The organism is Rikenella microfusus DSM 15922, from assembly GCF_000427365.1.
GTDB lineage: Bacteria > Bacteroidota > Bacteroidia > Bacteroidales > Rikenellaceae > Rikenella > Rikenella microfusus.
Genome location: NZ_KE386488.1, coordinates 1,626,239 through 1,856,924, shown reverse-complemented (window position 1 = coordinate 1,856,924; position 230,686 = coordinate 1,626,239). Strand labels below are relative to the sequence as shown.

Genomic DNA, 230,686 nt, shown 5'->3' with positions numbered 1-230,686 from the left:
CCACCGCATCGTGGAAATCGACATCCATCGGTTTGCCCAACGCGTCTATCGGCGTTACTCCTTTGGATTTGAGAATATCCAGGAATTTCTGGTAAATCAGGCGGACGCCTTCGCATTCGGCTGCGACATGCTCTTTGCCGTCCAGAGCGGCGATCGCCCGTTCGAAATCGTCCACCACCGGAATGATCGCTTTGATGACGTCTTCGCCGCCGCTGGCGATCAGGTCCATCTTCTCTTTCAGCGTCCGTTTGCGGAAATTGTCGAATTCCGCCGACAGGCGCATATATTTGTCCTGCCATGCTTTACATGCCTCTGCCATTTTGTCGGCTTCCTGCGCGGCATCCATGTCTGCGATATCCTGGTCGGCTGTCAGCGTGTCAGTGTCGATCGTAGGCTCTGGAACGGCATCGTCCAGCGTCTTGTTCTCAAACTCCTGATTTTCTGTATGATTCTCCTGATTTTCCATAACGGTTTCGTATTATCTGCTCACAGTTTGTCAAATAGCGTACCAATTCAATGCCTTCGGGTGCCGAATACCGTGCGCAATACTTGCATCTGCCGGTCCGGATTGAATTTTTCGTCGATGATCCGGCGGCAGGCCGCACGTACCTCTTCGCGGCTTTGCCGCCCGAGGCCGAGCCACGGCCGGATCGCTCCGGCCAGGGCCTCAGTATCGTTTTCCGCGAACAGCGAGCCGCTTATGCCGGGTTCGATCGCTTCGTATTCCGGTCCCTGTCTGTTGCCGTCGGAATGGGTGACCACCGGGGTGCCGAAAGTCAGCGAATGGATCGCGGTGAGGCCCACGTTGCCGGGGCTGACGCACGCCGCGCTGTGATACAGAAAAGTGCCGATGATGTGGTCGTCGTAAGTCTCGCCGTAGAACCATACGCGGTCGGCGAGTCCCAGGGTGTCGGCCTCTTTTTCGAGCCGCTCCCTCGCAGGCCCGTCGCCGACAAGCACCAGATTGCAGGCCGATCCTTCGCTTTCGAGCCGAACCATAGCTTCCAGCAAGAGGTTTAATTTCTTGGCGACGGTCAGCCGCCCGACGAAAACGAGCAGAGGCAGGTCGTTGCCGAAATAGTTGCGGATAAAACCCCGGTCGCCGATCCGTTCGCGAATCGCGGCCTGTTTGTCGTAGTCCAGCGAGTTGTAGATCACGGCCATCCGCCGGGCAGGATAGCCTCTTTCGAGCAGCAGCCGGTAGGGGCGTTCGCCGTATAGCAGCAGGTGTCCCGCCAACCGGAAGTACCACAGGTTTTTACGGAGTTTCATCCCGCGTTCGTCGCCGTGCAGCCCGTGCGTCCAGAGGTAAACGGGGCGCCCCGTCAGCCTGGCCAGCAGGGCAATGATCCAGTTGGAACGTATGCCGGGATTGCCGGTGAGTATATAGGCGTCGTATTTTTTCGAAAATGCTTTGCGGACGGCTTTTTTCTGCCAGACGAGTTTGCCGCCTTTGCGGTAAATGTTGTGCAGGTACCCGCGGAAACCTTTCAGGATGCCGAGGTCCATCAGGGCGATGCCGCCGGTGGACTCTTCGCCGGCCAGAAAGTCGAATTCCAGTTCGGGATCGTCGTCCATCTTCCGGTAGATGCCTTCCCGATACAACGGCGCTATGTTGAATATGCAGCAAATTTTCATTCCCGACCGCAAAGATAGGCTCTTTTTCCATGTATCGGAGCCGATCGTATTCAATTTGCAGACTGTGGTTCGGAGCCAGCGAAAACGGAGGAGTTTTCACCTTGATATATCCGGTATATCAGTGTATATAAAATGGGATTCGTAAACCTATACGACTTTATCCAGGATCTCCCCCGAATGGTTTTAGCACCAAGCAATGCAACCGCTCTGGGGTACAAGACGCAGACCAGAAATATCTGAAGTAAAACAGGATATTTACCGTTTATTTAACTGTACGGTTTATTGCCATGTTCTCCCTTAGTCAGGCCGGAGCCACCCCCGGCGAATCGACGCAGTAGCCGAGAGCCATCGGGCTCGCACGAATGGCCGAGGCGCAAGGAGGAACCGAGCTGCGTACCGAGACCTAAAGGCCGCTTGCGGGCTTTGGCGAGGCAGCGCGAGGAAGCCGCCAGGCAAAACGAGCGAAGCGAAGTTAACGCCTGCAACTGCGCGGTGCTTGTTGCGGCCCCGCCGGCTCCGGCCTTGAATCTACCAATTAAAAGTACAGTTATTCGAAACGATCCGGAAACGGGCCTCCGGAACCGTATCCGCAGGCCCGGACAATACAGGCTAATCGGCCCGTGGAGAGTAAAAAGCCAAGAAAACAGCGATTAGCGGCGCCACGGGATTCGTAGGCAGCCATTTACAAAAATTTCTCCCGGAATGGGGGCACGAAATCGTACCGATAGGCCGGGAACTTTTCGTCCCGGAGAAACGGGAGAGACTGTCGGAGGCACTGTCGTCATGCGATACGGTGATCAACCTGGCAGGCGCTCCGCTCAACAGGCGCTGGACGGCGGAATACCGCCGGGAAATTTATGACAGCCGTATCGGAACGACACGGGCCATCGTGGAAGCGATCCGCTCGCAGGAGGCGAAACCCGACCTGTTCATTTCCGCTTCGGCTGTCGGGTATTATCCGGCAAAGGGCTGTTACGGTGAATCGGATGCCCGGAAAGGAGAAGGATTCCTCGCCGATGTCTGCCGGAACCGGGAGGCGGAGGCGATCCGCGTTCCGCCGCAGGTACGATGCGTGATCGCCCGCTTCGCCTTGGTCCTCGCTCCGGACGGCTGCGTATTTCACCGAATGGCGTTTCCCGCACGGCATCGCATAACGGTCCGCCTCGGCTCCGGACAGCAGCATTTCGCCTGGATCGACCTGCGAGACCTGATGCGGGCCGTGGAATTCGTCATCCAGCGTCCGGACATCAGCGGGCCGGTCAATATGGCGGCTCCCCGGCGGATCAATAACGGACCATTCACCCGGGCGCTGGCCGAGCGATACCGTTCATGGCTCGTACTGCCGGTTCCCGACCTGTTGCTTCACCTGTTTATGGGAGAGGCTGCGCAGTTGGTACTTTCGGGACAATGCGTCTATCCGGAAAGGTAAGTATATACGACTTTACCCAAAATCGGGTAACGATCTCCCTAAACGGCCCTGCGCCCAAGCGGCTACGCCGCTTCGGGGGGTGGGCGCGGGCCGAAATATACTGAGGATTAAGCGGGCATATAATATAGGGTAAAGTCGTATATACTTACCTCCGGAAAAATTGCTCGCATACGGTTTTACCTTTCTTTCCGACAAAATCGGGGATTTTCTCGCGCAAGTCGAATAAACCGCCAAAGGCATTTCTACTGATACCACCTATGCCCGGCACCCGGTTATCCGGCAACGCCGGCAAATACGGTCGGGTCCGTACACGTTATCCGCTCCATCGCTTTTTACGTCGTTTCGCGCCGCAGGACCGGTATCGCCAGACTTTCGCCCCAATCATAACTCACCGGGTGGGAACCGCTCCCGAAGCCCGATCAACTCTGCCCCAATACCTGTTCTTTCCGCCGCAAAACAAAGTATCCCCGACCGCTTCCGGAAATCAACCGAAAAAAGCCCGGCCTTCCATCTCAGGATGGAAGGCCGGGCCTCAGATTTACGGTTTCCGACGAATACCGTTTATTCTTCGATAATCACGCGGAAGCCCACGTTGCGCACTTTCTGCCACGGCAGGAAGTGACGGCGTACCGACAGGCTGGCGTTCTTGGTACGGTCGATCCACGAACCGCCGCGAGCCACTTTATCGGCATTCGAAACATTCTCGACGTCCGCCTTAGCGCTGTACGGGTACGGGCGATAATCCGACCGGGTCCATTCGGCCACATTACCCTGCATATCGTACAGCCCCCATGCGTTCGGTTTGTACGAACCGCTCTTGCCGAGCAGCATATTGCCGTCGTCCACCGAAGCGTCCTTGGGCAGGAAGTCCCAATATTTGAAAATCCGGCTGTTCGGACTCATCGGCTGCGGATCGACGCCGCTCACGGCCATCTTCTGCAACTGAACGTCGGCCAGGTTTTCGTACGGCGAGAAGTCGGGATCGACACCCCACCAGTTATCGCCGTCGGAACCGGCACGCGCGGCCCATTCCCACTGCGCTTCGCTGGGCAGAGTAATCTTCAGGCCGGTCTTTTCGCTCAGCATGCGGCAGTATTCCATAGCCTGTTCCCAGCTGACGCGGATCGCCGGACGCCAGTCTTCATTGACCAGGTAGTTCGGACCCGTATGGTCTTTCCAGTGCTGGCCGATCAGACGGTTGTCGTGGTCCGGGAACAACGCGCGGAACTGTTCGTTGCTCACTTCGATCTCGCCCATCCAGAACGGCTTTTCGATCTTCACTTTGCTCTTCGGAGCGGAGATGCCTTTGTCGGCCCCCATGACGAACGTGCCGGCCGGGATCCGCACGAAGTTCATCGTGATACCCGGAGCGATCTCGATGCTCTTCTTGTTGTCCTCGCCGACCATGGCTTTCGCCTCTTCCACCGAGAACGGCCAGCCTTTCACCTTGATCTTCTTGACCTTCGGTTCCGGCTGCGGTTCCGGCATCACGGGTTCCGGTTTGGGCTGTTTTTCAAGATACGCCGCATAATCGCGGATCTCTTTCTGCCAGTCCACCATCATGCCGTTGGCGTATTTGTCCATCAGTTCCTTACGACGCTGTACCTGATTGTAGCCGTGCTGGCCGACTTTCAGTTCACGAACGTTGAAGAACCCGCTGTGATACGGAGCGTTGAAGTCGATCCAGTTGTAGAGGGTTTTCCATTCCTTGTCGGTCAGCTTCACGCCGTGGTGCCCGTTTTCGAGCATCTGGACCATTTCGCTGTTCGACGCGTTGAATTCGTACGGCACCAACACGTACATGTCGGCTTCCGGCCCCTGGCGGTAGAAATAGGGGTGGAAATCGAGGTAGCTGTCGCTGAACTTATAGAGGTTGTTGTAGCGCCCGCCGGTAAAGTTCTTGCCGCCGGCCGCGTTCTCGTTGTTGTGGCAGGCTACGCAGGCCCGGTCGAGGATCGGCTGGATCTCCAGCTCGAACGTGAACGGACGCACGCCGCCCTCCGGCACTTCGATCTTGGAGGGTTTCTTGGTCGATGCCATTGTGCGTTTCGGAATCGGCATCAGGTTCTGGTCTTCGTGGCAGCCCACGCAGGATACCGTTTCGCCCGGCATACCGACGAACCAGCTGCGCATCCACTGGATGGCGCGGCCCAGCGAGTCGAGCGGCTGGAGCGAGATCGGGGTATTGGCCGGGATGGTGAAGATGGCCGAGCCGTCGGCTTCCACCGGCACTTCGCCCAGCAGACGCTTGATGTCCCACCCGGACTGGATACCCTGTGCGGCATGGTTCGAGGGGGAGTCGCGGTAAGCGTACTCGTAGGCCAGGATACGGAGCTTCTTGACGGTGCCGCGCGGTACGCCCGGCAGACCTTCGCCTTCGTAAATATCCTGAATGAAGACGGTGGCCTCCTTGCTGTCTTCGTTGACCTTATCGGGGATCACCGGCGGAGTCACTTTCTTGACTACCGGAATCGCGTTGATGTAACCGTCCCCTTCGCCTTCCACCACGAGGGTCATGTTATCGTAGATGTCCACCAGATAGATGCCCCACAACGAGTTCGGGGTCAGCTTGGCGGTCACCAGGAAATACTTGTTGCTCAGCGGCTGCGGTTTGAGGAACTGCGGCCATACGCCGTTCACCATTTCGTCCTTGATGATCGGTTCGATCGGGCGGGTGCTGAACGGGATTTCCTGTACCATGCCTTTCTCTTCCTTACGCGACTTGGCCGGGTCGAAGATAATCAGGCGTCCGGACCGCGCGATGCCGTGGTGCCCGGAAATAATCCCGACGAACGCGCTCGACCCGTCGGGGAGCGGTTGCATGTCGAACGTCGAGTTCGGGAACCACGAACCGCTGCCGTAGAGGTTTTTGTTCTCGGTACCGTCCGGGTTCATGTGCATCACGAAGCGCGAGAAGTAGTGGATCAGGTCGGTGTACTCCCAGCGGGTGTACATCACGCGGCCGTTGTTCATCACGGTCGGGTTCCAGTTGTTGTCCTGGTCGAAGGTCAGACGGCGCAGGTAACCGGTCTTCGGGTCGTACAGCGCGAAGTTGCCCACCGCGTCGGCCCCGTCCACGCAAGGCACCCCGTGATACCCCAGCGTGGTATTGATGATCAGCCGTCCGTCGGGCAGATAAGCACCGTCGGCGAACTCCACATCCGGTTCCGGAATGGCTGCCGTAATGTTTTTCAGCCCCGTGCCGTCGGTCTTGATTTCGAACACGTGCCAGCGACGCGCCGAGTCCACGGAGGTGAACAGCATGCGGTCGGCATCCCAGTGCATGTGCACGTCGGTTACGGGTTCGTCGCCTTTCGGCTTGTAGATGACGCGTTCCTTGATCTTGTCGCCGCGCAGGTTGGACAGCTCGACGATCGAAGCGCGGAAACCGCCACGCGATGCCGAATACTGGTTCGACCAGTTGTTGGGCTGGGTACCCAGAGCCGGAGCCATCACGTAACGGGCGCTCTTGCCGATGTCGTACTTGGTCACAACGATTTTGTCGATGTCCAGCAGCGGATTGGCCATCAGGATTTCCCGCTTGAGGGCCAGTGCTTTGGCTGCGGCATCCATCGTAGCCTGGTCGCCTTTGTAGATGTTGTCGAACCCGTTCGCCGCCAGGGTCTTGAGTTCGGCGTAAGCGGCATCGTATTTCTGGCCGTCGAAGCCTTTCATGGTCTTCATGTCGGCCAGCGCCTTACCGATGGCCGGAATGTTGAGCCATTCGAGCTGGGCCTGGAGGTTCAACACCTTTTCGGCTTGTTCGGCGAGTTCCATATAGCCGAGGATGCGTTTCTCCATATCGGGATTCGCTTCCAGCTCCTTGATCTTGGCGTTGAAATATTCCGGTTTGCTCAACTGGCTGACGATTTTGGTCGCGGCGGCCTGTTCGAGCGAAGTTCCGGGTGAAGTCAGCCAGTCCGAGATCGGGGCGCCGATAAACGTGCCGAGTTTGGCCTGAACTTCCGGACATGCCTTGATCAGCTCTTCGGCCTCTTTGCGACCGTTGGTCACCATGACTTTGAAAATGGCGCTGCCGCCGCTCGACCCTTCGTCGATACCGATTTCGGAGTCGAAACGGGTGTATTCGCCGTTCAGTTCATACGTGAGCAGACTGTTGGCATGGGCGACCAGACCGTGGTCGTACTTGGTGTCCCGGATCTGCAACGTATTGCCGGCCAGGTTCTTGTCGGTACTGGTCCAGTTGCCTTCGATCCGTTTCACCTTGGGTTTCATATCTCCGATCCATACCACGGTACCGTCCTTTTTGGTAAACTTGGCGTCGGCCCATACGGCGTGGTCGTAATCCGTACCGTCGGGCGTGGCCCACGTTACCAACGAGATCTCCTTGAGGCCGGTCAGGTCGATGGAGACTTTGCCGGGAGCCGTCCCGCGCCGGTATTCGGTCGAAACGTACGGCAACCCGTTCGGCGAATCGGCCGCCAATTTCTCTTTGGCCGCCAAAGCCTGCTGGAGCCAGGTCTGCTGCGCCTTTTTCTTGGCGGGCGCAGCGGCGACCGGAACGGACAACGCGGCGGATGCCGTAACGGGCACCGCAGCGGCCATCACCAGAGCCAGGCTTGCTGTGAAAACTGTTCTCTTGATCATCTATTTGTTTGGTGTTAGTATGCTGTTATTCCGTAAAGGGATAAAAAGCCGAAACGAAGTCCACGCCTCCCCCTTTCACAGGGCGGCCGCCGCGTCCGTCGTAAGACCAGACTACGGCACCGGCCGGATCGATCTCGACCAGTTGGGCGGCGGTCTGCTGTTCCGCCGGCAGGTGTCCCTGCCAGTTGGAGATCAGCGTATTTCCGTTAGCCAAACGTTCCGAATAAGCGACAAAGTGCATCGGGACGCCGGGAATCGAATCGATCCGCTGCACAAGAGCGCCGCCGGCCCGTTCGATCTCGACGGCGCTGTGGCCGTCGCCCAACGCGACGAAAAGGTTGCCGCCGGGCAGTTCCTGAACCGAGAACGGGGTTCCGCCGACGCCGTATTCCGCGACAAGGGTCGAATCGTCCTTGATTTCAAGCACCTTGCCGGCCGAAATAATCGGAATCAGGTAGTTTCCGTTCGCAGCCTTCGCCACACGGCGGAACTGAGCATGCGCGGGCCGGATGCCCAGGTCGTAACGCACCTCTTTGCGCACCTGGGTTCCGGTGGAGTCCAGTTCGACGATGCGGGCCGGGGTACCGCAGATGGCCAGCAGGTAGCCCCCGTCGGGCAGCCGCGTCGCGGTCTGCAATTCGGCGGTATCGGCCACGTCGGTATAGTCCCACACGACGGTGCCCGCCGCGTCGCGCTTGATCACGCGCGCCCCTTTCTTGTAGGAGAGCAGCACGTCGCCGCCCGGCACGATCTCGACGCTGTTGCATTCCGATCCTGCGGGCAGGCCGTATTTCCACTCGATCACGTCTCCGGCCGAACGGTTCACCACGGCGATGGTGTCCCAGAACGAACCGGCGATGAGCATCTTCTCCTGCGGAGCAGCCGTTTTACCGCCGCACGAAACCATCGCGAACGCCGCGGTTCCCACCGCAGCGGCGGAAGCCAGTTTATGTATGAAGCGTTTCATGACTCGATGCGGAATTATTTCGACAGGTCTTTGTACATTTCGAAGCCCTGTTCGGGGGTCAGCCCTTCGTGTACCACAGCACTCACGGCCTGGATCATCGCGGCGGGATTTTCCGACTGGAACACGTTGCGGCCCATATCGACGCCCATGGCCCCGTCGTTAATGGCTTTGTAGCAGAGTTCGAGGGCCTCTTTCTCTTCGAGTTTCTTGCCGCCGGCGATCACGATGGGTACCGGGCAGGCGTTCACCACTTTGGCGAAGCCGTCGCAGTAGTAGGTCTTCACGATATTGGCCCCGTTTTCGGCGCACACGCGCGAAGCCAGGCCGAAGTATTTGGAGTCGCGGGCCATATCTTTGCCCACGGCGGTAACGCCCATCGTGGGAATGCCGTATTTGTATCCGGCGTCTGCGGTACGGACGAGGTTTTCAATGGTCTTGGCTTCGAATTTGTCGTTGCCCATGGCCACCATCACGGCCATCGCCGAAGCGTTCACGCGCACGGCGTCCACCGGATCGAGCACGCATTCGTTGTTCAGGTCGGTCAGGATCGACGACCCGGCCGAATAACGCAGGCAGATACCTTTGTTATAGGTCGGCGGCACCACCGAACGCAGCGAGCCGCGGGTGCACATCAGCGAGTCGGCGTACTGGATCAACGGCACGATGTTCAGGTCCAGGCGTTCCAGGCCGGAGGTCGGCCCCATGATATACCCGTGGTCGAAAGCGAGCATCACGGTACGGCCGGTGCCGGGCCGGAAGATCCGCGAGAGGCGGTCTTTCATCCCCCAGTCGAGGTTATCAGCCCCTTTTACGAAATAGTTCTGGTTGGCCACCGGAATCCCGATGCCGTAGTCTTTGTCCTTGTTTTCAAGGATCCCATCCATGTCTGCCATGTCTTCTTCTGTTCTTATTCTGATTGATTTCGATTATTTTCATTTATCGTTCCGGCGCAGGCCCCGCGCGGGACGCGCGGAAAGTACCGGAACGGGGCCGGGGGCGACGGAAACCGCAACGTCCGGCGGGACGGTCAGGCCAGCGCGGCTGCGAATGCGCCGAACATGCAGGCCCACGACGATGCGCCGCTGTCGGCATGTCCTACGGATTTTTCGCCGTAGTTGCGGGCGCGGCCGAAGTTGGCTTTCATCTGCACGGTGGCTTCCGCGCCTTTCTGCGCGGCGTCGGCACCGGCTTTCAGTATGGTTTCCACGTCGTCCGAAGCGCACTCCTGCATGGCCGTAACCGCCGGGTAGAGGGCGTCCATCATGGTCTTGTCGCCCGGCATGGCTTTCGTATTCTTCTGAACGCCTTCCAGACCGCCTTTGAACATCGCCTTGACCTGTGCGGCGTCGAGTTCCGCAGCGCCGGCCGGCACTCCGTCGCTCATCCCGAGCAGCAGGCCGCCGAGCAGGGTCGAGGTGGAGCCGCTGGTCTCCATCATCACGCCGAATCCCATGTCGCCGAGCAGGGTTTTGAAATCCTTGCCGGCCGCATCGGTGGCGTTCGAAACTTTCGCGATGGCGCCCAGCGCCGTCACGATCGCTTCGCCGTGGTCGCCGTCGCCGATCACGGCATCCAGCTCGCTGAACTCCCCGGCACGTGCCGTCACGTCGGCCAACGCTTTCTGGATCATTTTCTGAAAATCCGGTACAGTCAATTTTCCGGTCATATGGTTTATGTTAGGTGTTAGTCTCTTTTTCGGTATGCTCCTTTAACCCCACGCCCCCTGCCCCCTTTCTCAAGGGAACAGAGGGTCTTCCTGGGAGGGGTGTCCGCCCGTCCGAAAGCAGAGGCGGACGCGTTATTTGCCGAAACGTTTCCAGTACGGGGCGTCGGCCTTGTAGTTTTTCAGCAGGTCGAGGTGGTCTGCGTCCAGTTTGGCGAGGATCATCTGGAACCCGGCCTGTTCCTGGACGGTCAGCAGTTCGCCGGCGTATCCGTCGGCTACCGTTATCCCGGCGGCGGCGAGTTTTTTGGCGGCGGCGCGGTAAACGATGAACTGTTCCATCAGGGTCGTGGAACCTACGCCGTTGATGTACAGCAACACGTTGTCGCCGCTCTTCAGGTCGAGTTTCTTCATCAGCTGGCCGACCATGAATTCGGCGGTGGCGTCAGCCGATACGAGCGGTTCGTTACCTCCCTGTCCGGCTTCGCCGTGCTGTCCCATGCCGATCTGCATCATCCCTTCGGGCAGTTCGGTGATCGTAGCGCCGTTCTGCGGGTGGGTGCAGGCGCGCATGGCCACGGCCAGGGTCGCGATCTGCTTGTTGAAGCGTTCGCCGATTTCGATCAGTTCGTCCAGCGATTTGCCCTGTTCGGCGGCGGCGCCCAGTATCTTGTACATCGGGATGGCTCCGGCCAGTCCGCGGCGGTCTTCGTCCGGAGCGTCCAGCCCGGCCGAGATGTCGTCGTGGGTCATGATCGACTTCACTTTGATCCCGGCGCGTTCGGCGAGCTGTTTGGCCATGTTGCCGCTCATCACATCGCCGGAGTGGTTCAGCACGAGAAGCAAAATCCCTGCGTCCCGTTTGAACATCTGGAGAGCCTGGAACAGACGCTGCGCCCCCGGAGCGGCGAAAATATCGCCCACCACCGATGCGTCCAACATCCCTTCGCCCACGAAACCGCTCACGGCCGGTTCGTGGCCCGAACCGCCGAACGCGATGATCGCCACCTTGTCTTCGGCTTTGGGCCGGGTACGTACCACGATGTTTTCCGCGCCCAGTTTCACGGTTTCGGAAAAGGCCATCGTGTAGCCTTCCAGCAGTTCGGAAGTTATGTTTTCGGTCGAATTGATAAACTTGTTCATCTTCATTATCAACGATTTGGTTGAGTTATTTATTATTTGACCTGCCACATCAGCTCCACGGCGATCCCCTCTTCTTCGACGAAGGCGATCCAGTTGCCTCCCCCGCAATCGGTGGGCGGCAGGAGCACGGTCTTGCCTTTCATTTCGGCTTCCGGATCGGTTACCCGGTAGGCCATATGGGTGGTGCTCTGAATCAGTCGGGGCATCCACGAATCCTTGTCGAAACGGAGCCATTCGATCCGGTTCGGGCTTTTCGCGAAATCGGTCAGCCACACTTTCATGCCTTCGTTATACACTTCGCCCGGTTTGGGTTCGCAGGTCGGTATGCCGACATGGTCAAATGTTCTCATAACTCGGTCTTATCTGTTTTGGGTTAGTATAGATTTGTCACAAAGCGGAGGAGGAAGGAAACCCTTTTCCCGCCTCCGCCGCTCAAGGCTGTCGCTCTCCCCCCCTCGCGGAGGCAAAGGGAGCTACAACGCCGCGCCGGGTTTGGTGAAGCGCAGTCCCGCGTTATCGTGGTAGTTGGCGAATTCCCACACGATCGCGCCTTCCGGGCCGGCCATCATGAAGTGCCAGCTTTCCGGCGCTTTCAGGGTCAGTACTTCGCCGAGATTCTGTTTCACGTAATTCTTCGACACGGTGGATTCTTTCTGCGATGCGGGAATCAGGGCATCGGCGCCTTCGGTCGGTTCGCCGACTTCGGAGAAGTTGTAAACCCAGCCCTTATCGACCATCCAGGATTCCTGTTTGGCCGGGAAGGCGGTCTTGACGTGTTTGTGTTCCGGAATCATCTGACCGGGGAGCAGGTAGATCGAGTGCGCGAAATAACCGTAGGTCGAATCGTTGATCCAGAAGATACCGCCCATCCCGACGTTCTCGAAGTCGCCCAGCCCGAAGTCGGTGAACCAGATGTCTTTCTCCATCAGCGGGGTGAACGGCACGCCGTAGTAAGCGAACATGTCCAGAAAAGCCTCTTTGGCCACATCCTGTTTGAAATTCCCCTGCGCGTCGTAGAAATCGGCGTTAGTGTACTTTTTCTGATAAGGTGCTTTTTTCATGTCGGTGGTTTTTACAGCGGTCGAGTCGCCGTTCTGGCCGGCCGGGCAGGACCCGCCGCAGGAGGTCAGGGTCAGCGCGGCTCCGCAGAGCGCGATCATCGATGCTTTGAAAAAGTTTACGTTTTTCATGGTGTTAGATTTTTATGTTTTCGGTTTTACATTCCAGTCTTACGAGGCCCGTCATTCGGCCGTGAACGCCACTCCCTCGATCTCGATCAGCAGCTCGTCGCGGCACACGTCGGTCAGTACGTACAGGGCCTTTACCGCCGGATACCGTTCGCAGATGATTTTCCGTGCCGGTTCCAACAGGTTCTCGGCTTTCAAATATACGCGAAATATTTGTATTTCCGGCGTTTTTTCCGCCTTGACGCCATGTTTGCGCAGGTTCTGCCGGGAAATCAGGTATTCGATGTTTTCGAGCGTGATGACGGTCTGCTGTTCGATGCCCACGCCGGTGAGCGAGGCTTCGCCGCGGATGGCGGCCGTCCCGGAAATATAGACCTGAAGGCCCGATTCGGGACTCACCACGGCTTTGGCGCGTTCGAACTTGGGGGTGGTTTTGTGCCGGAATATCTTGTCGGCCACGCCGATCAGCACGTTCTGCGAATAATCGTGCGCGGCCACTTGCAGGGAGTTGTCCAGCGCCACCGCGGCGCACTTGCGGCACCGCAGCGCCACGGCGTCCACCTCGACCATGATCCCGCCGTGCGAGGTGCCGATCCCGGTAGCCGCCGGATAGCCTCCTTTCCATTCGGTACGGGCGTAGAAATGGGACCGCGCGTCGTTGAAGTCCTGGTAATGCTGGTTACAGCCTTCCGGCACGCACGTGATCCGTTCGATATAGTTCCACTGGCGGACGATGGTGTTGATGTCCATCCCTTCGGCGTCGAGCACGGCGCCCAGTTTGCCGAGCACTTCGTTCGACTGTTCCAGAATAGGAGCGTCGATCGATGCGGGCAGTATCCCTTCGGTAAAGAGCCGTTTGCCTTCCGGCGTCTCGACCGTGAAATAACGCACTCCGTCCGCCGATATTTTTTCCTGAACGAGGCTGCCGTTCTCGCGCGGGACGCACTGCGATTCCATCACCAGACCCGAATCCAGCGATTTCTGCGCCACGTAGCTTACCAGCGGCATCCGCCATCCGAACCGCTCGCACCGTTTCCGGATCAGGTCCAGCAGCCAGGCCCGGTGTTCCATATATTGGCCGTTGTTGTCCGGATTTCCGAAAAAAACCAGCCGCAACGGCACGATACCTTGTCCGGAAGTCGTCCCGGTAAGTTTGTCGAGCATCTCCTCGACCATTTCGCCGAAATCCCGGAACCAGACTTTGTCTATGTTATAAATTATGCGGAATCCCATACCCTCCCTGGATCTACAATGAATTGACATATTCCACCAGCGCGTCGATGTCCTTGGCGCTCACTTTCTTGTCTTCGATACCGTGCCGGTGCACCTCGAAGACCTCCTTCATCGTCGCGGCGCGGCCGTCGAACAGGTAGGGAGCCGTACGCCACACTTCGCGCAGGGTCGGCGTGTCCCAGCCTTTCTCGAACTCGATATCCTCGCCGATACGGTGCATCTGCATGTCGGTGTAATATTCGCCGTTATGGCATTCGTCGCATTTGAGCTTTTCATACACCTTTTTCCCCTGTTTGGCTTTTTCGGAAAGCTGGCCGCCCACCAGGTAAGGACTCGGAACCGCTTTCAGACTTTTCACATAGGCGTCCACTTTCAGGGCCATCTCTTCGGGGATGTTGTAGAACTGGATGTGCGTAAACCCTTTCCGGTCGGCGATCGCGGCGTCGGCCCGAATGCCGGAAATCATGCAGGGAGGCGTGAAATGCGAATACAACAGGCTTTTGCAGTTCTTGGGATTCCCGATCCCGTCGTTCATCAGGTCCCAGTTCATGCCGTCGGTGCGGGCGTCGCCGGGATGGCAGCCGTTGCAGGACTGCCAGTTCTGGAAACAGTATGCGGCGTCGTTGAAAATCCGTTCGCCGGCCTGCACGTCGGTCTCCTTGCGGTTCTCGACCTGGGCGACGGCCGCTCCCACCGTATTGCCGGAGAGGTCGAACACGTTGAGCGTGTCGGAAAAGTAGGTCGGAATGTAAAGTTGCTTACCGTCTTTCGATACGGCCATTTTCCGCGGGCCGTTGCCGGTGAGTTTCACGCGTTCGCGGATACCGTACATGAAACGCAGGTCGTACGAGAGCTGCTCTTTGGTGCCGGTATAGGACCGGAGTTTGGCCGCCATGGCCGGATAGTCGATCACGCTGAGGTCGTGCGTCCCGGAGTGAGTCACATAAACTTTGTCGCCCACGCTTTTGATGTCCCAGATGCCGGCCGCCCCGTGTTCCGGTTCGTCCAGTACGATACCTCCTTCGAAGGTGAGTTTTTCGGCGTCCACGACGCTCAGGGCGCTGGTGTTCATCCAGCCCTGCTGCAACTGCGAGGTGGGCACGGCGAAACGGCCCATATTATGCGAAATGAGCACGTATTTCCCGTCGGGACTCAGCGCGATCCCGCGCAGCGCGTTGCTTCCGTTGGCCAGCTTGATGTCCTTGATCTTCTCGAAACTCCCCAGGTCGATCACGGAGACGTCGGCGGCCACATAGTCCAGGTCGGCCCGCTGGGCCGGCAGGAAATTGGTTACGAAAAGGTATTTCCCGTCTTTGGACACGACGGCTCCTTTCGGCTCGCGCAATACCTGCACGGTACGGAGCACGACGCCGCCCTCGGGATCGACTTCGGCTACGGTATTGGCGAACTGGTTGAGCACGTAAACTTTCGTCCCGTCCTGCGACACGAGCGGCGAGGTGGCTCCCGATCCGACCGGGATGGAGCGTTCCACGCGACCCGAAGTCAGGTCGATAACGTCGAGGGTGCCTCGTTTCTCGAACGTGGTCACGTATATTTTTTCGCTGCCGCCCGACGTCCCGGCGGCTACGCCGGTGGGCGTCTGTTCGAAAATCCATTCCTTGACGGGCGCAGCGAGGTTGTCCGGAGCGTAAATCCGCACGGATTTGTTGCCTTTATTAGAGGTGACGATACGACCGTCGGAAAGGACCGTTATGTCGGTCGTGAACAGCGGGGCGTTCTCCGCGGCGGCGGGAGCCGTCTGCGACGTTCCTGCAAGCGCGGCATGCGCCGCGGGGATCATTTCCCCGCTTCCCATACCGCAGGTCAGGATGATTCCGCCGGCAAGGCAGGAACGCAATATTGAGGATTTCATATCGATGTTGGTAGTTTAGGCAGTGGTTTTTCGGGTCGTATTTCATCCCGGTAGCGTATAATACGAACCGTAATGAAACTTACAATATTACACTTTTTCCCGGGTTCGTGCAAACGTTTGTTCTCCGAATCCGGCAATTCCGTGCGGCCCGACCGGATACCCGCCGCCTGCGGGGCCTTGTCCGGAAACGGTTTCGGATGTCCTGTTCCCTGAAATTATTTTCGAGCTGCCGGTACAGAAACCCAGCGTAAAGGTTTAACGACTGAGCAACAATTGGCGGATTTCGGGTCGCACAGGCCGCAGCTTCCCGCAGCGGAAACCCGCAAAATCAATCGCTCATGCGATTGTCGCGTTCCCCGCAGGCCGCGGCCCTATATGATAAACCCTACGATTATTATTTGGTAACTATATACGACTTTACCCGCAATCAGGCAATGACCTTCCCAACCGGCCCTGCGGTGCAGCTCGGCACGGGGGACCGGGGCTTTGCTCTGCTTAAGGAGGTGGGCGAGGACCGAAATATACTGAGAATCAAGTGTGCATAATATAGGGTAACGTCGTATATAGTTACCTATTATTTTTCGCTTTAATCATACCGGCCAGAGTCTGCGAAAACCGCGTGCAGACCAGCCTCAGGAGCTATCGCCAGGTGCAGGCACGTACAAAAACACACAGCGTAATGTTTCGTATAAAATCTAAGTACCGCTCTCGGCGTTTGCATTTCGAATATCGGAGCAAAACCTTATTCAAATAAATTATTCGGAAATAAGGTTCCTCGTTTCTGGCGTGACGCGGTACCGCAAGGCCGAATTAGAAAGTTCCCTGCCCGATTCCGGGCGCAGCCGGTATCTCCTCGATATATGATCGCCATGCGGAAAACACCGGCGCCCCCCTACCCCCGCATAAATGCCGCCGCCCTGCGAATTGTTTTTCGCAGGGCGGCGTCATCGAGCGCCCGCAGCATACAGGTCTCCGGAAACGGCGACCGGCCCGAATCCCGCCGTCGGACGGAACCGATCCCCAAAATAGCAATCTTTACCTCAGTTTCAGTTTCTTGCCCAACGGCAACGTCGCTTCGCGATCCAGATTGTTCAGCGAACACAGTTTGCTCACCGTCGTACCGAACCGCCGCGCGATCCCCCACAGCGTATCCCCCGATTTGACCGTATAGACCGATGCGGCCGGAGTGCTTCCTCCCGACGACGCTTTGGAAGAAGACGCCAGCCGGGTTTCGCCGCCGCCTGCCGCTACCGTCGAAGGCGAACCGGTATCTTCGACGTCCGTCGCCTGCGACGGCGCCAGCCCGCTCGCCCGATTCGCCGCCAGGATACGCCCGTTCGACTGTCGCGTCACGGCCAATACCCCGGTGCGCAGCTTGTGATTCTGACAATCCAGAATCAGCGCCGGATTGATGTGCTGACCCTGTACCCGTACTTCGAAATGGCAATGTTCGGTGGTCGCCCGCCCCGTACGGCCGATAAGGGCGATCGGGTCGCCCGCCTGTACCGCATCCCCCACCCGCACCAGATTGCGGCTGTTGTGTCCGTACAGGGTCTCCAGCCCGTTCTTATGTCGGATCACCACGCAGTTGCCGTAACCGCTGTAAGGCTTGGACATACGCACCGTCCCGGCGAAAGCCGCCCGTATGGTATCGTTCCGGACACCCTTGATGTCCACGCCCGTGTGCATGCTGCGGCCCCGGGGGCCGTATCCGGACAGGAATTTGCCGGGATAAGGATAGCAGAAACGTTGTTCGTCCAATACCACGACGAAGCGGTTGTTGCCCTGGCCGAACGGATCGTAATAGGAGAATTTGACGTGCTCCGTCTCGTTCGGTTTGAACCGATGGACCGGCGGTTCCACGGCATCGGGATCCTGGCCGGCAACCGCCTGCCCGACGGTCTGCGTGCGGGTAAACTCCGGAGCCGGTTTGCTCGTCACGCCCGTTTGCGGCATAGCCACGGCCCGGGCCATCGCCGACGATTCTCCGGGCAGGAAATCTTCGACGGACAACTCTTCGGACTTGTTACTCTCCGAAGCCGGCGTTTCGGGCGGCACCGTTTCGGCAGGAGCGGCACTCTCTCCTGCCTGTTCGCGTTCCGCGAGCAGCCGTTTCGCCTCCGCCCTGCGCTGCCGTTCCAACGCCCGGCGTTCGCGTCTGTTCATGGATGCTCCGGCCGCCTGCGCCGAAGAAGAAGTTTTCCCCGACGTATAGGAGACATTCGAAACAGGAGCCGTTTCGTTCCGGTTCTGCTGCGGGGTCGCGAAAGTCACGTTCTGCAAGCCGGAAACCGACTCTTCCGTCGCTTTCGGAATACCCGACGAGCGCGAGACGGCCGGGGCCTCCTCTTGCGTCTCCTTTTCGGAAACGGCGGCAACTGCCGGTTCGTTCTCGGGAGCAATCGTCTGCGATTCGCTTCGCACGGTCTTCTGCCCTTCGCCGGCGGCATACCGGCGGGTCGTCTCCTGCCGGGGTACCGGCGTACGGGAACCTTCGACCGGCTTTTCGGCAGCCATCAGCGCCTCGCTCCGCACTACGGTCGATTGCGAATAATTCGCGAAAGAACGGGTCAGCAGGCCGCCGGTGCCGACAGGCGCCAGCCGGGGCGAGCATCCGACGGCCAGCATACACACCGCTCCCGTCAAAAAACACGGGACGGAAGCGTGCAAATTGTTCGAAAATAAAAATCGTTTCACGGGACAAAGATAATGAAAGCCGGACGCAATCGCACATGGTCCGGAGGTTATTCCAAACCGGCCGGAGTGTCCGGGTTCGCACCGCCTCATGCCGTCCGGCGCCGAACCGAAAGGGGGTTTACGTAAAGTCGTATATAGTCCCCTTATATTTAATCCTACTTTTAATTTGCAGATTCAAGGCCGGAGCCAGCGGGGCCGCAACAAGCGCAGCGCAGTTGCAGGCCTACGCCGGGGGTGGCTCCGGCCTGACTAAGGGAGAACTTGGTAATCATGATGGTAATCATGCAGGCTTAAAAAGTACTCCCGGCTTTTCCCTTGGTATCGAAGTACGGGTAAAGGCTGCCGACCCGGGAATGTGCGATTTTCCGATCCGACGTGAGTCGGGAACGGGGAATCGCATTCCCGGCGACTTCTTTGCTTGCTTTCTTGGTCGCGCAAGAAAGCAAGTGCCCCCGCGGCATGAGCGGGAAAGAAAGAACAAGCGCCTGTCGGCGAAAGACATACAATTAAACCTACGGTTCAAAATTTTCCGCAGCCGGCTTTCGAACCGCGAGAATCGCCGATCTGCCCTGCTCCGTCGGATGCGACCGGACGGTTTTCCCCAGCCGGAACATATCCCTCCTTCTGTAAAAATCATTACCTTTGTTCTCATAATTCATCAGGAGCAAATCCGATATAAAATCCAACGAAAATGACCGAAAAAATCAAATGCCTGATCGTCGGCAGCGGGCCGGCAGGCTACACGGCAGCCATATATGCGGCACGGGCCAACCTGAGTCCGGTGGTGTATGAAGGAATCGAACCGGGCGGACAGCTGACGACCACGACCGACATCGAGAACTTTCCGGGTTATCCGGAAGGAATTTCAGGCACGGCCATGATGGAAGACCTAAAAAAACAGGCGCAACGGTTCGGCACCGAGGTACGTTTCGGGGTCATTACGCGGCTGGACCTCAGCATCCGGCCTTTCGTCGCGGAGATCGACGGCGGAGAACGGACCCTGTCGGCCGATTCGATCATCATCGCTACAGGCGCGACGGCGAAATACCTGGGGCTGCCTTCGGAACAGAAATACCGGGGCATGGGCGTATCGGCATGCGCGACGTGCGACGGTTTTTTCTATCGGAAGAAAGATGTGGCGGTCATCGGCGGGGGCGACACGGCCTGCGAGGAGGCCACGTACCTGGCTTCGATCTGCCGGCAGGTCTATCTGATCGTGCGCAAGAATTATCTCCGGGCGTCGAAGGCGATGCAGCAACGGGTGTTCACTACGCCTAATATCGAGGTGATTTTCGAGCATAACACGAAAGAGGTGCTGGGCGATGACAATGGGGTGACGGGCATGTTGCTGGCGGGGAACGACGGCGCCGAACGGAGGATCGACGTGGACGGGGTGTTCCTGGCGATCGGCCACCATCCGAATACGGAACTGGTACAGGGACAGGTCGATCTGGACGAGCAGGGGTATATCATTACGCATCACGGCCGCACGAATGTCCCGGGGGTGTTCGCGGCGGGGGATGTCCAGGACCCGCACTACCGTCAGGCGATCACGGCGGCGGGGTCGGGCTGTATCGCGGCGCTGGAATGCGAACGCTTCCTCGCTGAAAATAACGCGTAATTTAATCGTTCGTTTATTTGTACTGTTGTGTTTGAGGGTACTGTTCCTTTTGTTCACAAAAGGAACCGAAAAAACTTTTTGAGATGCTGGCGCATCTCCTGAGCCTGCCGGATGCCCTGTTCCTTTGAAGGTTTGTTCTGTAACGGACAGGGGGCTAAGGGTTATACCCGATTAGCCCCCTGTCCGTTACAGAACAAAGGGTCTCTCAATGCGAGAGGATTGCGGAGCCTGAGGTGTAGCGTAGCTGCTCGAAAGTCTTTTTGGTTCTTTTTCTTCAGAAAAAGAACGGCTGACTCAAACATCAATGTACGGATAAACGAACGGATAAAATTTCAGAAGATTATGTCGAAATTGATGGACCCGATCGTGGGTCAGTTGATGGGGTTGCGCTACAAATCGCACCCCTGGCACGGAGTGAACATCGGAGACGAAGCACCCGACAAAGTAACCTGTTTTATCGAGATCGTCTCGACCGACACCGTCAAATACGAAGTCGATAAAGAGTCCGGTTACCTGTTCATCGACCGGCCCCAGAAATATTCCAACACCGTTCCTGCCCTGTACGGATTCCTGCCGCAGAGTTACAGCGGCGAACGGGTCGCGCAGATGAGCAACGACGCCCTGCAACGCACCGACATACACGGCGACGGCGACCCCGTGGATGTCTGCGTGCTAACCGAAAAGACCATTACCCACGGCGACATCCTGGTGCACGCCAAACCCGTCGGCGGCATCCGCATGATCGACAACAACGAAGCCGACGACAAAATCATCGCCGTGCTGAAACACGACGCCGTGTACGGCAATATTGACGACGTATCGGAACTTCCCCCGCTGGTCGTCGAGCGCCTGCGCCATTACTTCCTGACCTACAAAGACCTGCCCGGAGCCAAACGGAACGTGGAGATCACCCACATCTACGGAGCCGAAGAAGCCAAAGAAGTAATCCGCCGTTCGATGGAAGACTACCACAACCGGTTCAACAACCTCGAAGCCCTGCTGAAACTGTAAAAAGATTTAACAGTGCGGCGTTTATTGTCAGGCCGGAGCCAGTGGAGGCCAAACGAGCACAGCGAGTTACAGCCCTCCACCCGACATGGCTCCGGCCTGTCCGCTGCCGCAGGTCCTATGAGATAGCAGGATAAAAAGAATAGAGGCCGGCGCGTCATTCCGACGCCGCCAGCCTTTTTTCATACAGGACATGCCGTGCCAACGGATGCGCGGGCGGCAGCGACGGATGATCGAACTCCCCCACCCGCTCCATGCCGATTTTCCGCATCACCCGCTGCGACCGCACATTGGGCAACGCCGTGAACGCATAGACCCGCTCCAACCCCAGCGCCTCACGCGCATGAACCAGGCAAGCCGCCGCAGCCTCCGTAGCATACCCCCGGCCCCACACCGCGGGCGACAACCTCCAGCCCACTTCGACGCCCGGCGTGAAATCCGCATCGAAACCGATCCGATGCAGCCCCACGAAACCGATAAAATCCCCCTCCGCCGCCCGCTGCACGGCGAACATCCCGAAGCCGCACTCCGCGAACTCGTGCCGTATCCGGTCATAGAGCTGCCGCGTTTCGTCCGGCGAAAGCAGCGCCGGGAAATACTCCATCACCCTCGGATCGGCATTCATACGGGTGAAAGGCGCCACGTCCTCCTCTTCCCATTCCCGCAGCAGAAGCCGGGGCGTTGCGATATGTATTTTCGTTTCCATCGCTTTCGAACCTCAAACCCTCCTGAAAAGAGCTGCCAAAGGAGCTATCAACTATTATACCAAGCCATTAGACCCGATGATATACTTTAGCTATACCGACGGTTTTCACCGGCGCTTTTTCGGCTCGCGACGGACCCCTCCGGGTCTTTTGCCCGAGCTTGCATCGCCTTATGCCGTCCGGCGCGGAGCCGATCGGGGAAACCCGTATCCTAGTATATTCGGTATATCAGTGAATCGGATACGCATAATAAAAATCCGTTTTATCTTTACCGATATTTTACGCACAGCGACTGCATGAATAAAAACGCCCCGCTCGCCTATTATGCCGAGACCTCCGCACGGCAAACCGCCATTCTGAAAAAAGAACGGCAAAAACGCAACGCCGTTACCGTACTGCGAATCGCCGTTTTCGGACTGCTCGTCGGCGACCTCTACGGAATCGTCGCGCTCGACAGCCCGTTCTGGATCGGGATGGCCGCAGCGACCCTCATCGCGTTTATCCTGTTAGGCGTGCTGGACGGATTCGTCGTCCGGCGGATCCGTTATTGCGACGAGATGATCCGTTGCTGCCGCACGGAATCGGGCGCACTGGAAGACGATTTCGACGACCTGCCGACGGGCGAAGAGTTCGCCGATCCCGCGCACCCCTATGCCGCCGACCTCGACCTGTTCGGCGAAGACTCCCTTTTCCGCCGGATCGACCGCACCGTCACCCCGGACGGACGGCGAGGCCTGGCCCGGTGGCTGCTTACGCCCTGCCTCGACGCGGCGGAGATCCGGGCGCGGCAGGAGGCCGCCGGGGAGCTGGCCGCCAGCCCGGACTGGTGCCTGCATTTCCGCACGGTCGGCACGCTGGGACGGAAAAAGAAAAACGACGGACCGGACGACGAAGCGTGGAGACGTTTCCTCGCGGAACCGGAACTGTTCGGAGGCTCCCTCTGGAAATGGCTGCCGTACCTGCTGCCGGCCCTGACCGTGGGAGCATGGGGAGCGGTCGCAGCAGGCGCCGACGGATTCATCTGGCCCGCCATACTCCTTTCGTTATCGCAGCTGGGTATCGTCGGCACCTATGCCAAGCGGATCGGACGGATGCAGTCCCGCCTGGAGACTTTCCTCGGCATGATGGGCAGCTACGCCGGACTGGTCGGCCTGCTGGCGAAAAGCGACTTCACGGTTCCCCTGCTGCGGACGCTGCGCGGCAAAGTGGCCGGCGGAAACGGCGACGCCCTCGGCGCGTTCCGGGATTTGGGGCGTATCCTCGCCGGATTGGAACAACGCGCCAACCTGCTGGCCGAACTCATCACCAACGCCCTGTGGATGCGCGACGTGCACCTGGTGGGCCGGCTCGAAAAATGGAGGCGACGGCACAGCGGACATATCGGAGAGTGGCTGGAGGCAGTGGCCGTCGCCGACCGGCTGGTCAGCATGGCGACTTTCCGCTTCGGACATCCGGAATACACCCTGCCCGAAATTACGGACGAAGTACTGCTGGAGGCAGAGGGTACAGGCCACCCGATGCTGCCGCGGGACGGACGGGTGACGAATGACCTTACGGTCGGGAAACTGCACGAATTCTATATCGTAACCGGAGCGAACATGGCGGGCAAAAGCACGTTCCTGCGGACGGTTGGGGTTTCGCTGGTGCTGGCCCTGTCGGGCAATCCGGTGTGCGCGACGCGTTTCCGGTGCCGCCCGATGGCGCTGTTCACGAGCATGCGCACGACCGACAATCTGTCGAAAGGCACCTCGTATTTCCATGCCGAACTGCTGCGGTTGCAGGAACTGGTACGCACGGCAAAGCGGGAAGAGCGGCTTTTCATCATCCTCGACGAGATGCTCAAAGGCACCAATTCGCAGGACAAACTCAACGGCTCGCTGCGGTTCCTCGAAAGACTGCTTTCGCTGCGCACCGCCGGACTCGTGGCCACGCACGATCTGGCGCTGGGCGGATTGCAGGAGCGCTTCCCGGACAACTTCCGCAACGTCTGTTTCGAAATCGGACACCGGGGCCGCGAAATCGTCTACGACTACAAACTGCATCCGGGCGTGAGCCGCAACATGAACGCGACGATCCTGCTCGAACAGATGGGGCTGATCGGATAACTGTCCTCCGGGATAGTCGCCCCATCGTGCCTCCGGCGGAGACAACATGCAGCGCAAAACGGTACGACGGCAATAAGCGAAGGAGGCGGTACGTTTTTTCGATGTAAAATCCTATATTTGTAAATTACGAGCGGGGCGCCCGAACGGTCGCTTCCCGCGAAACGTAAATCTTCGAAACGCTATGAAAAAAAGCATGTGGATCCTCGCGATCGTCGTCGTGGTCGTACTGGGGATCTTTTTTTGGCTGAAAGGCGCTTATAACGGGCTGGTGGCCCGCAGTCAGGGTGTGGCCGGCCAATGGGCCAACGTCGAAAACCAGTACCAGCGCCGGGCCGACCTGATCCCGAACCTGGTCAATACGGTGAAAGGATACGCGGCGCACGAAAAATCGACCCTCGAGGGAGTGGTGGAGGCCCGCGCCAAAGCCACGCAGATGCAGGTCGATTTCAGCAACCTGAACGAACAGACGCTGGCCAAATACGCGCAGGCGCAGGGGGAACTCTCCTCGGCGCTGAACCGGTTGATGGCCATCTCGGAGGCTTATCCCGACCTGAAGGCGAACCAGAATTTCCGGGACCTGCAGACGCAGCTCGAAGGGACGGAAAACCGTATCGCCACCGAACGGCGCCGGTTCAACGAAACGGTGCAGTCGTACAACGTCTATGTCCAGCAATTCCCGCGCAACCTGATCGCGGGCATGTTCGGCTTCACGCCGAAGAGCTTCTTCGCGGCGGAAGCGGGGGCGGACAAGGCGCCGGAGGTTCAATTCTAACACAGCTGAGCCGTGTTCCGTTCGTCCCGAATAAAAAGTTTCGCAGCCGGTCTGTTGCTGGCGGGGGTTCTGGCGGTTTCCGGCGCGAGCGTCGCCCCGGCCCAGCCGATTCCGCAACCGATGTCGCCGCCGCGGTTGGTGAACGATTATGCGCACCTCTTTTCAGGTGCGCAACAGCAGGCTTTGGAAGACAGTCTCGTGGCTTTCGACCGCGCGACTTCGACCCAAATAGCGGTGGTCACGGTAAATGATCTGGAAGGTTATGCGGCGGCGGAGTACGCTACGCGCATTCTGGAACAATGGGGCGTGGGAAGCAAGGAGCACGACAACGGGGTGGTGATGCTGCTCAAGCCGAGGAACCGGTATGGCTCAGGCGAGGTTTTCATCGCGGTAGGCTACGGCCTGGAGGGGGCTTTGCCGGACATCACGGCGGGACGGATCATCGACGGCGAGATGATGCCTTACCTGCGGGAGGGCGACTATTACCGGGCCGTGGCGGCGGGTACGGCGGCCGTGCGGGCTGCGGTACGGGGCGAATACAAGGCTGACGGGAATCGGAAAGGGACGGATGCGTTCGACTGGATCAGCGGTCTGTTCTCGGTGGGGGTGATCGTCTTTATCTTCTTCCTCCTGAATAAGTCGTACAAAGGGAACGGAGAGGACGACGATTACGGCGGGCCGGGAGGCGGGCCGGGCGAGCGACGCCATTACCGGCGGGGGCCGATCATTTTCCCGCCGATCATCGGAGGCTTCGGAGGCGGAGGAGGTTTCGGGGGATTCGGCGGAGGCATGGGCGGCGGAGGCGGCGCCGGGCGGTCGTTCTGAATATTAACCGTTCGTTTATTTAGTACGTTGATGTTTGAGGCAACCGTTCTTTTTCTGAAGAAAAAGAACCAAAAAGACTTTCGAGCAGCCGTGTGCGCCTCAGGCTCCGCAATCCTCCTGTATGATGGACTTCTTTGGTTTATAAGGAATAGTGGGCTTATGCAACTTATATCCATTGACCCACTATTCCTTATAAACCAATTTAATCGAAGACAAGGGTACCCGGCAGGCTCAGGAGATGCGCCAGCATCTCAAAAAGTTTTTTCGGTTCCTTTTGTTCACAAAAGGAACAGTACCCTTAAACCTGAACAGTACGAATAAACGAACGATAAAACATAAAAAACGGAATAAGGAAGATGCTTTACCCATTGAAATTCAAGCCCATTTACAAAGAACGTATTTGGGGAGGCCGGAAAATCGAGACCGTATTCGGCAAGAAGCTGCCCGAGACGGAAAAGATCGGCGAGAGCTGGGAGCTATCCGGCGTGGACGGCGACATTTCCGTCGTAGCCAACGGCAAACTCAAAGGCAACAACCTCCAGGAACTCATCGAAATCTATATGGGCGACCTGGTCGGCGACAAAGTATTCGAAAAATACGGCGAAGAATTTCCCCTGCTCATTAAACTAATCGACGCAGACGACAACCTCTCGATCCAGGTGCACCCCGACGACAAGCTCGCCGCCGAACGGCATCACTCCTTCGGAAAGACCGAAATGTGGTACGTCGTGGGGCACGAACCCGACGCCCGGCTCTACCTCGGTTTCAACCAGCCCGTCGATAAGGAAAAATACCTGAAATACCTCGAAGCCGGAAAACTCGCCGAACTGCTGAACGCTTACAAAGTCGAAGACGGCGACTCGTACTTCATCCCCGCCGGCACCATCCACGCCATCGGCAAAGGGCTGCTGATCGCCGAAATCCAGCAAACCTCCGACATCACCTACCGCGTGTTCGACTGGAACCGTGTCGATCCCAAAACCGGCAAAGGGCGCGAACTGCACACCGCCCTGGCCCTGGACGCCATCGAATACAAAGCCCGGTCCGACTACAAGACCGTCGCCGCCCCCCGGACCAATGCCCCGGTAACCCTCGAAAAATGTCCCTACTTCCAGACCAATTCGCTGATCGTGGACGGCACCGCCGAACGGGACTACGCCCCGCTGGACTCGTTCGTGATCCTGATCTGCCTCGACGGAAAACTGGAACTGGAATACGAAGGCGGCACCGAAACCCTGAAAAAGGGCGAGACGGTGCTGATTCCTGCCGAAATGAACGAAATAACCCTCCAAGGAAACGGGAAAACGCTCGAAGTATACGTTCCCTAAACCCGCTGACGGAGATGAACACAATCAGACACTGGATCGCCGCAGCGATATTCGCATGCATCGGCAGCGCATCGTGGGGCCAGCCCTCCGGTACCGGGAACGACGATCCCTGCGCGGCCGTGCGGGCGGCCCTGCGCCAGGCCGGGACCGATTCCGCCAACGTGGTTTCGTTCGGAAACGACGAACTGCTGGCCTGCCTCCGGAAAGGCGGCAACGCGATGATGCTGGTGGACGACACCGACGCCGAAATCTGGGGAGTCGGCGAAAGCGGTGCTAAAGACGACGGATGGATCGCCGTATTCAACAAAAGTACGGATACCGAAACCGTTTTCGTCGTAAGCCACGAAGAGATGGGGCTGCAAACCTGCCCCGGAAACTACGCCCTGCTCGACGTATTGGGGGACTCCCCCTTGCGCATGGGACAGGAGGTGAAGGTGAAACCCCGCGGAGTGCTTTTCATCCGCTACCGGTCGCTGGATTAACCTCCGGAAAGACGTTCGGACATACCTCTTCCCGGAGCGTTTCCGGGAAGAGGTTTTTCTTTTGCCGTTCGACGGAAACAACCTCCCGCCCGACCTGCGCCCGTACCCTCGGAAGACCCGGATATACGTACCGGAGTCGGCGGTTCCGGAAATTTCATTAAATTAGTTTCCGGAAAAGACACAAAACCGCACGACAGATGGGAACATACACTTTCGGGGCCATCGACATCGGCTCCAATGCCATACGCCTGCTAATCAACACCGTAGAAGAATATCCCGACCAGGTGGAATTCAAAAAGACCGCTTTCCTGCGGGTCCCCATCCGGCTGGGCGAAGACGTTTTCACCCACGGGGAAGTCAGCCCGCAAAAACGGGAACGGATGTGCGAAGCGATGGCCGGCTTCGCGCACATCATGCGGGCCTACGGCGTACAGGATTACCGCGCCTACGCCACCAGCGCCATGCGCGAGGCGAGGAACGGCGCGGAAATCGTCGAATACATCCGTAAGAACAGCGGTATCGGCATCGAAATCATCAGCGGGCAAACGGAAGCCGACACCATTTTCGCCAACGGGCTGGCCGACATGCTGGCGGCCGACAAAACGTACCTTTACGTCGATGTCGGCGGCGGCAGCACCGAAGTGATCGTTTACAGCGACCGGACTAAAGTGGACGCCCGATCGTTCGCCCTGGGCACCGTCCGGATCCTGTCGGACGCCGTCGATAAGGACGAAATGAAAAAATTCAAGAAATGGCTCGGTGCGATCGGCCAGAAATACCGGCCTACGGCGATCATCGGTTCCGGCGGCAACATCAACAAAGTACAGAAACTGCTGAACAAAAAAGACCGGGAGACCATCTCCCGGCCCGAACTCGATATGCTCTACCGCTACATCAAGAGTTTCAGCTTCGCCGAACGCGTACACACCATGCGGCTGGCCACCTACCGAGCCGACGTGATCGTACCGGCGATGAAACTGTTTCTGACCGTCTGCACCCAATGCGGCATCGACGAAATCATCGTACCGAAGATGGGGCTTTCGGACGGCATCGTCCGCACGCTCTACGCTGATCGCAACCGGAACGTTAAATAACTCATCTGCATATACCTGCATCCATTTTGCGGCAGAGCCGCACAGCCCGCCGTTACCCCGGGCAAAAGCCTCAGATAGGGCCGTCCCTGCTTCGGTCGGAGCAGGGACGGCCCTATCTGAGGCTTTTGCCCGGATTTGCCATACTCGATTCAGGCGGCGCCGCGGAGCCAATCAAAGGAGGTAACTATATACGGCCCTACCCGAAATCAGGTAACGATCTTCCCAACCAGCCCTGCGGTGCCGCTCAGCACAGGGGACAGGAGCTTTGCTCTGTTTCAGGAGGTGGGCGCAGGCCGAAATATACTGAAAATCAAGTATGCACATAAATTAGGGTAAAGTCGCATATAGTTATCTAAAAGGAAATTGCCGCCGAACAGATTTGCTATCCTCACGCAATATTTCTCTTTTTTCAGAAAGGCCGGCCGGAAATGCAGAATCCGAAAGCGGACGCTACGGCAACGGCAAGGAAACCGTAAAGCGGCTCCCCTTACCCGGTTCGCTCTCGACGCCGACCGTACCGCCGTGCGCCTCGACGAAATCTTTAGAGATAGCCAGCCCGAGGCCGCTGCCCTGCACCTTGGTGCCCGGCACCCGGAAATAACGGTCGAAAATACTTTTGTGGTAACGCGGATCGATTCCCCGCCCGAAATCCTGCACGTATATCTCCACCGTTTTCGATCCCGGCCGGTGCGCCGCCCCGACGATCACACGCGCCCCTTCGGACGAATAATGTATCGCGTTCGAGAGCAGGTTGGTCACCACCCAGGCGATCTTTTCGCTGTCCACGAACAGTTTGGGCATCTTCTCCGACGGATATTCCACCTCGACATTGCAACCGAACTTCTGAGCCAGCACCCGCGTAGCGTTCACCGCATAGTCGATCAGTTCGATCGGCTTGGTCACCTTGGGCGACAGGTCGAGACGCCCCGTTTCCACCTGGGTCATCTTCAGCAGCTCGCCCGTAATGTTCAGCAACCGGTCGCTGTTTTCGCGGATACTCTGCGCCAGCGCCTTCTGCTCCCCGTTCAGCTCCCCGACCCGACTATCGTCCAGCAATTTAAGACTCATCAAGATAGCGGACAACGGCGTCTTCATCTCATGCGACACGGTAGAGATGAAATTGGTTTTGGCCGAGTCCAGCTCCTTGAACTTCGTGATATTCTTGAGCAGAATCACATCGCCCACATAACGGTTCTCGCTGCCTCCCGTATCGGGTACCGACAACGGGATATGCTCCATCTGGAAATAACTTTCCTTGTTGTCCGCATAGATTTTGAGCGGTTCGTCCCGGTCGCCGGGCGTCACCAGTTCACGGATCAGCCTGCGCAGCAGATCGTTGCGCAACGCCACGTCCGCGGCCGGTTTGCCGACGGCGTCTTCCCGCCGCAGGTTCAGCACCGTCAGCGCCTCGTTATTCACGAACAGGACGGTACGATTCTCGTCCAGTCCGATAATCGGTTCGTGGATGGAGTTCACGATCGCCTCCAGCCGCCGGTGGCCCGCCAGAATATCCTCCAGCGTGCTGCGGCGATATTCCGACAGCGTTTCGGCCATCCGGTTGAACGATTCGGCCACCTCCCGGAACTCGCGCGAACCGTCGAAATGGAGCCGTTTATCGTAATTGCGGTTCGATATTTCCAGAATGCCCTCGGTCAGTTCCCGCACGGGACGCGCCACGGCACGCGGAAAAAGAACGAGCAGGATGAAAGCCACCGCCACGCACGAAATACCGGAAAGCGTAAGCCAGAATACGGCTCCTTCCGAAGTCCGCTGCGCCACTTCGCTCTTGCGCTGGATCGAAGCCATATTGAGGCTCATCACCGCCAGCAAGTCCTCGCGCACTTCGCGTACCACCGTACGGTCGTCCGGCGCCGCCTGCAAACGGGCGAAATCGCGGGCCAGCCGGTCGGTAATTTCCTGTTCGTCCACCTCGGTGACATTCTCCTGCTGCCGGGCGAGATTCTCGGCAAAAACCGTCCGGACCGTGGAATCGCGCTCCCAATCGTCCAACGCGGCAAGCATCCGCTTGGAATAATCCAGCGAATTATAATTGGCCGCCAGGATATTGCGGGTGTCGGACGACAAGTCGCGCACATATCCCACAGCCTGAATGCTCAGCAACACGATCATCGCAAAGAGGATACCGATGCCGACGGTCAGTTTCTGTTTGGTATTCATCTCGTTCTATCTACGATAAAATAATCAGGTCTATACTCAGCGGAGACAGCTTCCGCACCAACGTCCGGTACCGCCGCAGGGATCCCATCAGCGACCAGAATGAAAAAGAGGGTTTGCCCACGCACACCGTAGTGAATTTACCTTTGGCGCACACGTCCACGATCGCTTCCGGCACATGCCTCGACTGCACCTGGATCACCTCGCCCCCCAATTCGGAAGCCAGTTTGAAATGATTCAGCAGATAACGCTGGTTGGCCAGCGGGATACGGTCCGTCGATTCTTTCGGGGTCTGGACATACAGCACGGCGAATTTCGTATCGTACCGGGTCGCCAACCGCGCCACCTTGCGGATCAGCCGCCGGGGCGTCTTTTCCGCGCTGCTGATGCAGGCCAGAAACTTCTCGTGCCGGAACGAAGGGCCGTCGGAGAGGCCGCTCTCCACCTGTTTCTCCACCCTCAAGGCTACCTCTTTCAGCGCCAGCTCCCTGAGTTGCAGGATATGTTCGGTACGGAAAAAATGGTCCAGGGCGGTCTGTACCTTCTCCGGTTTATAGATCTTGCCCGCCTTGAGGCGTGCAATCAATTCTTCGGCCGTCAGGTCGATATTGACCACCTCGTCGGCCTCTTCCAACACGCTGTCCGGCACGCGTTCCTTCACCTCGAGTCCCACGATCTCGCTCACCTCCTCGTTCAATCCCTCGATATGCTGGATATTGATCGCGCTGATGACGCTGATCCCCGCATCGAGTATCTCCATCACGTCCTGCCACCGTTTGGCATTCTTGCTCCCCTCGATATTGGTGTGGGCCAGTTCGTCCACGACCACGATTTCGGGATGGGCCTGTATGATGGCCGTCACGTCCATCTCTTCCAGCTCTTTGCCTTTGTAGAAAAGCGTGCGCCGCGGAATAACCGGCAAGCCGGGCACCAATGCTTCGGTGCCCGGCCTGCCATGAGTCTCCACATAACCTATTTTCACGTCCACCCCGGCGCGGAGCAGCTCGTGCGCTTCCTGCAGCATCCGGTAAGTTTTGCCCACGCCGGCGATCATGCCGATATAGACTTTGAACTTGCCGCGCCGCGAACGCTTGATCAGGTCGAGAAAATGCTCTACGCTCTGCTGCTGTTCGTCCATAGCCGCCAATGGTTTACATGTTTCGGGTTATGTAAAATTAAGTATTTCATGCTTAAAGTGTAAGCCCGACCACAAAATAGACGCCGTTACGGGCCGGGTTGAAGATCAGACGCGAGAAAACCGGCATCGAAAATTTTTCGGAAAACTGGATTTTCTTGGTCGCTCCGATCGAAACGTTGCAGACGTCGAAACCGTCCGTGCCGTACAGCGATTCGGCCGCCCACGGCGTGAAACCCACGGCCGCCGCGAAATCGACGCCCAGCCGTTCGGAACTGAACGGGTACGAGAGTTCCACATAGGTCGAATAGTTGGTCTTACCATTGGCTTTCTTGTCCGCACCGAAGAACATGGTATTCCAGTTGATCGTCAGGGGGAATTTTTCGATCGGCAGCACATAGGTCAGCGACCCTTCGAGGTAGTGGTTGGTCTCGTGGCTCTGCCAGTTGAAATATTTGTAATCCCCCGCGCCGTTCGGCGACCAGCTGTAGTCGGTCACCGCCACGGTAAAGCCTTTGATCGAATAGGCGGCGGTGATGTCCACCTCTTTGTGGCCCTGGTTCCGGAAATCGGTCGATCCCCACGCCGTCAGCGAGAAGCCCGCCACGCTGAATCCCAGCGTGGGCTGCATTGAGGCGCCGGTCTGGTAGCTACCGCGCCAGATATAGGAGCTGACGAAATCGCCCCCTACTTTGACATCGATCTTTTTGCCGGGAATTTCGACGGCCCGGGCTGCCGTCATGCCCATCACGAGGGCGGCGCCGCACAGAGCGGCACGTTTAACGAGTTCTTTCATCTAATGCGATATTGAGTTTCAAAACATTGACAGTCGGAGTACCGAACAGGCCGAGCAGCGGCTTTTCGGTATATTCTTCCACCAGCGCCTGTACCGATTCGACGCTCAGGCCGCGGGCTTCGGCCACCCGCCGCACCTGTACGGCCGCACCGGCCGGAGAGATATGCGGGTCGAGACCGCTGCCGCTGGCCGTCACCATTTCGGCCGGCACTTCGCTGCGCTGCAAATAAGGATGTTTCACCAGGAAAGTGTCGATACGGGCTTCCACTTCGGCCAGGTATTCCGGATTGGTGGTGCCTTTGTTGCTGCCGCCCGAACCGGCGCCGTTGTAGTCCACGGCCGAGGGACGCCCCCAGAAGTAAATATCCCGGGAGAACTGCTGCCCCACGTTGGCCGCTCCGACCACCTTCCCGTCGAGGGTCACGACTTCGGCGTTACCGCCGTTCGGACCTGCCGCCTTGGCGAACAACCACAGGATCAGGATGTAGAATACGCTCAGGAAAACGCAGAATGCCAGCGTGATCTTGATCGATTTGACGATATTGGTTTTACCTATCTTTTTCATGGTTCCGGTTTGCTACATAAAGATTGAGACGAACATGTCGATCAGTTTGATCCCCACGAACGGAGCGATCACGCCGCCCAGGCCGTAGATCAGCAGGTTCCGCCGCAGCAGGGCCGACGCGCCGATGGGTTTGTATTTCACCCCGCGCAGGGCCAGCGGGATCAGGATCGGGATGATGACCGCATTGAAGATCACGGCCGACAGGATCGCCGACTGCGGGCTGTGCAGCCCCATGATGTTCAGCGCTCCGAGCGCCGGAATCGAGGCCATGAACAGGGCCGGGACGATGGCGAAATATTTGGCCACGTCGTTGGCGATACTGAACGTAGTCAGCGTACCGCGCGTCATCAGGAGCTGCTTGCCGATTTCGACGATCTCGATCAGTTTGGTCGGGTCGTTGTCCAGATCGACCATGTTCCCGGCCTCTTTGGCCGCCTGCGTACCGCTGTTCATCGCCACCCCGACGTCCGCCTGGGCCAGCGCCGGAGCGTCGTTGGTACCGTCACCCATCATGGCCACCAGCTTACCGCGCTGCTGTTCGGCCTTGATGTATTCCATCTTGTCCTCCGGCTTGGCTTCGGCGATGTAGTCGTCCACCCCGGCCTTTTCGGCGATATATTTAGCCGTCAGCGGGTTGTCGCCCGTCACCATGACCGTCTTGACTCCCATGCGGCGCAGACGTTCGAAACGTTCCTGGATACCGGGCTTGATGATGTCCTGAAGCTCGATCACGCCGATAATGCGTTCGTTCTCGGAAACCACCAGCGGCGTACCGCCGTTCGAAGTGATAGCCGTTACCAGTTCGTTCACCTCTTTAGTGAAAGGATGCCCGGATTCTTCGGCGATCCGGCGGATCGCTTCGTAAGCCCCCTTGCGGATGCGGCGGCCGTCGGCCAGGTCCACGCCGGAACATTTGGTTTCGGCCGAGAAGCGGATCATGCGGGCGCCCGCCGTAGGCAGATTGCGCATCCGGTGGCCGCTCTCGCGTCCCAGTTCCACGATGGACTTGCCTTCCGGCGTTTCGTCGGCTACCGAACTGAGCAGGCAGGCATCGATAAAGGCGTCCTTATCCACCCCTTCGGCGGCATGGAACTTCGTGGCCTTACGGTTACCGATCGTGATCGTACCGGTTTTGTCCAGCAGCAGCGTGTCGATGTCCCCGGCCGTTTCGACCGCTTTACCCGATTTGGTAATCACGTTGGCGCGGAGCGCGCGGTCCATGCCGGCGATACCGATGGCCGACAGCAGCCCCCCGATAGTGGTCGGGATCAGGCAGACGAAGAGCGACACCAGCGCCGCGATGGTGATATTGGTCTGCACGTAATCGGCAAACGGTTTCAGCGTCATGCAGACGATTACGAATACCAGCGTGAAACCTGCCAGCAGGATGGTCAGCGCGATTTCGTTCGGCGTTTTCTGGCGCGAAGCGCCTTCCACCAGAGCGATCATCTTGTCCAGGAAACTCTGTCCCTGTCCGGCCGTCACCCGCACGACGATATGGTCCGAAAGCACTTTCGTACCGCCCGTCACCGAACTCTTGTCGCCTCCGGCCTCGCGGATCACCGGAGCGCTCTCGCCCGTGATGGCGCTTTCGTCGATCGAGGCCAGCCCTTCGATGATTTCGCCGTCCATCGGGATCGTATCCCCGGCTTCGCATTCGAAGATGTCGCCTTTCTTGAGCGTCGAGCTGCTGACGATCTTCATATCTTTGCCGACACGCAGTTTGGCGGGAGTTTCCTCGCGCGTTTTACGCAGGCTGTCGGCCTGCGCCTTGCCGCGCGCTTCGGCGATGGCTTCGGCGAAGTTGGCGAACAACAGGGTCAGGAACAGCACTACGAAAAGTACCATATTGTAGGCAAAACCGCCCTGCGAAGCGTCGCCGACAGCGGCGCTGTAAACGATCACGAGCAACAGCACGAAAGTCACCACTTCGACCGTGAACATGATCGGGTTGCGGAACATGATCCGCGGGTCGAGCTTACGGAACGACTGCCCTATGCTGGCGACCACCAAATCTTTGGAAAATAAGGCTTTATTGTTTTTCATAGCTTCAAGTCGGTTAGAAGGAGAGGGTATCGGCGATCGGGCCGAGGGTCAGCGCCGGGAAGAACGACAGGGCGGCAACGATGAAAATCACCGCGAAAGTCATCAGCGAGAAAGTACCCGTATCGGTTTTGAGCGTACCGGCGCTTTCCGGAATGTATTTCTTCTGCGCCAGCAGGCCGGCGATGGCCACCTGTCCGACGATCGGCAGGTAACGGCTCAGGATCAGCACGATACCGGTCGATATATTCCAGAACGGCGTATTATCGACGAGACCTTCGAAACCGGAACCGTTGTTGGCTGCAGACGAGGTGTATTCGTAGAGCATTTCGCTGAAACCGTGGAACGACGGATTGTTCAGCCAGGCCGAGGCCAGCTCCGGACTATGCGCGGCCAGGAAACTCGACAGGGCCGTCCCGGTCAGGATCACGAACGGGTGCAGCAGGGCCACGATCACGGCGATTTTCATCTCCCGCGCTTCGATTTTCTTACCGAGAAATTCCGGCGTACGGCCCACCATCAGCCCGCTGATGAAGACTGCGATGATAATGAAAGTGTAATAGTTCATGAAACCGACCCCTACGCCGCCGAACCAGCAGTTGATCTGCATGTTCAGCATAGTCAGCATCCCGGTCAGCGGGGTGAGGCTGTCGTGCATGCCGTTCACCGACCCGTTGGAAGTTACGGTGGTCACCATGGCCCACAATGCGGTCCCGGCGGAACCGTTGCGGATCTCTTTCCCTTCCATGCTGCCTATTTCCTGGGAAATCCCCATTTCGGCGATCTGTTCCGATCCCTGCATTTCGAAATGCACCGAGAAGCAGACGGTGGTCAGGAACGCGGCCAGCATCACGCCGTAGATCCACGCCGCGAGTTTCTTACGTTGCAGGTAGAAACCGAGCGCGAAGACCATCGACATGGCGATAATCAGGATCGACCAGCATTCGGTAGCGTTGGTCAGGTAGTTCGGGTTTTCGAGCGGATGAGAGGAGTTCGAACCGAAATAGCCCCCGCCGTTGGTACCCAGCTGTTTGATCGGTACGATGGCGGCCGTCGGCCCCTGCGAAATCTCCTGCGTGGCCCCTTCCATCGTGGTGAGGGTCTGTTTGCCGTCGAAACCCATCGGCGTGCCGTTGAGGATCAGGATAAAGCCGACGATCAGCGACAGCGGCAGCAGGATACGGGTCACGCTTTTGACCAGATAGACCCAGAAGTTGCCGATGGTCTGCACGGTCTTGCCGGCCATGGCTTTGAAGATACCGGCCAGGGCGGCCATACCGGTAGCGGCGGTCACGAACTGGAACAGCATGATGACGTACAGCTGGGTGAAATAGGTCAGACCGCTTTCGCCGCTATAGTGCTGCAAGTTACAATTGACCATGAAGCTGATACAGGTATTGAAAGCCTGGTCGGGAGTCTGTCCGGCGTTGCCGTCGGGATTCAGCGGCAGCCAACCCTGGCAGACCAAGAGGATCATGCCCCAGAAAAACCAGAAAAGGTTTACGGTCAGCAAGGCTTTGAGGAACTGTTTCCAGTTCATCTCTTCCGCGGGATCGATGCCGCAGATTTTGTATATCTTTCGTTCCACAGGCGCCCAGAAATCGAGCAGGGTCCGCTCGCCCTTATAGACTTTGGCGATATAGCGGCCCAGCGGCCAGCTGATAGCCACCAGCAGGACCACCTGCAATACGACGCCTAAAATTTCGGTGTTCATAGTGTCAGTTCCAAATTAAAATTTCTCAGGTTTGATCAGTACGTACATCAGGTAGACGAATACCGCGATGCCGACCAGAAAAAGAGTCGTAAACATATCCGGCGTGTTTTTTAGATTTTGTCGAACCAGCCGACGCATTTGTAGAAGAACCAGTAGCACAGGCCTCCGGCCGCACATAGGATCAGAAATAACAAGAGTGGATTCATATCATCTCTTCCGTTTTTGGTTAAAATTGTACAATCAGTCGCCGCGGGTCAGGCGAAAAACGTACCTTTCCCGACAACCGGGAACAATTCGACTGGTTGTCAATCGGTTGTATTTATGGCACAGGAATAAGGAGCGAGAAAACCCTATCATTTCGGTAAGGTTTTCCATGAAAGCCCTGCCATTTCGGAAAGATTTGCCCGGCGGACGAACCGAACGGCAGCCCGCATCCGGATTCCGGAAGCGAATCCGACGAAACGATACGGGAACCACCGTTTGCACGCTCCAGCCGCCGGGTCGGAGGAGAACCGTAGTTTCCGCCGGGCCGGAAGCTATCAAAAAAGCCGTTCCCCGGAAACGAGGAACGGCTTGGCTGTCAGCGCGTATAAGGCCCCGTACGGCCCGACACGAAAAAATATAGTAAGTATATACGCGACTTTACCCTATAATTACATACGCTCTTGATCTTCAGTATATTTCGGCCCGCACCCACCTCATCGGAACAAACTCCCGGTCGGAGTGCCCGGCGGCACCGCAGGGCCGTTTAGGGAGATCGCTTCCCGTTTTGGGTAAAGTCGTATATACTTACCAAAAATATTATATACTATTTTACACTACGGTAATTTTTCGGCTCGCGCCGGACCCTCCGTTTTTTGCCAGGGTTTACACCGCCTCGTGCCGTCCGGCGCCGAGCCGAAACGGGGTTGTCGGGAAACTTGTGGAAAGTTGTATATAGTCGCCTATATTTACTATTTTATACAGTATCTATGCCTTTCGGCTCGGCGAGAAGTTGATGCAAAGTCGCATATAGTCGCCCAAGATAAAATACATACGATCTACTTAAGGCCACATAAAGATTTCCCTGTACGGCCCTGCGAAGCCGACGCAAGTTCGGATGGAAATTCGTTATATACACGACAAACCCTATCGCGCATACCGGTTTACCGACACCCTCCGCAAATGCCTTTTCGACCCGCGCCGGACGGTTCTCCTCCGTCAGAAAAGGCGGCACGGACAGGAAACGGGAACCGTACCCTACCGGATCCGCGGCCGGACGGTTTACAATCCGTATTCTTCGATTTTGCGATAGAGGGTCGTCAGCCCGATTCCCAGCAACGCCGCCGTCCGCGTCTTGTTGCCTCCCGTCCGCCGCAACACGCGTGCGATATGTTCGCGCTCGACGGAAGCCAGATCCAACGCTTCGCCGCCCGCCGGACGGCCCGACGCGTCGGAACGCTGCATTTCGAGCGGCAGATCCGCCGCCCTGAGCACCGTACCTTCGGCCATGATGAGACTCCGTTCCACCACGTTCCTCAGTTCCCGGACGTTGCCGGGCCAGCCGTGCAGCCTCAGCCGCTCCAGGTACTCCGGTTCGATATGCTCGACCCGCCGCCCCATTTTCATTCCGAAACGGCCGGCGAACATCCGGACGTAGGCTTCGATGTCTTCGGGCCGTTCGCGCAACGGAGGCAGATGGATACGGAAAACGGACAACCGGTAATAGAGGTCTTCGCGGAACCGACCTTCGGCGATCTCCTGTTTCAGGTCGCGGTTGGTCGCCGCCACGATGCGCACATCCACTTTCGTGGGACGCGTCTCGCCCACCTTGATGAATTCGCCGCTTTCGATCACGCGCAGCAGCTTGGCCTGCAAGTCGAACGCCATCTCGCCGATCTCGTCCAAAAAAATCGTCCCGCCGGAAGCCTCCTCGAACAGCCCTTTCTTGTCCTTGACGGCCCCGGTAAAGGCTCCGGCACGGTGTCCGAACAGTTCGCTTTCGAGCAGTTCTTTGCTGAATGCGGAACAGTTCACGGCCACGAACGACCGCTTGGCCCGGGCGCTGTTCTGGTGGATCGCCTGCGCGAACACCTCTTTCCCGGTTCCGGTTTCGCCGGTCACCAGCACGGTGGCATCGGTAGCCGCCACTTTCCGGGCCAGTTCGATGGCCTCCCGTATGGCGGGCGAGTTGCCCAAGACGGTATCGAACGAAAACTTTTCACCGACTTGTTTTTCCAACTGGGCCAGCCGCCGCGACATTTCCACTTTCTCGACGGCGCGGCTCAGGAGGGGCAATATCTTGTTATTGTCGTCGCCCTTGGTGATATAATCGAACGCGCCGTTCTTGATGGCCTGCACGCCGTCGGGAATATTGCCGTATGCGGTCAGCAGGATCACTTCGGTCTGCGGAGCCGCCTGCCGGATCTTTTCCACCATCTCGACGCCGTTGCCGTCGGGCAAGCGCACGTCGCACAAGACGACTTCGGGAGCGAACGATTCCAACTGTTTCAAACCGGTACGGCAATCGCCGGCTTCGACCACTTCGTACCCTTCGAGCGATATAATCCGACTGAGCAGCCCGCGTAACTGCACTTCGTCGTCGATAATCAATATCCTGTTACCCATACCTCGATTGTTCGTTTGGTTACCTTGGGGGCGGAGAAGATTTCCGTTCCGGTCATATTTCCGATCGGTGATTATATACTTCGACACACCGAATCTATTCGACGATAATTTTCCTTATCGGCTCAGCGCCGGACGGCTTCCAGCCGTCGGGAAGGGACGGCGCGAGCCGAAGAAATGCCGGTGGGAACTATCGGCATATCAAAGTATATCATCGGGTACGGTTATATCCCCACCTTATCCGTACTCCAGATTTTCCATTACTTTCAGTCCTACGCTACGCCAGCAGCCGGACATAACTCTTCCCCCGCAAAAAGATGCAAACATCCGCCGGAATCCAGTCGCCGAATAACGCAGAGGTAAATATATAGATTTTACCTGCCGTCGGTGAAATTTTCCGAACCGGCCCTGCAACACCTCCCGGATCAAATACACCCGCCCCCGGCGGAACGCTCCGACCGGGACTTTAATCCGCCACGAAGACAAGCGCAGGCCGAATGCCGCTGCAAATCACGCGCACCCAGATCATCCGACAAAAAATGCCGGAGATTCGAAAATCTCCGGCATCCGGGAGCGGAAGACGAGGTTCGAACTCGCGACCCTCAGCTTGGGAAGCTGATGCTCTACCAACTGAGCTACTTCCGCATGAATCTACTTTGCAAAGATAGTTGTTTCCGTCCGACCGCCAAAACCTTTTCCCGAAAGGAACGGACAAAACGGCCTGTAACTCTTGAGGGAAACCACAACGGATCACAGCGCTTTCGCTGCGTTATCCATTTGCCCCGCAGGCACCCTACAAACTTTTCTATTTGGACAAGACTCCGAACTTCGTCCGTTTCCGCCTTTCCGCCAACCCGCTCTTGGCAAGCAGACCTGCGGCGCAACTGCGTGAAAGTCTTACGTCGTTTCAAAAACCGTTTACGGGCGGAGATGGATTAAGCCGCCTTGCGGCGTCTTTTTCCACTGCCTCCCGGCAGGGCCCTTACAACACAACCCGTTTGCTGAAAACCTCCGGACTTACGTCCTTTCGTTTGCGTTTCCGCCGCCGTCCCTGACAAACAGGTTTGCAGGCCGGAACGAAAATCCGAACGAAGCCTGACGGCCTCACGGCTTTCATCAAAAGAGCTATTTCGTGGGCGGAGATGGATTCGAACCACCGAAGGCGTAAGCCAGCAGATTTACAGTCTGCCCCATTTGGCCACTCTGGTATCCGCCCGAAAGAACACTTTAATGATATGATCGACAGCCGGCACATCCTCGCCCCCTGCTCTCTCCCCACACGTTACCGCCCCCTTTCTTCCTTCCTTCCTTCTTTCCTCCCCCCTTACGCACCCCGGCTCGCCACACAAGGAGAGCCGATGGAGGGATTCGAACCCCCGACCAGCTGATTACAAATCAGCTGCTCTGGCCAACTGAGCTACATCGGCATTTTTGCGAGTGCAAAGATAAGCAACAAAACCCGTACAGACAAGCCCCCGCCCGAAAAATCCGCAAAAAAGTGTACTTTTGTGCCAGGCTGCGGCACGACGTTTGCCCCCTTCCGTTTAAAATCAACCTCTTCAGCCATGGCATCCTCCAACTTCGTAGACTACGTCAAGATATACGCCCGTTCCGGCAACGGCGGCCCCGGTTCGAGCCACTTCCGCCGCGAAAAATTCGTCGAATTCGGCGGGCCGGACGGCGGCGACGGCGGCCGAGGCGGCCACGTGATCCTGCGCGGCAACAACCAGTACTGGACCCTGATCCACCTCAAATACCAACGCCACCAGATGGCCGAAAACGGCGAAGGCGGCAGCGGCGCCAAAAGCCACGGCCGCAACGGGAAAGACATCGTCCTCGACGTTCCGCTCGGCACCGTCGCCAAAGACGCCGAAACAGGCGAAACCGTAGCCGAAGTGACGGAAGACAAACAAGAGGTGATCCTCGTCAGAGGCGGGCGCGGCGGCCTGGGCAACTGGCACTTCCGCACCGCTACCAACCAGGCGCCACGCTACTCGCAGCCCGGCGAGCCGATGCAGGAAGGGTGGTTCATTCTGGAACTGAAAGTGCTGGCAGACGTGGGATTAGTAGGTTTCCCCAATGCCGGCAAATCGACCCTGCTGTCGGTGGTATCGGCAGCGAAGCCCAAGATAGCGGATTACGCCTTCACCACGCTCGAACCCAACCTGGGCATCGTCGAGGTACGCGACGGACACTCGTTCGTGATGGCCGACATTCCGGGCATCATCGAAGGGGCGCATGAGGGGAAAGGGATCGGAACGCGGTTCCTGCGCCATATCGAGCGCAACTCGGTGCTGCTGTTCATGATCCCGGCCGACACGAAAGACATCGTGGAGGAATACCGCATCCTGCTCAACGAATTGAAACAATACAATCCGGAGATGCTGGACAAACGACGCCTGCTGGCGATCACCAAGAGCGACATGCTCGACGAGGAGCTGACCGACGCACTGACGCATGAGATCGAAGCCGCGCCGGAACTGCACGGCATTCCCCGTCAGTTCATCTCTTCGGTTACAGGACTGCATATCCGGGAGCTAAAAGATATGCTATGGGAAACGCTGACGAAAGACTAAGATTGGAAAGCGCAGCCGGCGGGGACAAAGCGAGCCTCGCGAACTGCAAGCCTCCGCTTGGGACGAAGCAAGCTCCCGGATCGGGTGCCGAGCGGCACCTGCGGTCTGCCCGCTATCGCGGAACTTTTCGCGTCATCTTCGCCGCCAACACACGTTCCACGATTTTTTCGTCCGGGTCGAACACCCGCCCCTGGCTGCGCATCGTATCCAGCCCCAACCCCCGAATCGCCGCCGCTGTCGCCCCGTCGCCCGAATCCCCGAAACAGCGTCCCGCATCGTCCAGCGCCCATTGCGGCAGCAAACCGATCGCCTCGGTGCCCGTAACCGACCTCCCGTACCGCCGCGCCGCCGCCGAAACCGCCCCGTAGGCCTGCGCCAGTCCCGTCGCCCGCATATCGGTCAGGTTGGTCGATACCTGCGCGAACCCGTATTCCCCGATCCACCAGCCGATCGCCTTCACGCCGGGCAACGACCAGTCGCTACCCGATGCGGCCCGTATCTCTTTCGCAATCGCTTTGGCTACCGCCAAATCGCCGGCCCGGTCGTCCGTCGGAGCCAGATTGAAATTCACCGCCCCCAGAAAATTCCGGGCCCCGATCACGCTCGCCCCCGTACGCGCGACCGACTCGTTCCACACCGCCGGCCCGAAATCGGGCCGCCACGCCGGATCTTCCAGCTTCGCCCTCAGCCCCTCGTACTCCCCCCTCCGACAACTCTCCAGCCCTTTGCGATACGGCGCAGAAGCAGCGGCCTCGTAGCAATAGACCGGAATCCCCAATTCGCCCCCTACCCTTTCCGCCAATCTCCGCGCCAGCCCCGCGCATTCCGCCAGCGAGACGCCCCGCACAGGCACCAGCGGCAATACGTCGGTAGCCCCGATCCGGGGGTGCTCGCCGGTTTGCCTGCGCATATCGATCCGCTCCGCGGCTGTTTTAACAGCCCGGAAAGCAGCCTCGGCGACCGCCTCCGGCTCGCCGGCGAAAGTCACGACGGTACGGTTCGCCGCCTCGCCGCTGTCCGTGTGCAGTACATACGCCCCCGGCATACTCGCCGCAGCGTGCACGATAGCCTCGATAACCCTTTTGTCGCGCCCTTCGCTGAAATTCGGGACGCATTCGATGATTTTCTCCATACCCTCCGTATTTTCACAAGAAACGCTTTCCGGCCCGCGGAGTCAAAGCGTCGGTATACGCGGGAACAGATCGAGGCCGGTCAGCCGTTCGACACTGTCCACCGTCACCTCGAAATCGGCGTACCGCTTCCCGCCGAGACTCCCCGCCTCGTTCGGCATCACATAGGCCACAGCATCGAAAACATCCGCCCGGCGAAGCGCCGCCGCCTTAAAAAACAACCCCGGCACCGCCACCCCCCGGCCGATCCGCCTCGGACGGCCGTCCACCACCGTTCCGACCACGATATACAGCGTGTCGTAATCCGCCGTAAGGCTCCTCAACCGCTCCTCCAACGCCTTCCATGCCCCGCGGTTCAGTTTCGGCGACTGCGGCGCCATATTCGAATAGAGAAAAGTCGCCCGGTTGGCTTCCCGCGAACATTTGCGGTCGGCCGACGGCAGCAGATGCCCCCGGTCGTAGCCGCTCCCCTTATAGTCCGCGTCCGTGGCCGACGGCCAGCCCAATGAAGTCAGCCGGGGATCGGGCCGAAAAGCATCGCTGCGGTCGGCGGCGCCCGCCAAATCGCTGCGCGTGAGTTTATAGGCGACCCATCGCGACACCTTGCAGGCCGGTCGGTAAAGAAACGAATACCGCCCCTCCGCGTTATAAATCACCGTATCCCGTTCTCCGCAGGCAGGCAGTTCGAGGCCGCCGGGCAACGATTTCCCGGCAACGACAGGGCCGGCCGCCGGCCGGGTATCCGTCCCGGCTCCCGGACCGACCGGCGAGAGACGATGCGAACAGGCGATGGCCGCCGCAGCCAGCACGAACCAAAAGAGCGTCCACATCCACACCCGCCGCGGCACCGCGCCTCGGTTTCCTCTCCTCCGGTTCCGGTTTTTCCTTTTCATGATCGCCGGTAAAGATACGAAAAATCCCCGCCGGCTTCCACCGCCCGACGGGGAACACAAGCCTCTCCTCCGACCGCCGCCGGGCGCCGATTACCTCCGAAGCATACGCAACCGGCCGAGCGTCCGGCGAGTCATGACTCTGTCGTTCAGAAACGTGACGATATACCCGGTCATACAGGCGGCGATCACCGATCCCTCGCGCACGCCTTCGATACGGCGGCTGCATATCCAGGAAATCGCCACGGCCAGCGAAATCAGCGCTATATCGAACCGCACCTTGAACCGGCCGAAATCCATACGATACCGCCGCGAGGCATATTTGACGAAAGCCTCGGCACTCATCATCGCCACCCCCGGTTTGATTTCGAGCACCACTCCGACCGCCTGTACGACGCACCCCGCCAGCAATAAGGCCAGCGAAGCGGCATAACCGGACGGACGCACCCCGTCCGTCAGCGCCATATTGAGGTCGATGAACGCCGCAAAGACGAACGAAAAGGGCACCTGCAACAGAATCTCGACCGTATCCTTCCGGCTGGCCTGCCTGCGGATCAGCCAGAACTGCCCGGCGATCAGCACCAGATTGGCGATGAACGTCCATGTACCGAGCGAGAGCGGACTATGGAGGCTCAGCACGTAATTCACACTCGATATGGGCGTCGTGCCCAACGCCGACCGCACGATCAGCACGATACCCGCCGACAGGAAATACAACCCGGCGACGAAAAGCGCATAACGCACGGCCCATCCTCGTTCTTTCATACTTTGTCTTTTCCGAAAACGCCGCAAATATCCGGTTTTCCGGCCGGAAAACAATTATCCGATCCGCTCCGAATTTTGCCGAATCCGAAACAAATCGTAAATTTCAGGGCCGACAACCACCCTCAAAAATGGCCGAACCGCGCATATTCGACAACACCCGGCTGCTCCGGGAACATCCCGGCATCCCCCACTACGGAGAGAAAATCGTCTGTTTCGCCAGCCGTTACGAAGACCGCAGCTATCCGGCCGACGAAAGTTATTTCAACCGCGAGTTTTACCTGATCCTTATGCTCGCTGGGCGTTCCGAAGTGCGTCTCAACGGCGAACCGATCGTTCTGGAGGCCGGCGACCTGCTGATCCACGGCGCCGACTACCTGACCGATCACCTCTATTCCAGTCCCGACATCCGGTTCATCACCCTCAGCCTCTCGGAATCCGTGCGCACGGACGATCCGTTTCTGGCGCAGACCACGGCCATGCTGCTGGCCACCCTGCGCCGCAACCGCCGGTATACCGTCTCCCTCACCGAGCCCGAAGCGCAGACCGTGCGGCGGGAACTGGAAGAATTGATGGCGCTCCTGAACTCGGGTCACCGGTTTCTGCTCCGGCGCATCCAGACGGCCTGCAACGCCCTGTTCCTGGACGTCGCCGACTTCCTCTCCCGCAAAACCGTCATCGCCCGCCGCCTCAGCCGCAAAGAGCACGTCCTGCAAGAGTTCCACGCCCTCGCGACCCGGTATTTCCGGGAAGAACATGCCGTCCGCTTTTATGCCGGCCGGCTGGCCGTCAGCGAACAATACCTGGCCCGGATCGTGCGCGAAGGCACAGGCCGAAGCATCGGGAGCCTGCTCGGCGACCTGCTGGCCATGGAGGCCTGCACGCTGCTCGGCTCCACGAAACACAGCGTGGGCGACATCGCCCTCGGACTCGGTTTCAGCGACACGCCCGGTTTCTGCAAGTTTTTCCGGCGCAAAACCGGCAAAACGCCGCTCGGATACCGAAAAGGATTACGGATATAGACCTCTGGCCGACTTTCACTATCTTTACGCCCCGATGAAAAGAAAAAAGCCTACCCTGACTTTCGGCGACGCGCTCAGGCGCAACCGGGCCGTCGCTTTCGGCGCGATGGTCAAACCCGTCGGCGCCACCTGCAACCTCGACTGCAAATACTGCTATTACCTCGACAAGGAGTTGCAGGCCCCGAAAGCGAAACCCTCGGACGTGATGAGCGACGAGCTGCTGGAGGAGTTCATCCAACAGTATATACAAGGAAACCAGGTGCCCGTGGTGTCGTTCTGCTGGCACGGCGGGGAGCCGCTGCTGGCCGGACTGGACTTCTTCCGGCGGGCGATGGCCCTCCAGGAGAAATACAAAGGCGACAAACAGATCGAAAATTCGCTCCAGACCAACGGCACACTGATTACGGCCGAATGGGCGCAGTTTTTTGCCGAGCACCGGTTCCTGGTCGGCGTTTCGATCGACGGCCCGGCCGAAGTGCACGACGCCAACCGGCGGAATCGGGGCGGAAAGCCCACGTTCGACAGCGTGATGCGGGGCATCGAGCTGCTGGCGATCAACGGGGCGGAGTTCAACACCCTTTCGGCAGTCAGCGCGGCGAGCGAAAGGAAAGGACAGGAGATATACCGTTTCCTGAAGAGCATCGGCAGCCGTTTCATGCAGTTCCTGCCGGTGACGGAGCACGTCAAACGGATCGAGGGATGGCCGCGCGAAGTGATCGTCAGCCCGGACGACCCGGATTCGCACCGGGCGGAATGGTCGATTTCCCCGGCGGCCTACGGCCGTTTCCTGAACGACATTTTCGACGAATGGATAACCGGCGACGTGGGTACCTGGTTCGTGCAGATGTTCGACGCGACGCTGGCCGGATGGTGCGGCGTGCGTCCGGGGTTGTGCGCCTTTTGCGAAACGTGCGGCGACGCGCTGGTGGTGGAGCACAACGGGGATGTCTATTCCTGCGACCACTTCGTCTATCCGGAATACCGGCTGGGCAACATCGCCGCGGATCACCTGCGGACGATGTTCGAGAGTCCGGAACAGTTTCGTTTCGGCCTGAACAAACGCAACACGCTGCCGGCGGAATGCTCGCGGTGCAGGTACCTGCACCTGTGCCACGGCGAATGTCCGAAACACCGTTTCACCCCGTCGAAAAGCGATCCGAACGAACGGATCAATACGCTGTGCGAAGGGTTGGCGGCATTCTATAAACATTCGGAACCCTACATGCTGAAGATGCGCGAACTGCTGGAGGCGGGACAGCCGGCGGCGATGGTGATCCCATGGGCGCGGCAACGCATGGGGATGTCTTTCTGACGCCGGGTTCCGCAAAACCGGCATATGTTTCCGGGGCAGGCATTTTTCGAATGCCTGCCCCGGAACGCATATCCGCAATCAGACGTAACACGATTTTCCCCCGCCGAATTACAAACTCCGCCCGAAACCGGACAAAACTCCCGAAACGCTCCTGCGGTACCCTCCGAATCAAAGCGTTACCCACCCCGGCAAAAGTCCTGCCATCAAGGAAAAACATACGGACATATGCGATTAACCGGGTGCAAAACGCGCCCGGCTATCCGAACCGTACGGTTTCTTGTATGAGGCCGCGGCCTGCGGAGGAACGACGAGCGGACGCGAGTTACGGGCCTCCGCTGCCCGGAGGCTGCGGCCCGTCCGCTGGCGCGGAAACATTATTTTAACCGTACCATTCACCGGCAGAGAAATAATTTGCAACCTTCCGATCGCGCGGCCGCAGCCGCCGCAACAAAGGCCGGCGCCCGATGCCCGAGCCGGACGGCAACCGCCCCGTTCCCCGAAGCCTGCTGCCCTGTGCCAATAACCGTTCGGTTTTTCGTAAGGGGGATCGCCGGGTCTCGGTATCCGCATGAATATACGCAGTATATCTCTCTATCCTAATAATTTTCGGCACAATTATGGACATAAACGGAATTGTTATTACCTTTGTTTGAAACCCTTACGAAAAACCGAACGATTATACGAACACTGACATTTTCGCAAAGGACTACAGAAACGGTAATCACGCAGACGGGCACAGAGAGACATGATACGGGGATATTTCAGGCTGGAACCAGACAAAAACAACGCACAGGAAAAAATAGCCGCGCTGATCGACGCAGGGGCAGGCAGCGGCAGCATATTTTTCGAGGCGACCGGAACGCGGGAACTGAACCGGCTCGTAAACCTGCTGCGGAAGGGGGATATTCTGGTAACGGCAGAAGCGGCGGACATATGCCGTACCAAGGAGGAACTGGCCGACCTGATCGAAAAGCTGGGAAAGAAAGGAGCGGCATTGCGTGTGTTGGACGAACCGTGGCTCGATTTCAACATGCGGAAACGGCCGGCCGACTCGCTGCCGGAAAAAACGACCGGAGAAGCGCTCCGCGATGCCAAATCGGCGGGCCGCCCCAAAGGCCCCCGACGCGAAATCCTCCAGAAGCTCAGTCTCGCTTTCCGGATGTACCATACGGCGGAACACGTGTCGGTGAGCGAAATCTGCAAAACGGTAAAACTGAACGAACGCACTTTCTACCGTCATCTCGAACGACAACAGGGGCAGATAATCCGACGCCCCAAAGGCCGGAAACCCAAGAACACGGAAAGAAACTGACCGTCTTTTCCGCAACTCCCAAACCCGGCTTCATTCCGGAAGCGACGGACAACAGAGTTTCCCCCGCCGGCCAAACGGGCGCGGACGGCAAACAGTCGGGCTGCCATCTTTAACAAATGCGGCTTTATCCGACGTTCTGATTTTCACCGGCCCGGCCCCTTCCCTTTCGCCCAAACAAGTCCGCCCGGAATGCCGGGCGGCGCCGCAGGACGCGTGGAGAGGTCATTACCCGTTTGGGGGCCAAATCGTATATACGCGTCAGGTATATAACCGAAAAAGAAGAGGCATGTACCCTTGCCGGGAACATGCCTCTTCCGTTCGAACACGCGGCGCCGGCTTACACCAGAGCCAGTTTCAATACGTCGTCGAGCGTATGGACATAATGGAACGTCAGCCCCTTCACGTATTCCGCCTTGATATCTTCGATGTCCTTGCGGTTTTCGGCGCTCAGGATAATATCGGTGATTCCTGCCCGTTTGGCAGCCAGGATTTTCTCCTTCACGCCGCCCACCGGCAGCACCTTGCCCCGCAGGGTGGTTTCGCCGGTCATCGCATAGCGGGCCTGCACCTTCCGTCCGGTGAACACCGAAGCCAACGCCGTCACCATCGTAATCCCCGCCGACGGGCCGTCTTTCGGGATAGCCCCCTCCGGGACGTGGATATGGATGTCGTTCTCTTCGAATTTCTTCTGGTCGATACCCAGTTGTTCGGCATGCGCCTTGACCCATCCCAGCGCAATCGAAGCCGACTCTTTCATCACGTCGCCCAGGTTGCCGGTAATAATCAGGTTGCCCTTGCCCTTGTTGAGCGACGACTCGATGTAGAGGATATCGCCTCCGACCTCGGTCCACGCCAGGCCCGTCACCACGCCGATGTGCTGGTTGCCCTCGTACATGTCGTTCAGGTAGCGCGGCACGCCGAGGATCTTTTCGACCGCCGCCGGAGTGATTTCGGCTTCGTAATCCTCTTCCATCCCGATCTCTTTGGCACGGTGGCGGACGATCTTGGCGATCAGTTTGTCCAGCGTGCGCACCCCCGATTCGCGGGTGTATTCCGAGATGATTTTTTCGATCGACTTTTTGCCCAGCTTGAGCTTGTCGGCCGGAACGCCGTGCGCCTCCAACTGCTTGGGCAACAGGTGGCGTTTCACGATTTCGACCTTCTCCTCCAGCAGGTACCCGCTCACGTTTATCATCTCCATGCGGTCGCGCAGCGCCGGGGAGATGTTGCCCACGTTATTGGCCGTGGCGATGAACAGCACCTTCGAAAGGTCGTATTCCGTGTCGAGGTAGTTGTCGTGGAACGTGCTGTTCTGCTCCGGGTCGAGCACTTCGAGCAGGGCCGACGCCGGATCGCCGTGGTTCGACTGCCCTACCTTGTCGATCTCATCCAGAATGATGACCGGGTTGGACGACCCGGCGCGGCGGATCGTCTGTATGATCCGGCCCGGCATGGCGCCGATATAGGTGCGCCGGTGGCCCCGGATCTCCGCCTCGTCGTGCATCCCGCCCAGCGAGATACGCCCGAATTTGCGTTTGAGCGAAGCAGCCACCGATTTGCCCAGGGAGGTTTTGCCGACTCCCGGAGGGCCGTAAAGGCACAGGATCGGCGACTTAAGGTCGCCTTTCAGCTTCAGTACGGCCAAGTGTTCCAGAATACGTTCTTTCACGTCGTCCAGTCCGAAGTGGTCTTTGTCGAGATGCTTCTTGGCCCGTTTCAGGTCGAGGTTGTCTTTGGTCACCTCGTCCCACGGCAGTTCGAGCATCAGCTGGAGGTAGTTCATCTGTACCGAATATTCGGCCACCGCCGGATTCATCCGGTCGAGTTTCCCCAGCTCTTTATGGAACAGCTCCCCGACCTCTTTGCTCCACTTTTTGGTCTCGGCCTTTTCGCGCAGCTCGTCCAGTTCCCGTTCCGACGGATTGCCGCCCAACTCGTCCTGAATCGTCCGCATCTGCTGTTGCAGGAAATACTCCCGCTGCTGCTGGTCGATGTCCTCTTTGACCTTGCTCTGTATCTCGTTTTTCAATTCGATCAGTTGCAGTTCGCGTACCAGTATTTCCAGCAGTTTGCGGGCGCGGGCGATGAGGCCCGGCGCTTCCAGCAGGGCCTGGCGGTCGGTGTCCGGCAGGTCGATGTTGGAGCTGATGAAGTTGATGATGCCGCGGCGGCTGTCTATGTTTTTGATCGCGAAAGTCGCCTCCTGCGGTATGTTCGACGAGAGACCGATGATCTTGAGGGCGATCTCCTTGACCGATTCGATCAGGGCGTCCAGCTCGATGTTCGACTTCTCCGGCGTAAGGTCTTTCAGCGGCCGCACGCTGGCCTTGAAGAACGGGTCGGAGCTGACGAATTCGCGTATCTCGAACTTTTCGACCCCGTGCAGGATCACCGTCAGGTTGCCGTTCGGCATCTCCAGCACTTTGAGTATCCGCGCCGCCGTCCCGACCGAATAGAGGTCTTCCGGCCCCGGGTTCTCCACTTCGGCTTCTTTCTGGAGCAACGCGCCGAGCATGCCCCCGTTCTGGTCCACGTCCCGGACCAGCTTCATCGACTTTTCGCGCCCCACCGTGATGGGGGTGATGGCGCCCGGAAAGAGCACCGAACTGCGCAGGGTCAGAATGGGCAGCACGTCGGGCAGCGACGCCCCGTGGGGAGTATCGTCGTCGTCCGGCGAAATGATGGGTATGACCTGGCTTTTCCCGTCCAGCATATCTGATATGCCGGAGAGCCGGTCGAACAGTTTATTTTCTTTCTTGTCGCTCATATTCTCTCCTTGCTTCTGTGTGTTTCCGGATGTGCGGAGCAAGGCACAAACCGCAAAAGTACTAAAAAAACGGGGAACGGGTAACTGTTATTACCCTTTCTCCGTGTTTTGCGCGGTTAATAGGAAACAGTTTTGTAATTTTGCGTTCCATAAACTTTTGCAAAAAGTGTGCAAAAGGACGATTCGTTTAAAAACCGGACAAAATGACAGAGATACCTGCCAAATACGACCCTGCCGAAAAGGAGGACAAATGGTACCAGTACTGGCTGGACAACGGATTTTTCCATTCGGAGCCGGACGGCCGCGAACCCTATACGATCGTGATTCCGCCGCCCAACGTGACGGGGGTTCTGCACATGGGGCACATGCTGAACAACACCATCCAGGACGTGCTGGTGCGCCGGGCGCGGATGCAGGGCAAAAACGCCTGCTGGGTGCCGGGCACCGACCACGCGTCGATCGCCACCGAGGCGAAAGTAGTGCAAAAACTGGCCGCCGAAGGTATCAAAAAGTCCGACCTCACGCGCGAAGAGTTCCTCCGACACGCCTGGGAGTGGAAGGAAAAACACGGCGGGATCATCCTCGAACAGCTCAAGAAGCTGGGCGCTTCGTGCGACTGGGCGCGGACGAAGTTCACGATGGACCAGCGGCTGAGCGACGCGGTGATCCACGTTTTCGTGGACCTGTACAACAAGGGTAAGATTTACCGCGGCGTGCGGATGGTGAACTGGGATCCGGCGGCCCTGACCGCCATCTCGGACGAAGAGGTGATCTACAAAGAGGAGCACGGCAAACTCTATTACCTGCGCTACATGGTCGAAAATCCGGCCGAAGGCGAACCGGCATACGCGGTGGTGGCGACCACGCGTCCCGAAACGATCATGGGCGACACGGCGATGTGCATCAATCCGGACGACCCCAAAAACACGTGGCTCAAAGGCAAACGGGTGATCGTGCCGCTGGTGGGGCGGTCGATCCCGGTAATCGAAGACAGCTACGTGGACATCGAGTTCGGCACCGGCTGCCTGAAAGTCACCCCGGCGCACGACGTGAACGACTACATGCTGGGGCAGAAACACAACCTGCCGAGCATCGACATCTTCAATGACAACGGGACGCTCAGCCAGGCGGCCGGCCTCTACGTCGGCATGGACCGTTTCGAGGTGCGCCGCCGGATCGAAACCGACCTTCGGGAGGCCGGGCTGATGGAAAAGGTCGAGGACTATACCAACAAGGTGGGAACTTCGGAACGCAGCGGGGCGGTGATCGAACCGAAACTCTCGATGCAGTGGTTCCTGAAGATGGACGAGATGGCCAAACCCGCTCTCGAAGCGGTGATGGAAGACGTTATCCGCCTGGTGCCCGCCAAATTCAAGAACACCTACCGTTACTGGATGGAGAACGTGAAGGACTGGTGCGTGAGCCGCCAGCTCTGGTGGGGACAGCAGATACCGGCCTACTATATCCCGCAGTCTCTGGGCGGGGGGTATGTCGTGGCCGAAACCATCGCGGAGGCAGTGGAACTGGCCCGTGCCAAAACCGGCCATGACGGTCTGACGGAAGCGGACCTGACGCGCGACCCGGACGTGCTGGACACCTGGTTCAGCTCGTGGCTGTGGCCGATGTCGGTATTCGACGGGGTGCTCGACCCCGACAACGCGGAAATCAACTACTACTACCCGACCAACGACCTGGTGACGGCTCCGGAAATCCTCTTTTTCTGGGTCGCGCGCATGATTATGGCGGGTTACGAATACCGGGGCGAGCGGCCGTTCGGCAACGTTTACCTGACCGGGATCGTGCGCGACAAGCTGCGCCGCAAGATGTCCAAATCGCTGGGCAACTCGCCCGACCCGCTGGATCTGATCGCCAAATACGGGGCGGACAGCGTACGCGTGGCGATGATGCTCTGCTCGTCGGCCGGGAACGACATTATCTGGGACGAATCGCTGATCGAACAGGGACGCAATTTCGGCAACAAGATATGGAACTCGTTCCGCCTCATCAAGATGTGGGAGGTGAGCGGAGAGGCCGCGCAGCCGGAATCTGCCAAAATGGCGGTCGAATGGTTCGGGGCGAAACTGGCGGCGACGGTCGCGGAGATCGACGACCATTTCGCGTCGTTCCGCATCTCGGACGCGCTGATGACGCTTTACCGCCTGTTCTGGGAGGATTTTTCGGGTTGGTACCTCGAAATGGTGAAACCGGCTTACGGCCAGCCGCTGGACGCCGCCACGTACGGGGCTACGATCGCCTATTTCGAGCGGTTGTTGCAGCAGCTGCACCCATATATGCCGTTCATCACGGAAGAGATATGGCATTATGTGGCCGAGCGCGGGCCGAAAGATTCGATCATGGTGAGCCGCTACGCGCCGGTGACTGCCGGTAAGCGGGAAACGACGATGGTCGAACGGTTCGAGTGGGTGAAAGAGGTGGTCGGCGGTATCCGCAATGTGCGCAAGACCAAGAATATCGCCCAGAAGGAACCGCTGGAACTGCTTTATGCGGCGGACGAGAATTATCCGGCCGAGTACGAATCGGTCATCGTCAAGATGGGCAACCTGTCGGCGGCCACGCCGCTGGCGGCGGGAGCGCAGAAACCTTCCGGCGCGGCGTCGTTCATCGTAAAAACGACCGAATATTTCATCCCGCTGGGATCGATGATCGACGCGGATGCGGAAAGGGAACGGATCGCGAAAGAGCTGAACTACACCCGCGGTTTCCTGGCCAGCGTGATGAAAAAACTCTCGAACGAACGTTTCGTACAGAACGCGCCTGCCCAGGTGATCGCCAACGAACGGGCCAAACAGGCCGATGCGGAGGCGAAAATCCGGGCGCTGGAAGAGCAACTGGCCGCGCTGGAGTAAAATCGGGAGAGCCGGGCCGTATCACACAGGCATACCGTTCCGCCGGTTTGCCCGACGAAAGATTACAAGAGCCGTTTAATCCTTTGGCTGCTTCCCACGCGGCCTACTGTCCGTTTAACGTACCGTATCCCTTGCGAATACCGCGTAGGAGTATGCGGGGCCATGTCGTCAGACACGAAACAAAAAATCTTCCGGGCGAATTTGAATTCGCCCGGGAGATTTTTTGTACCCGATTATACTACTTGAATATACCTATCGTTTTTACCGGTATTTCTTCGACTCGCGCCTCCCCGACGGCTTCAGCCGTCCGACGCGGATAATGGGAAATTACAGCCGAACAGGGGATATACCAAATATAAATCAGGTTTTTGTAAAGTAAGTATCTCTACGACCTTACCCTATCTTATATGCACACCTGATTTTCAACGCATTTCGGCCCACACCCTTTGGGCGGAGAAGATTCCCGGCCTGAACGGTCCCAACGGGGCTTTCGCCATGTTTCATTCAGACGGCGCCGCAGGGCCGTTCGGGGAGATCCTTACACCGCCTTGTGTAAAGTAGTACATAGCCTCCTTTTATCAACACGTCCAAGAAACTCAAGACAACATCCTACCGAATGGTTCCATTTACAACGAATACATCGCCCTGCATCCCGAACGGGCGTTTGCAATACCTAAAAGATGCCCATGTAAGCATGATTGATTCCCGGATTTTACTGTTTCATTTCAATGGGCGAGCCTACGGCTCGCCCATTGAAATGAAACAGTGCGAAATCCATACGACCGTTTATCGGACAGTAACCTCCACAGCAGCCGGATAGAGGCGTTCCGGATCGAAAAACGCAGCGCAGCTATTGATCAGGTTAGCCGTATTCAGTTCGACCATTCCGTTGAACGCCTCGCGGCCGTTCACCCGGACCGTTACCGGTTGAGTCAGATCTACCAGCTCGTCATTCAGATAGACCACCACTTTGCCTTTGGTCGCCGGCGTATGAGTCTTGTTATACGTCTTCGCCAGATTCCATTCGCTGGTGCGTTCGGCCACTTCGGAAGTCATTGTCGTGACTTGCAGGTCCACCGTATTGCCGTCGATCGTCATTTCATAGCACGAGCGTGCCGAGCCGTCGTCCGATCGCTCCTTGACATACAGGTTATAGAACCCGTCGCGGTAGCGGCCGTCCATCGGGAAATTTTCCCAATAGACATATTTGGGGTACGGGTTACGCGTATAGTTTTTCATCCACGGCGTGGTCGGGTTGTAATCGATCGAAGTATGCGTAGCGCCCGGCACTACCTGAATGTCGTGTTCGTAATATCCGGGGTGCAATCCCTGTAAACGGTCGAATTCGTTTTTGGCCGCTTCGGTCAGCTCGTTCCGGCAGAAACCTTTATCGTTCGATCCCGTACGGAACGAAAACGCGATGTTGGCGCAGTTTTCCGCCGGGGCGTTTTCCATCGGCTCTCCGCCGGCGATCGGTCCCGCCGCGGCCAGATAGTCCGCATAGAACGAAGCGAGCCGTTGGCTGCCGTAAGCCCCCTCCGAAATGCCGAAGAAATAGACCCGGTTCGGGTCGATCTCGCCCGACAGGAAAGCCTGCCGCAGCAGTTTCTCCCACGCCTGCTGTTTGGCCGTCTGCCACCAGCGGTAATAGTTCCCCTCGTTCGGGATCTGCGGAATGAAATAGGCCGACGGAGCATCGTCGAACCGGGAACAGATGGTATAACCGGTGTTCCATTCGTTGGCTTTCGACCCCGAACCGTGGAGGTACAGGAATAACGGCCATCCCGCTTCGGGCTTCGCCGCGCCTTTCGTACCGTAATAATACGGCATCACGGCGTTCGGTTCGTATGCGGTGAGGTCGAAACTTCCGCTTTGGGTCTTTTCGAGCGGTTTGAGCACGGCCAGTTTATCTTCCGATAAAGCGCGGTTAGCCGCTTTCCACGAGTCCCAGACCACTTCCCGTTTTTCCGCCACTTCGTCGGCGGCAAGGACAGCGTCCGTACCGTATGCGGTTCTGTCCCCGCCCAGATATGACGTAAAATATTCGACATAAGTCCCGTCGGCCTTTCCGTCGTCCGGCGGAGGAGTGGGGTTGTCGGCTTTGCAACTGAAGATAAGTGCCGGTAACAGACCGATCAGAAAAAGTTGTTTTTTCATAAGGGTTAGTAGTTTTGTCGTCGTAAAGATATAATTGTTTCCCTATCCCTGAAAGCGGGGAATCGCAGAAAAACAGTTCGACGCCTGTTATACGATTTACACGACAGAAAATAACGGTTCCGGGAAACCTTATTCGGTCCGGCGCCGGACGGCTTTCCGGCTTCGGGAGACGGCGCGAGCCGACAATACAGGCTGCGTAAACGGAATATAATGCCGACCGTTGTCCGCCGGGATGCCGTTCGGCTCCCGTCGCCGGGCGTACGAAAAAGGGCGAAGGTTGATCGTAACCTTCGCCCTTTCGGTTTTATATCCGGAGCCGGGAATTACCGGAGCGCGTCGATCGCCGCGCACAGGCGACCGAAGATTTCGTCGATCGTGCCGACCCCGTCCACGGAACGGAACTTGCCCGCTTTTTTGTAGTAATCCGCTACCACCGCGGTCTGTTTCTTATAGACTTCGATACGGTTCCTGATCGTGTCGATGCTTTGGTCGTCGGCGCGGCCGCTGGTTTTGCCGCGCGTCAGGATCCGCTCGGTCACCACCTCGTCCGGCACTTCCAGGGCCAGCATGACCGTTACTTTCGTCCCCGCTTCGTCCAGCATCCTGTCGAATGCCTCGGCCTGCGGCAACGTGCGCGGGAAACCGTCGAAAATAACCCCCGGCGCCGACTTGTGCTCTTCGATATATTTGGCGATGATGCCCAGCACCAGTTCGTCCGAGGCCAGCTTCCCGCCTTCCATCTGTTCGGCGGCCAACTTGCCCAGTTCGGTGCCCCGGCCGATTTCGCCGCGGATCACTTCGCCGGTCGAGAGGTGGAGGATGCCGTATTTTTCCTGGAGTTTCTCGGCCTGGGTACCCTTGCCGGCCCCCGGAGGGCCGAATAACACAATGTTCAGCATGTTATGTAAAAAACTTTAAACTTGACTTCCGAAAGGTTCCCGCCGGCTTGCGGAACACGGGCCGCAAATCGAAGTCGTAAAGTTATTTTTTTAATCTTAAATTTGCAAAAAACCATGACAGACCCGAAGAAAATGAGCCGTACCGAAATATCTTCGCTGGGCAAAGCCGCTTTCGTGGAGCGGCTGACCCGGCCTTTCACGACCAACAGCAACACCCATATCCGCCAGGGGATCGGAGACGATGCCGCCGTGATCGACCGCGGCGGCTGGCTCGAAGTCGTCGGCGAGGCGACGATGCTCGAAGGCATCGATTTCGACCTGACCTATACGCCGCTGGAACACCTCGGTTACAAGCTGGTCGTGGCCGCCGTTTCCAACATCTGCGCCATGAATGCGCGGGCCGAATATCTGACCGTCAGCATCGGTCTTTCGGCACGTTTTTCCGTGGAGGACGCCACGGCGCTGTACGACGGTATCCGGCGGGCTACGGACGAATACCGGCTCGACCTGGTGGGGGGCAATACATCGGCGTCGCTGACGGGCCTGAACCTGATGGCGACGGCGATCGGACAGACTACGGAACAGGAGCTGACCCTGCGCAGCGGAGCGAAGAACCGGGAACTGCTCTGCGTCACGGGCAATCTGGGGGCGGCCTACATGGGGCTGCAACTGTTGGAACGCGAAAAACGGGTGCTCAAAGACAACTATGTCAGCCGACCGGAAATCAGTAAGGACAATGCCTATATCCTTCAGCGACAGCTGAAACCGGAAGCGCGGGTGGATATTCTCCGGCAACTGCGCGAGGCGGGGATCCGCCCGACGGCGATGATCGACGTGACGCGGGGGCTGGCGTCGGCGGCCCTGTACATTTGCCGGCGTTCGGACGTCGGGGTACGCATCTATCTGAACCGCATTCCGATCGCTTCGGACACGTTCCGGATGGCGGAGGAGATGCATATCGACCCGGTGGTGGCGGCCCTGAACGGAGGGGACGACTTCGAATTGCTGTTCACGGCGCCGCTGGAGGCGCATCAGGAGTTGCTGGCGATGCCGGGCGTGGATGTGATCGGACACATCGTACCGGCTGAGGAGGGGGCGGCGCTGGTGACGCCGGACGGAGGCGAAATCCGCATCCAGGCTCCGGACTGGACGGCGCGGGTCGATGCGGAGGAATCAGAACCGAAGTAACCGGAAACTTCGGCCGCTTTGCCGTTTTTCCTGCCTGACAGGCGGCCGCCGGAAAGCAGGAGCTGCGGAAGAACTCCGGACCCGACTGTAAGGCATATCGCAAACAACGATCCGATAAATGAAATAACTAAGTACGGTTAAATTAGATTCCCGCGTCAGCAGTCGGACCGCAGCCTCCCGCAATGGAGGCCCGGTGCCGCTCGGCACTCCGGGCTGCAACTATCCCAAACCGCGACCGCTCCCGGGCGTCCGACCGTAAAAATAATTGTACGTTTTTAACATTGCGATTCATCAGAATCGCCGGCTTATGCGCCCAAGCCGCTTTGCGGCTTCGGGGGTGGGTGCAAAGCCGAACGGGAACGTATTTTAACCGAGCCATTAAATATCCCCGGCCTTTTCCACCTGTTCATTTATTAGGTAAAGGCTGCCGACCCGGGAATGTGCGATTTTCCGATCCGACGTGAATCGGGAACGGGGAATCGCATTCCCGGCGACTTCTTTGCTTTCTTTCTTGGTCGCGCAACCGACGCAGCAGCCGAGCGCCATCGAACTTGTTCGTATGGCCGAGGCGCCAAGAGGAACCGAGCAGCGTACCGAGGCCAAAGGCCGTTTACGGACTATGGCGAGGAAGCGCGAGGAAGCCGCCGGCAAACCGTAGGTAAAAAAGTAAGTGCCCCGCCGGCATGAGGCGTCCGGCACAGCCTGTGCCCCCGCGGCACGAGCGGGCGAAGAAAAACAAACGCCCGTCGGCGACAGACATGCGATTAAACCTACTTTTAATTTGCAGATTCAAGCCCGGAGCCAGCGAGGGCCAAACGAGCTTTGCGAGTTGCAGCCCTGCGCCGGGGGTGGCTCCGGGCTGACATCGGGAGAACTTTACATAAAACCGTACCGTTAAAATATAAGTTTCCGCGTCAGCAGTCGGGCCACAGCCTCCCGCAGCGGAGGCCCGGTGCCGCTCGGCACTCCGGGCTGCAACTACCTTAAACCGCGACCGCTCCCGGCATCCGGACTATAAAGAACCGTAAATTTGTTTACTCAAAAACCGCGGCCTGCGGGGAATGGAGAGGGGTAATTACAGGCCGGCTGGAGCACCCAGCGACACCGGGCCATACGGTTAAAATTCGTTTGCCGACAGGCGTTCTTATCCTTCTTCGGTCGCCCATACCAGGCGAGGCATCCGCCTGACTTTTTATGCGACACGAAGAGAACAAAAATCGCCGTGCCCTTAGGGTGTCTTGACCACCGTCATGACCCGATGCGTCTTGCGAATCCGTAAAAATGTACGGGAGCGCGGCGCAGGTCGAAAATATGGAAAACCAAATCTGCCGATAAACGGGACAAAGCCGGATATAGTTACCTTGCGGCAAAAGATGCGACGTTCCACAGAAAAACCATAAAACCCAGACTCAAACCATGAAAAAAACTCTGTTCTGTACTGCGTTCGCCGTCCTGGCGGCGTCCGCGGCCGCCGGAGCCACTCCGGCGACAAAGACCAAAGTGCAGCCCCGCATGAACTACTTTACCGAGCGCGACAGCGTCGCATCGGTCATCATCACCGGTTCCGAAGCACCGGGACGGGCCGTACTCGAAGGCAGCGACGCCCCGCTCGAACTCACCCGCAGCGGCAGGCTCACCTACACGCTGCCCCTCGCCACCCTGCGACAGGGGGACAATACCCTGAACGTCCGCGTCGGCGACAGCACCTACGCCGTGCGCCTCACCCGCCTGCCCTATAAGGACAACGGCGTACAGATCGACTACCTGACGGGCATGCTCCGTACCGGCGGCCTGCCTTTCGTGCCGAGCGGCTTCTACTGCTATTCGCCCGTGCAGCCGACTCTGCAGGAAGAAGAAGCCGTCAAAGGCATGAACCTCATTTCCCCCTACCAGAACATCGGCCGGCAGCCCCGCAAAGAACGGCTCGTCTACCTCGACCGGGCCGCACAGCTGGGCATGAAGGTGAACTATAACCTGCTGAGCATCGCGGGCGGCGGGGGCGGAGCGAAAGCCGCCTCGACCGACAAGGCCAAAAAAATGCAGCTGCTGCGCGACGAAATCCGTGCGCTGAAAGACCATCCGGCGATCCTGTCGTGGTACGTGGCCGACGAGCCGGAAGGACAAGGAATCTCGGCCGAAACGCTGGAAGAGATCTACGATGTCATCCGCGCCGAAGACCCGTACCATCCCATCAGCCTGGTGATTATGTCGGCCGGCCCGGGCCGCCACTATGCCAACTCGTGCGACGTGATTATGGCCGACACCTACCCGGTGCCGAACTCGCCCGCATCGGACGTGATCGGCACGATCCGGGGTTTGCAGGACGAACTGCGGTACGAAAAATCCATCTGGTACGTGCCGCAGACCTTCGGCGGGGCCGAATTCTGGCAGCGCGAGCCGACTCCGGCCGAGATCCGCATGATGACCTGGGGCGCGGCGCTCGAAGGGGCACGCGGGTTCCAGGCCTTTACCCGCCACGGACTGAACGGTTTTCCGAAAAACCAGTTCATGTGGGAGACCTATACCAAGGCCTGCCGCGAGATTCAGGAACTGACCCCGTTTTTCGACCGGGGCACGGAATCGAAGCCCCGCCTTGTATCGGATGCAGACCTGGTCGCCCGCGCCTATTCGCTCGGTTCGCAGACGGCGGTGGTACTCCTGAACCCGAATCCGGCCGCGGCATCCTATAAAGCGGCGCTGCCCGAACCGTTCAACGGCACGGCCTACGACTTGTCGGACAACAGTACGAAAGAGGTGGTGAACGGCACGATCGACGGTACGTTGCCGCCGTTCGGAGTACAAATACTGAAACTGTTCGGCGACAAGGCGGAAGAACAAGCCTACGCCGGCAACCATCGTCCGGTCAGCGCAAGCAACATCCTGCTCGACCCCAGTTTCGAATGGCAGTACAGCGTATCGGGGAACGTGCCGGCGGCGGTTTACGGACGTGCCGGAACCGATCGGGGCGCGACCTATTTCATCGACTCGCGGACGGCTTATCACGGCGGCCATTCGTTGAGATTAGTGACCCCGGCCGAAGGAAAAGGGGCGGCGGTGAGCTTTTATCCGTTGCCGTTGCAATTGGGCAAAAGTTACATCATGACCGTGTGGGCCAAAGCCTCCGAGGCGTCGCTGAAACAGCTCAAAAAGGGCGGCAAAATGCTGTTCCGGCTCAATCTGGGCAACATCAGGTCGGAAGAGTTCGAACTGACCGACCGGTGGACGAAATACGAGCTGAGCGCGACTTATGCGGAAGCGGCGAGCGAAGCGCGTTACCTGAATTCGTCGCTGGAGCTGCTGACGCCGGGCACGGCCTGGTTCGACCTGGTGGAAGTGGTGCCGGATATGGATTTCTCGGTCGCTCCCGATGCACAGGAACCGAGAGCATTCCGGGTGACGATGAACAACCATATTCCGGACGGGGCGATCCGCTACACGCTGGACGGCAGCGAACCTTCCGAAAACTCCGCCCTCTATACCGCCCCGGTGAAGATCGACGACGTACGGACGGTGAAAGCCCGCGTTTTCGGGCCGGACGGCCGCAGTTACGGCGTGACCGAACAACAGGTGGCGGCGCACAAGGCGCTGGGCGCGGAGGTCGCGTATCTGAAACCTTACACGAAATATACGGGCGGCGGAGACGGGGCGCTGACGGACGGACGGGTCGCGGCGCTGCGTTTCACCGATCCGGCCTGGCAGGGATTTATCGGAAACGATCTGGAAGCGGTAATCGACCTTGGGGAGCCGACGAAAGTGGAAAAAATCACTTCGCAGTACCTCCATTCCAAAAGCGACTGGATCGTGCCGCCGGTTTCGGTCGAATATCTGGTATCGCCGGACGGGACGGCTTTCGAGTCGCTGGGAGTGATCGAGCTGGGCGAGGCGAAAGACGAACCGACGCACAAGGTGCCCGTCGTAAAGGACGGGATCGGACGGACGGCGCGTTACATCAAAGTGATCGCCCGCGGACACGGCAAGATGCCGTCGTGGCACAGCCACGACGACGCGTGGTTGTTCTGCGACGAGGTGATCGTGGAATAGAACGCCCGCCGGTATTTGTCCGAACCGGCAACCGTCTCTCTCCCCCGGCGGAAATTCCGGTACAGCCCGGAAATGAAAGATGTATTGGATTTATAGGCAGCAATTTCTCTCCACAGAGATTCCGGACTTAAGTATTCCAATAACCGCGACCCGATTAGATACATCGATATACAGACAATTTCCATCGGCCCGCGTCGGACCCTTCGGATCTTTCGCCTGAGTCCGCCATACTCGATTCAGACGACGCCGCAGAACCGACTGCGGAAAATTACCGCCTGAGAGGGTTGGTATATCGAAGCATATAATCAGGAACCCGCAGCAGGGACAACGGTATTTTCTACCGGTACACACAGGAACGGGACAGAGAGCGGCTCGGAATGGCCCCGGCGACCGAAGCACGTGGGAAGAGACCGCAGACAAATCGGGAGTCGGAAGCGGTTGTTTTCCCGACCCGGATACGGATAACCGAACGGCCGATAACGCAAAGCGGGGGCGCAGGCAAATGCCTGCGCCCCCGCTTTGCGCAATAACGGATATTCCGTCACACGGGAGAACGGCGGACTACATCATGCCGCCCATGCCCCCCATGCCGCCCGGCATGGCCGGAGCCGGATTTTCTTCCTTGATATCGGCCAGCACGCATTCCGTAGTCAGGAACATCGAAGCCACCGAAGCCGCATTTTCCAGCGCCACGCGGGCCACTTTCGTCGGGTCGATGATACCGGCCTTGAACATATCCTCGTATTCGTCCGTACGGGCATTGTAACCGTAAGCGCCTTTGCCTTCCTTCACCTTGTTCACCACCACCGAGCCTTCGCCGCCGGCGTTGGCCACGATCTGGCGCAGCGGTTCTTCGATCGCGCGTTTCACGATGTGGATACCCGTCGTTTCGTCTTCGTTTTCGCCTTTCAGCTTTTCGAGCGCTTTCGTGGCACGGATGTACGCCACGCCGCCGCCGGGGATGATCCCTTCGGCCACCGCTGCACGCGTAGCGGCCAGCGCGTCGTCCACGCGGTCTTTCTTCTCCTTCATCTCCACTTCGGTCGCGGCGCCTACGTACAGGACGGCCACCCCGCCGGCCAGTTTGGCCAGACGCTCCTGGAGTTTTTCCTTATCGTAATCCGACGTCGAAGCCTCGATCTGTTTGCGGATCTGGGCCACACGATCCTTGATCGCGTCTTTTTTGCCCGCGCCGTTCACGATGGTCGTATTTTCTTTCGTCAGCGTCACTTTTTCGGCGGAACCCAGCATATCGATCGTAGCAGCATCCAGTTTCAGACCGGTCTCTTCGCTGATGACCGTACCGCCCGTCAGGATGGCGATGTCCTGAAGCATCTCTTTACGACGGTCGCCGAAACCCGGCGCTTTCACCGCGGCGATTTTCAGCGTACCCCGCAGTTTGTTCAGCACCAACGACGAAAGCGCCTCGCCGTCCACATCCTCGGCGATCACGAGCAAAGCGCGGCCGCTCTGCGCCACCGGTTCCAGCACCGGCAACAGCTCTTTCATGGTCGATACCTTCTTGTCGGTGATCAGGATGTACGGTTTTTCGAGATCGGCCTCCATTTTTTCGGTATCGGTGATGAAATACGGCGAGATGTACCCGCGATCGAACTGCATCCCTTCCACGACGTCCACATGGGTGTCGGTACCTTTGGCCTCTTCGACGGTAATCACACCCTCTTTCTTCACTTTGCTCATCGCTTCGGCGATCAGTTTGCCGATGGTCGAATCGTTGTTGGCCGAAATGGTACCTACCTGTTCGATCTTGCTGATGTCGTCGCCCACTTTCTGGCTCTGTTTCTGCAAGTCGGCCACCACGGCTTCGACCGCTTTGTCGATCCCGCGTTTGAGGTCCATCGGGTTGGCTCCGGCGGTCACGTTCTTGATACCGGTGGTGATGATGGCCTGTGCCAGCACCGTAGCGGTCGTAGTACCGTCGCCGGCGTCGTCGTTGGTTTTGGAGGCGACCTCTTTCACGAGCTGGGCGCCCATGTTGGCCACGTTGTCTTCCAGTTCCACCTCTTTAGCTACGCTGACCCCGTCCTTAGTCACCTGCGGGGCGCCGAATTTTTTATCGATCAGCACGTTGCGACCTTTCGGGCCGAGCGTTACCTTCACTGCGTTGGCCAGCGCGTCCACTCCTGCTTTGAGCTGTTCGCGGGCATCGGTATCGAATATGATCTGTTTTGCCATTGTATTCAGTTTTTTAAGAGTCTTTCGGTGAATAACGAAACGGTTAGATAATCGCCAGAATGTCGTTCTGTTTCATAATCAGGTAATCCTTGCCATCGACGGTGACTTCCGTCCCCGCATATTTGCCGTAAAGTACCTGATCGCCTTTCTTGACCTCCATCTTGACTTCGTCGGTCCCCGGCCCTACGGCCACGACCGTACCTGCCAGCGGTTTTTCTTTGGCAGTGTCGGGAATGAACAGGCCCGATGCGGTTTTCTCTTCGGCCGGTTTCGGCTCGATCAGCACGCGATCTGCTAACGGTTTGATTTTCATAGCTCGTAATGTTTTTTATGTTTTTTAGTTATTTTTGAACCGATTGGCGGTTATTGGAAATATCATATTCTGTGCCAAACCCCGGAAGCGCTCTTTTTATGCCAAAATGACAGCCCGCGGGCTGTCATTTTGAATGTTCGGGTGACACGAACTTTACAGGGCGCTGTCCGCCCCCCCTTACCGACACGTCCGCCGCCGGTCAATATTTACGCCGGCTATGGTCGCGCCTGGGAACGAAATCCCGCCGCCCGCCGCCGCGACGGTCATAACCGTCCGCCGGGTTCCGGCGGTAGTTCCTCCCGCGGTCCTGCACCCCGTTCGGATTGCGGTCGCTTTTCTTCTCCGCCTCTTTGGCCAGTTTGACCAGCGGCCGGTCGTCGTTGGCCAGTTCGCGCAGCGAGTTGAGTTTCTTCATGGCCGCCTCGGCATCCCGGAAGGGGATCGTGGCGAACGAGAAATCCTCCATGCATTTCACATCGTCGATTTTCTGCTGCGGGATGCCGCATTCGCGCGAGAGTAATTCCACGATCGTTTTCGGCCGGTAGCCGTCGGCCTTGCCCAGACCGATGAAAAGCCGCGCCGTGCCGCGACGGTCCACGTCGATGCGCCGGATTTCCGGATAACTGCTCTCGTCCAGCTCGTTCTTGAACGCCAGCCGCATCAGGGCCGCCAGGGCCACCTCCGGATCGAGTTCGGCCAGCAGTTCGCGGGCGATTCCGTCGTAATCGGTATAGGATTCCTCTTCGACGATCTCCGCCAGGTCGTCCTTGATCTTGAGCTTTTTCATCTCCACGATGTCATGGCCCGTGGGCAGCGTCTCCTTGCGGATATCGGCCTTGACCTGCCGCTGCATGGCGACGAACTGGCGATGTTCGGACGGCGAGATGAACGTGATGGCCGTCCCTTCGTTGCCGGCCCGCCCGGTACGCCCGATGCGGTGGACATACGATTCCGGATCCTGAGGCAGCGAATAGTTGATGACATGCGTCAGGTTCGATACGTCGATACCGCGTGCAGCGACATCCGTGGCCACGAGGATGTTCGCCTGCTTTTTCTTGAACTTGCGGAGTATCTTCTCGCGCTGGGCCTGCGACACGTCGCCGTGCAGCCCTTCAGCGGCGTAGCCCCGTTCGAGCAGGTTGTTCACCAGCTGATCCACCGCCACTTTCGTTCGGCAGAAGATAATGCCGTAAAAGTCGTTCTCGACGTCGATGATGCGGGTCAGCGCGTCGAATTTGTCGCTTTCGCGCACTTCGAAATAGATCTGGTCGGTCAGGTCGGTCGTCACCTGTTTATTTTCGACCTTGAGAACCTCCACGTCGTGCATGTATTTTTTCGACAGCCCGGCTATCCGGTCGGGCATCGTCGCCGAGAAGAGGAAAATCCGACGTTCCTCGGGCGCATAGCCCAGAATCTCGTCCACGTCGTCGATAAAGCCCATGTTGAGCATTTCGTCGGCTTCGTCGAGCACCAGCCACTTCAGGCCCGACAGATCGAGCGTGCCGCGCCGCAGATGGTCGAGGATACGTCCCGGCGTCCCCACCACGACGTCCACGCCGGCTTTCAGGCGCCGAAGTTGTTCGTTCATGGCGGCTCCGCCGTAAATCGGGGTGACGCGCAGATCTCCCTTGCGGAACGACTGTATCTCGTCGTTCACCTGAATGGCCAGCTCGCGGGTAGGCGCCAGTATCAGGGCCTGCACGGTCTTTTTCTCGGGCACGAGCAATTCCACGATGGGAAGGCCGAACGCGGCGGTCTTTCCCGTTCCGGTCTGTGCCTGCGCGATAATGTCGTTCCGGTTTTCGAGCATCACCGGAATGGTGAGCCGCTGGATGGGCGACGGGGTTTCGAACCCCTTGGCCGCCAATGCTTCGAGCGTACGGTCGGAAAGGCCGAGCTCTTTGAATTCTTCTGAAATCATAGGTATGTCTATTTTCGTGCTGTCGTATCGCCCGGCGCCTGTCTCCCGACGCGCCCGGCCCTTTCCCTATCCGGGTCTCGTCCGAATGGCAAACGGTGAAACCATTCCGACTTTTCCAGCCATCGAAAATCCGAACAGTCCCAAAAACTGCGCAAAGGTACGCCAATTATCCGGATAATGGGGCGCGTGTACGACGAAGCGGACAAATTTATCCGGCGGCATAGAAAAATCCAGACAGGTTTTGCGGGCAATTTGGTATTTTTTGACGCAAGAATTTGCCTTTTTAAGCTATTCTTTCTTATCTTTATGCTGTGAAAGAGCAAGATTGATTCCGAATTTATTAACATTTAAAAAATGAGATTATGAACCGTAGGTCCAAAATGTTGTTATCGACCGGCGCAGCGCTGGCGGTAACGGGCGGAGCGATCGTTAATTTTCTGGCTGCCCGGCAAGCTCCCCTGACCCCGCAGGAAGAGCTGACTTTGGCCAATATCGAAGCATTGGCAATCGACTTGGAAGGGTTGGATATAGATTATGATGTAACTTTGGAAGATGGTACGCAAGGGAGCTGTTGGGGAGTAGGGAATTGCTTTGAGGATCATGGCGTTACTTTTCCCGGCGAATGGATTCCGCGCGTTTAAGGATTGACCGATGTATAAAACAGGTTCATTGCTTGCCATAATCGCGTTTATGTGCAGCGTAAGTTGCGGTCGGCAACAGGATAAAAACGGGGCGGAGTTCGATGAGTTGTTTCCGATCTCTGCAACTGCTTCTGTTCATCGTTTGGGTTCTCTTTCGGGAGAACCCAAAAGTATGGATTATGTAACTGCATGGGACGGAAAGATCGTGCTCGGGTCGAAACGTAATGATCCGGTGCTGAACATTTACGATATCGCGTCCCTGCAATTGGTCGATTCGTCGCTTAGGCGCGGACACGGACCGACGGACATTTCCTATTTGGGTAATTTTTGCGCTGATTCGCAAACGCTTTTCATCTATGACATGAATGTCGGCAAGCAGTTGCGGATTCCGACAGGAGCAACTATCAACAGACCAACCGTACATACCATGCCGGGCAGGGATCCGGCAGTCCGGTTCATGAACATAGTGCCTTTGTGGGGCAACCGATTTGTCGCGGACGGGAGGCTCGATCACGACGATTCGCAATTTTGCCTGCTGGATTCTTCAGGACGGATAACGTCCTATCTGGATACTTATCCGCAAAACGAAGCGAATAAAGATTTTCCGTCATACGACAAAGCGTTCGGTTTCCAAGGACAAATCTTCCCGACTTACGACGGGAAACGATTCGTGTACGCTTCGCGCAGCGGTTTAGTGCTCAAATTTTTCGGTATGGGACCGACCGGCGAGTTCGAAAAAGTGAACGAGTTCTCGGTACAGATTCCGAACTTTACGCCGCAGTCCAACCCGGCGCAGGGTTTCTACACCGTCGCCGGAGATGCGGACAACTTGCGCGGTGTGGCAAGTATGACAGCCGATCGTCAGTTTTATTATTTTTTGTTTTCCGGAAAAACATTGCGTGAAGATATGTACGCCGGCCCGGTCGATCAGTTGCTGGTATTTACCCATTCCGGCGAACCAGTGGCTCGTATCCGTCTGGACAGGGCTGTAAACCGGATTGTTTACGATGCCTCGACCGCTAAATTGTACGCCTTGACAATGGACGAGACGGCGAACCTGTTGTCCGAAGTTTCGCTTCCGGTTCTTTCCCTCCCGAATTAGAATAGATACTATGAACCGATTTTTACAAACCCTGTGCGCTGCTATAGGCCTTACGGTCTCGGGGCAGCTGGTCTGTTCGGGGCAGACCCGGCAGCCGGAATATCCGTACGGCTTGTTGCAACATATTTTGCGCGATGGCACGTCGTTGACGATGACTTATTATCCGATAGAACAATTCCAGTATTATGTCGATCAGGTACTGATTTACAAAAAGAAACCGGATATAAAAACAGGTAAGACGACGAATAAAGTAAGAATCACGCTGGTATCGGCAGAGCAAACCGACCGATTACTGGAAGCCGTACAAAAAGACAGGCACCACATTATCTTTTTTTCGCCGGACGATTCCGCAACTTGTACAGTTTATCAACTGGATCCGAAACACTTCAGCGCCCGTAAGTTCAAAATAAGTTCGATCGAAATTCCGGAACATCGACGTTAGATGTGTCCGTTCCTCCGTCAGGTCTCCCGACGCGCCCGGCCCTTTCCCTATCCGGGTCTCGTCCGAATGGCAAACGGTGAAACCATTCCGACTTTTCCAGCCATCGAAAATCCGAACAGTCCCAAAAACTGCGCAAAGGTACGCCAATTATCCGGATAATGGGGCGCGTGTGCGACGAAGCGGACAAATTTATCCGGCGGCATAGAAAAATCCAGACAGGTTTTGCGGGCAATTTGATATTTTTTGACGTAAGAATTTGCCTTTTAAGCTATTCTTTCTTATCTTTATGCTGTGAAAGAGCAAGATTGATTCCGAATTTATTAACATTTAAAAAATGAAATTATGAACCGTAGGTCCAAAATATTGTTATCGACCGGCGCAGCGCTGGTGGTAACGGGCGGAGCGATCGTTAATTTTCTGGCTGCCCGGCAAATTCCCCTGACCCCGCAGGAAGAGCTGACTTTGGCCAATCTGAATGCGATGGCGTTCGATATCGATGAAGATTTGGATCTCGATGGGAGTCAGCCCGGTGAGAATAAGTATTCTTATGGAGCCGATAAAAGTTCAACGTGTATAATTATGGTTGGGACACAGCCGGTTCAAGGTTACAAGCCGATGTGTTTCAGCGGGTGGGAATATCCGGTCTGTGCCGACTGCGTGGCCAAATAACCCCTGATTTTTAGAAAGACTGCCTGCCGGGTTTTGCGGGCAGTCTTCTTTTTACTTCAATCCGAATCTTATGGAAAATTCGATATTCAAAAAAGAATTCGTCTATATCGCCATTTTAGGCGGTTGGTTATGGGGGTGCGGTTCCGGCAACGATAGGGCTGCGTTTTCGGAGCAGGGCGGAAAAGAGATTATTTTGGAAAACATCTCTACGGTACCGCTTCGCGAACGGATCGATTCCGTGTGGTGCGTACCGCTCGAAACGACCGACAGTTCGCTGGTTTCATCCGTCGCTTCGTTACAGATCATGGACGATCGATTTTACATGCTCGATGGAACATACGCTTCGATTTTGATATTCGACAAACAGGGGCGCTATATCAATGGCATCTACGGTCAGGGGAAAGGACCGAAAGAGTATATCCGCATCTGCGACATGCAGTTGGACCGGTTGAACCGGCAGATTGTGGTGAGCGACCAATTTTCAAAAAAGCTGCTGATCTATGATCGGGACGGTCGGTGGGTAAAGACCGTTCCGTTCAGGGACTGTTGGGCTCCCGTGGTGCCGTTTATGCAGGACAGGTATGTCCAAATCAACGACGGACGCGAAATGTACCTGCCTGAAGACATGCAGAAATGGAATCTGACTTTATTCGACGATCGGGGAGAACCGCTTGCAAACTGGTTGCCTGATCAAACGCCGAACAGAATAGATTTTGTGACGCACAGGAATGTGTGTACATTCGATAACGGCGAATTTTGCTATGCACCCTTGTTTTCTTCGACGATTTACCGGATAGGGCTGGATAGCATTGTTCCGGCATATCGACTGATCAACCGGTTGGAGGGGATCAAATCTCTGTCAGAAAACGATCTGCAACGAATCGAATATATATTGGAAGATAAACAATGCTCTTATGTCGATTACCAACGACAACCTTATTTTCTTCCGGGGGCGATTCTGAATAGTCCGCAGATGTTATGTGTTTTTGTCGACGTACAGGATAGTCCGTATTATATTTTTTACGATAAGGAACTCGATTGCGCCGAGATTTTTGATTGTAATCGCAGCCCGCTGCCGGATTTAAAACACATAACGGTCGATCAGGCTTTAGACAACCTGCTCTGCGCCTATCCGTTATGCATCGATGGCCGGACATTCTACGTTGAGTTGAACCACGTCCATAAAATCCTGATGGGAGATAAGGATCCAGGGCCGAAGTTCGCCCCTGTCTATGATGCGTTGGGCGAAAATGACAATCCCATACTGGTAGCATATACGCTGAAACGACCGGACTGCAATGAGTAAATGGGGGAAATACAGGAATACGGTCCTTATCGTTTTCATATCAGGACTGTTCATGGGGTGCGGTGGCTCTCCGACGCCGCAAGACGCTCCGATTGCTGCGGTACAAGGTATAACGATCGATATCCCTTCGATGTTGGATACGTTGGTACCCGTGCATACCGTACCGATACCCGAAGATACCCCCTGTTTCAGGTTAGTCTCTTATTTCGATGCCGCAGGATGCACTTCGTGCAAGTTGAAAGAGTTGTATATTTGGCGGCGTTTGCTGGCATCGGACTCCATCTCGTCATGCCTGTTCGTGTTCAATACTTCCCGCATGGAATATCCGGCCCAAACGTTATCGACATACCGGTTCGATTATCCGATGTATTTGGATTCATCGGAGATGTTCGCACGCCGTTATCCGCAGCTCACCCGAAGACCGGAATTCCATACGTTCCTTCTGGATAGGAACAACCGGGTCGTGTTGGTCGGGTCTCCGATCGGAAATCCGAAGATGCGGGAACTTTACAAAGCGACGATCGCCCGATTGAGGGTTTATGGAGGGGTGTTGCCCGCTTCGCAAAGATAGAAAGGTTTTCTGCCGCTCTTGGGGCATTTCTTTCCCGTTTTCAGCGCTTTCACCAATGGTGTGGACGGATTCGGACAGAACGGCCGGGTCGTTCGATATTTTCTTGTAAAAATTTGATCTTTTCAGTTGTATCTTTTATCTTTATCTCAACTCATGGGATCGACACTGATTACGGTTTTAATCATTAAAAGATTAAAATTATGAACCGTAGGTCCAAAATGTTGTTATCGACCGGCGCAGCGCTGGCGGTAACGGGCGGAGCGATCGTTAATTTTCTGGCTGCCCGGCAAGTGCCCCTGACCCCGCAGGAAGAGCTGACTTTGGCCAATATCGAAGCACTGGCTGTCGGCCCGGATGAGTTGCCCGGCGGTAATTGCAATAATTTCAACGGATACCGGCGGATCAAACCGGGCAATGAACGTATCTATGACTGTTGCTACGTGATGCATACCGGACATGGTAAAGAAGATTGCAAACGCTGGTAATCCTGCGGGCGGTTGGAGGCTATGGAGGGCTGTCCGCTCGCTGATATGGAGTATGTCTGTCGGCGGGGCCGTTATCGCATTGGCTTGTGCATGCGGCTCTGCCGATCGGCATGAAACGCATCTCGAAAAAAGATTCGCTATCGAGCAAGCACCCGATACGGACTCTGTGCCGTTGCCTTATCTGGTACATCCGTTCCGGTGGTATATCCGGGACGACAAGATGCAGATCGAAGATCTGAACGGAGAGTACTTCGGCCATATATTTTCATTGCCCGAATTGAAACCCGTATGCCGGTTCGGTCGGCAGGGGCACGGTCCCGGCGAATATATGAATCCCGGTCTGGCCTGTATGCAATGCGGTACGGATGCCGCGTTGTTCGAAGCCATTCCCAACCGGTTGGATATCTACCGCTTGGGCCCGACCGATTCGATGGAGCTGGTCGAAACCCGGCAGTTTCCCGAATGGATGAAAGAACGGGCGATTCCCAAAGCCTATTCGCGCCTTTGGCAGGTGAAAGATTCGCTGTACATCGGTATCGCTTTCCCGCCGCGCTTCCCGGAAATCGACCTGTTGAATATGAGCGTCCCGGAAGTCGAAGCAACGTTGGACTTTCCCTTGCAGGGATCCGAAGAGGCAGGATCGTACCCCTATCTTTTCTCGGCTTCGTATAGTAATGGCAAGTTGGCCCTTGCCTACCGATATATCGACCGTATCGAAGTGTACGATGTTTTGCCGGAGGGTTTCCGATTGGATTACGTGATCGGCGACGGCCAGCCGCAAGAGGAATTGTCCATACGGGGACGCGACGACGAAATGATCTGCCATTATACGGCTGTAGAGTGCGACGGGGAGCGGATTCTGGCTTTATATCAGGGATGCACGGATGCCCGCATGTCAGGGGACGGGGTAAAGTCCGCCGTGGAGATCTACCGCGCTTCGACAGGCGAGGGCGAGGTATTATGGAATATGGGGAGACGAATCGACGACATGTCGTGGGACGCCGGACATGAGACCCTTTACGGGTATAGCGCATTGAGCGATTCAGCCCTGCTTTATGTATTCCGGAGTCGAAATCCGCAGGAGACAAAATAGCGGTTAGGTGGACCGACTAACGGGGTTACGGAATTTTCCGGCGTGCGGTTCCTGTACTACACGCCGTTTTTTGCACCAGATTTGGCGCAACTACCTTACGGAAAGTATACCAGGACATACCCGCAGTTTTAACCGGGTATTTCGGTTCGCACCGGAATCATTCGGGGCGTTTGCCCGGATTTGCATCTTTTCGCGCCGCAAGACGCTCTGTACCTGAACAGGAAGTGCATAAGGCAGCCTATGAATCGCCAAAGCGAATATAATTACCCAACGAAAAACGGCCTCTTTCCGTTTACCCGGAAAGAGGCCGTTTTATCAGATCGCGCTTGATTGCACGGGGTGCGCGGAATCAGATCCGTTCCACGGTTACCGTCAGCGGCAGTTCGTCGATTTCGATGGCCGACCGCTGTTTGCCCTCCGCTACGGAGACTCCGCCGCGGGCCAGCGTCTGAGCGGCGATATAGTCGGCGTACCTGCGCACGGCTTCGTCGGTTTCGGCGTTCGATTCGACCGTTACCCGGATTTGGTCGGTCACCTCGAATCCCTGTTCCTTGCGCAGGTTCTGAATACGGTTCACCAGCTCGCGGGCGATCCCCTCGGCCCGCAGTTCCGGCGTCACTTCGATGTCCAGCGCGATGGTCAGCGTGCCTTCGGTGGCCACCAGCCAACCCGGCATGTCTTCCGACGTGATTTCGAAGTCCGCCCGTTCCACCGGCAGCACCTCGCCGCCGGCTATCGTCAGATCGTACGTCGCACCTCCGGAGAGCGCTTCCACCGCGGCGATGTCTTCCTGCGAGAAAGCCGCCACCGCCGCCGCGATCGCTTTCATCTGTTTGCCGTACTTCGGCCCCAGGGTCTTGAAATTCGGTTTGATCCGTTTGGTGATGACGCCGGTCGTCTCGCGGATATATTCCACCTCTTTGACATTCACTTCGCCGAGGATCAGCCCTTCGACCGCCTCCAGACGGGCCTGTACCGCCGCATCGAGCACCGGAATAATCATCTTGCTCAGCGGCTGCCGCACTTTGATGTTCACTTTGCGGCGCAGGGCCAGCACCATCGAAGAAGCCCGCTGCGCCAGCTCCATCCGGCGTTCCAGCTCCTCGTCCGCCAGCGCGGCGTCGTAAACCGGAAATTCCGCCAAATGCACCGATCCGGCTTCGCCGTGCGTCAGGTCGCGGTAGATGCGGTCGGTGATGAACGGAGCGAAAGGCGCCGCCAGCAGGGACACCGTTTTCAGGCAGGTGTAAAGAGTCTGGTAGGCCGCCAGCTTGTCGGACGTCAGGCCGCCCCCCCAGAACCGCTTGCGGTTCAGACGCACGTACCAGTTCGACAGGTTTTCGTTCACGAAGTCGCCGATCGCCCGGGCCGCCGGAGTCGGGTCGTAGTTTTCGAGCGACTCGGTCACGTTCTTCACCAGCGTGTTCAGCAGCGAGATGATCCAACGGTCGATCTCCGGCCGCTCGGCCACCGGCACTTCCGGTTCGGAACCGGTGAAGCCGTCCACGTTGGCGTACAGCGCGAAGAAGCTGTAGGTGTTGTACAGGGTCCCGAAGAACTTGCGGCGCACTTCGTCCACGCCGTCCGTGTCGAATTTCAGGTTATCCCACGGCTGCGAGTTGGAGATCATGTACCACCGCACGGCGTCGGGCCCGAACCGGTCCATCACCTCGAACGGATCGACGGCGTTGCCCAGACGTTTGGACATCTTGTTCCCGTTTTTGTCGAGCACCAGTCCGTTGGAGACGATATGCCTGAAAGCCACGCTGTCGAACAGCATCGTGGCCAGCGCGTGCAGCGTGAAGAACCAGCCGCGCGTCTGGTCCACCCCTTCGGCGATAAAGTCCGCCGGGTAAATTTTTCCCTTGAAATCGGCTTCGGCCACCTCGAACGGATAATGCACCTGCGCATAGGGCATCGCCCCGCTGTCGAACCAGACGTCGATCAGGTCGCTCTCGCGGCGCATCGGCTCGCCCTTGGACGACACCAGCACGATATTGTCCACATAGGGCCGGTGCAGGTCGAACGAGTCGTAATTCGCTTTGGAATAGTCGCCTTCCTTGAAAGAAGCGAGGGGATTTTCCGTCATCAGCCCTGCGGCGATCGATTTTTCGATTTCGGCTTTCAGTTCGGCCACCGAGCCGATGCACTTCAGTTCGCCGTGGTCTTCGGTCGCCCAGATCGGCAGCGGCGTGCCCCAGTAACGCGAACGCGAGAGGTTCCAGTCCACCAGGTTTTCGAGCCACTTGCCGAAACGCCCTTCGCCGGTCGAAGCCGGTTTCCAGTCGATCGTCCGGTTCAGTTCGATCAGTTTGTCTTTCACGGCCGTCGTGCGGATGAACCACGAATCGAGCGGATAGTAGAGCACCGGTTTGTCCGTGCGCCAGCAGTGGGGATAATTGTGGGTCTGTTTTTCGATTTTAAACGCCTGGTTGTTCGCTTTCAGCATCATGCAGATCTCGACGTCCAGCGTTTCGTCCTTGTCGGTTTTGGCCGGATCGTAGGCGTTCTTGACGAACTTGCCCGCGAATTCCTCGTATGATCGATCGACGTATTTAGCGACGAACCCGGCATCCAGGTCGTCGATCACGAAGAATTTCCCGGTCCGGTCCACCATCGGCTGCCATTTGCCCGCTTTGTCCAGCAGCAGCATCGGGGCGATGCCGCTCTGTTTCGACACCCGGTCGTCGTCGGCCCCGAACGTGGCCGCGATATGCACGATTCCGGTACCGTCCTCGACCGTCACGTAGTCGGCCACGATCACGCGAAAAGCGTCGCCTTGCAATTCGTCCAGGGCCGGCCGGATCCATGGGATCAGCTGTTCGTACCGAACGCCGTCCAATTCCGGGCCGGCATATTCGCGCACGACGGTATAGTCTTTGACTTTGGCCCCGGTCATCGTCTTTTCGAGCAGGTCTTTGGCCAGGATGACGGTTTGTTCTTTCCCCGTATAGGGATTGGCGCAGATCACCTGCACATAGCTGAAATTCGGCCCTACGGCCAGCGCCATGTTGCTCGGCAGCGTCCACGGCGTGGTCGTCCACGCGAGGAAATAGAGATCGCCCCTGACCGCCGCTTCGCCGCCCGCGAACAGGAATTCGCTTTGGGCGTCGCGGATCACTTTGAACTGCGCCGTGCAGGTGGTGTCCTTCACATCGCGGTAGCACCCCGGCTGGTTCAGCTCGTGGTTCGAGAGGCCCGTCCCGGCCGCCGGCGAATAGGGCTGGATGGTGTAGCCTTTATAGAGCAGCCCTTTGTCGTAGAGCTGCGAGAGCATCCACCACAGGGTTTCGATATATTTGTTGTCGTAGGTGATGTACGGGTTTTCCATATCGACCCAGTACCCCATCCGGCGGGTCAGTTCATTCCACAGCCCGGTATATTCCATCACCGCTTCGCGGCAGGCGCGGTTATACTCTTCGATGGAGATTTTTTTGCCGATATCTTCTTTGGTGATACCCAGTTTCTTTTCCACGCCCAGCTCGACTGGCAGGCCGTGGGTGTCCCACCCGGCCTTACGATGTACGAGGAACCCTTTCTGGGTCTTGTAACGGCAGAATACGTCTTTGATGGTACGGGCCATTACGTGGTGGATGCCCGGGACCCCGTTGGCCGAGGGCGGCCCTTCGTAAAACACGAACGCGGGGTGCCCTTCGCGGGTTTCGATGCTTTTATGGAAAGTATCCTCCCGATCCCATTGTCCCAGCACTTCGGTGCCGGCGGCCGACAGGTCGAGTCCTTTATACTCTGTGAATTTCTTGCTCATGGGTCGTTTCGTTTCTGCGATTGGCAAAGGTACGATTTATTTCACAGCGGACAAAGTAACCGCTGCTAATGACGGGATTAGCGGACGGGAGAGGAGGCTGCCAGCGACGGTTCCCGTCCTTCCGATGCGACAGGCCGGTTCCGCATCCGCCTTCCGGCGGGAGGGAACCGGCCTGTGCTCTGTCCGGATTTTTCCGGGAAACGGAATTCGTTCCTCTCCTGCCGGAAGACGACAGGAGAGGAACGGCCGGTCTCCCGTCCCGACGGTTACTCCCCGTCGCTGAAAAGGCTCGGCGCGATCGGACGCATGTTGTAGTTCGACGCCATGATGCTGCCGTAGGCTCCCGTGGAACGGATCGAAAGCACGTCCCCGCGCCGCGACTCCGGGAACTCGATGTCCCGCGCGAACACGTCCGACGATTCGCAGATCGGTCCGGCAATGGAGTACAATCCCGTCGGCCGGGGCTGTCGGTCAGCCTCGGCCGTCAGATTTTCGATCCGGTGGTGCGCGCTGTACAGCGCCGGACGGATCAGCTCCGTCATTCCGGCGTCCGTAATGGCGAAATGCGCCCCGCCGGCGGTGGTTTTGGTATAGAGCACCCGCGTGATCAGTTCGCCGCACTGCGCCACGATCGAACGACCCAGCTCGAAATGGACGGTCTGCCCTTCGCGTACGCGCAAATTGTCGCGGAAGGTGCGGAAATAACCGGCGAAATCGGGTACCGGTTCGGCATCGGGATCCCCGTAATCGATCCCCAGGCCGCCGCCCATATTGAGGTGTTTCAGCTCCACCCCTTTGGATTCGAACCACTCGGCGATCTCGTTCACCCGCCGGGCCAGTTCGGCGAACGACTCCATCTTCCGGATCTGCGACCCGATGTGGAAATGCAGCCCGACGATGCGGATATGCTCCAGTTCGTGCAGTTTGGCCAGCGCGGCGTCCACTTCGGTGTAGGAGATACCGAACTTGCTCTCGGACTGCCCGGTGGATATGTATTTGTGCGTGTCGGGCTGCACATTGGGGTTGATCCGCAAGGCCGCATTGACGACCTTCCCCTGCTTTGCCGCCAGTTCGTCGATCACTTCCAGCTCCTGCAACGACTCGCAGTTAAACGCGAAAATCCCCGCCCGGATCGCGTATTCGATTTCACGGTCGCTCTTGCCGACTCCGGCGAAGACGATCTGCTGCGGCGCGAAGCCGTTCTCTACGGCGCACCTCACCTCATAACCGCTCACGCAGTCGGCCCCCAGCCCGGCTCGTTGTATCTCGGCCAGGATACGCGGTTCGACATTCGCTTTCAGGGCGTAGTGGATACGGTACCCGTATTTTCCCGCCTCGTCCGCGGCGGTTTTCAATGTCCGCCGCAGCAGGTCGAGGTCGTAATAATAGAAAGGCGTCTGAGGCACCTCCGTGCCCGGTACAATGGTGTATTTCGGCATCGTTTGGTTTTGATATTCTGGTTTTGATATGAAGTTTCATTGCCGCGGCCTGCGAAGTTCGCGGGTAGCGGGTTTTCGGGGCGGTGGCAGGCTTAGGTTCCTGACGGTTTCAGGCGGCGGAACGCATAAGCGCAAAGCCGCAATAAGCCCGGGAAAGCGAGTAGCGCGATTCGTAAGAATCGCCGGCCTTGCGCGCTGGCGCCGAAGGCGCCACCCCCGGAGCGCGCAGGCCGAACCCGACAGAGCGGGTAGCTGAGCCCCTTGCGAATGGCGGCGCGCCCCGTGGGGGGGGACGTGGGCGTGCCGAAAACGACAAAGCCACCAGTTAAATCCCCCGCCAATGCGCGGCTAAGCCCCCGCGCCAGCGGGCGGCAACCGCCTCCCCGGGCGGGAAGCCGCAAAGCGTCTCCCGCAGGCGGTTACCGAAAATGGCGGATGATAGCCGACACGGCAGCCGAAGACCGCCCCGCGCCCGCGGCCAGCCCGAACCGACGCAGGAACCGAGCGCCATCGAACTTGTTCGTATGGCCGAGGCGCAAGGAGGAAGCCGGAACGGCAACCCATCCCCGGCGCAGGGCTGCAACTCGCAAAGCTCGTTTGGCCCTCGCCGGCTCCGGCCCGGCCGCGGGAAACGACTCGGCTTTATTTTCCGTTCGTACAGTCGAACAAATGGTCGTTCAAAGCCTGGAGGGTCTGTTTCTTATGTTCCGTGGAAACCAGGATCGTCATGCTGCGATGGTTGGCTCCGTAAGAGATCATCTTGATCGGGATCTCCCTCAATCCGTTGAAAATACGGGCCGCCAGCCCTACCTGCTGGTAGTCGATGCAACCCACGATGCAGACGATCGTGTTGTCGCGGTCTATCTCCAGGCTCCCAAACGGCACCAGTTCGCGGACGATTTCGTCCAGACGGTCGGTGTTGTCGATCGTGAGCGACAGTTCGACTTCCGAAGTAGTGATCATGTCCACCGGCGTCTTATACTTTTCGAACACTTCGAACACTTTGCGCAGGAAACCGTAGGCCATCAGCATCCGCGCCGACGTGATGCGCACCACCGTGATCCCGTCCTTGGCCGCCACCGCGTGGAAATCCATCGCGTTGTCCTCGTCGGCCGAAATCAGCGTCCCTTCGGCCTCCGGCTCCATGCTGTTCTTGAGCCGCACGTTGATCCCCGCCTCCTTGCACGGCTGGATCGTCAGCGGATGCAGGATCTTGGCCCCGAAATAGGCCAGCTCGGCCGCCTCGTCGAAACTCATCCGGCGGATCGGGAACGTTTTTTCCACCACGCGCGGGTCGTTGTTGTGCATCCCGTCTATATCGGTCCATATCTGCACTTCGTCCGAATCGATGGCCACGCCCATCAGGGCCGCGCTGTAATCGCTCCCGCCCCGGCCGAGGTTGCTGACATGGCCGGCGGCGTCGGTACAGATGAAACCCTGCGCGATATAGTAGATATCAGGATCGGTCTCGGTCACCAGCCGGGTCAGCTCTTTTTTGAGGCGTGCCGTATCGGGTTTTCCTTCGGGGTCGGTGTGCATGAATTCGGGCGAAGTCAGCAGCACCGCCTTGTGGCCCAGCTCCTGCATGTGGTAACAGAAGATGGCGCTGGTCAGCAACTCGCCCTGCGCCTGGATCAGTTTGTCCGACACCTCACCCCGGTAAGTAAACGTTTCGTCGGAGATCAGGGCCAAAGCCGCCTCCATCCGTTCCACCGCGGCATCCTTATGCGTGTCGAGCAGGCGCAGGATGCAAGAGGCGTATTTGTCGCGCAACGCCTCGATCGTCTGTTTGACGGTACCCGTATCGCCGGCCCGCGCCGCCGCCGATATCCTGACCAGCGCGTCCGTGGTGCCGGACATAGCCGACAGCACGGTCAGCCGGGCGCCTTCCGAAACGATAATTCCCGCCACACGGCGCATATTGGCCGCCGAACCGACCGAAGTCCCGCCGAATTTGAGTGTTTTTATCATGACTGACGTTAAATTACGAACATTCTGTTATTTTTGCACTAACGGTCCTCGCAGGCCGTTATGAGCTGCAAATTTATACAAATGGACCGAAATAGGACGGTGCGGGAGCAAATTGTTCAATAATCGAAGAAACTGTTAAAATTATGACAAGCATACCGACAGTCGTCGAAGGAATCATCAAGCGGAAGCCTTTTCTGGAGAGCGCCCTGATCGAGGGGCTGGTCAATCTGTCGGCGTTGGCGCGCAAGCTGAAGCCGGAGGTCGAGAAACAGGCCGGACGCGCCGTGAACGACGGAGCGATCATCATGGCCCTCAACCGGCTGGTGCCGAGGCTGGAGTTACTCTCGAACGTGAAATTCCGGAAAGTGATCGAGAACATCGGGGACATCGTGGTACGTTCGAACCTCGCCGACCTGACCTACCGAAATTCCAAATCGCTGTTCCGGTGCCAGGCGCTGCTGCTCGACCACGTACAAAAGACCAAAGAGGCGTTCTGCACCTTCTCGCAGGGGGTCGGCGAAACGGCGATGGTGATGAGCAGCCCGCTGGCGCCGGTCGCGGAGGAGATTTTCCGGAACGAACGGCAGATATCCAAAACGGCCTCCCTCTCCTCGATCACGATCAAACTGCCGGCCGAGAACAGCATATACCCTGGGGTCTATTATTACATTTTCAAGGAACTGGCCTGGGACAATATCAATATGGTGGAGCTGATCAGCACCACCAACGAATTTACGGTCGTGGTGCACGACGACGACATCCACCGGGCCTTTTCGATCCTGATGGACGTCAAACGGGGGGCGGCCCTGTAACCCATGAAACGGCTGTTTTTCGTCCTCGCATGGCTGTGCGTGGCGCTCGGTTTCCTGGGGGTATTCCTGCCCCTGCTGCCCACTACGCCGTTCCTGCTGCTGGCGCTGTTCCTCTTCGCCCGCTCCTCTCCCCGGTGGCGGATCGCGCTGATGAAACACCGGCTGCTGGGGCCTTACATCCGGGGCTACGCCTCGAACGAAGGACTGTCGGTACGGACCAAAGCGACGACTTTGGCAGTCATGTGGGCCGCCATGCTGTTTTCGGTCGTCTTCATCGTCCGGACGCCATGGCTCCGGATACTGCTGCTGGCGATAGCCGTCGGCGTGTCGGTACATATCCTGCTCAAAAAGACCCGCAGGAGCGGACGTTCCTGAACCGCAGCCGACGTTTCGCGGCATCCCGCACGGCCCGTCCCGGCCATTCCGGTTCCGGGGTACCGGCTTTCGAAGTAAAATCCTTACCTTTGAACCGCTAACACCAAACTGATTTCTGAACATTCCGACTTATCCTATGAACGGTAAACTTCTGGTGCTGCCCGGCGCATTATGCGCCGCCACCGGCAGCGTTTTCGCACAACAGGCCCGGCAGGCGGAACAAAAACGCCCCAACATCGTCTATATCATGTCCGACGACCATGCCGTACAAGCCATCAGCGCATACGGCCACCCCTTGTCGCAAGTCGCGCCGACACCGAACATCGACCGCATCGCGGCCGAAGGGGTGCGCTTCGACCGGGCCTACTGCGGCAACTCGGTATCGGGGCCGAGCCGCGCCACGATTCTGACGGGAAAACACAGTTACAGCAACGGATTCAAAACGAATGCCGACTTTTTCGACGGCGGACAGACGACACTGCCCAAAGTGCTGAAAGAAAACGGATACGCGACGGCGATCATCGGCAAATGGCACCTGAAGACCTACCCGACGGGATTCGATTACTGGAAGATACTGGACGACCAGGGAATGTACTACAACCCCGACTTCGTAGTGATGAGCGGCGACACAGTGCGTCAGAAGGGTTACGTGACCGACATCGTGGCCGACGAGAGCATCGAGTGGATCGACAAACACAAGGACAGTCCGTTTTTCATCATGGTGCACAACAAGGCCCCGCACCGCAATTTCCAGCCTGCGCCGAGGCACCTGACCCTGCACGAAGACACATTCTTCCCTTATCCGGACAACCTGTTCGACGACTACGAAGGGCGCAAGGCGGCCCAGAGGCAGGAGATGAGCATCGCGAAGGACATGATGCCGGCCTACGACCTGAAACTCTATACCCGCAAAGAGGGCTGGGATCCCAAAACCGACTGGGGACCCGACTACCGGTTCATGGATTCGACCGAAAAAGCGGCCTATATCGCTTCGTACGACGCCGCGAACCGGGCCTATTACGATAATCCGCCCACGGGCGACAGCCTCACGCGGTGGAAATTCCAACGGTACATGCGCGACTATTTTTCGACGATCGCGGCGGTGGACGAGAATGTCGGCAAGATTCTCGACTATCTCGACCGGACAGGGCTGGCCGAAAACACGATCGTCGTTTACGCTTCCGACCAGAGCTTCTATCTCGGCGAACACGGATGGTTCGACAAACGGTTCATGTACGAAGAGTCGATGCGGATGCCGCTGGTGATCCGTTACCCGCGCGAAATCCCGGCGGGAACGGAGGCGAAGAGCTCGTTGGTGCAAAACATCGACTTCGCGCCGACACTGCTCGACTGGTGCGGCATCGGGAAACCGGCCGAGATGCAGGGCGAATCGTTCCGGGCCATCGCCGACGGGGGCGACAGGGCGGTCAAACCGGGCAAAAACTGGCGCAAGACGCTCTATTACCGTTATTTCGAGAATCCGGGCATCCACAATGTCATGCAGCATGCGGGCGTGCACGACGGCCGGTGGAAACTGGTCTATTTTTACAGCAACGAGACGCCGGTACCGGCGGAACATTTCTTTGAATTGTACGACCTGAAGAACGATCCGCACGAAATGCGCAACATTTACGGCACCCCGGAGGCCGGGAAACAGACGGCGCGGCTGATGAAAGAGCTGAAACGGCTGGCGTCCTATTACAACGAGGTGCTGCCGCCGTGCCCGGAACTGGAAAACTTATAACGCCCCGGTATGTCCCGGCCGTTTCCCATTCCCGGTCCGGTACCGGAGGAAAGTTGTTTCGACCGCACGGTTTAAAATAAGTCTCCGCAGGGGGCGGCCTAAGAAACCTGTGGTTTCGATGGATGCGATTCATCAGAATCGCCGGCTTTCGCAGTGCCTCCGGGCACTCCGACCGGGAGTTCGTTCCGATGGATGGGCGCAAAACCGATAAATGAGATGAGATAATTTAAGTACGATTAAATTAGGCTTCCGCGTCAGCGGGCAGGCCGGACGCCTCCCCGTCGGGAGGCCCGCAATCCTCGTAAACTCGGGGCGGTCTCCCGGGCGCCCGACCCGAATGAAAAATAATCGTACGGTTTAATCGTGTGTCTGTCACCAACGGACGTTTGTTCTTTTCTTACCCGCTCATGCCGCGGGGGTACCGGCTTCTCCGGACGCCTCATGCCGGCGGGGCACTTGCTTTCTTGGGCGGGCAAGAACCGAACAACGCAGCAAGAGCAGAGGCCGCTTGCGGACTATGCCTTGCCAGTGCGAGGAAGACCATAGGTCAACGCAAGCAAAGAACCCGCCGGGAATGCGATTCCCAGTTCTCGACTAACGTTGAAACGGGAAATCGCACATTCCCGGGTTGGCAGCCTCTACCCGAACTTCGATACAAAGTAAGAAGCCGGGAGTATTTTTAAACATACTTTTAATTTGCAGGTTGCAGCCCTTCGCCGGGGGTGGCTTCGGGCTGGCCGCTACGCGGACAATTAACCGTACAATTAAAAACAAGTTTCCGCGCCAGCGATGAAGGTCTTTTCTCCCTCGGAAGGCCCAACGCCCTGCGGCGCCGCCCCTGGCGAACACGACGAATACGACGAACACAACAAAAAATATATATCATGAAAACAACCGCATTCACCCAACACCATATCGCCGCAGGAGCCAAGATGGCCGAGTTCGCGGGATACGACATGCCGATCGAATTCAGCGGCATCAACGACGAACACGCCACCGTACGCGAAAAAGTCGGCGTATTCGATGTGAGCCATATGGGGGAGATATGGGTCAAAGGCCCCCAAGCCCTGCCTTTCCTGCAATACGTCACCTCGAACGACGTATCGGCCCTGTACGACGGTAAAGTACAGTATTCCTGTTTTCCGAACGGCAAAGGCGGTATCGTAGACGACCTGTTGGTTTACCGAATCGACACCGAAACCTACCTGTTGGTGGTGAATGCCGCCAACACCGACAAAGACTGGGAATTCCTCTGCTCCCACGCTCCGAAATTCGGACTGACTCCCGGCAAAGAACTGTACAACGCCTCCGACGAAATCGCGCAGCTGGCCGTCCAGGGTCCCGCGGCGATGGATCTGGTGCAGGAGCTGTGTCCGGACCGCGACGTGAAAAGCATGGAATACTACACATTCTGCAAGACCACGGTAGCGGGTATTCCGAATGCGATCCTTTCGATCACGGGCTATACCGGCGCGGGCGGCTGCGAAATCTACGTGGCCAACGAAGACGCCGAAAAACTCTGGGATGCCCTGTGGAAAGCCGGCGAAAAGTACGGACTGAAAAACATCGGTCTCGGCGCACGGGATACCCTGCGGCTGGAGATGGGTTTCTGCCTCTACGGCAACGACCTGGACGATACCACTTCGCCGATCGAAGCCGGTCTGGGCTGGATCACCAAATTCAACGACGCCAAAGGCGAATTTATCGACAGCGTCCTGCTGGCCCGGCAGAAAGCCGAAGGCGTACAGCGGAAACTGGTCGGTTTCGAAATGATCGAACGGGGCATTCCGCGCCACGGCTACGAAGCGGTATCGCCTGCCGGCGAAACGATCGGAGTCGTAACCTCAGGCACGCAGTCTCCGAGCCTCAGAAAAGGCGTCGGGCTGGCCTACGTGAAACCGGAATTCGCCAAAGCGGGTACGGAAATCGCTATCCTGATCCGGGGCAAAGCGGTAAAAGCGCAGGTGGTACGGCCGCCGTTCTACAAAAAATAAGATGTTCCGGTCTATCGGGACATTCCCGTTACGCAATCGGCGAAGTCTGCCAGGCAGACTTCGCCGATTGCGTTTGACCGCAGAATCATTTCGCAGCGTTCCAGTTTTCGCTCCGCCGCTTTCCATGCGGACGCCGCCCGCACAGTATCATATTCCGTAAGAGAATCACAACCCGACCGCGTGTCCAACGATACCGCGCCCGCCCAAGGCAGAAAACTTTGGTCATCTGATTATATAGATTCGGCGGAATTTTCCGCTGTCGGTTCAGCGGTGCCGCCTGAATCGAGTATGGCAAACCCCGGCAAAAAACCGGCAGGTTCTTTTCCCCGCCCCCGTCGGCAGCGGGAGAAACACGAACACCCCGCGCTATCGCCGGCACAAAACCTCCCGTTCATCTCATAATGCGGACATGATCCGGCCGACCGGCAGAATCAGCGAGCCAAAACCGTTCATGGCGTTGAACAACGCAGCCAGATCATAAAAGCCGTCCGTCAGCGCAGACACGGGAATATCCCGGACGGTTACGGTCCGCCGCCGGAGCAGATATTCCCGCATCGTGCCGCGCAGCAACGGTTCCGCCGGCGTATGCCATACCTCCGGCGACCCTCCGGCGACACGGAACGCCACGTTACAGAACGTGGTATCCGTCACCCGTCCCCGACGGACGATCAACGCATCGCCGCAACCCGCGGCCACGGCCCGTTCATGCCAGACCGTCAGCCTCGAACGGTCGCAATATTTATAAGCATACTCCGCATCGTCATCCGCCACGGCCAAGAGCGAACCAATCCGGGGAGGCACATAAGGCTGGTATTCGACCTTTACGATACCCGACGGACCATATACGACGCGGCACTTTACCACCCCGCTGCGCAACGCAGGCGGCACGGGGACCGCCGCCAACGCAGCCTCCGGACCGAAACCGCCGGTCAGCCCGTACAGTCCCCGGCAGGTGCGGTCGATCCGCTCCCGGTGCAAAGCCAGTATCTCCGGCGACGGCAACCCGCCGTCAGCGATCCGAATCGTTTCGACGCAAAGGCACATAGACTTTTTCTTTCATCTCTTCGTATTCCGCCGTCCGGTCGCTGCGGTACGTGATTCCGCCGCCGCTCTTGAACAGGTACTCCCCCTGCCCCGCCCCCGGTTCCCGTTCGAGGAAACGGATCATCACCCCGCTGTCCAGCGTCCGGCCGTCGAACAGGCCGCAGACACCGGTATAGTATCCGCGTTCGTAATTTTCAGCTTCAGCAATGATTTCCAACGTCTTGGGTTTCGGCGCCCCCGTTACCGATCCCGCCGGCAACAACTCGAACAACACGGAGCCGATCCGACTCTGCCACCCCTCCGGCAACTGGCCCCGGATTTCCGAACTGACCTGCAACAACTCTCCCCGGTGCGTGCGGACACGGTCGATATACCGGTAACGCTCCACCCGCACCTCTGCGGCCACCCGGCTGAGGTCATTGCGAATCAGGTCCACGATCGTGGCATGTTCGGCCGCCTCCTTCGGGTCGTCCAGAATCCGCCGTTCCGCCTTCGGCAACGCCGCGTCGATCGTCCCTTTCATCGGAAACGACGCGATCGTCCCCTGCGCATCGATCCGCACGAACGTCTCCGGCGAAAAACAGACGAAACGGTCGTCGAACCATATCTTATACAAAGCGTCCGTCCGGTCGAAAATTTCCCGCAGGCTCAGGCCGCATCCGACCGGCGTGGCACACGTCAGGTTTACCAGGTAACTGTTCCCGGCCAGCAGGTGGGTCATCACAACGTCGAATTCCGCCGCATATTCGTCCGGCGAACAGAAACGAGGTTCCCACCGCAGTTCCCGTTCCGGTTTCCGTATCCCGGCCTCCGGGGCGTTCGTCCTGTCGCCGACGGCATAGAGCAACCGCTGCGGATCGATCTCCTCCAACGGCTCCACGACGCACGCCTGCATCGCGTAGTCCGCCAGGAACACGAACGGCCGCCTCTCCGCCCCGTACCGGTTCATTATGTCAGCAGCGTATAAAGATGAATAAGTCTTCATAGTTTCCATAGTACCTGGTCCGGCCCGAACCGGCAAAGGGACGCTTGCGGCCCTGCGCCGGGGATGCTTTCGGGCCGACCGCTAACGCGGGAATCCGGATAAGCGTAAATTCGCCGAACAAAAGTAGCATTTTTACCATGGAACGCCTATCTTTGTTTCCGTCTTGATAGGGGTGCTCCGCCGTGCGCGGGGCTGAGATCATACCCGTAGAACCTGATGCGGATAATGCCGCCGTAGGGATTTTCTGAAGGGTGTTAAACAGCTCTTGTTTAACGCGGCTTCGCGGACGTCCGGGCGTGGACCTCTATACGCCCGGCAGCCGGAAGCCACAAAAATCTGTTACCGAACGATGGAAAAACTCGTTTCGCTCGGAATCGTCGAAAACTATTTCGAGAAACTGAAAAACAACCTGTCGGTCGATGCCGCCATTGTCGGCGGCGGGCCGTCCGGACTGGTGGCGGCCTACTACCTCGCCAAAGCCGGCAAACGCGTCGTGCTCTACGAACGCAAACTCGCTCCCGGCGGCGGCATGTGGGGCGGCGCCATGATGTTCAACGACATCATCGTCCAGCAGGAAGCCCTGCCCATTCTCGACGAACTCGGCGTATGTTACAAGCCTTACCGGGAAGGCGCCTGCGTGGTCGATTCCGTACACGCCACCTCGGCGCTGGTCTATGCCGCGACCAAAGCGGGCGCGACGATTTTCAACTGCTACTCGGTCGAAGACGTCATCTTCCGCGACGAAGCGGTAGCGGGGCTGGTGGTGAACTGGGCGCCGGTGATGCGCGAGGGGATGCATGTCGATCCGCTGATGGTGACCGCCAAAACCGTACTCGAAGGGACGGGGCACGACTGCATGATCGCCCGGCTGGTGGCCCGCAAGAACAACGTGAGGCTCAACACGCCGACGGGCGAGGTGGCCGGCGAACGGTCGCTGAACGTCGAGCAGGGCGAACGGCTCACGGTCGAAAACACGAAAGAGATCTATCCGGGGCTGTTCGTGAGCGGTATGGCGGCCAACGGCGTGAGCGGCAGTTTCCGCATGGGGCCGATTTTCGGCGGCATGCTGATGTCAGGCAAAAAGGCCGCCGAACTGATGATCGCCAAAATCAATGGATAACTTCGGTCTGTACGTCATCCTGACACGCCCGGCTATCGGCCACGTCGCCGCAGCGGAGATCGCCGTGCGCCGCGGCGTGCGGATGCTCCAGCTCCGCGAAAAGGGGATGCCGGACGGCGAACTGCTGCGTATCGCCCGCGAAGTGCGGGCGGTAACGCGCGGCACCGCCACCCGTTTCATCATCAACGACCGGCCGGACATAGCCGCGCTGTGCGATGCGGACGGGGTGCACGTGGGGCAGGACGACCTGCCGGTAGCCGAAGTGCGGCGCATCGTGGGCGATAGGATGATCGTGGGTCTTTCGACCCACTCCGTCGTCCAGGCGACGGAGGCCCAGTCGTTGCCGGGAGTGGATTACATCGGCTTCGGCCCGGTCTACCCGACCACGACCAAAGCGGTGCCCGATCCGGTGGTCGGTACGACGTTACTGAAAAAAGTACTGGGTTTTTCGCGCCTGCCGGTAGTGGCGATCGGGGGTATTTTCCCGGAAAATATCGCTGCGGTCATCGACGCCGGCGCCAGGAACCCCTGTCTGGTACGCTATTTTATGGAACCGCCGGACCCGGCTGAGGTGGAACGGCGCATCGCTTGCGTACAACGAATGCTGGCATAAGAAGTCGGCGTAAATGTTTCGTGGCGGAAATCCCGTTTGAGGATTTCCGCCACGATTGGTTTTGAGGTCGATCTTTATAGCGCCTCCCTGTTATAAAAAAACGGAAGCGAAGAATCGCCATTCGTCAGAATGGCCGGACGTTTCTGAGGGGGGCAGAGACACCCGAAAAACGACAAAAGAGGGAATCCGATTTCACTCGTTCATTTCAGATACTCCACCTGCCAGCGCACTTCGCCGGCCACCTCGTCCGGCACCCGGTCCAGAAGGGCCGTTACCCGCATCCGGAACGCCGGACGATGGCGATAAATTTCACGCAGGGCGTAAACCACAGACCGTTCCGCCGCTGTCGGGCCGAAAATCCGGGCGTCGTCCAACCATCCGGACAGTTCGCTGTCGGAGACCGTCTCAACGGCCGCCGCGAATCTGCCGAACATGTAGAAAGCCGCCAGCCGTTTCAACGCCGCCTCGCCCGACGGAAGTCCGGCCCACTCCGCGGCCTGTTTGCCAGCCTCCGGGCTTTTCCAAAAGAGTTGCATGGCACACTGTTCCGCCAGCTCCGGCGTCCGCCAATCGTCCGCCCACGCCTCCATTTGTCCGGCCGCGACACGAGAGGGGTCGTCGATAAACAAAGCGGCGAGCTTCAACTCCCGTACATCCTGCCGCCAAAGGGCCTGTGCCAACTCGTGATCCGGCGCGTACTCTCGCGCGACATCCTTGACGGTCGGAAGCGAGACGCCGTAATTCAGTCCGTAACCCTGCGTTCCGCCGCCGTACTCCCGCATGGCATCGGTCACGGCGCCGTTCATCTCGATTTTCAGGCGGCGCATCAGCGCCACTACCTTTTCTGTCGTTGTCATTTCGCAATCTGCTTTTGGCCTCGCGCCGCCCCCCCGACAGCTGGAAGCCGTCCGGCGCCGAGGCCACAGCCCTAAAGGGGTGAATCTTTTCGCCTAATACTCCGGATGCACGGTTTTAACAATTTCTTCGAACCGGGCCACAGCTTCGCCCATCGGCCCGTAATAACGTCCCCCGGCGGCGTTTTTATGCCCGCCGCCGTTGAAGTATTCGCGGGCGAAAAGATTCACGTCGAAATCCCCTTGCGAACGGAACGAAATCTTGATGCAGTCGAGCGTTTCGATGAACATGGCCGAAAAATCGACGCATTCGATCGTCAGCGGCATATTGACGATTCCTTCGGTATCGCCGATCTGATGGTTGAAACGGGTCTTTTCGGCGCGTGTCAGGGTAATATAGGCGGTACGGAGGCCGCAATCGACTTTCATTTTTTCGGAGAGCAGGTAACCGACCATCCGAAGGCGGCTTTCGCTCTGAGTATTGAATATCGCTTTGGAAATTTCGACCGGCCGGACTCCTTTTTCGACCAGCCCGGCCACGGCCCGATACAGGTCGGGGGTCAGGTTCCCGTAACTGAGGTTGCCGGTATCGGTTACGATTCCGACATACAGGGCCACGGCCATTTCGCTCGTGACGGCCTCCGGACCGCTCCACGCGCAGATCAGGTCGTAAACCATATGCGCGGTGGAGGAATAGCCGGTATCGGAGAAGCTGAGTTCGTATTCGGGCGGGTTCATGTGGTGGTCGATCAGCACGCGGGGGGCGATGACGTTGGCTTCGATGGCGTCGGTCATCTTGTCGAGCCGCCCGACCTGGTTGAAATCGGAACATACGATCAGGTCGGCATCGGCGATGTAGGCCCGGGCGCTTTCGCACGCTTCGGCGTATATCTCCACCCGTTCGGAACCGGGGATGAATGCGAGAAATTTCGGAAAGCGGTTGGGTACGAAAAACCGAACGTCGTACCCCAACCCTCTGAGAAATGCGCTGAGGGCAAGTCCCGAACCGATGGCGTCGCCGTCGGGGTTGGTGTGGGACACCACGGCAATCGTATTCGCTTCGGCGCAAAACGCCTGCAATTGTATGATTTTTGCAGGATCAAAGGTATTTTTCATATTTTTGACCATTATATCGTTCGTTTATTCGCCCTGTTTTAGGCTTTTGGAGGCAACTGTTCTTTCTTTGAAAAGAAAGAACCAAAGAAACTTTCGAGCAGCTGTGTTTCGCCTTAAGCTCCGCAGTCCTTTTGCATTGCGAACTCTTTTATGTTATCGGAATAGTGGGCGATAATGTGGTTACTACCTATTAGCCCACTATTCCGATAACACAACATAACCCAAAGGCAACGGGTATCCGGCAGGCTCAGGAGATGCGCCAGCATCTCAAAAAGTTTTTCTGGTTCTCTTTGTTCACAAAGAGAACAGTCACCTCAAACTAACAGTGCAAATAAACGAACGGTTAAATAGCAAAAGTACGACAAATGGCGATGTTGCGCAAGATAGCGAGATTCTATTACGAAGGCTTTCGAGAGATGACCATAGGTCGTACCCTGTGGGCCGTGATTCTTGTCAAGCTCGCCATCATGTTTCTGGTTTTAAAGATATTTTTCTTTCCCGCCACCCTGCGCGGCATGGACGACAGCGAGAAAGCCGACTTCGTCAGCCGCGAACTGATAGAGAGATAAACCGTTAACCTCAATCTACGATATGCTGCTACTCGACACAGATCTCGGCGCCGTGGTCGATTGGTCGCGGGCGCAATTCGCGCTGACAGCCATCTACCACTGGTTATTCGTCCCGCTAACCCTCGGCCTCGGTTTCCTTGTCGCCTTCATGGAGACCCGCTACGTGCGTACCGGCGACGAATTCTGGAAACGCACCACCCGATTCTGGATGAAACTGTTCGGCATCAACTTCGCCATCGGCGTAGCCACCGGACTGATCCTCGAATTCGAATTCGGAACCAACTGGAGCAACTATTCCTACTTCGTCGGCGACATTTTCGGCGCACCGCTTGCCATCGAAGGAATCATGGCCTTTTTCCTCGAATCCACCTTCATCGCCGTGATGTTCTTCGGGTGGAACAAAGTCTCGAAAGGCTTCCATCTGACCGCCACGTGGCTGACCGCCGTGGGAGCCAACCTATCGGCCCTGTGGATACTGGTGGCCAACGCCTGGATGCAGTATCCCGCCGGAATGCGCTTCAACCCGGAGACCGCCCGCAACGAGATGGTCGATTTCTGGGACGTGCTCTTTTCGCCGGTGGCGATGAATAAATTTTTCCATACCGTCACCTCCGGATTCGTGCTGGCGTCGGTATTCGTGGTCGGTATCAGCGCCTGGTACCTGCTGCGCGGCCGCGAACAGCAAATGGCCCGTAAAAGCATCAAGCTGGCATCCGTATTCGGACTCGTCAGCATCGTCTGCGTCATCTGGACGGGCGACGGATCCGCCATCCAGGTAGCCCGGCACCAGCCGATGAAGCTCGCGGCGATGGAGGACTTGCGACACGGGCAGGCACAGGCGCCGTTCACGGTCGTACCGGGCGTCCGGATACCTTACATGCTTTCGATCCTCGCCCACCACTCGGCGGACGCTTACGTGATCGGGATCGACGACCTGACCGAAGGGAACCCGCAGCAGGGCATTCTGTCGGGCGATGAAAAGATCGCACGCGGCAGACACGCCATCGAGACTTTCGCGACATTCAAACAGGCGCAGAAAAACGGCGACAAGGCTGCCGCCGATTCGATCGCGCAGCTGTTCGATCCATCGACGGAAAAAGGACGGGCATTCCACGACGATTATTTCCGTTATTTCGGCTACGGTTACCTCCAATCGCCGTCGCAGACGGTTCCGGACGTACCGCTGGTATTCTGGTCGTTCCGCGTCATGGTGGGGCTGGGCATGTGGTTCGTGGTACTGTTCGTCTGGATGCTGGCGCTGGAAAAACGCGGCAAACTGGGGCGCAAACGGTGGCCGCTGCACTTGGCGTTATGGTCGATTCCGCTGGTTTACCTCGCTTCGCAGGCGGGATGGATCGTGGCGGAGGTGGGACGCCAACCCTGGACGATCCAGGATCTGCTGCCGACAGTAGCGGCGGTCTCGCGCATCGATGCGGCTTCGGTACAGGTGACGTTCTGGATTTTCGCGGCTCTGTTCACGGCACTGCTCATCGCGGAAATCGGCATCATGACCAAACAAATCCGCAAGGGGCCGTCGGATAACTGATTCCTTAATTGTTCGTTTATCCGTACTGTTCAAGTTTGAGGCAACCGTTCTTTTTCTGAACAAAGAGAACAGTACCCTCAAACCCAATAGTACGAACAAACGAACCAATAAAATAAGTCGATAATGGATACAATTGTCTTGTTGCAGCATTACTGGTGGCTGCTCGTATCGCTGCTGGGCGCCCTGCTCGTTTTTCTGCTCTTCGTGCAGGGAGGCCAGAGCATGATTTACGCCATCGGCAAAACCCCCGAAGATAAAAGCCTGATCGTCAATTCACTCGGTCGGAAATGGGAATTTACTTTCACCACGCTCGTTACCTTCGGCGGCGCCTTTTTCGCCTCCTTTCCGCTCTTCTATTCCACCAGTTTCGGCGGCGCCTTTTACGTCTGGATGGCGATTCTGCTGGTATTCGTGATCCAGGCCGTCTCCTACGAATTCCGCTCCAAAGCAGGCAACTTCCTCGGAATGAAAACCTACGACGCCTTCCTGTTCATCAACGGCTGTCTCGGTCCCCTGTTGATCGGCACCGCCGTCGGCACTTTCTTTACCGGCGCCAATTTCGAAGTCGATACCGCGAATATCGGGAACATCCACGCCGCAGCCGCAACCATCTCGCACTGGACCACACCCTGGCGCGGTCTGGAAGCCGTCCTCGACTACCGCAACCTGTGCCTCGGCATCGCCGTGCTGTTCCTGGCCCGGTCGCTCGGCCTCCTCTACTTCATCAACAACATCGACGATACCGTCGTGCGCGACCGCTCGCGCAAAGAACTGCGCATCGAAGGGACAGCCTTCGTCATCTTCTTCCTGATCTTCCTGGTCAGCATCCTCATGGCCGACGGCCGGGCCGTCGATCCCGCCACAGGCGTCATATCCGTCGAACCGTACAAATACGGACGCAACCTGCTCGCCATGCCCGCTGTCCTCGTCCTGCTGCTCCTCGGCGTGCTCTCGGCCCTGTGGGGGCTGGGCAAAGGCATGTTCACCGACAGCCGCAAAGGAATCTGGTTCGCCGGCGCAGGCACCGTCGCGACCGTCCTGGCCCTGCTGCTGACGGCAGGCTGGAACGACACGGCCTACTATCCGTCGCTGGCCGACACGCAAAGTTCGCTCACCATCTACAACAGCAGTTCGTCGGAATTCACCCTGAAAGTGATGAGCGGAGTATCCGTTCTGATACCTTTCGTAGTCGCCTATATCTGGTACGCATGGCGGTCGATCAACCGCAAACCGGTGACACGCAGCGAGATAAACGAAGGCGGACACATATACTGATCCGCCCCGCACGACAAATCGTCCGCCGGACGCCCGCAGTTATAGGATAATTTGTTTTTAATACCTATCTTTACGAATAAGAAACGGTAAGCATATAGGACTTTACCCGGAGCCGGACAGGAATTTCCTCCAACGGCCCGGCAGAATCGCCCGAATAAAGCGCCCTCACACCCCGGCGGGACCGCTGCGGTCGGAAAACTTCTCCGTCCGGAAAGCGGGCGCAGGCCGGAAGAACGGAAATCCGCGGACAGGGGAGGGAGCAAGGCACGGGGTTAAATCGTATATGATTACCCAAAAAACATTAACCGATTAAAATAGCAGAAAGGGAGAGAGCATTATGGCCGAGACTGAAAAAACGAGATATTCGGACGCGGAGCTGGCTGAATTCAAGGAGATCATACTGGAGAAACTCGAAAAGGCCAAAGCGGACTACGAACTGCTGAGAGCCACCATCACCCATACTTCGAGCAACGGGACGGACGACACCTCGCCCACGTTCAAGATACTGGAAGAAGGGGCAGCCACCTTGTCCAAAGAGGAATCCGGACGGCTCGCCGCCCGGCAGTACAAGTTTATCCAGAACCTCGAAGCCGCGCTGGTGCGGATCGAAAACAAAACGTACGGCATCTGCCGCGAAACGGGCAAACTGATTCCGAAAGAGCGGCTGCGCGTAGTGCCCCACGCCACGCTGAGCATCGAAGCGAAAGAGAGCGGCGTGAAATAGCCCCGTTCCGGCCGTGGGGATTCGTCCTGACGCGAAGGGGATACGCACGGACGTATCCCCTTTCGTGTTCGGGATATTTCGTTACGGAGGATTTATACCCAAAGGATGATCTTCCATTTCTCCGGACACGGGCAAAACCCGAAAGCTCAGCGCGGGGCGAAAACCGCCGAAACACGCGAATATCAAAACCCCAACGCCAGTCGAACCGACAACACTCCGGTCGAAACCGGCGGCCGATCGAAATATAGATCCGGCCCGTTTCCGGCCGGACAAAACGCGAACCGATGGAAGGAACACTGATACTCCGGCTGACCGTAGCGGCCCTGCTGGGCGGCATTATCGGCTTCGACCGCGAATACAGAGCCAAAGAAGCAGGCCTCAGGACCCACTTTCTGGTGGCTCTGGGCAGCGCCTTGTTCATGATCGTCTCCATGTACGGTTTCGGCGAAGGGGCCAAAGGCGACCCCGGACGGGTTGCGGCGCAAGTGGTTACCGGCATCGGTTTCATCGGAGCCGGTTCCATCATGATCCATAAACAGTTCGTGCGCGGGCTGACCACGGCCTCCGGCCTGTGGGCCACCGCCGGGATCGGACTGGCCGTCGGCGGAGGCATGTACTGGATCGGTATCGCGGCCATGTTGCTGACGCTGGCCGGGCTGGAACTCTCCACGCTCGTTTTCAAGAGCGTCGGACTGCACACCTCCCTGCTGGTATTCTCCACCACCGACGACGAAAACCTGACCCGCGTGCTGGCTCAGATACACGAAAAAGGTTACAACTTGGTCAGTTACGAAGCCTCGCACGAAACGGTCGGAGACGGCAACCTGTTCCGGGTGACGATGGTGGTCAAGACACGGAACTATGCCGACGACACCCACCTTTTCCAATTCATGCAATCGCTCCCCGGACTGACGATCGAAAAGATGGAATAGCCCCCGGTTTCTTCGACGGGAGCCGCCTTTCGCACGACTCGCATATCCTGCGACATCGCCCCCTTTACAGAGACGCCGTTTCGTCGCCCAAGCCCGCCGCTAACGTCTCAATATAACAGATACTTCTGCCTCGTCGCGAGAAACGTTTCCGACGGTCGCCAGAGAGCCGCCATTTGCGGCGTTACCCGGCAGCCCGCTCCGACGAACATCTTTCTCATCCGGTCGGTTCCCAACACTTTGTCGAACATCGCCAGCCGCGACTCCGCCGCCGCCAGCGGCCTACGGTCCGGATACAGAGCCGCCAACTCCTGCATCGCATAGAACGGCACCAACGTCAGCCGCGAGGCCGTCGCCCGGTCGGTCAGATAGATCTGCACCCCGTGCTGTTCGATCCCCTTGCCCGACCCGTAAAACGGACTGTAATGGATCGGCCGAAACCGGAAACCGGCCAATTCCGGCAACGCGTTCAACCGCCGCGCCAGCGCATCGGCATCCGATATCCACGGCGCCGCTATCGTTCGGAACGGCAATGTATAACCCACCCCGATATTCAGCGTTCCCAACTCGCCCGCCGTTCCCGTGGCCGGGTAATAAAACGCGCTTTCCGGCGTCGGGATATGCGGGGAAGTGGGTACCCACGGCAAACCGCACTCGCCCCACGCCATCTCCCGCCGCCAGCCCCGCATCGGAACGACCGTCAGATCGCACCGCACGCCGCCACGGAGCATCTTTTCCCCGTTGAGCATCCGCGCCAGCTCGCCCACTGTCATGCCGTGCACATACGGCACCGGATAGGCGCTGACAAAAGAGACGAAGCCAGGCTCGACAATTTCGCACCCCTCGACACGCTCGCCGCCCAACGGGTTCGGCCGGTCGAGGACGACCACCGGAATTCCGTTCTCCGCCGCAGCCTCCATCACCCGCCCCATCGTCGACAGATAGGTATAACTCCGCGTACCGATGTCCTGTATATCGAACACCAGCACGTCGATTCCCGCCAGCATCTGCGGGGTCGGTTTCCGGGTCGCCCCGTACAGGCTGAAAACCGGCACGCCCGTGGACGGCTCCCTCCCCGAAGCGACCTTTTCGCCTGCCGCGACATTGCCCCGTATCCCGTGTTCCGGCCCGTAAAGGGCCGCCAGAGAGAACGTTCCCGTCCGGGCCGCGCTGTCCAGTATATCGACCGTCGGCACCAACCGGGAGTCCACCCCCGTCGGATTCGTGACCAGTCCGACCCGCTTACCCTGTAAAATCTCGAAACCCGAATCCCGCAGCACTTCGATCCCCGTTTTCACAGGCCCGGCAGCGACTCCGCCGATAAAGAGTACAAACAGAAGGCAACAGGCAACGATCCGCGCCAGCGGCTCGCCCCGAACCACTCCCGGCGCAGGGCGGCAATTCCGGATAATTACAACCCGGCCGGTACGCCCGGCGACACCGCCGGCTTCGGGCTGTCGGGTTATCCAGCGGCTCATCGTTGTTCTCCGAACGCCTCCTGCTGCGCTTCCACCTGCCGGAGCATATCTTCCGACTGCCGCCGGCCGACCGTCGTCGCGTTCCCCGCCGCCGCGACCGGAACCTCCATACGCTCCGCTTCCGATTCCATATAGATCAAATCCTGCAACGGAGCCACCGTGCGGAACTCAATCTCCGCCGCATGGGGCGTCCAATCGCCCTGCACCCCGGCGATTTCGGCCCTGACTTTGACCGTTCCCGGAGTCGTGGTCGTCTGCACCAGCACCGGAGCCTCGCCCCAGATCAGCGGTACGCCCGCCGCCTGCGATTCCGGAACCAGCAGGCGCCCCTCGCCTTCGATCGCGAAGCGCACGCTCCGGTTGTTCAGCCGTTTGACCATGCCGTTCCCGTCGGTAATCTGCGCCACCACCGTTACTAAGTCCGAACCGTCGGCCACCGCATTGACCCCCTCCCGATCGACGATCAATTCCAGTTTCATCGGGCGACGCGACATACTCTTTTTCTGCGAGGCCGCAACCTGTCCGTTCCTAATCCCCTCGACCAGGATATAAGCATCGCCCTGCCTGCCGCTGCGCGACAGAGCCTTATCTTTCATAAAGTTCCACGCCCGCGGGAAGACGATCGCCGGCGAGGGCATCCCCGTCGTATCGCAGTCCCGCCCCCGCACATAAGTCCACACGGTATCCGGCCCCACGAAGGTGTGCAACACCACCGTATCGCAGTTGCTGAACACCGTCACGTCTTCGGGCGAAAACGGCGTCATCTCATGGGCTATGAACACCATCGGTTCCGCCCGTCGGTTTTGCGCCCGGAACATTTCATACGAGTATTTCGGACGGCGGAAAGCATCCATCAGCCCCCCGTAGAACGGGTCGGGATGATAACCGCGCTGGTGGTCGAACGGATGCCAGAGCGTACCGCCGAAATGATAGACCGGCGCACGGTAAAGCGCGTCGTAAGAGGTCGAAGAGTAGTCATTCTTCGCATAGTGGTTCGCCTGCACCAGCTGCGGCACTTCGCCCCAGCCCCGAGCCACGCGGCTCGTCGAATTGTGCGAACTCCAATCGTCCACATTGTCGCCCCATTCGCGCGTAAAATAGACCTTTTCCGGGTCGATATGCGCCGCCGCGGACTCTTTTTCGCCCAACGCCGGATGGGCGAACTGTATCTCGAAATGTTCGTGTCCTTTCGCCTCGCTGTCGCTGGCCGTGTAGCAACCGGGAAACGGATATTCCTCTTTCACGATGTCATGCACCTTGCCGGCGAACTCCTCCGGATACCACGTCTCGTTCAGGATCGGTTCCCACATGACGACGCTCGGCCGGTTACGGTCGCGCCGCACCATATTCCGCACATCGCCGTATACCCGCTCCGCGAATACCGGTTCTTCGTTCCAGAACTGCCAGCCGGGCGTATTCACGATCACCAGCAACCCCAGCTCATCGCAGGCGTCCATAAAGGCCGGGTCCTGCGGATAGTGGGCATTGCGGACGATCTCCATCCCGGCCGCCTTGAGCTTCGCCGCGTCGCGCCAATGCAGGTTATTCGACAAAGCGTTCCCGACCACCGCATAGTCCTGATGGCGGTTGCCGCCGATCAACTTCCGCGGATAAGGTTTACCGTTGAGCACAAAACCCTGCGCCGGATCGAACGCGACCGTCCGGATCCCCACCCGCTGCATGAAGCCGTCCACCGCCACGCCCCGACGGTCGGTCACCCGAACATTCAACCGGTACAGGTTCGGATGCTCCGGCGACCAAAGGGCGGGATTCCGGACTGTCATCTTCGTGTCCAGCGTCCGGTCGCCGCCGGCTGCTACGGAATAAGACTGCGTTTTGGAAGCGGCGATCTTGCCGTCCGGCCCGACCAGCGTATATTCGACCCGCCCCGACGCTCCCCGCCGGGTATCGTTGGCCAGGTTCAGGCGCAGCGCCACCTCCGCTTCCGACCGGTTTTCAGCCAGCCGGGTCGTGGCGAAGAACAGGCCGCCGCCTGCCACACGGTCGGTCTGGTTCGGGTCGGTGATATAGACCTTGTTCGTTGCCACCAGCCACACGTCGCGATAAATACCCCCGAAATAGCAGTAGTCCAGTTGCGCCTGCGGTTTGCCCGGCGGGTAGGTCGGGTCGTCGCCGTTGTCCGCCATCACCGCCACCACGTTGATCGCCCCCTCGTCGGGACGGATCGCGTCGCCGATATCCGCAACGACGGGAAGGAAACCGCCGAAATGCTCGGCCACCTGCCGACCGTTCACCCACACTTTCGCCTTGCCCATGATTCCTTCGAACCAGAGCACCAGCCTTTTCCCTTTCACCCCTGCCGGAGTCTGGAAATATTTCCGGTACCACGCCTCTCCCCGGTAATTGACCCCGCCGCTGGCCTCCACGGGCAGCAACTCCAACCCGTGCGGCACGTTCACCGTCTGCCACGCGGAATCGCCCCGATAATCTTCACGCCACGCCCCGTCGTGGTGCCCCCGGGCGAACCTCCAGGCAGGATCCATATTCATCACGGAACGTCCGCTGCCCTGCACCGGATAGAACCCGGCGGTGGAGTAACGGACTGTCCGGTTTCCGGCATCTTCGACGGGCGTATCCCCGTCGAGCACGGGCCGCACCTGCTGCGCTTCGGCGATCACGCTCCAGAAGACGAGCAGCAGTACGAGAATAATAGCTCCGATAGCGATCAGAACGCGGTGCTTCGATTTCATAGGCTCCTATTTTCAGTTTGGTAAGTATATACTATTTTACACTACGGTAATTTTTCGGCTCGCGCCGGACCCTCCGGGTCTTTTGCCAGGGTTTGCACCGCCTCGTGCCGTCCGGCGCAGAGCCGAAACGGGGGTATCGGGAATCTTGTGTAAAGTTGTATATAATCGCCTTCGGTTCTTCGATTATATACTTTGGTATATCGGACTTGTTCGGCGGTAATTTTCCGTTATCGGCTCAGCGGCGCCGCCTGAATCGAATATGGCAGACCCCGGCAAGCCCCGACGGGTCAGGCGCAATCCGAAAGAATCACGCAGTGTAAAACCTTGGTAACTATATACGATTTTACCCTAATTTATATGTATGCTTGATTCTCAGCATATTTCGGCCCACACCCGCCCCCTTAAGCAGAAAAAACCCCGATCCCCTGTGCCGAGCGGCACCGCAGGGCCGGTTGGGAAGATCATTACCTGATTTTGGGTAAAGTCGCATATAGTTACCAAAACCTTTTATTATGCCTCAACCCTGCCAAAGCGTCTGGAAGACATAAAAGGCCGCCCCGGACAGATACCCTGCCATGGCGATCAGCGATATATTTTTCAGGTACCAGATAAAATTCATCCGTTCCAGCCCCATAACCACCACGCCGGCGGCCGACCCGATAATCAGCATCGAACCGCCCACGCCGGCGCAATAGGCCAGGAATTGCCAGAAAACGCCGTCCTGCACGAAATACCGGGCATAGGCGGGATCGGCGGCAGCGACCACCGCAGCGGGATCGGCGACCGGATAGGTCGCCATGGCCCCGGCCACCAAAGGCACGTTATCGATCACCGACGACAGGAAACCGATCATGATGTTGATGAAATAGATATCGTGCACCTTGTCGTCCAGCCATATCGACAGGTCTGTAAGCACCCCCGACCGCTGCAAGGCCGATACGGCCAGCAGGATTCCCAGAAAAAAGAGTATCGTCGGGGTGTCGATCCGGCGCAGGACGTCCGGGATGCGCCGTTTGGCCGCCTCTGGCAGGTTCGGCTTGCGTTTGTACATCAACTCCGTATAGACCCACATCACCCCCAACGCCCCCAATATGCCCATGAACGGAGGCAGATGGGTGAGCATCTTGAATACCGGAACGAAGAGCAGGCAGCCCACTCCCAGCAACAGGATGGAAAGCCGTTCGCGTTCCGAAATGGCCGTCTTCCCTTCCACGTTCGTGAAGTAGCTCACCTCGCCGTCGCGCACCTGAACGGCAGCCAGTTTGTGCGGAGCGGCCGGCGTGACATCTCCGCGCAGCCACCGCCGGGCGATCAGCACGGGAACCACGAACGACACCAGACAGGGCAGGAACAGGTTCGGGATCAGGCCGCCCGTAGTCACATTTCCCCGTACCCAGAGCATGATCGTAGTCACGTCGCCGATCGGCGACCAGGCGCCCCCGCTGTTGGCGGCGATGATAATGACCCCGGCAAACAACCACCGTTCCTTGTAATTGTCGATGAGTTTGCGCAGCAGGGCGACCATCACGATAGCCGTGGTCAGGTTGTCCAACGTGGCCGACATGAAAAACGTGATGATTCCGATGATCCACAGCAGCCTCCGTTTGCGGCGCGTGGTGATCCGGTTCGTGATGATATTGAAACCTCCGTGCACGTCGATCAGCTCCACGATGGTCATGGCGCCGATCAGGAAGAACAGAATCTCGGCGATCTCGCCCAGGCTCTCGATGATCTGCACCTGCTGCACATAATGTATCGCCTGCTGATGCAGCGGCAGGCCGGCCACCGACGGATTTTCCTCCAGAAAAAAACCGAAGCCGCTCGTGCCGGGCACGGTCTCCGGAGCGATCAGCATATAGACGATCCACGCCGCCGCCGCGGTAATCAACGCCGAAGCGGCCTTGTTGATTTTCAGGGGGTGTTCCAACGCTATGCACAGGTAGCCGATCAGAAACAGGACGATAAGAATGGTCAGCATGAAGACGGAAGGCTTGGTATCCGTACAAAAATAACAAAAAAAAGCGGCTGCGCTACCTTACGGCCCCTCGCAACCGCCTGAACGACCGGCCGGGCGTGTCAGTCGATCCGCACGAATTCCTGCCGGCCGTTGAATACCAGGTCGATATCGTGTCCGGAGCTTATATCCCGCATCTCCACCTCGTAGCCGCCGTCCTCTTTTTCGATGACGGAGACAAAATAATCGGGATAATGCAGTTTCACGTATTGGAGTATTTTCCCGGGAATCGCCGATTCGGGCATGGCGTTGCGCCGGCAGTCGATTTTGGTCCAGTTTCCGTTCTTGTCGAATTCGATTTCGCCGCCCCCGGCGAGCGTCACTTCGTACTTCTTGCCGATAAAGCGGCTTTCGACCGTTACCTGATTGACTGCGAGCGTCGAAAAGTGTTTTTTCAGAAAATTCCGGGCCAGTACCGGCAGATCGGTCGTCCGGGCGACGGTCGGTTTGCCGTCGGCGCAGGCCGTAACATACAGCGCAGAACCGATAAGCAGGCTGAGCAATAATTTTTTCATATCCATAGGTGTTTCGATATGTCGCCGCAATACGCGGGACGAACGGCACCCGATGCAAATATCGTGCAATCGGTTCCGCCATTCCGGACAAGCTCGTTTTCCCGCGGTCCGCCCGGACAACGGCATCGGCCGTTTTTCCTGTTCGACGGGAAAGCGGATTTTGATTTCCGGAAGATAATGGATAGCTTTGCCGTGCGAAATAACAAGGAAACGACGTTTTGTAATCCTCATCGGAGGGCAGCATACGGATGCCGGATAAGATGACTGGGTAAAACCAATCGGACTGTCCGGCCTTTTTTGTGTGCGTGCGGCACCGTTCCGGGGTGAGCGGCACAGGCTACGGTCCGTCGGCTGACCTGGGATTTTCTAACCAACAACAAACAACTATGGAAAAAGATGCGCTCGATCTGGGCACACTGAAGGTGCCCTCCCTGTTCCGGAAATATTTCGTGCCGACGCTGCTGGGCATGCTCAGCATATCGGCCGTCACCGCCGTGGACGGCATTTTCGTCGGCCACGGCGTGGGCAGCGACGGATTGGCCGCCGTCAATATCTATGTCCCGCTGCTGATGGTCTTCCAGGGACTCGGACTGATGACCGGCGTCGGTTGTTCGGTAGTCGCCTCCGTGCACCTGTCGCGCGGCAAACTGAAAACGGCGCGGCTCAACGTCACCCAGGCGCTGCTGTTCGTGACCCTCGTCACGGGCGTCGCTTCGGCGCTGATCTGTGCATTTCCCCGGCCGGTCGCCCGCCTGCTCGGTTCGTCGGAGTACCTGCTTCCGCTGGTTACCGATTACCTGCTGTGGTTCACCCCGGCGCTGACGTTCCAGATGTGGAGCGCCGTCGGGCTGTTCATCATCCGGCTCGACGGCGCTCCCCGGCTGGCGATGTGGTGCAGCGTGATCGCGGCTCTGCTCAACATCGTGCTCGACTGGCTGTTCATCTTCCCGCTGGGCTGGGGCGTGATGGGCGCCGCTTTCGCCACGGCGATCAGCGTCGCCACCGGCGGCCTGATCGCCCTCTGGTACCTGGCGGCCGGAGCCCGGAGCCTGCGGCTCTGCCCCCTGAAGCGCAGCGCCAAAAGCCTTCGTCTGTCGCTGCGCAATATCGGTTACCAGTGCCGGATCGGATCGTCCGCCCTGCTGGGCGAAGCTACCCTCGCGATGCTGATGTTCATGGGCAATCGGGCTTTCATACGCTATATGGGCGAAAACGGGGTCGGGGCTTTCAGCGTGGCCTGCTATTACGCTCCTTTCGTATTCATGGTGGGCAATGCGATCGCCCAGTCGGCGCAGCCCATCGTCAGTTACAATTTCGGAGCAGGCAACCGGGAACGGGTATCCGCGGTCTTCCGGATCGCACTGCTGACAGCCGTGCTCTGCGGTGCGGCCGTTACGACGGCTTTCGTCTGGCGTCCCGACCTGCTGGTCGGGCTGTTCCTCTCGCCCGACGGAGCGGCGGCGCAGATCGCCATCGAGGGATTCCCCTGGTTCGCCGCCGGGTTCGTCTGCTTTATCGTCAATCTGACCTGCATCGGTTATTTTCAGAGTGTCGAACGGGTCAGACCGGCAACGGCATTCGCCCTGTTGCGCGGTTTTATCTTTCTCGTCCCGTGTTTCGTCTTCCTGCCTGTCCTGCTGGGAAACAAGGGTATCTGGCTGGCGATGCCGGCTTCGGAAATCCTGACCACGGCCGCGATCGTCCTCTTTTACGGTTCCGGACGCCGGAAAGCAGTCCGTTGAAAACAGGAGCGACCGGAATCCCTGCCCCTTACGACGGTTTCCGGTCGCCCGTTTTCTTATCCCTGCGGTCCGGTCGGGAGAGGCCCCGCATCCCGGTTTCGGAATAAGGATCGGATCTATTGATTCAAAAGGGACAGCGCCTTATCCAGAATAGTCCGGTCGTCCAGCGTCACGATGCCGCCGTCCGGTCCCTGCTCGATATGCAGGCCCAATGGTTTTCCTTCACCCGCTTTGTAATGCGTTCCGCCGAAATAATTGCGTACCGTGTCCACATCCAAGCCCAGTTCGTCCGCAATACGCTGCATGCTGCCGCTCGGCAGACTGTCTTTGATCCGCCGCAGCTCGTTGAAAGTGATGGTATTCATAGGCGTTAGTTTTAAATTCTCTATAAAGTAACGCATTTTTCACCTCATTTCAAAATCCGGCCGGCAGAAATCGGCAGCGAAACGGATTTTTTCACTCCGCCCCGATCAATTTCCTCAATCCGTCGGCTATCTGCGTATTATCCAGCCGCCCGCCGAATATTTCGGAAGAAGCGCCGATCGCGAATACAGGCACGTAGGTCGCCGTATGGCTTCCCGTCGTCCATCCCGTACCGGCGTGGCGGGCCAGAATATCGACCGCCAGGTCTGCCGTTTTTCCGGCATTTTTCACATGGGTTTCTTCAAGTTCCGTCCACTCTTCCGGCGTTACGGCGATCAACGTGCCGAACCCCATTTTTTCACCGAGCAGTTTTTTTACGGTTTCCCAGTCCGGAGCCGCTTCGATGGCCGCTTTCAACACCCCTTTCGAACATTTCTGCGCTGCGAGCAGTCCGAAATAGGTATCGTACCCCAGGTTGTCGCGCCCCAGCGCCAGGCCTCCCGTCTCATGGTCGGCAGTAACGACGATCAGCGTCTCGTCCGGATGCTCGCGCCAGAAACCGAGCGCCACGCAAATGGCCGAATCGAAATCCCTGACTTCCTGTACCAATGCTGCTGCGTCGTTGCTGTGGGCGGCCCAGTCGATCTGTCCGCCTTCGACCATCAGGAAAAACCCTTTCCGGGCGCCGCCGTCTTTCATCAGAAAGTCGATCGAACGGCGGGTTACGGCCGGCAGGGTCAGGTCACCCGGCCGACGGTCGATGGCCAGCGGCAGATTGGCGGGATCGGCTCCCTCTTCCTGCATCAGCACGGCCCGCCGCCCGGCGATTTCGTTGTCGCCGCGGGTGATCCGGTAGCCGGCTTTGTCCAACGCGTCGTAAAGCGATACATGCCGTTTCGGTTCGGGTTTCAGAAAGCCTGAACCCGCATAAAGGTCGAGTCCGGTCTGCGGGGCGTCCATGGCGATCTCGTAATACATATTACGGGTCGGTTGGTGAGCGTAGAAACTGGCCGGAGTAGCGTGGTCGATGCTTACGGAGGTCGCTACGCCGGTACGCATGCCCTGTTCTTTGGCGGCCACGGCGACGCTCTGCACCGGTTCGGTCCGTTCGGCATTCATGCCGATCGTCCCCACGGAGGTCTTCTGGCCGGAAGCGAGGGCCGTCCCGGCAGCGGCGGAGTCGGTCATCCGGCGGTTGGCGCACCAGGTGGTAGCGAATCCGACAACAGGGAACCGGGTGAAATGGAGGGCGCCGAACCCGACGTCATCGCCTTGTTCCGAAGCCAGGCAGGCTTCCGTCAGCGACAGGGCGTTATGACCCATGCCGTCGCCGATGAAATAGAAGATGTACTTGGGACGTTCGCCGGCCCGGCAAACGAGACCCGCGAGAAACAACAGCAAAAACAGTGTTTTTTTCATAAGATCGACGTTTTATCTCGCCCAAAGGTAGTCATCTCGTGTTAATTTGTCGTTAAACCTCCGGAACCGAATTCGGAAAAGCAGGCATCATGCGGATTTATCCGAAGACGACCGATCGCAAAGCATAGTCCTTTAGATAAGTACCCCGAGTCGCATAAAGTCACGCATAACTTACCTTCGGAAAACCACGTATTCCGTACCGCGATCCCGCTACTCCGAATCGACGGAAACGCCGCCTGACAGTTTCCTTTCTCCCGGTCGGCGAGTCCTCTCCTTAACAAAAGCCGGGGACGTTTCCGAATAACGGAAACGTCCCCGGCAGGGTTGCTCTATCGAAGAAAATTACTTGGTCGGCTGCGGCCCTGCTGCGACCAGTGCCTTGCCTTCCGCGTTGTCGGTGTATTTTTCGAAGTTTTTCACGAAACGGCCGGCCAGGTCTTCCGCTTTCTTGGTCCATTCCGCCGCATCGGCGTAGGTATCGCGCGGATCGAGGATCTTCGGATCCACGCCCGGCAGAGCGGTCGGAACCTTGAAGTTGAAGATCGGAATCATCTTGGTTTCGGCCTTGTCGATCGAACCGTCGAGGATGGCGTCGATGATACCGCGCGTATCTTTGATCGAGATACGTTTGCCGGTACCGTTCCAGCCGGTGTTCACCATATAAGCGGTAGCGCCCGACGCTTTCATGCGTTTAACCAACTCTTCGGCGTATTTGGTCGGATGCAGGGTCAGGAACGCTGCGCCGAAGCAGGCCGAGAAGGTCGGAGTCGGCTCGGTGATGCCTCGTTCGGTACCGGCCAGTTTGGCGGTGAAGCCCGACAGGAAGTAGTATTTGGTCTGTTCCGGGGTCAGGATCGAAACCGGCGGCATCACGCCGAACGCGTCGGCGGTCAGGAAGATCACCTTCTGGGCGGGACCTGCTTTCGATACCGGTTTGACGATGTTTTCGATATGGTAGATCGGGTACGACACGCGGGTGTTTTCGGTCACGCTCTTGTCGTTGAAGTCGATCTTGCCGTTGGCGTCCACGGTCACGTTTTCGAGCAGGGCATCGCGTTTGATGGCTTTGTAGATATCCGGTTCGGACTCTTTATCAAGGTTGATGACCTTGGCGTAGCAACCGCCTTCGAAGTTGAAGACGCCGTTATCGTCCCAGCCGTGTTCGTCGTCGCCGATCAGTTCGCGTTTCGGGTCGGTCGAAAGGGTGGTTTTGCCGGTACCCGACAGGCCGAAGAAAATGGCCACGTCGCCGTCTTTGCCCTTGTTGGCCGAGCAGTGCATCGAAGCGATGCCGCGCAGCGGAAGCAGGTAGTTCATCATCGAGAACATCCCTTTCTTCATTTCGCCGCCGTACCAGGTACCGCCGATGAGCTGCATCTTTTCGGTCAGGTTGAAAGCTACGAAGTTTTCGGAGTTCAGCCCCATTTCTTTCCAGTTGGGGTTGGTGGTTTTCGAAGCGTTGAGCACTACGAAGTCGGGTTCGCCGTAGTTTTTCAGCTCTTCTTCGGTCGGACGGATGAACATGTTTTTCACGAAGTGGGCCTGCCAGGCTACTTCCATGACGAAACGCACTTTCAGACGGGTATCCGGGTTGGCGCCGCAGAAGGTGTCCATCACGTAGAGTTTCTTGCCGCTCAGTTCGGCGGTGGCGATCTTTTTCAGTTCGTCCCACACGGCCGGGGTGATCGGTTTGTTGTCGTTTTTGGCGAAATCCGAGGTCCACCATACGGTGTTTTCGGTGGTGGCGTCCTTGACGATGTATTTGTCTTTGGGCGAGCGGCCGGTGAAGACGCCGGTCATCACGTTCACGGCGCCCAGTTCGGTGTCCACGCCTTTTTCGTAACCGGTCAGGCAGCTGCAGGTCTCAGCTTTGTAGAGTTCTTCGTAAGACGGGTTGTGGAGAATCTCCTTCACGTCTTTAATGCCGTACTTGCTCAGGTCGATTGACATAACAGTTGGTTTTTAATGGTTTATATTGCTTTTATCTGCTTCCTTGCTTCGGAGGGAGGGATGCTTCGGGCACACTTCCACGGGACAAAGGTAGTAATAAATTTTTATTGTTAATCATTTCACAATTGGATTTTCAAAAAAATTTAAAACTTTTTTCCGACGCCTTATTATAACCCGTTACGGAGGCGAAATATTGCCGTCGCGGATGAATTTGTCCGGGGAAATCTTAACTTTGCCGCAACAACGGGAAAAGGGATACACCATCATGAAGCGGATCACCGACCTGATCGTACTGGCGGCCATGGCTGCGGGCATGGCCGCATGCGGCAAAACCACGAATACGGACATGGAGAAAAAGACGAATCCCACGCTGGAGACGATCGCCCTGCGGCGAAGTGTAAGGCATTACACGGAACGGGCGGTGCCGCAGGATACGGTGGAACTCCTGCTACGTGCGGCGATGGCGGCGCCCTCGTCGAAAGACCGCCGTCCGTGGCATTTCATCGTGGTGAACGACCGTTCGACGCTCGACACGCTCTCCACGAGACTGCCGTTCGCCTCGATGCTGGCCCGTGTGCCTCAGGCGCTGGTGGTGTGCGGCGACAGCGGCCTCTCGGAATCGTGGTATCTGGATTGCTCGGCGGCGACGCAGAATTTCCTGCTGGCGGCGCAGGCGATGGGACTGGCGGCGGTCTGGACGGGGGTCTATCCGAATGCGGACCGTATCGTAACGGTACAGGAGGAACTAGCGCTGCCGCCAACGATCATGCCGCTGGCGGTGGTTCCGTTCGGCTATGCCAACGGAACGGAACAACCCAAAGACAAATTCGACGCTTCACGCATACATCACAATAAATGGTAATTTAACCGTTCGTTTATTTGTAGGTTTTTTGATAAGGCCGCGGCCTGCGGAGGAACGACGAGCGGATGCGAGTTACGGGCCTCCGCTGCCCGGAGGCTGCGGCCCGTCCGCTGGCGCGGAAACATTATTTTAACCGTACCGTTTTAGGCTTTTGAGATAACCGTTCTTGTTCTTCAGAATGAGAATAACTCTCTCAAACCTGAACGATACAAATAAACGAACGGTTAAGTTTTAGCGACATTATGGAATACGACGAAGAGAAGATCGCGCAGTTGGCACAGCATTATAAAGCCATTCTGGAATTGCTCGGCGAAGATCCCCGGCGCGAAGGGCTGCTCAAGACCCCCGAGCGCGTAGCCAAAGCCATCTCTTTCATGACGCAGGGATACGAGCAAGACCCGATCCAGATACTGCTTTCCGCCAGATTCAGGGAAGAATACAAACAGATGGTCGTAGTCAAAGACATCGAACTCTACTCGCTGTGCGAGCACCACATGGTGCCCTTTTACGGGAAAGCCCACGTCGCCTATATTCCCAACGGATTCATCACCGGCCTGTCGAAAATTCCCCGCGTAGTGGACTGCTTTGCCCGCCGGCTGCAAGTGCAGGAACGGCTCACCGTACAGATCCGCGACTGCATACAGCAGGCCCTGAACCCGCTCGGCGTTGCCGTCGTGATCGAAGCCAGCCACATGTGCATGCAGATGCGCGGCGTGGAGAAACAGAACTCCGCCACCACCACCTCCGCCTTCACCGGCGCCTTCCTCACCCAGCTACAGACCCGCGAGGAATTCATGAACCTGATCTCACACAAACTCCGATAAGAAACCTACTTACCATACCACATAACACAGCCCTATGAGCGGATTTTTCGGTTGCGCCTCCCGGCGCGAATGCGTCAACGACGTATTCTACTGTACGGATTACCATTCCCACCTGGGTACCAAACGCGCCGGTCTGGCCTTTTTCAACGGCGAGCGGTTCGTGCGTTCGATCCACAGCCTCGAAAACGGCTACTTCCGGAACAAATTCGAAGACGACCTGCCGAAATTCGAGGGTTCCTGTCTCGGAATCGGGATCATCAGCGACTTCGAATCGCAGCCGGTAACCGTCACCAGCCATCTGGGACGCTTCTCGATCGTAACCGTGGCCCGCATCGAAAACATGGACGAAATCACCGAACGCCTGCTCGGCGAGAACGTCCACTTCGCCGAACTATCCGGCTCGGAAATCAACCCCACCGAACTGGTAGCCATCCTCATCAGCCAAAGCCGCACTTTCAAGGAAGGGATCGAAAACGTACAACGGACCATCAAAGGGTCGTGCTCGATGCTGATCCTGACCGAACACGGGATTTACGCCGCCCGCGACCGTTTCGGACGCACGCCCGTCATCATCGGGAAAAACGACTTCGGATACGTGGCCGCATCCGAAAGCTCGTCGTTCCTGAATTTAGGATACGAATACGTGAAAGACCTCGGCCCCGGCGAAGCCGTGCAGCTTACCCGCGACGGGATCACCGACATTCTCGCGCCCGGCGAACGGAAACAGATATGTTCGTTCCTTTGGGTCTATTACGGCTACCCCTCGTCGTGCTACGAAGGGATCAACGTCGAGGACGCGCGTTACCGCTGCGGAGCAGCGATGGCGGCACGCGACGAAGAGGTACACGCCGATTTCGCGGCGGGCATTCCCGACTCCGGAGTCGGACACGCGATCGGGTACAGCAACGCCAAACGCATCCCGTACAAACGTCCGTTCGTGAAATATACCCCCACATGGCCGCGCAGCTTCATGCCGCAGAATCAGGCCATGCGCGACCTGGTGGCGAAAATGAAGCTGCTGCCGAACGAGGCGTTCACCCGCGGTTCGAAAATCGTCTTCATGGACGACTCGATCGTACGCGGCACGCAGCTCAAAGACAATATCGTCAAACTGAAAGAGGTGGGCGTCGAAGAGGTACACATGCGCATCGCCTGTCCGCCGCTGATTTTCCCGTGCCGTTTTCTGAACTTCTCGACCTCGCGTTCGACGTTCGACCTCTATGCGCGGCGCGTGATCCGCGACCTCGAAGGAACGGACAAGCTCTCGGACGAGACCTTGCAGGAATACGCCGACGATACGACGGAAAAACACCGCAAAATGGTCGAAGTGATGGGCCAGCAATTACAGCTCACTTCGTTGAAATTCCAGCGCCTGCAAGATGTGGTGGATGCCATCGGACTACCGAAAAGCGAATTGTGCACCCACTGCTGGGACAACAGCAGCTACATGGAATAACCCGTTGCCATACGACGCATTCTCCTATCTCCGTCCCGGTCGGCCCCGCCGAACCGGGACGTTTTTTAGAGCCGGTTCCAGATATGGTATCCATACGCGAAATTGTCTAACAGGACTTGGCGGACAAATCGTTCTTCGCCTGATTTCCAGCATTTACCCCCTTAAGACAGGGATGGGGTACGGATCGAAAACGACCGAAGATCATACGCGACGATAAAATCACTTTATCCGAATCAGTCATTACCTACGTCTTACCCCCGAATCCCCGGCCTGCCGGATACCGGGCAATTTTCGCTCCATCCCCATACCCCTGCTCCGAGACAAGCCCGGCGAGAATACCGGACGCCGCAAAACCGGTTCGAGGAACGTGCTGCCGGTTCCGAAAGGATACCGGAGAATCGCCGTTTCCCGCAGCAGGGCAGGCATTCGTGTACGAAAGAGGCGGCCGGGGATCCGAATCCCCGGCCGCCTTTCCCATATCCGACCCGCCGCTTAATCAAACAGATGCCCCCCGCCTTTCGGCGTCCCCGCCGAATCGTTCCGGAGCGTCTCCCGCGAAACCTTGCTGCCGGCCGGCAATATACCGACCTCTATCTTCATCCGACGGCGGATAAACGCCGGGATATTTTCCAACTCGTCCTCGCTCAGAGCCGTTACCGGCGTCACGGGCGATTCGTCCGCCGGTATCACATGGTCAGCTGCCGGCTCGGGCCGGATCTGCGGCTGTGTTTGCGGTTCGGCCGGCCTGTTTTCCTCAGGCGCAGGTTCCGCAACCGTTGCCGGCACGGGGTCGGGTTGTACGGGCCGGGCCGGCTCGGGAACCGGAACCGCATATACGGGCTGCGGTTCGGCCGGCAGAGCTTCGCCGTATGTCTTCTCCGTATCGGTCGTGTAATCAGCCGCCGCTTCCGTCCGGTGCGTCACGACAGCGAAATCGTCCGCCCCGTCCGAAACCGTTTTCGGTTTCTTCCTGGCGGAGCTGCCGTCCGTATCGATCAGCGAAACGGTCTCCCGCCTCGGTTGAGCGGGTTCCGTACCGCCCGCCGCCCCGGTATTCTTCCGGTTCGGGTCGCGGCCTACGATCTCGGCATAGCGGTCGCGGACGGCGGGAATGCTGTCGATGTCGAACCCGGTGGCGATCACCGTGATCCGGATATCGTCGCCCAGCGAATCGTCCGTTCCCGCGCCCCAGATCAGGTCGGTCGCATTGTCGTTGCCCGTGCGTTCCTGCACGAACTGCGTAATCTGATAGGTCTCGGTCAGGGTGACTTCCCGGCTGCCCGAAGTGATATTGAGCAACACGTTTTTGGCCCCCGAAATATCTTTATGGTTCAGCAGCGGCGAACTCATGGCGGCTTCGGCTACCTCCAGGGCGCGGTTTTCACCGCTTCCGCGGGCGGACCCCATCAGGGCGATGCCGCTGTCTTTCATAACGGTCTGCACGTCGGCGAAATCGACGTTGATACGATACTCCTGCGTAATGATGTCCGCGATACTTTTGGCTGCGGTCGCCAGAATGTCGTCCGCTTTGCCGAAAGCCTCCGACAGGGTCAGTTCCCCGTATATCTCATGGATGTTTTCGTTATTGACCACCAGCAGCGAATCGACGTTATGCCGGATCTCCTCGATCCCTTCGAGCGCCTGCATGATGCGCCGGCGGCCCTCCGTCTTGAACGGAATGGTGACGATGGCCACCGTCAGTATCCCCATCTCTTTGGCCGCCTTGGCGATTACCGGCGCGGCGCCGGTACCGGTGCCCCCGCCCATCCCGGCGGTCACGAAGACCATCTTGATATTTTTCTCCTGGAAAACTTCCCGGATCTCCTCGATGCTCTCTTCCGCCGCCGCGCGGCCCCGCTCCGGTTTGTTACCGGCTCCCAACCCTTCGGTCAGGCTCTCGCCCAGCCGGATACGGATCGGCACCGGGCTGCGCTCCAGCGCCTGCCGGTCGGTGTTGCAGACCATGAACGAAACGTCCGTGATCCCCAGTTTATACATGTGGTTCACGGCGTTGCTCCCGCCGCCGCCGACGCCCACCACCATGATGATGGACGAACTGACGGGCGCTATATCTACGAATTCAACCATTGTCTGTATGTTGTACGCTTCTCTGTTATCTTTCTGAATAATCGTTTTCCCGAAAAGACCGGCCGTCTAATAGTTGTCGTCATCGACCTCTTCGGAGAACATCGAACTGAACAGACGTTTCATCCTTTCCGAGAGTTTCGGTTTGCGCACCCGCAACTCCTCTTCGGCCGGATAGTCGTCCGCATAACCTTCGTCCCCCTGCATGCCGTAGCCGTCCTGCTGGACGCCCGTACCGTACGGGTCGCCGTCCTGCCGGGCGTATGTTCCGTCGTCGTAGGGCTGCCGGGCATAGGCGTCCGCTCCCGGTTCCGCCGGTTCGCCCGCGGCCGCGCCGTACCCGTATCCGACGGTCGCGGCCTGGGTCTGCACGGCACTGTCGTCTGCCGACGGCTGCACGGCCGGCTGTTCGCCGATTTCGGTATGGTTCCCTTTGCGCACCTCGTCGAGGATAATCCCCGTCAGGGTGGAATATTTCGGCGCCGAGACCAGTTCGGCCGACTCCGATGCCACATAGGTGACGGGCTGGGCTATCCGCACGTCCATGCCCGTGTGCATTTTGAACAGCAGATCGAGGTTCCTGAGGTTCGCTCCGCCGCCGGTCAGCACGATTCCGGCCCCCAGCCGGCCTTTGAACCCGCACCGTTCGATCTCGATCTTCACGTAGTCGATGATGTCGTACATGCGGGCTTCGATGATCCCCGCCAGGGTACGTACCGCGATCTCTTTCGGGGCCTGGCCGTTTACGCTCGGGATGTTGATATATTTATCGCCGGGGGTCCGTTCGGCCACCGCCTCGCCGAACGAGGTCTTGAGCTTTTCGACGTACCGTTCCAGAATGCCGTAGGCGCGGATGTCCTTGTTGATGATGTTACCGCCGATCGGAATCACCGCTAGATGACGGATCACTTTGTCGTAATAGACGCAGATGTCGGTCGTTCCGCCCCCGATGTCCACCACGGCCACGCCGAGTTCTTTCTCATCGTCGCTCAGCACCGCTTCGGCCGAGGCCAGCGGCTGGAGCACGATGCCCGCCAATTTGAGGCCCACGCGCTGGAAACACCTCCGGATACGTTCGATGGCTGTCTCTTCGCCGATAATGACGTTGAATTTCGCCTCCAGCTTCCGGCCTTCCATGCCCACCGGCTCGCTGATGTCGTCTTCGCCGTCCAGGGTGTAGGACTGCGGCAGGATGCTGATGATGGTCTTGCCCGCCGGCAAAGAGGCGTTCCGCTGGTCGTCGATAAGCCGTTCGACATCGCTTTTGCGCACTTCGGTCACCCCGGCGTCGGTCACGTTCTGGACGGTCACGTAGCCTTGCGTACGGTTGCACTGTATATGTTGGCCGGAGACGCCCACATAGGCCTCGCGCACCACGATGCCCAGCTCCTGTTCGAGCTTGGCTTTGACCTCCCGCAACACCTGCGAAGCCTGCTCGATATTCTTCAGGTCGCCTTTCATCACGCCGTTGGAGGCCACCTCTTTCAGCGCGACGATTTCGATCTTGTTCTTCTCGGCTTTGCGTCCCACGGCCATCGCCACCTTGGTTGTCCCAAGATCGACCGCCGCTACGTATTCGTTATTGTCCATATGTCTCGTGTGTGCTCTCTGTGTTCGTAGTTTCCGCCACTTCCCGCTCCGCCGGCATCCCTTTGCAGACGACCTGCCCCCGGAACCTCAGGTCGATTTCGGTCGCCGAACGCCACCATCCTTCGCCGAAACTCCTGCGATAGAACCGCGACAGTTTCCGCAATCTGGCTCCGACAGCCGCCGAATCGGCGATCCCGCCGAAACGGATCGTCTGTTTTCCCACCCGCGGCAATAATCGTACCTCTTTCCCGTCGTAATAGACCTGGGCGATCAGGGCGCTCAGGAAAGGATCGGTATCTACCTGATGTACAAAGTTAAGCAGATTATGCAACAATTCCCGCTCCCGGGGAAACTTTTTTTCATCCAGGGGGCCGAAATAACCGGTCGGGAAACCCAGGGGCAAACGACCGCTCGCCACGGGCACTTCGGCCATGGGGTCGGACTGCGGAGGCAGCAGTACCAATGTGCTGTCCAGATAAAAGTTATGGCCGGTTTCGCTGACTACGCGCAGCACCGGCTCACGTTGCTCCAGAACGATATGCAGCAAACCGTCGATCGCCGTATAGGCTTCGGCGCGGGAGACGTAACGTTGCCCTTCGATCAATCGTTCCACGGCATAAACGTCGATCTCGCGAAGCGGAATATCCGCCACCCGCACGGCGCTGTCCGAGAGCCAGTGCCGGACTATTTCGGGCGTGACGAATTTCAACCGGGCGCTGTCCCGGATGACGATATCCGTCCCTTTGCATTTCAATTCCCGCTCCTGCACGGAACAATAACGCACGGCCACGACTGCATAAGCCGTCAGCAGCACCAGCAACGCCGCATTGACTATTTTACGCCCGTTGGGAGTCATGATCGGGTTTCGTGTTTTTCATAATCGGACAGGCCCCTTCATACAGGGGGCCTTCGAAAGTTGTTCTCTTGTTCATCCGGCTGCGGCCCGGTATCGAGCGACCCGCTGTCTGGCCGGAGCCGTTCCCGCCGTGGGACTGCGAACAGTCCCCGCTATCCCCGGCGGATACGATTAACGGTACGGTTATTTTTCATTCGGATCGGGCGCCCGGGAGGTCGCCCCGAGTTTACGAGGATTGCGGGCCTCCCGAGGGGAGGCGTCCGGCCCGCCCGCTGACGCGGAAACTTAGTTTAACCGTACTTTTAATTTGCAGATTCAAGCCCGGAGCCAGCGAGGGCAAAACCGGCAGGTTGCAGCCCTGCGCCGGGGGTGGCTCCGGGCTGCCCGCTACGCGGAACTTTAATTTTAACCTACGGTTTGTAGGTTATGCGATTCTTCAGAATCGCCGGCTTTCGCGCCCAAGCCGCTTTGCGGCTTCGGGGGGTGGGCGCAAAGCCGATAAATGAGATAATTGAACAGTAGGTTTAAAAAGTATTTCTACGGGTCAAGGCTGCCGACCCGGGAATGTGCGATTTTCCGATCCGACGGGAGTCGGGAACGGGGAATCGCATTCCCGGCGACTTTTTTGTCTCCTTTTTTGGTCGCGCAAAAAAGGAGATGCCCCGCCGGCATGAGGCGTCCGGAGAGACCGGTGCCCTCGCGGCAGGAGCGGGTGAAAAAAACAAACGCCCGTCGGCGACAGACAGTACATTTAAACCTACGGTTATTTACAATCCGAACATCCGGGAGCGATTCGGATTTAAATAGTCCTATGTTTTTACAAAGAGCCGCAGCCTGCGGAAAGATAGTTAGTGTGCCGATCGATACCGGTTCTCCTTGCGACGCATAGCAACACCTCTGTCGGAATACCCGACGTCACCGGCCTGCGCCGCCCAAAGCCGCACTGCCCTCCCGCGCATAGCCCTGCGTTTTATCCGTTCTTCCGCCGCACGATCTCCGCCACCGATACGCAGAAACGATCGATATCTCCCGCCCCGGCCGTAACCAGCACCCCGCCCGCGGGCAACGCCTCCACCTCGTCCATCAACCGTTCTTTGGGAATCAGCTTCTTGTAAGGGGCGGTCACCCCCTCGAAAATCATTTCCGACGTCACGCCCGGAATCGGTTCCTCCCGGGCCGGGTAGATCGGCAGCAGCAACACACGGTCGGCCAGGCTCAGCACCTCGGCGAACTCCGGCGCGAAATCGCGCGTCCGCGTATAAAGGTGCGGCTGGAACGCCACCGTCAGCTCGCGGCGCGGAAACATCTTCCTCACGGAAGTCAGCATCGCCCGCAGCTCCGCCGGATGGTGCGCATAATCGTCCATATAGATCGTCCCCGCGGGCCGCCGGGGATCGTTCACCCAAAAATCGAACCGCCGCCGCACCCCCCGGAACGTGGCGATCGCCTCCCGCAGAGCCTCGTCAGAACGAAAACCCTCGCACCAGACCAGCGCGGCGGCGGCCACGCAGTTCTCGACGTTCACCAATCCCGGAATCCCCAGCCGGCATCCCGCGACGCGCCGGTCGGGAAACACCAGGTCGAACGTGTAATACCCCCCCTCGTCCACCGACAGATTCTCCGCCCGGAAATCCGCATCGGTGTCGTTTACATGGTACGTGTACTGTCGTATATCTTTTCTGTCGAGCGGCAGGTCGATTCCTTTTTTCAGAATCAGAGTCCCTTCGGGCCGTATCTGAGCCGCGAACTGCGAGAACGCCTCGCGCACAGCCTCGTAAGTACCATAAATATCCAGATGGTCCGGATCGACCGACGTAACGACCGCCTCTTTCGGGTGCAATTGCAGGAACGACCGGTCGAATTCGTCCGCCTCGACCGCCATTCGCCGACCCGCCCCCAGCACCAGATTGGAATCGAAATTTTTGGAAATCCCGCCTAAAAAAGCGCTGCCTTCCCCGGCCGCCACGGCATTGAAATGGGCGACCATCGTCGTAGTCGTGGTCTTGCCGTGCGTTCCGGCCACCGCCATCACATTCTTCCCTTCGCCCAGCAGTCCCAGCATCCGCGACCGTTTCAGCACCTCGAACCCGCGGCCAAGGAACCAGTTCAGCTCAGCATGGTCGTGCGGGACGGCCGGCGTATAAACCACCCGCGTGCGGGACGCCTCCCGGAAAGCCTCCGGAATCGCGGCCGCCGAATCCTCGTAATGCACCGCGATCCCCTCCTTTTCCAATTCCGCCGTCAGGGGCGACGGCGTGCGGTCGTATCCCGCTACCTGCCACCCTTCGTGTCTGAAATAACGGGCCAGCGCGCTCATGCCGATACCGCCGATCCCCACGAAATAAATCCTATCTTTCGCCATATCTTTTCGCCGTTTCGATCACCTGTTTCGCCACGTCGCGTGCCGCGTCGGGCCGTCCCATTGCCGAGATGTTCGCCACCATCCGCGCCCGCCGTCCGTCGTCCGCCAAAAGTTCCAGCGCGAGGGGAACGACTCTCTCCGCCGCTTCGTCGTCGCGCACCACTAAGGCTGCCTCTTTCGCCGCCAGAGCCTGGGCGTTGCGCGTCTGGTGATCCTCCGCCACATTGGGCGACGGCACGAAAATCACCGGTCGTCCCACCAACTCCAGTTCCGATACAGTACAGGCCCCGGCCCGCGCCACCACCACGTCGGCAAGAGCGTAAGCCAGATCCATCCGCTCGACGAACGCCCCGCGCCACACGTTCGCCGGCAGGCCGCCCGGCCGGGCGGCAATGGCTTCCGCGATCTGCGGTTCGTAATATTTCCCGTTCTGCCAAATCACCTGCACGTCGTCCCGTCCCTCCAGCGCGTCGAGCCATCGTAGCATACACTGGTTCAACGTCCGGGTACCGAGGCTCCCGCCCACCACCAACAGCGTTTTCTTTCCCGCTTCGGCCGCAAAACCGAAATGATCGCAGGCTTCCCGCAAAACAGCCGCCGACGGTGCCGCAAGACCGGCGAAACGGCCCCGCAGCGGGTTTCCCGTCCGGACGATTTTCGACGCAGGGAAGAAGCGTTCCATGCCGTCGTAAGCCGTACAGATCGTTTTCGCCCGTTTGGAAAGCAACCGGTTGGTCAGCCCCGCGTAGGAGTTCTGTTCCTGGATAACGGTGGGAATCCCCATCCGCTGCGCGGCCCACAATACCGGCGCACTGGCATAGCCGCCGAAACCGGCTGCCACGTCGGGACGGAACTCTTTCACGATCCGCCGCGCCTGCCGCAGGCTCCGCATCACTTTGAACGGCAAAGCCAGGTTGGCTCCCGATATCAAATGCCGGCGCTGGAGTCCGGCCACGGGCAATCCCACGATTTCGTATCCGGCCTGCGGCACCCGTTCCATCTCCATCTTGCCTTCGGCGCCCACGAAGAGAATCCGCACGCCGTCGTCTCCCAATTCCGCCCGCAAGGCGTCGGCCACCGATACCGCGGGATAGATATGTCCGGCGGTGCCGCCGCCGCTGATAATCACCCGCAAAGGTTTGTCATTCATGCTGTTCATCCATTAAATCGACCACTTCGCGCCGCCCTTTCCGACTGTCGTCGGCCCAGGCGTCCCGACTGTCGCTGTGTTCGACCAGCGTCAATTCGTCGTTATCTTCCCCGTCGGTCTCTTCCGAAGCGGTATCGACCGTTCTCTGCCGCACGGGAACCAACGGCCGCCGGAGCGGTTCCGCCAACGGTCCCGCGCTCTCAGGTTCTGCCGGAAGCGGAACGTCAACTCCGGCCGGCGTACCGTCATCCGGCACGATTCCTGCCGCCGGTTCGGTTTCCCGCCGCAACCTGGCCTCCGCCTCCTGCTGTTCCCGTTCGCTCTCACGGCTCACGCCGAGAATCATTCCCATCGCGACGCAGGTAAAGAATACCGACGAACCGCCCATACTGATCAACGGCAGCGGCTGCCCCGTAACCGGCATCAGCCCGACCGACACGGCCATATTCACGAATGCCTGCATGGTGACGATCAGGCTCAGCCCGAGCACCATCAGCCCCTGCGAGGGACGATTGCACCGGCGCACGATCAGTCCGGCGCGGTAGAATATCCAAAGGTACAAAACAAAGACGACGATTCCCCCCACGATACCGTATTCTTCGATGATGAAAGCATAAGCGAAGTCGGAATACGGATGCGGCAACTGCGACCGTTGGGTGCTGTTGCCCGGCCCTTTGCCGATCACTCCGCCGGATGCGATGGCGATTTCGGCCTGCTGCACCTGGTAGCTGTCCTGGCTGGACTGTTTGTCGTCGGCCACCGCTTCGGTCGGTCCGACGAACTGCACCACACGGTTCACCCAAGTCTCGGCCCTTCCCACCCCGGCGGCATACATGCCTCCGACGATCACGATACAAGAGGCTGCGGCCACGAGCGTCAGCCGGTTCAGTTCGCTCTGCCGCACACGACCGATCATCAGCATGATCATGCAGGTTCCCCACAGAATCGCGGCGGTCGAGAAGTTGGAGGGGAGCACCACGAGGGTGGCGACGACGATCGGCAGGATCAGCGGCCGGGTCGTCTTGTACCAGATATCGAAACTGCGCTGGGGGTTGCGTCCCCATCCGCCGGGAGTCAGCGGAGGCAGGACGGGGATTTTGGCGATGACGCCCTGACGGATGCCCAGTTGCTGGGCGATGACCACCACGAGGGTCACTTTGAGCAGTTCGGAAGGCTGGAACGTGAAACCGAGGCCGGGAATCTTGAGCCAGCGGGCGGCATCGTTGAGCGACACGCCGATGACGTAGGCCAGGATGACGAGCACGACGCTGAGCTGGAAAAGGGCCTTGGCATACCGGGCGTAATATTTGTAGTCGATCCAGTGCACCACGATGATTACGAAAAATCCGATCATGATGAACCGCGCCTGCCGGAACAGGTAGTACGACGTATTGCCGTCCACTTCGCGGTAGGCCATGGCCGCCGTGGCCGAATAGACTACCAGCAGGGAGACGAGGAAAAGGGCGGCCACGATAATCCACAACGGTTTATCGCCCCGGAACAGAAGGAGTTTCCTTTTTCTCGCCATACTGCAAAGCTACTGATTTTCCGCGAGAGTCTCTCCTGCGGTTTCTCCGCCGGAAGCCGGAGACGACAGCCAGATCCGCCCGTCCCTGTAAACACGGGCGGCCCGGAGAATACTCCGGGCCGCCCGTACACAACGGATAACACTCCGTTATTTAGCGCTTTTCACCGCCGCTTTCGTAGTCCCCTTCTTGGACGAGGCCGCAGCCTGGTCTTTGTTCTTGTCTTTCTTCACGATCGTCAGGTTGTCGAATGCCTTCACGGCATCTTCCCGCGTGGCGTAGTTGCAGGGAACCACCGTCCGGCCCTGGATATCCACGACACCGAACCTCCCGTTGCTCTCCACGACCGCCAGACCGTTCGAAAAAGCCGTCGCGCTGTCATAAATCGTGGTAATGAATTCCTGGCCGAGCGTATTCACGAAACCGTACCGGCCGTTTTTGGAAACGCGGGCCACGCCGTCGATGAAGTTGGAAATCTCGTCGTATTGCACCGGAATGATCTCGTCGCCCATATACGAGAGGTACCCGTATTTCCCGTCGCGCGAAGCGAACGCCAGGCCGTTTTCGTCGAACGGGGCGATCTCCTTGTAAATCGGCTGGGCGATCTGGTTCCCCGCATTGTCGATCAGGCCGAAACGCCCGTCTTTATACACCATGGCGATTTTGTTCACGAATTCGTCGATGGCATTATACACGCACGGCGCCAGTTCGTACCCCGAAATGCTGATCAGGCCGCATCGCCCGCGTTTCCATATCTTGGCCACCCCGTCTTCGAAATCGGTGATGACATCGTAGCTCACGCTGGCCACTTCGCGCCCCGAACGGTCGATCAGACCGTAATAACCGTTTTTCTTGACCTTGGCGACGCCGTTCCGGAACGGGGTGATGGAGTCGTAAACCGGAGCCACCACTTCAAGCCCCAGCGTATTGACGAAACCGTAGCGTCCGTCGCGCTTCACTTTGGCCAGCCCGTCCGTAAACGGGGATATGCTTTCGTAGATCACCGGAGTGAACACCCGGTGCGTCACGTCGATCAGGCCGTATTTACCGTTCTGCTTCACCACGGAGATGCCGTCCTGGTACACGCCGGGCTGCATCACCTCGCCCCCCTGACCCCGGGCCGACACCGCCACGAAAAGTACGGACAACGAGAGTAATAGATGTTTCATATCTGAGGTTGTATCTGTTTAATGCTGAATCAAAATAGCGTCAGTAAAAATTATTATAAAAATAATTTCCGACACAATTACGAATACGAACAAAGAGAGGACAAATGTCCTCTTACCCGACAAAAGTAGGAAGGATTTTCCAATTAACCAATATCCGTCCCTATTTTTTGTCAGCGTCCGGACGGTATCCGGAATATATTAATTGTCAGTAGTCTGCCGGACGATGTTGGGTTTCTGGAGGCCGTAGCCTTTCCGTTTGTCTTCGCGCTTGAGCAGAACGCCGAACAAGACCGCCAGCAATCCCAGGGCCAGGAAGATCAGCATCGGCACGGTGTAATCGTAACGCGGAACGGACGCGCCGTCCACCGTCTACGGCGGCAGCGTCCCCCATTTGTCGAGCGCCCATCCGATCAGCAGCGGCACACCGGCAAGCCCCCAGTTCTGCACCCAGAAGATCAGGGCGTAGGCCGTCCCCAGTTCGTGTTCCGGAATGATTTTCGGCACCGACGGCCACATGGCCGACGGTACCAGCGAAAATGCCACGCCGAGAATGATGACCAGCACCACGGCCGCCGCCCAGTGATCGACCCACGGGATGGCGAATCCGGCATACACGAATACGAGCATCAACGCCCCCCAGATCATCATCGACGCGCCTTTGCCCCGGCGGTCGTAGATGCTCCCGAACAGAGGGGTCAGCACCAGCGTCCCGACCGGCAGCAGGGAGGGTATCAGCCCGGAGTACTCGCCGGCCACGCCGAATTTCTGTACGACCAGATCGACCGCGAATTTCACGAACGGGTGCACGGCGGCGTAGAACAGCAGGCATAACAGGGCGATATACCAGAATGCGCGTATGCGGAAGATCGAGAAGATATCCCGGAACCGGAACCGTTCGTCGTCGGCCAGCCCCTCCTGCGCCCGCTCGCTGTCGAGTCTGCGGTCCATGACGATATAGACCAGAAAGGTCAGGAAGCCGAGCAGCAGCAGGATCATACCGAAGAGGATCGGCGTGCTGACCGAATTGCCGAACGCCTTGGCGATCGGCAGCGGCAGGGCCAGCGCGAGGAAGGTTCCCATACGGGCGAACGCGACGTTCATCCCCAGAGCGAAGGCGAGTTCCCTGCCTTTGAACCACCGCACGACGATCTTGTTGGCCGTGATGCCTATGGTTTCGTAACCGACGGCGAACAGGGCGTATCCGAGCGAAGCGGCCAGCACCTGCGCTTTCAGGGTCTGCGCCCCGAAAAACCAGAAATCGACCGTGCGGGACGGATCCATGAATCCGATCGCATAATACTTGATCCCGATCCCGACGAGCATCACGCCCACGGAGAGCACGCCGGTGAAGCGCGCTCCCAGTTTGTCCAGCACCATGCCGCCGAATATGAGCATCAGCAGGAAGATGTTGAACCACCCGTAGCCGCTGTTGAACAGGCCGAAGTCGGTATTGTCCCAATGGAACAGCTCGATCAGCAGCCCTTTGAGCGGCGCGAGCACGTCGGTCAGGAAGTAGCCGCACATCATGGTCAGCGAGACCATCAGCAGCACGATCCACCGGGCGCTGCGCGATTCGGACATTTTACGTTGGATCTTCTCTACCATCGGCCGCCCTATTTGCGCAGGAATTTACGCGGCTTGACCATGTTTTCCGGCCGCAGGATATTGTCCAGCTCGTCTTTCGACATCAGCTTCTTCTCCAGCACGAGGTTGTAGATGCCTTTGCCGGTCGCGAGGGCCTCTTTGGCCAGTTCGGTCGAAGTTTCGTAGCCCAGATAGGGGTTCAGGGCGGTGACCAGCCCGATGCTGTGGTAAACCATGTCGCGGCAGCGTTCCTTGTTGGCCGTAATGCCGAGGATGCACTTTTCGCGCAGGGTGTTCATTCCGTTTTCCATCATCACGATCGATTCCAGGATGCTGTACACGATGATCGGTTCCATCACGTTCAACTCCAGCTGTCCCGCTTCGGCGGCCATGGTCACGGTCAGGTCGTTCCCGATCACTTTGTAAGCGATCTGGTTCACTACCTCCGGAATCACCGGATTGACCTTGCCGGGCATGATCGACGAGCCGGGCTGCATCGGCGGCAGGTTGATCTCGTTCAGCCCGGTGCGCGGCCCCGACGAAAGCAGGCGCAGGTCGTTGCAGATTTTCGACAGCTTCACGGCCATCCGTTTCACGGCCGAGGAATAGATGACGAAAGCGCCGGTGTCGTTCGTGGCTTCGATCATGTTGCTGGCCGCCTGCACGGGCAGGCCGGTGATCTCGCGCAGGTATTTGATACAGATCTGGCTGTACTGCGGATCGGCGTTGATTCCGGTCCCGATCGCCGTGGCGCCCATATTGACTTCCAGCAGCAGCCTGGCGTTCTGTTCGAGCCGGTCGATCTCTTCGGCCAGGTTGGCCGCGTAGGCGTCGAACTCCTGGCCGAGGGTCATCGGCACGGCGTCCTGCAACTGGGTGCGGCCCATTTTGATGACGTCGGCGAATTCGATGCCTTTGGCGTTGAATGCCCCGATCAGCTCCTTGAGCGATGCGATCAGGTCGGTCGTCTGGAAGATCAGGGCGATCTTCACGGCGGTCGGGTAGGCATCGTTGGTGGACTGCGAGTGGTTCACGTCGTTGTTCGGGTGGCAATACTGGTACTCTCCGCGTTTATGCCCCAGGATTTCCAGCGCCCGGTTGGCGATCACCTCGTTGGCGTTCATATTGGTGGAGGTGCCGGCACCGCCCTGCACCATGTCCACCACGAACTGCGCGTCGAGTTTGCCCTGCTCCACCTCATGGCATGCCTCGATGATGGCGTCGGCCACTTCGGGCTTGATTTCGCCGAGATCGCGGTTGGCTTTGGCGGCCGCTTCCTTGACCATGGCCAGGGCCTTGATGAAGTAGGGATACATGCAGAGCCTCACGCGGCTGATGTGGAAATTGTCCAGCGCACGCATGGTCTGCACGCCGAAATAGTATTCTTCGGGAATTTCCAGTTCGCCCAGCAGGTCGTGTTCCTTGCGGGTTTTGCCCGACAACGGCATTTTGGTGATGTCCATCTCGTTTTTATATATTTTTAGTTTATCCTATTCGTATCCGGTAACGGGAAAGTTCCCGTTGGCGAGACATTCTCGGAATCTCTATAAACCGGCCTTTTGCAACAGCATCGACATTTGGCTTTGCAGTTGCGCGGCCGCATGCCCGGCGGCTTCGGCGAAGTCGCGCCCGCCGGAGGCGTAAATGATGCCGCGCGAAGAATTGACCAACAATCCGCAGCGTTTGTTCATCCCGTAGCGGGCGACCTCTTCGAGCGATCCGCCCTGCGCCCCGACGCCGGGCACAAGCAGAAAATGGTCGGGTACGATGGCCCGCACGCTGCCTAACTGGGCGGCCTGGGTGGCGCCGACGACGTACATGGTATTGTCTTCCGTACCCCAATCCATCGAGGTTCTCAGCACGCGTTCATAAAGCATCTCGCCGTTTTCGAGCTTCAGGGTTTCGAAGTCGCGGGCCGAGGCGTTGGAGGTCAAGGCGAGCAGTACAGCCCATTTCCCGGCATAGGAGTAGAAGGGTTCGGCGGTGTCGCTGCCCATATAAGGGGAGAGGGTCACGGCGTCGAAGTCCATCTCCTGAAAGAAAACGCGTGCGTACATCTGCGAGGTGTTGCCTATATCGCCGCGTTTGGCGTCGGCGATGATGAATTGCTCGGGATAATGCCCGCGCAGGTATCTCACGGTTTTCACCAGCGCGTTCCACCCTTTCGTCCCGGCAGCTTCGTAAAAGGCGAGGTTGGGCTTGTAACTGACGCAGTAGGGGGCGGTGGCGTCGATTATGGCTTTGTTGAACTCGAAAATGGGATCGTCGCCTGCCAACAGATGCTGGGGCACTTTCTTCAAATCGGTGTCGAGACCTACGCACAAAAAACTGCGCTTGCTCCGTATCTGCTCGAATAACTCCTGCGATGTCATATCTCTCTGCTTTTTAATCGTACGGTTAAAATAATGTTTCCGCGCCAGCGGACGGGCCGCAGCCTCCGGGCAGCGGAGGCCCGTAACTCGCGTCCGCTCGTCGTTCCTCCGCAGGCCGCGGCCTCATACTAGAAACCGTACATTTTAATTAAGCAAAGATAGACAAAAAAGGGCCCTTGAAGGCCCTTTGGAAAAAATAATTTCGGACAGCGCGTCCGTCTTGCCTACGCCAGCAGCAACCGTAACAGCCAACTGCCGATCACGACCGCCAGATCGAACCAAAGCACGATATGCAACGCGCTTTTCCGCCCGATGAACAGCGGCGTAACCGCCAGCGGCAGCAAAGCGGGAAACATCAGGAAACTCTCCCGGAACCTGCCCTGCAACAAAAGCAATACCGAACGCTGGCTGCCGCAGAACGGGCAATCGAAACCCAGATACTGCTTATAGCCGCACGGCATCGACAGCGCCTGTCCGGCCATTTCGTTAAAGAAAGGCCCAGATTCCGCTGCTCAACGCGCCGATGCCGCCCATTATCAGGCCGATCAGGAACATCAGCCCGCCGATCGCCGTACCGATGATCGAGCAGATGAAGCCCGCGTTCAGCATTCCGTAACCCGCATAAGCCGACGGGTTGGCATTGTAGGCCTGTTTCCCCTTGTTACCGAGTACCAACCCGATAATCCCGAAGATGACTCCGACAAAATAGCACGAGGTAATCACGGCCAGAATCCCCAGCACCAGCGTCGCCACCGCGTTGGGTACCGTCGGTTTCTGCTGCGGCGCACCCGGCTGCTGGTATTGATACTGCGGCTGAGCCTGAGGTTGTACGGGTGGTTGATACTGCGGCTGTTCCGGCTGAGGCTGGAACGAAGCCTGCTGTTCCTGCTGCTGAGGCTGATTTTCGTTGAAATTATCCATAAAGAAAACGTTTTTGATGTGAATAAACCGATTTAAAAGTAACAAAAATTCGGGACAAAAGACATTTCGTCCCGAATAATCGTCATTTTTCCCCTCCGGACCGGACGTCAGGCTTCCTCCTGCGCGGCCGCCGCCAACCGTTCGGCATTCTCGGCGAACTGGAGCTTGTCGATGCACTCCTGGATATCCCCGTCCATGAACGCCGGCAGGTTATACATCGTGTAACCGATACGATGGTCCGTCATGCGGCCCTGCGGATAATTGTAAGTACGGATCTTCGCCGAACGGTCGCCCGTCGAAACCATCGTCTTGCGTTTGGACGAGATTTCGTCCAGGTATTTCTGGTATTCGAGGTTATAAATCCGCGTCCGCAGCTCCTCCAGCGCCTTGTCGAAATTCTTGAGCTGCGACTTCTGGTCCTGGCACTGCACCACGATCCCCGTCGGGATATGGGTCAGGCGGATCGCGGAATAGGTCGTATTCACCGACTGTCCGCCGGGGCCGCTGGCGCAGAACGTATCCTTGCGGATATCCTCCATTTTCAGGTCGATGTCGAACTCTTCGGCTTCGGGCAACACGGCCACCGACGCCGCCGAGGTATGCACGCGCCCCTGCGTTTCGGTCTGCGGCACGCGCTGCACGCGGTGTACGCCCGACTCGTATTTCAACGTCCCGTACACATTCTCGCCCGTCACCTTGAGCACCACCTCCTTGTATCCGCCCGAAGTCCCTTCGCTCTCGCTGTTGATTTCGGCTTTCCAGCCTTTGCGTTCGAAAAACTTGAGGTACATGCGCAGCAGATCTCCGGCGAAAATGGCCGCCTCGTCGCCGCCCGCACCGCCGCGGATCTCCACGATCGCATTCTTACTGTCCTGCGGGTCGGCCGGGATCAGCATCAGTTTGATGTCCTCTTCCAGCTGCGCGATTTTCGGTTCCAGCTCCTCGATCTCGCCCCGGGCCATTTCACGCATCTCCTCGTCCTTCTCGTTGGCTAATATATCTTTGGCCTCCTGCAGGTTCGCTATCGCCGTGCGGTACTTATCCGCCGCCTCGACGATCGGTCCCAGTTCCTTATATTCCTTGTTGAGCTGGATATACCGTTTCATGTCGCTCATCACCTCCGGATCGGTGATCTGTTCGGAGATCGATGCGTACTTTTCCCGGATACCCTCCAGTTTGGCCAGTATGGTGTTGTCTGCCATAGATGTAAAGTCCTTCCGTCAATATTTCGGATGCAAAGATACGTTTTTTCCGCCTCATTCGATACGGATACGAAAAAGGCCGCTCCCGCATACAGGAACGGCCCGGATGTACTGTCCGATCTATTGCGGCCAGCGGTAAAGCCGCTGGCCGCTGGCCCGGCGGTTCTGCGGATCGGCAACCCGTCAGGAGCCGCGGCCTAATCCCGCCGTGCCAGACCGATGTAATACAGCAGCGTGGCGATCGCCGACAGGGCGGCCACCAGATAGGTACGCGCGGCCCACATCAGGGCTTCCTTAGCCTGATTCTGCTGCTGCGAAGTCAGGATGTGCTGTCCTTCGAGCCAGGCCAGCGCCCGCCGCGAGGCGTCGTATTCCACCGGCAGGGTCACGACGCTGAACAGGGCCGAAACCGCGATCATCGCGATGCCGATCCAAAAAAGTACCAGCGACTGGGAAACGCCCGCCATGATGATGCCGCCGATGATGAAAAAGATGGCGAACCGGGACGAAAACGACGTTACCGGCACCAGCGCCGAACGCATCTTCAGCGGAGCGTACCCCACGGCGTGCTGTACGGCATGCCCGCATTCGTGGGCGGCCACGGCGGCGGCGGCCACCGAATTGCTGGCGTACACGGCATCGCTGAGGTTCACCGTTTTGTTGGCCGGATTGAAATGGTCGGTCAGCTGGCCGGGGGTATGGGTAACCTTGACGTCGGTGATTCCGTTGTCCCGCAGCATCTTTTCGGCCACGTCCTTGCCTGTCAGCCCTCCGGCGAACGGGACCTGCGCATATTTATTGAATACGCTCTGGAGCCGCGCCTGTACGATAAAGCCGGCGATGCCGATAATGATGATAAGCAGGAATTCGGGTCCCATGGAGCCGAAAAAACTCTGACTGGTCGCTAACAGTGTCATGCTGGATGCTAAACTATTGTTTTTGAATAAAACGAAAGCAGGCCTGTGCTTCGTATCTTCTTTCGCGGATTTTCCGTTCCGGCAACGCGCACGGTCCACGCCCGCGGGACAAATATAATAAAGAGAATGATAAAGTATATACGGCCTTAGGCGGTTTTATCCGTATGACCGACTTTCAACGGCTTTCGACCCGCTCCTACTCCCGGGTAAAAAGCTCCCGGTCGAAATGCCCGGCGGAACCGTTGGTACCGGGCCGCAGGTCTGTAAATTAACCGGCATACATTGTTTTTCAGCTCGCGCCGGACCCTCCGGGTCTTTTGCCCGGATTTGCCCGCCTCATGCCGTCCGACGCCGAGCCGAAACGAAGGAGCGGAAAACTGAATTAAAACCGTACGGTTCTTTGTGAAGAATCCGCGTTAGCGGGCGGGCCGGACGCCTCCCCACGGGAGGCCCGCAACCCTCGCACGCTCGGGGCGGTCTCCCGGACGTCCGACCCGAATGAAAAATAACTGTAGGTTTAATTGTCATATCTTTCGCCGACGGGCGTTTGTTTTTCTTCGTTCTCTCGTGCCGCAGGGGCACCGGTTTCTCCGGACGCCTCATGCCGGCGGGGCACCTTCTTTTTTGGGCGAGCAAAAAAGAAGGCAAAAAACTCGCCGGGAATGCGATTCCCCGTTCCCGACTCCCGTCGGAACGGAAAATCGCACATTCCCGGGTTGGCAGTCTCTACCCACTAAACGAACGGGAAAAGGGAATTTTAAACCGTACAGTTTATTTCAATGTTCTCCCTTAGTCAGCCCGGAGCCACCCCTGACGTAGGCCTGCAACTGCGCGATGCTTGTTGCGGCCCCTCTGGCTCCGACCGATATAATTAATTACACAATTAAACAACCTGATTTATCGGCTTCGCCCCCACCTTATCGGAGCAAAGGAGTGCCCGGAGGCACGACGATTCAGAAGAATCGCATTAAATAAAAATTGTACGGTTTAATTGCCCGCATAGCAGCCAGCCCGACACCCGAACCGGCTTGTAATATCCCCAACCCTTGCAGGCTCTGGGCTTTTCGTTAAGGAAATATCCGGCGACCGTCGGAAGTCCGGATTCAGACAGTCGGCCGCCTCCGAGTTCCCGGCCGAGGAATCGTTGTTTTTCAAGAAAAGGCTTCGGACAAATAAAAACAATTATTATATTTGTAACAAACCTTAAACTCATCAGATATGGCAACAATTCAACGTGGTACATCGTCCGCCCCCATCGTCATGGGCGTGCTTGTCTTCGCGCTGGGCCTTCCGGCCGCTCTGTGCGCGACGGTCTGTGCGACGGCCGTAACCGTCGGAACGCTGGGCGCCGGAGCCGGAGTCGGCGGTTTCATGATATTCATGGCTTTCGCCGCGCCGATACTGGGACTTGTCGGAGGCATCATGGGCAAATCGAACCCGACCGCATCGGGAGCCTGCCTGCTCGTGGCCGCCCTGCTGATGCTGATCGAAACCATCGCGATGTTCAGCGTTCTGGCCCTGATCGCGTTCATCCTGGCCGTGATCGGCGGCATCCTCGCGCTGACGCAGAAAAAAGAGTGCGTAGAGGCGTAGGAAAGCTCCCGAACCTGAACGAACATTCCCTCGCTTTCGCCATCCGCGGCCGATAGCGGGGGTTTTTGTTCGCGATACGGAACAGCACGGCCCGCCCCGGCGCCGACCAATCCATTCGTTATGTACCAGTCCATCCATATCTGCGGAGAAGAGCTGTGGCTCTACAATATTCTGCTGGGTCTCGGTATCCTGGCGGCCCTTTTGTATCTGGTCAAAGAGATCGAAACAAGACGTTATTTCCGCCACGAAGCCGACCTGATGACCGTCCTGACGGTTTCGGTGCTGGCCGGCATCGCCGGAGCGCACGTCGCGGAACAGATCGTACAGCAACGGCCGCTCACATGGGAAAACCTGGTTTACGGCGGCTCCACGTTTCTCGGCGGCCTGCTCGCGGGCGGAACCGTATCCCTGCTCGGCATCCGGATAACGCGCCAACGGCTTTTCCCCGTATTGTGCATGTCGATACCGGCCGTACCGCTGGCCCATGCGTTCGGACGGATCGGCTGTTTTCTGGGAGGATGCTGTTACGGCGCTCCGGCACCGAAATGGATCGGCGTCGTCTATCCGCCGGGCAGCGAGGCTTTCGCCCGTTTCGGCCCACAGCCGCTCTACCCGACGCAACTGTTCGAAGCCGCATTGAATTTCCTGCTTTTCTGGATTTTGTTCCGCCGTACGCCGTTCCGTTACCGCCCGTCGGTCTATTTAGTCGGATACGGCGCCGGCAGATTCCTGCTCGAATTCCTGCGGGCGGACTCGCGCGGCGATCTGCTGCCGGGTCTTTCGTTTTCGCAATGGATCGGCCTGGCGATGATGCTTTCGGGATATGCCGTATGGAGAAACGTCCGCCTCGGACGGCTCCGGGCCGGAGAGTAGCGGACCGGAAGAATCGGCTACCGGATTTTGAGGGTCATCAGCGTAATGGCGGCCAGCAGCAACTGGACGATCCAGAATCGGGTGACGATCTTGACTTCGAAATAGCCTTTTTTCTGGTAATGGTGATGCAGCGGCGACATCAGGAACACCCGCCGTCCTTCGCCGTACTTATGTTTGGTATATTTGAACCAGACGACCTGTATGATTACCGAGGCGCTCTCCACGACGAAGATGCCGCACAGGATGGGCAGCAGCAATTCTTTGCGGATCAGCAGCGCGAACGTGGCGATAATGCCTCCGATGGCCAGCGACCCGGTATCGCCCATGAACACCTGGGCCGGATAGGAGTTGTACCACAGGAAACCGAGCAACGCCCCGACGAATGCCCCGGCGAAAACGAGCAGTTCCCCCGAGCCGGGAATATTCATAATGCTCAGGTAATCGGCATAAATCACGTTGCCGGACAGATAAGCCAATATCCCCAGCACCACGCCTATGGCGGCCGACACGCCCGCCGCCAGACCGTCCAGACCGTCCGTCAGGTTGGCCCCGTTCGAGACGGCGGTGATGATGCAGACGGCGACCAGCACGTAAAACAGCCATCCCAGCGTATCGCCGAACTGGCCTTCGACGGGAATCAGATCCCGGTAATCGAGTTCGCTGTTCTTGAAAAACGGGACGGTAGTGGCGGTGGATTTTTCGGCGGGGGTCAGGTAAATGACTTTACGCTGGTTCCCCAGATCCATAGCCTCCACGCGTTCGGCATCGGCGGTACGCGAGGTGGAAGGTTCGCGCGAAACGATCTGCGGGCTGGCCCACATGGTAGTGCCGACTACCAGGCCCAGCATGACCTGTCCCAGAATCTTGAACCGTCCGTTCAGCCCCTCTTTTTTCTTCCGGAATACTTTGATGTAGTCGTCGAGGAATCCCAGCAGCCCTAACCAGACGGTCGTGGCGAGCATCAGCTGCACGTAGATGTTGGTCAGGTCGGCGAACAACAGCACGGGGACGAGTATGGCCGCCAGGATGATCAGGCCGCCCATGGTGGGGGTTCCCTTTTTCTGGAGCTGCCCCTCGAGGCCGAGATTGCGAATCTCCTCGCCGATCTGACGGCGCTGGAGCAGCCGGATGATGCTCTTGCCGAAGACCATCCCGATCAGCAGCGAGAAGACGATGGCCATGGCCGAACGGAAAGATATGTAATTGAACATCCCTGCTCCGGGCAGGTCTATGGCGCGGTCGAGATACTCGGCGATATGGTAAATCATGGTCTGTTTCTGGCAATTCCGTCCGCAAAGATAATCAATCGCCCACGCTTTTCGCAACATCCGGCGGAACGCCTCATTTTCCCGGCAGGCCTGACGGTCCGCACCTCCCCTCGTTCCGTGCGTACACTGTTCCATGCCGACCGCACATGCCTTTTTACGGGTCGGTACCCTGCGGAAACGCGACGAGCCGGGCGAATTACCGGCCTGTGCCCGCAGAAGGCAACGCCCGCCCATACAAAACGCAGGATTTACAATCGGCTCTACGAGACCGGATTTGCGGGATCATACCATGACCGCCCGGCAGGTATGCCGGGCGGTACGGTGGAACAAGTCCGCGGAAAGAAGGGCCGGCCACTCAGGCGAAAGCCGCCGTAACCTCCTCGCGGTCGTCGAAATGGTGCCGCACTCCCGCGATCTCCTGATACGGTTCATGCCCTTTCCCCGCCACCAGAATGATGTCTCCGGGACGCGCCAACGCCGCCGCCGTGCGAATCGCCTCCCGACGGTCGGAAATCGTCAGCGTTCTGGCCATCTGTCCCGTATCGAGCCCGGCCCGCATTTCGTCCAGAATCGCCTGAGGATCCTCGAAGCGGGGATTGTCCGACGTCAGAATCACCCGCGACGAACCGTCGGCCGCCACACGCGCCATCACCGGCCGTTTGGCCGTATCCCGGTTGCCGCCGCAGCCCACCACCGTAATCAACTGAGCCTCTTTTTTACGCAGTTCGTTGATCGTGTCGATCACATTCTGCAGCGCGTCCGGCGTATGGGCGTAATCCACGATCGCCAGCCGTCCGTCTGCCGCCCGTACCTGTTCGAAACGTCCGCTCACGGGCCGCAGCGTACTCATGATCCTCAACACTTCGGCCGAATCCTGACCCAATTCCATCGCCGCTCCGTAAATCGCCGTCAGGTTATAGGCGTTGAACCGCCCGATGAACTGCACCCAAACCTGCTGCCGGTTCATTTCGATCTCCATGCCGTCCAGGTGCTCCTCCACGATCCGGCCGTGATAATCCGCCACGTTCCGCAGCGAATAGGCCGCCTTGCGGCATACGTTGGCATTCTGGAGCATCACTTCGCCGTTGCGGTCGTCGATATTGGTCAGCGCGAACGCCTCTTTCGGCAGGCCGGTGAAAAACAGCTGTTTCGCTTTGATATATTCCGCAAAAGTCTTGTGATAATCGAGATGGTCGTGCGTAATGTTGGTAAAGATGCCCCCGGCGAATTTCAGCCCTTTGATACGTTCCTGCACGATACTGTGCGAACTGACCTCCATAAAGCAGTAATCGCACCCGGCTTCGATCATCTCCGCCATCAGCCGGTTGAGCGTCAGCGGGTCGGGCGTCGTGTGGGTCGATTCGATCCGCTCGTCGCCGACGCGGTATACCACTGTCGAAATCAATCCGCAGGCGTGTCCCAACGCGGTGAAAAGGTCGTAAAGCAACGTGGCGACCGTCGTTTTTCCGTTCGTCCCCGTCACTCCCACCAGGCGAAGTTTTTCGCTCGGATGCCCGTAATAGGCCGAGGCGAGCAATGCCAGCGCCTCGGCGCTGTCTTTCACCAGCACGTAGCTGACATCCGGTTCCAGATCGCCCGCCGGCAGCGTTTCGCAAACAATAGCTGCGGCTCCCTGCGCCACGGCATCCGGAATATAGTCGTGTCCGTCCACTTTCGTACCCCGCACGGCCACGAACAGATCGCCTTTCCCGACTTTGCGCGAATTGAACTGGATGCACCGTATACCCGGCCGCTGAGGCCCGGTGATCCTGGCATCGGGCAGCTCGTCGAAAATATGTATCATATCATTACAAAGTAAATTTCGTTTCACTTCGGCGGGTCGCTCTCCGTCGCACTTCCGCCGTCCGGAGCCGGTATCGACACTCGAAATCGTACCGTGCCTGTGCCGATTCCGCCAAACGTATGCCGGTCCGTACGGTTCGAAATAACTCTCCGCGCCAGCGGGCGGGCCGAACATTTCCTTACGAGCCGCCCGGGACCGGGAGAGCAAGGGCAGCTACGGTCCGATTCGTGTGCCGACGGAGCCAAAAAGTAATTCCGAACTGGCCGCTGCGCGGACAAATAACCGTAGTTTTAACCGTATGTCTTTCGCTGACAGGTGTTTATTTTTCTTTGTCCGCTCATGCCACGGGGCACCGGTTTCTCCGGACGCCTTATGCCGGCGAGACATCTCCTTTTTCGAGCGACCAAAAAAGGAGACAAAAAACCCGCCGGGAATGCGATTCCCCGCTTCCGACTTCCGTCGGAACGGAAAAGCACACATGCCCGGGTTATCAGCCTTTATCATACTTCGGGTACAAAGTAAGACGCTGGAAAAAGGAGTTTTTAAACCTACGGTTAATCATAATGTTCTCCCTTAGTCAGGCCGGAGCCACCCCCGGCGTAGGCCTGCAACGGCGCGGTGCTTGTTGCGGCCCCACTGGCTCCGGCCGACAATTATAGAAATTAACCGTAGGTTTTTTATTGATGCGATTCGACAGAATCGCCGGCTTTTGCGCCCAAGCGGCTACGCCGCTTCGGGGGGTGGGCGCAAAGCCGAATAGGTAAAACAGTTTAATCCTACGGTTATTTTTCATTCGGGTCGGACGTCCGGGAGACCGCCCCGAGCGTGCGAGGGTTGCGGGCCTCCCGTGGGGAGGCGTCCGGCCCGCCCGCTAACGCGGAAACTTAGTTTTAACGTACGATTTTATGTAAAGTTCTCCCGATATCAGCCCGGAGCCACCCCGGCGAACCGACACTGCCAGCGAGAGCCATCGGGCTCGCACGAATGGCCGAGCGGCGAGAAGGACAACGAGCGAAGCGAAGCTAACGGCTGCAACACTCGCGAAACTCGGTCTTGCCCTCGCTGGCTCCGGACGATGAAATCCATATCCACGGGTAATTGTACGGTTTTTAGTTCGTGTGATTCATCAGAATCGCCGGCTTTCGCGGTGCCTCCGGGTACTTCGACCGGGAGCTTGTTCCGATGGGGTGGGCGCAAAGCTGATATTTATGGTATTAAACCGTACGATTTTATTCATTTCGGGCAGACACCCGGGAGACCGCACCGAGTTTGCGAGGGTCCGTATCGCCCCAAAGGAGCCGCCTGAGCGGAGGACCGGTCGGGGAGATCATTACACGGCTTTGAATAAAGTCGTACATAGTCACCTTACTAATTATGCCCTAAGGTAATCAAAATTTCGGCACCCTGTTCGAACGGCGTTCCCGTTTCGATCGATTGGGCGACGACAGTTCCCATACCGGTGAATTTCGGTTTGAGTCCGACGCTTTCAGCCGTCTCCAGCGCCTCGCTCAACGTCAATCCTTTCAATTCCGGCACACCCGCCGTCACCGGCATGAGCGTCGGCGTAACGACCCGTCCGCCGCTGTCGATCGCCACCGTTCCCTCCTGCGGAATACGCGGCGCGCCGGCTATGCCCAGATCTTTCAGCAACCCCTCCAACGGCGCGGCCGGTCCCGGCAACGCTTTCAGCGTCGGGTCGAAAACCTGCGCCTTCGTGACCACGCGGTTATTCACATTATAATGCATGGCATAAACCCGGTCGGCCACCGTCTTGAACAGCGGCCCGGCCAACGACCCTCCGTAATACGGATTCCTGGAACCCGCCGGATGGTAAGTCTTCAGCGCCACGATAATCGAATATTTCGGTTTGTCGGCCGGCAGGTAACCCACCATCGAACCAAGGTAATGCCGCCCGCCCGCGCTGTTGGTATAGCCGTGCCTGCCGATAGCCACCTGCGCCGTGCCGGTCTTGGCCGCGATCCGGTACCGGGGATTCCGGAGCATCCGGCCCGTACCGTTCATCACCACCCCTTCGAGCGAACGCTGCACCCCGCGCAGCGTAGCCTGCGAACAGATCGCCCGGTTCAGCGTATCGGTCGGGAAACTGCGCACGGTCCGGTCGTGCTGCCTCAACTCCCGCACGAATACCGGTTTGACCATCACGCCGCCGTTGGCCACCGCATTATAGAGCGTCAGCGTATGGATCGGAGCCAGCCGCACCGCATAACCGTAAGACATCATCGTGAGCGTGGTGCCGTCCCAACCGTTCTTCATGGCCGGGTGCTTGACCAGCGGCCGGGCTTCTCCCGCCAGCTGCAATTCCAACGGTTTGTGGATCCCCAGCCTGTTGATCGCATTGACGAACCGCGCCGGCTGGCTGCCGTAGGCCCGGTTCACCGCTTTAGCCATCCCGATATTGGACGACTTCTCGAACACCTGTTGCAAAGTCAGCCGTCCGAAACCTCCGGCATGGGAATCCACGACTTTCACAGGCCCGATCTGCACCTTCCCCTCCTCCGTATCGACAGAGGCGGAGAGCGACATGTGCGCATCGTCCAGCAAAGCGATCAGACCGGCCAGTTTGAACGTGGAACCGGGTTCCATACTCATCCCGATCGCATAGTTGTAATCCTCGACCAGCGTGCCGTCCGCCCGCCGCGTGACGTTCGAAAGCGCCTTGATATCGCCCGTGGCCACCTCCATCACGACCGCACACCCCCAGTCGGCCTCGGCTTCGACGATCCACTCCTGCAAAGCGCTCTGCACCATGTCCTGCATCTCGATATTGAGGGTGGTCACCACATCGTAACCGTCCACCGGATCTATGTTCTGGTCGCTGGCTATCGGCGTCCAGAAACTTCCCGAAATCTTCTGCTTCAGCGTCCGTCCGGGTTGTCCGCGCAGGTATTCGTCGAAACCGCCCTCGATCCCCAGCCTGACCCCCGACTGGTTCACGAAACCGATCGTGCGCCGGGCCAGAGAGCCGTGCGGATGGACACGCCGGTTGTTTTCGACGGCGAGAAACCCGCCCCGGTTCGGCCCCAGACGAAACAAGGGAAATTTTCGGAGTTGCTGCAACTCCAGGAAATTGACCTTGCGGCGCGTAATCAGATGGTAGCGTTTCTTTTCGGCATGCGCCGCGACCAACTCGGCTTTGTATTCGGCGGCATTCTTATCTTTGAAAAAATGGGCCAGGCACAGGCTCAGCGAATCGACGTTCAGGGCGAACAGTTCCGGCGTCAGCCCTCCCGCGGCCATGTCCATGCGCAGCTCGTAATAAGGAATCGAGGTGGCGAGCAGCCGCCCGTCGTCGGAATAGATATCGCCCCGCGCCCCATCGATGATTTCCGTGCGGTAGCTGTACTTGTCCGAAAGGTCGCGCAGGGTCTCCCCTTCGGTCCCGGCCTGCAACCAGACCACGCGTCCGATCACGGCCAGCCCCAACAGCAGGAACAGGACGTACAATACCTTGACCCGCCGCAGGATCGCCTCCTTGATGGGGCTTCGCTGCGGCTGGCCGGGCATGCCGGAAGGCGGTATGGAAGGCGGGGTCGGGTTCATGCGGAAAAATCAGTCTTCGATGACGTGGGACGGAGCGCCGTCCTGTACGAGCGGAATGCCGCGTTCCCGAAGCAACCGCTCTATTTCGCTCTGGCGGGTCAGGGTCATCCGCACGGCGGAAGAGGTAACGGCCTCGGTCTTGAGCTGTTTGAGTTCGTCCGCGATGCGGTCGAGTTCGCTGTGTTTATGCTGAAGATGGAACCCGTTGGCGATATAGAGCAACATCAGGAAGACGCCGTAAACGATAACCGGCAGCCGCCGCGTGAATTCGTCCTGCGACAATACGCCGCCCGTAAAAAACTGGCCGATGCGGATGCCTTTTTTCCTGCGCGGGACCTGCCCGTCCGCCGAAGGTACGGATTCCGCCGGATCGGGCGATTCTTCGGGACTGGGCGGCGCATCGGGTTCGCGCCAGTCGGGCGGCGCGGCATCCTCGTCGGATACAGCCGCCGGCACCGCGGGCGGTTCCGGTTCCCATCCGGCCTCCTGCCCGGCGATTTTATGTCGTTTGCGGAACAGCATGCGGTTCTTGTCCGGTAGTTTCTGCAAAATTACCTCTTTTTCGGTTTATCGGGAGAGCCGAAACCTGCTAAAAAAGCACAGGAATCGCCATCCGCCCGGGGTCATGCCCGGCAAAAGCCGACCGCCGCCCCGCGAAACGTTCAGAAAAAGCGTTTCCCCTGCCATGTGTCCCGCTCTTCGAGCCGCCGTTCCAGCAGCTGGAGCAACCGTTCGTTGCGCACCAGCCCCCACGGCGACGGGGTCAGGTGGTAGCGCGGCGGCGCCTCGCCCGCGAAACGTTCGATGACCAGTTCCGGCCGCAACCGTTCCAGCAGGCTGATGAACAGATCGATATACGCATCGAGCGGCCAGAAGCGGTAATCCTCCGGATGTTCCGCATAATCGCGGGCCATCGGCGTACCTTTGAAAATCTGCAACTGGTGGAATTTGACCGTATCCAGCGGCAGGGCATTGATCGCTCCGGCCTGTTCCACCAGCATCCCGTCCGTTTCGCCCGGCAAACCCAGGATGAAATGCGCCCCGCAGTGCAGCCCCCTCGCCCGGGTCATCTCCACGGCCCGTACCGCCGTCGCGAAATCGTGCCCGCGGTTCACGCGCCGGAGCGTTTCGTCGTACACCGACTCGATCCCGTACTCGATCATCACATAACGGCCCTGTGCGGCCAGCTCCGCGAAATAATCGAGTTTGGCCTCGTCCACGCAGTCGGGCCGCGTGCCGACCACGATCCCCGCGATATCCGGATGGCCGAACGCCCGCCCGTATATCGCGCGCAGTTCGGACAAAGGTTTGTACGTATTGGAGTAGCTTTGGAAATAGGCCAGGTATTTCTGAGCCTTCCGATAGCGGTTGCGGTGGAACAGGATGCCCTCTTCGATCTGCCGGGCCACGGAGTAACCCTTGTGGCTGTACGAAGGGCTGAAAGCGTCGTTGTTGCAAAACGTGCAGCCGCCCGACGAAACCGAGCCGTCGCGGTTGGGGCAGGTGAATCCCGCGTCGATCGCGACTTTCTGCACCCGTCCGCCGAACAACCGGCGGAAATAGGCGGAATAACTGTTGAAGCGGCGGCAATCGCCCCACGGGTATGTCTGCTGAATTTCGGGCATAAATCGGAATAACGCGGAATGAAAGCCCCCGTTCGCTCGGAGCCTGCTCGAAGATGCCGCCGGAACCATTCCGGCAACCGCTTTAAGCCGGCTCTTGCTATTTTTACTGCAACGAAATTGCGATGTCGATTTTCGGAATCGAATCGTTCGGCTGCGGCGGTTTCGGCTGCGTCCTGATGACCGGCGGCGGGCTGTTCCGGTACGGGTCGTATTTCGGTTTCATCGTGGACTTGATATTGTCCTCCGTGAAACCCGTCCAGGCTTTGTTCCCGTTCAGGTAACGGCGTTCGGCCTCCTGCCGGGTCATGCCCAGCCGCGGAGTCTCGCCGACCGGCTTGCCCTCCCGGGCGGCCTGCAACTGTTCCTGCAACGACCGGTTCAGGTTGGCGTCCACGATGTCGGAATTGAAGCCCATAAACGGAATATCGGTGGACTGTCCCGCCCCGGTACGGCCGAACGAAAAGACCACCGTCCGCTTTTTGGCCGATTTGGAGGCGCGTATCTGGCTCATGTCGAACGGCGGAACGGCATTCATGCCGTCCAGCACGGCGTTGCGGAGCCACGTTTCGGTACGCCGGGCGGCCGAACCTTCGAACATCCCGGTCCAGCCGTCCATGTCGTTTTCGATCTCCAGTTCGCGCAAAGCCCCGTCGGGGGCGATCACGAACGTACACCGGATGGCGTAACCGATATCGTCCACCGTTCTGCCGTCCGGAATGGTCAGCACGAAATGCTGGGCCACGTGGAGCAATATGGCGTTATACTCCTTATCGGCCTTGAGCACGGGCCTGGCTCGTATGCGCTGCGCCGCTTCCGTCGGGAGCGGCCACAAGAGCGTGGCGAACAGACAGGCTATCCATATCCGGGTTTTCATATTCGTGCGGTTGCTTTGCTCCGTATTTATCATACGGCAGCGGAAATTTTCAGGCAAATATATACGACTTTAGCCCGTTTATCGGCGTGCCCGACGATCGTCTTTCGACCCGCGCCCGCCCCGGCCTGCGTAAGCACCGCATAGCCGATTCGGGAGATCATCGCCCGACTCTGGATAAACGGTATACTTATGTTCTTTATTACGCGGGACACGGTTTCCGCCGGGGCCGCGCGGAATGCGCCCCCTCAGGCCTCCTCATTCCACGTAGAGTACCAATCCTTTCAGATACTCCCCCTCCGGGTGATAAATATTCACCGGATGGTCGGCCGGCTGGGTCAGCTGGTGCAAAATCCGTACCCGGCGACCGGCGACGGCGGCCGCGCTGAAGAGCGCCGTGCGGAACTGTTCGCGCGAGACCGCCTGCGAACAACTGAACGTGAACAGGATGCCGCCCGCGGGCATCCGGGAAAGCGCCGCCGCATTGAGTCGTTTGTAGCCCTGCAAGGCGTTTCCCAGCACTTTGTGGTGTTTGGCGAACGCCGGAGGGTCGAGGATCACCAGGTCGTAAGCGTCCTGCGGCATGTTCCGCACGAACTCCAGGGCATCCGAAACGATCTCGCGGTGTCTGAAATCCGCCGCCGAAGCGGGCAGGTTCAGTTCCATATTGTCTGCGGCCAATGCCACCGCCCGCGCCGAACTGTCCACCGAATCCACCGCCGCGGCCCCGCCCCGCATGGCATAGACCGAGAACCCGCCGGTATAGCAGAACGTGTTCAGCACCCGCCGTCCGCGTGCGTACCGGGCCACCAGGGCGCGGTTCTCGCGCTGGTCGATGAAGAAACCGGTCTTCTGGCCGTCTTCCCAGTTGGCACGGAAGCGGTTGCCGCCCTCCAGCACGGCATCTTCCGCCGGCACTGCGGCGTCCGAACGCCACAGGTAGCCGTCCACGGCCCCGATGCCGCTCTTGGGCGGGACGGTGCCCGCGCTTTTGTCATAGACGGCAGTCAGCCGGTCGCCGTACACTTTCCTCAACGCCGCCGCAATCTCGTCCCGCACGAGGTACATCCCCACGGAATGGGCCTGCGTCACGGCCATGGAACCGTAAATATCGACCACCAGCCCCGGCAGGCCGTCGCCTTCGCCGTGTACCAACCGGTAGCAGGTGGTCTGCGCGGAGGCGGTCAGCCCCAGCGCTTCGCGCACGCGGTAAGCCTCGGCGATGCGCCGCTCCCAAAACGCGCTGTCGATCGGCTCCCCCTCGTCGAACGTAAGCACCCGCACGGCGATCGAACCGATACCGCAGTGCCCCCGCGCAATGAAATCGCCCGAAGCGGTACGGACTTCGACGACGTCGCCCTCTTCGGGAGTGCCGTCGGTACTGTGGATCGCACCTGAAAATATCCAGGGATGGCGGCGGAGCAGGGACTCTTCCTTACCGCGCCGCAGGGTCAGTGTTACCATGTGGTTTTTCGGGAATGGGATTCGGGGCGGTTTCTGCGACGCCCCCTGAGGCAGCCGGCTCGCGGCGGCGATACCGTCGCGGCACGCCGCGACGTCCTCCGCGTCGGGACTGCGTTTTACGTTTCGAAGGGATCTCGCCCTCGGGTTGCTGCCGGAGCAATGTCTTTTCGGCCTCGTCCATCAGGGCCGCATTGTCGGCCCTCAGGCGAAGGTATATCTCGCGGCAGACCCAGGCGTCCATGGCCGCGTAATCCTGTTGGGGTTCGGTCAGCCTCACGGCTTCCCAGTTAGTGAGCCGCTGGGCCTTGGAAACTTTGATACCGAGCACGATGGCGGCCATTTTCTTGACGCTCAGCTCCTCGATTCCCCAGCGCCGCACCACGGCCTGCAAGTCGATGAAGCCGGCCGGCCGGAATTCGGCCACTTTGTGCATGCCCCGGATGTCGTCGCGTATCGCGGCGCCGACTTTGATCACGTCGGGAGACGAAAGCACGGCCCGCACGGTTTCGGAAAGCGGCATCAGCTTGACCCGGAACAGCAGGGCGGTATCGGCAGTCGATATCTGGACGAGCGCCATGCCGTATTTCGTCCCTTTCTGGAACGAAGGCCTCGTCTCGGTATCGTACCCCACGAGCGTGGCGCCTTCCAGCACCGCTTCGGCCTCGCGCATGGTCTGCTCGCTGTCCACGACGAGCACGCGCCCGGGAAAATGTCCCACGGGCATCTCGTTGATTTCGTCGTTGGTGATGGTCGCCTGATACATACGCGGCAAAGGTACGATTATTTTTCGGCACCCCTATACGGCTTTATGCAACCGGGGACTATGATTACGGAAACGTTCGGCGCGTTATCCGGCAAAGGGATATGCCTCGATTCCACCCTGCATCCGTTTTTCGGCCCGCACTATCCTCGGCGATCGAAATATCCGGCGGCCCCGCGGAACCGAACCGTTTTTTCCGGCGGTTGCTTCCGGATTGCGCCGACCTACTCCGCCTTTTCCGCCCCCCGCAGTTTCGCGCTCCGCGCACGCGGGTTGCGTCCGACCTCTTCCGGCGCAGGCAGGATCGCTTTCCCGACCGCCCGGAGAGGCACCGAAGCCCGTCCGAAAAAATCTTTCTCGACCCGGCCGTCCGGCGTGCCGCTGCGGATGAAATTCTTGACCATCCGGTCTTCCAGCGAATGATAGGTAATGACGCTCAGCCGTCCGAGAGGCGCAAGCAGGCGGATCGCCTGCGCGAGCATCATCTCCAGGGCCTGCATCTCGCCGTTCACTTCGATGCGGAGCGCCTGGAACAGCTTGGCCCGGAACTTGGATTCGCCCCCTTTCGGCGTCACGTTCTCCGTCGCGGCCAGCAGGCCTCCGATCGTCTCAACCGGCCCTTTCGCTTCGCGATAACGGACGATCGCGTTCGCCACCCGGAAGCATTTGTCCAGTTCGCCGTACCGTCCCAACAGGGTCGCCAGCTGCTCCGCCTCATAGGTATTCACCACATCGGCCGCCGTACGCGTACCGCCCGTGCGGTTCATCCGCATATCCAACGGGCCGTCGAAACGGAATGAGAATCCCCGTTCGGCCGTGTCGAAATGGTGCGACGAGACTCCCAGGTCGGCCAGTATGCCGTCCACCCGGTCGAATCCCGCGGCACGCACGCAACCGCGCAGGAACCGGAAATTATTATGTACCAGAATAAGCCGCTTGTCGTCCGGGGCGTTGGCCAGCGCCTCCGCATCCTGGTCGAACGACACGAGCCGCCCTTTCCGGCCCAGCCGCGAAAGGATTTCGCGCGAGTGTCCGCCGCCGCCGAAAGTGACGTCCACATAGACGCCGTCGGGACGGACATTCAACATATCGACGCTTTCGCGCAACAGAACGGGGTCGTGATACTCGGACATATTCGAAAAAGATACTGCAATGGGTCAGGATACCTATATTCGGTTTTACCCGAAACGGGCAGGAACCGGAAACGATTGAAATTCAAACGTAGGGTTAAAATAATGTTCCCGCGCCAGCGGGCGGGTCGGACGCCCGGGAGGGTGTGCAATGAGGACGCTTGCGACCTTATTGCGGGCCTCCCGTAGGAGGCGTCCGGCCCGCGCGACCTAAAGGTCGCAACTGTCCCGGCCATGTAACCGTAGGTTTAAATGTACTGTTTTTCGCCGACGGGCGTTTATCTTTTCTTCGCTCGCTCCTGCCGCGAGGGCACCGGCTTCCCCGGACGCCTCATGCCGGCGGGGCATCTCCTTTTTTGCGCGACCAAAAAAGGAGACAAAAAAGTCGCCGGGAATGCGATTCCCCGCTCCCGACTCCCGTCGGATCGGAAAATCGCACATTCCCGGGTCGGCAGCCTTGACCCGTAGAAATACTTTTTAAACCTACTGTTCAATTATCTCATTTATCGGCTTTGCGCCCACCCCCGAAGTCGCAAAGCGGCTTGGGCGCGAAAGCCGGCGATTCGGAAGAATCGCATAACCTACAAACCGTAGGTTAAAATTAAAGTTCCGCGTAGCGGCCAGCCCGGTGCCGCTGGGCACTCCAGCCGGATTAAACCGGGGTAAAGTTACATTTTTTTAACGACCTCCGGACCGCCCCTGCGCAAGGAATCCCCGCCGGACGACGAAAAACGGTCCGACAGGCGCCTAACGGCCGGCTGTGGATAAGCACACAAGCGCATCCGACGATTTCAGCGATTTTCAGCCCGCCTATCCGCCCGGTACAATACACCGGCTCCCTCTGTACCGGCCGCAGCAGCCCCCCAAAAAGCACAGACGACTGAACAAAACCGACCGTGCCGGCCATTGGTAAAATCCGGCGGGATGCTTACTTTTGCGGTACGATATGGAAACCATAGACATAGGCCGCCTGCTGCGGGCCAAAAATCCGCAGCTGGCCAGATGGATGCCCGGTTTCGTCATCCGGTGGGTCGAACGGTTGGTACGGCTCCGAAAAATCAACTACGTGCTGGCCCACTACGGCGACCAGCCGCCGATGGAGTTCATCCGCTCGACCCTGGAATACATCGGCGTGACCTATACCGTGCACGGCGCAGAGCATATTCCGCAGGGCCGGCGCGCGATTTTCGCCTCGAACCATCCGCTGGGCGGGCTGGACGGCCTGATGCTGGCCGAAGCGGTGGCACCGCACGTCCCGTCAGTGAAGCTGATCGTGAACGACCTGCTGATGAACCTCGAACCGCTGGCGCCGATCTTCGTGCCGGTCAATAAATACGGCGCTCAAAGCACGGACTACGCCCGGCGGCTCGTGGAGATGTACGAGAGCGACGCGGCGGTCGTCACCTTCCCGGCAGGACTGTGTTCGCGGCTGATACGCGGCCGGATCGCCGATCCTCCGTGGCGGCGCAACTTCGTGCAGAAAGCCTGGGAAAGCGGACGACTGATCATTCCGGTCTATATCGAAGGGCGGAATTCGATGTTCTTCTACCGGTTCGAGCGACTGCGCAAAGCCCTCGGCATCAAACTGAACTTAGGGACAGCGCTGCTGCCCAAAGAGATGTTCGACCAGAAAGGCAAGCACCTGGACATCTACATCGGCGAGCCGGTGGAGCTGACCCAGGAACACACGACGAAAGAGTGGGTCGAAATCATCCGGGCAAAAGCCTACGCGATGAAACCGTCGAAAAAATAAACGAACCGGGCGGATTTCGGAATCGTATTCCGAAATCCGCCCGATTATTTTCTCAGAACCTCGCTATCTATTCTGCCGACGTCATATCGTCCTCCTGGAACAGGAATTTACCTTTCAGCGTACTCCAACCGGCAGCATTCTCGTAAGCCGCCGACGTGCCGATCGGGATATACAAGACATTCGGGACCTCTCCGTGGCTGAATCCGGTATTGAAAAAGACATTCCCATCGAAACATTCCGGCGGCGTCGGGGCCTTGCAAACGATCGACTGCAAGTCGTAACAGTGGGCCAACGCATATCCCCCGATGGACTTCACCCGGCTGCCCAGAAAAATCTGGTACAATTTTTCGCAACTGAGAAAAGCCCTGTTACCGATCTCTTCGACACTTTCGGGCAGTTCGATCGAAACTACATTCAGATTGCCATTGAGGAAATAAGAGGGGATCCGGGTCAATTTTTCCGTTTTGAACGTAACGTTCCGCAGATTGTCGCACCCCTCGAACGGATACGAGCCTATCTCGCGGACATTTTCGGGGATTTCGATCCACTCGATCGCACAGCCCGAAAAAGCAGCCTGACCGATAATCTCAAGACTGGAAGGCAGGTAAACGGTCTTCAGCGCGGAGCACCCGCCGAAGGCCGCGTGGCCGAGTTCCGTCAATTTATCGCCGAACCTAACGTCGGTCAGCGCCGTACATTTATAAAAAGCCGAAGAGCCGATCGTAGTCGCCCCGGCGACATTCGCCCGGGTCAAAAGGTTGCAGCCGCTGAAAGCCGCGTCGCCGAGCTCGGTAACATTCGTCAGGTCTACCTCCCGTAAATCCACACAACCGGAGAAAGCGCCGAACTGGAGGTGTATTTCCCGGTTCCCGAAGTTCAGGTCGCGCAGGTACTGGCACTCCCCGAAAGCTTCCCTCCGGATGCAGAGCGTATCGCTCCCCTCGGCAATCGTCAGCGCCTGCAGCGCGCTGCCCCGGAAAGCCCAGGCGCCGACCGCCGTAAGTGTTTCCGGCAGGGCGACCTCCGCCAGCCCCGTACCCTCGAATGCGCTCTCGCCCATGCTGCGCAGACCGACCGCGAACTCCGCCGCAGTCAAATCGCGGCAATTCCGGAAAGCAGCGAAACCGATCGTGTCGATCCGGGACAGGTCGATTCCGGTCAGGGGAGCCGATTCAAAAACCCTGCTGCCGATCGTCGATACGTTCATCGGCAGCACGACCGACTGGAGAGTCGAGAATTGGACAGCCTCGTCCGGTCGGTCGGTATTGTTCGGGAATGCGCGCGTTTCGTACATGGCACGGCCCATATCCAGCGACGTAAGGTGCTTCTCGGCAAGCTGGCGCACGATCTCTTCGGTCAGCACGGCCCCACCGCGCGTTTCGATCTCCAGCGACTGAATGATCACCGGTTCGCTGCCGCTGCCTTTCAGATCGGTCGTCCATTCGCCGCTGCCGTTGATCCGGTAATAGACGCCCGGCGTTTCGCCGCTCTGGGTCGCGGCGCCCTGCCGCACGACGAAAGTGGTCGTCTGGCCGAGGCAACGGATCACCACCGAGGCTTCGCGGGTTTTACCCGTCATGTTCGGTTGCAAAGTTACGGTCAGCACGTTGGGGCCTGCTCCCCCGCTTTTGGGTTCGATGTCGATCCACGTATCGTCTTCGGCGGCCGCCTTGCTCGTCGCCGATACCGATGCCGTCCAGTCGGCTTCGGCCGTGAAACTGATGCCGCTGCCCGAATCGTCCGCATAATACTCTTTATTGAAGTCTTTCGGATCGTCCAGTTTGACCGGCCCGTCGTTTTTCGGGCCTTTCTCCTGGCTACAAGCCGCCAGCAGACAGACCAGTGCCGCCGCAAGCAAAGTAAACGGTTTATTCATCGATGTGTGAAAGAAATTTACCCGCCCGGCTCCAAAGCGGATTCGTTTTGCGCGGAAAGTGCGGAGCCGTTAGTTCGTGCGGGCACGGACACCGGCAAAATACCGGGCTTCCGGCCGGAGACGCAAGCTAAACACTTCCGGATGGGTTCGCCGCTTACGCGGCGGCGATACAAATATATAAATATAAATATTCGTTTCCCCAATACCCGGCAAGCGAAAAATACGGAACACGACGCAGGATATGCCTCCAGGCACAATCACCTATTTTCAGCATAACCTTACACGACTTTACCCCATTTTACCTTTTTGCCTGTTTTTCAGACATTTTCGTTCCTGATTCGTGCCAAGCTGCGGTGCCGAACGGCACCGCAGAACCGGTCGGGAAGATCATCGACCCCTTCGGGGTAATTTATCTTTAAAATAACACCTCTGCTTTATGCCGTCGGCACGCCTGACTTTCCGCCCACCCGGCTGTCCGACAAAAACCGGAAACGTCGCCATCACCGGTTGCAAAAAAGGAGGGCCGATTTCAATCGACCCTCCCGCAACAGGCAACCGATGCCCGGCTGGAACTCAGGACACCTTTTTGTAAATCGATTTTTCAGCGAGCCGTTGCCCGTCCTCCATATAATAGGAAACCAGCACCAGCTCCGAAGAGGTCAATTTTTCGACATAAACGGCAGTATCCCAGAAACCATCGTTGTCCGGCCAATAGATACGATTGTCTTCTTCGTCGAAAACATAACGGTATTCATCGACCGGCGCCTGCGAGATATTACCCCGGACAGTCCGGTCGGCCGCGTACCCGTCCTTACGGAATTCCAGGTAATAGCTGTCCTCGAAGTCATAGGGATCGTACTCTCCGACGACTTTGCCGTTCTCCACCCATTCGTCGTATTCCGAGGTCAGGAGCCATTTCCCGACCAATTGGCTCGGATCGATCCCGCCGTCGCCTTTCTTGGAATCCGAACAGCCGCACAGCAGCAAAGCGGCCATACCGACCAGAAGAGTATGCAGAATAGGGGATTTTTTCATAACCGAATCCGTGGATTAGAACTTAAGACCGATTTTTACGAAAAACGAATTGATTTTGTCTTTATAAGACTCCGTATCGCCGTTGTACGTATATTCGGTTTTGAGCGTCTGGGACTGCAATCCGAATGCGAAATTCAGTTTCTTGTAGTTGAAACCGATTCCGTACTCGCCGTAAAAACCGCCCTTGAGTTTGTTTTCCCAACTGTCGTAACGGCTGGAACCCGAATCGTTGTAGTCCGAAGCGGCGCAGATGCTGCTGCCGAGGCTGACGGATATGTACGGCGCGAAGTTTTCCGAAACCGGATAATACCCTTTCAGGTTGAGGAATACGGGAAGCATCAGCGTATTCCAGTTATCGGAATCTTCATAATCCGGATCCATCTTGCCGAAAGCGTATTGCGCTCCGATACCCAGCCCCACGAAACCGTATTTGGTAATCCGCACCCCATGGACGGTTTCGAGCAATGGACGCGAATAATCGGTCTTGTATTTGTCGCCGTCTTCGTCCTTGAGTTTGCCGCCGGTGGCGAAACCGATGTTCAGTTCGCCCTGATACCAGACTTTCAGTTCTTTGGTTTCGTACTTTTTCTCGCGGTTAATTTCCGTAACGACTGTTTTCTGCGCGAACGTCGCGGCAGGGGCGGCCAGCAGGCCGCATACGATCAGCATAAATAACTTTTTCATATGGCATTATTGTTTAGTAAGTTTTCTGTGAAAACGGTTTTATTTTTTCACGGAAGCAATCTCTGCCTCGCTACGGATTTGTTTATTTTCAGGATCGTTTTGCCCCATCTTATAGACGCGCTTGATCCATTCGTCCGTCGGCGTACCTTCACGGAATCCGGTGTAAACAGCGGGAAAACCGACCGCTTCGACAATCATGACATACTTGCCGTTATGTTCGACGGGCTGTTCGCTGCGAACGGTATTCCCGTCGGCATCGATCGCATCGACCAGCTGCGTTTTGGGGCGGATGTTGAACTGCGGCAGGACGATCAAGTCGGCTCCGGTTTCGCGGCAAAAGTCGTAAATGACCTGCGCTTTCAGTTTATCCAGTTCCCTTTCGTAAAATTCCCCGACCCATTTGCCCTGCGGGAGTTGAACCAGGTATTCGTTGCCGGCCAAGCTACCCGGTACGTCCTGGCGGGCCGTCCCGGTAAACGTTCTGCGTTCGACTGTCTTACCGTCGTTGTTTTTGGTCAGCACTTTGACCGAGGCGACCAACGGGGTCACGAGCATTTCGTGGGCGGTTTCGAGCTTGATGGACTCGGTCTGTTTGAGGTATTGCTGCACGTCGACCAACTTGCTGGCCGAAAGCGTCTTGACCGCGCGTTGCGCGAATGCCTGAGAGCAGGCGAATGCCGACAGACATACGATCAGAACCGATTTTTTCATACTGTAAAATTTTTGGTGAGTTAAAAAGATGCGATTATTTCTCCGACTGCAGATACAACCGGGATTCAGCGTATTTTCGCCGACCACACAGTACCCGTTTTGTCTTCGTAAAGCAACGGCCCCGTATACGAACCGGATATCGTTCCGATTTGTGCCGAAGAGTAGTCGGACTCGATGATGCAGTTTTCCAAACGGATGGTATAAGTATCCCCCGACACGGAAACGATAACGCGCCCTTTCGCGATCGTGCCGCTCAAGTCGAGGTCGTCATCCCAAACGTCTCCGTCGATATAGCAAGGAGCCGGAGTATCTCCGTCCATATCGTACGGATAAGTGCCGGCCGTCAGTTTCGCAGCCCCTTCCGGCACTGCAAAATCCAACTCGACTCCGCTTTCTTGATTGCCGGATTCGTCGAAATCGAACCAAAGGTCGACATGCCCCCATCTATTCTCTGCCGCCCCCTTTTCTCCGTAATAAGTCATGTAGGCTTTCGCCACTTTGTAAGCTTTGCCATCGACTGTAAACGAGCCGCCGGGTTCGCCGGAGCCTTTCCCGTCCTCTTTCGAACAAGAGACCAGAGACACGCAGCCCAATGCCAACAACGACACGACTGCCGAACGTAAAAATTTCATCGATTTGTTTGATTTTCGGATCGCCCGACTCCTGAGACGATAACACAAAAAGAAAGTGTGGAACTGCAATATATGATATTTGGGAAGTCTGATACAGCCCGAAATGAAAAAAAGAGCTAAACAAGTGCAAATATAACAGTTGATATACTGCATTTTATGCGGTATCAGATTCGGGAAAGACTTTTTAATTTGTCTTAATTCGTTGCAGATTTCTTCGGGATATATGGGAACATATACGGGAATTTATTTACCTTTGCGGTGTGATTCAAAAAGCGATGCAGATGAAAGTTTCCGTCTATCTGAAAAAGTGCTCCCCAGAGACCTCGAACATCTGTTTCCGGGTCAGGGATAAAAATGTGGACATAAAGGTCGTTTCCACACTTGAAGTGCAGGACAGGTATTGGGACACCGATACCCTCAGCTACAGGCGCACGACAGCCGTGCCCGCCGCCGAGCAGAAACGGCTGCCGGAACAGATTGCCGCCATCATCGAGCGGGCGGAGAAGACCTTTTCGGACAAGGCGGACAGCCGGTGGATGAGACAAGTCATAGAGGATGTGCTGTACCCTATTCGCGCCTTCGAGCGCAACCACCCGAACCTGCTCGCCCGTGTCCACGAGTATCTGGAGAAGTTTGACGGTGCGGAGAGAACAAAGGAGCATATCGTCCGCTTCGAGCGCAAGATGACCCGCTACCACGACTACCGCCGGGAGATATTGGGCGAGGCGGACTTCACCCTCTTCGTGGAGACCGTCACGCTGGAGCAAATGAACGCTTTCCGGGATTATGTGGTGAACGAATACCTGCTGCGGCAGGAACATCTCGACTTCTACGCTCCCCGCCTGCTCATCAACCACAGGCCGAGACCGCTTTCCGGCACGACCGTCATCAACATCATGAATTTGTTCTGCACCTTCCTGCACTGGTGCAAGAAGATGAGGTATTCCGACAACGAGGTCTATGCCCTCTACGGCTGTAAGGAGCCTACCTACGGCGACCCGTTCTTCCTCACTTCCGAAGAAAGAAACATCCTTTATGACGCAGACCTGAACGACAACCCGAAGCTGGCCGTCATCCGTGACATCTTCGTGTTCCACTGCTATGTCGGCTGTCGCGTGGGTGACCTTTACAGGCTCACGAGGGACAATATCAAGGACGGTTTTCTGGAATACATGCCGCAGAAGACGAAGAAATGCGAGGCGAAGACTGTCAGGGTACCCCTGCACGAGAAGGCGTTGAAGATACTGGAACGCTACGATGCCAATGCCGACAGGCTGTTCCCGTTCAAGCAGATACACACCTACAACCTCGGCATACGGGAGCTGCTGAAGCGTTGCGGCTTAGACAGGATGGTCACCATCCTCGACACGCACGGCTACAACACCGTGCAGAAGCCCCTGTACGAGGTGGCCAGCAGCCACACGGCACGCAAGACCTTCGTGGGCAATCTTTACAGGCAGGTGCCCGACCCAAACCTTATCGCCTCCATGTCGGGGCATGTGGAGGGCAGCAGGGCGTTCAGCCGCTACCGCACGATAGACGATGACATGAAGCGCAGGCTTGTGGAAATGATAGACTAAGACAGAAAGGAGGACATACATATGAAAGTGACCGCATTCATCCGGAAGACCGCCGCCAAGAACAACATCACCGACCAGGCACGGGTCTATTTCCGTGTCCGTGACATCGGCGGTGTGGACATCAAGGCCGCAAGTGAACTGTCCATCAACCCCAACCATTGGAGCCCGGAACGGCAGGGCTACAAGCCCCGCGTGGTTCTGGTGTCGGAGGAGAAGAAGATGGCCTTCGACAAGGACGTGCAGCAGATCACCCACCTCATAACGAAAGAGTACCACCGGGGCGTGGACGGCAACTGGCTCAAAAGCCTGATAGAGGAATACCACCATCCCAACATCAACGCAAGGGGCGGCAACAAAGCCGACGAGTACCTGCTCTCGTACCAGATACGGAAATACATCGAGGAAACACCGCTCGCGGACGAAAGCCGGAAACACCATCTCGACAATCTCAACAAGGTGCTGCGCTACGAGCGTTTCCGCCACGAAGTGCTGCACCAGCGGGGCTTCCACCTCTGCATCGACACCATTACGGCGGACGACATCAGGGACTTCAAACTGTGGATGCAGGAAGAATACAGGTATGTGGACATGTATCCCGTATTCTACCGGAACGAGAAGCACCGTGATGTCGGGCAGAAGCGTTCCGAGAACAGCATGTCAGGGTCGCTCTACCGCATCCGCACCGTCGTCAAGTGGTGCATCAAGCGCGGACTGACAAGGAACAACCCCTTCGACCAGTACCAGATTGCCCGGCCGATGTACGGCGACCCGTTCTACCTGACACTCGAAGAGCGGGACAAGGTGTACTATGCAGACCTGAGCGGCATGGGAACTACCTACCCGGTCTACCGTGACATCTTCATGTTCCAGTGCCTGATAGGATGCCGCGTGAGCGACCTGAACAGGCTGACCAAGGCCAATATCGTGGACGGTTTCGTGGAGTACATCCCGCAGAAGACGAAGATGGAGCATGCCAATACGGTGCGTGTACCGCTCAACCAAAAGGCACGGGAGATACTTGAACGCTACAAGGATCTGGAGAACGCCCTGCTCCCCCGGTTCTCGCACTTCGGCTACAACAAGAAGATAAAGGAGATACTCAAGTATGTGGGCATCGACCGCAAGGTCATAGTACTCGACCCCAAGACAAGGGAGGATGTGGCAAGACCCCTGTACGAGGTGGCATCTACCCATACGGCACGCAAGACCTTCATCGGCAACCTCTACAGGCAGGTCAAGGACCCGAACCTGATAGCCTCCATGTCGGGACATTCGGAGGGCAGCCGTGCCTTTGCCCGGTACCGGAAGATTGACGACGAGATGAAGAAGGAACTGGTAAACCTTCTGGACTGATAATTTCCCTGTTTTCCCCCCCCCTCCACAGACAATGCAATATGAATATGGACGAGCAGAAACAGACATACGAACAGTTCAAGGCGGACATCCTCCAGTGGAAGGACGCACACAGGGAGGAATACACCCGCTTCGCGAAAATGATGGCGGACGGGAACGAGGTGCAGTACCTTGCCGTATGCCGGGCCATATTCAGGCAGCTGCCCGGCATCAAAAAGGAATGGCAGATATCATGGTGTGACGACAGCACGGACGGATTCGAGAACATAGGCCTCCATTTTAAAGAGAACGCGGTGCCGGAGCAGATCGTGGAACTTTACAGGAAACAGAGGGAAGAGGATGCGACTTCTCCTCCGTCCTCCTTCTGGGGCAGGATGAGATACATTTTCAGACAGAGCCTGAGAAAACGCCGCGTGACCCTGTCCGCCCCTCTTGTATTGAGCTGGCTGTATTACGGCAAGAGTTTCGAGGCCATGGTGGACATGGTCAGCAGGCAGGCTGGGCATCCCAAGGCAGGGAACGCCGAGCGGATGGGCTGCTCCATTGTCGTCAGGCAGATTATCGAGGTGTCCATAAAGAATGGCTTCCGCACGCAGGAGGACTGGGACGAACATTTCGCCATGAAAGGTGCCATTGAGAAAGGCAGCATCGGCGAATGGGCTTTGCAGTCCTTAAAGGACGGGATGGGTGGCGGTGATACCGGAGGCAACCCGGCAGCAACGGACTCCGGCAGCGGTACGGTGCCGCAGGCGCAGCGGGCGGCCGGAAAGAAGAAAATACAGGAGCGGCCACTTGCGGATTATCTCAAGTGCGGAAACAGGGAGGAAGTCCTGCAATGCATCCGCCGTTTCGTCTCCATAAACACGAGTGCCGTACATCAGGCACTCCCGTTCTATGTGCTGAAAGACCTACAGCTGGTGGCCGGAATGCACGCCGCCAAGGAGTACAGTGTGGGGATGGCACTGCAGTTCCCCGACCTGCCCTCGCTGAAAAGCGAGAGCGCCATACGGCAGGCGGTCGGCTTCCTGAAGACGGCAAAGCACGTAATCAAAGACGGCAGGGACCAGTCCGCCCCGCTCATCGAAAGCGACGAGAACCGGGAACTGTTCCGGACACTGGCGGCAGAAATCAAGAAAATCATCTCTGATGATGAAGCGGAAACTGTGGCCGGATAAGGCAAAATGAGCCGTTTTACATGGTCATGCAGACTTGAATTGTCATGACAATTTAAGACAAGGCCTTATATATCAATCCGTTTCAATTCCCATATACTTTTGCACCGTCAACCTTTTCCCGAGGGTCGGCGGTGCTTCTCTTTTATAAGCCATCGGAAGCGGGGCATCAGGGAACTTTTGAAGATGGTCATCACAAACTTCAAAACTGATATTTATGATTACCATAGAAAGTCTGGTCGAACAGGGCGCGAACGTGAAACTGGAAGTCACGCCCGCCGACCTGAAGATGTTTGCCGAGTCCATCGTGCAGCGCACCATCATGGCGCAGCAGGAGGAAAGGGACGCCGCCATGAAGCGTGAGGCAGAAGAGACATGGCTCAATACGAAACAAGTCCGTGAATTGCTCAATGTATGTGAGGGCACGCTCAACCTGTGGGCGAAGCGCGGCTACCTCGTCCCCGTCAAGGTGGGCAACAAGAACATGTACGCCAAGTCGGATGTCCACCGAGTGCAGACGGGAGGCAAGTCCGAGAGTGTGACATCCTATTGCAAGAAGAAAAATGGCTGACATGACAAACACCCGACTTGAACTGTGCAACATGATCCGCATGGAGGCGGAACATACCGAAGACACCGGCTTCCCTTTGGAAGTGTTCCCGCAGACGGTTCAATCCGTCATCCTTGACATGGCCCGGTACGAGAACTACAAGACAGAGTTCATAGCGACAGCCATGATTTCGGCTGTATCTGCGGCATTGGGCGGCACCTACCGTATCCGCATCAAAGGCGAATGGCAGAGCAATGCCGCCCTCTACATCATCCTCGTGGGCAGGCCGGGACTGGGCAAGACACCGCCGCTGGAGGCGGCATACCGCCCCATACGGAAGCACGACTATGCCCTGTTCAAGGCGTATGAGTCGGAATTGGAGGTATGGAAAGCAGCCGGGGAAATCGGGAAGAAGCCCGTGCTGCGGCGTACCGTCGTGTCCGACTTCACCCCCGAATCGCTCCTGCTGACGCACAGCAACAATCCCCGTAGCGTGGTCATCCTCGTGGACGAGATCATGGGGATGTTCAACTCCGCCAACCGCTATACCAACGGACAGCTCATAGAGCAGTTGCTCACGGCATGGAGCGGCGGGGCTCTGGATGTGACAAGGGTCGGCAACACTGTACCCGTACATATAGAACAGCCATGCATCAATATCGTCGGAACTACGCAGACCAAGCGTGTACACGAACTGCTCACGAAAGGCTTCGAGGAGAACGGACTGCTCGACCGTATCCTGTTCGTGCTGCCCAAGTCCCGTGAAGTGTCAAAATGGACTGATTGGGATGATGGCGGGGAGGACAGGGCATCTCTGGCAGCGGCACGCTGGGAGCAGATACTTGGCAAGGTACTCGCTCTGGACTATGACACGGGAGAGGAAGAAAGGATATCCCATGTGCTGTCCATGGACAGGGAGGCAAAAGAGTATTTCTTCTCATGGTGGAACAGGAAAGTGGAACGCATCAACCGGATAGAGGACGATGCCGAGGTGGACAGCCGTGAGATGAAGCATCCGGCGCAGGTGGCACGGCTGGCCCTGCTCATGCAGGTGCTGCGGTATGCTTCCGGCGAGAGCCATCTGCAGTCTGTGGATATGGTATCGGTAAAAGCCGCTGTCCGGCTGAACGGTTATTTCGAGGACTCGTACCGCCGCATCCGTTCATTCGTGGCGGAAGACATGTGCGAGGAACCGCCCAAGGTACTGCTGTCATTGCTGCCGGACACTTTCGACACGAAGACTGCCATCGCCACAGGCAAGGAACAGCAGAATGTCAGCGAGCGCACGGTGATGAACTACCTCAAGGAACTGTGCAGGAGCGGGCTGCTGCGTAAGGCCAAGGCCGGGCATTACGAGAAAGTCATATATGATAAATCTGGCAAATCTAATGAAAATGACAATGAACCGCCAGCCCAAAACTGCAACGGATGACCCCTTGTTGCAGCCTGCAGTCTTTGCAGTTTTGCAGTCTCGAAGTGACGGAAAAGTAGAATTCCTGCAAGACTGCAAGAATTGCAAACTGCAAATGGAGGTTTTCACTTGCAGAAATCTACAAAAGAGAGTATCATGACCGAACACAGATTCCATCTACAGAAATACCGTCCGGGCAGCAAGACCGTCTGTCCGGAGTGCGGCAGGAAGTCCTGCTTCACCCATTATATCGACGAGGAGGGAGAGATTGCCTTCCCTGACCATGTGGGCATCTGCGACCACATCAACAGTTGCGGCTACCACTATACTCCGAAAGAATACTTCCGGGACAATCCGACTGTCAAAGAAAAATTGAATGAACAGGAAAGGAACGGCGGCACACCGATAGTTGCAAAAGCGTTGGCAAAGCCACAGCCCGAACAGAAGCCACAAATATCCTTTCTTCCCTCTGATTGGGTGGAGCAGTCCATGCGCAGGTACGACATCAACCCCTTATACCGCTACTTCACCAAGGTGGCCGGCAAGGAGGATACGGACAGGCTGTTCCGCCTCTATCGGGTAGGCACGTCAAGGATGTGGGGCGGAGCAGCCGTATTCTGGCAGATAGACCGTAACGGCAATGTGCGTGCGGGCAAGATCATGGGCTATGACGCTGAAACGGGACACCGGATCAAGGAACCCTTCAACCAGGTAAGCTGGGTACATTCCGTGAGGAAGGTGCCGGACTTCAGGATGAAGCAATGCCTGTTCGGAGAGCACCTGCTGTCGGACAGTTTCGCCGTAATGTCCGCCAAACCTGTAGCCATTGTCGAGAGCGAGAAGACGGCACTGGTCGCCGCCCTTTTCATCCCCGATTTCATCTGGCTTGCCACCGGAGGGATGCACGGGTGCTTCAACGGCGAAGCGGTGCAGGCATTGGACGGACGGGAGGTGATTCTTTTCCCCGACCTTAAGGCAACGGAGGAATGGCGGCGACGGCTGCCGATGCTGGAATCCGTATGCAGGCGTGCCACATGTTCCGACCTACTGGAAAGGATAGCGACCAATGAGCAGCGCAGTCAGGGACTGGACATCGCCGACTTCCTGCTGATGGAGGACACTCCGCAGATGATCCTTGCGAGGATGATAGAACGCAACCCCGTACTGCTGACATTCATCGACACCTTCGACCTCGAACTGGTGGATGCAGGGAGAGTGGAATGACGGAAAGGCATCGGACAGCTTGCTGTCCCAGGGGAAAGGGGTTGTAAAATCCCGTAGCTTATTAGGGCATTTTCACCGCCTCCGCTTCGCGTCCGGCAGTCAAAAAGCCCATAAGCCGAGGGGCACCCATCAGGCTCCCTGGTATGCCTCCGACTGTATGACGGGATTTTACAACAAGAATAACAATAAAATAACGAACAGATATGAGCAATACACAATACGCGGTCTGCCACCTGCAGCGTGGCAGCGGTAATGACAGTGGAATGTCATGCCATATAGAAAGAAAGGATGCGAAGGGGAAGATTTATGTGCCGGTCAATGCCAATACGGACCGGACACATCTCAACCGTGAGCTGGTCAGATTCCCCGAGGGAGTTTCCAATCGTACCGAGGCGATACAGCACCGCATCGACACGGCCGGGCTGCGCCGCAAGGTCGGCAAAAACCAGACAAAAGCCATCCGTATCATCCTGACCGGGACACATGAACAGATGATGAAGATTGCCAATGGCGGCAGACTGGACTGTTGGATTGATGCCAACCTCAAATGGCTAAGGGATGCATTCGGGAATGAGAACCTTGTATCGTGCGTGCTGCACATGGACGAGAAGACTCCCCACCTGCACGCCACCATCGTTCCCATTGTGACCGGGGAGCGAGTCCGCAGGAAACGTGAGGGTGAGAAGAAGTATGAAACGAAATCCGGTCCCCGGCTGTCGGCGGATGATGTGATGCGACGTACGCGGCTGCACGAATACCAGAACAGCTATGCTGCGGCCATGAAACCGTTCGGGCTGCAGCGGGGCATTGTCGGCTCCACCGCCAAACATCAGGCAAATTCGGATTATTACAGGCAGCAGGTCATCCGTTATGAGGAGGACATAGCCAAGTTGCAGGCAGATGTGGAGAAGGCGCAGGAGGGCAGGAACACCATCCTCTCGTGGTTCGGCAAGGGAGACCTTGCCAAAGCGAAAAAGGAACTATCGGACAAGGATGAGAAGATTGCCGAACTCAATAAACAGATTAAGGCTCTTCAGGCAGAAAAGGCACGGTTGCAGGAGCAACATAAATCAGGAATCGAAAAGCTGCGGAACGGCTACCAGAAAGAGATAGACGCAGCCATCCGCAGGGCGGAAACCGCCGAGCGGCAGTCAGAAGAGAAAGATGCCGTCATAGACAGGCAGCGAAAACAGATAGGCCTGCTTGACCGTAAGGCAAACCCTCAGCGTTATAGCCTCTCATCCGGTGCCGAGCTTGTCCGAATCAACGTGTCCAACTACCGGAACCCGTCGCTCCACATCTGGACACGGGTCGGCGAGGAGCTTTTTGAGGACACCAAATTCCAGATAGACTATGATGTGGCCCAAAGACATTTTAACGGCCAGATCACGGACGAGGAGTTTGTCAATGCCGTATTCGAACCGCAGGAGCAGGTAAGCACAAGGCAGGCCGAGCTGTTGGGTGCGGCTTTTACCCTTGCCATTGGCGGTCCGGCACAAGCCCATGTCGGCACAGGAGGTGGCGGTTCGTCTTCCGACCTTCTGTGGGGCGAGCAGAAAAACAAATTAAATAATCAGAGAAAAACCAGATAAATACTAGGGGTTATCAATTATTGAATCTCACAGAGAGATATTATTATCAGATTACTTTGATGATTATCTTTTTATGTATAACTTTGTGCCGTTAATTTAATATGAAGCAATATGGCGAAAATAGAATGCTCAAACCGGTTGCGTGTCATTTTGGCTGAAAAAGAAATAACTAATCGCTGGTTGGCAGAACAGATGGGGGTTACAGACATGACTGTTTCACGATGGAAAACTAATAAGGTACAGCCATCAATGGCCCAGTTTGTTGAGATTGCCCAACTGCTTAAAGTGGATATTAAAGATCTTATTGAGGCTGATTTTAATTATGATATAGAATAATTACTCTGGTTATGAGGTATACCGAAACGGTAATTAGAAATGTGATAAAACGTATAATATAAAATATATGGATCTGTTACAGATTGACATATACGAAAATGAAATCTTTGAACGGTCGCCTGAGCTACTTTCAATGTTACTCATAGATCGCACTTTAAGTTCAGAAAATTGTCAAGTCAATATTTTCTGGGCGACAAACAATTATGCCAATTTTGGGGATGGGTATCAATATAGCGATCAAATTACATTAGAGGCTATTACTGGCAAGAATGGAGATGTGATCAAGCCTCGGGCAGTTAAAAGCCTTGAAATGCAGCAGCAACGCAGTCGTGAAATGGCCGAAGTTTTTACTCCGTCGTGGATTTGTAATAAACAAAACAATCTGATTGACAATGCTTGGTTTGGACGAGAAAACGTATTTAATGTAGAGATAGATAATCCTGACGGTTCACATTCGTGGATTCCGACAGAGGGGAAAATCGTATTTCCTGAAGGTAAAACCTGGCATGATTACATCAACGAAAATCGCCTTGAAATTACCTGTGGAGAGGCTCCCTATCTGGTGAGCCGATATGATTCCGTAACTGGTAAGCCGATACCGATAGAACGAAGGATAGGATTACTTGATAGAAAACTTCGCGTCGTCGGGGAAAATACACAGACATCAAGCGAATGGCTAAAAGCAGCTCAATCGGCTTATATGAGTATCTACGGTTACGAATGGCAGGGAGACAACCTTGTTCTTGCCCGGGAGTCTCTTTTGTACACCTTCATTGACTATTATAAAGTAAAATTTGGCAAAAAGCCACAACTCAAATCGTTGCAATATATTGCTTCCATCATCTCATGGAATATTTGGCAGATGGACGGTTTGAAAGGGGTAATTCCGGAAAGTTGCCATAGCGTGCAACAAACAGTCCAGAGCCTGTTTGATTCGAACATAACGGTTCAAGAGTGTGAAGGATGTCAAAAGGGCAATATACTCAAACATAATGGAACCTATTGTAAGATTAAGGATTGGAGCAGCAATAAAACACTGACTTTTGTCTCATTGTTAAAGAAAGGAAAATAGAATGGCAGATTCAAATCTAAAAATAGATACGACTCTTCTAGATGGCCTGATCGTAGGGCGAGTTGAGCCACATATCTATGCTTTTTCTACCGAAACGGTTCCCAACTATTTGAAGGTTGGCGACACTGCCCGAGGCGTGCGTGTGCGCTTGGATGAATGGAGAAAGATTTTCCCAAATCTGGTACAGCAGTACGAACATTCGGCACAGATAGACGATGAGACTATTTTTCGTGATTTTGCAGTCCATACTTTTCTGGAACAGGAAAAAGGCAGAACACGGTTGCTACCGGACACGTTTGGGCGTCTGCCTTACTATTCAAAGGAGTTCTTTGAAGGGGCTACAACCGCTGATCTGGAAGAGGCTATATCGGACATATATCAAAGCGCACGGGAGAAAAACGGCAAATATCAGTTTTATTCTCCGGATCGCTTACCTCAAACATTTACCTACGAACGAACGGAGAGCTATCCTCCCCGTGCCAACCAACAGCAGGTCATTGACAACTTCAGAAATGCAGCGACTGTCGGACGCACCAATCTGTTACTGTACGCTATAATGCGATTCGGCAAGTCTTTCACGGCCATGTGCTGCGCTAAAGAGATGGATGCGAAAATTGTTGTTGTCGTTTCAGCCAAGGCCGATGTAAAACAAGAATGGAAAAAGACGGTTGAGAGCCATGTTTACTTTGCTGGCTACAAGTTTCTGGACAGCACGTCGTTAAATAGTTATGAAACCATTGTTTCCGATGCTCTTGCTGCCGGAGATAAAGTTGCATTATTCTTGACGTTGCAAGATTTGCAAGGAGAAGAAATTAAGGCAAAGCACAAAGAGGTTTTTGAGCATCAAATTGATTTGTTAATCGTTGATGAAACCCATTTTGGAGCTCGTGGTGCCTCCTATGGAAAGGTCTTGCAACAATATAATCTCAGCAAATCACAGATCGAGAAAGAGCTACGAAATATTGATGGCTTTGAAACGCTCGATCAAGTAGACGAGGCTGTCAAAGTCTTGAATGCGAAGATCCGCATACATCTTTCCGGTACGCCATACCGAATTTTGATGAGCGATGAATTCAAAAAGGAGGACATCATTGCCTTTGTTCAGTTTACGGACATTATCGACGCACAGAAGCAGTGGGATGACGAGCATCTCAAAGAGGATGATTGCAACGAATGGGATAATCCTTATTATGGATTTCCACAGATGATTCGCTTTGCGTTCAATCCGAATGTCTCTTCCGTGAAAAAAATGAAAGAATTGCGTAAAAATGGCATTACCTACGCATTTTCCGAGTTGTTCAGACCTCACTCGATGACAACTAAAAGAGACGGCAGCCATAGGCAATTTTTACACGAACCCGAGATTCTGGATTTGCTAGAGGTAATCGACGGTACAAAAGAGGATGAGAATCTGCTCGGCTTTCTCGATTACGACAAAATCAAGGATGGTAAGATGTGCCGCCACATTGTTGTCGCATTGCCTTTCCGTGCCTCCTGCGATGCCATGGCAGCATTGATTCAACGAGAAAAGAACCGATTCAAAAACCTATGCGATTACGAAGTTATCAACATAGCAGGCTTTGACGAAGAGCGCAAATATGCGACTACGGATATTGTCAAAGGGAAAATCAAGACTTGTGAAGAAAATGGCCGCAAGACACTGACGTTGACCGTTAACCGGATGCTGACAGGAACAACCGTGCCGCAATGGGACACGATGCTCTACCTCAAGGGAACGTCATCTCCGCAGGAATACGATCAAGCAATATTCCGTCTGCAGAATCAATACGTTACCACCTTCAAGGATGAAAACGGCCGAACCATCAAGTACAACATGAAGCCGCAGACATTATTGGTAGACTTCGATCCGAATCGCATGTTCCGGTTGCAGGAGTTGAAATCGCAGTTTTACAATGTCAATACAGAGGTTCAGGGTAATGCAGGCTTGAGAGAACGTATCGCAAAAGAGTTGGCAATCTCTCCTATCATCGTACTGAACAAACATAAGTTGCAGGAAGCGACTCCGACCAATATTACGGATGCGGTTCGCGAATATTCCAGAAACCGCAGCGTATTGGACGAGGCATCGGAAATCCCGACCGACAGCATTCTGTTGGAAGACACTGAGCTACTCAATGTTCTGCGGGAGATTGCTCCCATTGATGCAAAAAATGGTCTCCAGATAAAACCGACAGAGGGTGATGGTGATGACATTGATACGCCTGACACACCCGATACACCGGAAGGAACTGAGAACAGAGATGCTGAACCGACCGATCAACCCAATCAACACCCCGATCGGCCGAACCCGGCAGAGGAAGACGACAAACTCGACAAACGGCTTGCCGCCTATTATGCGCGTATTCTTTTCTTTGCCTTCCTGACGGATTCAACTGTCAAATCGTTGGAGGAGGTGATTGCCGCAATTCCACAGACGTCGGATAACCGGCGAATCGCCAACCATCTCGGCCTGGACAGAAAGGTTCTGGAGGTAATCCAGGAGAAGAGCAATCCGTTTATTTTGCATGATCTCGACTATAAAATCGAGAATACCAATGATCTAATCCGAGACGCCGCACTTCGCCCCATGGAGCGGGTAGAGATTGCCATGCGAAGGTTCGGACGTTTGTCCGATTCTGAGATAGTTACCCCTGCGAAGGTCGCCGACGAGATGGTAGCTATCCTGCCTTTCGAAGAGTTAAGAGAGAAGGCGGATGCCAAATTCCTTGATATAGCCTCCAAAGAGGGAGAGTTCTCCGTTGCGTTGTATCGAAGATTTGGCGAGAAGGTCAAACCGAGATTATATGCAATTACGACTTCGACATTAGCCTACGAATTTACACGCAAAGTTTACACCTTGCTCGGAATGCCGGTTGAAAACATATATGCCGATTTCACGTCGTATGACTTGATTGGCGAAAATAATAATGAGATAATAAAGCAATTAACAGATATGAGATTTGACGTGATTATTGGCAATCCGCCGTATCAGGATAAAGGAGGTAGTGGAGGTACTAATGACGCATCCATATACCAGAATTTTTGTCAAATAGCTTTTGATACGAATCCTAACTATACTTCAATGATTATCCCCTCTCGTTGGTATACTGGCGGCCGAGAGAATCTTGTTGGGGAGTTCCGCAATAGAATGCTGACATCAAAGCATGTAATGAAATTAGTCTCACACACAAATGCTAAAGATTTATTCCCAAATGCGGAAATAAAAGGAGGTTGTTGTTATTTCTTATATGCGAAATCTTATTGTGGAAAATGCGAATATGAATTAAATCGAGATGGTGTAAAGATTATAACAGAACGGGATTTAGGTCAATTTAACATTCTGGTCAGAGAACCTATATTGGCGGAGATTGTTGAAAGGATTTTGAGCCAGAGTGATTCGTTTGTTGATAGTCTTATATCGTCTGACACTCCATTTGGTATTCCAACAAACCCCAAGGCTAGTTCAAAGTCCCATATTGAAATATATGAACAAAAAGACAAAGAGCATGAAGTTGCATTGTATTGGATTAAACGCAATAGACGATGTATTGGATATATATCACGAGAAAGTGTAAAAAAGAATGTGCTGGATATAAGTAGGCCTAAAGTGTTTATTCCAGAAGCATATGGAGCTGGAGAATCATTCCCTCATCAAATTATCGGGATACCTGAAATCGCTTCTGCTGATTCGGCATGTTCCCAATCATATTTATATGTGGCATTCGGAACAAAAACAGAAGTCGAAAATTTCGCAAAGTACCTACATACGAAATTTCTTCGGGTTTTAGTTAGTGCATCAAAGGTTTCTCAACATGCTATGAGTAAGGTGTATAGATTTGTTCCAGTAGAGAACTTTACTGCATACAGTGATATTGATTGGAGCAAAAGCATCCCCGAAATAGATACTCAGCTCTATGCTAAATATGGTTTAACAGCCGAAGAGATTGACTTTATTGAGTCCATGATTAAGCCCATGGAATAAGAGTATGCTATTCTAACTCAAAATTAACGAACAGATGTTGAATACAATGGAATTAGATATTAAATCATTGATAGGCGAAGCGACAGCTTACGACAAAAAACAGATACTTGAGGTCAGACGACCCAAAAGTTGGCTCAAGAGTGTCTCTGCCTTTGCCAATGGCGAAGGTGGTGTACTGATATTCGGCATCAGTGATGATGGCTATGTGTTGGGACTTGCTGATGCGGAGGGTGACGCGGAGAAAATCAGTGAGGAAATAAAGAGCAAACTTGACCCTGTCCCGGCAGTCAAGCTTGAACTAAAGGAAGCAGATGGTAAGAAGCTTGTGCTACTACATGTATATCCGGGACAGGAGACTCCATATTACTATATCGGCGACAAGCAGCGTCTTGCTTTCGTCCGTATCGGGAATGAGTCTGTCGTTGCGGATCGCATTCAATTGAAAAGTCTCGTTCTGAAAGGTGCCGGCAGAACATACGACAGTCTGCCTTCAATCTACAGATTCGAGGATATGGCTTTTACCAAACTCAGGTCTGTTCACTACAAAAGGCTGCAACGCTCGTTTGAAGACAGCGAGTTTGTATCATGGGGTATCGTTGATGAAAACGGCAATCTGACAAATGCCGGCGCATTGTTAGCGGACGAATCCCCTATAAGACAATCCCGTATATTCTGTACCCGATGGAATGGACTGGATATGACCAACGGCTTGGGCGAAGCGATAGATGATGTTGAGTTGGAGGGATGCGTAATCGGACAATTGCAGGATGCCGTGTCTTTTGTGCGGAATAATTCAAGGAAGAAATGGTGGAAAGAAAGTGACCACCGCGAAGAATTGCCAGACTATCCCGAACGTGCCGTAACGGAAGCGATAGCCAATGCAATCATCCATCGCGACTACATGCAGTTGGGAAGCGAGATACATATTGACATGTACGATGACAGGATGGAGATCTACTCTCCCGGTGGCATGATGGACGGTAGGCTTATTCAGCAGTTGAACCCTCTTACGGTGCCATCCAAAAGAAGGAATCCGTTATTGGCTGATTTCTTCAGCCGATTGGGGCTTATGGAACGGCGAGGCAGCGGCATGAAGAAAATCATAAACACATATAGGCGTTATAAGCGTCTTTCAGACTACCACGCTCCAGAATTCACCTCCAATGCTTCCGAATTTCATGTGACTCTATGGAATTTAAATTTTGAAGGGAATGACAATAATACTCCCACAGACAAGGAATCTCAAGAAGTGGAGTTCATAAAAGAACCGATAGAGTTCACAAAAGAGTTCATAAAAGAACCGATAGAGTTCACAAAAGAGTTCATAAAAGCAAGTCGCCAAATATATAAACTGATATCTATGAATCCTAAAGTCAGCACTGTTCAAATGGCTGATTCAATGGGGCTATCAACACGTCAAGTTCTGAAATACCTGAAACGCCTTCAAGAATTAAACAAGATAGCTCGTGTAGGTGGACGTAAAATGGGAGAATGGAAGATTATCGATGAAGAATATGAGGGATTCTTTGACAGGATATAAAAGTGTATTGTAGTTATTTGAAAATAATATATATTTTTCTCAAAAATGTACCTTTCAAGACTTAGACTCTGGAATTTTAGAAAATATTGCAGTGGTGCTGATAATAAGCCCGGAGTGGAAGTTCATTTCCATGAAGGCCTAAATGTGCTGATTGGCGAGAATGATTCTGGCAAAACAGCAATTATTGATGCCATTCGTTATGTTTTAAGGACTCAGAGTGGAGAGTATATTCAATTTGATGATAAAGATTTCTATCAAGATGAACAGGGAAATCGAAAGGATGAGTTTAAAATAGAGTGTGTATTTGATGGACTAAACGAGCAAGATTCTGGTTTGTTTTGGGAATGGCTATCATGGAACGAAGATAAGACAAGATATCTACTCAAGGTTTGGCTGTATGTGAAAAGGAAGGATAATGTCATTCTGCCTAAGTTCTCTGCTGGTATAGAAGGACAGTCCGAAAGAATGGACTCTGAAGCGAGAGACCTCTTAAAAGTGGTATACTTTAAACCGCTGAGGGATGCCCTTACCGATATGACCCATGGCTACAAGTCAAGATTAGCACAGATTCTTGGTGCACATGAGTTGTTCAAGACCCGAAAGGATGAACAGGGTAACAATAAGAAGCACAAACTAGAAACAGACTATGAGGACCTAAAAAGGGAAATAGAAAACTTTTTTAAAGAAGGTGGTAATGGTGAGATTATTACAGAGGAAATCAACAATTTCCTACATACTCATTTCTTGCTAAATGGTGACCCTCGACATGCCCAAATAAAATTAACTGGAGGAGAACTATCCGAAATATTAAGACTACTTGACCTGATTATGGAAGGCAACAAGTCGGGTCTTGGCTCTCTTAATCTATTGTGTATAGCCGCTGAAATGCTTCTGTTCAACAATCAACAAAAAGGATTGAAACTTGCATTGGTTGAAGAATTAGAAGCTCATCTTCATCCGCAGTATCAGTTAAGACTGATAGATTATATATCCTCTCAACAGAAAAAAGAGCAATTTATTCTTACTACTCATAGCATTACATTGGCTTCAAAGATTCGGTTAGAAAATCTGATTGTGCTAAAAGGAAACGAGGTTTTCCCGATGTCTAAAGAATACACAATGATGAAGCCAGCAGACTACAAATTCTTGGAGCGTTTTTTGGATGCAACTAAGTCAAATCTTTTCTTTGCCAAAGGTCTGATTATGGTTGAAGGGGATGCTGAGAATCTATTGATTCCCGCCATTGCAGACATAATAGATAAACCTCTTAATAAATACGGGGTCTCAATAGTTAATGTAGGTAGTACTGCATACAAGCGCTATGTGAATATCTTCAAACGCCGGGACAATAAATCATTTGGAACTGTTGCTGTTATCTCTGATTTGGATGTGAGAGCATTGGAGTATTATGATGATAACAGTTCAGACCGTAAGACTCCTAAATATTGGTTGAAAGATGCTGTGTTGGCAGAATTAAAAGCCGTAACAGAAGAAGTGAATTATGATTCAATGGCAAGTGTGTTCAGTAGTCTGTCTGCATTTGAAAAAAATGTCCGAGCAAACAAAACTACTGGTTTTGGTCCAATTGGAGAGACCATTAACCGTTTAAAGGCTGTCTTGACGGAAGAGAAAAAGATGCCGTTGAACGAGGATATGTTGTCGATAATACGCAACGAAAAGGTTGAGTGTATAGAACATGAGACCAACAATGAACAGATAAAAATATTTCTTCCAAAAGACTGGACATTGGAGTATGATATAGCGGGAAGTGGACTATTCAGATTGTTGGCTGCAGCAATAAGGGCTGCAAATATAGAAGAAAATGGACATGAACAGGAAATAACAGATGAAATACTGCTTGATATTTGGAATAAAGTAAAAGACGACTATCCCGATGGGACTTCACCAACAAGAAAAATTAGCTATCAAATATTTGCACCACTCAACGAAGGTACAATTAGTAAAGCTATCACGGCACAATATTTAGCAGGCATGATAGTTGGCGATTTGCCTCCAGTTAAAGATAATGATGTTATTAAAGCAGAAATAAAGCGCATTATAAATACCGATGAAAAACTGAAGTATTTGAAGGACGCTATTGAATACGCTACAGGCCACCCGAATCATTAAAAAATACTGAAGTATGCCATTTGCAACTGATGAAGAAATTAGAATCGCGCACGATATTCTTTTGAAAGATAAGAAACCTTTCGATGATACGAGACTGAATATTATCAAAGAAGATCGTAGCTGTTATGTACAGGCTTGTCCAGGAAGTGGAAAGACAACCGCCCTATTGGCAAAATTGATTATTCTTGCCAACAGGTTACCGATGACTGACGGGAAAGGCGTATGCGTACTTACGCATACGAACGTGGCTATTGATGAGATAAAGGCTAAAGTCGGCTCTAAAGCCAATGTCTTGTTTAATTATCCTAATTTCTTTGGGACAATCCAAACCTTTCTGCATAAATACGTCACAGCTTCAGCGCTTCATTATTTCTATGGAAGCCAGATTCAATACGTGGATAATGATATAGCCAAGGCTGTATTACTGAAAAAATATAGCAAGTTGCCTTTTGGTAACAAATTGAAAAAATGTATTTATGGGATGGTCATAAACAATGGGTATCCGATTTCAGACGATGAAATCAGTGCTTGGGGCGGTGTGGATATTTTGACAGCTGCAAAAGTGATAAAAAAGAAAGGAAAGAAGGTAGAAAAGTACGAATTTAAACTAAAAGATTATGATTTACAGAATATAGATGATAGTACTATCAGAGCTCAAATTCGTGCAAAAAGAGATTATATTAAAGATTGTCAAGAAAAGGAGATAATTATTAATGCAAAGGTTAATTGGCAGGATGTAAAAGTAGTCATTAATCAAAAACACATCAATAGAACCTCGGAATCTGCGACTGAATTTATTAAGCTCAAAGAAGAAATGTTTAAGGAGGGTATATTGTCTTTTGAGGATGCATACGATTTAGCATTTCGGTATATTAGAGAAAAGAACTTGGATTTCAGCGGTTTCTCGCACAAAAGATTTAAGTATCTTTTTATTGACGAGGTACAAGACTGCGACCATCAGCAAGAAGAGTTAATAAAGAAACTTTTTGATGATGAAAAGGTTATAGTGCAACGATTTGGAGATTATTGCCAAGCCATCTATGACGGAGAAAGAAATAACGAAAATGATAATGATAGATTGAAAGCTGATAATGTCTTACCTATACATAACAGCAATCGTTTTGGAGAAAAAATAGCCAAGCCTCTACGTTCGTTGTGTATGGAAGACAACCATCAGTTGGTAGGTAATGAAGATATTTGTTCAGTTAAACCAGTCATCATAACCTATGAAGACCCATTAGTGGTGTTGCCCAAATATGCAGAACTCCTTAGAACTACTATAATCCCAGAAATGGGAAATATTTCTGTGCTGGATATTGCCATCAGAGAGAGGGGTGAGGATCCTCTACATAGAATTAACATAAAAGCATGTGGATGGGTAGGCAAGAAAGGAACAAATGGCAAAAAAAGATATATAGAAGCGTACTATCCTTTATTTGAAAGAAAGAATACAACTGTAAAGTTGGAAAGTGACTCCTTTGATAGTTTCTTATTAAAAAGTCATATAAACTCAGTAAAAGATTATGGGACATCCATCATTCAAGGAGTGATAAAATTCTTGGAATTATGTGATATTAAAAACGACTCGAGACGTTATACAATCACTTCTTTACTTGATTTCTTAGCAACTAAAGATGTCAAGGATAAAGAAGAATTTCTATGTAATATAATGGAATGGGGCAGGATGATTTCAAAGCGTAGCGAGAAGGGAGATAAACTGCAAATAAAGGAAACCATCTACAATTATTTGACAGGAACCTTTTTACCCTTGTTTGGTAAGAATGCTACAGAATCGGCAAACGAATTCTTTAATGCTACAATTGCTGATGGTGTGGCAGAACAAAAGTTAGAACAAGGCAATGTTTACAAAGAGGAAAACATAGATATAGAAGTGGCCACTGTTCATGCTGTTAAGGGCGAAACTCATGCTTCAACTCTTTATTTAGAAACATCATATTTTGGTAAGCATGAATCAGAGCGCTTAGCTGAACAATTTAAAGGAATTGCATATACAGGAAAAGAGGATAGAAAACTCAAAAGCCTAAGAGTTGCTTATGTAGGTATGAGTCGGCCTCGTTACTTTTTATGTGTAGCTATACAGAAAAACAGATTCGCCAATATGGACTGCAGAGAATTGAGAGATATTTGGGATGTGGTAGAAGCTTAAAGTTTATTGATAGTGTTTATCTAAGCCTTATGTTAGCGATAATAACGGGAGCTTTGCGGTATCAAATTACAAAGAAGATTGAATATATAATTTGATAATCAATAAGATATTGAAAGTTCATCGGTTCAAGCGTGGAGTCGTTAGTTTATCCGGAAGAAGGTTCTGACAAAACCCGCGCGCAAATAAACAATACCCCACACCTGTATATGATACACGTCGGAACGACGCGTATGCATACAAGTGACGAGTGTTATTGTTATCCTTGCGCTTTTTCGAACTGTCAGATTCTCTTCCAAGGATAAAAGCTAAACACTTTCATCGAAATATGTCTGCCGGCGGCCGAAGCCTCTCCGACGGGACAAATGTAAAAATGTTTTCGCAAAAAATAACACTCCTGGGGTATTGGACGGGCAAAATACGGTAAAAAGATTCTGAAAATCAAGATTGACGCGTAATAATGTTTTTTGCAGCCTGGGGACGTGCGTCCCGCGCCGCAACGCTCCCCGGAGGATAATCGGGCGAAACTTTCACGATACGCGATTTATCATTACTTTTGTTCTTCTGTTCAGATAACGGACAGCCAGATACGAAGGATATGACGATGGAACCGATCATCGAACCGATTGCCCGCGAGCTGCTCGAAGCCGAGCTTACCCCGGAGCGCATATGGCGCAAAACCAACAAGGGCGGCAACGTGCTCTATACCCTGACCGCCGCCGAATGCCCGAACACGATGCAGGAGATCGGGCGGCTGCGCGAGGTCTCGTTCCGCGACGGAGGCGGAGGCACCGGCAAAAGCGTCGATATCGACGAACTGGACACGGTTCCCGGAGGTTACACCCAACTGATCGTCTGGGACCCGGCCGCTCGCGAAATCATGGGAGGCTACCGCTACATCATTCCGCGCTCCACCCGCCCGAAATACCTCTCCACGGAACACTACTTCGAATTCAGCGACACGTTCCGCGAGAAATACCTGCCCTACACGCTGGAGCTGGGCCGCTCGTTCGTGCAGCCGAAATACCAGTCGCGCAACAACCCCAAGAGCCTTTTCGCGCTGGACAACCTGTGGGACGGACTGGGGGCCATCGTGGTGCGCAACCCGGACGTGAAATACTGCTTCGGCAAAGTGACCATGTACGGCGACTACAACCGTCAGGCGCGGAACATGCTGCTCTATTTCCTGAAAAAATACTTTCCCGACCGCGAGAACCTGATCCGTTCGCGCTATCCGGTGCATCTGGACATCGACGAAGAGAAGATGAAGGCGCTGTTCACCGGCAGCGATTATGCGGAAGATTATAAAATCCTTTCGCGCGGCATCCGCGGTTTCGACGAAACGATACCGCCTCTGATCAACGCCTACATGAGCCTCTCGCCGACGATGAAAGTATTCGACACCGCACTGAATCCCGATTTCGGGAACGTGGAGGAGACGGGCATCCTCATCACGCTCAGCGAACTGTATATCCAGAAAGTGGAACGCCACCTTTCCAATATCGAATAGCCCTCCCGGCGGCACGCCCATGTTCGCATTCCTGAAACGTTTCGGCCTCGATCCGTTCATCCTCTCCCTGTTCGGGGCGATCTTTCTCGCCTGGCTGGCCCCGTCGTGGGGAGCCGAACACGAAAACTGGTCGCCGGCCGAGGTCGCGGGCTGGGGCGTAGGGGTAATCTTCTTTTTCTACGGACTGCGCCTCAGTGGCGAAAAACTGAAAGCCGGACTGCAAAACGTGCGGCTGCACACGGTGGTGCAGCTCACCACTTTCGTCCTGTTCCCGTTGCTGGTGCTGGCCGTCATGGCGCTGGTCGATACACGGGCGAACCACTACCTGTGGCTCGGCATCTTTTTCATGGCCACGCTGCCTTCGACCGTATCTTCGTCGGTGGTGATGGTTTCGATGGCGGGCGGCAATGTCCCGGCGGCGATCTTCAACGCTTCGGTTTCGAGCCTGATCGGCGTTTTCGTCACCCCGCTCTGGATGTCGCTCTTCCTGGCGGCGGACGAAGGGGCCCATTCGCTCGGCGAAGCGATCGCGGGACTCGTTTTCCAGGTACTCGTCCCGGTCGGGGCAGGAATGCTGCTGCACCGCCGGTGGGGCGCCTTCGCCGAACGGCACCGCCGGTGGCTCAATCTGTTCGACCAGGCCGTCATCATCGCCATCGTCTACACTTCGTTCTGCGAATCTTTCGAGATGCACATGTTCGACACGGTGTCATGGCCGTTGCTGGCGGCGCTGACCGCCGGAATGACCGCCCTGTTCTTCGCGGTGTACGGCATCGTGCTGGCGGTCAGCCGCCGGATGCGGTTCAACCGGGAAGACCGTATCGTAGCCCTTTTCTGCGGCTCCAAAAAATCGCTGGTACACGGCACCGTGATGTCGAAAGTGCTGGTCGCGGACCACACCCTGACGGGTATCCTGCTGCTGCCCATCATGATCTACCATGCCATGCAGCTGGTGGTGGTCGGCATCATCGCCCGACGCATGTCGGCCGGAACATGACCGGACCGGCGCCCGTACCGTCCGGACAAGCGCGAAAGACGATCCGGGACGCCGGAGGCCCTTTTGCCCCGCAGCTCTATGTATCCCCGGACGAAAAACGTATATTTGCAACATGAAAAAAATCCTCGCCTTCTTGTCGCTGCTTCTTTCCGTCTGTCTGCACGGCGGTGGCGAGGCGTCCGCACAGCTCAACAAACCCTATTTTTTCTATAAAGGCCGCGAACTGATCGTCGCGGGAGACTATCGCGAGGCGATCGAGATGCTCAACCTGCTCCTGCGGACCGAAACCAAAGAGTACGAAGGCTATTTCCTGCGCGGGGTGGCCAAATACAACCTGGACGACCTGCTGGGCGCCGAGGCCGATTTCACCAGCGCCATCGCCGTCAATCCGGTCTATACCATGGCTTACCAGTACCGGGCCATCACGCGGTCGAGGATGGGGAATTACAACGACGCGCTCAAGGATTACCAGCATGCGGTCGAACTGCGGCCGAACATGTCGGCGGCCTACTACAGCCGCGGGGTCACCTATTTCCTGAGCCAGCAGTTCGAAAAAGCCGTCGACGACTTCTCGCGCTACCTGCGTTCCACGCCCTCCGACGTCAATGCCCTGACCAACCGGGGCACGTGCTACCTGTACCTGAAAGACACGACGCGGGCCTATGCCGACTTCAACCGGGCCGTGGAGATCAACCCTTACGAGGCCGACGGCTATGTGCGGCGCGGCCTGCTCGAAGTGGCGCAAAACAAAAATGCGGAGGGCATCCGCGACCTGACCGAGGCGCTGAACATCGACAGCACCCAATCGATCGCCTATTTCTACCGGGCCTATGCCTACGTGAACGAGCAGCAGCCGATGCTGGCGCTGGCGGATTTCGACCGGGCCATCGCCTACGATTCCACCAACTCGGTAACCTATTTCAACCGGGCGATCCTGCGCAGCCAGATCGGGGATTACAACCGGGCGATCGAGGACTACGACCGCGTGGCACTCTATAATCCGGGGAACGTGCTGGTTTTCTACAACCGGGCTTCGGTCAAAATTCAGGTAGGAGACTACCGGGGGGCGATCGAAGACTACACGCGGGCGATCGAACTCTATCCCGACTTCGCGAACGCCTATCTGTACCGTTCGCAGCTCAAGGCGGCCCTGCGCGACTTCCGGGGAGCGGAAAGCGACCGGCGGATCGCCGAGACCAAAATCGAAGAATACCGCCGAAAGCTGAACGACAGCACGTTCGTTTCGTTTGCCGACACCAGCCGCCAATTCGACAAGCTGTTGTCGTTCGACGCGGATTTCGGCAATAACGAATTGCGTTCGATGCGGGGCGACGTACGTCGGGACGTACGCCTGATGCCGGTATTCCGGATTTCGTTCTCGGTGCGGGATACGACCGGAATCTACGACCCGAGCGATTACCGCAACGCGCGCCTGGACGGTTACCTGGCCCGGTTGTCGGGAACAGACACGGGCAGCGCCTCGGCGCGGGCCGGGTATCCTTTCGACCTGACGGGCGTTTCGGCGGCCGGTCGGGTACCGGCGGACAGCATCGCCGCGTGGGATGCGGCGAACGGAGCGCCGGTTTCATGGGAGGACAATTTCCTGAAGGGCGTTACCCAAACGTTGCTCAAACAGTATGCCTCCGCGCTGAGTTATTACCGCCGGGCGGCCCGGGTGGCGGAAGACAATCCGCTGGTCTATCTGAACCGGGGCGCGGCACAGGCGGAGATGATCGAATTCATCGCTTCGCTGGAAGGGAACAATATCATGCAGCAGATTGCCGTCCATACGGACGATCCGGCGGCACGGCTGCTGCAAGCGCAGAGCCGGCGCACGTACGACTACACGGAGGCGATCGAAGACACGCGGCGGGCGGCGCAACTGATGCCGGAACTGCCCCATGTCTATTACAACCTGGGAAACATGCTCTGCCTGAGCGGAGACCTGCCGGGAGCGTTCGAACAATACACGAAAGCGATCGAACGGTTCCCCTATTTCGCGGAGGCTTATTACAACCGGGGGCTGGTACAGATTTTCATGCAGGACACGCAGAAAGGATGCCTCGACCTGAGCAAGGCGGGCGAACTGGGACTGGCCGAGGCCTACGAGGTACTCAAACGCTATTGCGTCAAAAATCCTTAATCATCTGGCCAGCAACCTCTTCTTTTTCAACAACGGGTGTTCCTTTCGTTTCAGGAACACCCGTTGCGCAATTGCCGCATAAACTTCTCGGCCAAATTCACAAGTTTTATCCGCAGGATTAGTCCCCAAAGTCGGACTTCCGGAGACATCGGGGCCATTCACAGTCCATGCGGAGCACCCGAAAACACCGGATCTCCCGAAGGGGAGGGGGCCGGTGCCTCTGCCGGCACGAGCCTTAGCGATTTCTCCTGCGATCGATCAATCGCGGGGCGACTATATACGACATTTATTTATACAGTCCGATCATCTATTTTGATATACCGACAATTTTCGCAGTCGTTTTTCGGCTCGCGCCGCCCCTCCGACGGCTGAGAGCCGTCCGGTACCGAGCCGATAGAAGGAATCATGAAAGCCGCTTACGGTTATCCGCATTTGAATCGCATCCGGTTCGTTTTCCGCCCCGGATACCGACACACCCCGTCCTATCTTCCCGGCAGATGCGCCTGCTATTCGGCCAGCTCCGCGACCGCTTTTTTGAATTGCTCGCCCCGATCCTCGTAATTGCGGAACAGATCGAAACTCGCGCACGCCGGCGACAGAAGCACCGTATCGCCCGATTCCGCGACCCTTCGGCAGGCCTTCAGGGCTTCACCCAGCGAAGCCGTGTCGTAAACCGGTATCTCCCCTGCGAACGACCGCACCAGTTTGGCATTGTCCAGCCCCATGCAGACCAGCGCCTTCACATGCTCCCGCACGAGCGGCAGCAACACCCCGTAATCGTTCCCCTTGTCCGTGCCGCCAGCGATCCAGACCGTCGGCCGCGTCATCGCCTGCAATGCGTACCAGACCGAATCGACGTTCGTCGCCTTCGAGTCGTTGATATACTCCACGCCTCCGACCGTCGCCACCGGTTCCAGCCGGTGCTCCACCCCGCCGAACCGCCTCAGCGTCCCGGCGATCGCCTCATCCGGCACCCCCACCCGGCGGCAGGCCACGACCGCCGCCAGAGCGTCGGCGATATTGTGCAACCCTTTGATCCGCATTTCCGAAGCCGGGAAGCGGAAATCATCGCACCGCATGATTCCGGTCGCCGCATCGTACCGCACAGCGGCCTCCTCTGCTCCGTTTTTTACATAAAAAGCCCTTTTTTCGGCTTTCGAATACGGCAAGACTTGCGGCAAACGGGCCGATGTCTCCGGGTCGTCCCCGTTGTACACGAACAGGTCGTCCGGCCGCTGGTTCCGCGTAATCCGGAACTTGCTAGCCGCGTAATTGTCCAGCTTATGGTCGTACCGGTCCAGATGGTCCGGCGTGATGTTCAGCAGCAACGCGATGTCGGCCCGGAAATCGTACATGCCGTCGAGCTGGAAACTGCTCAGTTCGATCACATACCAGTCCGGCTGCTCCTCCTGCGGGGTCTCGGCGACCTGCAATGCCAGGCTCCGCCCGATATTGCCCGCCAAAGCCGCACGGAACCCGGCCGCACGCATGATCTCGTAAGTCAGCGTCGTCGTGGTCGTCTTCCCGTTGCTTCCCGTAATGCAGACCGTCCGCGTATGGGGAGCCAGATAACGGCCGGCGAATTCGATTTCCGAAATCACGGGAATACCCTTTTCTCGAATAGCTCGTATCACAGGCACCGTTTCCGGGATGCCGGGACTTTTGACCACGAATTCGGCTTCCAATACCTTAGCCAGCGTATGACCGTTTTCCTCGAACGGAATCCCTTGTTCGACCATTTGCGATCGGTAAGGTTCGCGGAGAATGCCCGAATCGGAAAGCAACACTTCGTATCCTTTCGAAGCGGCCAGCACGGCGGAACCGTATCCGCTCTCGCCGCCGCCCAATATTACTGCCAGTGCCATAATCTCGTCTTTTATCCGCCTGCAAATTTAATCTTTTCCGGCCTGCGGCCTATTTTTTATGGCAAGTATCTGAAGCCTGCGCGATACTCTGCCCGACCGTTACGCATTCCAACCGCCCTACGGCCGGCTGAAACAAGCGCGGGCCGAAAAAATACCGGCGAAAACTGTAGGTATGTCAATTGTATATAATCGGGTTACTTTTATTATCTTTAAAGCGGTCCAATACTCCGACAAATGAACTTCCCGGTCCGTCTCGCTACCGTCTTTTCCGTCCTCATCGCCGGCGTCTGCGGCGGCGCCTCGGCACAAGAAGCCACCGCGCACGACATCCTCGATCAATCGCTGCGGGCACAGCACGCTTTCCGCTCGCTGAGCGGAACGTATCGGACCATGTTCACGAACTTCGCCCCGGACGACGATACGCCGGCCGCAGCGCATGCCGGTCGTTTCATCCTGATGCGCAGCCGGCCGAACGGCCCGATAGACCGTCTGAACTTTCGCGATGCAAACCTCCTGAAAGAGACGCCGGGAGATTCCGTAACCTGTTGCACCGACGGCACGGGCGTGTATTATATCTCCCCGGACGGTACGGGCGAACGTCTCGAAACAACGGCCATCGAATCCATGTGGATAGTCAGCATATTGGACAAAATGGAGACCCGGACGCGACAGATGCTGGATTCGGCGGCCACGGCCCAACTGCCGGACACGACGATCGACGGCCGACAATGCTACTTTTTTTCGCTCCACACGCTCCACTCCGCTCCCGGCGACACTCTTGAAGGATGGTATAAGCTGGCGATCGACCGGCATACCTTGTTACCGGTCTGGCATGGAAGACGCGACCGCTCGACGGGTCGTTTCTGCATGGATCAGAGCAGTTTCGAGGAATTGGCCGGGTTACGGATCGACCCGCCGGTAACACCGGAAACATTCATCGTTCCGACCTACCGGAATCCCCGACCGACCGTACCGGGTTCCTGCAATCCCGGAGAAACGGCGCCGCTATGGAAAGACCTGCCGGATGCCGCCACCGGACGGCTCTATTCGCTGGATTCCCTGTTGAAAGCCGGGAACACGGTCGTAATGGATTGGAGTACATCGACCTGCGGCGCCTGCCTGATGGCCATGCCGACGGTCGATTCGCTCTACAGGCATTACCGGAACCGCGGAGCCGCCGTCGTATTCGTTATGATGGATCACGGCGACTCGCGCAAGCAGACCCGTTCGCTGATCGAACGCAAAGGTATCGAGTATCCGGTATTGCTCTGTCCGACACCGGTAGCCGATGCGTACGGACTGTACGCTTATCCCGTATTTCTGGTCGTCGGCAGCGACGGCCGGGTCGCATTCCGCTACAACGGTTTCGGCGGCGATTCCGAATCGCTATGGAATAGGCTGGCGGAAGCTATCGACGCAACGTTCGCCACGCTCGGAAACCAATCTAACTAAACCATATTACGAGATTATGGAAAATCAAACGCAAAACACTCCGCCGCAGCAACCTTATCAACAGACGGTCATCATCCAACAAGTCGAGAAACGTTCGAACGGTATCGGAACGGCGGGATTCATCCTGGCCCTCGTCACGCTTTTTCTGGGTTGGATTCCCGTATTCGGTTGGATTTTGTGGGTACTCGGTCTGATTTTCTCCGCGGTAGGGGTAACGAAACGACCCAAAGGGCTGGCAATTGCCGGATTAGTCATTTCCCTGATCGGCATTGTCTTCCTCCTGGCCCTCTTCGGCGTCATCCTCGGAGCCGCAGGCATAGCCGCCACGACTTTATAGTCCGGCATCCCATATGCAGGCAAGGCCGTCTTAAGTCGAGACGGCCTGTTTTGTATCCGATACGTAGGGAGATATAAATGAGCTTGACCGTTGCATAACTTACGAACAAACAATCGTTCGATTACCTACAGAAGGTTACGCACGCTAGAAATCCGTCCCCCCTCCGCATTCCCGATGTCTCCGAGCGTTTATCTATACTGTATTTCATTCAATTTTAGTGTCGGAGGTCCGGGAGAGTATAAAGTTATCCGTATTTTCGGCGTTATCTCCGGATATTGTCGGAGCGGAGCAGAAAGAGTATCCGGTTAGGGTATTGCCGATAATAAAAAAGGGGTTCATCATTACGATGAACCCCTTGAAGAAGGCGGCGACCTACTCTCCCACATGATTGCAGTACCATCGGCGCTAACAGGTTTAACTTCTCTGTTCGGAATGGGAAGAGGTGGGACCCTGTCGCTATTGCCACCTAAAACCGTGAAGACGATAAGTCTTCTATAACCTGAACCGCTCGCACGGTTCGTTCGACACGTGTGGCAAGAAAAACCAGTAAGGGACTTTACAAGAAAGTCGTTCGGGCGATTAGTACTACTCGGCTGTGACATCGCTGCCTATACACCTGTAGCCTATCAACGTAGTCGTCTTCTACGACCCTCAAGGGAGATCTCATCTTGGGGTGGGCTTCGCGCTTAGATGCTTTCAGCGCTTATCCCGTCCCGACTTGGATACCCGGCGATACACCTGGCGGCATAACCGGTAAACCAGAGGTCAGTCCAACCCGGTCCTCTCGTACTAAGGTCAGAACCCCTCAAATCTCCTGCGCCCGCAACAGATAGGGACCGAACTGTCTCACGACGTTCTGAACCCAGCTCGCGTGCCACTTTAATCGGCGAACAGCCGAACCCTTGGGACCTTCTCCAGCCCCAGGATGTGACGAGCCGACATCGAGGTGCCAAACCGCTCCGTCGATATGAGCTCTTGGGAGCGATCAGCCTGTTATCCCCGGAGTACCTTTTATCCTTTGAGCGATGGCCCTTCCACTCGGAACCACCGGATCACTATGCCCTGCTTTCGCACCTGTTCGACCCGTCGGTCTCGCAGTCAAGCACCCTTGTGCCATTGCACTCTGCATACGATTACCATCCGTATTGAGGGTACCTTGGGAAGCCTCCGTTACGCTTTTGGAGGCGACCACCCCAGTCAAACTACCCACCAAACGGTGTCCCCTTTCACGGGTTAGGACCCGAGCACAAAAAGGGCAGTATTTCAACGGCGACTCCAACATGCCTGGCGACACATCTTCATAGTCTCCTGCCTATCCTACACATCTTGTACCCAAATCCAGCGTTAAGCTGCAGTAAAGGTTCACGGGGTCTTTTCGTCCCGTTGCGGGTACCCGGCATCTTCACCGGGACTACAATTTCACCGAGCTCACGGTTGAGACAGTGTCCAGATCGTTACACCATTCGTGCAGGTCGGAACTTACCCGACAAGGAATTTCGCTACCTTAGGACCGTTATAGTTACGGCCGCCGTTTACCGGGGCTTCGATTCAATGCTTCTTCTTGCGAATGACATCCCCTCTTAACCTTCCGGCACCGGGCAGGTGTCAGGCCATATACGTCGTCTTTCGAATTTGCATAGCCCTGTGTTTTTGTTAAACAGTCGCCTGGACCTTTTCGCTGCGCCTCGCATCGCTGCGAGGACCCCTTCTCCCGAAGTTACGGGGTCATTTTGCCTAGTTCCTTAACCGTGACTCACTCGAGCGCCTGAGGATACTCTCCTCGACCACCTGTGTCGGTTTACGGTACGGGCCTCTTAACTGTTATGCTTAGAAGATTTTCTCGGAAGCATGCTTGGGATCGCTATCAAATTCCCCGAAGGGTCTCTGTACTGTCGGCTCTCAGCAAAGTGAAGCTATTAACCTCACTCTATACCTACGGCCTTCAACCTACTATTCCGTCAGTAGGCGGATCTTACGCTCCTTCGTCTCTCCATCGCCAATTAAGAGGGTATCGGAATATTAACCGATTGTCCATCGAGCATCGCCTTTCGGCTGGCCCTTAGGGCCCGACTAACCCTGATCCGATTAACGTTGATCAGGAAACCTTGGTCTTGCGGCGGGCAGGTTTCTCGCCTGCCTTATCGTTACTTATGCCTACATTTGCTTTTCTGCAAGCTCCACGGATCCTTACGAATCCGCTTCGACGCCGGCAGAATGCTCCCCTACCACTCCTTTGCGGAGTCCAAAGCTTCGGCAATACGCTTGATGCCCGTTTATTATCCACGCACAACCGCTCGACTAGTGAGCTGTTACGCACTCTTTAAATGAATAGCTGCTTCCAAGCTAACATCCTAGCTGTCGCTGCAGTCGCACATCGTTCATTCAACTTAGCGTATGTTTGGGGGCCTTAGCTGTTGGTCTGAGTTGTTCCTCTTTTGTCACCGGACATTAGCACCCGGCGGCTCACTGCTGACGATCATATAACTGGCATTCGGAGTTTGTCAGGATTTGGTAGGCGGTGAAGCCCCCGCATCCAATCAGTAGCTCTACCTCCAGTATACTACGTCAACGCTGCCCCTAAAGGCATTTCGGGGAGTACGAGCTATTTCCCAGCTTGATTAGCCTTTCACCCCTACCCTCAGCTCATCCGAAAACTTTTCAACGTTTACCGGTGCGGACCTCCAGTGAGTTCTACCTCACCTTCATCCTGGCCAAGGGTAGATCGCAAGGTTTCGCGTCTACCACAACCGACTATAGCGCCCTGTTCAGACTCGCTTTCGCTTCGGCTTCGATCCTTCGGAATCTTAACCTCGCCGGTCATGAGTAACTCGTAGGCTCATTATGCAAAAGGCACGCCGTCACCCCACGAAGGGGCTCCGACAGGTTGTAGGCGTACGGTTTCAGGTTCTTTTTCACCCCCCTGTTCGGGGTACTTTTCACCTTTCCCTCACGGTACTGGTTCACTATCGGTCTTATGGGAGTATTTAGCCTTGCGGGGTGGTCCCCGCGGATTCAGACAGGATTTCACGTGTCCCGCCCTACTCAGGATACCACTATCGTTGAACTAACTTACCTGTACGGGACTTTCACCCTCTATGGTGGCACTTTCCAGTACCTTCCAGTTCGTCGTCCAAGTCATGTCGTGGTCCTACAACCCCATATATGCCGTAACATACATGGTTTGGGCTATTCCCTCTTCGCTCGCCGCTACTAAGGGAATCGAGTTTTCTTTCTTTTCCTCCGCCTACTTAGATGTTTCAGTTCAGCGGGTTGGCTCTCCGATTACTCGGAACGACAGTCCTTCAGACTGACGGGTTGCCCCATTCGGATATCGCCGGATCGATTCTTTTTTGCAGATCCCCGGCGCTTTTCGCAGCTTAACACGTCCTTCATCGCCTCCATAAGCCTAGGCATCCCCCGTACGCCCTTGCATACTTTCTTTTTTAGGCTCCGCCGTATCACTACGACGAATACCCTTACTCGTTTTTCTTTTCCTAACGTGTCAATGAACTTTTCAGACCTCCCGCTTTCGGATCGGTCTCTATGTCGTCGGACTCCGAAATCATCATCGCGATGACTCCAAACTCCGAGTCGATTTCGTTAAAAAAGTATTGCAGTGCTCTTTTTGATCGTGGAACAAGGCTCCAGAAAGGAGGTGTTCCAGCCGCACCTTCCGGTACGGCTACCTTGTTACGACTTAGCCCTAGTTACCAGTTTTGCCCTAGGACGCTCCTTGCGGTCACGTACTTCAGGCACCCCCGGCTTCCATGGCTTGACGGGCGGTGTGTACAAGGCCCGGGAACGTATTCACCGCGCCATGGCTGATGCGCGATTACTAGCGAATCCAACTTCATGCAGGCGAGTTGCAGCCTGCAATCCGAACTGAGACCGGCTTTATGAGATTCGCTTCATATCGCTATGTCGCTGCCCTCTGTACCGGCCATTGTAACACGTGTGTCGCCCCGGACGTAAGGGCCGTGCTGATTTGACGTCATCCCCACCTTCCTCGCGGTTTACACCGGCAGTCTTCATAGAGTCCCCACCACTACATGCTGGTAACTATGAACAGGGGTTGCGCTCGTTATGGGACTTAACCCGACACCTCACGGCACGAGCTGACGACAACCATGCAGCACCTAGTTTCGCGCTCCGAAGAGAAGCCCTCTTTCAAAGGCGGTCGCTAACTTTCAAGCCCGGGTAAGGTTCCTCGCGTATCATCGAATTAAACCACATGTTCCTCCGCTTGTGCGGGCCCCCGTCAATTCCTTTGAGTTTCAACCTTGCGGTCGTACTCCCCAGGTGGATAACTTATCGCTTTCGCTGGGTCACCGACTGTGTATCGCCGACAACGAGTTATCATCGTTTACTGCGTGGACTACCAGGGTATCTAATCCTGTTCGCTACCCACGCTTTCGTGCATCAGCGTCAGATATAGATTAGCAAGCTGCCTTCGCAATCGGTGTTCTGAGTAATATCTAAGCATTTCACCGCTACACTACTCATTCCGCCTGCTGCATCTACTCTCCAGCCCGACAGTATCAGAGGCAGTTCTGCGGTTAAGCCGCTGAATTTCACCTCTAACTTACCGGGCCGCCTACGCACCCTTTAAACCCAATAAATCCGGATAACGCTCGAATCCTCCGTATTACCGCGGCTGCTGGCACGGAGTTAGCCGATCCTTATTCGTACGATACATTCAATTACCTACACGTAGATACCGTTATTCTCGTACAAAAGCAGTTTACAACTCATAGAGCCGTCGTCCTGCACGCGGCATGGCTGGTTCAGACTTCCGTCCATTGACCAATATTCCTCACTGCTGCCTCCCGTAGGAGTCTGGTCCGTGTCTCAGTACCAGTGTGGGGGACCTTCCTCTCAGAACCCCTAGACATCGTCGCCATGGTGAGCCGTTACCTCACCATCCAGCTAATGTCACGCATGTCCATCTTATACCGATGAATCTTTCATATATCTCCGATGCCGAAAATATACCTATGGAGTATTAGTCCGAATTTCTCCGGGTTATCCTCCTGTATAAGGTAGGTTACATACGCGTTACGCACCCGTGCGCCGGTCGCCGACAGCGGAAGCAAGCTTCCGCCTCGCTGCCCCTCGACTTGCATGTGTTAGGCCTGCCGCTAGCGTTCATCCTGAGCCAGGATCAAACTCTCCATAGTAAAAAAATTTACTGACTTGTCTCCAAGTCATATCCTTAGCTCTTATTCCACTAACTTCAAAAAAATTGACTAAGCTTTTCTTAAACCGTCTCTCAAAACTTGCGCCTGAAAAACGATCCTACGATCATCGTAACCGAAACATCAAATATAACATCTCAGCCCGATAACCGCTACTTGTACTACACTGCAATACTTCAAAGAACTTTCCGGAATACACCGGTTATTTTTCATTCCGAGTCCTGAGACCGGAACAAGAAAAATCTTTTCAAATCCGTTCAATCTTCATGACCGCCCGTTTCCGGAAACGGCATGTAAAATTTACAAACGGAAGAACTTTCGGCTTTATTGCCCGCAACCGCGATTTTGTTCCCGATTGCGGATGCAAAGGTACACACGTTTCCGGTTTCTGCAAATATTTTCGAAATTATTTTTTCACACAAATTTCATTCTTGCCCTTATTATTCTGACGATCAACACGAACCGCAAGAAAACTTTTTTCGCTCCATCGATTAAAAAAGCCGGCCTTTTACAGAAAAAGGCCGGCTCCGTCGGAAATACGTTCGTCCCGATCAATTGACAAAAGTGTTATAATCGCCCACGGCATCCCCATATTCGGAGTTCATATCGTCCAGCACGGACTGGGTGTATTTGCCGTTCCGCTGGGCCTTGCGGACGACGCCGAGGAACGCGTCCACTTCATCCAGATACTCCCCGTACCATTTCATTTCGTTGTCCATATCTTTTACCCGGGGCAATTCCCGTCCCTCTTTCACCAACTGTTCCAACGCACCGTAATCGGCCGTCAGGGCCTGTTCGTCGACTTTTTCCGCCGACACGACCTGCATCATGCCCTCCATTCCGGCAAATATCTTCTTGGCCAACAGGATATGGTCTTTGAGCGGATTGCCCTCCATCAGGGCCAGTTCCGCCGCATCGGCCGGTCCGGCGATGATGTCCAATATCTGCTGTTTCGCGCTCAGCATCCGCTCGGCCGCCGCCCGAGTTTCTTCGGCAAGCTGTTTGCCTTTGGCCCAGTCGTCGTCTTTGTAGTCTTCGGCCTTTTTATACGCTTTGAATGCGTCGTAATTGTCGTCGAGCGTCCGGCAAGCCGCATAATATTCCCGGAAAAGCATCGTCAGCGAATCGCCGGCCGATTTGCCGAAACGATCGCCCGGCGCGGTCATCTCCGCCGAATCGCGGTACATCCCCGGCAACACGATGATCGGAGCGATCAACGCCCGGCCTTTGTTATCCATATATTCCACCACCTCCCCGGCTTTTTCCGCGCTGTAACCGTCGCGGAACACTTCGAGCGTCTGGTTATAATACTCGATGATCCGGTTGGCATTTTCGGTATCCAGTTTGGGGCCGGAACCGGAGCCGCCGCAAGAGGCGAGCAACAGGGATGCGGCAGCGGCGGGCAGAACGAGTAATTTTCTTTTCATAGACAGTATGGTTTAGTTTTATTATACAAATATAATTCATATTCATTACATATGTCCGCAAAAATATTCAGCTCTACAGATATTTCCGTAGAGCTGAATATAATTTCTCCCTGCTTCGGCCACAGGCTACACGTGGGCGGCCACGAAATCGCCGACTTCAGTGGTGGAACGGGCCGTCTGGCCCGGCATGCTCGCGTCCACGAGGTCTTCGGTCACGACGCCCTGCGCGATGGCCTTTTCGACGGCGGCCCGCACGGCCGCGCCCTCCTGCTGCAACCCGACGTGTTCGAGCAGCATCGCCGCGCTCAGAATGGTGGCCATCGGGTTGGCGATATTCTTACCGGCCGCCTGCGGGTAAGAGCCGTGGATCGGTTCGAACAGCGCCACGTCGGAACCCAGCGAGGCCGAAGGCAACAGGCCCAGCGACCCGCTGATGACGCTCGATTCGTCGGTCAGGATGTCCCCGAACAGGTTTTCGGTCACCAGCACGTCGAAATAGGTCGGACGCTGGATAATCTGCATCGCGGCGTTATCCACGAACATGTAGTCCACCTGCACGTCGGGATACTGCGGAGCCATCTCTTTGGCGATCTGCCGCCACAGGCGCGAGGTGGCGATCACGTTCGCCTTATCGACCACCGTGAGCAGTTTGCGGCGCTTGCGGGCCTGTTCGAAGGCCACTTTCAGGATACGTTCCACCTCTTCGCGCGAATAGACGCAGGTGTCGTATGCCGTGTTCCCGTCTTCGCTGCGCCCCTGGGGACGACCGAAGTACATGCCTCCGGTCAGTTCGCGGATGCAGACGAAATCGGCCCCTTTGACGCGTTCGGCCTTGAGCGGCGAGCGTTCCACCAGCGAATCGAACACCACCAGCGGCCGCACGTTGGCGAACAGCCCCAGCGATTTGCGCATCCGGAGCAAACCCTGTTCGGGACGCACCTTGGCCGACGGATCGTTGTCGTATTTCGGGTCGCCGATGGCTCCGAAGAGCACCGCATCGGACTCCCGGCAGATTTTATGCGTTTCGGCCGGATAGGGATCGCCGGTGGCGTCGATGGCGCAGGCGCCGACCAGCCCTTTTTTATAATTGAACGTATGTCCGTACTTTTTCCCGACCGCGTCGAGCACTTTCACGGCTTCGCCCACGATCTCCGGCCCGATGCCGTCGCCCGGCAACAGCGCAATGTTCAAATTCATGGTGTAGTGATATTAGTATTGTTTTCGATTTTATTCAGCATTTTGACGGTCGCTTTGATAGCGGCTACGGTCTGGTCGGCGTCCAAGCCGCGGGTTTTGAATCGAGCGCCGTTCCACTCCCACGTGATGAGGGTCTGCACGAAGGCGTCGGTACGCCCGCCGGGCGGGATGCTTACGGAGTAGTCCACCAGGGCGGGGAACTCGCGCCCCAGCTGGTGCTCGTAAATGGCCTCGACGGCCGACACGAAGGCGTCGTACTGCCCGTCGCCGGCTGAGGTCTGCTGGTAGGCCTGGCCGTGTATCTCGATCTTGACCGTGGCCACGGGCCGCAATCCCTGCGCTACGGAGAGGGAATAGTTGAGTATGCGCACGGCTTCGCGGTCGCCGGAGGCCCCCAACAGATCGGAGACGATGTAGGGCAGATCTTCGGCCGTGACGATCTCTTTGCGATCGCCCAGCTCGACGATATACTGCGTCACGCGGGTCATCGACTCTTCGTCCAGTTCGATGCCGAGCATTTCGAGATTTTTGCGGATATTGGCCTTGCCGGAGCTTTTACCCAAGGCGTATTGCCGCGTACGCCCGAAACGCTCGGGCAGCAGGTCGTTGAAATAGAGGTTGTTCTTATTGTCGCCGTCGGCGTGTATCCCGGCGCACTGGGTAAAGACGTTTTCGCCGATCACGGGTTTGTTAGCGGGAATCCGGATGCCGGAGTAGCTTTCGACAACGGTGGCGACATGGTTGGTCCGCGCTTCATCGACGGCGATGTCGGCTTTCAGATGGTCGTGCAGCGCGGCGATGACGCTCGACAGCGGGGCGTTCCCGGCCCGTTCGCCCAGCCCGTTGACGGTGGTGTGCACGCCCTGCACGCCGGCTTTAACGGCGGCGAGGGTGTTGGCCACGGCCAGGTCGTAGTCGTTGTGGGCGTGGAAGTCGAACCGCAGGCCGGGATAGCGTTCGGTCATGGCCCGGCACGCTTCGTAGCACTCCCACGGTTCGTAAATTCCCAGTGTGTCGGGCAGCATGAACCGCTGTATGGGCAGCCCCTGGAGGGCGTCCATCATCCGATAGACGTATTCGCGCGAGTGGCGCATGCCGTTCGACCAGTCTTCGAGATAGATATTGACGGCGATACCGCGTTCCTGGGCGGCCTGCACGTCGCGGCGGATATCGGCGACATGCTCTTCGAGCGTCTTCCGAAGCTGGTATTTGCAGTGTTTTTCGGATCCTTTGGTGAGCAGGTTGATGACGCGGCCGCCGCATTCGGCGATCCAGTCGAGGGAGATGCCTCCGTCCACGAATCCGAGTACTTCGATCCGATCGAGGTAGTCTTTCCGTGCCCCCCATTCCATAATTTTCCGAACGGCGGCACGCTCGCCTTCGCTCACGCGGGCGGAGGCGACTTCGATCCGGTCCACCCGAATGTCTGTCAATAACAACCGGGCGAGGCTGAGCTTTTCCTGAGGCGCAAAGGATACGCCGGAGGTCTGCTCACCGTCGCGCAGGGTGGTGTCCATAATCTCGACTCTCGACATCGCTTTTCTCTCTGTTAATCGTTCGTTTATTTATACTGTTCAGGTTTGAGGCGACTGTTCTCTTTGTGAACAAAGAGAACCAGAAAAACTTTTTGAGATGCTTGCGCATCTCCTGAGCCTGGCGGATGACTTATCCTTTGACGATTTGTTTTGTAAGAACAGGGGGCATTCATGCAAATACAAAGGACAGCCCCCTGTTCTTACAAAACAAAAAGCACAGTGCAAAGAGGCATCGACAAACTGAGGCGCCACAAACCTACTCGAAAGTTTCTTTGGTTCTTTCTTTTCAAAGAAAGAACAGTGGACTCTACCCTCTACGTACGGATAATCGAACGGTTAATAAATAAAGGGGGATTAACGGTTACGGGCATGTTCGAACGTTTCGATTTCCGGTCGCAAAGTGACCAGATAGTCCACATCGTCGTAGCCGTTCAGCAGACACTCCTTCTTATAGCCGTCGATAGCGAATTTTTCGCTATCCCCCGTCGTATTGTTGGTAATCGTCTGATTTTCGAGATCGACCGTAAACTGCGCCTTACTGTCTTTGGCGATCGTATCGAAGATTCCGGACAGGAACTCCGGCGTTACCTGAATCGGCAGCAACCCGTTGTTCAGGGCGTTGTTCCGGAAAATATCGGCGAAAAAGCTGCTCACCACGACCCGGAAACCGTAGTCGTAAATGGCCCATGCGGCATGTTCGCGCGAGGATCCGCACCCGAAATTATATCCGGCCACAAGAATATTCCCCTCGTACTTCGCCTTGTCATTGACAGGGAAATCGGAAATCAATCGGTTGTCTTTCGTGTACCGCCAGTCGCGAAACAGGTTGTCGCCGAACCCTTTGCGCTCGGTGGCTTTCAAGAACCGGGCCGGGATGATCTGGTCGGTATCTATATTCTCGACGTTCACCGGCACGGCGGACGATACGATCTTAACAAATTTCTCTCTTGCCATTGTCTGAATGTTAATTGTTCCTTTTTATTACCGCACCGCATGAAAGCAAGGGCGATTGGGTTGGACGCCCGGGAGCGACCGCATTGAGCAACGCAAAAGTTGCGGGCCTCCCGTGGGGAGGCGTCCGACGCGCGCGGCTCACTATGCTCGCCGCCCAAAAGCGACAGTGCAACACGGGTAGTAATAAAAATGACACTATTTCTTAAAAAACTCCCGCGGGTCCGTTACCTTACCCGTCACCGCAGCCGCGGCAGCCACCAGCGGCGACGCCAGCAACGTCCTCGCCCCCGGCCCCTGGCGGCCCTCGAAATTACGGTTCGACGTCGAAACCGCATACTTGCCCGCCGGCACCTTGTCCGCATTCATCGCCAGACACGCCGAGCAACCCGGCTGACGCAACTCGAACCCCGCCTCATGCAAAATATCCAGCAACCCCTCCTCGCGCACCAGCCGCTCCACGATATGCGACCCCGGCACCAGCCAGGCCACCACGTTATCCGCCTTTTTATGCCCCTTCACCGCCTGGGCGAAAAGACGAAAATCCTCGATCCGGCCATTCGTGCAACTCCCCAGGAACACATAATCCACCGGTTTGCCGATCATCCGCTCGCCCGCCTTGAAATCCATATACTCCAACGCCTTCACATCGCTCTCCGAAGCCGGCTGCGGAATCGTCCCCGTAATCGGCAGCCCCATCCCCGGATTCGTACCGTAAGTGATCATCGGCTGAATGTCCGCCGCATCGAAACGGTACTCCTTGTCGAATACCGCATCCGGGTCGCTGTACAGCGTTTTCCAATAGGCCAGCGTCTTGTCCCACGCTTCGCCCTTCGGAGCATGTTCCCGTCCCCGGACATACTCGAACGTCGTTTCGTCCGGCGCCACGATACCGCCGCGCGCGCCGCACTCGATACTCATGTTGCAGAGCGTCATGCGCCCCTCCATCGACAACGAACGGATCGCCGAACCCGCGAACTCGATGAAATGGCCCGTACCGCCCGCCGCCGTGATCTGAGAAATGATATAGAGCGCGACATCCTTGGCCGTCACCCCTTCGCCGAGCTTGCCCTCGACCGTGATGCGCATCTTTTTCGGTTTCGGCTGCATGATGCACTGCGAGGCGAACACCATCTCGACCTCCGAAGTCCCGATACCGAACGCCACCGCACCGAACGCCCCGTGCGTAGAGGTATGGCTGTCGCCGCACACGATCGTCATCCCCGGCTGCGTAAAGCCGTATTCCGGCCCGATGATATGCACGATCCCGTTCCGGGGATTGTTCAGGCCGAAATAATTGGCAATGCCGAACTCCTTGCAATTTTTGTCCAGTTGGTCGAGTTGGGTTTTCGATTCGCCGGGTTCGAGCGGTTTGTCCTGGTCGAGCGTCGGTGTGTTGTGGTCGGCCGTCGCCGTGGTCTGATCCGGCCGGAAAATCCCGATTCCCCGTTTACGCAGTCCCCCGAAAGCGACCGGCGAGGTCACCTCGTGTATGTAATGACGGTCGATATAAAGCACCGACCGGCCTCCGTCCAACTGGCGCACCACATGGGCGTCCCAGACCTTGTCGAAAAGTGTTTGTGGCATCAGTATTATGTATCGTTTGAAATTTTAAAGATAGTAAAAAACGGAAAATCCCGCGGTAACGCAGGCCGCAAGCGGCTCAGGCCTGAAACTCCGCGGCGCCTGTTTCGCCCCCGGCCGGGGGCGAAAGCACCCTATGCCAGCGCCTTGTTCACCCCGTCGATATAGGCTTCGACGGCGGCCAGCGTAATGTCCGAATTGATGGCGAACCCGTGTACCGACACCTTCCCATAGACAAGCTGCATATGCACCCGTCCCAGATCGTTCGACCCTTTGGTCATCGCCTGAATCAGAAACTCCTGGAGCGTGATCTTGTCCTTGATGATCGTCCGGATCGCATTGATCGAGGCGTCGATCGGGCCGTTGCCGGTAGCGGTGGCCGTCACTTCGCTGCCGCCGATCTGCACCCGCACGGTGGCCGTCGGTACCAGCGTGCCGGAAAGCACCTGCAAATAGGTAAGCTGGATATGGCGGTCTTTCTTTTCTTTGGCGCCGACCAGCGCAAGCAGGTCTTCGTCCTGGATGTTCTTATTGTTGTCCGCCAGCACGAGGAACTTCTCATACGCTTTGGCCAGGGAGTCGCCTTCGAGCAAGTACCCGAGCTGTTCCAGCCGGTGTTTGAGCGCCGCCCGGCCGCTGCGGGCAGTCAGCACGATCGCGTTGTCCGACAGCCCGACATCTTCCGGGTTCATGATCTCGTAGCTTTCGCGGTTTTTCAGCACACCGTCCTGGTGGATGCCCGACGAGTGGGCGAACGCGTTGCGTCCCACCACCGCCTTATTGGCCTGCACCGGCATGTTCATCAGGCTCGACACCAGCCGGCTCGTCGAAGTCAGCCGCTTGGTATCGATATCCGTGTCGATGCCCAGTTCTTTATGGCACCGCAGGGCCATGACGACCTCTTCCAGCGCCGTATTCCCCGCGCGTTCGCCGATCCCGTTGATGGTACACTCCACCTGCCGAGCGCCGGCCACGATCCCGGCCAGCGAATTGGCCGTCGCCATACCCAGGTCGTTGTGGCAATGCGTCGAAAGAACCGCCCGGTGCACGCCGTCCACATGCTCCATCAGATAAGCGATCTTGGCCGCATATTCCGCCGGCAGGCAGTAACCGGTCGTATCCGGTATATTGACCACGGTCGCCCCGGCCTTGATGACCGCCTCGACGACCCGCGCCAGGTATTCGTTGTCCGAACGTCCGGCATCTTCGGCATAGAATTCGACATCCTCCACGAACCGTTTGGCATACTTGACAGCAGCCACGGCCCTCTGGAGCACCTCTTCGCGCGTGGAATTGAACTTATACCGAATATGTTCGTCGGAAGTCCCGATACCGGTATGGATACGACCGCGTTTGGCATATTTCAGCGCATCGGCAGCCACTTCGATATCCTTTTCCACGGCGCGTGTCAGGGCGCAGACGGTCGGCTGTGTCACCGCTTTCGAAATTTCGCGTACCGAATTGAAATCGCCGGGGCTGGAAACCGGAAAACCGGCCTCGATCACATCGACGCCCAGCAATTCGAGCTGGCGGGCCACTTCGATTTTTTCCACCGTATTGAGCTGGCAGCCGGGAACCTGTTCGCCGTCGCGCAGTGTCGTGTCGAAGATATACAGTTTATCTGCCATATGATTTTTCGATTTTTAAGCACGTAAAAGTACGCTGCGGAAATTCCTCCGCATCGCAGGTTCAAATCGATTCTACGACGACAAACCCGATTTTAACCCACATTAATCATTGAATACAAAATAGATAAACAATAAAAACACACCGAAATCTAACCCAGAATCCGATGTCTGGAGATTCCCCACTGCACCGCCCCGCGCACAAACAGGTAGCTCAGGAAGGCGATCCACAATCCGGCGTTGCCCAGCGCCGGCCCGGCCAGGAAATAAACGCCGAAAAAGACTGCCGTCGCGACGAACATCGCGTTACGCATGATCCACGTGGCCGTGATCCCGACCACGATGCCGTCCAGGATAAACGCCAGAAAACTGCACGCGGGCACCAGTACGGCCCACACCGCATATTCCCGCGCGGCATCCAGAATGGTCGCACTGGAGGTGAACAGGCCCAGAATCCGTTCCCCGGCCGCGGCGTAAACGAGCGTAAAGAACAACATCACGGCCGTCCCCCAAAGCAGCAGCCCCCGCACCGCACGGCGGAGCATGGGCCGGTTGCCGGCTCCGTAATATCTCCCGGCCAATGCCTCGCCGGCATAGGCGAAACCGTCCATCATGTAGGAGAACAGGGTAAACAGCTCCAGCATCAGGGTATTGACGGCCAGCAGGGTATCGCCCATCTTCGTGGAGGCGACGGTAAACGAGGTGAAAACGGCTACCAGACAGAGCGTACGCAGGAATATATCGCTATTGACTTTGAAAAAACGCCGCATGACGCTCCAGGACAGCAACCCGCTCTGCCGGAAGGTTTCCCAGCTGAAAAAGCGGCCGTAATATCTGCGGATGACGAGCAGCGCCATCGCCACTCCGCTCCACTGGGCGATCACGGTGCCGAGCGCGACGCCTTCGATCCCCATGCCGAACAACCGGACGGCAGCGAGGCTGCACGCTATATTGACGATATTGATACCGATGGAGATCCACATGGGCGTCCGGGAGTTCTGCATGCCGATGAACCATCCGGTGAAAGCATAGAGCGAGAGGGTGGCGGGAGCGGCCCAAATACGGACGAGGAAATAACGGCTGGCAGCATTCTCGACGGCTTCGCTGCCGTCCATCACGCTCATCGCGGCCCGCACGACGAAGGTTTGCAGCGCCCATATCGCCAAGGCGACGGCAACGGCGACGCCCAATGCCCGCACCAGCACTTTGGCGGCTTCGCGCAACGCACGGGCGCCGTAGGCCTGGGCGGCGAATCCGCTGGTCCCCATCCGCAAAAAACTGAAGTTCCAGTACAGAAAATTGAAAATGGTCCCGCCGACGGCTATCCCTCCGATCAGGGCGTCGTCGCCTAACCGCCCGACTATGGCCAAATCGACCATACCGAGCAGGGGAACGGTAATGTTCGATATAATATTGGGTATCGCTAACGACAGTATCCTCCGATTCACTATTTTCTAATATTCGTTCGATTGTTTGTACTGTTTAGGTTTGAGGTGACTGTTCTCTTTGTGAACAAAGAGAACCAGAAAAACTTTTTGAGATGCTTCGCATCTCCTGAGCCTGACGGATGACTTATCCTTTGACCATTTGTTTTGTAAGAACAGGGGGCATTCATGCAAATACAGGGAACAGCCCCCTGTTCTTACAAAACAAAAAACATAGTGCAAAGGGGCATCGACAAACTATGGAACCGCAAACCTGCTCGAAAGTTTCTTTGGTTCTTTCTTTTCAAAGAAAGAACAGTGGACTCTACCCTCTACGTACGGATAATCGAACGGTTATTCGGAATAATAGCGATCGAGGAGTTCGCGGGCTGCCGCGAACGAACTGATTTTATCCTCCAGTACCCGTTTTTCGTACTCCGCCAACAGCGGCTCGATCCGCGGCGACTTATAGAAATTATCGCGCAACTCCGAATCGATCGTTTCATACATCCAATACTTCGCCTGTCGGCTTCGATTCCGGTCGAAATACCCATTCGTCTTCGTAAACTTCAGGTAATCCTCGATTCCGCGCCACAACTCCGTCAGCCCCGTACCCTTCGTCGAAGACGTCGTATAGACCCTCGGTTTCCACTCCGACTCCGGCATCGGGAACAGCGCCAGCGCATTCAGGAACTGGCGTTTGGTCAATTCCGCACGCGGCACATTATCCCCGTCCGCCTTGTTGATCGCCACCATATCCGCCATCTCCATAATCCCCCGTTTGATTCCCTGCAACTCGTCCCCCGCTCCCGAAATCTGGATCAGCAGGAACAGATCGACCATCGAATGCACCGCCGTCTCCGACTGACCGACCCCCACCGTTTCGATAAAGATCACATCGAACCCCGCCGCTTCGCACAGAATCACGCTCTCCCGCGTCTTACGCGCCACCCCTCCCAACGAACCCGCCGACGGCGACGGGCGGATAAAAGCGTCCGGATTGTGCACCAGCGTCTCCATCCGCGTTTTGTCGCCCAGCACCGATCCCTTCGTCCGCTCCGAACTCGGGTCTATCGCCAATACCGCCAGCTTGTGCCCCAACCCCGTCACCTTACCCCCCATCGCCTCAATGAAAGTCGATTTCCCGGCCCCCGGCACCCCCGTGATACCGATCCGCACCGACCGGCCCGCATGAGGCAGGCATCGTTCGATAATCCGCTGGGCCAACTCATGATGCTCCGCGAGCAGACTTTCCGTCAGCGTGATCGCCTGGCTCAGCACCGTGATATTCCCCGCCAATATGCCCTCCACATACTCATCCGCCGAAAGCCGGCGGCGCTTCGCCCGTTTATAATGCGGGTTCACCACCGGCGGCCGTTCGACCCCGGCGGCCACCTCCAACGCGCTGTCCCTGAAAGTCTCTTTATGATGTTCTTCGTAATGTTCCACTTCGTATTCCCGGATTGGTTGTGAGGTAAAGATACAAAAAAGAGGGCTTTTCTCCGATAATCGGAAAAAAGCCCCTGGAAATATCCAAGAAACAGTCCGCCTACATCGGGTCGGCCATATTCTGGATCGGTTTGTGGTATTCGCCCGCTTCGAGCTTGCCGCGGCAGGCTTTGAAAGCGTTCAGCGTATATTCGACATCCTCCAGCGTATGCACCGCCGTGGGAATGATGCGCAGGATGATCTCCCCTTTCGGGATCACCGGATAGACCACCACCGAGCAGAACAGGTTGTGGTTCTCGCGCAAATCGACCACGATATTCGTGGCGTCCTCCACGCCCCCTTTCATATAAACCGGCGTTACGGGCGACTGGGTCACCCCGATATCGAACCCGGCCTCTACGAAACCTTTCTGGAGAGCGCGAACGATGGTCCAGAGCTTTTCACGATATTCGGGATGGGTCTGGATCAGTTCGAGGCGCTTCATGGCACCTTTCACCATCGGCATCGGCAACGACTTGGCATAGAGCTGCGACCGCATGTTATAACGCAGGAAATTCACGATATCCGGATCGGAAGCCACGAACGCGCCGATACCGGCGAACGATTTGGCAAAAGTTCCGAAATGGACGTCGATCCCCTCTTCCACCCCGAAATGTTCGGGCGTGCCGGCCCCCGTCCTGCCCATCGTTCCCAGCCCGTGGGCGTCGTCCACCAGGATGCGGAAATCGAAATCCTTTTTCATGGCCACGATCTCGTCCAGCTTGCCCAAGTCGCCTTTCATCCCGAATACCCCTTCGGTAATGAGCAGCACGCCGCCGCCCTGTTTTTCGGCGAGTCTGGAAGCGCGTTCGAGCATCGTACGGCATTTGGCCATGTCGTTGTGGTGGTAAACGAACCGTTTGCCGCCCTTGGCCTTGTGGATCAGCAAGCCGTCGATGATGCAGGCGTGAGCCTCCGAATCATAGACGATCACGTCGCGGGCCGTGGCCAGGCAGTCGATGATCGACACCATCCCCTGGTACCCGAAATTGAGCAGGAACGCGTCCGGTTTGTGAACGAAAGCCGCCAGCCGGCGTTCCAGCTCTTCGTGGTATTTGGTCTGGCCGCTCATCATGCGGGCGCCCATCGGGGCCGCCATACCGAACTCGCGGGCCGCCTCGGCGTCCGCCGCCATCACTTCCGGATGGTTCGCCAGACCGAGGTAGTTGTTCAGGCTCCAGTTCAGCATCATCTTGCCGCGGAACAACATCCGCGGGCCGATCGGGCCTTCGAGTTTCGGGAAAGAATAGTAGCCGTGGCTCAGCTTCTGATACTGGCCGATCGGACCGCCTGCATCCTTTTTGATTCGTTCGAAAATATCCACAATATGGTAATTTTGATGATTTGACGGAAAATTTTGGGGCAAAGGTAGGCTTTTTTCCGTTCCGCTGTCCGTCTCCCGGATAAGTATAAAATCGTATTTTACCGATCCCGGAGCGGAGGAATTTTCTCAAGTATTTCATTTAAAGAATAGCGGCAATACCCCTTTTAAACTTGTGCTTTTCCAAGATTTTCGGCCTTCGATCTCCCGGCGCGCGTCCCCCTGCGCGCCCTGCTGTCTCACCCGCGGGCGAGACAGCCATCCGGAATACCGAAACAAACCGGATGAGGAGACTTTCGGAAAATAATGCAAAAAGCTTGTTTTGTCGTTTAAAGTTTTATATTGCAAGCAAACCCAGGGTTGATTCACATTGTTTTAAAACGTAGAAACCATGAAACGCTCGAACAAATTCCAGTTAGGCGGCGTTTTCGTCCTGTTGATCGGCGGCGGCGCTTACCTGAACTACCTCAAGGCGCAGCCCCGGGAGCAGCTTTCAGACCTCACTCTCGCCAATCTCGAAGCAATGGCGTTGCCTCCTGATTTTATAGATATCGACGGAGATATCTATACGGGAGACATGACCGGACGAGATGACTGCGAGACATATCGCAACGCCTCTTGTGGGATGCTGACCGTAACTCCGGGTCAAAACTACATGGAGTACGTTCAGGGAGCACGTCACAAGTAAACCATCACCTCGCATCACGGAGCACACATCAGTGTGCTCCGATTTTCTAATCTCCAACCTATTGTACAATGCGCCATATCTCTCTTCTTTTCGTACTCATTTCGATTGTACTAAGCACGACCGCATGTCAATCCACAAAGGAAGCCGCATTCGGACCGGAAATCCGGATTGCACACACCCTCCGTAATCCAAATATATTCGCCCAATTACCCGAAGCCTTTTTCAGACTGGATTCTGTATTAGTTGTCATTTCTCCCCGTATCGGAGACGGTTTCGGCAGATTGCTATCGACCAGAACCTATCAGGAGATCGGACACTTCGGCGTGGTCGGCAAAGGCCCTACAGAAGTAGTATGGGCATCCGCATTCCCGTATACGAACGGAGGCCCGGACAGTTCGTTTATGGCCTATGATTTAGCGTCGAGGAGCGTGATCACCTACACATTGCAAAAGCAAGGGGATTCACTGACCATGCGAGGACACAATAAACGACGCGTTGATCAAGGTGATGTGCCGACACAAAACAATCTGAATATTTGTTTATTGAACAAAGACACCTATATGGGGGCCTGTTTTCATCAGCAGGATAGTATATTCTCCCTGATCGACAGCACCCTAAATCAGGTCGGATATTTCGGAACCTCTCCTATACCGGAATCCATTTCCAACGCAGCGGAACGTCTCCAAGGCCTTTTAATGTCATCTTACGGCATTGCTGTTTACACGCCCCTGGATTTCCCATACATTGCATGCTATCATTTGGACACTCAGAAAAAACCGCAAAAATTATGGGAAGACACATTTTCAGAAATGGTCTACCGAATCGAAGGAGCACGATTGAATCGGGTACCTGAACGCATAAAAGGAGTGACCGAAGATACGAAAGTCGGGAAGAAACATATTTACGTATTGTGGTACGACGATACACAAAACGCATATTCCAATCGTCCCGACCCCATGGCCATCCCCGGAGCAGACGTGATTCTGATCTACGACCACGACGGCAATCGGATTGCACGACTGCGAACCGACATCGACTTATACAACATAGAGCTTTCGGAAGACGAACGCACTCTGTACGCCCTCACGGCACCGAACTGCGAATTGGTCACGTTCGAGCTGCCGGAAAAATATCCGGTCGAATGACGCCTCGCCTCCCCGGCGAAGCCCTCTTTTCCGTTCCCTGTCGGCAAAATAAAGAATCACCGGCCATAATGCTCATTCCCACGCCCTCGTCCCCTTCCGGACAAGGGCGTTTTTTCTATCGCGCCGCACAGCCTTTTCCGCTCCTTTCCGAAAAGTTTATTACCTTTGTAAATTGATACATATCCACACGACCACGACCCATTCTATGAGATACATACGGTTCACCGTCCTCATCGCAGCCCTGCTGGCGGCCGTCCCCGGAACGGTCTCCGGCAGAGGCTTGAACAAACTGCTCAAAAGTAAAAATACCGAAAACATCTACCAGGCGGCGCTGGACTACTACCGGAACAAGAAATTCCGCAATGCGGCGCTCTGCTTCGAGGCGGTGTACAACGACCTTTACAGTACCGACCGGGCCGACACGATCCTGTTCTACACCTCCAAAGCCTACTACAACCAAGGCATTTACGACGTGGCGGCCGACGGGTTCGACCAATACCGCAAAGCGTTCAGCCGCAGACCGTTCGCCGAAGAGGCCGAATACCTGCTGCCGATGTGCTGGTACCACCTTTCGCGACCGGCGGAACGCGACCAGACCGAAACCCGCAAAGCGATCACCACCTTCAACGAATACCTGAACCGCCACCCGGAAAGCATCAAGGCAGAAGACATCCGGCAGATACTCGAAGAGCTTCAGGCGAAACTCTACGAAAAAGAGTTCATCAACGCCTCCCTCTACTTCAAGCTGCAGCGCTACCCCGCTTCGGTGGCCGCCCTGCGCTATTCGCTGAAAGACACCCCCGAAACGCCTTACCGCGAAACGATGATGTACCTGATCTGCAAATCGTGGTACAACTACGCCAAGAACAGCATCCCCGCCCGCAAACTCGACCGTTACATGAAAATGGTCGATTCTTACTATAACTTCCGCAGCGAATTTCCCGAAAGCGAAGACTACCTGAAAGAACTCGACAAGATGTTCGCCGAAGCGCAGTCCTACGTGGACAACAACCAACAGGCGGCCGTCGATATCGAAAAAGACCGCATCGGCGCCGAAAGCCTCAAGGAGAGCATCAAGCAACAAAAAGCCAAACTGCGCACCATCAGCGACCAGATAGAACGCAACCAGGCCAAGATCAAACTCAAACAGGACGAAGCCGCCCTGAAAGCACAGCAGGCACGGATCAAATCCGAAGCCAGAAAACTGAAGAAAAGCGACAGCAAGAACCGCAAAAACGACGACCGGGCTTCGAACGAAAACGAAGCCCCTGTCCTGGAAGTAAAATAAAACAAGACAACGCCATACGACATGGAAATCAAAACCCAGAACGTCCCGACCAACACGGTCACCCGGACCCTGAGCGACCTGGACGCCGCCACGGGCAACATTTACGAAACGGTCAATGTCATCGCCAGACGGGCCAACCAGATCAACAGCGAGATCAAACAGGAACTGGCCGGCAAACTCTCCGAATTTTCGTTCGCCTCGGATAACCTCGAAGAGACCTTCGAAAACCGCGAGCAAATCGAGATATCCCGCCACTACGAACGCATGCCCAAACCGACCCTGATCGCCATCGAAGAGTACCTCGAAGGCGAAGTAGGCTTCCGCGAACGGAACCCGCAGGCGGCGGAAAAATAACCCCCGCATTTCCGACCGAACATCACCGCATGTCACTGCAAGGAAAACACATCCTGCTGGGAGTCACCGGAAGCATAGCCGCCTACAAAGCGGCTATGCTTATTAGGGCGCTGGTCAAAGAGGGGGCCGACGTCCGCGTCGTCATGACGCGGAGCGCCAGGGATTTCATCACCCCACTGACACTGGCCACACTGTGCAGACACCCGATCCTGATCGACAACTTCGACCCGACCGACGGCGCGTGGAACTCCCACATTTCGCTGGGCGAATGGGCCGACCACTACCTCATCGCGCCCGCCACGGCCAACACCCTGGCCAAGATGGCGCGGGGCATCGCCGACAACCTGCTGCTGTGCACCTGGCTCTCCGCCCGGTGCCCCGTCAGCGTCGCCCCGGCGATGGACCTGGACATGTACCGCCATCCGGCCACCCAGGATAACCTGCGTATCCTGCGCGACCGTTACGGCGCGGGCGTCATCGAACCGGAAGAAGGCGAACTGGCCAGCGGGCTGGTCGGCAAAGGAAGAATGGCCGAACCGGAGGCCATCGTCGCCTGCCTGCGCAGCCGTTTCGAACCGCACCGGGACGAACTGCCGCCGCTGGCCGGGAAAAAGCTGATCGTGACGGCCGGAGCCACCGTCGAACCGATCGACCCGGTGCGGTTCGTCAGCAACTACTCCACCGGCAAGATGGGATACGCCATCGCCGAAGCGCTGGCCTCGCGGGGAGCGGACGTCGTGCTGGTCAGCGGCATGGCCACCGCCGTGCTGTCCCGCCCCCGGCCCAACATCATGATCGAAAAGGCCCTCTCGGCCGCCGACATGTACGAAGCCTGCGCACGGCTGTTCCCCGCGGCGGACGGGGCGGTGTTCTGCGCGGCAGTGGCCGACTACACCCCCGCCCGACCGCTGGACGAAAAATACAAGCACGACCCGGACACCCCGTTCCTGCTCGAATTGAAACCCACCAAAGACATCGCGGCGGAAATGGGCCGCATCAAACGGCCGGGACAGATCACCGTGGGGTTCGCGCTGGAAACCTCCCCCGAAGCCGCCGCCTACGCGAGAGGCAAGTTAGAGGCCAAAAACCTGGACCTCATCGTATTGAACTCCCTGCGGGACCCCGGCGCCGGATTCGGGACCGACACCAACAAAGTGACCCTCATCGACCGCGACCCGGACAAACCCGAAACGCCGCTGCCGCTGAAATCCAAAACAGCCGTGGCGGAAGACATCGCGGAATGCATCTGCCGGAAATTCGGCAGGAAAGGCTAACCATTCCACCGCACAGCGCCGACAACCATGTTACGGGAACTGAAAATAGACAATTACGCCATCATCGGGCACCTCGACATCGCGTTCCACCCCGGACTGAACATCATCACGGGCGAAACGGGCGCCGGGAAATCCATCCTGCTGGGCGCGTTGTCCCTGCTGGGCGGATCGCGTGCCGACGCCTCGACGATCCGCGACGGAGCCGCCTCGTGCGCCGTCGAAGCGGTTTTCGACGTCCGCGGCTACCGGGACGAACTGCTGCCCATCTTCGAAGAGAACGATCTGGACTGGGCCGACGAAATCACCGTTCGGCGCACGGTCTCGGCAACCGGAAAAAGCCGGGCGTTCATCGACGACATCCCGGTCAATCTGGGCACCCTGCGGGCCGTGGCCGACCGGCTGGTCGATATCCATTCGCAGCACCAGACCCTGCTGCTGGCCGGCACGGACTTCCAGACCCATCTGGTGGACGCCGTCGCGGGACAGCTGCCGGCGGTGGCCGCCTATACGGCGGATTATAAAAAACTGAACGCCCTGAAAGCGGAACTGACCAAAACCGTACAGGCCGACGAAGCCGCCGCCAAGGAACGGGATTACCTGCAATACCAGCTGGAACAGTTACAGTCCCTGAAACTGCGCAGCGGCGAAATACGGGAACTCGAAGACGAACAAAACCTGCTGACCCACGCCGAAGAGATCGCCCAAGGGCTGGACTACTGCGCGAATCTGCTGACGGCGGACAACGGACCGCTGGAGGGCGGCATCGTCGCCGGCGTCAAAAGCATGGCCTCGGCCCTTTCCCGGCTGACGGAACAGTACCCGCCGGCGAAAGAGCTGGCAGAACGGCTCTCCGGCATCTATCCGGAACTCAAAGACCTGGCCGAAGAGTGCGAACGGCGGCGGGACGGGATAAACATCGACCCGGAACGGCTGGCGGCCGTTACCGGACGGCTGGACGACATCTATGCCCTCTGCCGCAAGCACCGCATAGACGAAACGAACGCCGAAGAAGAGCTGCTCCGCCTGCAAACCGAACTGGATGCCAGATTGCAGGGGTTCGACGCGGCCGAAACACGGATCGGCGAGCTGAAACGGCAAATCGGGGAGATGGAGGCAAAAGCCGCGAAACAGGCGGAACGGATCACGGCGGGACGCAGCGGGGCGGCTCCGAAGATCGCACGCCATGTCATGAAATCGCTGGGCGAACTGGGTATCCGAGGAGCCACCTTCGAAGTGAAAATCGCCCCGGCCGGAGGGCTGACCGCCACCGGAGCGGACTCCGTCGGAATGCTGTTCAGCGGCAATGCGGGAACGGTTCCACAACCGATCGAGAACGTAGCGTCGGGCGGCGAAATGTCGCGCGTGATGCTGGCGCTCAAGGAGCTGGCGGCCCGCAGCCTGCGGATGCCGACGATCGTGTTCGACGAAATCGACACGGGCGTATCGGGATCGGTGGCGGACCGCATGGGCGAAATCATCTCCGCCATGGGCGATTCGATGCAGGTGCTGAACATCACCCATCTGCCTCAGGTAGCCTCCAAAGGGGAGCATCATTACTATGTGTACAAAGACGCGGCCGACGGCGCGGGAACCCGTATCCGGGAGCTGACTCCGGAAGAACGGGTCGAGCATATCGCGGCGATGCTGAGCGGCAGCGCGGTGACCGATGCGGCCCGCACGCAAGCAGGGGAACTGCTGAAACGTTCTTGAAGATTCCTGATTATATAACCTGCTCGGCCTGATCTTCTCCATCGGCTCAGCGCCCGACAGCCGGAATCCGTCGGGGCGACGCAAACCGGCAAACAGCAATAAAAAGGGTGGCTTATTGAAATAGGTAAGTATATACGACTTTACCCAAATCGGGTAACGATCTCCCTAACTGGCCCTGCGGTGCCGCTCGGCACAGGGGATCGAGGCTTTTCTCTGCTTAAAGGGGCGGGCGCGGGCCGAAATATACTGAGAATTAAGCGGGCATATGGATATAGGGTCAAGTCGTATATACTTACCTTGAAATATATAATCGGATAAAGATCGAATACCATTCCGGCAGGCACACCTTTACCCGAAGTCGGGGGACGATCGTCCCCAACCGCCCGAACAAGGCGCCTCGAACCCGGACAGGAACCCGACGGAGCTACTCCGGCCGGGAAGCGGCACAACCTGCGAAACGACAGCGCTAACGCGCGACACGAAACCTTACGAACCAACCAAGAAACGCATGAAACGATACCCGATCCGAGCGGCGAAATACGCCGTTTACCTGATTATCCTTTTCTTTATCCTCTTCGCCCTGCTGCGGGCCTTCGGCAGCGCATCGCCGATGAGCGTGCTGTGGACCACCTCGCGCGGGTTGATGTTCCTCGGCGTGGTCGTTGTCTTCGCCCTGCTCTACCCCTTTTTCGGCTTTACCCGCAAACGGCTCACCTTCAATGCCGCCGAACGCGCCGACGACGTGGAACGCATCATGGCCATGTGCGGATTCAAACGGATCGGCTCCGAGAACCGCCCGGCCGACGACATGTTGTTCGAAGCCGCCTCGACTGCCAAGAAAGTAGCCATGATGTGGGAAGACCAGGTCCGAATCACTACCGACGCGGACGGCGTCTCCTTCATCGAAGGAAACCGCAAAGAGGTCGTGCGGGCCGCATTCCGCATGGGAACCTATATCGCATGAGACGAACGACACCCATAATCGTATTCCGGAGCATACTGCCCGCCGTCCTGCTGGCCGGCGGCCTGTGCCTTCCGGCCACGGACGCGGCGGCCAGAAAACGGCCGGCGGCCGGCAAAACCGCCGACAGCAGCGCCGTCGTGTCGCAGCGGCGGGACCTGGAAATCGGACGGTCGATGGAGACCTTTTTCAATATTTTCCGCGAAGTGAACCTCTACTACGTGGATACCACCTCGCCCGCGCAGATGGTGAAAGAGGCCGGAAACGCCATGCTGGAGGGTCTCGATCCCTACACCGAATACCTGCCCGCCGAAGAGATGGCCGATTTCGAGACCATGACCACCGGCAAATACGCCGGACTCGGGGCGTTGATCCGCAAATCCTCGGACGGGAAATGGATCGAGGTGGCGGAACCCTATCGCGGCACCCCTTCCGACAAAGCCGGCCTGCGGGCAGGCGACCGCATCCTGTCGGTGGACGGTACGGATATGAGCGGACGCGATGTCGCTTTCGCCAGCGACCGGATGAAAGGCAAAGCCGGGACCGTGGCCACGCTGGTGATCCGCCCCATCGCCGACACGACGACAACGAAAACAGTCGCCGTCAAACGCGAACGGATCTCCGTCCCGGCCGTACCCTACTACGGATGGGTCAAAGACTCCTCCGGCCGCGATTCGGTGGGATATATCCGCCTGAACAGCTTTACCGAAAATTGCGCGGCAGAGGTACGGGAAGCGCTGACCTCCCTGCAACGCCAGCGCGGCGACGCGCTCGCCGGATTGATCCTCGACCTGCGCGACAACACGGGCGGCATATTGGGCGAAGCGGTGAAAATCGCAGGCCTGTTCACCCCCCGCAACACGACCGTGGTGACCACCCGGGGACGCGTTCCGGAAATGAACTCGACCTACCGGACCATCGGGGAACCCATAGCCCCGAACGTACCGCTGGCCGTACTCATCAACAGCGCCTCGGCGTCGGCCAGCGAAATCGTAGCCGGGTCGTTGCAGGACCTGGACCGAGCCGTGATCATCGGCCAGCGAAGTTTCGGAAAGGGGCTGGTGCAATCGACCCGTCCGGTCGGCGAAAACGGTTACGTCAAGCTCACCACGGCCAAATATTACATTCCCAGCGGACGGTGCATCCAGGCGGTGGATTACAGCCACCGCAACGAAGACGGCAGCGTGGGCGCCGTGCCCGACTCGCTGATACGTCCGTTCCGCACGGCAGGGGGACGCACCGTTTATGACGGCGGAGGAATCGTGCCGGACGTGAAGACCGATGCGGAATATTTCAGTAAATTTACCGTCATCCTGCTGGGGTCGGGCTACATCGACGACTTCGCGAACCGTTACGCCGTCAGCCGCACTCCGGACAAAGGATTCGCGATCGACGACAGTACCTATGCGGATTTCTGCCGCATGATGGCCGATAAACCGATCGCGTTCGAATCGGGAACGGAACGGCTGCTCGCTCAATTGCGCCGGACGGCGGAACGGGAAAAATATTCGGAACGGATCAGCGGCGAACTGGACGCCATCGCCGAAAAGATCAAGGACGACAAGGAAGCCGAACTCCGGGCATTCGCCCCCGAAATACGGGAGGTGCTTGCCGACGCGGTCATCACGCGGTGGTACTACGATGCGGGACGGCTGGAATATATGCTCCGCAGGGACAAGACCGCGCGGCGGGCGGCGGACATCCTGCTGGACAAAAGCGAGTACACGCGTATCGTAACCACTCGGGATACGGACAAAAAATAGTTTTCAGACCGTCGGCAGACGGCCCGGAACATACCCTGCAATACCGTTCATACCTATCCGGGAATAAAGCACGCCAGGAAAATCATACGGTTAAATAATCGAGACATGCTTTGCGACCTAAAGGTTGCGCGGGCCGCAGCCTCCCGCAGCGGAGGCCCGCTCGCTCGCACAGCTCGTTCCCGTTCCCCGCAGGCTGCGCCCCATTACAAAGAAACGTACGGTTTACAAGTACTCCTGACTTCTTACATTGGTATCGAAACACGGATAAAGACTGCAAACCCGGGAATGTGCGATTTTCCGTTCCGACGTTAGTCGGGAACGGGGAATCGCATTCCCGGCGGCTTCTTTGCTTGCTTTCTTGGTCGTACAAGAAAGCAAGTGCCCCGCCGGCATGAGGCGTGCGGCACAGCCGGTGTCCCCGCGGCATGAGTGGGCGAAGAAAAACAAACGCCCGTCGGCGAAAGACAGTACATTTAAACCTACGGTTAATTTGCTGTTTCCGGCCCGGAGCCAGCGAGGGCAAGACCGCAGGTTGCAGCCCTACGCCGGGGGTGGCTCCGGGCTGACCGCTACGCGGACGATTAACCGTACTATTATTTTTCATTCGGGTCGGACGCCCGGGAGCGAACCGCATCGAGCTTTGCGAGAAAGCGAATCGTCCCCTCCGACGGCTGAAAGCCGTCCGGCACAGAGCCGAAACAGGGTTTGTGCAGAATCGTATACAGTCCCGAATAAAAAAGACTAAACAACAACTTGCCGTCCGCACCGCTCCTGTTTCGACGGGATGTATAAACCGGATAAAAAAGACTTAAAACAACAACGAAATACGAAATGGAATACGATTTCAGAGAGATCGAACGCAAATGGCAACAGCGATGGGCCGAAGCCGGAACCTACCGGGTCGAAGCCGACCCCTCGCGGCCGAAATACTACGTACTGGACATGTTCCCCTATCCCTCCGGGGCCGGCCTGCACGTCGGGCACCCGCTGGGATACATCGCATCGGACATATACAGCCGCTATAAACGGCAAAAAGGATTCAACGTGCTGCACCCGATGGGATACGACGCCTTCGGGCTGCCCGCCGAACAGTACGCGATCCAGACCGGACAGCACCCGGCCGTGACCACCGAGCAGAACATCCGCCGTTACCGCGAACAACTCGATAAAATCGGATTCAGTTTCGACTGGAGCCGCGAAGTACGCACCTGCGACCCCGGCTACTACAAATGGACGCAATGGGCCTTCGAACAGATGTACGGCCACTACTACGACACCGCCGCCGACCGAGCGAAACCCATCGCCGCGCTGGAAGCCCATTTCGCGGCCCACGGTACCGCCGGCCTCCGTGCCGCCTGCGGCAAAGAGCAGAACTTCACGGCTGCGGAATGGAAAGCCTTCACCCCCAAAGAACAGTCGGACATCCTGATGAACTACCGCCTGGCCTACCAGGCCGACACGCTCGTGAACTGGTGCGAAGGACTGGGCACCGTGCTGGCCAACGACGAAGTGAAAGACGGGCTGTCGATACGCGGAGGCTTCCCCGTGGAGCAGAAACTGATGCGCCAGTGGCTGCTGCGCGTCACCGCTTACGCCGAACGCCTGCTCGCCGGACTCGATAACCTCGAATGGAGCGAATCGCTCAAGGAGATCCAGCGCAACTGGATCGGCAAATCGACCGGCGCCACCATGTTCTTCCCCATCAAAGGACAGCCCGAAGAGAACAAGCTCGAAATCTTCACCACACGGGCCGACACCGTTTTCGGCGTCACCTTTATGGTACTCGCGCCCGAACATCCGTATATCCGGGCCATCGTTACGCCCGAACAGCAGGCCGCCGTAGAAGCCTATATCGCCGAGACCAAAAAACGCAGCGAACGCGAACGCATGGCCGACACCAAACGCGTAAGCGGCGTATTTACCGGCGCCTACGCCGTCAATCCGTTCAACGGCACCGAGATACCCATCTGGATCAGCGACTACGTGCTGGCCGGATACGGCACCGGAGCCATCATGGCCGTGCCCGCGCACGACAGCCGCGACTGGGCCTTTGCCAAACATTTCGACTTGCCGATCGTACCGATCATCGAGTGCGACGTGACGGAAGGCAGCTATGATGCGAAAGAAGGCAAACTCATCAACTCCGACTTCCTGACCGGACTGGAGGTCAAAGAGGCCATTCCCGCCATGTTCCGCGCCATCGAAGAACGCGGCATCGGCCACCGCAAAGTCAATTACCGCCTGCGCGACGCGATTTTCAGCCGTCAGCGGTACTGGGGCGAACCTTTCCCCGTCTCCTACGATGCGGACGGAGTGCCGCAGCTCGTCCCGGAATCGGAGCTGCCCCTCGTGCTGCCCGAAACGGACAACTTCACCCCGACCAAAGACGGGCAACCTCCGCTGGCCCGGGTAAACGGATGGAAATACGAGACGAGCACCATGCCGGGGTTTGCGGGATCGTCCGCCTACTACCTGCGCTATATGGACCCGCACAACGACAAGGCGCTGGTCGATCCCCAGATCAATAAGTATTGGGAGAATGTGGACCTCTACGTCGGCGGGATCGAACACGCGACCGGACACCTGATGTACTCACGCTTCTGGAACAAATTCCTCTTTGATTTGGGATACGTATGCAAGGACGAGCCGTTCAAGAAGCTGGTGAATCAGGGAATGATACAGGGCCGCTCGAACTTCGTCTACCGCGTGACCGACCGGCCGAACACCTATGTTTCGTACGGCCTGAAAGAACAGTATAAGACCCAGGAGATCCATGTCGATGTCAATATCGTGAAGAACGACATGCTGGACCTCGAAGCGTTCAAGGCCTGGCGGCCGGAATTCAAAGAGGCCGAATTCATCCTCGAAGACGGGAAATACGTCTGCGGCTGGGCCATCGAAAAGATGAGCAAATCGATGTTCAACGTAGTGAACCCCGACATGATCGTCGAAAACTACGGCGCCGACACCCTGCGCATGTACGAAATGTTCCTCGGCCCGCTGGAACAGTCCAAACCCTGGGACACCAACGGCATCGACGGCGTGCACAAGTTCCTGAGAAGGCTGTGGCGGATAGTCGGCAACGCGGACGACGCCGTTCCGACCGACGCCGAACTGAAAACGCTGCACAAAACCATCAAAAAAATCGGCGAAGACATCGAGAACTTCTCGTTCAACACCTCCGTCAGCGCATTCATGATCTGCCTGAACGAGCTGTACGACCACAAGACCACCTCGCGGAAGATACTGGAACCTCTGGTGGCTCTGGTGGCCCCGTTCGCCCCCCACATCGCCGAAGAGCTGTGGCACGGGCCGCTGGGACACGCCCCGGCGGAGAGCGTATGCGACGCGCCCTACCCCGTGTACGACGAAAAATACCTCGCCGAATCGTCGTTCGAATACCCGGTATCGTTCAACGGCAAGATGCGTTTCAAACGCACTTTCGACCGGTCGATGACCCCGGACGCGATCGCCGAAGCGATCAGGGCCGATCAGCAGACCGCCCGGTACGCCGACGGCAAGGCGATCCGGAAAGTGATCGTCGTGCCCGGCAAGATCATCAACGTCGTGTGCTGATCCGTAACTCCCGCTAAACCGGCATAACCATGAAAACACTATCCAAGCCCAAACTCAGCATGCGCGACATCGGGCGCGAGATCCGCGCCTATATCGTCATTTCGCTCGGTATGCTGATCTACTCTTTCGGCTGGACGGCCCTGCTGATTCCGGCCAAGGTGGTCGGCGGCGGTACCGGCGGTATCGGTACGATCGTCTATTACGCCACCAGCGACGCGGCAGGACAGGGCGGGATTCCGGTCGGGGTCACCTACCTGCTCGCCAACATCATCCTGCTGGCCTTCGGGTTCTGGGTACTCGGGCCTCGGTTCGGCGCCAAAACGATCTACGCCATTCTGTTCAACTCCCTGTCGCTGACCGTGATGCAGGAAGCCTTCCCGCCGGACCTGATGGGCCTGGCGGCGGACAAACTGCTGTCCGCCATCCTGGGCGGCGGTCTGGCCGGCGTGGGGATCGGCATGTGTTTCTCCGTAGGCGGTTCCTCCGGCGGGACGGACATCATCGCCATGATCATCAACAAATACCGGAACGTCAGCCTCGGCAAGCTGATCATGCTGATCGACGTGGTGATCGTCGGCAGTTCCTACGTCGTCTTCCGCGACCTGCCGAGCGTCGTTTACGGCTACGTCACCCTGTTCACCTGCGGAACCGTCATCGACATGGTTCTGTCCGGCAGCAAGTCGTCGTCCCAGATCATGGTATTCTCCCCGAAATACGAAGAGATCGCCGAGCGCGTCATCCACGAAGTAAACCGCGGCGTAACCATACTCGACGCCACCGGCTGGTACTCCAAGACCCCCCAGAAAGTGGCCCTCATCATCTGCCGCCGCGGCGAAGCGGCGAGCATCTACCGCATTATCAAAGAGATCGACCCCAAAGCGTTCATCACGCAGGCCAGCGTCATGGGCGTGTTCGGCGAAGGGTTCGACGTACTGAAAACCAAATAGGCATATGGCACAGGATTCTCCGAATAAAAACGCACCGACTTTCTACCGCATTTTCCGGCGGGCCGTGCGGCGACACCCGCTGGTACTGGTATTTCTCATCCTGCTGGCCGTCATCCTCGTACTGGGAATCCTGCTGTGCGTCAAACGCTGCTCCCATTCGCTCGGCGCGGAATATTACGCCCCCTCCGGACTGGCTCCGCTGGAAGCCTGCTCGCGGCTCGATTCCATCGTGCTCCAGCCGCAGCGGCAAGCCTACGGGCTGCCGGTGGAAGACTATGAAATCGAACGCGGCGAAATCGAAAGCGGAGAGACCTTCTCGCGCCTGCTCAACCAACGGTACAACGTCAATATCAGCATCGTGAACCGGCTGATCGAGCTGTCCAAAGGCAAATTCGAACTGCGCGACATCCGCGCCGGGCAGACCTACACCGCATTCCTGACCCCGGACAGCGCCCAGACCCTCTGCTATCTGGTGTACGAACGGAACAAGACCGACTACGTGACCTTCGCCATGTGCGACAGCGTCTACGTGCGCGTGGACCGGAAAGAGGTGACCAGCGAAGAACGCTACGCCGAAGGGGTCATCAACAGCTCCCTTTTCGCGACGATCTACGAGAACGACCTGCCGGAAGACCTCGCCACGCGGATGTCCAAGATTTTCGAATACACCATCGACTTCTACGCCCTGCAAAAAGGCGACAAGTTCCGCGTCGTTTACGAAGAGATGTTCATCGACACCGTCAGCATCGGAATCGGAACGATCCACGGCGTGGAATTCACCCACGCCGGAAAAGAATACCGGGGATACCGGTTCTTTCAGGACAACGAATGGGGATACTGGGACGATAAAGGGGCCAGCCTCAAAAAGGCGATCCTGATGTCTCCGCTGAGTTTCAACGCCCGCGTCACCTCCCGCTTCGGCTCCCGCATCCACCCGATCAAACGAATCCGCAGGCAGCACAACGGCGTGGATTACGCCTGTCCGGTCGGCACCCCCGTCCGCGCCGTAGCCAGCGGCGTAGTGACCCGCCGGGGCTGGGATCCGTTCGGCGGCGGCAACCGGATCTGGCTCAAACACGCCAACGGTTACGAATCCGCCTACCTGCACCTGAGCCGTTTCGCCGTGAAACAAGGCCAGCGCGTCGCACAGGGCCAGGTGATCGCCTATTCGGGCAATACGGGCGGATCGACCGGGCCGCACCTCGACTATCGGCTCAAAAAAAACGGCAAATATATCAACCCGCTGACCAATACCTCGCAGCCGAGTACGCCCATCAAGGCCGGCAACAAAGCCGCGTTCGACCAAATGAAGCGGGACGTGAACAAAGTGATGGAGGCTTATGGACAGCAACGCCGAAAATAAACCGGTCGCCGGACAGGGAACGGCCTCTCCGCCGGACGAACGTATTCTGCGCTTCATCGGGCGGCACCGCGTGATGACGCTGGCCGCCTCGGCGCCCGAAGGGGGCGGGCTGTGGTGCTGCAACCTGTTTTACGCCTACCAGCGTCCGTCGGCGGAACTTCCGGGCGGAGCGTTCGTTTTCACTTCGCCGGTCGAAACCGAACATGCCGTCCTGCTCGCCGGCAATCCGGCAGCGGCAGGATCGGTCGTGCTGGAATCGAAAATCGTCGGACGTTTGCAGGGGCTTCAGTTCCAGGGCACCGTATCGCGGGCCGACGCCTCGCCGGAACAGTCGGCCGCGGCGAAAAACGCCTATCTGAAACGGTTCCCGTTCGCCGCCGTGATGCTCAGCGACCTGTGGGTGCTGCGGATCACGCGGTTCAAATATACCGACAACACGCTGGGCTTCGGTACCAAGCTACACTGGCCGGCCCGCCGATAATGCCTCCCGAAAAATGCCATGCCCGACAACGGCAAAAATGACAGGTCGATCCGAAACCGACCGGAGAAAAACCGCCCTGATACAAAAAACACAGTTTCCACGTTAAAATATGAAACAGATCACAGGCCTCGCGGCCACCCTGCTTATGACGACCATCCTCACCACCGGCTGCGGCGACCGGAACACAGCGGACACGACCGCCGACGGCTTCCAATGGCAAATCGACCGCTTCGACGACATCAACGTACTGCGATACCAAGTGCCCGATTTCGACAGCCTCACCCCGCGCCAGAAACAATTCATCTATTACCTGAGCCAGGCAGCCGTTTCGGGTCGGGACATCCTCTTCGACCAGAACTGCAAGTACAACCTGCCCGTGCGCCGCACGCTCGAAGCCATCTACACGACTTACGACGGCGATAAGAACAGCGCCGACTGGCAAGCGTTCGAAAAATACCTCAAGAAAGTGTGGTTCGCAAACGGCGTGCACCACCATTACTCCGGCGACAAATTCAAACCCGAATTCAGCGCGGAATATTTCGAAAGCCTGCTGGCCTCGACCCCGGCCGAAAAACTGGGCGACATCCGGGGCACCCTGCTCGATACCGTCAAGCAGGTGATTTTCGATCCGGCGCTCTATCCGAAACGGGTGGACCAGACCGCCGGAGTGGACATGATCGCCGCCTCGGCCTGCAACTACTACGACGGCGTAACCCAGAAAGAGGCCGAAGCCTTCTACACCGCCCTGACCGACACGACCGACCGGCAGCCGATCTCCTACGGCCTCAACAGCCAGCTCGTCAAAGACAAAGACGGGCAGATCGCCGAACGCGTCTGGTCGGCGGAAGGCATGTACGGCCCGGCGATCCGCGAGATCGTCAAGTGGCTCGAACTGGCCGCCGCGGTAGCCGACACGCCCCAACAGGAAGCCTATACCCGGACGCTGATCGAATACTACAAGACCGGCGATCTGAAACTGTTCGACCGGTATAACGTAGCCTGGGTCGAAGATACCGAATCCACGGTGGACTACGTAAACGGCTTTATCGAAAACTACGGCGACCCGCTGGGATACAAAGCCTCGTGGGAATCGACCGTGAACTTCAAGGATTTCGAGGCCACCAAAACCACGCAGATCATCAGCGACAACGCCCAGTGGTTCGAAGACCATTCGCCGATCGATCCGCAGTACCGCAAACCGCATGTCAAGGGGGTTTCGGCCAAGGTCATCACCGTAGCGATGCTGGGCGGCGACTGCTACCCCTCGACCCCGATCGGGATCAACCTGCCCAACGCCGACTGGATCCGCCGCGACCACGGCTCCAAATCGGTAACGATCGCCAACATCACGGCGGCTTACGACGCTGCCGCGGCCGGGAACGGTTTTGCCGAAGAGTTCATCCTGCGTCCCGAAGACCGGCAGCTCCGGGCCCAATGGGGCACCGTGGGGAACAACCTGCACACCGACCTGCATGAATGCCTGGGCCACGCATCGGGCCAACTGGCTCCGGGCACCAAAGGCGACGAGCTGAAAAACTACGGTTCGACGCTCGAAGAAGCGCGGGCCGACCTGTTCGCCCTCTATTACATGAACGACCCGAAACTGGTCGAGTTGGGCATTATCCCGACCCTCGACGTAGCCAAAGCGGAATACAACAATTACATGATGAACGGCCTGATGACGCAGCTCACGCGCATCGAACCGGGCAAGAACATCGAAGAGGCGCACATGCGCAACCGGGCCCTCGTAGCCGGCTGGGTGTACGAACGCGGCAAGGACGACAAAACGGTCGAATTCGTCACCGAAAACGGGAAAACCTACGTGGTGGTGAACGATTACGACAAGCTGCGCGGCCTGTTCGGGGAGCTGCTGAAAGAGATCCAGCGGATCAAATCCGAAGGCGATTTCAAGGCAGGGATGGAGCTGGTCGAGAATTACGGCGTGAAAGTCGATCCTACCCTGCATAAAGAGGTGCTGGAACGCTACGCGGCACTGGACATCGCTCCCTATTCCGGGTTCGTGAATCCGCGCTACGTGCCGGTGCTGGATGAAAACGGCAAGATTACGGACGTGAAAATCGAATACCCGACGGATTATATCCAACAGATGCTGACCTACTCGTCGGACTATTCGTTCCTCCCGAACCGGAACTGATACACGCCCGTCCGGGTTCCGGCGACACGCCGCGGCGGATAGAAAAACACGGCAGGGCCGTCGGGTAAACATTTACCCGACGGCCCTGCCGCTTTGAACCGCTCCTGCCATCCCCTCTGATACACCCGAACGTCCGGGGAAACGGATACGGGCCGGGAATCCGCCGAACCGCGTGCGCGACAACGACCCGGGAAAATCGTTCGCATATCACCGCGTCCCGACCTTCCCCGCAATCAAGGCCGTTACAACTGGCCGGCCAGGGTCAGCAACGAGACCTCCGAGATTTTCGCCTGATAAATCACGTCGATCTTGCGATCGACCGCCTCCAGATACTGCTGCTGGATATTGCGGAAATCGATCCCCGACAAATCGCCCACCTTATAGCGCAGCATCGCCGCCTCCAGATTCATCCGCGCCACATCCGCATTCTCCCGTTCGAAATCGATCAGTTGCAGGTTATTCAGATAATTGATATACAGTTGCTCCAGTTCGCTGCGCACCGCCAGTTCCGTATCGGAGAGCGACGTCTCGCTGATCGAACGGTCGAGCCGGGCGTTTTTCAGTTTGCGGTTCGTCTCCAGTCCGTTGAAAATATTGACGCCCAGGTCGAAGCCCCAGTTTACCCCGTTGCTGTTACTGAACGTCCCGCTGAAATTGGGCCGGTCCGTCGCATTGATGTTGTAACCCGCCGAGAAATCCAGCGTCGGATAACGCGCCGCCCGCGCCAGTTTATAATCCAGATCCGCGATCCGCACCCCGGCCCGGGCCATCAGCACAGACACGTTGTTCTCGTCGGCCCAGCGCATCAGGTCTTCTCGGGCCAACTGTTCCCTCAACAGGATCGTATCGTTCACATAACCGCGATCCGACAACGGGCTGTTCATCATCCGGTTCATCTGAATATAGGCCACTCGGAGCGCCTCTTCCTGTTTGATCAGGTTCGAGCTGTCGGCATTCAGGTCGATCTTCGCCAGCCGCATCTCCAGTTTCGAGGCCGAACCGATCTCGGCCTTGTCCAGCGCCTCCTTGTAGCGCAACTGCGACAGGTCCATCAGTTCGCGGGCCAGCGAGACCTGGTTATGCAGAGAGATCAACAGATAATATTGCTTCATGATGTCGCTCACCAGCACCTCCAGTTCGTCGCGCATCTGCAATTGACTTACGTTCAGTTGTTCGCGTTGCAGATTATGGGTCGCGAACATGCCCAATCCGTCGAACAGCCGCCACGTCAGCGAAACGCCGGCCCCCAGCGTATTGACCGCCCGGCCGTCCGCCGTCTTCTCTTCGATAGTGCGGTTCTGCTGCGCCGTTCCGGTCAGCGTCGGCACGAAAGGCGCCACGGTCACGTTATTGGCTGCCTGCTGAGTCTGCATCCCCGCGACCTGGATACCGAAGTTGGACTGCACCGCGCGGTCCACGCATTCGTCCAGCGTCATCCGCTGCTGAGCATTCACTTGGACCGATAATAAAAATAGCCCGATTGCCAAAGGCAGTGATCTTCCTATGCCGGCCCGGAGTCCTCCCCGGCGCAGGGCCGGTGCCGCTCGGCACTCGAATCGGGCTGTAATTACCCTAAAATTCCAGCGGGCTCCGACCCTATTATTCATTATGCGCATCATTGTTTTTCGCTTCTTTGGATGAGAGGTAAGAGTAGATTGCCGGGATGACGAACAGCGTCAGCAGCGTCGAGCAGACCAGACCGCCCACCACGGCGATCCCCATCGACACGCGGCTTTCGGCTCCCGCGCCCGTAGCCAACGCCATCGGCAGCGTACCGAGAATCGTGGAAAGCGAGGTCATCAGGATCGGTCGGAAACGCGACACCGCCGCTTCGCGAATCGCCTCCATCTTGTCCAGTCCGTCCTGCTTGCGCTGGTTGGCGAACTCCACGATCAGGATACCGTTCTTGCACACCAACCCGATCAGCATGATGATACCGATCTGCGAAAAGATATTCATCGTCTGCGAGAAGCCCCACAGTACCAGCAGCGACCCGATCAGCGCCAACGGTACCGTCAGCATGATGACCAGCGGATCCACGAAACTCTCGAACTGCGCCGCCAGCACCAGATAGATCAGCACCAGCGCCAGCCCGAAAGCGAACAGCAGGCTCGAAGTACTCTCGACGAAGTCTTTGGACGTACCCGACAGGGTGGTCTTGAACCGGGAATCCAGCACATGCTCCTTGATACGGTCCATCTCCGCGATCCCCTGCCCCACCGTGCGGCCTTTCGCCAACCCGGCCGATACCGTGGCCGACACGAAACGGTCGTAGCGGTACAGCTGCGGCGGCATCGAACTTTCGGACAACGCAACGAGGTTGTCCAGCTGGATCAGATTCCCCTGGTCGTTACGGACATAGATGCTCGCCAGGTCGGTCGGTTTGCTGCGCGAACCGCGGTCGAACTGGCTCATGATCTGGTACTGCTTGCCGCCCATGATGTAATAGCCGATCCGCTGTTCGCTCATGGTCAGCTGGAGCGTCTGGGCGATGTTTTCCACCGAAACGCCCAGCATCGACGCCTTGTCGCGGTTGATGTCCACCGTCACCTCCGGTTTGGTGAACTTCAGGTTCAGGTCGGAAGCCGAGAAGACCGGGCTTTGGGCCACCTCGTTCATGAAGGCGGGCAACACCTCTTTCAGGTCGTCCAGCGTCGGAGCCTGGATCACGTACTGCACGGGGAGGCCGCCCCGCCCGCCACCGAAGGTCTGCTGCTGAGTCACGTAACTCCGCGCCCCCGTCATTTCGGCCACTGCGCCGTTCAGTACGTCCGCGATCTCCTGCTGCGTCCGGCCGCGCTGATCGGCGTCCACCAGCATGATATTGAACGACGCGCTATTGGTGCTCCCCCGCCCCACATTCTCCATCGTGCCTTTCTGTTCCGGGACGAGGCTGTCGATCAGTTTCGACATCCGGTCGGCATAACGGGCCATATAGTCGAACGAAGTGCCCTCCGGGGCCGTAGAACTGACATTGATCTGCGAACGGTCTTCGAGCGGGGCCATTTCGGACGGGATGGCCGGCCACAGGAACGAAATCGCCACGCCGGAAGCGGCCAGAATCAGAACGGCGACCCAGCGATGGCGCAGGAAAGCGTCCAATCCCCGGCCGTACAGGTTGTTCATCCCTCGGAAGAAAGGCTCGCTCCAGCGGTAGAACCGGTTGTCCGTGGCATTGCGCGTCAGCAGCTTGGTGGAGATCATCGGCGTGAAAGTCAGGGCCACGAACGACGAAATGACCACCGCCCCGGCGATCACTACGGCGAACTCGCGGAACAACCGGCCGGTAATCCCCTGTAGGAAGACGATCGGGAAGAATACCGCCACCAGGGCGATGGTCGTGGCGATCACCGCGAAAAAGATCTCATTGGCTCCCACGATACCGGCCTGTTTGGGGTCCATCCCGGCCTCGACCTTCGTATAGATATTCTCCATCACCACGATGGCGTCGTCCACCACCAGGCCGATGGCCAGCACGATGGCCAGCAGAGTCAGGATATTGATCGTGAAGCCCGCCAGATACATGATGAAGAAAGAGGCCACCAGCGAAATCGGAATCGCCAGCACCGGAATCAGGGTCGTGCGCCAGTTGCGCAGGAAGAGGAAGATGATGAGCACCACCAGGGCGAAAGCCACCACGATCGACTCTTCCACTTCGTAGATGGAGTCGCGGATGAAGGTGGTGCTGTCGAGCGCGTCGCCCAGCACGATCTCTTTCGGAAGTTCCGTTTTGAGCTGTTCGACCGTCTCATAGGCCCGGTCCACGATGTCGATGTAGTTGGCGCCCGGCTGCGGGATCAGCACGCAGGCCACCATCGGCACCCCGTTGCGCCGCAGCATCGACCGCGTATCCTCGGCATCGATCACCGCCTCGCCGATATCCTTGAAACGCACCACCCGTTCGCCGTCGCGCGAGACGATCAGTTCGTTGAAATCGTCGATCGTCCGAAGACGCCCCAGCGTACGCACCGTCAGTTCGGTATTGTCCCCTTCGATACGTCCCGACGGCAGTTCGATGTTCTGGGCCGTCACCGCATCGCGCACGTCCAGCGGCGTCAGCCCGTAAGCCGCCAGCAGGTCGGGGTTCATCCGCATCCGTACGGAATAGCGTTTCAGCCCCCACGTATCGACCATGCTGACCCCCGGTATGGTTTGCAGACGCTCTTTGATATTGATGTCGGCATACTGGCTCAGCTCGATCAGCGACATGGTCTCGCTCTGCACCGTTACGGCATAGATCGGGTTGGCGTCGGCATCCGCTTTGGTCACCACCGGCGGATCGACATCCTGCGGCAGTTTGCGCTGCGCTTCGGAGACTTTGTTGCGCACGTCGTTGGCCGCCGTTTCGAGGTCCACGTCGAGGTTGAACTCGACCTTGATGTAACTCGTCCCGTCGCGGCTGGTGGACGAGATGGAACGGATACCCGGAATCCCGTTCACGGCGGCCTCGATCGGTTCGGTGATCTGGGTCTCGATCACGTCGGAATTGGCGCCCGGGAAAGTGGTGCGGACGGTAATGATGGGATTATCGACCGACGGGTAGTCGCGGATACCGAGAAAAGTCAGTCCGATACCGCCGATGATAATCAGAAGCAGGTTCAGCACCGTGGCGAGCACGGGCCGGTTGATACTGGTTGTGGAGAGACTCATCGTTCAGGCCCTCCTCCGTTAGTTGGTCACTTCGATTTTCGCCCCTTCGCGCAGCTGCATCAGGCCGGTGACGATCACCGAATCCCCCGCCGCGATGCCGCTCAGCACCTCGACCTGCGTTTCGGTACGGTTTCCGGTTTCGACCGGCACCAGCACCGCCTCCCCGCTGCGGGCGACCCAGACTCCTTTCCCGTCGAGCGACGGAACGATCGCTTCGGTCGGCACCATCAGCACCCGGGTGGCCTGCGAAGTCGGCACGATGACCCGCTGGGTGGACATACCGGGACGAAGCAATCCGCGGGCATTGTTGTAACGGGCACGCAGCACGATGGAACGGGTCTTGTCCTCGACCTTCGGTTCCATGGCGTAAATCACCGCCCGGTGCACCTCGTCGCTGGCTTCGGTCGTAAAAGTCACCTGCTTGCCGATCAGCTTCAGGCCGATGTATTTTTCCGGAATCGAAAATTCCAGCTTCAGGGTCTTGTAATCCACCAGCCGGGCGATCTGCGTTCCGGGCTGGAGATAACTCCCGTCGCTGATATAACGGAATCCGATCACGCCGCTGAACGGAGCGCGGATGCGGGTCTTGTCGATCTTGACGTTCAGCAGTTCGATGTCGGCCAGCAACATATTGTACTGGGTCACCATCTCGTCGTATGCCTGCTGGCTGATCGCCTCTTTCGCGAAAAGGATACGCTGGCGTTCGACATTCTCCTTGAGGGTCTTCTCCTGGAAACGATACCTTTTGAGCTGGGCCTGGAGGTCTTCGTCGTTGATTTTCACGAGCACCTGGTCTTTCTCCACGGCCGCCCCTTCCCTGAACAGGATTTCGGTCACCTTGCCGGATACTTCGCTGGCGATGTCCACCTCTTCGTTCGGGGCCAACGATCCCACCGCCCGGATACCGTCCGTCACCTCCTGCATCTCGGCGACGGTCACCGTTACGGGAATCACCCGGTTCCCGGCCTTGCCCTGCTTATCGTTTTCCGCCGTCGCCGGTACCGCCGAAGGTTCTTCCACGGGCTTGCTCCGCCCGATCACATACTGTTGCAACAAGAACATCCCCACCAGCACGAGGGGGATGACAATCGACAGAATCGTCCTGATTTTCTTCTTTTTCACACTCATTTTTCGGTTTGGGTATATCATTCCTGATAATTTCGACGAGCCTGCACGCCGAAAGTTTAATCCGTCCGCCCCGATTTTCCGACATACCGCCCGGAAACCGCTTCCGGACACACCGGATATCCGTCCGCTCCCGGCCCCGACAAAAAGCGCGGTGCGCCTCCCGTGTCCGGACAGAAAAACTTATATTTGCAAACATGGAGAACTTCATCACCCTGTCCGCCCTTCAGGGGCATCTGCGTGCCGTGATCGAACAATACGCCGGCCGCGCCCAGTGGGTGGTCGCCGAGATCAGCGAATGCAAGGTCAATTATGCGGGACACTGCTACCTCGAGCTCGTCGAACGGCCGGACAACGGCAAAGCGCCCGTAGCCCAGGCCCGCGCCGTGATCTGGAGCAGCAGTTACAAGATGATCTCCGGCTATTTCCGGTTCCAGACCGGTTCCGATCTCTCCGCCGGGATGAAAGTGCTCGTCAAATGCACCGTTTCATACCATCCCGTCTACGGCCTCAGCCTCGTGGTCAGCGATATAGACCCGGCCTACACCCTCGGCGAAACCGAACGCCTGAGGAGGCAGACCATCGCCCAGCTGGAGGAAGAGGGCGTATTCGGAATGAACAAGGATTTCGAACTGCCCGACGTGCTCCAGCGCATCGCCGTCATCTCGTCGGCCAAAGCAGCCGGCTACCGCGACTTCATGCAGGAGCTGGAGGCGTCGCCCTACCGGTTCGACGTCCGGCTGTTCGCCGCCGTCGTACAGGGCGACGCTGCCGAAAATTCGATCATCGGCGCCCTGGAAGCCGTCGCGGAACAGGCCGATGAGTTCGACGCCGCCGTCATCATCCGGGGCGGCGGTTCGACCAGCGACCTCGGGTGTTTCGACAACTACCGGCTCTGCGCCTATATCGCCCAGCTTCCGCTGCCTGTCATCACCGGTATCGGACACGACAAGGACGTCAGCGTCGCCGACATGGTGGCTCACACCTCGCTCAAGACGCCGACGGCGGTAGCGGCTTTTCTGGTAAACCGTGCGGCGGAAACGAACGCGCGGCTGGACGACCTGTACGAAGAGACGACCGACCGTGCCCGGCAAACCCTGATGATGGAGACGAACCGCCTCGAAAACGCCGGCCTGTTGCTGGCTTCACGGAGCACGGGCCTGCTGCATACGGGCATGGCCCGGCTGGAAAAACTGAAAAACGGCGTGCGGTATGTCGCCAACGAACGCTTAGACGACGAACGACGGCGCTGCTCGTCATTCGCCACCCGACTGGGACAACACTCCGCCCGACGGTTAGCGACAGCACAGGCGTGGACCGGCTACGCCCTGCAACGGCTGGCAGCAGCCGCGGAGGGAGCCGCCGGGCGCCAGCGTACGCGGCTGGAGCTGCTGGAGGTGTCGGTAACGGCAGCCAGTCCCCGGCGGATACTTTCGCGCGGCTATGCGATCGTACGGGGCGTGCGGAGCGCCGGACAGGTCGAGCTGGGCCAGCCGGTGGAAATCGAACTCCGCGACGGGGTGCTGGGAGCGAACATCATTTCGAAATCAACACATAAAAAAAATGGCTAAAACGAATACGGCGGAAAAGATCACCTATGCGGAAGCGGTGGCAGAGATCGAAGATATTCTGGCGAAGATGAACGACGACGAACTGGACATCGACCAGTTGGGCGCTTATGTGGAACGGGCGACGACGCTCATCGCCCTCTGCAAGGACAAACTGCTCAAGGCCCAGAAACAGGTCGAAAAGGTGATGAAACAGGAAGAAGCCTGAAAATCCCTGTTAAAACAGGATGGCAAGTTTACCCTATGTTATATGCCAGACTGATTTGTCGTGTATTTCGGCCTGTGCCTCCCCCCCGAAGCGGACCCCGCCGGGGCTTTTGCGAGGGTTTGCATCGCCTCCAAGGGGCCGCCCGGAGAAATCACCGTACGGTCGGGCACTGTGTCGTATACAGCTACCGAATCGGATAAGCATATAGCCGGCCCGTTATTTTAGCAGCCACTGAATCAACCCACTCTATAAACCGAATCGAATGAAAAGAACCCTTTACGGCGCAGCCCTCCTGCTCGGCGCGGCTGCCATGATGCTGCCCTGCGAAGCGCCGGCGCAGCCCAGAAAAGAGAAAGCCCCCAAATGGAAACTGGTCTGGAAAGACGATTTCAAAAAAGACGGGTTTCTCGACACGGCGAAATGGTCCAAGATCCCGCGCGGCAGTTCCGACTGGGATAACTACATGTCTTCGCGCGACGACCTCTACGAAGTGAAAGACGGGCATCTCGTCCTGCACGGTATCGTGAACGACCGCCGCGACCTGGATACGGCGCAATACCTCACCGGCGGGGTGTGGACCAAAGACAAATTCTCGGTGAAGTACGGCAAAATCGAAATCCGGGCGCGGCTGGGCGAAGCGCGAGGCTCGTGGCCGGCTTTCTGGATGCTGTCCCAGGACGAGAAATACGGCCGCTATCCGAAAAACGGAGAAATCGATATTATGGAACACCTGAATTACGACAGCGTGGTCTATCAGACGATCCATTCGCACTACACGCTGAACCTGAAGCAGGATACGCCGCAGCGGTACACGACGGTACCGATCGACCGCGAAGGTTACAACACTTACGGCGTGGAGTTCCATCCGGACAAGGTGGTCTTCACGCTGAATGGCCGGCCGACGCTGACTTACCCGAAAATCGAGACCGATCTGGAGGGGCAATTCCCGTTCGACCAGGCCTATTATCTGCTGCTGGATATGCAGCTGGGCGGCAGCTGGGTCGGCCCGGTGGATCCGGCGACGCTCCCGGTAAAGATGGAGATCGACTGGGTGAAAGTCTGGGAACGAAAATAACCCGCACTCCCATACCCGCCTGACGGAAGCAGGGCGCCTCGTGCGAGGCGCCCTGCTTCGTTGGAATAATACAAAAAAAGCTAATTTGCCTTATGCCGCAGGAACCGGTTCCGAAGCCACTGCCTTACCGGTTCGTCGTACAGCTTCAGAGCGGCATACGCCAACAGGACGCATCCCACGCCGACCGCCAGCATCAACGGCCAACTCTCGCCGATCGTCAGCTTGCGTTCCGCCACGTAAGCATAAAAGAGATAGGCGATCGGGTAATGGATAATGTAAAGCGGGAACGAGATGTCTCCCAGGAATTTGCACACCGAGACGGAAAATCTGCCCCGGATCGGACTGCCGGCGCCGGTCAGCACGATCAGCGGAAAAAGAACGAGGATCGCGACGCATTCGTAGAGGCCGTTCTGCCAGGATACTTCGGGGCGAGGGAAAAACAGAAGCAGCGCCAGGAACAGGGAACAGAGCCAGAAACCGCCCCGCAGCCGAATCAGCCTGCCCATCCGGAACAACAGCAGACCGCAGAAGAAGGGGTAAAGGACACGCGTGAGTCCGAGCCGGACGTGATTGCCGGTCAGTTCGTGTCCGCCCATGATGCTTCCCGCTTCGCTTCCGATCGCCTGCCCGACGATGAGCAGGCCGGCGAGGAGAACGAACACCGTCAGCCAGCGTTTCGACAAACGCCGCAGACCGACGGCATAGAGGATATTGGCGATATATTCGTAAAAGAGCGACCAGGCCGGACCGTTCAGGGGGAACATTTCGTTCCAGGGCTGCCTTATAGGCACCGCGGTCGGCAGCAACAGACAACCGGCCAGCATAACTAATAACAGTAACCATACGGGCGTTTCTCCGATATGGGGAAACATCGTCCCGTCGCCGAAATAATAACAAATGGCGCCGATCACGGCTCCCAGAACGACCATCGGCTGGAGGCGGATCACACGCCGCTTGAAGAAGTCCTTCATGGTCATTTTTCCCCACCGGTCGTCATAGGCATACCCGATCACGAAACCGGAGAGGACGAAAAAGAAATCGACGGCCAGGTAACCGTGATTGATTATCGGCACGGTATAATACGGTTCGACGGCGTAGATTTCGAACAGATGATAGGCGACGACGATCAGAGCCGCAACTCCGCGCAGACCGTCCAGAATTTCATAGTGCGGTTTCGAGGGAAACAGCAAAGGGTTCGATTGCATGTCTCGCTTAACAGGTTAAGGGGTTAGTACTTCGGCAAAAGTACGACAAATACGTTTGCAAAAATTTGTCCTAAGTCAAAATCGACATCCCGTTCCCGCACGGTTCGCCGGCCCTCAGCCGGCTGAGGGTGGACAGCGTAATACCCAGATAGGAGGCGATATAACTCAGGTTGGCACGCCGGCAAATATCGGGAAACTGCTCCCGGAACGCTTCGTACCGTTCGCGGGCCGACAGCGTAAGCCGTTCCTTGTGGCTGCGGTGCAGGCGCCTGTACTCGTTCTGGTGGGCGATCCTGCCCCAGTTGCACAGTTCGATATTGGTCTGCCACAGGCGGGTCAGTTCGGCGAGGGGAATGCTGTAAGCCTCGACCTCTTCGAGGGTCTCCACCACCTCTTCGCTCGCTTTTCCGTAGTACAGTTCGTCCATGCTGAACACGATGCCGCCTTCGCAGGAAAACGAGGTCGTCACCTCCGTGCCGTTCACCGGCCAATAAGAACGGGTCATGCCTTTTTCGATAAAATAGGCGTATTTGGCATACGTATTTTCCCGAATGAGCCGATATTTTTTCGGAAACCGGCACAGGGTCACCCGGTTTTCCAGCTCGCGGACGGTTTCGTCGGACAGCGGACACAGGGTTCTCATGTGGGCGATAACGTTTTTCATCTCGCTGACGGATAAAAAAACGGGGATATGCAAAGCCATTTACATATCCCCGCATTGGTTCGGTCTCCCCGATTACGCTTCCGGCGCGATAGCCTCTGCCGGGCACACGTCGGCGCAAGTGCCGCATTCGGTGCAGGCCGAAGCGTCGATAACGTAAACGTCGCCGGCCGAGATAGCCCCTACCGGGCATTCGTCGATGCAGGTGCCGCAGGCAACGCATGAATCGGGACTGATTTTGTAAGCCATGAGTAAATAATATTGAGTTGGTTTTGCATTACAAATGTAAGACTATTCCGGGGAATAGTCAAAATTTATTCTTGCCAGCCGCGGTAGCCTGAAGGGGTGAGTCCCAGGTGCGACAGGATACGCAGGACGACGGTATCGGCCGCTTCTTCCAGGGTCCGGGGACGGGTATAGAACGACGGCATGGCGGGCAGCACGATGCCTCCGGCTTCGCGCACGGCGGTCAGGTTGCGCAGGTGGATCAGCGAGAGGGGGGTCTCGCGGGGACACAGGATCAGGGTCCGGGGGTGCAGGGGCGAGTTTTCCTTGAGCATCACGTCGGCGGCCCTCGAAATCAGGTCGTCGGAAATTCCCCCGGCAATCCGGCCGACCATCCCCATGCTGCACGGAACGATAACAAGGGCGCCGCTGCGGGACGATCCGGAGGCCACGGGGGTGAAAAAATCGTCGTTCCGGTATTCGACGAGCGTTCCGGCCGTTACCTGCCGGGCTACCCAGTCTGAAAATTCGGGGCGTTCGAACCGGGCCACGTCCCGACCGTTCCGCGTAAAAACAATGCCGAGACTCTCTACCCGGCCGGTGTCCCGCATCGCGAACAACCGCTGCGCCAACCGCTCGGCATAAATGGTACCGCTGGCTCCCGTTATCCCTATCGTAATCTGCATATATCCGCTCTTTTAACCTTCGTTTATCCGTACATTGAGGGTAGAGTCTACTGTTCTTTCTTTGAAAAGAAAGAACCAAAGAAACTTTCGAGCAGGTTTGCGGTTCCTCAGTCTGTCGATGCCCCTTTGCACTGTGTTTTTTGTTTTGTAAGAACAGGGGACATTCATGCAAATACAAGGAACAGCCCCCTGTTCTTACAAAACAAATCGTCAAAGGATAAGTCATCCGCCAGGCTCAAGAGATGCGAAGCATCTCAAAAAGTTTTTCTGGTTCTCTTTGTTCACAAAGAGAACAGTCGCCTCGAACCTCAACCGTACAGAATAAACGAACGGTTTAAAGGAAATCTTCGCGGGCAGGGGCGAAGACATCGACGATCGTGCCCGCCTCCAGCGCCACCGCCCCATGTTCCACGCCCGACGGGACGAAATAGCCGTCCCCCGCCCGCAACGTTTTCTTACGGCCGCCGATCGTGACCTCGAACACACCCCGTTCGATCAGCGACGACTGGGAATGCGGATGCGAATGAGTCGCTCCGACCGCCCCCCGTTCGAAATCCACCTTGACCATCATGATACGATCGTCGTGTCCCATCATCATGCGGCGCAGACCGCCGCCCAAATCCAGCCATTCGGCAGTGTCCGGATTAAAAAAGATCGAATTTTCCATACCTGCGAAGATAACACATTAACCCCATATCCCCTATTTTTGCACCGACAAAACACCCCCGTTATGAACGGCAGAATCCAGGCCCATACAGCCATTCTCTTCGCAAACATCCTCTTCGCCCTCAACTACTCCTACTCCAAATCCCTGATTCCCGGTTTCCTCGCCCCCGAAGCCCTTTGCATCGCACGCATCGGATGCGCCGCCCTCGTATTCGCCCTCGTAGCCGTCCTCTGGGTCCGCGAACGCATCCGGTGGCGCGACCTCGGTTGGCTGGCGCTCGCCGCCCTGTTCGGAACCGGCGGCAACCAATACATCTTCCTACAGGGACTCCAATACACCTCGCCCGTCGATGCCGCCATCATCTCCGTCACCGGCCCCGTGCTGGTACTGGTCATCTCCGCCCTGCTCGGCCGCGACCGCATCACCTGGCTCAAAAGCATCGGCATCGCCATCGGGGCCAGCGGCGCCCTGCTGACTATCCTTTACGGAGGCATCGCCAATTTCGGCAGCGGACACCTCACCGGCAACATACTCGTATTCGCCGCCGCCCTCTCGTATGCCAGCTACCTTATCGTGGTCAAGAACCTGATGATGCGCTACCACCCGATCACCGTCACCGCCTGGATGTTCGGGCTTTCGACCCTGGCCCTGCTCCCTTTCCTCGGCCGCTCGATCGTCGCGACCGGGTGGGGCGACCTGACCCCGGCCGCGTGGGGCAGCCTCGCTTTCGTCATCCTGGGAGCCACCGTCACCGCTTACCTCTGCGTGGCAGGCAGCCTGAAAAAACTCAAACCCACCACGGTCAGCATCTACACCTACCTGCAACCCGTCATCGCCTCGTTCGTCGCGATTCTTCGGGGCCAGGACAAGACCGACTGGGTCAAAATCATGGCTGCATTGCTGGTCTTCGCGGGAGTATTCATCGTCACCCAATCCTACCGTTTCGAAGACAAAAAAATTGTGAATAACTCTGTGGACAACTCATCTTCCCGTTAATCGCCCTGTGAACGACTTTGTGGATAACACGGAACAACCGCACCAACAATTGTGGATAACAGTGTCGATAACCGGAAATAGATTGCTACCGCATGTTAGCAACTCTGCACGCACCACACATTATGCATTATCATCCAATAACTTAACATTGTCGATAACTTTTAACATCTCCCGATTCGCACGGTAAGCGACAAAAAACGTCGGGTCGGTTTTGCCAACAAAACCGACCCGACGCAGGTTGAAAAATTGTGGACGAATTGTCAATACTGTTCGCTCCCGTTCGGGAAATCCCCGCTCTTGACATCCTCGCGATACTGCTCCACCGCCGCCGTAATCTGTTCGTGCAGGTTCAGGTAACGGCGCAGAAAACGCGGAGAAAAACCGTTGTTGATACCGAGCATGTCGTAAGAGACGAGCACTTGTCCGTCCACCTGACCGCCGGCTCCGATCCCTATGATCGGAATTTTGACCGCCGCAGCCACCCGGCCGGCCAATGCGGCAGGTATCTTCTCCAACACGATGCCGAAACACCCGGTCTCGGCCAGCAGCAACGCATCGGAATACAGTTTCTCGGCTTCCGCCGCCTCCTTGGCCCGCACGGCATAGGTCCCGTACTTGTTGATGGACTGCGGCGTCAGCCCGAGATGCCCCATGACCGGAATACCGGCGCACAGGATACGCTGTACGGAGTCGATAATTTCGGCCCCTCCTTCGAGTTTCACGGCATCGGCCTCGGTCTCTTTCATGATCCGGATCGCCGAATTCAGGGCCTCCTTGGAATTGCCCTGGTAGCTGCCGAACGGCAGGTCCACCACCACCAACGCCCGCTCTACGGCCCGCGCCACGGCCTTGCCGTGATAAATCATATCGTTCAGGGTCATCGGCACGGTGGTTTTGTAACCGGCGATGACGTTGGCCGCCGAGTCGCCCACCAGGATCACGTCGATCCCTGCGGCATCCATGATACCGGCCATAGTATAATCATAAGCGGTGAGCATGGATATCTTCTCGCCGCGTGCTTTCATCTCGGCAAGGCGATAAGTCGTCACCGCCCGCGTTTTTCCTTCTGTTGACATAATATTTACGTATCGTTACCGGGGTCAAATGTATAAAATTTCAGGAACTATAACGGCCTCCCCGCCGATTATGCGCAGCCCCGTTCCCGCCCTCCTTATCGCCGGGCCGGATACCCCGATTCAAACGCCGCCCGACTCCCGTACCGCCCCGAACGATAACCTGAAGTCCGGTGCGCACAAAAACATCGGTAAATACTCAAATCGGGCCATAGCCTTCTCCAAACACTGCAGAGGAGACACGGGCCGGAATATATGGAAAATCAGGTGTGCATAAAAATAAGATAAAGTCGTATATACTCACCAAAACATCTATGACAACGGCCGGATATCCAAAATACATCGCAGTCTAAAAAAGACGGAACCCCGCATGGGATTCCGTCTTTCAAAACGATCCGGACCGCCCCGTGCGGCCCCGTACCGGCTACAGCACGTTGATCTCTTTCAGGATGGCGTTGGTCTTGCGCACCGCTTCGGCGCTCTTTTCGAACGCCTCTTTTTCTTCTGCGGTCAGAGCCACTTCCACCACCTTTTCGGCGCCGTTGCGGCCGATCACCGTCGGCACGCCGATGCAGATGTCCTGCTGACCGTATTCCCCTTCGAGGTAAACGCACGAAGGCACGATCTTCTTCTGGTCGCGGACGATCGATTCCACGACCATCGCAGCCGCAGCCCCCGGAGCGTACCAGGCCGAGGTACCCAGCAGTTTGGTCAGCGTAGCGCCGCCCACCATCGTGTCGGCCACCACTTTGTCCAGCACGGCCTTATCCTTGCAAAGTTCCGTTACCGGCACCCCTTTGACCGAAGCCTTGCTCACCAGCGGAATCATGGTCGTATCGCCGTGGCCGCCGATCACCATGCCGTCCACGTCGTTCGAGTTCACGCCCAGCGCTTTCGACAGGTAGCATTTGAAACGGGCCGAGTCGAGTGCGCCGCCCATGCCGAACACCTGGTTTTTGGGCAGGCCGGTAGCTTTCAGCGCCAGATAGGTCATCGGGTCCATCGGGTTGGAAACGATCAGGATGATCGCTTTCGACGAATGTTTCAGGATGTTTTCGGCCACCGTTTTCACGATGCCGGCATTCACCCCGATCAGTTCTTCGCGGGTCATGCCCGGCTTGCGCGGCATCCCGGAGGTGATGACCACCACGTCCGAACCGGCCGTAGCCGCATAGTCGTTCGTCACGCCCACCATGTTGGTGTCGAAATCCATCAGCGTGGCGGTCTGGAAAATATCGAGGATTTTGCCTTCCGAAACCCCTTCCTTGATGTCCAGCAGCACCAGTTCGCTGCACACTTCGCGCGTCGCCAGAACATTCGCGCAGGTCGCCCCGACATTCCCGGCGCCGACTACTGTTACTTTTGCCATTTTCTTATCAGTTGTTTTGTAAATGAATCGTTTGCCGAATCAGCCGATGTGGGCCGCGTATTCGTCCGCCGACAGCAGGCCGTCGAGCTGCGCGGGATCCGTCACGCGGATTTTGATCATCCATCCGGCCCCGTACGGATCCTTATTGACGGTCTCCGGCGCGTTTTCCAGTTCGCCGTTGAATTCCAGCACTTCGCCGGCCACCGGCATGAAAGCGTCCGATACGGTCTTCACCGCCTCGATCGTCCCGAACACGTCGTTCTGCGCGAGGGTTTCCCCTTCGGTGGCGACGTCCACGAAAACGATGTCCCCGAGCTGGCTCTGGGCGAAATCGGTGATACCCACGAACGCCTCTTCGCCTTCGACGCGGATCCACTCGTGGTCTTTCGAGTATTTCAGGTTGGATGGAATGTTGCTCATCTCTGTTCAGATTTTTTGAAGATTTATTGCATCAAAGGTACCGCTTTTTTCGGAACACGCAAAGGAGTTGTTATTAAAATAACACCGCGACCGGGGGCGAGAGACTCACGCTCCGGGGCGTACCCGCGGGGCGGGGCGGATAATCGTCCGCAGAGGCCGGTCGTAAGTCAGGTAGCTCCAGCTCCAGTCGAAAAGCACCGCCAGTCGGTTCCGTACGCCGATAATGAACAGCAGATGCACC

172 protein-coding genes, 3 tRNA genes, 3 rRNA genes and 1 riboswitch (2 of these 179 cut by a window edge) are annotated in these 230,686 nt (G+C 57.0%); of the genes, 77 read left to right on the top strand and 101 right to left on the bottom strand.

Going from position 1 to position 230,686, the window contains the following annotated elements:
- Both RIKMI_RS0108785 and RIKMI_RS0108780 read right to left on the bottom strand, forming a co-directional pair.
- Positions 1 to 466, bottom strand: partial view of a nucleotide exchange factor GrpE gene (locus RIKMI_RS0108785; protein ID WP_027291310.1) — the 5' portion only. 116 nt of this gene lie to the left of the window's left edge; only the first 466 of its 582 coding nucleotides appear in the window; it begins with the start codon at positions 464 to 466; the stop codon falls past the left edge of the window.
- 47 nt (positions 467 to 513) lie between these two features.
- Positions 514 to 1,638 (bottom strand): glycosyltransferase family 4 protein, encoded by a 1,125-nt coding sequence (locus tag RIKMI_RS0108780; RefSeq protein ID WP_027291309.1) that lies wholly within the window; start codon positions 1,636 to 1,638, stop codon positions 514 to 516.
- 649 nt (positions 1,639 to 2,287) lie between these two features.
- Here RIKMI_RS0108780 and RIKMI_RS13575 point away from each other — a divergent pair.
- Positions 2,288 to 3,067 carry a TIGR01777 family oxidoreductase gene (locus RIKMI_RS13575; protein WP_037292420.1) on the top strand — a complete coding sequence of 260 codons (780 nt, stop codon included), beginning with the start codon at positions 2,288 to 2,290 and terminating at the stop codon, positions 3,065 to 3,067.
- Between the two features lie 561 nt (positions 3,068 to 3,628).
- Here the strand turns inward: RIKMI_RS13575 and RIKMI_RS0108770 are convergent.
- The 10 genes from RIKMI_RS0108770 to RIKMI_RS15285 all read right to left on the bottom strand — a co-directional run bounded on the left by RIKMI_RS0108770 (position 3,629) and on the right by RIKMI_RS15285 (position 18,438).
- The gene (locus RIKMI_RS0108770) at positions 3,629 to 7,633 is read right to left on the bottom strand and encodes an SUMF1/EgtB/PvdO family nonheme iron enzyme (protein WP_027291308.1); all 4,005 of its coding nucleotides are present in this window, start codon (positions 7,631 to 7,633) and stop codon (positions 3,629 to 3,631) included.
- A 67-nt stretch (positions 7,634 to 7,700) separates the two neighbouring features.
- On the bottom strand, positions 7,701 to 8,642 hold the full coding sequence (locus RIKMI_RS13570) for a beta-propeller domain-containing protein (protein WP_051214445.1): 942 nt from the start codon (positions 8,640 to 8,642) through the stop codon (positions 7,701 to 7,703).
- Positions 8,643 to 8,656: 14 nt separating this feature from the next.
- Entirely contained in the window at positions 8,657 to 9,535 is an 879-nt protein-coding gene (gene lsrF, locus RIKMI_RS0108760; protein ID WP_027291307.1) for a 3-hydroxy-5-phosphonooxypentane-2,4-dione thiolase, read from the bottom strand.
- A gap of 134 nt (positions 9,536 to 9,669) precedes the next feature.
- A complete protein-coding gene (locus RIKMI_RS0108755; protein ID WP_027291306.1) occupies positions 9,670 to 10,308 on the bottom strand; it encodes a DAK2 domain-containing protein in 639 nt (212 codons plus the stop codon).
- A gap of 132 nt (positions 10,309 to 10,440) precedes the next feature.
- Positions 10,441 to 11,448, bottom strand: a complete 1,008-nt coding sequence (locus RIKMI_RS0108750) for a dihydroxyacetone kinase subunit DhaK (protein WP_027291305.1) — start codon at positions 11,446 to 11,448, stop codon at positions 10,441 to 10,443.
- Between the two features lie 32 nt (positions 11,449 to 11,480).
- Entirely contained in the window at positions 11,481 to 11,798 is a 318-nt protein-coding gene (locus tag RIKMI_RS0108745; protein ID WP_027291304.1) for a VOC family protein, read from the bottom strand.
- A gap of 123 nt (positions 11,799 to 11,921) precedes the next feature.
- Positions 11,922 to 12,638, bottom strand: coding sequence for a cupin domain-containing protein (locus RIKMI_RS0108740; RefSeq protein WP_027291303.1), 717 nt, complete (start codon positions 12,636 to 12,638; stop codon positions 11,922 to 11,924).
- A gap of 51 nt (positions 12,639 to 12,689) precedes the next feature.
- Positions 12,690 to 13,868, bottom strand: a complete 1,179-nt coding sequence (locus tag RIKMI_RS0108735) for a RidA family protein (RefSeq protein ID WP_027291302.1) — start codon at positions 13,866 to 13,868, stop codon at positions 12,690 to 12,692.
- 13 nt (positions 13,869 to 13,881) lie between these two features.
- A complete protein-coding gene (locus RIKMI_RS0108730) occupies positions 13,882 to 15,669 on the bottom strand; it encodes a YncE family protein (RefSeq protein ID WP_245584975.1) in 1,788 nt (595 codons plus the stop codon).
- Positions 15,670 to 16,776: 1,107 nt separating this feature from the next.
- The gene (locus tag RIKMI_RS15285) at positions 16,777 to 18,438 is read right to left on the bottom strand and encodes a peptidoglycan DD-metalloendopeptidase family protein (protein WP_147288490.1); all 1,662 of its coding nucleotides are present in this window, start codon (positions 18,436 to 18,438) and stop codon (positions 16,777 to 16,779) included.
- Between the two features lie 691 nt (positions 18,439 to 19,129).
- Here RIKMI_RS15285 and trxB point away from each other — a divergent pair.
- Positions 19,130 to 20,059 (top strand): thioredoxin-disulfide reductase, encoded by a 930-nt coding sequence (gene trxB / locus RIKMI_RS0108710; RefSeq protein ID WP_027291298.1) that lies wholly within the window; start codon positions 19,130 to 19,132, stop codon positions 20,057 to 20,059.
- Between the two features lie 342 nt (positions 20,060 to 20,401).
- Positions 20,402 to 21,070: an inorganic pyrophosphatase gene (locus RIKMI_RS0108705; RefSeq protein WP_276573097.1), complete on the top strand. Its 669-nt coding sequence runs from the start codon at positions 20,402 to 20,404 to the stop codon at positions 21,068 to 21,070.
- Between the two features lie 154 nt (positions 21,071 to 21,224).
- On the opposite strand, the gene RIKMI_RS0108700 is transcribed toward RIKMI_RS0108705, so the two are convergent.
- Positions 21,225 to 21,773, bottom strand: coding sequence for a GNAT family N-acetyltransferase (locus RIKMI_RS0108700; RefSeq protein ID WP_027291296.1), 549 nt, complete (start codon positions 21,771 to 21,773; stop codon positions 21,225 to 21,227).
- A 294-nt stretch (positions 21,774 to 22,067) separates the two neighbouring features.
- Between RIKMI_RS0108700 and RIKMI_RS13560 the strand changes: the two genes are divergently transcribed.
- From RIKMI_RS13560 to RIKMI_RS0108665, 6 genes are all read left to right on the top strand, one after another.
- On the top strand, positions 22,068 to 23,876 hold the full coding sequence (locus RIKMI_RS13560) for a MutS-related protein (RefSeq protein WP_051214443.1): 1,809 nt from the start codon (positions 22,068 to 22,070) through the stop codon (positions 23,874 to 23,876).
- 181 nt (positions 23,877 to 24,057) lie between these two features.
- The gene (locus tag RIKMI_RS0108690) at positions 24,058 to 24,648 is read left to right on the top strand and encodes a LemA family protein (RefSeq protein WP_027291295.1); all 591 of its coding nucleotides are present in this window, start codon (positions 24,058 to 24,060) and stop codon (positions 24,646 to 24,648) included.
- 12 nt (positions 24,649 to 24,660) lie between these two features.
- Entirely contained in the window at positions 24,661 to 25,473 is an 813-nt protein-coding gene (locus RIKMI_RS0108685) for a TPM domain-containing protein (protein ID WP_245584956.1), read from the top strand.
- Positions 25,474 to 25,829: 356 nt separating this feature from the next.
- The gene (locus RIKMI_RS0108675) at positions 25,830 to 26,801 is read left to right on the top strand and encodes a type I phosphomannose isomerase catalytic subunit (RefSeq protein WP_037291755.1); all 972 of its coding nucleotides are present in this window, start codon (positions 25,830 to 25,832) and stop codon (positions 26,799 to 26,801) included.
- A 14-nt stretch (positions 26,802 to 26,815) separates the two neighbouring features.
- Complete coding sequence (locus tag RIKMI_RS0108670) at positions 26,816 to 27,283, top strand: hypothetical protein (protein ID WP_027291291.1); 468 nt, start codon at positions 26,816 to 26,818, stop codon at positions 27,281 to 27,283.
- 197 nt (positions 27,284 to 27,480) lie between these two features.
- Entirely contained in the window at positions 27,481 to 28,377 is an 897-nt protein-coding gene (locus RIKMI_RS0108665; RefSeq protein WP_027291290.1) for a Ppx/GppA phosphatase family protein, read from the top strand.
- A gap of 450 nt (positions 28,378 to 28,827) precedes the next feature.
- Here RIKMI_RS0108665 and RIKMI_RS0108660 read toward each other — a convergent pair whose 3' ends face one another.
- From RIKMI_RS0108660 to RIKMI_RS0108605, 11 genes are all read right to left on the bottom strand, one after another.
- Complete coding sequence (locus RIKMI_RS0108660; protein ID WP_027291289.1) at positions 28,828 to 30,555, bottom strand: sensor histidine kinase; 1,728 nt, start codon at positions 30,553 to 30,555, stop codon at positions 28,828 to 28,830.
- A 10-nt stretch (positions 30,556 to 30,565) separates the two neighbouring features.
- Positions 30,566 to 31,690, bottom strand: a complete 1,125-nt coding sequence (locus RIKMI_RS0108655; protein WP_027291288.1) for a histidine kinase — start codon at positions 31,688 to 31,690, stop codon at positions 30,566 to 30,568.
- 52 nt (positions 31,691 to 31,742) lie between these two features.
- Positions 31,743 to 32,483 (bottom strand): hypothetical protein, encoded by a 741-nt coding sequence (locus tag RIKMI_RS0108650; protein WP_027291287.1) that lies wholly within the window; start codon positions 32,481 to 32,483, stop codon positions 31,743 to 31,745.
- A complete protein-coding gene (locus tag RIKMI_RS0108645) occupies positions 32,467 to 33,048 on the bottom strand; it encodes a K(+)-transporting ATPase subunit C (RefSeq protein ID WP_027291286.1) in 582 nt (193 codons plus the stop codon). Before RIKMI_RS0108645 ends, RIKMI_RS0108650 begins: the two co-directional genes overlap by 17 nt.
- 12 nt (positions 33,049 to 33,060) lie before the next feature.
- Positions 33,061 to 35,094, bottom strand: coding sequence for a potassium-transporting ATPase subunit KdpB (kdpB, locus tag RIKMI_RS0108640; RefSeq protein WP_027291285.1), 2,034 nt, complete (start codon positions 35,092 to 35,094; stop codon positions 33,061 to 33,063).
- Positions 35,095 to 35,107: 13 nt separating this feature from the next.
- Positions 35,108 to 36,805 carry a potassium-transporting ATPase subunit KdpA gene (kdpA, locus tag RIKMI_RS0108635; RefSeq protein ID WP_027291284.1) on the bottom strand — a complete coding sequence of 566 codons (1,698 nt, stop codon included), beginning with the start codon at positions 36,803 to 36,805 and terminating at the stop codon, positions 35,108 to 35,110.
- A gap of 15 nt (positions 36,806 to 36,820) precedes the next feature.
- On the bottom strand, positions 36,821 to 36,901 hold the full coding sequence (kdpF, locus tag RIKMI_RS14880) for a K(+)-transporting ATPase subunit F (protein ID WP_037291751.1): 81 nt from the start codon (positions 36,899 to 36,901) through the stop codon (positions 36,821 to 36,823).
- 1,167 nt (positions 36,902 to 38,068) lie between these two features.
- On the bottom strand, positions 38,069 to 39,412 hold the full coding sequence (locus RIKMI_RS0108620) for a sigma-54-dependent transcriptional regulator (RefSeq protein WP_027291282.1): 1,344 nt from the start codon (positions 39,410 to 39,412) through the stop codon (positions 38,069 to 38,071).
- A gap of 569 nt (positions 39,413 to 39,981) precedes the next feature.
- Positions 39,982 to 40,054: transfer RNA gene (locus tag RIKMI_RS0108615), tRNA-Gly, on the bottom strand.
- A 488-nt stretch (positions 40,055 to 40,542) separates the two neighbouring features.
- Positions 40,543 to 40,625: transfer RNA gene (locus RIKMI_RS0108610), tRNA-Tyr, on the bottom strand.
- A gap of 137 nt (positions 40,626 to 40,762) precedes the next feature.
- Positions 40,763 to 40,836, bottom strand: a tRNA-Thr gene (locus tag RIKMI_RS0108605).
- Between the two features lie 138 nt (positions 40,837 to 40,974).
- Here RIKMI_RS0108605 and obgE point away from each other — a divergent pair.
- Positions 40,975 to 41,985, top strand: a complete 1,011-nt coding sequence (gene obgE, locus RIKMI_RS0108595; protein WP_027291281.1) for a GTPase ObgE — start codon at positions 40,975 to 40,977, stop codon at positions 41,983 to 41,985.
- 112 nt (positions 41,986 to 42,097) lie between these two features.
- Here the strand turns inward: obgE and ftcD are convergent, their stop codons facing one another.
- The 3 genes from ftcD to RIKMI_RS0108580 all read right to left on the bottom strand — a co-directional run bounded on the left by ftcD (position 42,098) and on the right by RIKMI_RS0108580 (position 44,770).
- Positions 42,098 to 43,117, bottom strand: coding sequence for a glutamate formimidoyltransferase (ftcD, locus tag RIKMI_RS13550; protein WP_051214442.1), 1,020 nt, complete (start codon positions 43,115 to 43,117; stop codon positions 42,098 to 42,100).
- 42 nt (positions 43,118 to 43,159) lie between these two features.
- Positions 43,160 to 44,008 (bottom strand): DNA/RNA non-specific endonuclease, encoded by an 849-nt coding sequence (locus tag RIKMI_RS13545; protein WP_084135239.1) that lies wholly within the window; start codon positions 44,006 to 44,008, stop codon positions 43,160 to 43,162.
- 90 nt (positions 44,009 to 44,098) lie between these two features.
- Positions 44,099 to 44,770 (bottom strand): YczE/YyaS/YitT family protein, encoded by a 672-nt coding sequence (locus RIKMI_RS0108580; RefSeq protein WP_027291280.1) that lies wholly within the window; start codon positions 44,768 to 44,770, stop codon positions 44,099 to 44,101.
- Between the two features lie 128 nt (positions 44,771 to 44,898).
- Between RIKMI_RS0108580 and RIKMI_RS0108570 the strand changes: the two genes are divergently transcribed.
- The 3 genes from RIKMI_RS0108570 to RIKMI_RS0108560 all read left to right on the top strand — a co-directional run bounded on the left by RIKMI_RS0108570 (position 44,899) and on the right by RIKMI_RS0108560 (position 48,413).
- A complete protein-coding gene (locus RIKMI_RS0108570) occupies positions 44,899 to 45,789 on the top strand; it encodes a helix-turn-helix domain-containing protein (RefSeq protein ID WP_027291279.1) in 891 nt (296 codons plus the stop codon).
- A gap of 34 nt (positions 45,790 to 45,823) precedes the next feature.
- On the top strand, positions 45,824 to 47,101 hold the full coding sequence (locus RIKMI_RS0108565; protein ID WP_027291278.1) for an anaerobic sulfatase maturase: 1,278 nt from the start codon (positions 45,824 to 45,826) through the stop codon (positions 47,099 to 47,101).
- A 745-nt stretch (positions 47,102 to 47,846) separates the two neighbouring features.
- Positions 47,847 to 48,413 (top strand): recombinase family protein, encoded by a 567-nt coding sequence (locus RIKMI_RS0108560; protein WP_027291277.1) that lies wholly within the window; start codon positions 47,847 to 47,849, stop codon positions 48,411 to 48,413.
- 337 nt (positions 48,414 to 48,750) lie between these two features.
- On the opposite strand, the gene lon is transcribed toward RIKMI_RS0108560, so the two are convergent.
- On the bottom strand, positions 48,751 to 51,180 hold the full coding sequence (gene lon / locus RIKMI_RS0108555) for an endopeptidase La (RefSeq protein ID WP_027291276.1): 2,430 nt from the start codon (positions 51,178 to 51,180) through the stop codon (positions 48,751 to 48,753).
- A gap of 203 nt (positions 51,181 to 51,383) precedes the next feature.
- Between lon and RIKMI_RS0108550 the strand changes: the two genes are divergently transcribed.
- Positions 51,384 to 54,047, top strand: coding sequence for a valine--tRNA ligase (locus tag RIKMI_RS0108550; protein WP_027291275.1), 2,664 nt, complete (start codon positions 51,384 to 51,386; stop codon positions 54,045 to 54,047).
- A gap of 786 nt (positions 54,048 to 54,833) precedes the next feature.
- On the opposite strand, the gene RIKMI_RS0108545 is transcribed toward RIKMI_RS0108550, so the two are convergent.
- Entirely contained in the window at positions 54,834 to 56,204 is a 1,371-nt protein-coding gene (locus tag RIKMI_RS0108545) for a carboxylesterase family protein (RefSeq protein WP_027291274.1), read from the bottom strand.
- Positions 56,205 to 56,527: 323 nt separating this feature from the next.
- On the bottom strand, positions 56,528 to 57,103 hold the full coding sequence (locus RIKMI_RS0108535) for an adenylate kinase (RefSeq protein ID WP_027291272.1): 576 nt from the start codon (positions 57,101 to 57,103) through the stop codon (positions 56,528 to 56,530).
- A gap of 114 nt (positions 57,104 to 57,217) precedes the next feature.
- Here RIKMI_RS0108535 and thiL point away from each other — a divergent pair, with 114 nt between their 5' ends.
- Complete coding sequence (gene thiL, locus RIKMI_RS0108530) at positions 57,218 to 58,291, top strand: thiamine-phosphate kinase (protein WP_037291747.1); 1,074 nt, start codon at positions 57,218 to 57,220, stop codon at positions 58,289 to 58,291.
- 1,416 nt (positions 58,292 to 59,707) lie between these two features.
- A complete protein-coding gene (locus RIKMI_RS0108520) occupies positions 59,708 to 62,332 on the top strand; it encodes an FN3 associated domain-containing protein (protein WP_027291270.1) in 2,625 nt (874 codons plus the stop codon).
- A 561-nt stretch (positions 62,333 to 62,893) separates the two neighbouring features.
- Here RIKMI_RS0108520 and groL read toward each other — a convergent pair.
- From groL to RIKMI_RS13535, 3 genes are all read right to left on the bottom strand, one after another.
- Positions 62,894 to 64,528, bottom strand: coding sequence for a chaperonin GroEL (groL, locus tag RIKMI_RS0108515; protein WP_027291269.1), 1,635 nt, complete (start codon positions 64,526 to 64,528; stop codon positions 62,894 to 62,896).
- A 43-nt stretch (positions 64,529 to 64,571) separates the two neighbouring features.
- Complete coding sequence (locus RIKMI_RS0108510; RefSeq protein ID WP_027291268.1) at positions 64,572 to 64,841, bottom strand: co-chaperone GroES; 270 nt, start codon at positions 64,839 to 64,841, stop codon at positions 64,572 to 64,574.
- A gap of 199 nt (positions 64,842 to 65,040) precedes the next feature.
- Positions 65,041 to 66,762 carry a DEAD/DEAH box helicase gene (locus tag RIKMI_RS13535; RefSeq protein ID WP_084135238.1) on the bottom strand — a complete coding sequence of 574 codons (1,722 nt, stop codon included), beginning with the start codon at positions 66,760 to 66,762 and terminating at the stop codon, positions 65,041 to 65,043.
- Positions 66,763 to 67,124: 362 nt separating this feature from the next.
- Between RIKMI_RS13535 and RIKMI_RS0108495 the strand changes: the two genes are divergently transcribed.
- The 8 genes from RIKMI_RS0108495 to RIKMI_RS0108460 all read left to right on the top strand — a co-directional run bounded on the left by RIKMI_RS0108495 (position 67,125) and on the right by RIKMI_RS0108460 (position 73,071).
- Complete coding sequence (locus RIKMI_RS0108495) at positions 67,125 to 67,403, top strand: S24/S26 family peptidase (protein ID WP_027291267.1); 279 nt, start codon at positions 67,125 to 67,127, stop codon at positions 67,401 to 67,403.
- A 10-nt stretch (positions 67,404 to 67,413) separates the two neighbouring features.
- A complete protein-coding gene (locus RIKMI_RS0108490) occupies positions 67,414 to 68,505 on the top strand; it encodes a BF3164 family lipoprotein (RefSeq protein ID WP_084135237.1) in 1,092 nt (363 codons plus the stop codon).
- A 10-nt stretch (positions 68,506 to 68,515) separates the two neighbouring features.
- The gene (locus RIKMI_RS0108485; RefSeq protein WP_027291265.1) at positions 68,516 to 68,947 is read left to right on the top strand and encodes a hypothetical protein; all 432 of its coding nucleotides are present in this window, start codon (positions 68,516 to 68,518) and stop codon (positions 68,945 to 68,947) included.
- A 342-nt stretch (positions 68,948 to 69,289) separates the two neighbouring features.
- Positions 69,290 to 69,616, top strand: a complete 327-nt coding sequence (locus tag RIKMI_RS0108480) for a hypothetical protein (RefSeq protein ID WP_027291264.1) — start codon at positions 69,290 to 69,292, stop codon at positions 69,614 to 69,616.
- A gap of 70 nt (positions 69,617 to 69,686) precedes the next feature.
- Positions 69,687 to 70,922, top strand: coding sequence for a 6-bladed beta-propeller (locus tag RIKMI_RS0108475; RefSeq protein ID WP_027291263.1), 1,236 nt, complete (start codon positions 69,687 to 69,689; stop codon positions 70,920 to 70,922).
- 130 nt (positions 70,923 to 71,052) lie between these two features.
- Entirely contained in the window at positions 71,053 to 71,493 is a 441-nt protein-coding gene (locus RIKMI_RS13530; RefSeq protein ID WP_027291262.1) for a hypothetical protein, read from the top strand.
- Positions 71,494 to 71,693: 200 nt separating this feature from the next.
- Positions 71,694 to 71,978, top strand: coding sequence for a S24/S26 family peptidase (locus tag RIKMI_RS0108465; protein ID WP_147288492.1), 285 nt, complete (start codon positions 71,694 to 71,696; stop codon positions 71,976 to 71,978).
- On the top strand, positions 71,950 to 73,071 hold the full coding sequence (locus tag RIKMI_RS0108460) for a BF3164 family lipoprotein (protein WP_084135236.1): 1,122 nt from the start codon (positions 71,950 to 71,952) through the stop codon (positions 73,069 to 73,071). Before RIKMI_RS0108465 ends, RIKMI_RS0108460 begins: the two co-directional genes overlap by 29 nt.
- Before the next feature lie 349 nt (positions 73,072 to 73,420).
- Here RIKMI_RS0108460 and ileS read toward each other — a convergent pair whose 3' ends face one another.
- From ileS to RIKMI_RS0108445, 3 genes are all read right to left on the bottom strand, one after another.
- Positions 73,421 to 76,837, bottom strand: a complete 3,417-nt coding sequence (gene ileS, locus RIKMI_RS0108455; RefSeq protein ID WP_027291259.1) for an isoleucine--tRNA ligase — start codon at positions 76,835 to 76,837, stop codon at positions 73,421 to 73,423.
- A gap of 266 nt (positions 76,838 to 77,103) precedes the next feature.
- A complete protein-coding gene (gene lysA, locus RIKMI_RS0108450; protein WP_037291740.1) occupies positions 77,104 to 78,276 on the bottom strand; it encodes a diaminopimelate decarboxylase in 1,173 nt (390 codons plus the stop codon).
- Between the two features lie 642 nt (positions 78,277 to 78,918).
- Positions 78,919 to 80,247 (bottom strand): aspartate kinase, encoded by a 1,329-nt coding sequence (locus RIKMI_RS0108445; protein ID WP_027291257.1) that lies wholly within the window; start codon positions 80,245 to 80,247, stop codon positions 78,919 to 78,921.
- Positions 80,248 to 80,390: 143 nt separating this feature from the next.
- Between RIKMI_RS0108445 and RIKMI_RS0108440 the strand changes: the two genes are divergently transcribed.
- From RIKMI_RS0108440 to gcvT, 4 genes are all read left to right on the top strand, one after another.
- Positions 80,391 to 81,059: an ACT domain-containing protein gene (locus RIKMI_RS0108440; RefSeq protein WP_027291256.1), complete on the top strand. Its 669-nt coding sequence runs from the start codon at positions 80,391 to 80,393 to the stop codon at positions 81,057 to 81,059.
- 3 nt (positions 81,060 to 81,062) lie between these two features.
- Positions 81,063 to 81,434, top strand: coding sequence for a YbaN family protein (locus RIKMI_RS0108435; protein WP_027291255.1), 372 nt, complete (start codon positions 81,063 to 81,065; stop codon positions 81,432 to 81,434).
- Between the two features lie 136 nt (positions 81,435 to 81,570).
- A complete protein-coding gene (locus RIKMI_RS13525) occupies positions 81,571 to 83,178 on the top strand; it encodes a sulfatase family protein (protein WP_051214440.1) in 1,608 nt (535 codons plus the stop codon).
- An 884-nt stretch (positions 83,179 to 84,062) separates the two neighbouring features.
- On the top strand, positions 84,063 to 85,172 hold the full coding sequence (gene gcvT, locus RIKMI_RS0108425; RefSeq protein ID WP_027291254.1) for a glycine cleavage system aminomethyltransferase GcvT: 1,110 nt from the start codon (positions 84,063 to 84,065) through the stop codon (positions 85,170 to 85,172).
- A gap of 396 nt (positions 85,173 to 85,568) precedes the next feature.
- On the opposite strand, the gene RIKMI_RS0108420 is transcribed toward gcvT, so the two are convergent.
- Positions 85,569 to 86,216, bottom strand: coding sequence for an aminotransferase class IV (locus tag RIKMI_RS0108420; RefSeq protein WP_027291253.1), 648 nt, complete (start codon positions 86,214 to 86,216; stop codon positions 85,569 to 85,571).
- Complete coding sequence (locus RIKMI_RS0108415; protein WP_027291252.1) at positions 86,182 to 87,201, bottom strand: aminodeoxychorismate synthase component I; 1,020 nt, start codon at positions 87,199 to 87,201, stop codon at positions 86,182 to 86,184. Before RIKMI_RS0108415 ends, RIKMI_RS0108420 begins: the two co-directional genes overlap by 35 nt.
- A gap of 158 nt (positions 87,202 to 87,359) precedes the next feature.
- Positions 87,360 to 87,458, top strand: a riboswitch (TPP riboswitch).
- A 92-nt stretch (positions 87,459 to 87,550) separates the two neighbouring features.
- Between RIKMI_RS0108415 and RIKMI_RS0108410 the strand changes: the two genes are divergently transcribed.
- Together RIKMI_RS0108410 and thiE are read left to right on the top strand one after the other, a co-directional pair.
- Complete coding sequence (locus RIKMI_RS0108410) at positions 87,551 to 88,321, top strand: sulfide-dependent adenosine diphosphate thiazole synthase (RefSeq protein WP_027291251.1); 771 nt, start codon at positions 87,551 to 87,553, stop codon at positions 88,319 to 88,321.
- Positions 88,314 to 88,934, top strand: coding sequence for a thiamine phosphate synthase (gene thiE, locus RIKMI_RS0108405; protein WP_027291250.1), 621 nt, complete (start codon positions 88,314 to 88,316; stop codon positions 88,932 to 88,934). The genes RIKMI_RS0108410 and thiE overlap by 8 nt, the downstream gene beginning before the upstream one ends.
- A 200-nt stretch (positions 88,935 to 89,134) precedes the next feature.
- On the opposite strand, the gene RIKMI_RS14355 is transcribed toward thiE, so the two are convergent.
- Together RIKMI_RS14355 and RIKMI_RS0108395 are read right to left on the bottom strand one after the other, a co-directional pair.
- Positions 89,135 to 89,791 (bottom strand): DNA alkylation repair protein, encoded by a 657-nt coding sequence (locus tag RIKMI_RS14355; protein ID WP_051214439.1) that lies wholly within the window; start codon positions 89,789 to 89,791, stop codon positions 89,135 to 89,137.
- A gap of 93 nt (positions 89,792 to 89,884) precedes the next feature.
- A complete protein-coding gene (locus RIKMI_RS0108395) occupies positions 89,885 to 90,904 on the bottom strand; it encodes a DHH family phosphoesterase (RefSeq protein WP_027291249.1) in 1,020 nt (339 codons plus the stop codon).
- A gap of 365 nt (positions 90,905 to 91,269) precedes the next feature.
- On the opposite strand from RIKMI_RS0108395, the gene RIKMI_RS0108390 reads away from it, so the two are divergent.
- From RIKMI_RS0108390 to RIKMI_RS0108365, 5 genes are all read left to right on the top strand, one after another.
- The gene (locus RIKMI_RS0108390) at positions 91,270 to 91,473 is read left to right on the top strand and encodes a DUF4492 domain-containing protein (RefSeq protein ID WP_245584954.1); all 204 of its coding nucleotides are present in this window, start codon (positions 91,270 to 91,272) and stop codon (positions 91,471 to 91,473) included.
- A 22-nt stretch (positions 91,474 to 91,495) separates the two neighbouring features.
- Positions 91,496 to 93,019 carry a cytochrome ubiquinol oxidase subunit I gene (locus tag RIKMI_RS0108385; protein WP_037291736.1) on the top strand — a complete coding sequence of 508 codons (1,524 nt, stop codon included), beginning with the start codon at positions 91,496 to 91,498 and terminating at the stop codon, positions 93,017 to 93,019.
- A 123-nt stretch (positions 93,020 to 93,142) separates the two neighbouring features.
- Positions 93,143 to 94,294 carry a cytochrome d ubiquinol oxidase subunit II gene (locus tag RIKMI_RS0108380; RefSeq protein WP_027291246.1) on the top strand — a complete coding sequence of 384 codons (1,152 nt, stop codon included), beginning with the start codon at positions 93,143 to 93,145 and terminating at the stop codon, positions 94,292 to 94,294.
- A 337-nt stretch (positions 94,295 to 94,631) separates the two neighbouring features.
- Entirely contained in the window at positions 94,632 to 95,018 is a 387-nt protein-coding gene (locus RIKMI_RS0108375) for a TraR/DksA family transcriptional regulator (RefSeq protein WP_027291245.1), read from the top strand.
- A 284-nt stretch (positions 95,019 to 95,302) separates the two neighbouring features.
- Positions 95,303 to 95,950 (top strand): MgtC/SapB family protein, encoded by a 648-nt coding sequence (locus RIKMI_RS0108365; RefSeq protein ID WP_027291243.1) that lies wholly within the window; start codon positions 95,303 to 95,305, stop codon positions 95,948 to 95,950.
- Positions 95,951 to 96,057: 107 nt separating this feature from the next.
- Here the strand turns inward: RIKMI_RS0108365 and RIKMI_RS13515 are convergent, their stop codons facing one another.
- The 4 genes from RIKMI_RS13515 to RIKMI_RS14350 all read right to left on the bottom strand — a co-directional run bounded on the left by RIKMI_RS13515 (position 96,058) and on the right by RIKMI_RS14350 (position 102,665).
- Positions 96,058 to 97,245, bottom strand: coding sequence for an exo-beta-N-acetylmuramidase NamZ family protein (locus RIKMI_RS13515; RefSeq protein ID WP_245584953.1), 1,188 nt, complete (start codon positions 97,243 to 97,245; stop codon positions 96,058 to 96,060).
- Between the two features lie 176 nt (positions 97,246 to 97,421).
- Entirely contained in the window at positions 97,422 to 100,136 is a 2,715-nt protein-coding gene (locus RIKMI_RS0108355; protein ID WP_027291242.1) for a glycoside hydrolase family 2 protein, read from the bottom strand.
- Positions 100,137 to 100,653: 517 nt separating this feature from the next.
- Positions 100,654 to 102,114 carry a sodium:proton antiporter NhaD gene (nhaD, locus tag RIKMI_RS0108350; protein ID WP_027291241.1) on the bottom strand — a complete coding sequence of 487 codons (1,461 nt, stop codon included), beginning with the start codon at positions 102,112 to 102,114 and terminating at the stop codon, positions 100,654 to 100,656.
- A gap of 98 nt (positions 102,115 to 102,212) precedes the next feature.
- Entirely contained in the window at positions 102,213 to 102,665 is a 453-nt protein-coding gene (locus tag RIKMI_RS14350) for a PepSY-like domain-containing protein (RefSeq protein WP_169715509.1), read from the bottom strand.
- 386 nt (positions 102,666 to 103,051) lie between these two features.
- On the opposite strand from RIKMI_RS14350, the gene RIKMI_RS0108340 reads away from it, so the two are divergent.
- The gene (locus tag RIKMI_RS0108340) at positions 103,052 to 104,407 is read left to right on the top strand and encodes an MATE family efflux transporter (RefSeq protein WP_027291240.1); all 1,356 of its coding nucleotides are present in this window, start codon (positions 103,052 to 103,054) and stop codon (positions 104,405 to 104,407) included.
- Between the two features lie 116 nt (positions 104,408 to 104,523).
- Here RIKMI_RS0108340 and RIKMI_RS0108335 read toward each other — a convergent pair whose 3' ends face one another.
- The 3 genes from RIKMI_RS0108335 to pckA form a co-directional block, all read right to left on the bottom strand.
- Positions 104,524 to 104,772 carry a DNA-binding protein gene (locus tag RIKMI_RS0108335; RefSeq protein WP_027291239.1) on the bottom strand — a complete coding sequence of 83 codons (249 nt, stop codon included), beginning with the start codon at positions 104,770 to 104,772 and terminating at the stop codon, positions 104,524 to 104,526.
- A gap of 91 nt (positions 104,773 to 104,863) precedes the next feature.
- Positions 104,864 to 106,189 carry an alkaline phosphatase gene (locus RIKMI_RS0108330; protein ID WP_027291238.1) on the bottom strand — a complete coding sequence of 442 codons (1,326 nt, stop codon included), beginning with the start codon at positions 106,187 to 106,189 and terminating at the stop codon, positions 104,864 to 104,866.
- Positions 106,190 to 106,531: 342 nt separating this feature from the next.
- Positions 106,532 to 108,139: a phosphoenolpyruvate carboxykinase (ATP) gene (gene pckA, locus RIKMI_RS0108325; RefSeq protein ID WP_027291237.1), complete on the bottom strand. Its 1,608-nt coding sequence runs from the start codon at positions 108,137 to 108,139 to the stop codon at positions 106,532 to 106,534.
- Between the two features lie 265 nt (positions 108,140 to 108,404).
- Here pckA and RIKMI_RS0108320 point away from each other — a divergent pair, with 265 nt between their 5' ends.
- The 3 genes from RIKMI_RS0108320 to RIKMI_RS0108310 all read left to right on the top strand — a co-directional run bounded on the left by RIKMI_RS0108320 (position 108,405) and on the right by RIKMI_RS0108310 (position 111,281).
- Positions 108,405 to 109,001, top strand: a complete 597-nt coding sequence (locus RIKMI_RS0108320) for a nitroreductase family protein (protein WP_027291236.1) — start codon at positions 108,405 to 108,407, stop codon at positions 108,999 to 109,001.
- Positions 109,002 to 109,243: 242 nt separating this feature from the next.
- Positions 109,244 to 109,825 (top strand): GTP cyclohydrolase I FolE, encoded by a 582-nt coding sequence (folE, locus tag RIKMI_RS0108315; protein WP_037291733.1) that lies wholly within the window; start codon positions 109,244 to 109,246, stop codon positions 109,823 to 109,825.
- Between the two features lie 34 nt (positions 109,826 to 109,859).
- A complete protein-coding gene (locus RIKMI_RS0108310) occupies positions 109,860 to 111,281 on the top strand; it encodes an amidophosphoribosyltransferase (protein WP_027291234.1) in 1,422 nt (473 codons plus the stop codon).
- A 492-nt stretch (positions 111,282 to 111,773) separates the two neighbouring features.
- Here RIKMI_RS0108310 and ftsZ read toward each other — a convergent pair whose 3' ends face one another.
- The 15 genes from ftsZ to RIKMI_RS0108230 all read right to left on the bottom strand — a co-directional run bounded on the left by ftsZ (position 111,774) and on the right by RIKMI_RS0108230 (position 129,015).
- Positions 111,774 to 113,369, bottom strand: coding sequence for a cell division protein FtsZ (gene ftsZ, locus RIKMI_RS0108300; protein WP_027291232.1), 1,596 nt, complete (start codon positions 113,367 to 113,369; stop codon positions 111,774 to 111,776).
- A 66-nt stretch (positions 113,370 to 113,435) separates the two neighbouring features.
- Complete coding sequence (ftsA, locus tag RIKMI_RS0108295; RefSeq protein ID WP_027291231.1) at positions 113,436 to 114,956, bottom strand: cell division protein FtsA; 1,521 nt, start codon at positions 114,954 to 114,956, stop codon at positions 113,436 to 113,438.
- Entirely contained in the window at positions 114,946 to 115,812 is an 867-nt protein-coding gene (locus RIKMI_RS0108290) for a cell division protein FtsQ/DivIB (protein ID WP_027291230.1), read from the bottom strand. The genes ftsA and RIKMI_RS0108290 overlap by 11 nt, the downstream gene beginning before the upstream one ends.
- Before the next feature lie 970 nt (positions 115,813 to 116,782).
- Entirely contained in the window at positions 116,783 to 118,174 is a 1,392-nt protein-coding gene (gene murC, locus RIKMI_RS0108280; RefSeq protein ID WP_027291229.1) for a UDP-N-acetylmuramate--L-alanine ligase, read from the bottom strand.
- Entirely contained in the window at positions 118,161 to 119,324 is a 1,164-nt protein-coding gene (murG, locus tag RIKMI_RS0108275) for an undecaprenyldiphospho-muramoylpentapeptide beta-N-acetylglucosaminyltransferase (RefSeq protein ID WP_037292388.1), read from the bottom strand. The genes murC and murG overlap by 14 nt, the downstream gene beginning before the upstream one ends.
- On the bottom strand, positions 119,317 to 120,852 hold the full coding sequence (locus RIKMI_RS13505; RefSeq protein WP_051214436.1) for an FtsW/RodA/SpoVE family cell cycle protein: 1,536 nt from the start codon (positions 120,850 to 120,852) through the stop codon (positions 119,317 to 119,319). The genes murG and RIKMI_RS13505 overlap by 8 nt, the downstream gene beginning before the upstream one ends.
- Before the next feature lie 147 nt (positions 120,853 to 120,999).
- A complete protein-coding gene (locus RIKMI_RS0108265; RefSeq protein WP_084135233.1) occupies positions 121,000 to 122,019 on the bottom strand; it encodes a WG repeat-containing protein in 1,020 nt (339 codons plus the stop codon).
- 198 nt (positions 122,020 to 122,217) lie between these two features.
- The gene (locus RIKMI_RS15280; protein ID WP_336433350.1) at positions 122,218 to 122,385 is read right to left on the bottom strand and encodes a hypothetical protein; all 168 of its coding nucleotides are present in this window, start codon (positions 122,383 to 122,385) and stop codon (positions 122,218 to 122,220) included.
- A 3-nt stretch (positions 122,386 to 122,388) separates the two neighbouring features.
- Positions 122,389 to 123,624, bottom strand: coding sequence for an MFS transporter (locus RIKMI_RS13500; RefSeq protein ID WP_336433349.1), 1,236 nt, complete (start codon positions 123,622 to 123,624; stop codon positions 122,389 to 122,391).
- Between the two features lie 8 nt (positions 123,625 to 123,632).
- On the bottom strand, positions 123,633 to 125,066 hold the full coding sequence (aspA, locus tag RIKMI_RS0108255; protein WP_027291226.1) for an aspartate ammonia-lyase: 1,434 nt from the start codon (positions 125,064 to 125,066) through the stop codon (positions 123,633 to 123,635).
- 81 nt (positions 125,067 to 125,147) lie between these two features.
- The gene (gene pyrF / locus RIKMI_RS0108250) at positions 125,148 to 125,975 is read right to left on the bottom strand and encodes an orotidine-5'-phosphate decarboxylase (protein ID WP_027291225.1); all 828 of its coding nucleotides are present in this window, start codon (positions 125,973 to 125,975) and stop codon (positions 125,148 to 125,150) included.
- A 224-nt stretch (positions 125,976 to 126,199) separates the two neighbouring features.
- Entirely contained in the window at positions 126,200 to 126,457 is a 258-nt protein-coding gene (locus RIKMI_RS13495; RefSeq protein ID WP_037291731.1) for a DUF2752 domain-containing protein, read from the bottom strand.
- A gap of 4 nt (positions 126,458 to 126,461) precedes the next feature.
- A complete protein-coding gene (locus RIKMI_RS14875; protein ID WP_115356445.1) occupies positions 126,462 to 126,896 on the bottom strand; it encodes a hypothetical protein in 435 nt (144 codons plus the stop codon).
- 107 nt (positions 126,897 to 127,003) lie between these two features.
- Entirely contained in the window at positions 127,004 to 128,098 is a 1,095-nt protein-coding gene (prfA, locus tag RIKMI_RS0108235; RefSeq protein ID WP_027291223.1) for a peptide chain release factor 1, read from the bottom strand.
- A 197-nt stretch (positions 128,099 to 128,295) separates the two neighbouring features.
- A complete protein-coding gene (locus RIKMI_RS0108230) occupies positions 128,296 to 129,015 on the bottom strand; it encodes a zinc metallopeptidase (protein WP_245584952.1) in 720 nt (239 codons plus the stop codon).
- A gap of 1,218 nt (positions 129,016 to 130,233) precedes the next feature.
- On the opposite strand from RIKMI_RS0108230, the gene RIKMI_RS0108225 reads away from it, so the two are divergent.
- Positions 130,234 to 130,608, top strand: coding sequence for a hypothetical protein (locus RIKMI_RS0108225; RefSeq protein WP_156877459.1), 375 nt, complete (start codon positions 130,234 to 130,236; stop codon positions 130,606 to 130,608).
- A 120-nt stretch (positions 130,609 to 130,728) separates the two neighbouring features.
- Positions 130,729 to 131,481, top strand: a complete 753-nt coding sequence (locus RIKMI_RS14345) for a prolipoprotein diacylglyceryl transferase (RefSeq protein WP_051214435.1) — start codon at positions 130,729 to 130,731, stop codon at positions 131,479 to 131,481.
- A gap of 17 nt (positions 131,482 to 131,498) precedes the next feature.
- Here RIKMI_RS14345 and mraY read toward each other — a convergent pair whose 3' ends face one another.
- The 9 genes from mraY to rsmH all read right to left on the bottom strand — a co-directional run bounded on the left by mraY (position 131,499) and on the right by rsmH (position 143,967).
- Positions 131,499 to 132,749: a phospho-N-acetylmuramoyl-pentapeptide-transferase gene (gene mraY / locus RIKMI_RS0108215; protein WP_027291220.1), complete on the bottom strand. Its 1,251-nt coding sequence runs from the start codon at positions 132,747 to 132,749 to the stop codon at positions 131,499 to 131,501.
- Between the two features lie 355 nt (positions 132,750 to 133,104).
- Positions 133,105 to 134,553: a UDP-N-acetylmuramoyl-L-alanyl-D-glutamate--2,6-diaminopimelate ligase gene (locus RIKMI_RS0108210; RefSeq protein WP_027291219.1), complete on the bottom strand. Its 1,449-nt coding sequence runs from the start codon at positions 134,551 to 134,553 to the stop codon at positions 133,105 to 133,107.
- A 1,368-nt stretch (positions 134,554 to 135,921) separates the two neighbouring features.
- Positions 135,922 to 138,114 (bottom strand): penicillin-binding protein, encoded by a 2,193-nt coding sequence (locus RIKMI_RS13485; protein WP_084135232.1) that lies wholly within the window; start codon positions 138,112 to 138,114, stop codon positions 135,922 to 135,924.
- Between the two features lie 9 nt (positions 138,115 to 138,123).
- Positions 138,124 to 138,663: an FtsL-like putative cell division protein gene (locus RIKMI_RS14340; RefSeq protein WP_051214434.1), complete on the bottom strand. Its 540-nt coding sequence runs from the start codon at positions 138,661 to 138,663 to the stop codon at positions 138,124 to 138,126.
- 113 nt (positions 138,664 to 138,776) lie between these two features.
- Positions 138,777 to 139,739 carry a tRNA modification radical SAM protein MnmL/YtqA gene (mnmL, locus tag RIKMI_RS0108195; RefSeq protein WP_027291218.1) on the bottom strand — a complete coding sequence of 321 codons (963 nt, stop codon included), beginning with the start codon at positions 139,737 to 139,739 and terminating at the stop codon, positions 138,777 to 138,779.
- Positions 139,740 to 139,842: 103 nt separating this feature from the next.
- On the bottom strand, positions 139,843 to 140,613 hold the full coding sequence (locus RIKMI_RS0108190) for a hypothetical protein (protein WP_147288493.1): 771 nt from the start codon (positions 140,611 to 140,613) through the stop codon (positions 139,843 to 139,845).
- Between the two features lie 255 nt (positions 140,614 to 140,868).
- Positions 140,869 to 142,074 (bottom strand): class I SAM-dependent rRNA methyltransferase, encoded by a 1,206-nt coding sequence (locus RIKMI_RS0108180; RefSeq protein WP_027291216.1) that lies wholly within the window; start codon positions 142,072 to 142,074, stop codon positions 140,869 to 140,871.
- A complete protein-coding gene (locus RIKMI_RS13475; RefSeq protein WP_245584951.1) occupies positions 142,046 to 142,837 on the bottom strand; it encodes a 3'-5' exonuclease in 792 nt (263 codons plus the stop codon). The genes RIKMI_RS0108180 and RIKMI_RS13475 overlap by 29 nt, the downstream gene beginning before the upstream one ends.
- 221 nt (positions 142,838 to 143,058) lie before the next feature.
- Positions 143,059 to 143,967, bottom strand: a complete 909-nt coding sequence (rsmH, locus tag RIKMI_RS0108170; RefSeq protein WP_027291215.1) for a 16S rRNA (cytosine(1402)-N(4))-methyltransferase RsmH — start codon at positions 143,965 to 143,967, stop codon at positions 143,059 to 143,061.
- A 943-nt stretch (positions 143,968 to 144,910) separates the two neighbouring features.
- Here rsmH and RIKMI_RS0108160 point away from each other — a divergent pair.
- The gene (locus RIKMI_RS0108160) at positions 144,911 to 145,717 is read left to right on the top strand and encodes a 1-acyl-sn-glycerol-3-phosphate acyltransferase (protein ID WP_027291213.1); all 807 of its coding nucleotides are present in this window, start codon (positions 144,911 to 144,913) and stop codon (positions 145,715 to 145,717) included.
- Positions 145,718 to 145,784: 67 nt separating this feature from the next.
- On the opposite strand, the gene RIKMI_RS0108155 is transcribed toward RIKMI_RS0108160, so the two are convergent.
- The 5 genes from RIKMI_RS0108155 to RIKMI_RS0108135 all read right to left on the bottom strand — a co-directional run bounded on the left by RIKMI_RS0108155 (position 145,785) and on the right by RIKMI_RS0108135 (position 150,655).
- Complete coding sequence (locus RIKMI_RS0108155; RefSeq protein ID WP_027291212.1) at positions 145,785 to 147,593, bottom strand: leucine-rich repeat protein; 1,809 nt, start codon at positions 147,591 to 147,593, stop codon at positions 145,785 to 145,787.
- A 573-nt stretch (positions 147,594 to 148,166) separates the two neighbouring features.
- On the bottom strand, positions 148,167 to 148,628 hold the full coding sequence (locus RIKMI_RS0108150) for a lipocalin-like domain-containing protein (RefSeq protein WP_027291211.1): 462 nt from the start codon (positions 148,626 to 148,628) through the stop codon (positions 148,167 to 148,169).
- 15 nt (positions 148,629 to 148,643) lie between these two features.
- On the bottom strand, positions 148,644 to 149,312 hold the full coding sequence (locus tag RIKMI_RS0108145) for an outer membrane beta-barrel protein (protein WP_027291210.1): 669 nt from the start codon (positions 149,310 to 149,312) through the stop codon (positions 148,644 to 148,646).
- A 39-nt stretch (positions 149,313 to 149,351) separates the two neighbouring features.
- Positions 149,352 to 150,023, bottom strand: a complete 672-nt coding sequence (locus RIKMI_RS0108140) for a hypothetical protein (RefSeq protein WP_027291209.1) — start codon at positions 150,021 to 150,023, stop codon at positions 149,352 to 149,354.
- Between the two features lie 65 nt (positions 150,024 to 150,088).
- Entirely contained in the window at positions 150,089 to 150,655 is a 567-nt protein-coding gene (locus RIKMI_RS0108135) for a hypothetical protein (RefSeq protein ID WP_027291208.1), read from the bottom strand.
- A gap of 281 nt (positions 150,656 to 150,936) precedes the next feature.
- On the opposite strand from RIKMI_RS0108135, the gene RIKMI_RS0108130 reads away from it, so the two are divergent.
- The 16 genes from RIKMI_RS0108130 (at position 150,937) to RIKMI_RS0108055 (ending at position 175,411) form a co-directional block, all read left to right on the top strand.
- Complete coding sequence (locus RIKMI_RS0108130; RefSeq protein ID WP_027291207.1) at positions 150,937 to 152,235, top strand: site-specific integrase; 1,299 nt, start codon at positions 150,937 to 150,939, stop codon at positions 152,233 to 152,235.
- Positions 152,236 to 152,256: 21 nt separating this feature from the next.
- Positions 152,257 to 153,588 carry a site-specific integrase gene (locus RIKMI_RS0108125; protein WP_027291206.1) on the top strand — a complete coding sequence of 444 codons (1,332 nt, stop codon included), beginning with the start codon at positions 152,257 to 152,259 and terminating at the stop codon, positions 153,586 to 153,588.
- A 41-nt stretch (positions 153,589 to 153,629) separates the two neighbouring features.
- Positions 153,630 to 154,763 carry a DUF6043 family protein gene (locus tag RIKMI_RS0108120; RefSeq protein ID WP_027291205.1) on the top strand — a complete coding sequence of 378 codons (1,134 nt, stop codon included), beginning with the start codon at positions 153,630 to 153,632 and terminating at the stop codon, positions 154,761 to 154,763.
- A 214-nt stretch (positions 154,764 to 154,977) separates the two neighbouring features.
- Complete coding sequence (locus RIKMI_RS0108115; RefSeq protein ID WP_027291204.1) at positions 154,978 to 155,331, top strand: helix-turn-helix domain-containing protein; 354 nt, start codon at positions 154,978 to 154,980, stop codon at positions 155,329 to 155,331.
- Positions 155,324 to 156,742 (top strand): DUF3987 domain-containing protein, encoded by a 1,419-nt coding sequence (locus RIKMI_RS0108110; protein WP_027291203.1) that lies wholly within the window; start codon positions 155,324 to 155,326, stop codon positions 156,740 to 156,742. The genes RIKMI_RS0108115 and RIKMI_RS0108110 overlap by 8 nt, the downstream gene beginning before the upstream one ends.
- 135 nt (positions 156,743 to 156,877) lie before the next feature.
- A complete protein-coding gene (locus RIKMI_RS0108105) occupies positions 156,878 to 157,945 on the top strand; it encodes a DUF6371 domain-containing protein (protein ID WP_027291202.1) in 1,068 nt (355 codons plus the stop codon).
- Between the two features lie 203 nt (positions 157,946 to 158,148).
- A complete protein-coding gene (gene mobV, locus RIKMI_RS0108100; protein ID WP_027291201.1) occupies positions 158,149 to 159,537 on the top strand; it encodes a MobV family relaxase in 1,389 nt (462 codons plus the stop codon).
- A 111-nt stretch (positions 159,538 to 159,648) separates the two neighbouring features.
- On the top strand, positions 159,649 to 159,873 hold the full coding sequence (locus RIKMI_RS0108095) for a helix-turn-helix transcriptional regulator (RefSeq protein WP_027291200.1): 225 nt from the start codon (positions 159,649 to 159,651) through the stop codon (positions 159,871 to 159,873).
- Positions 159,874 to 159,940: 67 nt separating this feature from the next.
- Positions 159,941 to 160,945: a hypothetical protein gene (locus RIKMI_RS0108090; RefSeq protein ID WP_027291199.1), complete on the top strand. Its 1,005-nt coding sequence runs from the start codon at positions 159,941 to 159,943 to the stop codon at positions 160,943 to 160,945.
- 1 nt (position 160,946) lies between these two features.
- Positions 160,947 to 164,927: an Eco57I restriction-modification methylase domain-containing protein gene (locus RIKMI_RS0108085; protein WP_027291198.1), complete on the top strand. Its 3,981-nt coding sequence runs from the start codon at positions 160,947 to 160,949 to the stop codon at positions 164,925 to 164,927.
- A gap of 46 nt (positions 164,928 to 164,973) precedes the next feature.
- Positions 164,974 to 166,467, top strand: coding sequence for an ATP-binding protein (locus RIKMI_RS0108080; protein ID WP_027291197.1), 1,494 nt, complete (start codon positions 164,974 to 164,976; stop codon positions 166,465 to 166,467).
- Positions 166,468 to 166,512: 45 nt separating this feature from the next.
- Positions 166,513 to 168,597, top strand: a complete 2,085-nt coding sequence (locus RIKMI_RS0108075) for an ATP-dependent nuclease (RefSeq protein WP_027291196.1) — start codon at positions 166,513 to 166,515, stop codon at positions 168,595 to 168,597.
- A gap of 13 nt (positions 168,598 to 168,610) precedes the next feature.
- Entirely contained in the window at positions 168,611 to 170,764 is a 2,154-nt protein-coding gene (locus RIKMI_RS0108070) for a UvrD-helicase domain-containing protein (RefSeq protein ID WP_027291195.1), read from the top strand.
- 601 nt (positions 170,765 to 171,365) lie between these two features.
- Positions 171,366 to 172,271, top strand: coding sequence for a glycine N(alpha)-acyltransferase GlsB (locus RIKMI_RS0108065; RefSeq protein ID WP_027291194.1), 906 nt, complete (start codon positions 171,366 to 171,368; stop codon positions 172,269 to 172,271).
- Positions 172,272 to 172,290: 19 nt separating this feature from the next.
- Positions 172,291 to 173,268, top strand: coding sequence for a bile acid:sodium symporter family protein (locus RIKMI_RS0108060; RefSeq protein ID WP_027291193.1), 978 nt, complete (start codon positions 172,291 to 172,293; stop codon positions 173,266 to 173,268).
- A 112-nt stretch (positions 173,269 to 173,380) separates the two neighbouring features.
- Positions 173,381 to 175,411 (top strand): tetratricopeptide repeat protein, encoded by a 2,031-nt coding sequence (locus tag RIKMI_RS0108055; protein ID WP_027291192.1) that lies wholly within the window; start codon positions 173,381 to 173,383, stop codon positions 175,409 to 175,411.
- A gap of 506 nt (positions 175,412 to 175,917) precedes the next feature.
- On the opposite strand, the gene murD is transcribed toward RIKMI_RS0108055, so the two are convergent.
- Entirely contained in the window at positions 175,918 to 177,276 is a 1,359-nt protein-coding gene (gene murD, locus RIKMI_RS0108050; RefSeq protein WP_027291191.1) for a UDP-N-acetylmuramoyl-L-alanine--D-glutamate ligase, read from the bottom strand.
- A gap of 234 nt (positions 177,277 to 177,510) precedes the next feature.
- Here murD and RIKMI_RS0108045 point away from each other — a divergent pair, with 234 nt between their 5' ends.
- Together RIKMI_RS0108045 and RIKMI_RS13470 are read left to right on the top strand one after the other, a co-directional pair.
- Positions 177,511 to 178,728: a TlpA family protein disulfide reductase gene (locus tag RIKMI_RS0108045; RefSeq protein WP_027291190.1), complete on the top strand. Its 1,218-nt coding sequence runs from the start codon at positions 177,511 to 177,513 to the stop codon at positions 178,726 to 178,728.
- Between the two features lie 16 nt (positions 178,729 to 178,744).
- Positions 178,745 to 179,065 carry a hypothetical protein gene (locus RIKMI_RS13470; protein WP_037291724.1) on the top strand — a complete coding sequence of 107 codons (321 nt, stop codon included), beginning with the start codon at positions 178,745 to 178,747 and terminating at the stop codon, positions 179,063 to 179,065.
- 359 nt (positions 179,066 to 179,424) lie between these two features.
- On the opposite strand, the gene rrf is transcribed toward RIKMI_RS13470, so the two are convergent.
- The 12 genes from rrf to RIKMI_RS0107970 form a co-directional block, all read right to left on the bottom strand.
- A 5S ribosomal RNA gene (rrf, locus tag RIKMI_RS0108030) occupies positions 179,425 to 179,535 on the bottom strand.
- A gap of 88 nt (positions 179,536 to 179,623) precedes the next feature.
- Positions 179,624 to 182,506: ribosomal RNA gene (locus RIKMI_RS0108025) — 23S ribosomal RNA — on the bottom strand.
- 207 nt (positions 182,507 to 182,713) lie between these two features.
- A 16S ribosomal RNA gene (locus RIKMI_RS0108020) occupies positions 182,714 to 184,242 on the bottom strand.
- The 16S, 23S and 5S rRNA genes sit together here, the layout of an rRNA operon.
- A 569-nt stretch (positions 184,243 to 184,811) precedes the next feature.
- Positions 184,812 to 185,687 carry a DUF6845 domain-containing protein gene (locus RIKMI_RS0108010; RefSeq protein ID WP_027291188.1) on the bottom strand — a complete coding sequence of 292 codons (876 nt, stop codon included), beginning with the start codon at positions 185,685 to 185,687 and terminating at the stop codon, positions 184,812 to 184,814.
- Positions 185,688 to 185,813: 126 nt separating this feature from the next.
- Positions 185,814 to 186,884, bottom strand: a complete 1,071-nt coding sequence (gene leuB / locus RIKMI_RS0108005) for a 3-isopropylmalate dehydrogenase (protein WP_027291187.1) — start codon at positions 186,882 to 186,884, stop codon at positions 185,814 to 185,816.
- Entirely contained in the window at positions 186,881 to 188,419 is a 1,539-nt protein-coding gene (locus RIKMI_RS0108000; protein ID WP_037291722.1) for an alpha-isopropylmalate synthase regulatory domain-containing protein, read from the bottom strand. Before RIKMI_RS0108000 ends, leuB begins: the two co-directional genes overlap by 4 nt.
- 354 nt (positions 188,420 to 188,773) lie before the next feature.
- A complete protein-coding gene (leuD, locus tag RIKMI_RS0107995; protein ID WP_027291185.1) occupies positions 188,774 to 189,373 on the bottom strand; it encodes a 3-isopropylmalate dehydratase small subunit in 600 nt (199 codons plus the stop codon).
- Between the two features lie 195 nt (positions 189,374 to 189,568).
- Positions 189,569 to 190,957 carry a 3-isopropylmalate dehydratase large subunit gene (leuC, locus tag RIKMI_RS0107990; protein ID WP_027291184.1) on the bottom strand — a complete coding sequence of 463 codons (1,389 nt, stop codon included), beginning with the start codon at positions 190,955 to 190,957 and terminating at the stop codon, positions 189,569 to 189,571.
- Positions 190,958 to 191,088: 131 nt separating this feature from the next.
- Positions 191,089 to 192,582 (bottom strand): 2-isopropylmalate synthase, encoded by a 1,494-nt coding sequence (locus RIKMI_RS0107985; RefSeq protein WP_027291183.1) that lies wholly within the window; start codon positions 192,580 to 192,582, stop codon positions 191,089 to 191,091.
- A 149-nt stretch (positions 192,583 to 192,731) separates the two neighbouring features.
- The gene (locus RIKMI_RS0107980) at positions 192,732 to 194,027 is read right to left on the bottom strand and encodes an MATE family efflux transporter (protein WP_027291182.1); all 1,296 of its coding nucleotides are present in this window, start codon (positions 194,025 to 194,027) and stop codon (positions 192,732 to 192,734) included.
- A gap of 330 nt (positions 194,028 to 194,357) precedes the next feature.
- Positions 194,358 to 195,452, bottom strand: a complete 1,095-nt coding sequence (meaB, locus tag RIKMI_RS0107975) for a methylmalonyl Co-A mutase-associated GTPase MeaB (protein ID WP_027291181.1) — start codon at positions 195,450 to 195,452, stop codon at positions 194,358 to 194,360.
- Between the two features lie 100 nt (positions 195,453 to 195,552).
- A complete protein-coding gene (locus RIKMI_RS0107970) occupies positions 195,553 to 196,818 on the bottom strand; it encodes an aminotransferase class I/II-fold pyridoxal phosphate-dependent enzyme (protein ID WP_027291180.1) in 1,266 nt (421 codons plus the stop codon).
- 385 nt (positions 196,819 to 197,203) lie between these two features.
- Between RIKMI_RS0107970 and RIKMI_RS0107965 the strand changes: the two genes are divergently transcribed.
- The 13 genes from RIKMI_RS0107965 to RIKMI_RS0107905 all read left to right on the top strand — a co-directional run bounded on the left by RIKMI_RS0107965 (position 197,204) and on the right by RIKMI_RS0107905 (position 214,517).
- Positions 197,204 to 197,500 (top strand): hypothetical protein, encoded by a 297-nt coding sequence (locus RIKMI_RS0107965; RefSeq protein ID WP_027291179.1) that lies wholly within the window; start codon positions 197,204 to 197,206, stop codon positions 197,498 to 197,500.
- Between the two features lie 68 nt (positions 197,501 to 197,568).
- Positions 197,569 to 198,645, top strand: coding sequence for a hypothetical protein (locus RIKMI_RS14870; RefSeq protein WP_147288494.1), 1,077 nt, complete (start codon positions 197,569 to 197,571; stop codon positions 198,643 to 198,645).
- Between the two features lie 205 nt (positions 198,646 to 198,850).
- Positions 198,851 to 199,933 (top strand): outer membrane protein assembly factor BamD, encoded by a 1,083-nt coding sequence (locus tag RIKMI_RS13465; RefSeq protein ID WP_115356447.1) that lies wholly within the window; start codon positions 198,851 to 198,853, stop codon positions 199,931 to 199,933.
- A 21-nt stretch (positions 199,934 to 199,954) separates the two neighbouring features.
- Complete coding sequence (locus RIKMI_RS0107950; protein ID WP_027291177.1) at positions 199,955 to 200,287, top strand: DNA-directed RNA polymerase subunit omega; 333 nt, start codon at positions 199,955 to 199,957, stop codon at positions 200,285 to 200,287.
- A gap of 29 nt (positions 200,288 to 200,316) precedes the next feature.
- Positions 200,317 to 201,561 (top strand): bifunctional phosphopantothenoylcysteine decarboxylase/phosphopantothenate--cysteine ligase CoaBC, encoded by a 1,245-nt coding sequence (coaBC, locus tag RIKMI_RS0107945; protein WP_027291176.1) that lies wholly within the window; start codon positions 200,317 to 200,319, stop codon positions 201,559 to 201,561.
- 27 nt (positions 201,562 to 201,588) lie between these two features.
- Positions 201,589 to 203,271 (top strand): DNA repair protein RecN, encoded by a 1,683-nt coding sequence (recN, locus tag RIKMI_RS0107940; RefSeq protein WP_027291175.1) that lies wholly within the window; start codon positions 201,589 to 201,591, stop codon positions 203,269 to 203,271.
- 508 nt (positions 203,272 to 203,779) lie between these two features.
- Entirely contained in the window at positions 203,780 to 204,235 is a 456-nt protein-coding gene (locus tag RIKMI_RS0107935; RefSeq protein WP_027291174.1) for a hypothetical protein, read from the top strand.
- On the top strand, positions 204,232 to 205,995 hold the full coding sequence (locus tag RIKMI_RS13460) for a S41 family peptidase (protein WP_037291714.1): 1,764 nt from the start codon (positions 204,232 to 204,234) through the stop codon (positions 205,993 to 205,995). The genes RIKMI_RS0107935 and RIKMI_RS13460 overlap by 4 nt, the downstream gene beginning before the upstream one ends.
- 831 nt (positions 205,996 to 206,826) lie before the next feature.
- Positions 206,827 to 209,571 (top strand): leucine--tRNA ligase, encoded by a 2,745-nt coding sequence (gene leuS, locus RIKMI_RS0107925; RefSeq protein ID WP_027291173.1) that lies wholly within the window; start codon positions 206,827 to 206,829, stop codon positions 209,569 to 209,571.
- A 29-nt stretch (positions 209,572 to 209,600) separates the two neighbouring features.
- Complete coding sequence (locus tag RIKMI_RS0107920; protein WP_037291711.1) at positions 209,601 to 210,518, top strand: YitT family protein; 918 nt, start codon at positions 209,601 to 209,603, stop codon at positions 210,516 to 210,518.
- 4 nt (positions 210,519 to 210,522) lie between these two features.
- Entirely contained in the window at positions 210,523 to 211,881 is a 1,359-nt protein-coding gene (locus RIKMI_RS13455; RefSeq protein WP_051214432.1) for a M23 family metallopeptidase, read from the top strand.
- Complete coding sequence (locus tag RIKMI_RS0107910; protein ID WP_051214431.1) at positions 211,859 to 212,362, top strand: PNPOx family protein; 504 nt, start codon at positions 211,859 to 211,861, stop codon at positions 212,360 to 212,362. The genes RIKMI_RS13455 and RIKMI_RS0107910 overlap by 23 nt, the downstream gene beginning before the upstream one ends.
- Before the next feature lie 109 nt (positions 212,363 to 212,471).
- On the top strand, positions 212,472 to 214,517 hold the full coding sequence (locus RIKMI_RS0107905; protein ID WP_027291170.1) for a dipeptidyl-peptidase 3 family protein: 2,046 nt from the start codon (positions 212,472 to 212,474) through the stop codon (positions 214,515 to 214,517).
- Positions 214,518 to 214,759: 242 nt separating this feature from the next.
- Here the strand turns inward: RIKMI_RS0107905 and RIKMI_RS0107900 are convergent, their stop codons facing one another.
- The 3 genes from RIKMI_RS0107900 to RIKMI_RS0107890 form a co-directional block, all read right to left on the bottom strand.
- Complete coding sequence (locus RIKMI_RS0107900) at positions 214,760 to 215,971, bottom strand: TolC family protein (RefSeq protein WP_169715508.1); 1,212 nt, start codon at positions 215,969 to 215,971, stop codon at positions 214,760 to 214,762.
- 145 nt (positions 215,972 to 216,116) lie between these two features.
- Positions 216,117 to 219,167 (bottom strand): efflux RND transporter permease subunit, encoded by a 3,051-nt coding sequence (locus tag RIKMI_RS0107895; RefSeq protein WP_027291168.1) that lies wholly within the window; start codon positions 219,165 to 219,167, stop codon positions 216,117 to 216,119.
- Positions 219,168 to 219,185: 18 nt separating this feature from the next.
- Complete coding sequence (locus RIKMI_RS0107890; protein ID WP_027291167.1) at positions 219,186 to 220,289, bottom strand: efflux RND transporter periplasmic adaptor subunit; 1,104 nt, start codon at positions 220,287 to 220,289, stop codon at positions 219,186 to 219,188.
- 200 nt (positions 220,290 to 220,489) lie between these two features.
- On the opposite strand from RIKMI_RS0107890, the gene xseA reads away from it, so the two are divergent.
- The 3 genes from xseA to RIKMI_RS0107875 all read left to right on the top strand — a co-directional run bounded on the left by xseA (position 220,490) and on the right by RIKMI_RS0107875 (position 223,143).
- Entirely contained in the window at positions 220,490 to 221,863 is a 1,374-nt protein-coding gene (gene xseA / locus RIKMI_RS0107885; protein ID WP_027291166.1) for an exodeoxyribonuclease VII large subunit, read from the top strand.
- Positions 221,856 to 222,068: an exodeoxyribonuclease VII small subunit gene (xseB, locus tag RIKMI_RS0107880; RefSeq protein ID WP_027291165.1), complete on the top strand. Its 213-nt coding sequence runs from the start codon at positions 221,856 to 221,858 to the stop codon at positions 222,066 to 222,068. The genes xseA and xseB overlap by 8 nt, the downstream gene beginning before the upstream one ends.
- 262 nt (positions 222,069 to 222,330) lie before the next feature.
- Positions 222,331 to 223,143 (top strand): glycoside hydrolase family 16 protein, encoded by an 813-nt coding sequence (locus tag RIKMI_RS0107875; RefSeq protein WP_027291164.1) that lies wholly within the window; start codon positions 222,331 to 222,333, stop codon positions 223,141 to 223,143.
- Positions 223,144 to 223,223: 80 nt separating this feature from the next.
- Here RIKMI_RS0107875 and RIKMI_RS0107870 read toward each other — a convergent pair whose 3' ends face one another.
- From RIKMI_RS0107870 to RIKMI_RS0107850, 5 genes are all read right to left on the bottom strand, one after another.
- Entirely contained in the window at positions 223,224 to 224,348 is a 1,125-nt protein-coding gene (locus RIKMI_RS0107870) for an acyltransferase family protein (RefSeq protein WP_027291163.1), read from the bottom strand.
- A gap of 70 nt (positions 224,349 to 224,418) precedes the next feature.
- Positions 224,419 to 225,012: a Crp/Fnr family transcriptional regulator gene (locus tag RIKMI_RS0107865; protein ID WP_027291162.1), complete on the bottom strand. Its 594-nt coding sequence runs from the start codon at positions 225,010 to 225,012 to the stop codon at positions 224,419 to 224,421.
- Between the two features lie 72 nt (positions 225,013 to 225,084).
- Positions 225,085 to 225,258, bottom strand: coding sequence for an indolepyruvate ferredoxin oxidoreductase subunit alpha (locus RIKMI_RS0107860; protein ID WP_027291161.1), 174 nt, complete (start codon positions 225,256 to 225,258; stop codon positions 225,085 to 225,087).
- A 65-nt stretch (positions 225,259 to 225,323) separates the two neighbouring features.
- A complete protein-coding gene (locus RIKMI_RS0107855; protein ID WP_027291160.1) occupies positions 225,324 to 225,920 on the bottom strand; it encodes a UbiX family flavin prenyltransferase in 597 nt (198 codons plus the stop codon).
- Between the two features lie 334 nt (positions 225,921 to 226,254).
- On the bottom strand, positions 226,255 to 226,587 hold the full coding sequence (locus RIKMI_RS0107850; RefSeq protein ID WP_027291159.1) for a cupin domain-containing protein: 333 nt from the start codon (positions 226,585 to 226,587) through the stop codon (positions 226,255 to 226,257).
- A 63-nt stretch (positions 226,588 to 226,650) separates the two neighbouring features.
- On the opposite strand from RIKMI_RS0107850, the gene RIKMI_RS13450 reads away from it, so the two are divergent.
- Entirely contained in the window at positions 226,651 to 227,583 is a 933-nt protein-coding gene (locus RIKMI_RS13450; protein ID WP_051214428.1) for a DMT family transporter, read from the top strand.
- Positions 227,584 to 227,843: 260 nt separating this feature from the next.
- Here RIKMI_RS13450 and panB read toward each other — a convergent pair whose 3' ends face one another.
- The 4 genes from panB to RIKMI_RS0107825 form a co-directional block, all read right to left on the bottom strand.
- Positions 227,844 to 228,659: a 3-methyl-2-oxobutanoate hydroxymethyltransferase gene (gene panB, locus RIKMI_RS0107840; protein ID WP_027291158.1), complete on the bottom strand. Its 816-nt coding sequence runs from the start codon at positions 228,657 to 228,659 to the stop codon at positions 227,844 to 227,846.
- 421 nt (positions 228,660 to 229,080) lie between these two features.
- Positions 229,081 to 230,025 carry a malate dehydrogenase gene (locus RIKMI_RS0107835; RefSeq protein ID WP_027291157.1) on the bottom strand — a complete coding sequence of 315 codons (945 nt, stop codon included), beginning with the start codon at positions 230,023 to 230,025 and terminating at the stop codon, positions 229,081 to 229,083.
- Positions 230,026 to 230,064: 39 nt separating this feature from the next.
- A complete protein-coding gene (gcvH, locus tag RIKMI_RS0107830; RefSeq protein ID WP_037291707.1) occupies positions 230,065 to 230,445 on the bottom strand; it encodes a glycine cleavage system protein GcvH in 381 nt (126 codons plus the stop codon).
- 105 nt (positions 230,446 to 230,550) lie between these two features.
- Positions 230,551 to 230,686, bottom strand: the 3' portion of a protein-coding gene (locus tag RIKMI_RS0107825) for an NAD(P)/FAD-dependent oxidoreductase (protein WP_027291155.1). 1,163 nt of this gene lie beyond the right edge of the window; 136 of the gene's 1,299 nt are visible here — the last part of the coding sequence; the start codon falls outside the window, past its right edge; it ends in the stop codon at positions 230,551 to 230,553.

Bases quoted from the DNA above. Each gene is read 5' to 3' on its own strand.
- RIKMI_RS0108070 (WP_027291195.1), top strand. From the start codon at position 168,611: ATGCCATTTGCAACTGATGAAGAAATTAGAATCGCGCACGATATTCTT.
- pyrF (WP_027291225.1), bottom strand. From the start codon at position 125,975: ATGACATCGCAGGAGTTATTCGAGCAGATACGGAGCAAGCGCAGTTTT.
- aspA (WP_027291226.1), bottom strand. From the start codon at position 125,066: ATGGACATCACCAAAATGCCGTTGTCGGGCAAAACCCGCAAGGAACAC.
- RIKMI_RS0108130 (WP_027291207.1), top strand. From the start codon at position 150,937: ATGAAAGTTTCCGTCTATCTGAAAAAGTGCTCCCCAGAGACCTCGAAC.
- RIKMI_RS0108390 (WP_245584954.1), top strand. From the start codon at position 91,270: ATGGCGATGTTGCGCAAGATAGCGAGATTCTATTACGAAGGCTTTCGA.
- RIKMI_RS0108460 (WP_084135236.1), top strand. From the start codon at position 71,950: ATGGTAAAGAAGATTGCAAACGCTGGTAATCCTGCGGGCGGTTGGAGG.
- RIKMI_RS14875 (WP_115356445.1), bottom strand. From the start codon at position 126,896: ATGGATAATTTCAACGAAAATCAGCCTCAGCAGCAGGAACAGCAGGCT.
- RIKMI_RS0108755 (WP_027291306.1), bottom strand. From the start codon at position 10,308: ATGACCGGAAAATTGACTGTACCGGATTTTCAGAAAATGATCCAGAAA.
- RIKMI_RS0108380 (WP_027291246.1), top strand. From the start codon at position 93,143: ATGGATACAATTGTCTTGTTGCAGCATTACTGGTGGCTGCTCGTATCG.
- RIKMI_RS0108120 (WP_027291205.1), top strand. From the start codon at position 153,630: ATGAATATGGACGAGCAGAAACAGACATACGAACAGTTCAAGGCGGAC.
- ileS (WP_027291259.1), bottom strand. From the start codon at position 76,837: ATGAGCAAGAAATTCACAGAGTATAAAGGACTCGACCTGTCGGCCGCC.
- RIKMI_RS0107935 (WP_027291174.1), top strand. From the start codon at position 203,780: ATGAAACGATACCCGATCCGAGCGGCGAAATACGCCGTTTACCTGATT.
- RIKMI_RS0107910 (WP_051214431.1), top strand. From the start codon at position 211,859: ATGGACAGCAACGCCGAAAATAAACCGGTCGCCGGACAGGGAACGGCC.
- RIKMI_RS0108735 (WP_027291302.1), bottom strand. From the start codon at position 13,868: ATGGGATTCCGCATAATTTATAACATAGACAAAGTCTGGTTCCGGGAT.
- RIKMI_RS0108335 (WP_027291239.1), bottom strand. From the start codon at position 104,772: ATGAATACCATCACTTTCAACGAGCTGCGGCGGATCAAAGACAGTCTG.
- xseA (WP_027291166.1), top strand. From the start codon at position 220,490: ATGGAGAACTTCATCACCCTGTCCGCCCTTCAGGGGCATCTGCGTGCC.
- RIKMI_RS0108420 (WP_027291253.1), bottom strand. From the start codon at position 86,216: ATGTGCCTTTGCGTCGAAACGATTCGGATCGCTGACGGCGGGTTGCCG.
- RIKMI_RS0108210 (WP_027291219.1), bottom strand. From the start codon at position 134,553: ATGATACATATTTTCGACGAGCTGCCCGATGCCAGGATCACCGGGCCT.
- RIKMI_RS0108060 (WP_027291193.1), top strand. From the start codon at position 172,291: ATGTTCGCATTCCTGAAACGTTTCGGCCTCGATCCGTTCATCCTCTCC.
- RIKMI_RS0108700 (WP_027291296.1), bottom strand. From the start codon at position 21,773: ATGGAAACGAAAATACATATCGCAACGCCCCGGCTTCTGCTGCGGGAA.
- RIKMI_RS14355 (WP_051214439.1), bottom strand. From the start codon at position 89,791: ATGACAACGACAGAAAAGGTAGTGGCGCTGATGCGCCGCCTGAAAATC.
- groL (WP_027291269.1), bottom strand. From the start codon at position 64,528: ATGGCAAAACAGATCATATTCGATACCGATGCCCGCGAACAGCTCAAA.
- RIKMI_RS0108105 (WP_027291202.1), top strand. From the start codon at position 156,878: ATGACCGAACACAGATTCCATCTACAGAAATACCGTCCGGGCAGCAAG.
- RIKMI_RS13500 (WP_336433349.1), bottom strand. From the start codon at position 123,624: ATGGTAGAGAAGATCCAACGTAAAATGTCCGAATCGCGCAGCGCCCGG.
- RIKMI_RS0108510 (WP_027291268.1), bottom strand. From the start codon at position 64,841: ATGAAAATCAAACCGTTAGCAGATCGCGTGCTGATCGAGCCGAAACCG.
- RIKMI_RS0108490 (WP_084135237.1), top strand. From the start codon at position 67,414: ATGTATAAAACAGGTTCATTGCTTGCCATAATCGCGTTTATGTGCAGC.
- RIKMI_RS0108310 (WP_027291234.1), top strand. From the start codon at position 109,860: ATGAGCGGATTTTTCGGTTGCGCCTCCCGGCGCGAATGCGTCAACGAC.
- RIKMI_RS0108645 (WP_027291286.1), bottom strand. From the start codon at position 33,048: ATGAAAAAGATAGGTAAAACCAATATCGTCAAATCGATCAAGATCACG.
- RIKMI_RS0108010 (WP_027291188.1), bottom strand. From the start codon at position 185,687: ATGAAAAGAAAATTACTCGTTCTGCCCGCCGCTGCCGCATCCCTGTTG.
- RIKMI_RS0108230 (WP_245584952.1), bottom strand. From the start codon at position 129,015: ATGACACTGTTAGCGACCAGTCAGAGTTTTTTCGGCTCCATGGGACCC.
- RIKMI_RS0107855 (WP_027291160.1), bottom strand. From the start codon at position 225,920: ATGCAGATTACGATAGGGATAACGGGAGCCAGCGGTACCATTTATGCC.
- RIKMI_RS0108495 (WP_027291267.1), top strand. From the start codon at position 67,125: ATGAACCGTAGGTCCAAAATGTTGTTATCGACCGGCGCAGCGCTGGCG.
- RIKMI_RS0108115 (WP_027291204.1), top strand. From the start codon at position 154,978: ATGATTACCATAGAAAGTCTGGTCGAACAGGGCGCGAACGTGAAACTG.
- RIKMI_RS13535 (WP_084135238.1), bottom strand. From the start codon at position 66,762: ATGATTTCAGAAGAATTCAAAGAGCTCGGCCTTTCCGACCGTACGCTC.
- RIKMI_RS13450 (WP_051214428.1), top strand. From the start codon at position 226,651: ATGAACGGCAGAATCCAGGCCCATACAGCCATTCTCTTCGCAAACATC.
- RIKMI_RS0108445 (WP_027291257.1), bottom strand. From the start codon at position 80,247: ATGATAAAAACACTCAAATTCGGCGGGACTTCGGTCGGTTCGGCGGCC.
- RIKMI_RS0108550 (WP_027291275.1), top strand. From the start codon at position 51,384: ATGACAGAGATACCTGCCAAATACGACCCTGCCGAAAAGGAGGACAAA.
- mraY (WP_027291220.1), bottom strand. From the start codon at position 132,749: ATGATTTACCATATCGCCGAGTATCTCGACCGCGCCATAGACCTGCCC.
- RIKMI_RS0107920 (WP_037291711.1), top strand. From the start codon at position 209,601: ATGAAAACACTATCCAAGCCCAAACTCAGCATGCGCGACATCGGGCGC.
- panB (WP_027291158.1), bottom strand. From the start codon at position 228,659: ATGTCAACAGAAGGAAAAACGCGGGCGGTGACGACTTATCGCCTTGCC.
- RIKMI_RS0107985 (WP_027291183.1), bottom strand. From the start codon at position 192,582: ATGGCAGATAAACTGTATATCTTCGACACGACACTGCGCGACGGCGAA.
- RIKMI_RS0108080 (WP_027291197.1), top strand. From the start codon at position 164,974: ATGGAATTAGATATTAAATCATTGATAGGCGAAGCGACAGCTTACGAC.
- RIKMI_RS0108520 (WP_027291270.1), top strand. From the start codon at position 59,708: ATGAAAAAAACTCTGTTCTGTACTGCGTTCGCCGTCCTGGCGGCGTCC.
- RIKMI_RS0108485 (WP_027291265.1), top strand. From the start codon at position 68,516: ATGAACCGATTTTTACAAACCCTGTGCGCTGCTATAGGCCTTACGGTC.
- mobV (WP_027291201.1), top strand. From the start codon at position 158,149: ATGAGCAATACACAATACGCGGTCTGCCACCTGCAGCGTGGCAGCGGT.
- RIKMI_RS0107895 (WP_027291168.1), bottom strand. From the start codon at position 219,167: ATGAGTCTCTCCACAACCAGTATCAACCGGCCCGTGCTCGCCACGGTG.
- RIKMI_RS0108570 (WP_027291279.1), top strand. From the start codon at position 44,899: ATGGCCGAACCGCGCATATTCGACAACACCCGGCTGCTCCGGGAACAT.
- RIKMI_RS0108135 (WP_027291208.1), bottom strand. From the start codon at position 150,655: ATGAAATTTTTACGTTCGGCAGTCGTGTCGTTGTTGGCATTGGGCTGC.
- kdpB (WP_027291285.1), bottom strand. From the start codon at position 35,094: ATGAAAAACAATAAAGCCTTATTTTCCAAAGATTTGGTGGTCGCCAGC.
- prfA (WP_027291223.1), bottom strand. From the start codon at position 128,098: ATGGCAGACAACACCATACTGGCCAAACTGGAGGGTATCCGGGAAAAG.
- RIKMI_RS0108740 (WP_027291303.1), bottom strand. From the start codon at position 12,638: ATGAAAAACGTAAACTTTTTCAAAGCATCGATGATCGCGCTCTGCGGA.
- RIKMI_RS0108385 (WP_037291736.1), top strand. From the start codon at position 91,496: ATGCTGCTACTCGACACAGATCTCGGCGCCGTGGTCGATTGGTCGCGG.
- RIKMI_RS0108190 (WP_147288493.1), bottom strand. From the start codon at position 140,613: ATGAAAACCCGGATATGGATAGCCTGTCTGTTCGCCACGCTCTTGTGG.
- RIKMI_RS0108055 (WP_027291192.1), top strand. From the start codon at position 173,381: ATGAAAAAAATCCTCGCCTTCTTGTCGCTGCTTCTTTCCGTCTGTCTG.
- coaBC (WP_027291176.1), top strand. From the start codon at position 200,317: ATGTCACTGCAAGGAAAACACATCCTGCTGGGAGTCACCGGAAGCATA.
- nhaD (WP_027291241.1), bottom strand. From the start codon at position 102,114: ATGCTGACCATTCTTATCGTCCTGTTTCTGATCGGCTACCTGTGCATA.
- RIKMI_RS0108375 (WP_027291245.1), top strand. From the start codon at position 94,632: ATGGCCGAGACTGAAAAAACGAGATATTCGGACGCGGAGCTGGCTGAA.
- RIKMI_RS0108660 (WP_027291289.1), bottom strand. From the start codon at position 30,555: ATGAATACCAAACAGAAACTGACCGTCGGCATCGGTATCCTCTTTGCG.
- RIKMI_RS0107950 (WP_027291177.1), top strand. From the start codon at position 199,955: ATGGAAATCAAAACCCAGAACGTCCCGACCAACACGGTCACCCGGACC.
- RIKMI_RS0108155 (WP_027291212.1), bottom strand. From the start codon at position 147,593: ATGAATAAACCGTTTACTTTGCTTGCGGCGGCACTGGTCTGTCTGCTG.
- RIKMI_RS13485 (WP_084135232.1), bottom strand. From the start codon at position 138,114: ATGAACCCGACCCCGCCTTCCATACCGCCTTCCGGCATGCCCGGCCAG.
- RIKMI_RS0107865 (WP_027291162.1), bottom strand. From the start codon at position 225,012: ATGAAAAACGTTATCGCCCACATGAGAACCCTGTGTCCGCTGTCCGAC.
- leuB (WP_027291187.1), bottom strand. From the start codon at position 186,884: ATGAATTTGAACATTGCGCTGTTGCCGGGCGACGGCATCGGGCCGGAG.
- RIKMI_RS0108440 (WP_027291256.1), top strand. From the start codon at position 80,391: ATGACAAGCATACCGACAGTCGTCGAAGGAATCATCAAGCGGAAGCCT.
- RIKMI_RS0108365 (WP_027291243.1), top strand. From the start codon at position 95,303: ATGGAAGGAACACTGATACTCCGGCTGACCGTAGCGGCCCTGCTGGGC.
- RIKMI_RS0108085 (WP_027291198.1), top strand. From the start codon at position 160,947: ATGGCAGATTCAAATCTAAAAATAGATACGACTCTTCTAGATGGCCTG.
- RIKMI_RS0108225 (WP_156877459.1), top strand. From the start codon at position 130,234: ATGGCAACAATTCAACGTGGTACATCGTCCGCCCCCATCGTCATGGGC.
- RIKMI_RS0108750 (WP_027291305.1), bottom strand. From the start codon at position 11,448: ATGAACAAGTTTATCAATTCGACCGAAAACATAACTTCCGAACTGCTG.
- RIKMI_RS0108180 (WP_027291216.1), bottom strand. From the start codon at position 142,074: ATGGTAACACTGACCCTGCGGCGCGGTAAGGAAGAGTCCCTGCTCCGC.
- RIKMI_RS0108435 (WP_027291255.1), top strand. From the start codon at position 81,063: ATGAAACGGCTGTTTTTCGTCCTCGCATGGCTGTGCGTGGCGCTCGGT.
- RIKMI_RS0108410 (WP_027291251.1), top strand. From the start codon at position 87,551: ATGGAAAAACTCGTTTCGCTCGGAATCGTCGAAAACTATTTCGAGAAA.
- RIKMI_RS13460 (WP_037291714.1), top strand. From the start codon at position 204,232: ATGAGACGAACGACACCCATAATCGTATTCCGGAGCATACTGCCCGCC.
- RIKMI_RS0108320 (WP_027291236.1), top strand. From the start codon at position 108,405: ATGAAGCGGATCACCGACCTGATCGTACTGGCGGCCATGGCTGCGGGC.
- RIKMI_RS13525 (WP_051214440.1), top strand. From the start codon at position 81,571: ATGAACGGTAAACTTCTGGTGCTGCCCGGCGCATTATGCGCCGCCACC.
- leuD (WP_027291185.1), bottom strand. From the start codon at position 189,373: ATGGCAAGAGAGAAATTTGTTAAGATCGTATCGTCCGCCGTGCCGGTG.
- RIKMI_RS13470 (WP_037291724.1), top strand. From the start codon at position 178,745: ATGGAAAATCAAACGCAAAACACTCCGCCGCAGCAACCTTATCAACAG.
- gcvH (WP_037291707.1), bottom strand. From the start codon at position 230,445: ATGAGCAACATTCCATCCAACCTGAAATACTCGAAAGACCACGAGTGG.
- RIKMI_RS0108580 (WP_027291280.1), bottom strand. From the start codon at position 44,770: ATGAAAGAACGAGGATGGGCCGTGCGTTATGCGCTTTTCGTCGCCGGG.
- RIKMI_RS14345 (WP_051214435.1), top strand. From the start codon at position 130,729: ATGTACCAGTCCATCCATATCTGCGGAGAAGAGCTGTGGCTCTACAAT.
- RIKMI_RS0108480 (WP_027291264.1), top strand. From the start codon at position 69,290: ATGAACCGTAGGTCCAAAATATTGTTATCGACCGGCGCAGCGCTGGTG.
- pckA (WP_027291237.1), bottom strand. From the start codon at position 108,139: ATGTCAATCGACCTGAGCAAGTACGGCATTAAAGACGTGAAGGAGATT.
- RIKMI_RS0107860 (WP_027291161.1), bottom strand. From the start codon at position 225,258: ATGGCTTACAAAATCAGTCCCGATTCATGCGTTGCCTGCGGCACCTGC.
- RIKMI_RS0108125 (WP_027291206.1), top strand. From the start codon at position 152,257: ATGAAAGTGACCGCATTCATCCGGAAGACCGCCGCCAAGAACAACATC.
- RIKMI_RS14350 (WP_169715509.1), bottom strand. From the start codon at position 102,665: ATGAAAAAATTATTGCTCAGCCTGCTTATCGGTTCTGCGCTGTATGTT.
- RIKMI_RS0108075 (WP_027291196.1), top strand. From the start codon at position 166,513: ATGTACCTTTCAAGACTTAGACTCTGGAATTTTAGAAAATATTGCAGT.
- RIKMI_RS0108045 (WP_027291190.1), top strand. From the start codon at position 177,511: ATGAACTTCCCGGTCCGTCTCGCTACCGTCTTTTCCGTCCTCATCGCC.
- RIKMI_RS0107905 (WP_027291170.1), top strand. From the start codon at position 212,472: ATGAAACAGATCACAGGCCTCGCGGCCACCCTGCTTATGACGACCATC.
- leuS (WP_027291173.1), top strand. From the start codon at position 206,827: ATGGAATACGATTTCAGAGAGATCGAACGCAAATGGCAACAGCGATGG.
- RIKMI_RS0108670 (WP_027291291.1), top strand. From the start codon at position 26,816: ATGAACACAATCAGACACTGGATCGCCGCAGCGATATTCGCATGCATC.
- RIKMI_RS0108565 (WP_027291278.1), top strand. From the start codon at position 45,824: ATGAAAAGAAAAAAGCCTACCCTGACTTTCGGCGACGCGCTCAGGCGC.
- obgE (WP_027291281.1), top strand. From the start codon at position 40,975: ATGGCATCCTCCAACTTCGTAGACTACGTCAAGATATACGCCCGTTCC.
- ftsA (WP_027291231.1), bottom strand. From the start codon at position 114,956: ATGGACAATAACGAATACGTAGCGGCGGTCGATCTTGGGACAACCAAG.
- RIKMI_RS0108770 (WP_027291308.1), bottom strand. From the start codon at position 7,633: ATGGCCGCTGCGGTGCCCGTTACGGCATCCGCCGCGTTGTCCGTTCCG.
- murG (WP_037292388.1), bottom strand. From the start codon at position 119,324: ATGAATGACAAACCTTTGCGGGTGATTATCAGCGGCGGCGGCACCGCC.
- RIKMI_RS13560 (WP_051214443.1), top strand. From the start codon at position 22,068: ATGAATAAAAACGCCCCGCTCGCCTATTATGCCGAGACCTCCGCACGG.
- RIKMI_RS0108705 (WP_276573097.1), top strand. From the start codon at position 20,402: ATGTCGAAATTGATGGACCCGATCGTGGGTCAGTTGATGGGGTTGCGC.
- RIKMI_RS0108620 (WP_027291282.1), bottom strand. From the start codon at position 39,412: ATGGGTAACAGGATATTGATTATCGACGACGAAGTGCAGTTACGCGGG.
- RIKMI_RS0108000 (WP_037291722.1), bottom strand. From the start codon at position 188,419: ATGTCGAGAGTCGAGATTATGGACACCACCCTGCGCGACGGTGAGCAG.
- gcvT (WP_027291254.1), top strand. From the start codon at position 84,063: ATGAAAACAACCGCATTCACCCAACACCATATCGCCGCAGGAGCCAAG.
- RIKMI_RS0108095 (WP_027291200.1), top strand. From the start codon at position 159,649: ATGGCGAAAATAGAATGCTCAAACCGGTTGCGTGTCATTTTGGCTGAA.
- RIKMI_RS0108090 (WP_027291199.1), top strand. From the start codon at position 159,941: ATGGATCTGTTACAGATTGACATATACGAAAATGAAATCTTTGAACGG.
- RIKMI_RS0108655 (WP_027291288.1), bottom strand. From the start codon at position 31,690: ATGGACGAACAGCAGCAGAGCGTAGAGCATTTTCTCGACCTGATCAAG.
- lon (WP_027291276.1), bottom strand. From the start codon at position 51,180: ATGAGCGACAAGAAAGAAAATAAACTGTTCGACCGGCTCTCCGGCATA.
- RIKMI_RS13455 (WP_051214432.1), top strand. From the start codon at position 210,523: ATGGCACAGGATTCTCCGAATAAAAACGCACCGACTTTCTACCGCATT.
- murD (WP_027291191.1), bottom strand. From the start codon at position 177,276: ATGGCACTGGCAGTAATATTGGGCGGCGGCGAGAGCGGATACGGTTCC.
- RIKMI_RS0108160 (WP_027291213.1), top strand. From the start codon at position 144,911: ATGGAAACCATAGACATAGGCCGCCTGCTGCGGGCCAAAAATCCGCAG.
- RIKMI_RS0108340 (WP_027291240.1), top strand. From the start codon at position 103,052: ATGGAAAAAGATGCGCTCGATCTGGGCACACTGAAGGTGCCCTCCCTG.
- RIKMI_RS0108690 (WP_027291295.1), top strand. From the start codon at position 24,058: ATGAAAAAAAGCATGTGGATCCTCGCGATCGTCGTCGTGGTCGTACTG.
- trxB (WP_027291298.1), top strand. From the start codon at position 19,130: ATGACCGAAAAAATCAAATGCCTGATCGTCGGCAGCGGGCCGGCAGGC.
- RIKMI_RS0108780 (WP_027291309.1), bottom strand. From the start codon at position 1,638: ATGAAAATTTGCTGCATATTCAACATAGCGCCGTTGTATCGGGAAGGC.
- thiE (WP_027291250.1), top strand. From the start codon at position 88,314: ATGGATAACTTCGGTCTGTACGTCATCCTGACACGCCCGGCTATCGGC.
- thiL (WP_037291747.1), top strand. From the start codon at position 57,218: ATGACAGACCCGAAGAAAATGAGCCGTACCGAAATATCTTCGCTGGGC.
- RIKMI_RS0107835 (WP_027291157.1), bottom strand. From the start codon at position 230,025: ATGGCAAAAGTAACAGTAGTCGGCGCCGGGAATGTCGGGGCGACCTGC.
- RIKMI_RS13475 (WP_245584951.1), bottom strand. From the start codon at position 142,837: ATGTATCAGGCGACCATCACCAACGACGAAATCAACGAGATGCCCGTG.
- RIKMI_RS0108415 (WP_027291252.1), bottom strand. From the start codon at position 87,201: ATGAAGACTTATTCATCTTTATACGCTGCTGACATAATGAACCGGTAC.
- kdpA (WP_027291284.1), bottom strand. From the start codon at position 36,805: ATGAACACCGAAATTTTAGGCGTCGTATTGCAGGTGGTCCTGCTGGTG.
- RIKMI_RS0108475 (WP_027291263.1), top strand. From the start codon at position 69,687: ATGGAAAATTCGATATTCAAAAAAGAATTCGTCTATATCGCCATTTTA.
- lsrF (WP_027291307.1), bottom strand. From the start codon at position 9,535: ATGGCAGACATGGATGGGATCCTTGAAAACAAGGACAAAGACTACGGC.
- RIKMI_RS0108465 (WP_147288492.1), top strand. From the start codon at position 71,694: ATGAACCGTAGGTCCAAAATGTTGTTATCGACCGGCGCAGCGCTGGCG.
- folE (WP_037291733.1), top strand. From the start codon at position 109,244: ATGGAATACGACGAAGAGAAGATCGCGCAGTTGGCACAGCATTATAAA.
- rsmH (WP_027291215.1), bottom strand. From the start codon at position 143,967: ATGTCCGAGTATCACGACCCCGTTCTGTTGCGCGAAAGCGTCGATATG.
- RIKMI_RS0108560 (WP_027291277.1), top strand. From the start codon at position 47,847: ATGATACGGGGATATTTCAGGCTGGAACCAGACAAAAACAACGCACAG.
- RIKMI_RS13545 (WP_084135239.1), bottom strand. From the start codon at position 44,008: ATGAAAAGGAAAAACCGGAACCGGAGGAGAGGAAACCGAGGCGCGGTG.
- RIKMI_RS0107850 (WP_027291159.1), bottom strand. From the start codon at position 226,587: ATGGAAAATTCGATCTTTTTTAATCCGGACACTGCCGAATGGCTGGAT.
- RIKMI_RS0108145 (WP_027291210.1), bottom strand. From the start codon at position 149,312: ATGAAAAAGTTATTTATGCTGATCGTATGCGGCCTGCTGGCCGCCCCT.
- RIKMI_RS0108730 (WP_245584975.1), bottom strand. From the start codon at position 15,669: ATGATCCCCGCGGCGCATGCCGCGCTTGCAGGAACGTCGCAGACGGCT.
- RIKMI_RS0108665 (WP_027291290.1), top strand. From the start codon at position 27,481: ATGGGAACATACACTTTCGGGGCCATCGACATCGGCTCCAATGCCATA.
- RIKMI_RS0108265 (WP_084135233.1), bottom strand. From the start codon at position 122,019: ATGAAACATCTATTACTCTCGTTGTCCGTACTTTTCGTGGCGGTGTCG.
- RIKMI_RS0107875 (WP_027291164.1), top strand. From the start codon at position 222,331: ATGAAAAGAACCCTTTACGGCGCAGCCCTCCTGCTCGGCGCGGCTGCC.
- RIKMI_RS13465 (WP_115356447.1), top strand. From the start codon at position 198,851: ATGAGATACATACGGTTCACCGTCCTCATCGCAGCCCTGCTGGCGGCC.
- RIKMI_RS0108150 (WP_027291211.1), bottom strand. From the start codon at position 148,628: ATGAAAAAATCCCCTATTCTGCATACTCTTCTGGTCGGTATGGCCGCT.
- RIKMI_RS0108330 (WP_027291238.1), bottom strand. From the start codon at position 106,189: ATGAAAAAAACACTGTTTTTGCTGTTGTTTCTCGCGGGTCTCGTTTGC.
- RIKMI_RS13570 (WP_051214445.1), bottom strand. From the start codon at position 8,642: ATGAAACGCTTCATACATAAACTGGCTTCCGCCGCTGCGGTGGGAACC.
- RIKMI_RS0108650 (WP_027291287.1), bottom strand. From the start codon at position 32,483: ATGAAAGAACTCGTTAAACGTGCCGCTCTGTGCGGCGCCGCCCTCGTG.
- kdpF (WP_037291751.1), bottom strand. From the start codon at position 36,901: ATGTTTACGACTCTTTTTCTGGTCGGCATCGCGGTATTCGTCTACCTG.
- RIKMI_RS13505 (WP_051214436.1), bottom strand. From the start codon at position 120,852: ATGGCGAGAAAAAGGAAACTCCTTCTGTTCCGGGGCGATAAACCGTTG.
- RIKMI_RS0108745 (WP_027291304.1), bottom strand. From the start codon at position 11,798: ATGAGAACATTTGACCATGTCGGCATACCGACCTGCGAACCCAAACCG.
- RIKMI_RS0108395 (WP_027291249.1), bottom strand. From the start codon at position 90,904: ATGAAAAATACCTTTGATCCTGCAAAAATCATACAATTGCAGGCGTTT.
- murC (WP_027291229.1), bottom strand. From the start codon at position 118,174: ATGGCGAAAGATAGGATTTATTTCGTGGGGATCGGCGGTATCGGCATG.
- RIKMI_RS0108675 (WP_037291755.1), top strand. From the start codon at position 25,830: ATGCTTTACCCATTGAAATTCAAGCCCATTTACAAAGAACGTATTTGG.
- recN (WP_027291175.1), top strand. From the start codon at position 201,589: ATGTTACGGGAACTGAAAATAGACAATTACGCCATCATCGGGCACCTC.
- ftsZ (WP_027291232.1), bottom strand. From the start codon at position 113,369: ATGGTTGAATTCGTAGATATAGCGCCCGTCAGTTCGTCCATCATCATG.
- RIKMI_RS0107965 (WP_027291179.1), top strand. From the start codon at position 197,204: ATGAAACGCTCGAACAAATTCCAGTTAGGCGGCGTTTTCGTCCTGTTG.
- RIKMI_RS0108290 (WP_027291230.1), bottom strand. From the start codon at position 115,812: ATGACTCCCAACGGGCGTAAAATAGTCAATGCGGCGTTGCTGGTGCTG.
- mnmL (WP_027291218.1), bottom strand. From the start codon at position 139,739: ATGCCCGAAATTCAGCAGACATACCCGTGGGGCGATTGCCGCCGCTTC.
- RIKMI_RS14870 (WP_147288494.1), top strand. From the start codon at position 197,569: ATGCGCCATATCTCTCTTCTTTTCGTACTCATTTCGATTGTACTAAGC.
- RIKMI_RS0107870 (WP_027291163.1), bottom strand. From the start codon at position 224,348: ATGCAATCGAACCCTTTGCTGTTTCCCTCGAAACCGCACTATGAAATT.
- ftcD (WP_051214442.1), bottom strand. From the start codon at position 43,117: ATGGAGAAAATCATCGAATGCGTCCCGAATTTCAGCGAAGGGCGCGAC.
- RIKMI_RS0108355 (WP_027291242.1), bottom strand. From the start codon at position 100,136: ATGAAATCGAAGCACCGCGTTCTGATCGCTATCGGAGCTATTATTCTC.
- lysA (WP_037291740.1), bottom strand. From the start codon at position 78,276: ATGCCGAAATACACCATTGTACCGGGCACGGAGGTGCCTCAGACGCCT.
- RIKMI_RS0108110 (WP_027291203.1), top strand. From the start codon at position 155,324: ATGGCTGACATGACAAACACCCGACTTGAACTGTGCAACATGATCCGC.
- RIKMI_RS13530 (WP_027291262.1), top strand. From the start codon at position 71,053: ATGTTGGATACGTTGGTACCCGTGCATACCGTACCGATACCCGAAGAT.
- RIKMI_RS0108545 (WP_027291274.1), bottom strand. From the start codon at position 56,204: ATGAAAAAACAACTTTTTCTGATCGGTCTGTTACCGGCACTTATCTTC.
- leuC (WP_027291184.1), bottom strand. From the start codon at position 190,957: ATGCCACAAACACTTTTCGACAAGGTCTGGGACGCCCATGTGGTGCGC.
- RIKMI_RS0108140 (WP_027291209.1), bottom strand. From the start codon at position 150,023: ATGAAAAAATCGGTTCTGATCGTATGTCTGTCGGCATTCGCCTGCTCT.
- RIKMI_RS13495 (WP_037291731.1), bottom strand. From the start codon at position 126,457: ATGGCCGGACAGGCGCTGTCGATGCCGTGCGGCTATAAGCAGTATCTG.
- RIKMI_RS0108065 (WP_027291194.1), top strand. From the start codon at position 171,366: ATGGAACCGATCATCGAACCGATTGCCCGCGAGCTGCTCGAAGCCGAG.
- RIKMI_RS0108535 (WP_027291272.1), bottom strand. From the start codon at position 57,103: ATGCTGAACATTGTGTTATTCGGCCCTCCGGGGGCCGGCAAGGGTACC.
- xseB (WP_027291165.1), top strand. From the start codon at position 221,856: ATGGCTAAAACGAATACGGCGGAAAAGATCACCTATGCGGAAGCGGTG.